199 protein-coding genes, 5 tRNA genes and 1 other RNA gene (1 of these 205 running past the window's edge) are annotated in these 185,751 nt (G+C 34.8%); 126 read left to right on the top strand and 79 right to left on the bottom strand.

Annotation, left to right across the window (positions count from 1 at the left end; translation table 11 throughout):
- The 11 genes from Q0358_RS05100 to Q0358_RS05050 all read left to right on the top strand — a co-directional run.
- The coding region (locus tag Q0358_RS05100) for a saccharopine dehydrogenase C-terminal domain-containing protein (RefSeq protein WP_299548178.1) at nt 1-1,298 on the top strand (1,298 nt) is incomplete at its 5' end.
- Nucleotides 1,299-1,324: 26 nt separating this feature from the next.
- Nucleotides 1,325-1,567, top strand: a complete 243-nt coding sequence (locus tag Q0358_RS05095) for an AAA family ATPase (RefSeq protein WP_299548175.1) — start codon at nt 1,325-1,327, stop codon at nt 1,565-1,567.
- Nucleotides 1,564-2,394 (top strand): AAA family ATPase, encoded by an 831-nt coding sequence (locus Q0358_RS05090; protein ID WP_299548171.1) that lies wholly within the window; start codon nt 1,564-1,566, stop codon nt 2,392-2,394. Before Q0358_RS05095 ends, Q0358_RS05090 begins: the two co-directional genes overlap by 4 nt.
- 2 nt (nt 2,395-2,396) lie before the next feature.
- The gene (locus tag Q0358_RS05085) at nt 2,397-2,951 is read left to right on the top strand and encodes a DUF3226 domain-containing protein (RefSeq protein ID WP_299548168.1); all 555 of its coding nucleotides are present in this window, start codon (nt 2,397-2,399) and stop codon (nt 2,949-2,951) included.
- Nucleotides 2,952-2,958: 7 nt separating this feature from the next.
- Nucleotides 2,959-5,538, top strand: a complete 2,580-nt coding sequence (locus Q0358_RS05080) for a site-specific DNA-methyltransferase (protein WP_299548165.1) — start codon at nt 2,959-2,961, stop codon at nt 5,536-5,538.
- The gene (locus tag Q0358_RS05075) at nt 5,538-7,304 is read left to right on the top strand and encodes an ATP-binding protein (RefSeq protein WP_299548222.1); all 1,767 of its coding nucleotides are present in this window, start codon (nt 5,538-5,540) and stop codon (nt 7,302-7,304) included. The genes Q0358_RS05080 and Q0358_RS05075 overlap by 1 nt, the downstream gene beginning before the upstream one ends.
- An 8-nt stretch (nt 7,305-7,312) precedes the next feature.
- Nucleotides 7,313-8,314, top strand: coding sequence for a virulence RhuM family protein (locus Q0358_RS05070; protein ID WP_299548219.1), 1,002 nt, complete (start codon nt 7,313-7,315; stop codon nt 8,312-8,314).
- The gene (locus Q0358_RS05065; protein WP_299548162.1) at nt 8,311-11,166 is read left to right on the top strand and encodes a DEAD/DEAH box helicase family protein; all 2,856 of its coding nucleotides are present in this window, start codon (nt 8,311-8,313) and stop codon (nt 11,164-11,166) included. The genes Q0358_RS05070 and Q0358_RS05065 overlap by 4 nt, the downstream gene beginning before the upstream one ends.
- 1,216 nt (nt 11,167-12,382) lie before the next feature.
- Nucleotides 12,383-12,460, top strand: a tRNA-Pro gene (locus tag Q0358_RS05060).
- A gap of 28 nt (nt 12,461-12,488) precedes the next feature.
- Nucleotides 12,489-12,565, top strand: a tRNA-His gene (locus Q0358_RS05055).
- Between the two features lie 338 nt (nt 12,566-12,903).
- Complete coding sequence (locus Q0358_RS05050) at nt 12,904-16,056, top strand: autotransporter outer membrane beta-barrel domain-containing protein (protein ID WP_299548159.1); 3,153 nt, start codon at nt 12,904-12,906, stop codon at nt 16,054-16,056.
- A gap of 59 nt (nt 16,057-16,115) precedes the next feature.
- Here Q0358_RS05050 and Q0358_RS05045 read toward each other — a convergent pair whose 3' ends face one another.
- Nucleotides 16,116-16,724, bottom strand: a complete 609-nt coding sequence (locus tag Q0358_RS05045; protein WP_299548156.1) for a DedA family protein — start codon at nt 16,722-16,724, stop codon at nt 16,116-16,118.
- 84 nt (nt 16,725-16,808) lie between these two features.
- Here Q0358_RS05045 and Q0358_RS05040 point away from each other — a divergent pair, with 84 nt between their 5' ends.
- The 7 genes from Q0358_RS05040 to Q0358_RS05010 all read left to right on the top strand — a co-directional run bounded on the left by Q0358_RS05040 (nt 16,809) and on the right by Q0358_RS05010 (nt 21,626).
- Nucleotides 16,809-17,585 carry a flagellar motor protein MotB gene (locus Q0358_RS05040; RefSeq protein WP_299548153.1) on the top strand — a complete coding sequence of 259 codons (777 nt, stop codon included), beginning with the start codon at nt 16,809-16,811 and terminating at the stop codon, nt 17,583-17,585.
- Nucleotides 17,586-17,662: 77 nt separating this feature from the next.
- Nucleotides 17,663-18,283: a carbonic anhydrase gene (locus Q0358_RS05035; RefSeq protein ID WP_299548216.1), complete on the top strand. Its 621-nt coding sequence runs from the start codon at nt 17,663-17,665 to the stop codon at nt 18,281-18,283.
- A 4-nt stretch (nt 18,284-18,287) separates the two neighbouring features.
- The gene (gene kdsA, locus Q0358_RS05030; RefSeq protein ID WP_299548150.1) at nt 18,288-19,097 is read left to right on the top strand and encodes a 3-deoxy-8-phosphooctulonate synthase; all 810 of its coding nucleotides are present in this window, start codon (nt 18,288-18,290) and stop codon (nt 19,095-19,097) included.
- 2 nt (nt 19,098-19,099) lie between these two features.
- Nucleotides 19,100-19,570, top strand: coding sequence for a 6,7-dimethyl-8-ribityllumazine synthase (gene ribH, locus Q0358_RS05025; RefSeq protein ID WP_299548147.1), 471 nt, complete (start codon nt 19,100-19,102; stop codon nt 19,568-19,570).
- Nucleotides 19,571-20,149, top strand: a complete 579-nt coding sequence (gene nusB / locus Q0358_RS05020) for a transcription antitermination factor NusB (RefSeq protein ID WP_317381103.1) — start codon at nt 19,571-19,573, stop codon at nt 20,147-20,149.
- Nucleotides 20,146-20,835, top strand: coding sequence for an orotidine-5'-phosphate decarboxylase (pyrF, locus tag Q0358_RS05015; protein ID WP_299548144.1), 690 nt, complete (start codon nt 20,146-20,148; stop codon nt 20,833-20,835). The genes nusB and pyrF overlap by 4 nt, the downstream gene beginning before the upstream one ends.
- Before the next feature lie 191 nt (nt 20,836-21,026).
- Nucleotides 21,027-21,626: an NAD(P)/FAD-dependent oxidoreductase gene (locus Q0358_RS05010; protein ID WP_299548141.1), complete on the top strand. Its 600-nt coding sequence runs from the start codon at nt 21,027-21,029 to the stop codon at nt 21,624-21,626.
- 74 nt (nt 21,627-21,700) lie between these two features.
- Here Q0358_RS05010 and Q0358_RS05005 read toward each other — a convergent pair whose 3' ends face one another.
- Genes Q0358_RS05005 through rpmE form a run of 9 tightly spaced genes read right to left on the bottom strand, consistent with a single transcriptional unit; the run spans nt 21,701 to nt 30,395 of the window.
- On the bottom strand, nt 21,701-21,910 hold the full coding sequence (locus Q0358_RS05005) for an alkylphosphonate utilization protein (RefSeq protein WP_299548137.1): 210 nt from the start codon (nt 21,908-21,910) through the stop codon (nt 21,701-21,703).
- Nucleotides 21,911-24,319, bottom strand: coding sequence for a heavy metal translocating P-type ATPase (locus Q0358_RS05000; protein ID WP_299548134.1), 2,409 nt, complete (start codon nt 24,317-24,319; stop codon nt 21,911-21,913).
- 7 nt (nt 24,320-24,326) lie between these two features.
- On the bottom strand, nt 24,327-25,664 hold the full coding sequence (locus Q0358_RS04995) for an NCS2 family permease (RefSeq protein WP_299548131.1): 1,338 nt from the start codon (nt 25,662-25,664) through the stop codon (nt 24,327-24,329).
- Nucleotides 25,665-25,672: 8 nt separating this feature from the next.
- Complete coding sequence (locus Q0358_RS04990; RefSeq protein ID WP_299548128.1) at nt 25,673-26,890, bottom strand: LL-diaminopimelate aminotransferase; 1,218 nt, start codon at nt 26,888-26,890, stop codon at nt 25,673-25,675.
- Between the two features lie 22 nt (nt 26,891-26,912).
- Nucleotides 26,913-27,749: a hypothetical protein gene (locus tag Q0358_RS04985; protein WP_299548125.1), complete on the bottom strand. Its 837-nt coding sequence runs from the start codon at nt 27,747-27,749 to the stop codon at nt 26,913-26,915.
- Nucleotides 27,743-28,639 carry a hypothetical protein gene (locus tag Q0358_RS04980; RefSeq protein ID WP_299548122.1) on the bottom strand — a complete coding sequence of 299 codons (897 nt, stop codon included), beginning with the start codon at nt 28,637-28,639 and terminating at the stop codon, nt 27,743-27,745. The genes Q0358_RS04985 and Q0358_RS04980 overlap by 7 nt, the downstream gene beginning before the upstream one ends.
- Nucleotides 28,626-29,312, bottom strand: coding sequence for a 23S rRNA (guanosine(2251)-2'-O)-methyltransferase RlmB (gene rlmB, locus Q0358_RS04975; RefSeq protein ID WP_299548119.1), 687 nt, complete (start codon nt 29,310-29,312; stop codon nt 28,626-28,628). Before rlmB ends, Q0358_RS04980 begins: the two co-directional genes overlap by 14 nt.
- Nucleotides 29,313-29,345: 33 nt before the next feature.
- On the bottom strand, nt 29,346-30,170 hold the full coding sequence (rsmI, locus tag Q0358_RS04970; RefSeq protein WP_299548116.1) for a 16S rRNA (cytidine(1402)-2'-O)-methyltransferase: 825 nt from the start codon (nt 30,168-30,170) through the stop codon (nt 29,346-29,348).
- A 21-nt stretch (nt 30,171-30,191) separates the two neighbouring features.
- Nucleotides 30,192-30,395, bottom strand: coding sequence for a 50S ribosomal protein L31 (gene rpmE, locus Q0358_RS04965; protein WP_101313137.1), 204 nt, complete (start codon nt 30,393-30,395; stop codon nt 30,192-30,194).
- Between the two features lie 143 nt (nt 30,396-30,538).
- On the opposite strand from rpmE, the gene hisS reads away from it, so the two are divergent.
- Both hisS and Q0358_RS04955 read left to right on the top strand, forming a co-directional pair.
- Nucleotides 30,539-31,846 (top strand): histidine--tRNA ligase, encoded by a 1,308-nt coding sequence (hisS, locus tag Q0358_RS04960; RefSeq protein ID WP_299548104.1) that lies wholly within the window; start codon nt 30,539-30,541, stop codon nt 31,844-31,846.
- Between the two features lie 330 nt (nt 31,847-32,176).
- Nucleotides 32,177-32,362, top strand: a complete 186-nt coding sequence (locus Q0358_RS04955) for a hypothetical protein (RefSeq protein WP_299548101.1) — start codon at nt 32,177-32,179, stop codon at nt 32,360-32,362.
- A 252-nt stretch (nt 32,363-32,614) separates the two neighbouring features.
- Here the strand turns inward: Q0358_RS04955 and Q0358_RS04950 are convergent, their stop codons facing one another.
- Genes Q0358_RS04950 through Q0358_RS04935 form a run of 4 tightly spaced genes read right to left on the bottom strand, consistent with a single transcriptional unit; the run spans nt 32,615 to nt 35,762 of the window.
- Nucleotides 32,615-33,559: a thiamine pyrophosphate-dependent enzyme gene (locus tag Q0358_RS04950; protein ID WP_299548097.1), complete on the bottom strand. Its 945-nt coding sequence runs from the start codon at nt 33,557-33,559 to the stop codon at nt 32,615-32,617.
- Between the two features lie 10 nt (nt 33,560-33,569).
- Nucleotides 33,570-34,787 (bottom strand): 2-oxoacid:ferredoxin oxidoreductase subunit alpha, encoded by a 1,218-nt coding sequence (locus Q0358_RS04945; protein WP_299548094.1) that lies wholly within the window; start codon nt 34,785-34,787, stop codon nt 33,570-33,572.
- A 2-nt stretch (nt 34,788-34,789) separates the two neighbouring features.
- Complete coding sequence (locus tag Q0358_RS04940; RefSeq protein WP_299548091.1) at nt 34,790-35,188, bottom strand: 4Fe-4S dicluster-binding protein; 399 nt, start codon at nt 35,186-35,188, stop codon at nt 34,790-34,792.
- A gap of 13 nt (nt 35,189-35,201) precedes the next feature.
- On the bottom strand, nt 35,202-35,762 hold the full coding sequence (locus tag Q0358_RS04935) for a pyruvate flavodoxin oxidoreductase subunit gamma (RefSeq protein ID WP_299548087.1): 561 nt from the start codon (nt 35,760-35,762) through the stop codon (nt 35,202-35,204).
- A 271-nt stretch (nt 35,763-36,033) separates the two neighbouring features.
- Here Q0358_RS04935 and Q0358_RS04930 point away from each other — a divergent pair, with 271 nt between their 5' ends.
- Complete coding sequence (locus Q0358_RS04930) at nt 36,034-36,873, top strand: ferritin-like domain-containing protein (protein WP_299548085.1); 840 nt, start codon at nt 36,034-36,036, stop codon at nt 36,871-36,873.
- Between the two features lie 8 nt (nt 36,874-36,881).
- On the opposite strand, the gene mutY is transcribed toward Q0358_RS04930, so the two are convergent.
- The 3 genes from mutY to Q0358_RS04915 are packed head-to-tail and all read right to left on the bottom strand — an operon-like array spanning nt 36,882 to nt 39,968.
- The gene (mutY, locus tag Q0358_RS04925) at nt 36,882-37,883 is read right to left on the bottom strand and encodes an A/G-specific adenine glycosylase (RefSeq protein WP_299548082.1); all 1,002 of its coding nucleotides are present in this window, start codon (nt 37,881-37,883) and stop codon (nt 36,882-36,884) included.
- Complete coding sequence (locus Q0358_RS04920) at nt 37,883-38,884, bottom strand: LLM class flavin-dependent oxidoreductase (RefSeq protein ID WP_299548079.1); 1,002 nt, start codon at nt 38,882-38,884, stop codon at nt 37,883-37,885. Before Q0358_RS04920 ends, mutY begins: the two co-directional genes overlap by 1 nt.
- 13 nt (nt 38,885-38,897) lie before the next feature.
- Nucleotides 38,898-39,968 carry an NAD(P)-dependent alcohol dehydrogenase gene (locus Q0358_RS04915; RefSeq protein WP_299548076.1) on the bottom strand — a complete coding sequence of 357 codons (1,071 nt, stop codon included), beginning with the start codon at nt 39,966-39,968 and terminating at the stop codon, nt 38,898-38,900.
- A gap of 96 nt (nt 39,969-40,064) precedes the next feature.
- Here Q0358_RS04915 and Q0358_RS04910 point away from each other — a divergent pair, with 96 nt between their 5' ends.
- The 12 genes from Q0358_RS04910 to ligA all read left to right on the top strand — a co-directional run bounded on the left by Q0358_RS04910 (nt 40,065) and on the right by ligA (nt 50,163).
- Nucleotides 40,065-40,733: a 3-methyladenine DNA glycosylase gene (locus tag Q0358_RS04910; protein WP_299548073.1), complete on the top strand. Its 669-nt coding sequence runs from the start codon at nt 40,065-40,067 to the stop codon at nt 40,731-40,733.
- Complete coding sequence (locus Q0358_RS04905; protein ID WP_299548070.1) at nt 40,733-42,085, top strand: M20/M25/M40 family metallo-hydrolase; 1,353 nt, start codon at nt 40,733-40,735, stop codon at nt 42,083-42,085. The genes Q0358_RS04910 and Q0358_RS04905 overlap by 1 nt, the downstream gene beginning before the upstream one ends.
- A gap of 60 nt (nt 42,086-42,145) precedes the next feature.
- Nucleotides 42,146-43,000: a peptidyl-prolyl cis-trans isomerase gene (locus Q0358_RS04900; protein ID WP_299548067.1), complete on the top strand. Its 855-nt coding sequence runs from the start codon at nt 42,146-42,148 to the stop codon at nt 42,998-43,000.
- Between the two features lie 15 nt (nt 43,001-43,015).
- Complete coding sequence (locus tag Q0358_RS04895) at nt 43,016-43,546, top strand: META domain-containing protein (protein WP_299548064.1); 531 nt, start codon at nt 43,016-43,018, stop codon at nt 43,544-43,546.
- A gap of 85 nt (nt 43,547-43,631) precedes the next feature.
- Complete coding sequence (locus Q0358_RS04890) at nt 43,632-44,429, top strand: spermidine synthase (protein WP_299548061.1); 798 nt, start codon at nt 43,632-43,634, stop codon at nt 44,427-44,429.
- Nucleotides 44,426-45,019, top strand: a complete 594-nt coding sequence (gene coaE / locus Q0358_RS04885; protein WP_299548058.1) for a dephospho-CoA kinase — start codon at nt 44,426-44,428, stop codon at nt 45,017-45,019. The genes Q0358_RS04890 and coaE overlap by 4 nt, the downstream gene beginning before the upstream one ends.
- Before the next feature lie 43 nt (nt 45,020-45,062).
- A tRNA-Ala gene (locus tag Q0358_RS04880) sits at nt 45,063-45,138 on the top strand.
- Between the two features lie 5 nt (nt 45,139-45,143).
- A tRNA-Arg gene (locus tag Q0358_RS04875) sits at nt 45,144-45,220 on the top strand.
- Nucleotides 45,221-45,262: 42 nt separating this feature from the next.
- Nucleotides 45,263-47,017: a bifunctional anthranilate synthase component I family protein/class IV aminotransferase gene (locus Q0358_RS04870; RefSeq protein ID WP_299548055.1), complete on the top strand. Its 1,755-nt coding sequence runs from the start codon at nt 45,263-45,265 to the stop codon at nt 47,015-47,017.
- A complete protein-coding gene (locus Q0358_RS04865; RefSeq protein ID WP_299548052.1) occupies nt 47,017-47,601 on the top strand; it encodes an aminodeoxychorismate/anthranilate synthase component II in 585 nt (194 codons plus the stop codon). The genes Q0358_RS04870 and Q0358_RS04865 overlap by 1 nt, the downstream gene beginning before the upstream one ends.
- 82 nt (nt 47,602-47,683) lie before the next feature.
- The gene (luxS, locus tag Q0358_RS04860; protein ID WP_299548049.1) at nt 47,684-48,166 is read left to right on the top strand and encodes an S-ribosylhomocysteine lyase; all 483 of its coding nucleotides are present in this window, start codon (nt 47,684-47,686) and stop codon (nt 48,164-48,166) included.
- The gene (ligA, locus tag Q0358_RS04855) at nt 48,166-50,163 is read left to right on the top strand and encodes an NAD-dependent DNA ligase LigA (RefSeq protein WP_299548046.1); all 1,998 of its coding nucleotides are present in this window, start codon (nt 48,166-48,168) and stop codon (nt 50,161-50,163) included. Before luxS ends, ligA begins: the two co-directional genes overlap by 1 nt.
- Before the next feature lie 14 nt (nt 50,164-50,177).
- Here the strand turns inward: ligA and hypE are convergent, their stop codons facing one another.
- The 5 genes from hypE to Q0358_RS04830 all read right to left on the bottom strand — a co-directional run bounded on the left by hypE (nt 50,178) and on the right by Q0358_RS04830 (nt 53,352).
- The gene (hypE, locus tag Q0358_RS04850; RefSeq protein WP_299548043.1) at nt 50,178-51,194 is read right to left on the bottom strand and encodes a hydrogenase expression/formation protein HypE; all 1,017 of its coding nucleotides are present in this window, start codon (nt 51,192-51,194) and stop codon (nt 50,178-50,180) included.
- 7 nt (nt 51,195-51,201) lie between these two features.
- An RNA gene (rnpB, locus tag Q0358_RS04845) (RNase P RNA component class A) lies at nt 51,202-51,514 on the bottom strand.
- Between the two features lie 47 nt (nt 51,515-51,561).
- Complete coding sequence (locus Q0358_RS04840; protein ID WP_299548039.1) at nt 51,562-52,209, bottom strand: HAD family hydrolase; 648 nt, start codon at nt 52,207-52,209, stop codon at nt 51,562-51,564.
- 8 nt (nt 52,210-52,217) lie between these two features.
- On the bottom strand, nt 52,218-52,616 hold the full coding sequence (locus Q0358_RS04835; RefSeq protein ID WP_299548036.1) for a thiamine-phosphate pyrophosphorylase: 399 nt from the start codon (nt 52,614-52,616) through the stop codon (nt 52,218-52,220).
- A gap of 28 nt (nt 52,617-52,644) precedes the next feature.
- On the bottom strand, nt 52,645-53,352 hold the full coding sequence (locus Q0358_RS04830; RefSeq protein ID WP_299548033.1) for a Bax inhibitor-1/YccA family protein: 708 nt from the start codon (nt 53,350-53,352) through the stop codon (nt 52,645-52,647).
- Between the two features lie 105 nt (nt 53,353-53,457).
- Here Q0358_RS04830 and gap point away from each other — a divergent pair, with 105 nt between their 5' ends.
- The 34 genes from gap to rplQ all read left to right on the top strand — a co-directional run bounded on the left by gap (nt 53,458) and on the right by rplQ (nt 73,026).
- On the top strand, nt 53,458-54,462 hold the full coding sequence (gene gap / locus Q0358_RS04825; protein WP_299548030.1) for a type I glyceraldehyde-3-phosphate dehydrogenase: 1,005 nt from the start codon (nt 53,458-53,460) through the stop codon (nt 54,460-54,462).
- A complete protein-coding gene (locus Q0358_RS04820) occupies nt 54,459-55,811 on the top strand; it encodes a M99 family carboxypeptidase catalytic domain-containing protein (protein WP_299548027.1) in 1,353 nt (450 codons plus the stop codon). Before gap ends, Q0358_RS04820 begins: the two co-directional genes overlap by 4 nt.
- 4 nt (nt 55,812-55,815) lie before the next feature.
- Nucleotides 55,816-56,805, top strand: coding sequence for a ferrochelatase (gene hemH, locus Q0358_RS04815; protein WP_299548024.1), 990 nt, complete (start codon nt 55,816-55,818; stop codon nt 56,803-56,805).
- Nucleotides 56,795-58,468, top strand: a complete 1,674-nt coding sequence (locus Q0358_RS04810; RefSeq protein ID WP_299548021.1) for a hypothetical protein — start codon at nt 56,795-56,797, stop codon at nt 58,466-58,468. Before hemH ends, Q0358_RS04810 begins: the two co-directional genes overlap by 11 nt.
- A gap of 43 nt (nt 58,469-58,511) precedes the next feature.
- Nucleotides 58,512-59,090 (top strand): thioredoxin fold domain-containing protein, encoded by a 579-nt coding sequence (locus Q0358_RS04805; RefSeq protein ID WP_299548018.1) that lies wholly within the window; start codon nt 58,512-58,514, stop codon nt 59,088-59,090.
- Between the two features lie 185 nt (nt 59,091-59,275).
- Nucleotides 59,276-59,587 (top strand): 30S ribosomal protein S10, encoded by a 312-nt coding sequence (gene rpsJ / locus Q0358_RS04800; protein WP_034287206.1) that lies wholly within the window; start codon nt 59,276-59,278, stop codon nt 59,585-59,587.
- A 9-nt stretch (nt 59,588-59,596) separates the two neighbouring features.
- On the top strand, nt 59,597-60,175 hold the full coding sequence (gene rplC / locus Q0358_RS04795) for a 50S ribosomal protein L3 (protein WP_299548012.1): 579 nt from the start codon (nt 59,597-59,599) through the stop codon (nt 60,173-60,175).
- 11 nt (nt 60,176-60,186) lie between these two features.
- A complete protein-coding gene (gene rplD, locus Q0358_RS04790; protein WP_299548009.1) occupies nt 60,187-60,801 on the top strand; it encodes a 50S ribosomal protein L4 in 615 nt (204 codons plus the stop codon).
- Between the two features lie 2 nt (nt 60,802-60,803).
- Entirely contained in the window at nt 60,804-61,085 is a 282-nt protein-coding gene (locus Q0358_RS04785) for a 50S ribosomal protein L23 (protein ID WP_006801862.1), read from the top strand.
- A 10-nt stretch (nt 61,086-61,095) separates the two neighbouring features.
- Nucleotides 61,096-61,923, top strand: a complete 828-nt coding sequence (rplB, locus tag Q0358_RS04780; protein WP_299548006.1) for a 50S ribosomal protein L2 — start codon at nt 61,096-61,098, stop codon at nt 61,921-61,923.
- A gap of 9 nt (nt 61,924-61,932) precedes the next feature.
- A complete protein-coding gene (rpsS, locus tag Q0358_RS04775; RefSeq protein ID WP_006801860.1) occupies nt 61,933-62,214 on the top strand; it encodes a 30S ribosomal protein S19 in 282 nt (93 codons plus the stop codon).
- A gap of 10 nt (nt 62,215-62,224) precedes the next feature.
- Entirely contained in the window at nt 62,225-62,554 is a 330-nt protein-coding gene (gene rplV, locus Q0358_RS04770) for a 50S ribosomal protein L22 (RefSeq protein WP_006801859.1), read from the top strand.
- The gene (gene rpsC, locus Q0358_RS04765) at nt 62,554-63,261 is read left to right on the top strand and encodes a 30S ribosomal protein S3 (protein WP_299547981.1); all 708 of its coding nucleotides are present in this window, start codon (nt 62,554-62,556) and stop codon (nt 63,259-63,261) included. The genes rplV and rpsC overlap by 1 nt, the downstream gene beginning before the upstream one ends.
- 3 nt (nt 63,262-63,264) lie before the next feature.
- Nucleotides 63,265-63,690: a 50S ribosomal protein L16 gene (rplP, locus tag Q0358_RS04760; RefSeq protein WP_279129222.1), complete on the top strand. Its 426-nt coding sequence runs from the start codon at nt 63,265-63,267 to the stop codon at nt 63,688-63,690.
- Nucleotides 63,677-63,868 (top strand): 50S ribosomal protein L29, encoded by a 192-nt coding sequence (gene rpmC / locus Q0358_RS04755; RefSeq protein ID WP_299547972.1) that lies wholly within the window; start codon nt 63,677-63,679, stop codon nt 63,866-63,868. The genes rplP and rpmC overlap by 14 nt, the downstream gene beginning before the upstream one ends.
- Nucleotides 63,869-64,135, top strand: coding sequence for a 30S ribosomal protein S17 (gene rpsQ / locus Q0358_RS04750; protein WP_299547969.1), 267 nt, complete (start codon nt 63,869-63,871; stop codon nt 64,133-64,135).
- Nucleotides 64,132-64,500 (top strand): 50S ribosomal protein L14, encoded by a 369-nt coding sequence (gene rplN / locus Q0358_RS04745; protein ID WP_006801854.1) that lies wholly within the window; start codon nt 64,132-64,134, stop codon nt 64,498-64,500. The genes rpsQ and rplN overlap by 4 nt, the downstream gene beginning before the upstream one ends.
- Nucleotides 64,500-64,730 (top strand): 50S ribosomal protein L24, encoded by a 231-nt coding sequence (rplX, locus tag Q0358_RS04740; RefSeq protein ID WP_299547965.1) that lies wholly within the window; start codon nt 64,500-64,502, stop codon nt 64,728-64,730. The genes rplN and rplX overlap by 1 nt, the downstream gene beginning before the upstream one ends.
- Nucleotides 64,731-64,733: 3 nt before the next feature.
- On the top strand, nt 64,734-65,288 hold the full coding sequence (gene rplE / locus Q0358_RS04735; protein WP_299547962.1) for a 50S ribosomal protein L5: 555 nt from the start codon (nt 64,734-64,736) through the stop codon (nt 65,286-65,288).
- Entirely contained in the window at nt 65,281-65,466 is a 186-nt protein-coding gene (locus Q0358_RS04730) for a type Z 30S ribosomal protein S14 (RefSeq protein WP_026943278.1), read from the top strand. The genes rplE and Q0358_RS04730 overlap by 8 nt, the downstream gene beginning before the upstream one ends.
- Before the next feature lie 9 nt (nt 65,467-65,475).
- The gene (rpsH, locus tag Q0358_RS04725; protein ID WP_299547953.1) at nt 65,476-65,871 is read left to right on the top strand and encodes a 30S ribosomal protein S8; all 396 of its coding nucleotides are present in this window, start codon (nt 65,476-65,478) and stop codon (nt 65,869-65,871) included.
- A 9-nt stretch (nt 65,872-65,880) separates the two neighbouring features.
- Complete coding sequence (rplF, locus tag Q0358_RS04720) at nt 65,881-66,417, top strand: 50S ribosomal protein L6 (RefSeq protein WP_299547950.1); 537 nt, start codon at nt 65,881-65,883, stop codon at nt 66,415-66,417.
- Between the two features lie 9 nt (nt 66,418-66,426).
- Nucleotides 66,427-66,783, top strand: coding sequence for a 50S ribosomal protein L18 (rplR, locus tag Q0358_RS04715; RefSeq protein WP_299547947.1), 357 nt, complete (start codon nt 66,427-66,429; stop codon nt 66,781-66,783).
- Nucleotides 66,784-66,791: 8 nt separating this feature from the next.
- Complete coding sequence (gene rpsE / locus Q0358_RS04710; protein WP_006801847.1) at nt 66,792-67,232, top strand: 30S ribosomal protein S5; 441 nt, start codon at nt 66,792-66,794, stop codon at nt 67,230-67,232.
- Between the two features lie 10 nt (nt 67,233-67,242).
- Nucleotides 67,243-67,644: a 50S ribosomal protein L15 gene (rplO, locus tag Q0358_RS04705; RefSeq protein WP_299547940.1), complete on the top strand. Its 402-nt coding sequence runs from the start codon at nt 67,243-67,245 to the stop codon at nt 67,642-67,644.
- Nucleotides 67,644-68,903 (top strand): preprotein translocase subunit SecY, encoded by a 1,260-nt coding sequence (gene secY / locus Q0358_RS04700; RefSeq protein WP_299547937.1) that lies wholly within the window; start codon nt 67,644-67,646, stop codon nt 68,901-68,903. The genes rplO and secY overlap by 1 nt, the downstream gene beginning before the upstream one ends.
- Nucleotides 68,903-69,661: a type I methionyl aminopeptidase gene (map, locus tag Q0358_RS04695; protein WP_299547934.1), complete on the top strand. Its 759-nt coding sequence runs from the start codon at nt 68,903-68,905 to the stop codon at nt 69,659-69,661. Before secY ends, map begins: the two co-directional genes overlap by 1 nt.
- A gap of 16 nt (nt 69,662-69,677) precedes the next feature.
- A complete protein-coding gene (gene infA, locus Q0358_RS04690) occupies nt 69,678-69,896 on the top strand; it encodes a translation initiation factor IF-1 (RefSeq protein WP_006801843.1) in 219 nt (72 codons plus the stop codon).
- 227 nt (nt 69,897-70,123) lie between these two features.
- Nucleotides 70,124-70,237: a 50S ribosomal protein L36 gene (gene rpmJ / locus Q0358_RS04685; RefSeq protein WP_005022299.1), complete on the top strand. Its 114-nt coding sequence runs from the start codon at nt 70,124-70,126 to the stop codon at nt 70,235-70,237.
- Between the two features lie 11 nt (nt 70,238-70,248).
- A complete protein-coding gene (gene rpsM, locus Q0358_RS04680) occupies nt 70,249-70,617 on the top strand; it encodes a 30S ribosomal protein S13 (protein WP_299547929.1) in 369 nt (122 codons plus the stop codon).
- A 9-nt stretch (nt 70,618-70,626) separates the two neighbouring features.
- Nucleotides 70,627-71,019: a 30S ribosomal protein S11 gene (gene rpsK, locus Q0358_RS04675; protein ID WP_006801841.1), complete on the top strand. Its 393-nt coding sequence runs from the start codon at nt 70,627-70,629 to the stop codon at nt 71,017-71,019.
- A 9-nt stretch (nt 71,020-71,028) separates the two neighbouring features.
- Entirely contained in the window at nt 71,029-71,655 is a 627-nt protein-coding gene (rpsD, locus tag Q0358_RS04670; RefSeq protein ID WP_299547924.1) for a 30S ribosomal protein S4, read from the top strand.
- Between the two features lie 19 nt (nt 71,656-71,674).
- A complete protein-coding gene (locus Q0358_RS04665) occupies nt 71,675-72,664 on the top strand; it encodes a DNA-directed RNA polymerase subunit alpha (protein WP_299547921.1) in 990 nt (329 codons plus the stop codon).
- 11 nt (nt 72,665-72,675) lie between these two features.
- On the top strand, nt 72,676-73,026 hold the full coding sequence (rplQ, locus tag Q0358_RS04660; protein ID WP_299547918.1) for a 50S ribosomal protein L17: 351 nt from the start codon (nt 72,676-72,678) through the stop codon (nt 73,024-73,026).
- Between the two features lie 85 nt (nt 73,027-73,111).
- Here rplQ and gatC read toward each other — a convergent pair whose 3' ends face one another.
- Nucleotides 73,112-73,402 carry an Asp-tRNA(Asn)/Glu-tRNA(Gln) amidotransferase subunit GatC gene (gene gatC / locus Q0358_RS04655; RefSeq protein WP_299547915.1) on the bottom strand — a complete coding sequence of 97 codons (291 nt, stop codon included), beginning with the start codon at nt 73,400-73,402 and terminating at the stop codon, nt 73,112-73,114.
- Entirely contained in the window at nt 73,399-74,091 is a 693-nt protein-coding gene (locus tag Q0358_RS04650; RefSeq protein ID WP_299547912.1) for a TetR/AcrR family transcriptional regulator, read from the bottom strand. Before Q0358_RS04650 ends, gatC begins: the two co-directional genes overlap by 4 nt.
- A 123-nt stretch (nt 74,092-74,214) precedes the next feature.
- Between Q0358_RS04650 and Q0358_RS04645 the strand changes: the two genes are divergently transcribed.
- The 7 genes from Q0358_RS04645 to ung are packed head-to-tail and all read left to right on the top strand — an operon-like array spanning nt 74,215 to nt 79,932.
- Nucleotides 74,215-74,688, top strand: a complete 474-nt coding sequence (locus Q0358_RS04645; protein ID WP_299547909.1) for an RNA pyrophosphohydrolase — start codon at nt 74,215-74,217, stop codon at nt 74,686-74,688.
- Nucleotides 74,688-75,893, top strand: coding sequence for an aspartate kinase (locus Q0358_RS04640; RefSeq protein WP_299547907.1), 1,206 nt, complete (start codon nt 74,688-74,690; stop codon nt 75,891-75,893). The genes Q0358_RS04645 and Q0358_RS04640 overlap by 1 nt, the downstream gene beginning before the upstream one ends.
- Entirely contained in the window at nt 75,893-76,441 is a 549-nt protein-coding gene (locus Q0358_RS04635) for a HobA family DNA replication regulator (protein WP_299547905.1), read from the top strand. Before Q0358_RS04640 ends, Q0358_RS04635 begins: the two co-directional genes overlap by 1 nt.
- Before the next feature lie 8 nt (nt 76,442-76,449).
- Entirely contained in the window at nt 76,450-77,085 is a 636-nt protein-coding gene (locus Q0358_RS04630) for a DNA polymerase III subunit delta' (RefSeq protein WP_299547902.1), read from the top strand.
- Between the two features lie 8 nt (nt 77,086-77,093).
- On the top strand, nt 77,094-78,245 hold the full coding sequence (gene folP / locus Q0358_RS04625; protein ID WP_299547899.1) for a dihydropteroate synthase: 1,152 nt from the start codon (nt 77,094-77,096) through the stop codon (nt 78,243-78,245).
- A 9-nt stretch (nt 78,246-78,254) separates the two neighbouring features.
- On the top strand, nt 78,255-79,238 hold the full coding sequence (locus Q0358_RS04620; protein ID WP_299547896.1) for a hypothetical protein: 984 nt from the start codon (nt 78,255-78,257) through the stop codon (nt 79,236-79,238).
- 7 nt (nt 79,239-79,245) lie between these two features.
- Nucleotides 79,246-79,932 (top strand): uracil-DNA glycosylase, encoded by a 687-nt coding sequence (gene ung / locus Q0358_RS04615; RefSeq protein WP_299547893.1) that lies wholly within the window; start codon nt 79,246-79,248, stop codon nt 79,930-79,932.
- Here ung and Q0358_RS04610 read toward each other — a convergent pair.
- The 3 genes from Q0358_RS04610 to Q0358_RS04600 are packed head-to-tail and all read right to left on the bottom strand — an operon-like array spanning nt 79,921 to nt 82,207.
- Complete coding sequence (locus Q0358_RS04610; RefSeq protein ID WP_299547890.1) at nt 79,921-81,261, bottom strand: UDP-N-acetylmuramoyl-L-alanyl-D-glutamate--2,6-diaminopimelate ligase; 1,341 nt, start codon at nt 81,259-81,261, stop codon at nt 79,921-79,923. The genes ung and Q0358_RS04610 overlap by 12 nt on opposite strands.
- 16 nt (nt 81,262-81,277) lie before the next feature.
- Complete coding sequence (locus tag Q0358_RS04605; protein ID WP_299547887.1) at nt 81,278-81,934, bottom strand: hypothetical protein; 657 nt, start codon at nt 81,932-81,934, stop codon at nt 81,278-81,280.
- A 27-nt stretch (nt 81,935-81,961) separates the two neighbouring features.
- On the bottom strand, nt 81,962-82,207 hold the full coding sequence (locus tag Q0358_RS04600; protein WP_299547884.1) for a NifU family protein: 246 nt from the start codon (nt 82,205-82,207) through the stop codon (nt 81,962-81,964).
- A gap of 194 nt (nt 82,208-82,401) precedes the next feature.
- Here Q0358_RS04600 and Q0358_RS04595 point away from each other — a divergent pair, with 194 nt between their 5' ends.
- The 10 genes from Q0358_RS04595 to Q0358_RS04550 all read left to right on the top strand — a co-directional run bounded on the left by Q0358_RS04595 (nt 82,402) and on the right by Q0358_RS04550 (nt 93,965).
- Nucleotides 82,402-83,133, top strand: a complete 732-nt coding sequence (locus Q0358_RS04595) for a fumarate reductase cytochrome b subunit (protein ID WP_299547881.1) — start codon at nt 82,402-82,404, stop codon at nt 83,131-83,133.
- Between the two features lie 14 nt (nt 83,134-83,147).
- Entirely contained in the window at nt 83,148-85,121 is a 1,974-nt protein-coding gene (locus Q0358_RS04590) for a fumarate reductase flavoprotein subunit (protein WP_299547877.1), read from the top strand.
- An 8-nt stretch (nt 85,122-85,129) separates the two neighbouring features.
- Complete coding sequence (locus Q0358_RS04585) at nt 85,130-85,864, top strand: fumarate reductase iron-sulfur subunit (protein ID WP_299548213.1); 735 nt, start codon at nt 85,130-85,132, stop codon at nt 85,862-85,864.
- Between the two features lie 71 nt (nt 85,865-85,935).
- Nucleotides 85,936-86,023 (top strand) — tRNA-Ser (locus tag Q0358_RS04580).
- A gap of 310 nt (nt 86,024-86,333) precedes the next feature.
- The gene (locus Q0358_RS04575; protein ID WP_299547874.1) at nt 86,334-86,549 is read left to right on the top strand and encodes a flagellar basal body rod C-terminal domain-containing protein; all 216 of its coding nucleotides are present in this window, start codon (nt 86,334-86,336) and stop codon (nt 86,547-86,549) included.
- 9 nt (nt 86,550-86,558) lie between these two features.
- Nucleotides 86,559-88,415 carry an arginine decarboxylase gene (speA, locus tag Q0358_RS04570; protein WP_299547871.1) on the top strand — a complete coding sequence of 619 codons (1,857 nt, stop codon included), beginning with the start codon at nt 86,559-86,561 and terminating at the stop codon, nt 88,413-88,415.
- On the top strand, nt 88,412-89,110 hold the full coding sequence (cysE, locus tag Q0358_RS04565; RefSeq protein ID WP_299547868.1) for a serine O-acetyltransferase: 699 nt from the start codon (nt 88,412-88,414) through the stop codon (nt 89,108-89,110). Before speA ends, cysE begins: the two co-directional genes overlap by 4 nt.
- A 30-nt stretch (nt 89,111-89,140) precedes the next feature.
- Nucleotides 89,141-89,728 carry a hemerythrin family protein gene (locus Q0358_RS04560; protein WP_299547865.1) on the top strand — a complete coding sequence of 196 codons (588 nt, stop codon included), beginning with the start codon at nt 89,141-89,143 and terminating at the stop codon, nt 89,726-89,728.
- Nucleotides 89,729-89,801: 73 nt separating this feature from the next.
- Entirely contained in the window at nt 89,802-91,730 is a 1,929-nt protein-coding gene (gene tkt, locus Q0358_RS04555) for a transketolase (RefSeq protein ID WP_299547862.1), read from the top strand.
- Between the two features lie 3 nt (nt 91,731-91,733).
- Nucleotides 91,734-93,965: a PD-(D/E)XK nuclease family protein gene (locus Q0358_RS04550; RefSeq protein WP_299547858.1), complete on the top strand. Its 2,232-nt coding sequence runs from the start codon at nt 91,734-91,736 to the stop codon at nt 93,963-93,965.
- Here the strand turns inward: Q0358_RS04550 and Q0358_RS04545 are convergent.
- On the bottom strand, nt 93,940-94,431 hold the full coding sequence (locus tag Q0358_RS04545) for a DUF4149 domain-containing protein (protein ID WP_299547855.1): 492 nt from the start codon (nt 94,429-94,431) through the stop codon (nt 93,940-93,942). The genes Q0358_RS04550 and Q0358_RS04545 overlap by 26 nt on opposite strands.
- A gap of 67 nt (nt 94,432-94,498) precedes the next feature.
- On the opposite strand from Q0358_RS04545, the gene Q0358_RS04540 reads away from it, so the two are divergent.
- Entirely contained in the window at nt 94,499-95,740 is a 1,242-nt protein-coding gene (locus tag Q0358_RS04540; protein WP_299547852.1) for a DUF2130 domain-containing protein, read from the top strand.
- Here Q0358_RS04540 and Q0358_RS04535 read toward each other — a convergent pair.
- Nucleotides 95,737-96,615: a DMT family transporter gene (locus tag Q0358_RS04535; protein ID WP_299547849.1), complete on the bottom strand. Its 879-nt coding sequence runs from the start codon at nt 96,613-96,615 to the stop codon at nt 95,737-95,739. The genes Q0358_RS04540 and Q0358_RS04535 overlap by 4 nt on opposite strands.
- A gap of 118 nt (nt 96,616-96,733) precedes the next feature.
- Here Q0358_RS04535 and der point away from each other — a divergent pair, with 118 nt between their 5' ends.
- On the top strand, nt 96,734-98,119 hold the full coding sequence (gene der, locus Q0358_RS04530) for a ribosome biogenesis GTPase Der (protein ID WP_299547846.1): 1,386 nt from the start codon (nt 96,734-96,736) through the stop codon (nt 98,117-98,119).
- 2 nt (nt 98,120-98,121) lie between these two features.
- On the opposite strand, the gene recO is transcribed toward der, so the two are convergent.
- The 7 genes from recO to Q0358_RS04495 are packed head-to-tail and all read right to left on the bottom strand — an operon-like array spanning nt 98,122 to nt 104,205.
- Nucleotides 98,122-98,733 (bottom strand): recombination protein RecO, encoded by a 612-nt coding sequence (gene recO / locus Q0358_RS04525; protein ID WP_299547843.1) that lies wholly within the window; start codon nt 98,731-98,733, stop codon nt 98,122-98,124.
- A gap of 9 nt (nt 98,734-98,742) precedes the next feature.
- A complete protein-coding gene (locus Q0358_RS04520; RefSeq protein ID WP_299547840.1) occupies nt 98,743-99,531 on the bottom strand; it encodes a thiazole synthase in 789 nt (262 codons plus the stop codon).
- A 26-nt stretch (nt 99,532-99,557) separates the two neighbouring features.
- Nucleotides 99,558-100,979: an NAD(P)H-hydrate dehydratase gene (locus tag Q0358_RS04515; protein WP_299547837.1), complete on the bottom strand. Its 1,422-nt coding sequence runs from the start codon at nt 100,977-100,979 to the stop codon at nt 99,558-99,560.
- Nucleotides 100,980-100,987: 8 nt separating this feature from the next.
- Nucleotides 100,988-101,869 carry a hypothetical protein gene (locus tag Q0358_RS04510; RefSeq protein ID WP_299547834.1) on the bottom strand — a complete coding sequence of 294 codons (882 nt, stop codon included), beginning with the start codon at nt 101,867-101,869 and terminating at the stop codon, nt 100,988-100,990.
- Nucleotides 101,866-102,249, bottom strand: a complete 384-nt coding sequence (locus Q0358_RS04505) for a Fic family protein (protein WP_299547830.1) — start codon at nt 102,247-102,249, stop codon at nt 101,866-101,868. Before Q0358_RS04505 ends, Q0358_RS04510 begins: the two co-directional genes overlap by 4 nt.
- Entirely contained in the window at nt 102,246-102,440 is a 195-nt protein-coding gene (locus tag Q0358_RS04500) for a hypothetical protein (protein ID WP_082199456.1), read from the bottom strand. The genes Q0358_RS04505 and Q0358_RS04500 overlap by 4 nt, the downstream gene beginning before the upstream one ends.
- A 46-nt stretch (nt 102,441-102,486) precedes the next feature.
- Nucleotides 102,487-104,205, bottom strand: a complete 1,719-nt coding sequence (locus Q0358_RS04495) for a hypothetical protein (protein WP_299547827.1) — start codon at nt 104,203-104,205, stop codon at nt 102,487-102,489.
- Nucleotides 104,206-104,326: 121 nt separating this feature from the next.
- Between Q0358_RS04495 and Q0358_RS04490 the strand changes: the two genes are divergently transcribed.
- The 9 genes from Q0358_RS04490 to trpB all read left to right on the top strand — a co-directional run bounded on the left by Q0358_RS04490 (nt 104,327) and on the right by trpB (nt 113,478).
- Nucleotides 104,327-104,752: a hypothetical protein gene (locus Q0358_RS04490; RefSeq protein WP_299547824.1), complete on the top strand. Its 426-nt coding sequence runs from the start codon at nt 104,327-104,329 to the stop codon at nt 104,750-104,752.
- Between the two features lie 82 nt (nt 104,753-104,834).
- Entirely contained in the window at nt 104,835-105,548 is a 714-nt protein-coding gene (pyrH, locus tag Q0358_RS04485) for a UMP kinase (RefSeq protein ID WP_299547820.1), read from the top strand.
- A 16-nt stretch (nt 105,549-105,564) separates the two neighbouring features.
- Nucleotides 105,565-105,792 (top strand): DNA-directed RNA polymerase subunit omega, encoded by a 228-nt coding sequence (locus tag Q0358_RS04480; RefSeq protein WP_299547817.1) that lies wholly within the window; start codon nt 105,565-105,567, stop codon nt 105,790-105,792.
- Between the two features lie 18 nt (nt 105,793-105,810).
- Nucleotides 105,811-107,958, top strand: a complete 2,148-nt coding sequence (locus Q0358_RS04475) for a RelA/SpoT family protein (RefSeq protein WP_299547814.1) — start codon at nt 105,811-105,813, stop codon at nt 107,956-107,958.
- 9 nt (nt 107,959-107,967) lie between these two features.
- A complete protein-coding gene (gene tyrS / locus Q0358_RS04470; RefSeq protein WP_299547811.1) occupies nt 107,968-109,182 on the top strand; it encodes a tyrosine--tRNA ligase in 1,215 nt (404 codons plus the stop codon).
- A 9-nt stretch (nt 109,183-109,191) separates the two neighbouring features.
- Entirely contained in the window at nt 109,192-110,283 is a 1,092-nt protein-coding gene (locus Q0358_RS04465; RefSeq protein WP_299547808.1) for a nitronate monooxygenase, read from the top strand.
- Nucleotides 110,280-111,416: an N-acetylmuramoyl-L-alanine amidase gene (locus Q0358_RS04460; protein ID WP_299547805.1), complete on the top strand. Its 1,137-nt coding sequence runs from the start codon at nt 110,280-110,282 to the stop codon at nt 111,414-111,416. The genes Q0358_RS04465 and Q0358_RS04460 overlap by 4 nt, the downstream gene beginning before the upstream one ends.
- 10 nt (nt 111,417-111,426) lie before the next feature.
- Entirely contained in the window at nt 111,427-112,263 is an 837-nt protein-coding gene (locus Q0358_RS04455) for a hypothetical protein (protein WP_299547802.1), read from the top strand.
- A gap of 9 nt (nt 112,264-112,272) precedes the next feature.
- Entirely contained in the window at nt 112,273-113,478 is a 1,206-nt protein-coding gene (gene trpB / locus Q0358_RS04450; RefSeq protein ID WP_299547799.1) for a tryptophan synthase subunit beta, read from the top strand.
- 33 nt (nt 113,479-113,511) lie between these two features.
- On the opposite strand, the gene Q0358_RS04445 is transcribed toward trpB, so the two are convergent.
- From Q0358_RS04445 to accD, 4 genes are read right to left on the bottom strand one after another with little or no spacing between them, the layout of a single operon-like run.
- Nucleotides 113,512-114,531 carry a hypothetical protein gene (locus tag Q0358_RS04445; protein ID WP_299547796.1) on the bottom strand — a complete coding sequence of 340 codons (1,020 nt, stop codon included), beginning with the start codon at nt 114,529-114,531 and terminating at the stop codon, nt 113,512-113,514.
- A 1-nt stretch (nt 114,532) separates the two neighbouring features.
- Nucleotides 114,533-114,886 (bottom strand): RNA polymerase-binding protein DksA, encoded by a 354-nt coding sequence (dksA, locus tag Q0358_RS04440; protein ID WP_299547793.1) that lies wholly within the window; start codon nt 114,884-114,886, stop codon nt 114,533-114,535.
- Nucleotides 114,887-114,896: 10 nt separating this feature from the next.
- Complete coding sequence (locus Q0358_RS04435) at nt 114,897-115,364, bottom strand: 23S rRNA (pseudouridine(1915)-N(3))-methyltransferase RlmH (protein ID WP_299547790.1); 468 nt, start codon at nt 115,362-115,364, stop codon at nt 114,897-114,899.
- Entirely contained in the window at nt 115,351-116,220 is an 870-nt protein-coding gene (accD, locus tag Q0358_RS04430) for an acetyl-CoA carboxylase, carboxyltransferase subunit beta (RefSeq protein WP_299547787.1), read from the bottom strand. The genes Q0358_RS04435 and accD overlap by 14 nt, the downstream gene beginning before the upstream one ends.
- Before the next feature lie 101 nt (nt 116,221-116,321).
- Between accD and Q0358_RS04425 the strand changes: the two genes are divergently transcribed.
- Complete coding sequence (locus tag Q0358_RS04425; RefSeq protein ID WP_299547784.1) at nt 116,322-117,107, top strand: MnmC family methyltransferase; 786 nt, start codon at nt 116,322-116,324, stop codon at nt 117,105-117,107.
- 36 nt (nt 117,108-117,143) lie between these two features.
- On the opposite strand, the gene Q0358_RS04420 is transcribed toward Q0358_RS04425, so the two are convergent.
- The 3 genes from Q0358_RS04420 to petA are packed head-to-tail and all read right to left on the bottom strand — an operon-like array spanning nt 117,144 to nt 119,739.
- Nucleotides 117,144-117,986, bottom strand: a complete 843-nt coding sequence (locus Q0358_RS04420) for a c-type cytochrome (RefSeq protein ID WP_299547781.1) — start codon at nt 117,984-117,986, stop codon at nt 117,144-117,146.
- Nucleotides 117,987-117,995: 9 nt separating this feature from the next.
- Entirely contained in the window at nt 117,996-119,225 is a 1,230-nt protein-coding gene (locus Q0358_RS04415; RefSeq protein ID WP_299547778.1) for a cytochrome bc complex cytochrome b subunit, read from the bottom strand.
- A gap of 10 nt (nt 119,226-119,235) precedes the next feature.
- Nucleotides 119,236-119,739 carry a ubiquinol-cytochrome c reductase iron-sulfur subunit gene (gene petA, locus Q0358_RS04410; protein WP_299547775.1) on the bottom strand — a complete coding sequence of 168 codons (504 nt, stop codon included), beginning with the start codon at nt 119,737-119,739 and terminating at the stop codon, nt 119,236-119,238.
- A gap of 243 nt (nt 119,740-119,982) precedes the next feature.
- Here petA and Q0358_RS04405 point away from each other — a divergent pair, with 243 nt between their 5' ends.
- The 3 genes from Q0358_RS04405 to Q0358_RS04395 all read left to right on the top strand — a co-directional run bounded on the left by Q0358_RS04405 (nt 119,983) and on the right by Q0358_RS04395 (nt 124,273).
- Nucleotides 119,983-121,359, top strand: a complete 1,377-nt coding sequence (locus Q0358_RS04405) for an MATE family efflux transporter (RefSeq protein WP_299547772.1) — start codon at nt 119,983-119,985, stop codon at nt 121,357-121,359.
- Between the two features lie 127 nt (nt 121,360-121,486).
- Nucleotides 121,487-122,899, top strand: coding sequence for an aspartate ammonia-lyase (locus Q0358_RS04400; protein ID WP_299547768.1), 1,413 nt, complete (start codon nt 121,487-121,489; stop codon nt 122,897-122,899).
- 30 nt (nt 122,900-122,929) lie between these two features.
- Nucleotides 122,930-124,273 (top strand): anaerobic C4-dicarboxylate transporter, encoded by a 1,344-nt coding sequence (locus tag Q0358_RS04395; RefSeq protein ID WP_299547765.1) that lies wholly within the window; start codon nt 122,930-122,932, stop codon nt 124,271-124,273.
- 126 nt (nt 124,274-124,399) lie between these two features.
- Here Q0358_RS04395 and Q0358_RS04390 read toward each other — a convergent pair whose 3' ends face one another.
- Genes Q0358_RS04390 through secA form a run of 3 tightly spaced genes read right to left on the bottom strand, consistent with a single transcriptional unit; the run spans nt 124,400 to nt 129,075 of the window.
- Nucleotides 124,400-125,278, bottom strand: a complete 879-nt coding sequence (locus Q0358_RS04390) for a radical SAM/SPASM domain-containing protein (RefSeq protein ID WP_299547762.1) — start codon at nt 125,276-125,278, stop codon at nt 124,400-124,402.
- Nucleotides 125,271-126,509: an ABC transporter permease gene (locus tag Q0358_RS04385; RefSeq protein WP_299548210.1), complete on the bottom strand. Its 1,239-nt coding sequence runs from the start codon at nt 126,507-126,509 to the stop codon at nt 125,271-125,273. The genes Q0358_RS04390 and Q0358_RS04385 overlap by 8 nt, the downstream gene beginning before the upstream one ends.
- A gap of 1 nt (nt 126,510) precedes the next feature.
- On the bottom strand, nt 126,511-129,075 hold the full coding sequence (gene secA, locus Q0358_RS04380) for a preprotein translocase subunit SecA (RefSeq protein ID WP_299547759.1): 2,565 nt from the start codon (nt 129,073-129,075) through the stop codon (nt 126,511-126,513).
- Between the two features lie 130 nt (nt 129,076-129,205).
- Between secA and hemE the strand changes: the two genes are divergently transcribed.
- Nucleotides 129,206-130,225 (top strand): uroporphyrinogen decarboxylase, encoded by a 1,020-nt coding sequence (hemE, locus tag Q0358_RS04375; RefSeq protein ID WP_299547755.1) that lies wholly within the window; start codon nt 129,206-129,208, stop codon nt 130,223-130,225.
- 192 nt (nt 130,226-130,417) lie between these two features.
- Nucleotides 130,418-132,532, top strand: coding sequence for a carbon starvation CstA family protein (locus tag Q0358_RS04370; RefSeq protein ID WP_299547752.1), 2,115 nt, complete (start codon nt 130,418-130,420; stop codon nt 132,530-132,532).
- 31 nt (nt 132,533-132,563) lie between these two features.
- Here the strand turns inward: Q0358_RS04370 and Q0358_RS04365 are convergent, their stop codons facing one another.
- Nucleotides 132,564-132,824: a helix-turn-helix transcriptional regulator gene (locus tag Q0358_RS04365; protein WP_299547748.1), complete on the bottom strand. Its 261-nt coding sequence runs from the start codon at nt 132,822-132,824 to the stop codon at nt 132,564-132,566.
- 89 nt (nt 132,825-132,913) lie between these two features.
- Here Q0358_RS04365 and Q0358_RS04360 point away from each other — a divergent pair, with 89 nt between their 5' ends.
- From Q0358_RS04360 to nspC, 4 genes are all read left to right on the top strand, one after another.
- Nucleotides 132,914-133,156, top strand: coding sequence for a hypothetical protein (locus tag Q0358_RS04360; RefSeq protein WP_299547746.1), 243 nt, complete (start codon nt 132,914-132,916; stop codon nt 133,154-133,156).
- A 122-nt stretch (nt 133,157-133,278) separates the two neighbouring features.
- Nucleotides 133,279-133,479, top strand: a complete 201-nt coding sequence (gene kcuS / locus Q0358_RS04355) for a KCU-star family selenoprotein (protein ID WP_299547743.1) — start codon at nt 133,279-133,281, stop codon at nt 133,477-133,479.
- A gap of 85 nt (nt 133,480-133,564) precedes the next feature.
- On the top strand, nt 133,565-134,368 hold the full coding sequence (locus Q0358_RS04350; RefSeq protein ID WP_299547740.1) for a 3'-5' exonuclease: 804 nt from the start codon (nt 133,565-133,567) through the stop codon (nt 134,366-134,368).
- Entirely contained in the window at nt 134,325-135,593 is a 1,269-nt protein-coding gene (gene nspC, locus Q0358_RS04345) for a carboxynorspermidine decarboxylase (RefSeq protein ID WP_299547737.1), read from the top strand. Before Q0358_RS04350 ends, nspC begins: the two co-directional genes overlap by 44 nt.
- Here the strand turns inward: nspC and Q0358_RS04340 are convergent.
- On the bottom strand, nt 135,590-135,982 hold the full coding sequence (locus Q0358_RS04340) for a hypothetical protein (RefSeq protein WP_299547734.1): 393 nt from the start codon (nt 135,980-135,982) through the stop codon (nt 135,590-135,592). The genes nspC and Q0358_RS04340 overlap by 4 nt on opposite strands.
- Nucleotides 135,983-136,077: 95 nt before the next feature.
- On the opposite strand from Q0358_RS04340, the gene Q0358_RS04335 reads away from it, so the two are divergent.
- Entirely contained in the window at nt 136,078-137,277 is a 1,200-nt protein-coding gene (locus Q0358_RS04335; RefSeq protein WP_299547731.1) for a 2,3,4,5-tetrahydropyridine-2,6-carboxylate N-succinyltransferase, read from the top strand.
- 30 nt (nt 137,278-137,307) lie between these two features.
- On the opposite strand, the gene ychF is transcribed toward Q0358_RS04335, so the two are convergent.
- Genes ychF through Q0358_RS04315 form a run of 4 tightly spaced genes read right to left on the bottom strand, consistent with a single transcriptional unit; the run spans nt 137,308 to nt 140,809 of the window.
- On the bottom strand, nt 137,308-138,414 hold the full coding sequence (ychF, locus tag Q0358_RS04330; protein WP_299547728.1) for a redox-regulated ATPase YchF: 1,107 nt from the start codon (nt 138,412-138,414) through the stop codon (nt 137,308-137,310).
- Nucleotide 138,415: 1 nt separating this feature from the next.
- Nucleotides 138,416-139,837 carry a leucyl aminopeptidase gene (locus tag Q0358_RS04325; protein WP_299547725.1) on the bottom strand — a complete coding sequence of 474 codons (1,422 nt, stop codon included), beginning with the start codon at nt 139,835-139,837 and terminating at the stop codon, nt 138,416-138,418.
- Nucleotides 139,818-140,423 (bottom strand): DedA family protein, encoded by a 606-nt coding sequence (locus tag Q0358_RS04320; RefSeq protein ID WP_299547724.1) that lies wholly within the window; start codon nt 140,421-140,423, stop codon nt 139,818-139,820. The genes Q0358_RS04325 and Q0358_RS04320 overlap by 20 nt, the downstream gene beginning before the upstream one ends.
- Before the next feature lie 53 nt (nt 140,424-140,476).
- Complete coding sequence (locus tag Q0358_RS04315) at nt 140,477-140,809, bottom strand: rhodanese-like domain-containing protein (protein ID WP_299547721.1); 333 nt, start codon at nt 140,807-140,809, stop codon at nt 140,477-140,479.
- A 38-nt stretch (nt 140,810-140,847) separates the two neighbouring features.
- Here Q0358_RS04315 and Q0358_RS04310 point away from each other — a divergent pair, with 38 nt between their 5' ends.
- On the top strand, nt 140,848-141,549 hold the full coding sequence (locus tag Q0358_RS04310) for a uroporphyrinogen-III synthase (RefSeq protein ID WP_299547718.1): 702 nt from the start codon (nt 140,848-140,850) through the stop codon (nt 141,547-141,549).
- Here the strand turns inward: Q0358_RS04310 and Q0358_RS04305 are convergent.
- The 4 genes from Q0358_RS04305 to selD are packed head-to-tail and all read right to left on the bottom strand — an operon-like array spanning nt 141,546 to nt 143,940.
- Nucleotides 141,546-142,304 (bottom strand): M15 family metallopeptidase, encoded by a 759-nt coding sequence (locus Q0358_RS04305; protein ID WP_299547715.1) that lies wholly within the window; start codon nt 142,302-142,304, stop codon nt 141,546-141,548. The two genes, Q0358_RS04310 and Q0358_RS04305, sit on opposite strands and share 4 nt — an antisense overlap.
- Nucleotides 142,294-142,551: a DUF493 domain-containing protein gene (locus Q0358_RS04300; RefSeq protein ID WP_299547711.1), complete on the bottom strand. Its 258-nt coding sequence runs from the start codon at nt 142,549-142,551 to the stop codon at nt 142,294-142,296. The genes Q0358_RS04305 and Q0358_RS04300 overlap by 11 nt, the downstream gene beginning before the upstream one ends.
- Nucleotides 142,552-142,560: 9 nt before the next feature.
- Nucleotides 142,561-142,935: a YbgC/FadM family acyl-CoA thioesterase gene (locus Q0358_RS04295; RefSeq protein WP_299547708.1), complete on the bottom strand. Its 375-nt coding sequence runs from the start codon at nt 142,933-142,935 to the stop codon at nt 142,561-142,563.
- 9 nt (nt 142,936-142,944) lie between these two features.
- On the bottom strand, nt 142,945-143,940 hold the full coding sequence (gene selD / locus Q0358_RS04290; protein ID WP_299548207.1) for a selenide, water dikinase SelD: 996 nt from the start codon (nt 143,938-143,940) through the stop codon (nt 142,945-142,947).
- A 173-nt stretch (nt 143,941-144,113) separates the two neighbouring features.
- Between selD and Q0358_RS04285 the strand changes: the two genes are divergently transcribed.
- Nucleotides 144,114-144,890, top strand: a complete 777-nt coding sequence (locus Q0358_RS04285; protein ID WP_317381115.1) for a sulfite exporter TauE/SafE family protein — start codon at nt 144,114-144,116, stop codon at nt 144,888-144,890.
- Here Q0358_RS04285 and Q0358_RS04280 read toward each other — a convergent pair.
- From Q0358_RS04280 to nadD, 4 genes are all read right to left on the bottom strand, one after another.
- Nucleotides 144,883-146,619 carry an NAD-binding protein gene (locus Q0358_RS04280; RefSeq protein ID WP_299548201.1) on the bottom strand — a complete coding sequence of 579 codons (1,737 nt, stop codon included), beginning with the start codon at nt 146,617-146,619 and terminating at the stop codon, nt 144,883-144,885. The genes Q0358_RS04285 and Q0358_RS04280 overlap by 8 nt on opposite strands.
- Before the next feature lie 153 nt (nt 146,620-146,772).
- Nucleotides 146,773-147,135 carry a methionine-R-sulfoxide reductase gene (locus Q0358_RS04275; RefSeq protein WP_299547705.1) on the bottom strand — a complete coding sequence of 121 codons (363 nt, stop codon included), beginning with the start codon at nt 147,133-147,135 and terminating at the stop codon, nt 146,773-146,775.
- Nucleotides 147,135-147,482 (bottom strand): ribosome silencing factor, encoded by a 348-nt coding sequence (gene rsfS / locus Q0358_RS04270; RefSeq protein WP_299547702.1) that lies wholly within the window; start codon nt 147,480-147,482, stop codon nt 147,135-147,137. Before rsfS ends, Q0358_RS04275 begins: the two co-directional genes overlap by 1 nt.
- Nucleotides 147,458-148,054 carry a nicotinate (nicotinamide) nucleotide adenylyltransferase gene (gene nadD, locus Q0358_RS04265; RefSeq protein ID WP_299547699.1) on the bottom strand — a complete coding sequence of 199 codons (597 nt, stop codon included), beginning with the start codon at nt 148,052-148,054 and terminating at the stop codon, nt 147,458-147,460. Before nadD ends, rsfS begins: the two co-directional genes overlap by 25 nt.
- Nucleotides 148,055-148,103: 49 nt before the next feature.
- On the opposite strand from nadD, the gene Q0358_RS04260 reads away from it, so the two are divergent.
- Together Q0358_RS04260 and Q0358_RS04255 are read left to right on the top strand one after the other, a co-directional pair.
- Complete coding sequence (locus Q0358_RS04260; protein WP_299547696.1) at nt 148,104-148,844, top strand: A24 family peptidase; 741 nt, start codon at nt 148,104-148,106, stop codon at nt 148,842-148,844.
- A 29-nt stretch (nt 148,845-148,873) separates the two neighbouring features.
- A complete protein-coding gene (locus Q0358_RS04255; protein WP_299547693.1) occupies nt 148,874-149,422 on the top strand; it encodes an adenine phosphoribosyltransferase in 549 nt (182 codons plus the stop codon).
- Nucleotides 149,423-149,435: 13 nt separating this feature from the next.
- Here Q0358_RS04255 and Q0358_RS04250 read toward each other — a convergent pair whose 3' ends face one another.
- The gene (locus Q0358_RS04250) at nt 149,436-150,557 is read right to left on the bottom strand and encodes a UDP-N-acetylglucosamine--N-acetylmuramyl-(pentapeptide) pyrophosphoryl-undecaprenol N-acetylglucosamine transferase (RefSeq protein ID WP_299547690.1); all 1,122 of its coding nucleotides are present in this window, start codon (nt 150,555-150,557) and stop codon (nt 149,436-149,438) included.
- A 154-nt stretch (nt 150,558-150,711) separates the two neighbouring features.
- Here Q0358_RS04250 and Q0358_RS04245 point away from each other — a divergent pair, with 154 nt between their 5' ends.
- Genes Q0358_RS04245 through Q0358_RS04235 form a run of 3 tightly spaced genes read left to right on the top strand, consistent with a single transcriptional unit; the run spans nt 150,712 to nt 151,946 of the window.
- The gene (locus tag Q0358_RS04245) at nt 150,712-151,191 is read left to right on the top strand and encodes an acyl-CoA thioesterase (protein ID WP_299547687.1); all 480 of its coding nucleotides are present in this window, start codon (nt 150,712-150,714) and stop codon (nt 151,189-151,191) included.
- Nucleotides 151,192-151,237: 46 nt separating this feature from the next.
- Nucleotides 151,238-151,429 (top strand): hypothetical protein, encoded by a 192-nt coding sequence (locus tag Q0358_RS04240; RefSeq protein WP_299547684.1) that lies wholly within the window; start codon nt 151,238-151,240, stop codon nt 151,427-151,429.
- Nucleotides 151,430-151,457: 28 nt separating this feature from the next.
- A complete protein-coding gene (locus Q0358_RS04235) occupies nt 151,458-151,946 on the top strand; it encodes a tRNA (cytidine(34)-2'-O)-methyltransferase (RefSeq protein ID WP_299547682.1) in 489 nt (162 codons plus the stop codon).
- Here the strand turns inward: Q0358_RS04235 and uvrA are convergent.
- Complete coding sequence (gene uvrA, locus Q0358_RS04230) at nt 151,932-154,763, bottom strand: excinuclease ABC subunit UvrA (RefSeq protein ID WP_299547679.1); 2,832 nt, start codon at nt 154,761-154,763, stop codon at nt 151,932-151,934. The two genes, Q0358_RS04235 and uvrA, sit on opposite strands and share 15 nt — an antisense overlap.
- Nucleotides 154,764-154,893: 130 nt before the next feature.
- On the opposite strand from uvrA, the gene Q0358_RS04225 reads away from it, so the two are divergent.
- Both Q0358_RS04225 and Q0358_RS04220 read left to right on the top strand, forming a co-directional pair.
- Nucleotides 154,894-156,009 (top strand): alanine--glyoxylate aminotransferase family protein, encoded by a 1,116-nt coding sequence (locus tag Q0358_RS04225; RefSeq protein WP_299547676.1) that lies wholly within the window; start codon nt 154,894-154,896, stop codon nt 156,007-156,009.
- Nucleotides 156,010-156,011: 2 nt separating this feature from the next.
- Complete coding sequence (locus tag Q0358_RS04220; protein ID WP_299547673.1) at nt 156,012-157,064, top strand: NAD-dependent epimerase; 1,053 nt, start codon at nt 156,012-156,014, stop codon at nt 157,062-157,064.
- Nucleotides 157,065-157,222: 158 nt separating this feature from the next.
- Here the strand turns inward: Q0358_RS04220 and Q0358_RS04215 are convergent, their stop codons facing one another.
- Both Q0358_RS04215 and Q0358_RS04210 read right to left on the bottom strand, forming a co-directional pair.
- The gene (locus Q0358_RS04215) at nt 157,223-157,522 is read right to left on the bottom strand and encodes a YciI family protein (protein WP_299547670.1); all 300 of its coding nucleotides are present in this window, start codon (nt 157,520-157,522) and stop codon (nt 157,223-157,225) included.
- Complete coding sequence (locus Q0358_RS04210) at nt 157,523-157,903, bottom strand: histidine triad nucleotide-binding protein (RefSeq protein ID WP_299547667.1); 381 nt, start codon at nt 157,901-157,903, stop codon at nt 157,523-157,525.
- Between the two features lie 109 nt (nt 157,904-158,012).
- Here Q0358_RS04210 and pheS point away from each other — a divergent pair, with 109 nt between their 5' ends.
- The 7 genes from pheS to serA all read left to right on the top strand — a co-directional run bounded on the left by pheS (nt 158,013) and on the right by serA (nt 167,339).
- A complete protein-coding gene (pheS, locus tag Q0358_RS04205; protein WP_299547664.1) occupies nt 158,013-159,008 on the top strand; it encodes a phenylalanine--tRNA ligase subunit alpha in 996 nt (331 codons plus the stop codon).
- Entirely contained in the window at nt 159,005-161,368 is a 2,364-nt protein-coding gene (pheT, locus tag Q0358_RS04200; protein WP_299547661.1) for a phenylalanine--tRNA ligase subunit beta, read from the top strand. The genes pheS and pheT overlap by 4 nt, the downstream gene beginning before the upstream one ends.
- Nucleotides 161,365-162,660 (top strand): 3-phosphoshikimate 1-carboxyvinyltransferase, encoded by a 1,296-nt coding sequence (gene aroA, locus Q0358_RS04195; protein ID WP_299547658.1) that lies wholly within the window; start codon nt 161,365-161,367, stop codon nt 162,658-162,660. The genes pheT and aroA overlap by 4 nt, the downstream gene beginning before the upstream one ends.
- 12 nt (nt 162,661-162,672) lie before the next feature.
- On the top strand, nt 162,673-163,497 hold the full coding sequence (locus Q0358_RS04190) for a 4-hydroxy-3-methylbut-2-enyl diphosphate reductase (RefSeq protein ID WP_299547655.1): 825 nt from the start codon (nt 162,673-162,675) through the stop codon (nt 163,495-163,497).
- A 65-nt stretch (nt 163,498-163,562) separates the two neighbouring features.
- Nucleotides 163,563-165,245: a 30S ribosomal protein S1 gene (locus Q0358_RS04185; RefSeq protein ID WP_299547653.1), complete on the top strand. Its 1,683-nt coding sequence runs from the start codon at nt 163,563-163,565 to the stop codon at nt 165,243-165,245.
- A 15-nt stretch (nt 165,246-165,260) separates the two neighbouring features.
- Nucleotides 165,261-165,740, top strand: a complete 480-nt coding sequence (locus tag Q0358_RS04180) for a hypothetical protein (RefSeq protein ID WP_299547650.1) — start codon at nt 165,261-165,263, stop codon at nt 165,738-165,740.
- Between the two features lie 15 nt (nt 165,741-165,755).
- Nucleotides 165,756-167,339, top strand: coding sequence for a phosphoglycerate dehydrogenase (gene serA, locus Q0358_RS04175; protein ID WP_299547647.1), 1,584 nt, complete (start codon nt 165,756-165,758; stop codon nt 167,337-167,339).
- 72 nt (nt 167,340-167,411) lie between these two features.
- Here serA and Q0358_RS04170 read toward each other — a convergent pair whose 3' ends face one another.
- Both Q0358_RS04170 and recR read right to left on the bottom strand, forming a co-directional pair.
- Nucleotides 167,412-168,626 carry a potassium/proton antiporter gene (locus Q0358_RS04170; protein WP_299547644.1) on the bottom strand — a complete coding sequence of 405 codons (1,215 nt, stop codon included), beginning with the start codon at nt 168,624-168,626 and terminating at the stop codon, nt 167,412-167,414.
- Between the two features lie 8 nt (nt 168,627-168,634).
- Nucleotides 168,635-169,207, bottom strand: coding sequence for a recombination mediator RecR (recR, locus tag Q0358_RS04165; protein WP_299547641.1), 573 nt, complete (start codon nt 169,205-169,207; stop codon nt 168,635-168,637).
- 169 nt (nt 169,208-169,376) lie between these two features.
- Here recR and dnaJ point away from each other — a divergent pair, with 169 nt between their 5' ends.
- Entirely contained in the window at nt 169,377-170,492 is a 1,116-nt protein-coding gene (gene dnaJ, locus Q0358_RS04160) for a molecular chaperone DnaJ (protein ID WP_299547638.1), read from the top strand.
- A 21-nt stretch (nt 170,493-170,513) separates the two neighbouring features.
- Here the strand turns inward: dnaJ and Q0358_RS04155 are convergent, their stop codons facing one another.
- From Q0358_RS04155 to Q0358_RS04105, 11 genes are all read right to left on the bottom strand, one after another.
- Nucleotides 170,514-171,323 carry an RluA family pseudouridine synthase gene (locus Q0358_RS04155; RefSeq protein WP_299547635.1) on the bottom strand — a complete coding sequence of 270 codons (810 nt, stop codon included), beginning with the start codon at nt 171,321-171,323 and terminating at the stop codon, nt 170,514-170,516.
- Nucleotides 171,323-172,540 carry a lipid IV(A) 3-deoxy-D-manno-octulosonic acid transferase gene (gene waaA, locus Q0358_RS04150; RefSeq protein WP_299547632.1) on the bottom strand — a complete coding sequence of 406 codons (1,218 nt, stop codon included), beginning with the start codon at nt 172,538-172,540 and terminating at the stop codon, nt 171,323-171,325. Before waaA ends, Q0358_RS04155 begins: the two co-directional genes overlap by 1 nt.
- Nucleotides 172,541-172,550: 10 nt before the next feature.
- Nucleotides 172,551-173,255, bottom strand: coding sequence for a zinc ribbon domain-containing protein (locus Q0358_RS04145; RefSeq protein WP_299547629.1), 705 nt, complete (start codon nt 173,253-173,255; stop codon nt 172,551-172,553).
- A 24-nt stretch (nt 173,256-173,279) separates the two neighbouring features.
- The gene (locus tag Q0358_RS04140) at nt 173,280-173,999 is read right to left on the bottom strand and encodes a Nif3-like dinuclear metal center hexameric protein (protein ID WP_299547626.1); all 720 of its coding nucleotides are present in this window, start codon (nt 173,997-173,999) and stop codon (nt 173,280-173,282) included.
- Complete coding sequence (gene glyQ, locus Q0358_RS04135) at nt 173,984-174,877, bottom strand: glycine--tRNA ligase subunit alpha (protein ID WP_299547623.1); 894 nt, start codon at nt 174,875-174,877, stop codon at nt 173,984-173,986. Before glyQ ends, Q0358_RS04140 begins: the two co-directional genes overlap by 16 nt.
- A 9-nt stretch (nt 174,878-174,886) precedes the next feature.
- Nucleotides 174,887-176,353 carry a threonine synthase gene (gene thrC, locus Q0358_RS04130; RefSeq protein WP_299547620.1) on the bottom strand — a complete coding sequence of 489 codons (1,467 nt, stop codon included), beginning with the start codon at nt 176,351-176,353 and terminating at the stop codon, nt 174,887-174,889.
- 69 nt (nt 176,354-176,422) lie between these two features.
- A complete protein-coding gene (flgH, locus tag Q0358_RS04125) occupies nt 176,423-177,157 on the bottom strand; it encodes a flagellar basal body L-ring protein FlgH (protein ID WP_299547617.1) in 735 nt (244 codons plus the stop codon).
- Between the two features lie 65 nt (nt 177,158-177,222).
- Nucleotides 177,223-177,999, bottom strand: a complete 777-nt coding sequence (locus Q0358_RS04120) for an ABC transporter ATP-binding protein (protein WP_299547614.1) — start codon at nt 177,997-177,999, stop codon at nt 177,223-177,225.
- Nucleotides 178,000-178,009: 10 nt separating this feature from the next.
- Nucleotides 178,010-179,038, bottom strand: a complete 1,029-nt coding sequence (locus Q0358_RS04115; RefSeq protein WP_299547611.1) for an iron ABC transporter permease — start codon at nt 179,036-179,038, stop codon at nt 178,010-178,012.
- Nucleotides 179,028-180,215: an ABC transporter substrate-binding protein gene (locus tag Q0358_RS04110; RefSeq protein WP_299547608.1), complete on the bottom strand. Its 1,188-nt coding sequence runs from the start codon at nt 180,213-180,215 to the stop codon at nt 179,028-179,030. The genes Q0358_RS04115 and Q0358_RS04110 overlap by 11 nt, the downstream gene beginning before the upstream one ends.
- A 12-nt stretch (nt 180,216-180,227) precedes the next feature.
- Nucleotides 180,228-180,740 carry an FmdE family protein gene (locus Q0358_RS04105; protein WP_299548198.1) on the bottom strand — a complete coding sequence of 171 codons (513 nt, stop codon included), beginning with the start codon at nt 180,738-180,740 and terminating at the stop codon, nt 180,228-180,230.
- 198 nt (nt 180,741-180,938) lie between these two features.
- Here Q0358_RS04105 and Q0358_RS04100 point away from each other — a divergent pair, with 198 nt between their 5' ends.
- Both Q0358_RS04100 and Q0358_RS04095 read left to right on the top strand, forming a co-directional pair.
- Complete coding sequence (locus Q0358_RS04100) at nt 180,939-182,534, top strand: inorganic phosphate transporter (RefSeq protein WP_299547605.1); 1,596 nt, start codon at nt 180,939-180,941, stop codon at nt 182,532-182,534.
- Nucleotides 182,534-183,229 (top strand): metallophosphoesterase family protein, encoded by a 696-nt coding sequence (locus tag Q0358_RS04095; RefSeq protein ID WP_299547602.1) that lies wholly within the window; start codon nt 182,534-182,536, stop codon nt 183,227-183,229. Before Q0358_RS04100 ends, Q0358_RS04095 begins: the two co-directional genes overlap by 1 nt.
- Here Q0358_RS04095 and lnt read toward each other — a convergent pair.
- Both lnt and Q0358_RS04085 read right to left on the bottom strand, forming a co-directional pair.
- Nucleotides 183,226-184,605 (bottom strand): apolipoprotein N-acyltransferase, encoded by a 1,380-nt coding sequence (gene lnt / locus Q0358_RS04090; protein ID WP_299547599.1) that lies wholly within the window; start codon nt 184,603-184,605, stop codon nt 183,226-183,228. The two genes, Q0358_RS04095 and lnt, sit on opposite strands and share 4 nt — an antisense overlap.
- On the bottom strand, nt 184,602-185,105 hold the full coding sequence (locus Q0358_RS04085) for a YajQ family cyclic di-GMP-binding protein (RefSeq protein WP_299547596.1): 504 nt from the start codon (nt 185,103-185,105) through the stop codon (nt 184,602-184,604). Before Q0358_RS04085 ends, lnt begins: the two co-directional genes overlap by 4 nt.
- Before the next feature lie 114 nt (nt 185,106-185,219).
- Between Q0358_RS04085 and Q0358_RS04080 the strand changes: the two genes are divergently transcribed.
- Nucleotides 185,220-185,751: the 5' portion of a CvpA family protein gene (locus Q0358_RS04080; protein WP_299547593.1), read on the top strand. It continues 2 nt past the right edge of the window; only the first 532 of its 534 coding nucleotides appear in the window; the start codon lies at nt 185,220-185,222; the stop codon is cut by the window's right edge — 1 of its three bases falls inside, at nt 185,751.

The raw sequence follows: 185,751 nt of genomic DNA, 5'->3' as shown, positions 1-185,751 counted from the left end.
ATATTTTGGATTGCAATGCAGGGGATCACGGCTATGCGTTTGCGACAAACTTTAATCCGGAGATTAATCTAAGAGAGGTTAGCTCGAAAGCACGCTATTGGGTAAAGGGGCATTCAGTATTGAGCGATAAATCAGGGAGTGCTTCGCCTTGCTCGTCTCAACGCACGCCTAGTGCGTCTCATTCGCAAGACTCGCACAACCCTAATTTCTCATCTCAATCCTTAGAATGCCAAGATTCTGGCATTGTTTCGCAGACAGATTTAGCCCTAAACCCAGACCTAAAACAAGACACCATTTATCGCAAGTTTGAGAGAGAGGAGAAGCATTTTGAGCTAGATTCTAATACGCAGGATTTGAAAGTGGAATCTTACTTTAACGGGCAGTGGCGAGATATTGCGCCTTTGGCTTTAATGAAAGAATGGGACTACCCAGAAGTTGGCGTGAAAAATAGCTATTTGCTTTATCACGAGGAGCTAGAATCACTTATCCGCAACATTAAGGGGCTAAAGAGAATCCGCTTTTTTATGACCTTTGGCGAGAGCTATCTCACGCATATGAAAGTCTTAGAAAACATCGGCTTTTTACGCATTGATGAAGTCTCTCACAAAGGCGGTAAAATCGTGCCTATTGAAGTGCTAAAGACACTTTTGCCAGATCCTGCAAGCCTTGCTTCTCGCACCAAGGGGCAAACGCATATTGGCTGCTATATGAAGGGCGTGAAAGACGGCAAGGAACGCACGATTTATATTTATAATATTTGCGATCACGAAGTTTGCTATAAGGAAGTCAATGCGCAAGGCGTGAGCTATACTACGGGTGTGCCGGCGATGATTGGAGCAAAGCTTATATGTGAGGATAAATGGGGGCTGAATGCACCTAAGAATGTAGCTTTCACTCAATCTTTGCGGGAGTTTGAAAATTCTTTGTGCGACAGCCAAGACAGGCTAGTCTCCGCAGAATTTTCTGCACAACCCACAAATCTTAAGCAAAATCTACATTCTCTAGATTCTAACAATACAGAATCTAAAAAAGTGGATTCTACCCCTTGTCATAGCAGTGAAGTATCTAGCCTAGAATCCTACAATGCAGAGCGACTAAAGCTAAATGCCGATATGCCAAAAGGTGGGGAGTATCAGGGGATTGATTCACATAATGGTAGTGGTGTGTTTAATATGGAGCAAAACGACCCCGACCCATTTATGAGTGAGCTAAACGAGCAAGGACTCCCTTATATCGTCTGCGAGATAGAATCTAATGGTAGCTTAAAAGTGCTAGAAGATGGGAGACAAACCAATTAGCATTAAATAATGAAAAAGGAGATTGTATGATAAACAAGCTTAGAATTAAAAATTTTAGAGGTATAGAAGAGACGACCTTAGAGTGTTTTTCACAACTCAATGTTTTTTTTGGCAAAGCAAATGTAGGAAAAACATCAATGCTAGAGGCTTTATATCTGTATTTATCAGACCACCCAGAATCCATAACTGATATTATAGAATTTAGAGGCATAGTCTCTGATGAAGATTGTTTTCAGGGTTTTTTTATGACTATAATTTACAAGAGATGATTATTTTAAATGAGGACGAAAGAGAGATAAAAATACATTCCTATGATAATGTGTTTACTAATGTTATTGTAGATGTGTCTCAACAAAAGCACCAAGAGCAAAATGATATAGAAATAATGTTCAATGATATGAGAATAAAGGGTATCCATACGATGTTTTTAGATTATTCAAATAATGACATCTTAGAACAAATAAAAATTTCAAAAAAACAAGTCAATCCTCTTCAAATACAATTTGAAAACAAACTCAAATTAAAAGAAAATAGAACACAACATAATATTTATAAGAAAACAGAATTTATATGTGGGGATAATCAATATCATAAAAACCTAAGAAATAATCTTAAAATAATCCTTTCTAGTGTAAAGCAAAAAAAGGAGCTATATGATATGGTGCAAAAATTTTTCCCAGACATACAGGAAATTTTGATTATAGAAAATAGGATTGTCGTGCAGAAAAAATCTTTAGATGGGATGATAAATTCTAAGCTAATGGGTGCTGGATTCCAAAAGATTATCGCCATTATTCTATCTGTATTGACAGGCAAAAAATATATTTTGATTGATGAGATAGAAAATGGATTGCATTTTGAGCATATTGATTTATTATTTGAATCTATTTTAGCATTTAAAGAGGTGCAATTTTTCATCACTACGCACAATAAAGAAATACTAAAACGATTAAGTCGTTTATTATCACAAAAAGATAAAGAAATATTATGTGGTTTTAATATATATGAAGATGATTGTCAAAAAATCAAGGTCGGCTTTTATTCGCAAGAGGATTTTATATCCAATATGAAAAATAATAATGAAATAAGGGATTAGCAATGATAATTTTTGTTGAGGGTGAAGGGGACAGAATCTTTATAGAGATGTATTTAAAATGTTTAGGGAAAGATGGAAAAGTATCTGTTTGTGATGGTAAAGATAACTTACAAAGCTGTAAGACAGACATTGAAAAAGCTGTGAATAAAAAAAATAAAATTAAAATTATTTTTGATGCAGATGAAGATGCATTAAAAGCAAGAGATAATATAAAGACCCAATTAGAAAAACTTGGAAGAACAAATGGGTATAAAATTGAGTATGAAATTTTTCTATTTCCAAATAATAAGGATATAGGGACTTTAGAAAGCCTTTTTGAGAAAATTGCCACACAACAAAAAATTTTAAAATGTTTTGATGAATATAGAGAGAAAATACAAGCTATAAACGAGAATTTTACATTGCCCGGCAAGGAAGAAAAATTCTATGCTTATTTTTATTGTTTTGGTATCAAACATAATGCAGAAGATTTACAAAACAATCAAGAAAAATTACAAAAATGCCTTGATTTTGAATCAAAAGCGTTAGAATCGTTGAAAACATTTTTATGTGAATGAGTGAACAATGGACTACAAAAAAGCATTTTATAGCAAATTAGAGGAATGTTATCTCGGTGCAAAGATAAAAGCCTATGAAAAGGCTAATACACCACAAAATACGCAAAGCAGCACAAGCAACGCACAAAGCGGTTTTAGCAATCTCTTAAAGCTAAAAGAGCAGTATTTTTCCCACATAAAGGCTTATTTAGATTCTGCTATCCCAAATGATGATTTTAACTCACACGATATTTACAACAAGCTTTACACTTTCTTTGATAGCTATCTTAATGATACAGGCACGCCATTTTTCCACGATACACCGCTGTATAAAAACATTTATGCAAAAGTCTATACTAATTCCAAAGATACAAGCCTTTTTTATAAAACAAAAGACTTATACTATGTCAAAAGTGATACGCTTTATACTAGCCTTACTTTAAGCGATGAAAACGAGCTAGCCCAAATCTACTTTGATACAAGTGAATATACGCAAAATGCTGATAATACCAAGCGAAAGCTTATATTCAAACTTGATAAAATCGAGCAAACAAGCACAGATACACAAGATTCTATACCCACCATTTATATCAAGGTTTTAAGTCAAAAGGATTTATTCCCCGATCTTAATGCTGTGTTTAAAGAAAATAGCAACGAGTTGAGCGAAGATTTTATAAAATCTCTAAAAGCACATAAAATCCCCCTAGATGAAGCACACATAAAAAAGCTTTTTGCAAGCTATAAAAAGCAAAATGAAGTAGATTTTTTTATCCACAAAAATGCAAGGGCGTTTTTACAAGAGCAGTTTGACTTGTGGTTTTATCACTATCTCTATAAAGACAGCGAGTTTCAAGAATGGAGTGTAAAATCCATTTCACATTTACAAAGGATTCGCAATATCGCCTTAGAAATAATAAGGCTTATAGGTGATTTTGAAGATGAGCTAAAGGCGATATGGTTAAAGCCCAAATTTGCGAAAAAAGTAAATTATGTCTTTAGTCTTGATTTAATTTTAAGGCATTCAGTATTGAGCGATAAAGCACAAAATACAGCCCTTTTAGATTCTATATGCAAAGACAAAGGCTTTGAAAAGCAAATCAAAGAATGGCAGGATTTAAAGCTTATTGATGAGAGTTTTCAAGCACAAAATATAAGCGAAAAAATATTGAGTGATGACAAATATAAATTCCTACCCCTTGATACAAAGCATTTTAGCAAAGAGACAAAATACAAGATTCTAAGCGTGTTTGATGATATAGAATCCATTCTTAATGGTGAGCTAATAAAGGCAGATAATTTTCAAGCCCTACATTCCCTAATGCCAAAATATCAAAACAAAGTGGATTTAATCTATATTGATCCGCCTTTTAATACAGGAAGTGATTTTGAATACAGAGATAAATTTCAAGATTCTACTTGGCTAAGTCTTATGGAAAATCGCATTGAACTTGCTAAAAATCTTTTAAGCGATAAAGGAAGCTTTTATTTACATTTAGACCATAATGCAAATTATCGTGGGCGTGAGCTTTTAAATGCAATTTTTGGGGAAGAGAATTTTGCAAGTGAATTGATATGGGCTTATGGTTCTCCAAGTGGTGGAAGAGCCGCAGGGGCTAAACCTGTTGGAATACACGATATGATTTTTCATTATGCAAAAGTTTATGAGCAAAGATTGCAAAATAAAATTTACATTCCGTATAGCGAGAAATATATCAGGGATTGGTTTAAATTTAAAGATGATGATGGGCGACTCTATCGGCGTAGAATGCGTGGTAAAGATGAAAATGGAAACATAATTTGGGAAAAACAATTTTTAGATGAAAGCAAAGGCATTCCATTATCAAGTGTGTGGAGTGATGTTAAACAGGTTTATGCTGACCCTAGAGCTTATAAAGATTCCCAAGCACATTTGAGTGAAATTATAAAATCCGATTTCAATCTCACCCAAAAACCCGAAGCCTTATTGCAAAGAATTATTAAAGCAAGTAGCAATCAAGATTCTATAATTTTAGATTTTTTTGCAGGAAGTGGGACAAGTGTAGCTGCAGCACAAAAGCTAGGGCGTAAATGGCTTGGCATTGAAATGGGAGAGCATTTTTATAAAGTCATTATCCCACGCCTTAAAAAAGTTATCGCAGGATTCCAAAGTGGGATTAGCAAAGAGTGCGACTATCAAGGTGGCGGAGCATTTAGATACTACGAGTTAGAATCCTATGAAGAAGCATTAAAAGAATGTGAATATGTGCTTATAGATTTTCAATGTGAGAATAAGACAGGTAAAGAAATAGGCAATAATGCTGAAGTGATTTACCCTGCTAAAGATTATCAAAAAGCACAAAAAATCATTGATTACAGAAAATCCCGCAAACTCATTAAAAAGCTGAATAAAGGTGAAACAATCACGCTAGATATGAGTGGATATAGAAAGGAATTTGATTTGTTTCACACTTTGGCAAATTTGCAAGGGCTAAAAATCAAGCGATTATTTTTAGATTCTAAAGGTATAGAATCTTGTGAGTTTGACAATGGCGATATTGTATCATTAGAGCAAATTGACTTACACACATACCCAAAACTTAAAAATCTTTTGTGGTGGGAGAAATTGTGATGAAAATAAATATACCAGAGGTTGTAGATCAATTAAAAAATGTCAAGCTTGAGAATGTGATATTTGAATTAATAGTAAATGCAATGCAAGCAAATGCCACATATATTGAGCTTAAAATTATAGCCTCCAGCTTAGACAATAAAAACATAACTCCCTATGTAGATAAAATTGAAGTGATTGATAATGGTGATGGCTTTAATGAGGACAATTTGAAGTCTTTTGGAGAATATCGTAGTAATTATAAAAAATCATTAGGCTGTAAGGGTATAGGAAGATTTATATATCTTAAACTTTTTAAAAGCGTAAAGGTTGTAAGTAAAAATAAAGAATTTGATTTTACCTATAATGGTATGACAGAGCCTAAGGAGCAAGATTTTTTTGATAAAACTAAAGTGATTTTATCAAATCCAAAAGATAATTTTTCGGTTGATTTTTCTAAGATTAAAAAACAAATCAAAGAGCATTTTCTGGCTTATTTTAAGATAGAAAACAAGGATATTAAAATAGATATTTATAGAAACGATGAATGTGTAGATAGTGTTAAGAGTATTGAAATACCAGATTTTGAAAAGAAAGAATTTAAAATTAAAAATTATTCTTTTAGCATATCATATATTTTTGGGGAAAGTGATTTTAGAAATGAAGGATTTTATGTTGCAAATAATAGGGTTGTTATAAAAAATTCAGATTTAAACCAAGAAAGTAAATATAATTTGCCAAAAGAAAAAGATTTAAGAATATTTTATATTTTAGAATCCGATTTTTTTGATAAAAATGTTAATGATGAAAGAAATGAATTGCAAATTTATCCCAAACGAAAAAATTCGCTTGAATTTGAGGATTTGAGTTGGAATGATATACACGATGAATTAGAAAATCAGCTCAAAGCAATTTATGTGGAACATAATTTTGATGTAGAAAATACAATTAAAGAAAATAGAAAAAAATCAATTAAAGAATCACCTTATCTCGGAGTATATTTTGAAAATAGGAATGAATTAAATGTAAATGATATGTTAGAAAATGCAAAAAAAGAATTTAATGATGATAAGGATTTTTTAAGAGATGATAATAATAAGGCAAAAACAAATTATGAAGCTAAATTAGCTAAAGTAACACAAACGGAATTGGCTGAATATGTGTTTGATAGGGATAAATTAATCCAAAAATTAAAAAACTCTGTTGATAAAGGGAGTGTAGAAGCTGAAATCCATAATTTGTTTATGCCTAAGAAAACATCCGATGATAAGCAAGATTATAGGAGCAATAATGTTTGGCTATTCGATGATAGGTTTATGTGCTATGATAAAATTTTTAGCGATATGCAGATTAAGGATATTTTTCCAGAGTTACACAAGAATATAGAAAGACCTGATTTGTTAAGCATTATTTCTAATACTTATGAAAAAGATAAGATAACTGATATTTTGCTTATAGAATTTAAAAAACCTGAAGCAAAGAAAGAATATTTTGCATTAGCACACCAACAAATTCTTAGCTATGCTGCAATGATCAATGAAGTTTATTCTCAAAAAAAAGTAAGAATTTGGGCTTATGGATTTTTAAAATTTAATGATGAGGTTTTGCAAAGTATCATTAGAGACGATTATAATCAAATATATACAAATAGTAATTTTCCAATTTGTTATAAATACAATCAAGCAAACAATATAATAATACATTTTATGGATTATAGCTCTTTGATTTGTGATGCGGAGAATAGAAATCAGCTATTTTTGGATATTTTAAGAGGAAAATATTTATGATGACTAATATGCCAAACCTCCTTCTCTACACCACGAAAGATAAAAAGATAAAGGTTGAACTTTATGAGCTTGGAGAGAGTGTATTTTTAGCCCAAGATTCTATGGCAAAACTTTTTGACATCTCAAAATCTAGTATAAGCGAACATATCACAAATATCCTAAAAGATGGGGAATTGCAGGCAAATTCAGTTATTCGGGAAATCCGAACAACTGCTAGTGATGGCAAATCATACAAAGTGAAATTTTATTCCTTAGAGATGATTTTGGCTGTGGGTTTTCGTGTCCGCAGTAAAAGGGGAGTGCAGTTTAGAATCTGGGCAAATGAGCATTTAAAAACCTATTTACAAAAGGGCTTTTTAATAGATAGCGATAGACTTAAGAATCCAAATGGCAGAAGCGATTACTTTGATGAGCTGTTAGAGCAGATTAGGGATATAAGGGCGAGTGAAAAAAGGTTTTATCAAAAAGTGCGAGAGCTTTTTGCTTTGAGTGTAGATTATGATTCTAGCGATAAGGCAACGCAAATGTTTTTCGCACAGACGCAAAACAAGCTTTTATATGCTATCACGCACAAAACTGCCGCAGAGCTGATTTGCGAGAGAGCAAATGCAAAAAAGCTGAATATGGGGCTTACAAGTTGGAAAGGTAGTGTTGTGCGTAAAGGCGATGTGATTGTGGCGAAAAATTATCTAAAAAAAGAGGAGCTAGATAGTTTAAATCGTTTGGTTAATGTGTTTTTAGAATCCGCAGAACTTAGAGTGAAAGATAAGCAAACTTTGACCATGGACTTTTGGAGACAAAATGTGGATTCTTTGCTTACATTTCAAGGAATGCAAATTTTAAAAGATAATGGCAGTATCTCTAACGCACAAATGGAGCAAACCGCTTATAAACAATATGAGCTATTTGCTACACAGCGCAAAAAGGAAGCATTGCTAAAGGCAGAACAAGAAGATGAAGAGATATTAGAATCTACCTATAAAACACTTAACACGAGAGCAGGAAAATGACCAAAAAACAATCACTGATTTTAAAAGATATTACAGACAAAAAGCTTCACTCTTTCAGCGATCTTTTTGAAAGCCTTGATTTAGTAAGCTTTAATGGCAGTATTAGCCTGCAGGAGTATCAAGTGGCGGCATTGCAAAAGGCATTATGCAGTTTAAAGCTGTATAGGGATAATGCAAAAGAGCTATGCTATGAATACAAACAGGCTTTTAAATACAATGGATTAGATTCTAAAAAAGGCTTAGATATAAAAGAGTTTTGCAATATGGCAAGCTTTTGGATGGCGACAGGCAGTGGCAAAAGTATTGTGATGATAAAGCTTATAAGCCTTATGCAAAAACTTATGAAAAATGGCGAGATAGAATCTAAGCCCATAATGCTACTTGTGCCAAATGATAAGATTTTAGATCAGTTTAAAACGCATATACAAAGCTTTAATGCGTATCAGCCGATACAAATCACTTGCAAAGAGATAAAAGCTTATGATAATCAAAGTTTGCTAGGCTTTGAAAATGTCGTGTTTCTTGGTAGAAGTGATTTGCTAGATATAAAGGAAAATGTCGGCAAAGATTCTAAGGCTAAGAGACTAAATTATGATGATTTAATGCGTGAAAAAGGCTGGTATATCTTACTTGATGAAGCACATAAGGGCGATAGCAAAGATTCTATAAGAAAAAGCTATATAAGAGACTTAGCAAAAGGGCGAAAAAGGCAGGAGTATCCGCACGGATTTATCTTTAACTTTTCTGCGACTTTTGATAATGATATAGAGCTTTTTACTTGTGCTTTTAACTACAATTTAGAGAAGTTTAATAATGATGGCTATGGGAAAAATATCGTGGTGCTAGATAGTAATCTCAAAGCCTTTAAAGATTCTAAAGTGGATTTTAGCGATGAAAAGCTAGAGCGAATACTAGAGAGTTTTATCCTTTTTGTGGGGATAAAGCAGGAATTAGAAAGCTTAAAAGCAAGGTTTGAAAACTTGCATTATCATAATCCTTTAATCATCGCTGTGGCGGATAAAGTCAATACCAAAGATGCGGGGATTAAGCTGTATTTTGAAGCGATTATGAAAATCTTACAAGATTCTAAAGATATAAGCGAGATTGCAAAAAACTTAGCAAAAAAGCTAGAATCTAGCAAAATATATTTTGCTGAAAAAGAGATGAATAAAGACTTTTTAGAGCGACTTGCAAAAGTGGATTCTAAAGACTTAAGAGAGCAAATCTTTTATGCTAAAGAGACTTCAAGCCTAGAGTGCTGTAAGATTAAGGGGAATAATAAAGAACTTGCCTTTAAAAGTAAAAATGCGACAAAACCCTTTTTGCTTTTAAATATCGGTAGTATTAAAGAGTGGGAGAAAAGCTATCTTGATGGGCTAGGCATTGAGAGTGGGGAGGATATGGCAAAGGGGTATTTTGAAGAGCTAAATCACAAAGAATCGCCCATACAAATTATGATGGGAAGCAAGGTGTTTAGCGAGGGGTGGGATAGCAATCGTGTGAATTTCATTAACTTTATCAATATCGGTAGCAAAAAGGCAAAAAAATATGTCCTACAAACCATAGGGCGAGGGGTGAGAATTGAGCCTTTTAAAGATGTCCGCAAACGACTAAAAGCAAGTAATAAGCTAGAGTATAACAAAAAAGATTCTTTAGGTGATGGGAGTTTGGGCATTGAGAGTGTATTTATTATGGCGACAGAAAATGAAGCGATTGAGTGGATTTTAAAGGGGCTTGAGGGCTTTAGATTCCAAAGTAAGATTACAGGCTTTAAGAGAAATAAAACGCTAGAGCCACTGCTTGTGCCAAGCTATAAAGACTCTCATAAAAGAAGCGAAACTTTTGTTATCTCACATTATGATTTTGAGAGATTAAGCAAATATATAGAATCTTATGATGAAGATATTTTGCTTGTATCAAGCGGGATAAATAGAGCGGATTTAGGCTTTAGCACTTTGCAAAAGATACAGCAAAAAATGCGTGATGAAGCAAGTGCAAGCTTAGAGATAAAGGGCAATATGCCAAAGCTTAAACCACAAAATGCCCTGCATAGTATGGATAGATTTTTCCACACACCTTTGCTGGAGTTAGAAAAGTTTGTGCCTTGTGAAGATAAAATTACACATTATAATGAATTTATGCTAAGTGGTGATGGGCTAAACGATACGATTATAAAAGAGATGAATGAGGTGGTTAAAGCATTGGCGCAGAGCAAACAAGCTAAAAGCATAGATGAACTTAAAAAAGATTTTGAAAAAGGCAAAATCTCACTAGATGAATACACCGAGCAAATCCAAGCTAAACCAACACAAAGCATAGAAAAACATAGCTATGTTATCACAGCAGAGTTAGCAAAGCACTATTACAGCCCTATGGTTTTAGAATCATATAAAGATTCTACAATCCATATTAACTATGCTATTAGTGAAAGAAGTGAGATAGAATTTTTAGAGGATTTGCAGAAATATTTACAAGATTCTAAGAACGCATTTAAAGATTATGAGTGGTGCTTTAGCAAGATTGTAGAAAAGCTAGATTCTATCTTTATCCCCTATTTTGATACGCAAAGCCAAGAGCAAAGGAAGTTTTACCCAGATTTTATCTTTTGGTTAAAGCATAAGCAAAGCGGGAATTATAGAATCATCTTTGTAGATCCTAAGGGCTTAAGCTTTGAGGCAAACGCAAGGGATAAATTGCAAGGCTTTAAAGAAACATTTGATAAAAAGTTAGATTTTGAAGGTTTAGATATAGCAGTAGCTTTGTATTATTATAATAAAGATTCCAATGTGCCAAAGGATTTTACAGGACACATTGCCTCAAGGGCTTGTGGGCTATTTGAAAATCTCTCATAAAAACAGATTTATTTATGAAGTAAAATTGCAGAAAATATTAAAAACAGATTTGAATTAAAAAGTGAATGTAACACAAATACAAGACAATGAAAATGTATTTGTGGATAATAGTGAAGAAGTAGATGAAAATGGCAATAAATGAGAGAAATTATTAAAATTAAATATGAAAAAGATTTTTGATTTAGTGGGGCTTTTGGTAATTTCAGTTCTCATTTCTTGTGTTTTAGAGATTTTAGGTTTGGTAAAATTACAGTCCAAAATAACTTCTTTACAAACATAAAGGAGAAATTTAAAAATTACATTTTCATAAAGAATTTGATTTTTAGTGAAAGCAAAATTAAAAAATTACATTTGGAACTTACATTTTCGAAAAAGAAGTTTATTTTGATGAATGAGATTTTATGGAATCTTCATCCTTTTATGATCATAAATTTTAGAGAAGAGCCAATTTTTTTTAATCTATATTTAAAAGAAAATTTAAATTTGTTAAATGCAAAATTTGATTTTAGTTTTGATGATTTATATTGAGATATTAAAGTGCAAAAATAATAAAAATAATTTAAATAAATTTGCAAATAATTTTAAGAGTTCTTTTAGAATTGAAGATTCTTTAAACAATGGTAACAATATGAATTTCATTGCAAAGAAATAGAATTGCGAAAAATTTGAAATAAAAAAGATGCAGAAGTGGCAAATAAGAAAGATATGGAAAAGAATAATTACAAGTTTGAAGATTGGATGGATTCTTTGTTATTAGAATTTTATAGAAACTTATGTGAACACCATACAGATTAAGTGTTTTTAATTTAGGGTATAAAATTTAGAGAATTAGAGATTTTGATTTTAAGTCAAATTATAAAGTTTAAAGCATCTTGTTTAAAGAAGAAAATTAAGAATTAAAAAATTACAAAAAGGTTATTTTTCGCAAAATTAGTTATAAAAGCATTCTTTTAAATGGGATTCTCTTCATTAAAAGACTTTTTTAGGTTTGAGATATTGCTTAGGGGACACAAAATAAGTAACTTAATTTTTGATTTGAAATCAAGCACCTTGTTTTTTAATGAAAAATTTGATTTTTGCAATGATAGTAATATTAATCACAAAAGCTAAGAAAATGAAAGATTTAAGCTATATGTAATTTTTAAGTGTGGCTTTGTTTTTGTTTTCTTGACAAAGAAGAATTTTAAAAGTATAATTCATTTTCTTTTTTTGAAGTCGGGGCGTAGCGCAGTCTGGTTAGCGCACTTGGTTTGGGACCAAGGGGTCGAAGGTTCGAATCCTTTCGCCCCGACCATTTCCTTGTTTATTTTTGTAGCTGTATGGTGGGCGTAGCTCAGTCGGTTAGAGCATCAGATTGTGGTCCTGAGGGTCGTGGGTTCGATTCCCATCGCCCACCCCATACTTTCAAATCTGCTTTTAGAATTATATTCATTTCATTAAATTTTTGAACTTTCAATGAATCAGCAAACACTTTTTTAAAAATCCATTAAATTTTCTATCATTTGTTACTAAATGTAACTTAAAAAAATAATTTTTTATAAATTTAAGATTTATTATAAATACTAATAAATTCCTATAATATGGAATTAATTTTTAAATTATTTTTTATATTATAAAAATGATTTTTATTTCATCTAAAGTAAATGTGATAATGTTACTTTTATTTTTTAATAATTATATGTAAAAATTGCAGGATTTGAAATTAAAATTACACTTTAAATAAAAAAGGAGAAAATCATGGAAAAAACATTAGACAATTATTCTAATATTCCTGCGGGGGGGGGGGCATTTAGAAAACACTTATTAGCCCCATTTACTAAAAAGGCATTTCGTTATAGCGTTCTTGCAACTTCACTTTCTACTTTTATCTTTCAAACACAAACTTATGCAATCTCCTTTGATCCAAATCAAAGTTCTCACACTATCAATCAACAATCTCAAGTTACTAATGGGCAAGATGGAAACACTGGGCAAAGTGGAAATAAGGCAGCTCAAGATTATACTTCATCAGGAGGTTTTGGTAGCAAATTTAACAATGCGACAAATGCTTGGGATAGACAACAACAAGGAGGAGGAGGCACTAAATTTGCTCAAGGTAATAATGGAGGAAGTGGAACGAATGGAGTAACAGGAAATGGAGGATCTGATGGACAAAGCCAAAATGCAAATATTGATGTTTCTGCCTCAAATGCTACTGGGACAATTGCTAATAAATTAACAATTACATACACAGCAGGTAATGGCGGAAATGGAGGAAAAGGAGGTGATGGCGGAAATGGAGGTGATGGAGGGAGAGGAGAATCTATTCGCGATAAAGATGATGCAAGTGGTATAAATCAAGTTATTGGTGGAACTGGTGGTAATGGTGGTAATGGTGGAACTGGTGGTAATGGTAGTGAAGGAGGAAATATTAAGGCTACTTTATTTCAGGGTAAAACTGATGGTTATAACCTTACTCTTCAACAAGGCATTGAAGCAACTCTAACAGGTGGTAATGGTGGTTCTGGTGGAAGAGGCGGTAATGGTGGTTCTGGTGGAAGAGGCGGTGATGGGGGAGATGCTGCGACAAAAGTAACATTTGTTGGTGGTATGCCTATGCAAGGGAATGCTAATGCAGGCAATGGTGGTTCTGGTGGTTCTGGTGGAAAAGGCGGTGATGGAGGTAATGGTGGAAAGGGTGGTAGTTCTGAAATCACTCTTTTTGATATAGGCGATAATGCAGGAAGAACAATCAATGCCGCCATTAAAATCACTAATATTTCTGTAAAATCCAAAGGGGGAAATGCTGGAACTGCTGGGCAAGGTGGAAACACTGGTAATGGTGGAAATGGAGGTGGAAATGGGAGTGCAGCTGCTTGCAATAATGGGATAAATAATTGTCAGGCAGTAGGTGGAGGTGGTGCCACACCGGGCGGACAAGGAACCGCTGGTGGTGCAGGCAAAACCCCAGATCAACAAATTGCAGATAAGGCAACAGCAAATGTTTTTGATGTTAAACACACAAATCTATCATTAGGACATACTAATGATAAAGGAACACTAAGCATTGACATAGAAGCTGATAATGCTGTTGAAAAAAAAGCTCAAGCTATTCAAGCAACACATTCAAACATTACTCTAACTTCTGCCCTTAAAATTGCTACAAAAGCTATTGCTTCAGAAATTACTAAAACAAACCAAAAAGCTACTTCCCAAGCAATTGGTTTAAAGCTAGATAATGGGACACTTGATATTAAAGATAAACTTACCATTGAGACACAAGCACAACTTAAAAAAGAAAATGCAGGAGATACTATAGATACAACAAATCTAAAAAGTTATTCTCTTTATGCAGATGCTTCAACACTTAATGTAGGTGCAGATGTAAATCTCACTGCAAAAAATGAAGTTTTAACAAATAATGCTGGTAATCAAGGTGATAGAGTGTATGCAAATAGTGGATTTTATCTTAATGATTCAACACTAAACTTTAAACACGCTCCAACAACAAGAGCAACGACAACTTACTATACTATTACTACAGACAGACTAGAAGCACAAGGGAAAAATAACTTAAACTTTTACACAGATTTAAAAAATAATAAAGGAGATAAAATCACAATCACTGACTCTGTAGATTTTACAAATCTTACAGAGCTTAATATTCAAATCACAGGAGATGACTTCTTTAACCCAAATATTATTGGAGAACAAACAATTAAAGGACAACATACACTTGTTGATATGTCAAAGGTTAATAATGGAAATAAAATCTTAGGAAATAAATTACATAGCCAACAATGGAAAGAAGATAATGGTGCTTTAAAATACACATTACAAGCTCAAGTTACACAAGATCAAGCAACTGGAAATATTAATTTAGAGGGTATTATTATCTCTAACTCTAGCAAACCTAATCCAAACCCGAATCCTAATCCTAATCCTAATCCTAATCCTAATCCTTCTAATACTGTTATAGGAATCTTAGATAATGCATTTTTGATTAATAGAATGTCTTTTTTAGCAGATTCTCAACTCTCTGAAAGATTTAGAATCTTAAAAAATGATGGAACTACACAAGCGCAATCAGGCTTTTGGTATCAATCTTATTTTACAAATACAGATTTTAATACCAATATCTATAATGATTTAATGGCAAAAACAAATCTTACATTAAATACAATGGGAATTGATGAAGTTTCACATTATGATAAGTTTGATGTCATGAAAGGTGTTTATGGAAGTTATGGTTTTATGAATACACAATATGGAGGTGATGTTGGACATTCTAAGATTAAAAATACAAACTTTAATGCTTATGGAGCTATTGCCTGGCATAATGGATTTTATGCAGAAACAGATTTAGGGGTGAGCTTTTATAAATCTAGCCTTGATACTTCTATTGAAGGAAGAAAAGAACGCGTTGATACAGATTATAGCACACGCGCTTTAAACGCTTCTTTGGCTTTAGGTAAAAAATTTTATTTAAGTGAAAATTCTTTGTTTGATATTAATACAAAGATGGATTACACAGCATTCTTTAATGATGATTATACAACTTCAAATGGATTGTATGTTAAACAAAACTTCTATCAAAGTTTAGGATTTGTAGCTTCTGCTTTGCTTGGAGAATATATGAATGATGGCAAAACAATTGCTTATGGCAAGATTGATGCTGGATATTACTTTAGCGATGCAGACAAATACACAACAATCCGTGATACTAATAGAAATATGCGCTTTAACTTTAGAAATCCAAAATATGATTTTTATTTTGGAAATGCAATTGTTGGCGTGAAACATCGTATTAAAGATGTAGAGTTATCTTTAGAAGGTAATCGTTATATTCTCTCCAACTTCTCTTCTAATTTAAATCTTGGAGTAAGAGGTGAGATTAGAATCCTGTTCTAGGAGTTCTGGTTTTTCTTATAAAAGATTAATTTTTATTTTGCTACTAGGGATGATCATCCCTAGTGAGATTGTTTTTTTGTTTTGCGCTGGAAGTAGATGTAGATTGCGATTCCAATACATACAAGTGCGACTAAAGTCAATGTTATAAGATGAAGATATTCTTTTAAAATTGCTTCATTTTGTCCTAGAAAATAGCCAAGCGCAGTTAGGATAATTACCCAAATCCCAGCCCCTAAGCTTGTATAAAAGCAAAAAAGTGCTAGAGGCATTTTACCAAGCCCTGCTGGGAGTGAAATATATTGTCTAATCACTGGTATTAAACGCCCACTAAAGGTTGAGATATGTCCGTGTTTAGCGAAGAAATCTTCCATTTTTACCATTGTTTTTTCATCAAAAAAGAAATATTTTCCCCATTTTATCAGTAGCTCACGCCCAAAATATAAGGCTAAATAGTAGTTTAAAAGTGCGCCACTAAGTGATCCTAAAATCCCACAAAAAATAGCAAGAAAAAAATTCATCTCTCCTTGATGAGCTAAAAAACCTGCTGGAATCATCACAACTTCACTAGGAAATGGGATAAAACTACTCTCTAAAAACATCATAAAAAAGATTCCAAAATAGCCAAAGGCACTTACAGACTCTACAATAAAATCAATAATTGCGTGCAAAATTTCCTCACAAAATTTAAAATTAAATAGCATTATAACTAAAGATAGGCTATAATCACAAAATTTTTGAAAAAGGTTAAAGCAGTGGCAAAAGAAAAGAAATGTCCAGCTTGTGATTGTCCTCAAGGTGTTCCGTTGTGGCTTGGGACTTATGGAGATATGGTTACGCTAATTTTGACATTTTTTATTCTCTTGCTATCAATGGCGACTTTTGATACACAAAGAATCGCACAAGCCGTAGGCTCTTTAGAAGGTTCTCTTGCGGTGCTTGAAAAAGGCTCACAAAGCCAAATAAACCCACCAGCTCCCATTAAAGCAACTCCTATTGAAACACAAGTTGAAATGGATAATGTTGTGAATATTTTTGGAAGTTTGATTACAGATTATAATGAAGTTAATCGCATTTCAAATGGTCCTAGCGTAGAGCTTGAAGAAGCTGAAAGGGGAGTGATTATACGCGTGCCAGAAGAATTACTTTTTCAAACTGGGAGTGCAGAGCTAACAAATCCTAGTGGAATCGCATTTTTAAAACGCCTATCTTTAGAGCTTTTAAAAATGCCAAAAGCAGTGCTAGTTAAGGCAATCGGACATACCGATAATGTCCCTATGCGTGCTAATGCAGTCTTTGCGGATAATTTAGAACTTTCTGTTGCGCGTGGAGTTAATGTGGCGGATTTACTCTTGCAACAAGGCTTAGAGAAAAATCGCGTTTTAGGTGGTGGAGAGGGGGAGTTTTCGCCAATTGCTAACAACGATATTCCCGCCTTGCGTTCTAAAAATCGTCGTGTGGATTTATATGTATATAGCATTGGAGAAGATTTACCAAGCGCGATTGGCGATATTGCCAAAATCAAGCCTTAAGGTAAATAATGCAAGAAAAGTTGGAATCCAAAACCTCCCAAAAAGACACACAAAACCTAAGTAATGTGCCAAATACAATGGATTTACTCTTTGAGGGAGCAATAAAGTTTAAAGAAGAAAATTTTTTAGCCTATAAAGAACTCTTTGAGAATTTAAAAGAAGGGCAAAATCCACACACACTTTTTGTGGGCTGTGCAGATTCTAGAGTTGTGCCAAATCTTATTACAAACACGCTACCTGGAGAACTCTTTGTAGTGAGAAATATCGCAAATATCGTGCCACCATATAGAGAAGCACAAGAATATTTAGCGACAACTTCAGCTATTGAATATGCACTTGAAGAATTAAAGGTAGAAAATATCATTATTTGTGGGCATTCTCATTGCGGGGGCTGTGCGGCTTTGTATGAAGAAGGGCATTTTGAGAGAATGCCAAATGTAAAAAATTGGTTGCGACTTATCGCACCTGTAAAAGAAAAAGTTTTAGCATTAAAGCCTAAAAATCACGCTATGCGTGCGTATTTAACAGAGCAAATCAATATAGAAAGGCAAATTATGAATCTCTTCACTTATCCAAAAGTGAAAGAAAAGTATCTTGCAAGGACGCTTAAGATTTATGGTTGGCATTACATTATTGAGAGTGGAGAAGTGTATAATTATGACTTTAAAAGACACGAATTTAATTTACTAAAAGGCTAGATGAATGATTATTATTGCAGGACCTTGTGTGATTGAAAATCAAGAGATTTTAGAAGAGATTGCAGAAGCTTTGCAACCTTTAGCAAAAAATCCAAAAATTGACTTTTATTTTAAAGCAAGTTTTGATAAGGCAAATCGCACAAGTTTGGAATCCTATCGCGGACCGGGCTTAGAGAGTGGGTTGGAATCTTTAGCGCAGATTAAAAAGAAATTTAATTATAAACTTCTTACAGATATCCACGAAAGCTACCAAGCAAAACCTGTAGCAGAAGTTGTAGATATTATGCAAATTCCAGCATTTTTGTGCAGACAAACAGATTTGATTGTAGAAGCAGCAAAAACAAAGGCAATGATTAATATCAAAAAAGGGCAGTTTATGAGCCCACAAGATATGCAATACTCTGTGCTAAAAGCCTTAAAAACACGGAATCCAAACGCACAAGGCGTAGATTTTGAGAGTGCAAAAGAGCATAGGATTTGTTTAACAGAGCGTGGAAATAGCTTTGGTTATGGAAATTTAGTTGTAGATATGCGCTCTTTAGCGATTATGCGTGCTTTTGCGCCAGTGATTTTTGATGCGACACACGCCGTGCAAATGCCCGGTGGCTTAAAGGGAAAAAGTGGTGGAGATAGTTCTTTTGCGCCACTTTTAGCGCGTGCGGCAGCAGCTGTTGGGATAGATGGACTCTTTAGTGAAGTACATACAAACCCCAAAAATGCCTTAAGCGATGGTCCAAATATGCTAACTCCAAAGGAACTTTTAGGATTGGTAGATAGGATTTTGGAGATTGATTTTATTGCGAAGAAAGGATAGCTATGCAAGTGATTGAAGGAAATTTATCATTAATGGGTGATGAGAAAATCGCCATTATTTCAAGTCGTTTTAATCATCTAATTACAGATAGATTAGTAGAAGGTGCAAGAGATTGTTTTTTGCGCCACGGCGGAAGAGATGAGAATCTCTCACATATTTTAGTGCCGGGTGCTTTTGAAATCCCTTTTGTGTTAGAAAAAGTGCTTTCACAAGGTGATTTTGATGGTGTGTGCTGTTTAGGGGCGATTATTCGCGGTTCTACACCACATTTTGATTATGTAAGCGCAGAAGCCACAAAGGGGATTGCAAATGTAACTGTGCGTTATGGAGCGGCGGTAACTTTTGGAGTGCTAACAACAGATAGCATAGAACAAGCCATTGAGCGTGCAGGGACAAAGGCAGGAAATAAGGGCTTTGAAGCAATGGCTGGGCTTGTTGAGTTGATTAACCTTTATAGAAAGCTTGGTGTTTAAATGGCAACACGCACGCACGCAAGAGAAGTTGTAGCACAGCTTTTGTATGCTTATGGAAGCGGTAATGATGGGATTGCAAATTTTATGGAAGAAATTTTGCAAGAACACAAGATTAAAAACGCTCAAAATGAGTTTGCAAAAGCGTTATTTAATGGAGTTTTAGAACATTTAGAAGAAGTAGATTTACGCATTAAGCACCAAGTAAAAAATTGGGATTTTGAACGCATTGGTGATATGGAACGCGCAATTTTGCGTTTAAGTGCGTATGAGATTCTTTTTAGCGGAATAGATAAGGCAATTTTGATTAATGAAGCCTTAGAGATTACTAAAAACTTTAGCAATGAAACTTCTACAAAATTCATTAATGGAATCCTAGATGGAATCGCAAAAAACGCAACACTAAAACTAGATTTCATCAAGCAAACATTGCAAAGCCAAGCTACACAAAGCACTAAAGAAGTAATCAAAAAGGAGACTTTAAACTCTAAAAAGTCTAAAAGTTTAGAATCCAAAGGTTTTCAAAACAAAGATAAAAAACTTAAAAAAAAGGATTCCACATTTAAAAAGGCAGAGAAATGAAGCTCTGTATTGCACTAGATTTACCAAGCAAGGAAGGAAATTTAGCCCTTTTAAACTCCCTAAACAATAGCGATCAAATTTGGCTAAAGGTAGGATTAAGGAGTTTTATCCGTGATGGTGCGGAATTTTTAAAGGAGATTAAAGCACTTAATCCGCAATTTAAGATTTTCTTAGACTTAAAGCTCTATGATATCCCAAACACAATGGGTGATAGTGTGGAATCTATCGCAATGCTTAATGTAGATATGCTAACAATCCACGCAAGCAGTGGCAAAGAAGCAATGCTAGAAGTAATGAAGCGTCTAAAAACATTCCCAAATCCACCACTTGTAATGGCAGTAACAGCACTTACAAGCTTTGATAAAGAAAGTTTTTTTGAGATTTATCACACAGGACTTGAAACACAGGTGTTAGAGTTTGCCAAAATGGCTAAAGAATGTGGTGTAAATGGTGTGGTTTGTTCTTGTGCGGAATCCTTAGTAATCAAAACACAATGCGGCGATGAGTTTTTAACATTAACTCCAGCAATCCGTCCTTTTGGAGAGAGTAGTGCAGATCAAAAACGCGTGGCAACATTGCAAGACGCAAAAGAAGCCAAAAGTGATTTTATCGTAGTGGGTCGCCCCATTTATAAAGCAGAAAATCCAAAAAAAGTTGTAGAAGCGATTTTAGAAAATTTAAAATAAGAGGATTTATGAAAGTTTTTGTAGTTTTATTAGCATTATGTGGAGTGCTGTTTGCAACTGATATTACAGAGTTTAAAAGGGTTTGCGATGGATGCTTGCAACAAGTTGTGAAGCATATAGAATCTTAAATAAAAAAGGGTATTAACCTTGAAGATGGTGGGGTGGGTGGAGTTTATTAAATAAGGAAAATCATGAAAAAAAGAGTTGTAATTATTGGTGGGTCTATCGCTGGGCTAAGTGCAGCATTGGTGCTTGCAAGTGCGATTAAAGGAGAGCTTGATTTTGAGCTAAGTGTGATTGAGAAGGGCGGAAAAGAAGCGGATTTACACAAGGCTTGCGTGTATAATGTGCCTTTATTTAAATCTGGAATTGACGGAGAAGAAATCATTACTTCTACAAAGGAGCAGTTAAACAAGCTTGCAAAAGTGGAGTTCATAGAAGGTGAGGCTACAGAAATCCGCGGCGAAAAAGGGAATTTTGAAGTCAGTGGAGAAGGGTTTGTAAAAAAAGCAGATTATGTGATTGTTGCCACAGGAGCTAGTGCTTGTGAGATTAAGGGATTGGAATTTTTTGTGAAGCCACACAAGCTTATGCCAAAGCCCGGAAAGGTTTGCTTAGAAGTTTCTGGGCGTAATGTGGTAAGAGATGGAATCTATGCTGCTGGAATTGTATCTGGTGTTACAACAATGGTAGCTTGCGCTATGGGTAGTGCCACAGAAACTGCTTGCGCGATTTTAAGTGATATTGCAGGAAATGTTGCAGTAATCCACGACTTCAAAGGCTCAAGATAAATCTAAAGCTTAAGCCATTTTGGCTTAAGTGGATTTGTTAGAATCTTGTTTAGATTCTAACTTTACAAATTTTTTTATATCTTTTTTAAGAACTCTGTTTTTAAAACAATTGTGCCAAACTTATCTACTTTTGCTTCAATCTCTGTGTCCTTGCTTGTTAAGCGGATATTTTTAATCGTTGTTCCACGCTTCAAAGTTGCATTAGCACCCTTAACTTTTAAATCCTTAATCACACTTACACTATCTCCCGCATTTAACTCTGTTCCATTTGCGTCTTTTGCCATCTATTCTCCTTTAATTCTCAAACTATTTCCAACCACAAGCAACGAACTAAGCGACATTGAAAGTGCTGCAATAAGTGGGATTACAAATCCTGCCATTGCAAGTGGAATGGTTAGCGCATTATACACCAAAGATAATCCTAAATTTTGCAAGATAAAGCTATAAGTGCGCTTACCAAGTCTAAAAGATTCTAATATCCCTTGCATACTATCATCAAGCACAACGATATCACTCACGCTAATTGCTAAATCAATGCCACCCCCCATTGCAATTGCAATATCACTTTTGCTTAATGCCACAGAATCATTAATCCCATCACCCGCCATTACAACAATCCTGCCTTGTTTGTGTAGCTTATCAATAAATTCTGCCTTATCTATCGGGCTTTGATTGCTATAAAATTCTGTGATTCCAAGCTCCTTTGCCACACTCTCACACGCTTTTAAATGATCGCCACTTAAAAGCACACAATGGATTCCTTGTGCTTTAAGTTTAGAAATCACAGATTTTGCGTTTTGTTTGAGAGAATCTTGCAAAAAAAACTCTGCAATTAAATCTGTATCTTTTGCGAAATAAAACACGCTATAATCTCCACTATCTAGCCCTTGTGGAATCTTAACTCCCTGTTCTTTTAAAAGCTCTAAATTTCCTCCAAGATACACGCTTCCATTGTATTGCGCTAGGATTCCACGCGCGCTTTTTTGTGTGATTTTATCTGGTGTAATTTTATGTATGTTTTTGTGATTTTCTCTCATAAACTCTAGAACTCCACAACTTACAGGATGTGTGCTTTGCTCTAACATTGCCATAAGCACACTAGATTCTAGCTCTTTAAATAAACGCATATTTTGCACTTTTAGCTTGCCTTGTGTTAATGTTCCTGTTTTATCAAGAACTAAAGTATTTGCCTTTGCGATTGTTTCTAAAAATCGTGCTTCTTTAAAAAGGATTTTATGTTTTAAAGCTTGTGTTAAGCCTACCAAAGATGCAATAGGTGTTGCAAGTGCAAGCGCACAAGGACAAGCAATGATAATCACAGAAATCATCACCATTAAAGCCTTATCAAAAGGCGCATTTAATGCAAACTTCCAATATAAAAATGTCCCAAACGCAAGTGATAAAATCACAGCAGAAAAATAACGCGTGATAAAATTTGCCATTTCTTGAATCTTAGGTCGTGCATTTAAAGCATCTTCTACCAAAGAAACAATTTGCATCATTAAAGATTCTTTATAAGTTTTGCTAACACGATACAAAAACGGCATTTCAAGTGCTAAAGAACCAGAATAAATGGAATCTTTCACATTTTTTTGACGCGGGAGAGACTCTCCATTAATCGCACTCTCATCACAAAGCGCATTTTGACTCAAAAGGATTCCATCTAATGCTACTCTCTCTCCTGCTAAAACCTGCACGACATCACCTGTCTTTACAGCTTCTACGCTCACTTCCTTTGTGCTTTCTTCTGAAACTACACGCACGCTTAAAGGCATTTGAGCATTAAGTTTATCTAAGCTATCTACGGCACTTTTTTTGCCACGAACTTCTAAAAATTTACCGATTAATACAAAGGTGATAATCATTGCTACAGATTCAAAATAAGTTTCTTGCCCTTTAAAACTTGCATAAATGGAATAAATATAAGCTAAACTTGCCCCACTAATCACTAATAAATCCATATTTGGAGTTTTAAATTTAAGCGCACTTAATGCCCCACGCCAAAACACAATCCCACTAAAAAACATTACAGGTGTAGCAAGAGCGAATCCTGCGAAGTTTAGGATATTGCGCATATCCTTTGAGATTCCACTAAAATATCCGGCATACTGCGCCACGGCAATCCACATAATATTCATTACGCAAAAGATTCCAACAACCATTTTAATATAATAATCGCGCTTTTCTTTTTGTGCGTAAGTCTCTTGTAAGCGCGAATCATAAGCGTGTGCATTGTAGCCAATACTACGGATAACTTGAATGATTTCAGAAATTTTTATGGATTTTGGATCATAAAGAAGTGTTGCTTTATTGTTTGTGTAATTAATATTAACTTTTATCACTCCTTTTGTTTTTTCTAAAATCTTTTCATTTAACCAAACACAAGCAATGCAATGGATTTTTTCTAAAATCAAAGAAACTTCACACAAGGATTCTTTTTGGGTTACAAAATGTTCAAAAAATGGCACAGAATCAAAAGATTCCAAACTTTCAAATTCTAAAATTTCTTGCGCAGGTTCTAGGGTATTATTACCTAATTTGCTATAAAAATCCCCCAACCCTTCACTATTTAAAAGCTTATAAACACCCTCACAACCTTTGCAGCAAAAATACTTTTTCTCTCCATTAATTGTTGAATGGATTAGCACTTTTTCATCAAATTCTAAATGGCAATGGTCGCAAATATGTTTCATAAAATCCCTAAAGTATAAAAGGTAACAAACTAAGGAATGCGATAAAAATCAAGCCAAAATTAATTTTTTGCCATTGTCGCTGAAGAATTAAAATCAACAAATACACCAAAAATCCAGCACTTAGCCCAATGGTAATAGAAGTCGTCAAAGGCATAAGCAAGATAACAAAAAAACTAGCAACCGCTGAAGCAGAGTCGCTAAAATTAATTCGTGCAATTTCTAAAAACATTGCCACTCCTACGACAACTAAAATAGGATAAATCGCAAAAGAAGGAATGCTTAAAAATAGCGGTAGCATAAAAAGCGTAAGACAAAAGAAGAGTGCGGTAAAAATAGCACTAAGCCCGCTTTTTCCACCCATTGCTACACCACTTGCGGATTCTAAAAAACTTGTTGTAGTCGAAACTCCAAACAAGCTTCCCATTGTGGTTGCAACAGCATCAACTTGCAAGGTTTTTTCCAATGCTTTATCTTTTTTTGTGTCACTATTTTCTAGTGCAACAAATAGATTTGCCTTAGTTCCGATTCCTGAAAGTGTGCCTAAAGAATCAAATAAATCTGTAACCATAAGAGTTAAAATAATCGGAATAAACGCAAATTTTAAAACACTTAGAATTTCTAGTTCAAAAACAAGTGGCGCAAGAGAAGCGGGAGAAGAAAAGATTTGTGTAGGCAAAGGAGAAATTCCAAAGAAAAACCCTAAAAGACTAAGAATGATGATTCCTAAGATAAACGCACCTTGAACTTTTAAGAGATACAAAATAAGGATTAACAAAATACCAAGAGTGCCTAAAAGTGTGGAGATTTCACTCAAATTTCCTAACAACAAATTGCCATTTTGTAACACAAAAAATCCCAAGCCTTTAAGCCCAATAGTTGCAAGAAATGTTCCAAGCCCAACACAGAATGCAAAGCGCAAGTTTTTGGGGATAGATTTAAGAATCCATATCCTAAAATTACTAAAAGAAACGATAATAAAAATAACACCAGAAATAAAGACAATCCCTAAAGCTTGTTGCCACGAGACTCCAAGACCTTGCACGATTCCATAAGCAAAATACGCATTTAAGCCCATTCCCACACTCATTGCTACGGGCGTATTTGCATACAATCCGCATGCAAGTGTAGAGAGAATCGTAACAATTGTGATAGCTGTAATTAGAGCGTCCTTTGGCATACCTGCATGCGAGAGAATTTCAGAAGAAACAGGAATCACATAAAGCATGGATAAGAAAATTGTAAAGCCTGCCATAAGCTCTGTTTTGATATCACTTTGCTTACTTTTAAGCTTAAAATATCGTTCTATAAATCCCTCTTTTGAATTTTGCGATTCCTTTTGTTGCATTATTTTGGCTACTTTTCTGTTTCAAATTGCTTTAGAAATTTCTTGAGATTCCTTGCAGCTTGTCGGATTCTATTTTCATTTTCTATTAAAGCAATGCGCACATAAGAATCTCCGTGATTTCCAAAACCAATCCCCGGACTTACTGCAATCTTTGCTTCTTGTAAAAGTCGCTTAGAAAATTCCATACTTCCTAAATGTTTGGCACATTCTGGAATCTCCGCCCAAATAAACATACTCGCTTTAGGTTTTGTCATTTTCCAGCCAGATGCACTAAAGCTCTCAATTAACACTTCCATTCTTTTTTCATATTTTTTAGCAATCTCTTGCACACATTCTTGCTCGCCGTTTAATGCAATTGTAGAAGCGATTTGAATAGGTGTATAAATCCCATAATCTAGCCACGATTTAATTTTTTGCAATGCACCAACTAAGCGTTCATTGCCAACAATACAACCCACACGCCAACCTGCCATATTATAGCTCTTTGAAAGCGTGTAAGATTCCACTGCAACATCTAATGCACCATCAACTTCAAAAATTGAAGGTGCAACATAGCCATCAAAACTCAAATCTGCATAAGCAATATCATTAATGATATAAAAACGCTCTTTTTTAGCAAGTGCTACTAAGCGTTCATAAAAACTTTTATAAACTACAACTGTTGTGGGATTATGTGGGAAGTTTGTTACAACAAATTTTGGTTTTGGTATTGTGTTGCACAATGCTTTTTCAAGTTCTGAAAAATACGCTTCTTCATCAAGTTCATATTCAGCATTCCATTTTAAGCCAAAAGTTGCAACATTAGCCCCTGATAAAATAAAAGCATAATAATGAATAGGATAAGCAGGTTCTGCAACAATTGCAGTATCCCCGGGATTTGTAATAGCTTGAATTAAATGCACATAGCCTTCTTTTGAACCCATTGCAATACATACTTGAGAATCTGGATCTAATCTTATCCCATATTTTCTTGCATAAGTATCTGCAACAGCAAGACGCAATTTATAAATCCCTTTACTTGCAGAATATCCGTGATTTTTTGGCTTTTGTGCAGCTTCACAGAGCTTATCTATAATGTGATTAGGTGTTGGACCATCAGGATTTCCCATACTAAAATCAATTACATCTTCACCATCTTGACGCATTTTTAATTTAATTTCATTAATTGCAGCAAACACATATTTTGGCAATCTTTTTATGCGTTCAAACTCTATTTCTTTAAACATTTTTTATCCTTTTTAAGATGAACTATTGCAATTTAACATTTAATCCGTTTTTAATTGTAATAGGCAAATAAGCATCTGTAATCTTTATAAATTTCGTATTTTTTGGAATCGTTTTTTGGATTTGGCGCAGTAGCTTTGAACTGCTTAAGATTTCTAAAATATTTAATTCTTCATCATAAAATACGATTTTTGGATACCAAGCTACATTATTACTAGACTTAATTTCCAATTCTTTACCATTTTCAATGCTATACCAATACTCACCCTTTAAATTTGCTGTATTATTTGATTCATTAAGCACTAAAACACTAGCTTTTGGATATTTAAATTCTAAAAGTGCAATATGATAATTCCACTGAGAGAGATTTGTTCTTTCAATACTTTGCACACTATATCCAAACTCTTTTAATTTTTCCTGCAACAACGTAGGATCAATAGCATATTCTGTATTCATTGAAAGCACAAATTTAAATTGTTTTTCATCAAGCAAGCTTTGTTTGACTAAAAAATAATAATATCCCATCGCATCCAAAACATCATAAAGTGCGCTAACAAAAGTCTGAGGATTATCTTTAACAACAAAAGCAATTTCAAGTTCCATAGGACGTTTAAAAGTTAGTTTTAAAAGCCCATTTTGCTTAAGAGTTTTAGAAATCTTATATAAATCAGGCTGTCCTTTTGCGTCTAAGAAATAACTTTGATTATCAAAAAGACGCTGAATAAACTTTTGATTAATCCTATAATCTTCTACCCCTAAAAGTTGCATTACTCTGTAATCCACAGGATTTTGCATAGAATCTTGCGCACAAAGAAAAGTTGCAAAAAACATCAGCAAAATAAAAAGATATTTATTTACCACCCTAGCCCCTTAGTTGCTGCTTCATATTGCCCTTGTGTAGCTTGCGTGAGATTTCCATTTTGATCTACAATGAAAAACATTTTATTTGCAGAATTAAACGCAGATTTCTCTCCTTGTGTATCAATTTCTAACATCCCATGTCCTGTAACAATCGTTTGAGGGCGTGATAAATCCACCTCAAATGCTTTTTCCGTCATAAAAGATGTGCGCTTTTTGCTATCTAAATACACAATTCCAACCCAAACATTACGCACTGGCACAATAGAAGTCTTTTTAGATAGCATAAGCTCTTGTTCTTTGGATATGACTTGTGTGTTTAAATCTTCAGAATTTGTATTTTTAGATTCCAACTCTTCAGTCTCTTTTGTGTTTTTAGAATCTTGTGGGAGTATATTTATCGGTGTTGAAGCAGAAGCATCTAAATGATTTGTTACTTCAATTTGATTTGTAGCATTATCTTCCTTTGTTGCATTATTATCTTCTATTTTGGGTTCTAACTTTTCTTCTTGCGCAACAGGATTTTCATAAAAATTCACAAAAGCAAAGAATCCAACACCCAAAATTACAACAAGCAAAGCTCCCAAAATTATGTTTTTTTTAGAATCATTTTGAGTGGTTGTTTCGTGAGTAACCTTGAAATTTACCATAGGACCCATCTCATCATTTGAGCCATCATAATTCTCCCAAAACGCCTTATATTCTTCCTCCCACTCCTTTAAACTAATGCGATATTCACGCTCTAAAATCTGCAATAATCCGTGTGTGGTTGCACGATCTTTTAGCTCTTTGAAATTACGATCTAAAATATATTGAACCTTATTTAACGCAATATGCGTGCTTTTTGAAATTTCCTTTGCCCCAATACTTTGTAATTTTTCAAAATCTTCCATTTATTATCCTATCTATTAAGATTGCACCTGCTATGCTTACATTTAAAGAATCAAACTCTCTTTTTTGCGCAATTTTTAAATTTTGATTCATTTTCTTTAAAATCTTTGCATTTAGCCCTTTATCTTCAGCACCTAGAAATAAAGCTTTTTTGCCCTGCATAACCACACTAGATTCTTTGCCCTCTAAACTTGCACCAAGAAGCTCAAAGCCTGCAAATTTTAATTCATTTGCAACATCTAATGGATTATTTACAAGACAAAAAGGCATATCTAGCATTGCCCCAGAACTTGCACGCAAAGCCCCCTCTTGCTTAAATTCTTTTAATCCGCAAATTACGATCCCATCTACTCCTAACACAAAAGCTGTGCGAAAGAGCGCGCCAATGTTGCCTACATCACTAATCCCACAAAGAACTAGCACAAAATTCATAACCTTTAACGCGCTAAACTCTAATGGTATCAAAGGTGCAATTTCTAGCAAATAACCCTGATGATTTCCACCTCTTGCCAAGCTTTGAGCCTTTTTAGAATCCACGCGCACCAAAGGCACATTAAGTCTTGCAAATGCGTTAAATTGCTTCTTATCAATTTCTTTTGCAAGATAGACTTGTAAAATTTTATCTTTATGTTTTGTGAGAATATATTCTGCAATACGCTTACCATAAACAACCACTGATTCTATCCTATTTTTTCTTAAATTTTTTGCCTATTTCACTAAGCTTTGATAATAATCACTTGCACTTCCGCCTTTTATTTTTGCTAGAATTTTTGCCTTAATTTTAGGTGGAATCTCCAAAGATAGCAACATCTCTTCGCTAAGTGTGTGATTCTCTATGCTCTCTGCTTTATCCACAACCATTGCCCATTCACCCTTTAACAGTGCTGCGTTATTAGAAGCTTTTAGCATGTCTAAAACGGATTCCAAACTTCCCTTAAAGGTATTTTGATGTTTTTTTGTCAGCTCTTTTGCTAAAAACACTTGCCGATTTTTATCAACACATTCCATTGCTTCTAAGCTCTCAAGCAAACGATGTGGCGATTCATACAAAATAATAGGATAAGGATTTTTAAAAACAGAGGCAAAAAATTCTCTTTTGTCTTTTGGTTTGTGTGGGGGGAATCCCAAAAAAGTAAATTCTTTTTCTACAATTCCGCTAAATGCAGCTATAAGCGTTACTGCACTAATCCCACCTAAAACTTCAAAGGGGATCATATTCTCCTGTAAATATCGCACAAGTTCCACTCCCGGATCACTAATGCAAGGCATTCCAGCATCACTTAAAAATCCAATATTTTGTGAGAAAAATTCTAGTGAATTTCGCGCTAAAAATTCTCTTTGATTATGTGTGTGAAAGGAGTAGTAGATATAGCTTTTATCAGGTAGTAAATTGCGTTCCATTAGCAATGTAATGAGTTTTTTGCTAATCCTCGTGTCTTCACAAAGCAAAACATCACATTGCTTAAGCACTTCTAAAGTATGAAGAGTGATATCTTGTAGGTTACCAATAGGAGTGGGTAAAAATGTAACCATACAAGCTTATTTGAAGTTTAATTATTTGAGATTATATCTTTGTTTAAACTTCTCAACTCTTCCTGCTGTATCAACAACTTTATCTGAACCTGTGTAAAATGGGTGGCAGAATGATGAAATATCAATTCTAAGCTCTGGCTTTACACTCATCACTTCAATCTCTTTGCCACTTGTAACGCAAGTTACCTTGCAGGGAACATATTCAGGATGGATTCCTTTTCTCATTGTTTTGCCTTTGTATAAAGTAAATATAAAAGTTGTGATTTTACCTAAAAAATACTAAATTAAGTATAAATTCTACAAAGATTTAGAATATTTTTGTTAAGATTTTTTCTTTTAACCTAAACAAATAACGCAATGGAGTAAATATGATCACACCGCGCACCTTAAGTGGTTTTAAAGATAGACTTCCAAAAGAAGCTTATGCAAAATCAAAAATGCTAAAATGCATTGTAGAATCCTTTGAAAAGTTCGGATTTGCCCCAATTGAAACGCCACATTTAGAATATGCTGAAATCCTAAAAAAACAAGGGAGTGATGAAATTCAAAAAGAAATGTATCATTTTTTTGATCACGGAGAAAGAGAAGTTGCGTTGCGTTTTGATTTGACTGTGCCATTAGCACGCTTTATTGCGCAATATAAAAATGAAGTTGGACTTCCCTTTAAACGCTATTGTATTGGTAATGTTTTTCGTGGAGAGCGTGCGCAAAAAGGGCGTTATAGAGAATTTACACAATGCGATTTTGATTTTATTGGCACAGATAGCATTGGCGCAGATGTTGAAATCTTACAAGTGATTTATCAAAGTCTTTTTGATTTAGGAATTAACGATTTTACAATCCACATCAATCATCGCAAAATCTTCAATGGCTTAATGGAATTTCTAAATGCAGAAGAACACACTATTGAAGCTTTAAGAATCATTGATAAAATTGACAAAATTGGCAAAGAAAGCGTTTGTCAAGAGCTTAAAGACAAAACTCCGCTTAGTTTAGATTCTATTAATATGCTTTTAGATTTTATTGCAAAAACTCAAAAAGGAAGTGCGTTAGAACTCTTAGAAGAATTAGAATCCTTTAAAGCATTAAATCTCACATTAAAAAGCGGAATTGATGAATTAAATGCGCTTTGTAAAATTTTAGAACCACTAATTCCGGCAAAATTTTATAAAATCAATCTCTCAATTGCACGCGGACTTGGCTATTATACAGGCATTGTTTATGAAACTACCCTTGATAAATTGCCTAAACTTGGCTCTGTCTGCTCTGGTGGGCGTTATGACAATCTTACGCAAAATTTCTCTAAAGATTCTTTAAGTGGTGTTGGAGCAAGCATAGGATTGGATAGATTATTAGCAGGACTAGAAGAACTGCATTTAATCAAAGGTAACACTAATGTTGCAAATGCACTATTAATCGCGCTAGATTCTTTAGAATATGGCTACACTGCTGCACAAAATCTGCGCACTTTAGGGTTAAAGATTGAAGTTTATCCTGAGATTGTTAAACCCAAAAAATCTTTCGCCTATGCAAATGCAAAAGGATATAAATATGTAATTGTGCTTGGAAGTGAGGAGCAAGAGAAACAAACTTATTCTCTAAAAGATATGGAAAGTGGAGAACAATGGAATCATTTAAATGTGCAATCACTGATAAAACGACTAGATAATGCGTAGAATATTAAAAAATGCAAAAGAATTAATTTGTGAAGCCTTAAATGATAGATTTTCACATTTTAAGTTTAACTTTTAAAAGGATTCCTTATATGGAATCTTTTACTAATTTTTAAGTTTTTTTCAAAATTCCGATTTAATGCTACAATCAAAGAATCTTAAAAGTGAAGAATATTTAGAAAAGTTTTTTATGGCATTTTTGCGCTTTTTTGGATTTGATTAATGTGGTGCAGATGAGGTGAATTTACCTAAAAATGCAAAAATTTGTAAAACTTTATAATGTATTGTATAGCATGTAAAATCAATATCTCTTTGTTAAATCTCAAAGTAACAATGAGGAATTACTCTATCAAATCCTATCCAAATCAACGCATTAGGCAAATCAATCAAATTAAAAACTGCTATTGGGGATGGGGAGATTTTTTGGATATATTTAACAATAACAATTCTTTAGGGCTTGGAGAAGTGGGCAAACTTGGAAATTTCTTTAACTTTGATAGCAATGGCGATGGGTTTTAAACCACGAAGATAAGCTTTTTTCTAAGCTTAAAATCCGCGTGAATAAAGGAGATGACAAGGTTAGAATCGCAAAATTTAGTGATGTGATAAGCTGAATGGATTTGTATGATTTCATCGAAGGTAAAGAATAAAAAGAGAATTTACACATTTAAAATATGAAAGATAAAGCAAAACAACCACTTACAATTAGAAAGAATTTTACAATATATAAACCCTAAAGCTATAAACTTCAGGGTTTATTGTGGTTTATTCTTAAACTTTTGCCTCTTCGCGTCTTTGTAAATACTCCCAATATTCATCAACACGCTTTTGCCACTCTGCAATTAAATATTCATTTTCTGGTTTAAATAAATGCTTAAATCTAGCTTGAGCCCCTAAATAATCTCTTACAGGAACAACATTTTTAGGGCGATAAGTAATTCTTAACTCTCTACCATTAATGATTTCAAAAAGTGGAAACACTAAGGAATCCACCGCTAAATCACTCATTTCAACAGTTTCATTTGCAGGAAATCTCCACTCTGTCGTGCAGGCACTTAAGGCATTAATAAATGTAGGACCTTCTGTTTCAATAGCAGTTCTAATTTTTTTGCTCATATCTTTCCATTTATTAGGAGCAACTTGCGCAACATAAGGTGCGCCGTGTGCTGCCATAATAAAGAGCAAATCTTTTTTTCTATCTTTTTTTCCATAACTCACGCGTCCAGCAGGTGTAGTTGTTGTAGAAGCACCAAGTGGAGTTGAACCACTTCTTTGTCCTCCTGTATTCGCATACACTTCATTATCTAAACACACATAAGTAAAATCGTGTCCTCTCTCAAAACAACCACTAATAAATTGAAATCCAATATCATAAGTAGAACCATCGCCACCAAAAGCCACAAACTTGGGTTCTTTGTCGCTATAAAGCTTATTTTTTCTTTTGAGTGCCTTATACATTGCCTCTGCTCCAGCAATTGCTGTAGAGCTATTTTCAAATCCAATATGAATCCAAGGCACATCCCAAGAGGTATAAGGATACACAGCCGTGCTAACTTCTAAACAACCCGTAGAAGTTGCTACTAACAAAGGATGATCTGTTGCATTTAGCACTTCACGCACAATCATTCCATGCGCACAGCCCGGACACAAAAGATGCGCTCCTTCAAAACGCTCACTTGCTCTTGAATATTGTTTTAAATTTTTAATTTCACTCATTTAGCACTCCTTAATTAAATCCAAGTTTTGGACCTCTAAGCCCAATAAACTGCTGTGCTTGATGTGTTAGCTTCCCAGCCTTTGCATTATCTTGTAATTCTTTAATGATTTCTTGCAAATGATTTTGCGTCAAATCTCTTCCACCAAGCCCGTAAATATAATTGCTCACTACCGGTTTATTTACTCCGCCATAAAGTGCCGCAACACCTTCATTAAAGAGCATTCCCATAGCGCCTGCTGGCAAACTTCTATCCAAAAACGCAACAGCTTTCACGCCTTGCAAAACAGCACAAAACTCCTTGTAAGGAAAAGGTCTAAGCACACGAATACTTACAACACCAGCCTTGATTCCATTTTTTCTTGCTTCTTTTACTGCCACACGCGCTGATTCCACAGTTGTTCCAAGAGCTACGATCGCAACTTCTGCATCTTCTAAATCGTAAGTTTCCACAACATTATATTTACGTCCTGTCAATTTTTCAAACTCTTCAAATGTGCGTTCAATCACTGGCATTGATTGCATAATTGCGTGATGAAGTTGTGCTTTATGCTCAAAATGCCAATCTTCTTCAGTTTGAGAACCATAAGTTGCTGGACGCTCAAAATCTAACATTGCATTTTTTGGTTTATAATCTCCAATAAATTTATAAGCCACTTCATCACTTAATGGACGCACGCTTTGTGCGGTATGCGAACAAATAAAACCATCTTGATGCACCATTACAGGCAATCTCACTTCATAATCTTCTGCGATTTTAAAAGCCATTAGATTAAAATCATACGCTTCTTGTGGATTATAAGTGCAGAGATTAACCCAACCTGCATCACGCCCTAAATACATATCAGAGTGATCTCCATTAACATTTAATGGACTCGCAAGTGCGCGATTTACAACATTTAACACGATAGGCAAGCGCATTCCAGATGCTTGATAAAGCACTTCTACCATTAATGCAAATCCTTGTGAGCTTGTTGCAGTTGCTACACGCCCTCCTGCTGCTGCAGCTCCGACACAGCCACTCATTGCGGCGTGTTCAGATTCCACCATTACAAACTCGCCATCAATATAACCATTAGCAAGAAAGGTTGCATAATTTTGCACAATTGGCGTTGATGGTGTAATGGGATAGGCAGAAACCACATCAATTTGAGCTTGACGCATTGCGTGGCTTGCCGCCATATTTCCATCCCAAACTTCTACTTCTTGTAATTCATAAACTTCTGCCATTATCAATCCTTTTTTTTACTTTCTTTTGCAGGCCATTTTGCAAGAGCCACTTCATTTGTTTCATAATCATTAAACATTAACAAGGATTTTGGATTTGTAGGACAAACTTCAACACACACACCACAGCCCTTACAATGCACATAATCTACACCACTCATTTTTTCTTCTCTAACTAAAATTGAAGAATCTGGACAATACACCCAACAAAAATAGCAATTAATACAATGATCTTGATTAAATACAGGTTTTTCAACACGCCAATGCGCTACGCTTGCGGTGTAAGAGCTATCCTCTCTATACTCCCTAGAATCCGCGTGTTGTTCTACCATTTCATTTCCTTTTTTGTTAAAAGGAAACAACACTGATCCTGCTTCAAATTCATTCCATCCCTTATATTCCATTGTATTACTCCTTTTATTTTACTGCGTTATAGGCTTTTTTAATGACTTCCATATTTGCGTCAATGATTTTTTGTGGAAGTTTTTTCCCTAATACTTTCTTAAAAGATTCCAAGAAAAAATCTAGCTCTAATGCACCTGAAATTTTCAAAAAAGCCCCAAGCATCGGTGCATTTGGGATTGACTTACCAAAAGCTTCTAAAGACAATCCAATACAGTCTAGGATATAAACTTCTTTATCTTTAAGTTCAGGCTTACTTTCTAAAAACTCTTTTTTGCTTAAATGTGTTGTAATAATATATTTCGTTGTTTCTTTTGCATTTGCACAAATATCTGTAATATACACTAAGCCTGGATCAATCACCAAAATATAATCCGGATTCATAAACTTTTCGTGATTTAAGATTGGATTATCATCAATTCTATTATATGCAGTCATCGCTGCACCTCTTTTTGCTGAACCATAAAATGCAAATGCTTGCACTTCTTTGCCTGTGCCAGCAATCACATCCGCTAAACCTTTTGCTCCGGTTACTGCGCCTTGCCCTGCACGGCTATGCCATCTAATCTCAAGCATACTGCCTCCTAAATAATTTATTTCATATAAATTCTAAAAAATCCACACTAAAAAATCTCTTTTGCAATAAGAAACGCTAAAAATTTTTTAGCAAAACTTATAAAATTGTGTAAAAATCACTCAACAAACCTTGAAAAATCCTGTTTTAACGCATTTTATTAACAACTAAATACAAGTTTATTTATGTTTCTTTTAGTAACAAATAAAACTTTTGACTCTTAAAACAGATTCTATTACAATTATCAAAATGTAGAATCTAAAAGGCTAAAATATGGAATCTAAAAATTTATTTGATAACATTTTCTTGGCACTAAATGCTAAAACTGCGCAAGAAAAATGCACTCTTGTGCAAGAAATCTGGGAGAATTTTACACATTTCAACTTGGATTATTCTGCAACTATTTCTTTAGGGATTCCAACTTTTGCCAATTTTTGTCAAATTCTCCCTCCTAAAAAAGTCCCTCAAGGAAAATACCTAAAAACAGATTTAAACGCTGCCCATTTGTTACACTCTATTGCACATATTGAATTTTCCGCCATTGACTTAGCACTAGATTGCGCCTATCGTTTTAGGGGGCTACCTAAAGAATACTATAAAGACTGGTTAGAAGTTGCAAGCGAAGAAGTGAAACATTTTTTAGCCTTAGAAAATCTTTTGCAAACCCTAGGCTTTAAGTATGGAGATTTTGGTGTGCATAGCTTGCTTTTTGATGCAATGAAAACTTGCAATGTTTTGTTAGATAGAATTGCTTTGATTCCGCGTGGAATGGAGGCTGTTGGCTTAGATGTAAATCCTTTTTTATGTGCAAAAGTTAGCAGTAGCACACATAAAATTAAAAATGTGCTTTTAGAAGTTTTAGAAATGATTTTGCACGATGAAATTAGCCATGTTAGCAAAGGCAATGTATGGTTTAATTATGTTTGTGCAATTCAAAAGATTCCGATAAATGCGCGCCCTAGCACTTATATAGAAATTTTAAAGCGCTATCATTTCTCCTTTCCTAAAGCAAATGCAGAACTTAACACACACGCAAGATTACAAGCTGGCTTCACTAAAGAAGAGCTTGCGCTTCTACAAAACACTTCTTTTGCTTCCAAAAATCCCAAGTAATATTGATTTTATGATTGTGTAGTTACTTTTGAAAGTTGATATCTAAAAAAACCTTTTGCTTTTAAAAGTGCTAGAATTTTTAATGCAAGTGCGGATAGGGGGATAGTAGTGAGTTCTTGTGGGGTGAAAAATTCTAAGTTTTTAGCACAATATTGTGTGGCTAGATAGCAATGAATACTTAGATTGTATTTAGTGTAAGAATGTTTTAAGATTCCAATATTTTGGAGATTTGTGGAATCTTTTTTGGAGATTTCTGGGAAGTTGTAGAGTCCAAAATAGAGTTTTTGTGTGCTTTTAACAAGTGCGATTTTAGAGTCTTTAAGAAGAATTGCATAAAAAAGAGTTTTTTTTAAGTTGCGTCTAGATATGTTTTTTGTGAGTTGTTCTAGCACATCTTTGCCTTTGCAAAACATTTGCAAGGGACAAATTTCACATTTTGGTGCTTTTGCTTTACAGATTAATGCGCCTAAATCCAATAAAGCTTGATTATGATTAAAGGCATCTTGTGGATTTAAAATAGCTTTTGCTTGTTGTTCTAGTTGTTTTTGCGTTGGGGATTTTAGAGCAAAAATGCGTGTTAAAATGCGTTTGATGTTGGAATCTACAAAACTCACATTTAAATCATAACCAAAGCAAGCCACAGCTCCAGCAGTGTAAGGTCCAATCCCCGGGAGTTTGATGAGATCTTTAACTTCTTTTGGAAGTCCTGTGTTAGCACAAAGTTGTGAGAGTTTTTGTAAATTTCTAGCGCGCGTATAGTAGCCTAATCCCTGCCAAGCACGTAAAATCTCCTCTTCTTTAGCTGTGCTTAGAGCTTTTAATGTGGGGAATTTTTCTAAAAATGGGAAAAAGTAGTTTTCTAATACAACTTTCACTCGTGTTTGTTGAAGCATTATCTCGCTAATTAGCACCGCATAAGCACGGTTTGGAATCTCTTTATTGCGCCACGGGAGAGAGTGGCGTCCATTTTTTTGATACCAATTAAGAAGAGCGTCTTGTAATTTTTGCATTAAAGATATGGAATAATATGTTCTTTGTAAAGTCTAAGAATCTTTTTAGAGTCTTCAAGTTTAGATGAAAGAAGTTTTAGTAAAAGTGTTGTGATTGGCACTTGTTTTTTAAGTTCTAAAATTTGCTCTAAACAATCTTGTGGAGTGCCAATAATCATATTTTCTAAGATTTTATCTTTGCTGAAAAATTCTGCTCTAAATTCTTCATAATCTGTTGTTTTAATGATGGCTTCAAAGGTTGGATTTGACTCATTGGCGCGCAACATACATTGAGAAAAAATATCTGCTCCAATTTGCGCTTGTTCTTGTGCCTTGCTTCTGTCTTCATCTATGTAAATCGCGCGCGTTAGAGCAAACTCAAAAGATTTTGTTGCACCATTTTGCATAAAGAGTTCGTAAAATTCTTTTGCTTTTTTTACTTCAAGTGTGAAAGCGCCTAAGAGATTATAGCCACGTTTTGCGGAATCTTTTAGTGTTTGTTCATCTAAGCTTGCTACAAAAAATGGGATTAATCCCTTAGGGTGTGGGCGGATTGAAACATTATTAATCTCAAAAAACTCACCTTCAAAATTCACTTGATCTTTAAAGAGTAAATTATGAATAATTTCTGCATTTTCTAGCATAATTTTGCGATTATTTGCTGCATTATGCCCCATAGCAATATCAAAAATTGGAAAAGCCCCACGCGCAAATCCAAACAAAAATCGTCCTTTGCTAAGTAAATCTAGTGTGGCAATCTCTTCTGCAAGTTTAATGGGATGATAATGTGGTAATAAAATTGCCGCAGATCCAACTCTAATGTGTTTTGTGCGTGCTAGTGCGTGACTAATTAATGCAATGGGTGCTGAACAAAGTGTGAAACTATTAAAGTGATGTTCTCCAAGCCAAGCTTCATCAAAACCTAGAGAATCTGCATATTCTACTAATTCTAGTGCATTAGCAATTGCTAGAGTTTCGTTATTTTCCCAATTTTCAATAAGATCAAAAATACCGCTTTTCATAACTTGCCCTCTCTTATAATGTTTGCATATCAATGACATAACGGAATTTTGCCTTACCGCTTGTTAAGTTTGCATAGGCTTTATCAATTTCATTAGCGCAAATGATTTCAGTTTCTGGATAGATTTTATGCTTTAAAGAATAATCTAGCATTTCTTGTGTTTCTTGTATGCCGCCAATAAGAGAGCCATAGACTTTGCGTCCTGCACTAAGAACTAGGTTTGTAATATCAATCTTGGGACTAACTTCACTTGGTGGAAGACCTACAATAGCAAGCTCTCCACCAAATTTTAAGAGATTAATATAATCCATAGGATCATAAGAAGTTGGAATCGTAGAAATAATAAGATTAAAGCGTTCTTTTATATTGTGTGTGCAATCAAAAAGTTGCGTTACACCTAATTCTAATGCTTCTTTTTCTTTGTTTTTATTGCGTGCAAAAACATAAACTTCAGCACCCATTGTTAAAGCATATTTTACCGCCATTACTCCAAGTCCTCCAAACCCTGCAACAGCAACTTTATCTCCTTTTTTTACGCCACTAAACTTAAGGGGAGAATAAGTTGTAATCCCAGCACAAAGTAAGGGTGCTACCTTATCCAAAGGGGCATTTTGCGGCACGCACACTGCAAAATGTTCATTAACTACAATATTATTAGAATATCCTCCATAAGTTGGCTCATTATTGTGAAAGCAATCTTGACAATTATAAGTAAAGATGCACTTTTGACAAAACTGCTCTTGACTTCTTTTGCACGCTTCACACTCTCCACAGCTATTTACCATACAGCCAACACCAGCATAATCGCCGACTTTAAATTTACTCACCTCGCTACCTACTGCAACAACTCTTCCTGCAATTTCGTGTCCTGGAACCATTGGGTAAATCCCTGCATGCCACTCACTGCGGGCTGAATGAATATCACTATGACAGATCCCTGCAAATAAAATTTCAATTACAATATCCTTTTCTCCCATACAATGGCGCGTGAAAGAAAATTTTTCAAATTTAGAATCTTTATTTTTCACTGCATAGCCAACTGCTGGAATCCTTTGTCCTAAAGGAATAGTTTTAAAATCCTGCATAGAAATCCTTTGAATTTGAGATTTGAAATTATATGCTTTAATCCTTTAAAAAGTTGCTAAAATTATGGATAATTTTTAAGTTAAAGGCTTGTAAGAGTGATTGTGGATAGTTTCACGCTTTTGGAATTTTTAAAAAGTAAGGAATTGTTGCCTAAGCTAGAATTGAAGTTAGAATTAGATTTGGATTGTAAGAATCCAAAATATTGGTGGTGGCCCAATGCGTTAAGTTTTGAAGTAATTGTAGGTGCGATTTTGGTACAAAATACGCGTTGGGAGCAAGTGGAAATTGCACTAAATATTTTAAAGAGTAAAGAAGTTTTAAGTGCGGAGATTCTAGCAAAATTACCTTTGAAACATTTAGAGGAAATGCTTAAAAATGTCGGGTTCTTTCGTCAAAAAGCAGCGCGTTTGCAAATGCTATGTTGGAATCTTTTAGAGGATTTTGGAGATTATTATAACTTTTGTGAAAATGTGGATAGGGAGTGGTTATTAAATCAAAAAGGAATCGGATTTGAAAGTGCTGATGCGATTTTAAACTATGCTTTAGGGCGTGAAGTGATGGTAGCGGATACTTATACTTATCGCTTGCTTAAAGGATTTGATTATGAGTTGGACTCTTATGAAGCAATGCAAGAGTGGCTAATGCAAGGTTTGGTAGAAAATTATGATAAAGTGTGTAAAATGTATGGATTTGAGATCCCGCTTAGTTTGCTTTATGCACGTTTTCACGGAAAAATTGTAGAGTATTCTAAAAAGGAAAAATAATGGAATCTAAAATGCAAATTTCAGAAAGTCTAGAGTTGTTTTTACAAATTTGTAAAATCCCACACGCTAGTAGTGATACTAAATTGTTAAAAGAGTGGATTGTTCAATACGCGCATCAATGTGGAGCAAGTGTGCAATGTGATACAAGTGGAAATATTCACTGTATTAAAGGTAAGCCAAAACTATGCTTGCAAGGGCATTATGATATGGTGTATGTATCAAAAAATGCGCATTTTAGTGTGGAACCAGAGTTTATTAAAGAAGATGAAAAGCTGTATTTACAAGCAAAGGATTCTTCTCTTGGGGCAGATAATGGGATTGCTGTGGCTTGTGCTTTGATTGCTTTAAGGGATTGTGAGAACCTTGAATGTCTTTTTACAAATGATGAAGAAATTGGAATGATAGGAGCAAACCATATTGCTTTAAATTTACAAGCGGAATTTATGTTAAATTGCGATAGCGAAGAGATTAATGAAGTGGTTTGTGGCTGTGCTGGGGGTTATGATTTGGAATCTAAAATTGAAATCCCGCTTTTAAAACTCCCACAAAATTGTGAGTTTTACACTTTAAAATCTCAAGGCTTTAGTGGTGGGCATAGTGGGATTATGATTCATAAAAAGATCCCAAATGCGATTCTTGAGTGTGCAAAACTTGCAAAAACTTTGATGGATAATGGAGCGTTTATTATAGAACTTAATGGTGGAGAAAAACGCAATTCAATTCCAGTTGGAGCAGAACTTTGCGTGGCAATTCCAAAAGAGAATTTGCAAAAATGTGAGAAAATCTTTGAGAGTTTGAAAGATTTTTATGTGGAAAAGTCGGAATCTAAAACGCATTATTGTGAGATAAAGCCTTTGCTTGATGCGATTTTGGAAATAGAAAATGGTGCGCTTGTAATGCGTGAGAATATGCCAATTTTATCAAGTAATATTGGAATCTTAAGACAAAATATAAAGCAACATTTCGCCATTTTTAGTTTGATTGCTATGGGTAGGGGAAATGTGGAATCTTTAATGCAAGAGCATTTACAAAAAGAAAAAGAAAAACTAGAAAAACTTGGCTTTAGCGTAGAAGTGCAAGAGTATTATGCTCCTTGGGAGAGAGAAGATAATGCTTTTATACAAAAAGTGTGGGAGATTTATAAAAAATTTGGTGCAAATGTGAAACTAAAGGAGATTCACGCAGGGCTAGAATGTGGAATCTTAAAACAAAAATACCCTAAAATCAGCTTTGTTTCTATTGGTCCAACTATCCTTAATCCGCACTCTATAAAAGAAAGGTTAGATATAGAGAGTTTTAAGGCTTTTGAGTGTTATTTAAAAGAAATTCTAAAAAGATTTGAAGCAATTTAGAAAAATGCAAAAGAGTTTTTGATACAATGGCGCTAAATTTTGATTTTTAGGACTTTATTAATGTTTCAACATAAATGGAAAATTTTAATTGCTAGTGTGGCTTTTAGCGTGTCTGTTGGATTCGCAGCACCTTCATTGGTAAGTGGAATTGCTTTTTTTGTTAATGGAGATCCTGTTACTTTGATTGAGCTTTACAAAATGCAGCAAAGAGAGAAAATCTCACAAGATGCTGCAGTAGATCGATTAATTAATGAGCGTTTGCACGAAGAAGAGATTAAAAAGCGCAAGCTTATTGTTAATGATTTAGAAATTGAAGATGAAATCCAAAGAATCGCCAAGCAAAACAAGACGACCCCTGAAAAAGTGCGTAAATATATAGAAGGAAATGGCGGAAGTTGGCAGGCTTATAAAGAAGATATTGAAAAAGAAGTTTTAAAACGCAAGCTTTATCAAAGCATTACGCAAGAGAGTTTAAGAATGGTAGATGATAAGGAAGTGCGTGAATATTACAATGCAAATCAAAGAGAGTTTTTAATTCCACAAAGCATTGATGTTGTAAAGTTTTATAGCAAAGATAGTGCAGCAATTGAGCGCGTTGTGCAAAGTGGTGGAAAATCTGTTGCACCAAATGTAAAAAAAGAGAATGAGGTACTGCAAACTTCAGCACTTAATCCACAAATTGTGCTGTCTTTTGCGCAAGGGAAAGTAGGTGGATTCACTCCAATTTTTCCTATTGGAGACGATTATGTAGCATTTCTAATTAAAGAAAAGCATAATCCTGTGCTTTTGCCTTATGAAAGTGCTAAAAACATTGCATTACAAAAAATTATGCAACACAAAGAAAATTATGTGATTTATGAGTATTTTGAAAAACTACGCTCAAATGCAAAAGTTAATATTGTGCGTTTAAACTAAAATTTAGGAGATAAAATGAAAAACTTAACAAAACTTGGAATCTTTTTTGTGGTAATGGGGGCTTTGATGATAAATGGATGTGCAAACTCGCAAGAGAAATACAATATTGTTCCAAACAATCCACAATCTGTAAAATGCTACAATGAAGGCACAAATACTGCTAGAAATTGTGATGATACGGATTATAATAAGGTTTTAGAATCTAAAAACGAGTGGAAGATTAGTGCATATAGTTATAAACACGCTGTAACTCCTCTAAAAAGCGATGCAGAACATAATTATAATGTGCGTTTTGAAAAAGGAATGATTAATGGAAGTTTTGGTTGCAATAACTTCTTTGGCGCATATAGCTTAAAAGATGGAATCTTAAAAGTGGATAATGCAGGAATGACACGTAAAATGTGTGATAAAGAAGCAATGACACACGAAACAATGATGACAGAGAATTTCTTAAACGCACAAACAAAGATTTTAGTTGTTAAAGAAGAGAATAAAATGGGTAAAATTTTCTTTTTAGGTAAGGATTTTTATCTAGTATTAGACTAGTTAGTAAAGTTTAAAGAAAGATTTATCAAAGTTACAATAGGCTTCTAAAAAGCTATAAAGGCTTAAAGAATTATAAAGGCTATATATGTGGGTTACAAAATCCTATGATGATAAATTTCAGCAAGAATACAAAATAGAGCGCAAACTTTTAGAGGCTAAGGGGGCAAAACATACTTTGGAGTTGTTTAACTCTGAAGCCTTTGGTGAAATTGCTTTGCTTAATGAGGGGCTATTATTAAAGAATCTATTATGTGTGCAAAGTGAGCTTTTAGCGCATTTAAGTGCTTGTTCTCATAAGAATCCAAAGCGTGTGTTGATTACTGGAAGTTTTAATCTTGAGATTGCTTTTGAGTTTTTGCGTCATAGTGCATTACAAGTGGATTTTTTGCAGTTTGATTTGAAAGTATTAGAATCTTTAATTAGTTTCCTGCCGCATTATAAGGAAGTGATGGAAGCAGAGAGATTCCAACTTATTCCACAACTTAGCCAAGAATTTTTAGAGCAAAACTCGCAAGAAGGAAGTGCGAAATACGATATTATCTTATCTTTTGATGAAAATGCTAATGCTTACAACAAGCTTTTGCAAAATGATGGAATCTTGGTAACGCGCACTGCACAGATTTTGTTAGATGTTAAAAAAGTTAAGACGCAGTTGGAATCCTTAGGGGATTTTGCAATTAAAATGCCATTTTTTGCGCCCTTATCAATTTTGCAGGATTGTTACATTTTTGCCTCCAAACTTTATCATCCAACAGCAGATATTCAACTTCAAAGAGCAGATATGCTTGAAGACTTAGAATATTATCATGCGAACTTACATTTAAGTGCATTTGTGTTGCCAAAATCTGTGAAATTGGCATTACTTGGAGTGGCAAAAAATTGAATCTAAAATATGCCATTGCGCTTAGTGGCGGTATAGGAAGCGGAAAAAGCACAGTTGCTTCTTTGCTTAAACTTTATGGCTATTATGTGATTTGTGCAGATTCTATTGCACATCAAGTATTAGAAGAGAGCAAGGATTCTGTGCTTAGGATATTTGGAGATGAAATTTTAAATGCTGAAGGCAAGATTGATCGCAAAAAGCTAGGTAAAATCGTGTTTGCTAATGCAAATTTGCGTAGAGAATTAGAAGCAATCTTACACCCAAAAGTTAAAGCAGAGATTTTACAGCAGGCGCAGAAACAAGAGCAAAAAAAAACTCCTTATTTTATAGATATTCCTTTATTTTTTGAGCGTGGTGATTATCCAATTAAAAATTCTTTATTGATTTTTACCACACAAGAATTACAGATTGCGCGTTTAAAAGAACGCAATGGTTTCAGCAAAGAAGAAGCTCTTAGCCGTATAAATGCACAAATGCCATTAGAACAAAAGCGTGTTATGGCAAGTTATGTGATTGAAAATTGTGGGAGTTTGGAGTCTTTACAGCAAGAGTTGGAGAATTATCTGCAAAGTCCAAATTTTAAAATTTAATTTAGCTTTATTTGTTATAATTTTTGTTTTTATTTAGAGTGTAGGGGTGTTAGCTCAGCTGGGAGAGCGCAACGCTGGCAGCGTTGAGGTCAGGAGTTCGATCCTCCTACACTCCACCACTTGTGCGTCCGTAGCTCAGCTGGATAGAGCAACAGGTTGCGGTCCTGTAGGTCGGGGATTCGAATTCCTCCGGGCGTACCACTTCTAAACTTCTTTTAACGCTTGCTAGATTTTAGGAATCTTATGTTTTGTATCTATGGAAAATACCAATATGAAAAGCCTTTGTCTTCTGTTGTGTGTTTTAAGAGCGCGGATGTTATGGAATCTTTTTTAAAAATCCAGAATGATAAGCGTGGCTTTTGGGTGGGATATATATGTTATGAAGCACTAAGTAAAACAGAATCCAAAACCCCATTATTAGAGTTTGTTTTATTTAGTGAGCGCAAAAAATGGAAGCAAAATTATATAAAAAGCGATTTTATTTTTTCTCAACCTTTATTTTATCCAAGCGTGTTAAAAGATTTAAATAAAGGTTCTTATGCGCAGGCTTTTTCACGCATTAAAGATGAGTTGAGTGCTGGAAATACTTACCAAGTTAATTTCACTCAAGATCTGCATTTAACAAGTCATTGTGATGGGTTTGAGATTTTTAAGGCACTTCATCAAAGACAAAAAACTCCTTATTGTTGTTATTTTAAAAGTGAGTTTGTAGAAATTATTTCGCTATCTCCAGAGCTATTTTTTAAAAAAAGAAAAGAGAAAATCACCTTTGCACCAATGAAAGGAACAATTAAGCGTGGTCAAAATAGCAAGCAAGACAAGCAATTAAAGAAACTTTTAAAAAGCGATTCTAAAAGTCAAAGTGAAAATTTAATGATTGTTGATTTATTGCGTAATGATATGAGTAAAATTATCAAACTTGGTTCGCTTAAGATTCCATATTTTTTAAAAGTTTTAAAATTTAAAACACTCTTTCAAATGATTTCTATTCTAAAAGCACGTCTAAAAACAAAGGATTTAGGAGAAATTTTTTCAGCAGTGTTTCCTTGTGGATCAATCACAGGTGCTCCAAAGCTCTCAACAATGCGTGTGATTGCAGAGTTGGAACAAAGAGAACGAGGCGTGTATTGTGGTGCTTTGGGTGTTATTAAGGATGAGAGAGCAACTTTTAGCGTGCCGATTCGAACTTTGAGTAAAGACTCTAAAGAGAGTTTTTATCACTATGGTGTAGGAAGTGGGATTGTGTGGGATTCTAATTGTGAAGAAGAATTTAAAGAATTGCAACTTAAAGCGCAGTTTTTAACTCCAAAACTAGATTTTATGCTTTTTGAAACAATGCTAATGTATGAAGATAAAATTTTTTTATTATATCATCACAAAAAACGATTGATAAATAGTGCAAAAAAGCTTGGATTTAGAACACATAAACTTGGATTTTTAGAAGAAATTGAAGAGATTGAAATGCCAAAGAATTTAAGTTTAGATGATTTTTTAACGTTAAAGTCAAAAAAATTAGAATCGCTTTTTACAGAAATAAAAAAGATTCCATATTTTCAAGATTTACAAGGTGATGAACAATGTTATAAAGTGCATTTAATTTTGCAAAAAAATGGAGATTTTTCACTTAAGGCAAGCCTCTTAGACTCTATAACAACAAATCAAGTTAAAATCGCAAATGCGCCTTTAAACTCTCAAAACGACTTGCTTTATCACAAAACAACTTTAAGGGCTAAGTTGCCTAAAAATTGCTTTGATGTGTTGTATTTTAATCAAAACAATGCGTTATGTGAAGGATCTAGAAGTAATCTTGTGCTTTTAAAAGATGGGCAATTTCTCACTCCGTCTTTAAAATGTGGAATGCTTGGAGGGACTTTACGTGAAGTTTTATTGCAATGTGGAATCTTAAAGGAGCAAGTGTTATTAAAAGAAGATTTAAATGGTGCGAAAATATTTTGCATTAATTCTTTAAGAGGCGTTGTGCCTGTGGAGCTAGTGTAATGCGTGTGCTACTTGTGGATAATTATGATTCTTTCACTTATAATTTAGATTACTATTTAAAAGAGCTTGGAGTAAAGGTGTGTGTGGTGAAAAATGATTTTGCGCCAATTTCTAAAGCTGTCGTATTTGCAGAAGATTTTGATTGCTTAATGATTTCACCGGGTTTTGGAAGTCCTTTGGATTCTGGGATAAGTTTGGAGTTGCTTAAAGTCTTTGCCCCTAGTAAAAATATTTTAGGGATTTGTTTGGGGCATCAGTGTATTGCGCAAGTTTTTGGTGGAAAAGTAGAAAAAATGCAAGAACCAATGCATGCAAAACGCACCTTGTGTTATCATTATCCAAACGCACTCACACAAGGGATTAAGAATCCTTTTAAAGTGGCTTTGTATCATTCTTTGTATGTGAGTAAATTAGGTGATTGTGAAATGTTGGGATATAGCATACTGCAAGGACAAAAAATTCCAATGTTACTAAAGCATAAGCGTTACAACACTTATGGAGTGCAATTTCACCCAGAATCTATTTTGCAAGAGAGCGGGAAAAGGATTTTGAAAAACTTTTTAAAGCTTAAAAAGATTTCATAATTTTATAAACCTCGCTCTTATTTAACACTAAATTTTAAGTTATTGTGTTAGCATTGCGCTACATTTTTAAAAAAGGAATCTTATGCCATTATTAGATAGTTTTAAAGTTGATCACAAGTTAATGCCAGCTCCAGCAGTGCGCCTTGCAAAGACAATGCACACACCAAAGGGAGATACAATTAGTGTATTTGATTTGCGTTTTTGCAAACCTAATGTTGAAATCCTAAGCGAAAAAGGAATCCATACACTAGAACACCTTTTTGCCGGCTTTATGCGCGAACATTTAAACAGCAGTGCAGTAGAAATTATCGACATCTCTCCTATGGGTTGTCGCACAGGTTTTTATATGAGCTTAATTGGTGCGCCAAGTGCGGAATCTGTAAAGAATGCTTGGGAAAATAGTATGCAAGATATTTTAAAAACAACGCAAATCCCAGAAGCAAACCCACTACAATGTGGCACTTATGCAATGCACTCTCTTGATGAAGCAAAAGAAATCGCACAAAATATGCTAAATAAGGGCATAGGGATTATGGATAATGAAGCGTTAAAGCTTGATTTATAATGACACAAGATTCTTATTTAAGCGCCATAAAAACACTCAATTTGTGGGCTAGGCATTATTATGTTTTAGATGATCCTATTGCAAGTGATGAAGAATACGATCTTTTATATCATCAAGTGCTAGATTATGAAGCGCAAAATCCAAAATCTATCGCCAAAGATTCTCCAACGCAACGCGTTGGCGATAAAGTGTTAGAATCCTTTAGCAAATCCGAACACATTAAAAGAATGTGGAGCTTAGAAGATGTGTTTAATGCAGTAGAAGCACAAGAGTGGATTGCACGCTCAAAGCGCGCTTTAGGACTTGATTCTAATGCGCCAATACTCTTTAGTGTAAGTCCCAAGTTTGATGGAGCAAGTCTAAATCTGCTCTATGAAGATGGAATCCTAAAATGCGCTGCTACAAGAGGTGATGCTTTTATAGGAGAAGATGTTACACAAAATGCACGCACAATCCCTAGTATTCCCTTAAGCATTGCATATAAAGGACGCATTGAAATTCGTGGAGAATGCGTGATTAGTAAAAATGATTTTGAAGCATTAAACGCAAAACGGCAAAGCAATGGAGAGAGTCTTTTTGCAAATCCTAGAAATTGTGCAGCAGGGAGTTTGCGCCAACTTGATCCAAAAATCACAGCAAGTAGAAAATTACAATTTATCCCTTGGGGTGTTGGAGCGTGCGATACTAGGGATTTTATGGATTTTATTAGCACAAATTCAACAACACAAAATGGCTTTTTTGCTCTAATGGAAGGGATTTATGCTTTAGGATTCCAAAAACCACCATTTACAGAACTCTGCTCCAATTATGATTCCATCAATACAGCCTACCAAACACTTCTACAAGCGCGTGAGAATTATGAGATTATGCTTGATGGAATGGTGCTTTGCGTTGATGACTTTCATCTACAAGAACAACTAGGCTTCACAATCAAATCCCCGCGCTTTGCATGTGCTTATAAATTTCCAGCCCTAGAAAAGCGTGCAAAAATTTTAGGCATTACGCTTCAAGTAGGTAGAACAGGCGTGATTACTCCTGTAGCGGAACTTGAACCTGTGTTATTAGAGGGAGCAAAAATTAGTCGCGCAACTTTGCATAACTTTGATGAAATGCGCAAAAAAGATATTCAAATCAATGATTTTGTTGTGCTAATTAGAAGTGGCGATGTGATTCCAAAAATCATCAAATCCCTGCCTTCCCTACGCGATGGCACACAATATCCTTGTGCGATTCCAACACAATGTCCAATTTGCAATAGCGCACTTTTAATAGAAGAAAAACTTATTAAATGCCAAAATCTAAATTGCCACGCAAGAATCAAAAACTCCATTACGCATTTTGCTAGCAAAAAGGCATTAAACATTGATGGCTTAGGAGAAAAAATCGTAGAGCTTTTGTTTGAACATAAAAAGATTCAAAGCATTGAAGATATTTTCAAGCTAAAAGCTAGTGATTTAGAAGGCTTAGAAGGCTTTAAAGAAAAGAAAATTAACAACCTAATAGAAGCCATTGCTAATGTTAGGGGTGTGGATTTATGGAGATTTATCAATGCGCTTGGGATTGAACATATTGGAGAAGGTGCTAGCAAAAAACTAGCAAATGCCTATGGTTTGGAGTTTCACACAAAAACTTATGAAGATTTTATTGCACTTGATGGCTTTGGAAGTGAAATGGCGGAATCTTTGGTAGAGTTTTGCAATGTCAATCAAACAAGGCTTTTGCGCTTGTTAGAATCTATTGCGCCAATTTGTCAAAATCAAGTGGTAGATTCTAAAATTTCTGGTAAAACCTTTGTGATTACTGGCACACTTCCCAAAAAACGAGAAGATTACCAAGAATTACTAGAATCTCTAGGGGCAAAAGTTAGCGCAAGTGTATCTAAAAAAACTGATTTTTTACTTTGTGGAGAGGATGCTGGCTCAAAGCTTATAAAAGCTAAAGAACTAGGCGTTAAGATTCTAAACGCACAAGAACTCCAAGATTTACTAAAGCCTTAAGTCCAATGAAGTTCCTAACAAATTCTAGGTAATAGCTCTCCGCTTGGATAGTCTAAAAAGCGTTTTGCACCAAAAGAAGTCTCTAAAACGACGCGTTTTGGATTTTTATTTGTGGTATAGCCAATAATTGCCGCATTTGGTGCGCCATTTTTATGGAGAATCTCTAAGGCTTGCTGTGCTTCATTTTGTGCAATACTTAGCACGCACATTCCCTCATTTGCAAGATTATAAGCTTCAAATCCTAGCAACTCACAAATTCCATTCACTTGTGGCAATATCGGTAAGTTGGAATCCAAGATGGTAATACCAATATTTGAAGCTTGCGCCCATTCGTTTAGGACACTTGCGATTCCACCGCGCGTAGCATCTCTTAATGCATAAAGATTGAGATTTGCAGAAAAGAGTGGTTCTAAAATCGGATAAAGCAAGGCGCAATCGCTTTGTAAAGTACTATTTAGATTAATGCCTTCTCTGCTAGAATAAATCACAGCTCCGTGTGTGCCGATATTTCCACTCACAAGAATTGCAGAATTTATTGGAATCCTAAAAGCACTCAAGTGCAAATGTGGATACATAAGCTCACCCATTGCTGTCGTGGTGATGAAAATCTTATCTAATGCACCTTTTGGGAGGACTTTGGTGTCTGCTGAAATGAGTTTTGCGCCACTTTCTTTTAAGGTTACAGAAAAGGATTCCACAATTCGTGATAAATCACTCATTTTTAAACCTTCTTCTAACATAAAACTTGCACTTAAATATTTTGCTTTTGCCCCCATCATCGCAATATCATTGCAACTACCACACACACTAAGTTTGCCAATGTCTCCACCTGCAAAGAAGATTGGTGATACCACATAACCATCGGTGCTTATTGCGTAAATGTTGGAATCTATTTTCACAACTCCAGCATCTTCTCCTCTGCCTATTACACAACCTTCTAAAAAAGGATAAAAAAGTTCTGTAATAAGATTTTGTGATTCTACTCCACCACTTCCGTGGCTTAGCAATATGGAATCTAAATTTTTCTTCATCGTGTTCCCTTTAGGTGTAGCTATAAGCCGAGTTCTGTTTATGTGGTTATTTATCTATATTTTACCTTGCAGTAAAATTCTAGCAATGGGCTAAAACTTGGGATATTAACCATGCCCATTTTGCTGCGGATTGGGCTTGCAATGCGAAGCATTTTGCAATGCTTCCGGTAAGCTCTTACCTTACCTTTTCACCCTTGCCATTGGCGGTTTATTTTCTGTTGCGCTTTCCCTTAGATTACTCTAGCCATTCTTTAAATGGAATCCTATCCCAAAGCAGCTCGGACTTTCCTCTTAAAATAAGCAACCACTTGCTACACCTTTTAAGATTGTAGCAGAGTTTGGCAAAAAGTAGGCTAAATTTGCGTATTTAAAGATTGGATTTAATAGAAAGCACTGCTTTTAGAGCATTATCTTTAATGTTTGATGTGTATTGTTTTAGGGTTTTTAAACTTGCATAACCTGTGGTAACAGCAATACTTTGAATCCCAGCATTATTTGCTGCTTGAATATCTAAGGGTGTATCACCTATCATATAAATGTGGGTTTTGCTTATAGGAGCAAAGGATTCTAAGGCTTTTAAAATAGGCTCTGCGCTAGGCTTTGGGTTGATCACATTTTCGCGACCAATAATACAAGTAAAATACTTTGCAACACCCATATTTTCTAACAGCATTTTAGAATATTGTCCGGTTTTTGTTGTAACAACTCCAAGCTTGGCAAAACTATGGGCTTGCAAAATTGCTTCCTTAGCATTTGGTAAAAGTGTGGTTTTGGCATTACAAATTTTGCGATAATGTTCTTTATAGACATTAATAAATTGTGGGATTTCATCATCTGTAATTCCAAGTGTCCCAAACATTGTATTTAGTGTATGCCCGATTTGTGATGTTACGGATTCAAAAGTTGGAATCGTTTTTTGAAAATGTTTAAAAGCCACACAAAAGCCTTCATACACAGCTTCAGTAGAATCAATAAGTGTGCCATCTAAGTCAAAGAGAATAATAGAATCTTGCATAAAAATCCTTAATGAGAAAAAATGGTAATTAAGATTTCTTTTTCTAGCGTATAGAGTGTGTAGCGAATCCTTTTAAAATGTTCGCTCTCTTGTGTGTTTGCGAGTTTTAAAATCTCTTCTAGGACACGGGCTGATTCTTCAGCGCGCTTGAAATTTGCTAGAAAAATATCTTCTAAATTTTCGCGTTTTTGTTCTTGTTTTGTGGAGATTTTTAACACATCTTTTTGTGAATCGCGTGTATTTAGAAGGTCTAAATGATTTACAATAGTATCTGTGAGTTTGCATTGATGGCGAAGATTCTTTAAAGAAAGCGCAAAATCCTTTTGGTTAAATCCATAGCGCAAAATATCTTCTACAACACGGATTCCTTCACGCAAGCGGTTAAGGTTTGCATCAATAATACGCAATGCTTGAGAGCTTTGCGTATTGTTTATATTATTCTTTTGAGTTAAAGATTCCAAGAATTTGTAGTAATGAGATAAAAAGATTTAAGAAATCAAGGTATAGGCTAACAGCCGCCATCACAGGGCTATCATACAAGCCACGAACAATATTTTGTGTATCATAAGCGATAAAAATACTGAATAAAATTGCACCAACACCTGCAAGAATTACTTGTAGAATCGGACTTCCTAAGAAAAGGTTAATTAAAGAACCAATAACAACAACAATTAAAGCAATAAAGAGCATTTTACTCATACTTGCTAAATCTTTTTTTGTGCGAAGCGCAAAAATACTCATTACACCAAAAATTGCTGTCGTTAGCAAAAAGGCTTGAGCAACGATATTTGCACCTCCAGGCATTCCTAGAACTTTGCTTAAAATTGGAGTGAGTGTTAAACCTGTAACAAAAGTAAATGCAAAGAGCATTAAAAGATTTAACCCGGGCTTAGATTTTGCAAACATTAATCCAAAAAGTAAAGCAAATTCTAAAATAACAAATCCGATATAGTATTGCGCTACAACACTTCCAAATGTTGTGATTCCAACATAAGCACCCACAGACGCTGCAAGCAGAGAACCTGCAAAAAGCTGATAAGTTTGTTTAACAAAGCTAATAAGAGCAACATCGCCTTTTGAAAAAGTTGTTTGCTCATTGTAACCATACTCTCTATTTATAGGTTTTCTATCATATAAAGACATTGACAATCCTTAACAATAAAATTAAAGTTGGTATTATATCCTAAAAATACTTGAATATTATTAAATATGTTACAATTTCAGTATATAACAACAAAAGAGATTGCAATGCGAAAAATTAAAGTTTTTATCAATGGTTTTGGTAGAATTGGACGATCTATTGCGCGTGTAGCATTATGTGAAATGCAAGATAGCATTGAGATTGTAGGAATTAATGATTTGGCAAATCCAGAGATTTTAAGCTATCTTTTAACGCACGATTCTGTGCATCAATGTAGTAAAATCACACAAAGTCCCAATCAAACAATTTTTAATGGCTGTGAGATTCCATTTTTTCAGCATAAAACTCCAAAAGAAATTGATATTTGTGGAGCAGATGTTGTCATTGAGGCAAGCGGATTGTTTTTAACGCAGAATGATGTGGAATCGCATTTACAAAAAGGAGCAAAGCGTGTAATTTTCTCTGCTCCAGCAAAAGATAATACAAAAACTTTTGTGCTAGGAGTTAATCATACCGAGTATCAAGGGGAGAAAATTTTCTCAAATGCAAGTTGTACAACAAATGCACTAGCTCCTGTAATTTTGCTTTTAGAAGAATCTTTTGGTATAGAAAAAGGCATTTTAACGACAATTCATAGTTACACAAATGATCAAAATCTCATTGATGCTGCACATCATAAGGGAGATTTTCGTCGCTCCAGAGCAGCAGCAGTTAATATGATTCCAACTACAACAGGTGCGGCAAAGGCTTTGCATTTAGTATTGCCACAGATAAAAGGCAAGCTACACGGACATAGTGTGCGTGTGCCAGTGCCTGATGTTTCAATGGTGGATTTAAATATTAATCTTAAAAGTAATGCGACAAAAGAAGCAATTAATGCAGTGTTTTGTGAAGCCGCTGAAAGTAGGCTTAAGGGGATTTTGGGAGTAGATAGAGAATATGGAGTTTCACAGGATTTTCTAGATTGTCCTTTAAGTGGAGTTGTGGCACTTGATTTAACCTTTGTTTTAGGAGAAAATATGGCAAAGATTATGACTTGGTATGATAATGAATGGGGATATTCACATAGGATTTTAGAAATGGCACTTTATGCTTGCAAGGAAATCATTTGAGAAAATTTGTCCAATTCATTATTGTATGTGTGTTTGTAATAAGCTCTGTGCTTGCACAAGAAAACAAACAAGCACAAGAAATTGTTGTGAAAGTAGAAGATTCTAAAGAAAATATACCTTTTAATTTTTATGCGTTAAAGGGCAGTGAAGATGGAGCGACCTTGTTAGTTATTGGTGGAATCCACGGAGATGAACCCGGCGGATACTTCGCTCCAGCACTTTTAGTAGATTATTACACAATAAAAAAAGGAAATGTGCTAGTTGTGCCAAATTTAAACCCAAATAGCATTGTGGCTTTTAGGCGTGGAATCTATAAGGATATGAATCGTAAGTTTGCAAAAATTGCAAAAAATGATCCGGATTTTAAAAATGTAGAACGCATTAAGAAGATTATTAAAGATTCTAGAGTAGATTTTATTATTAATCTACACGATGGACACGGATTTTATAGAGAAAAATGGGAAAATTCTATTTTTAATCCTAGAGCGTGGGGGCAAACTTATGTAATTGATCAAAAAACGCTAGATAATGTCCCTTTTGGTAATTTAGATTCCATTGCAAAAGAGATTGAAGCACGTTTAAATCAGACTTTACATTATGATTTTCATACCTTTGGTGTGCGCAATACAGAGACGAAATTTAAAGATGAAGAGCAACAAAACTCTTTAACATTTTTTGCTGTTACACATTTAAAGCCAGCATTAGCGATTGAAACTAGCAAAAACATTAAAGAACTTCCATTAAAGACACTTTATCAATTAAGCTCTATTGAAGCATTAATGGGGATTTTAGGGATTGAATTTGAGCGTAATTTTGCTTTGGATTTAAATAGTATTGAGTCAAAAATCAATACATTTGGAAGTGTAAAAATCAATGAAAATATCACTTTAAATCTAAGCGATATAAAGCCTTATTTGAATTTTATACCGTTACTTGCTGATGAAAATCGCTTTGTTTTTACACATCCCATTGGAGGAGTTAAAAGAGTTAAAGATGGTTTTGAGCTTTATATTGGACATAAGAAAATCACACATTTAAAGCAAGATATTTTTCCTATGCAATGCAAATTAGAGTCGTTAAAAGTTGAACTTGATGGCAAAGAAGTTGTAGTAAAGGTTGGTGATGTTTTGGAGTTTCATAAGGATTTTTTGGTGCGTGAGCAAGAAGGAGTGCGTGTAAATGTGATTGGTTATTCTAAAAAAGGCGTTGTTAGTGAGCATAATTTAAGGCTTGGTCAAAATATGATTGATAAAAATTATACATTAGATAAGCGCGGCAAAGCGTTTCGTGTGGAATTGTATGAGGGGAAAAATTTTTGTGGAATGTTAAATTTATGTGTTAAGGAATAAGAGAGTGAAATTAGAGCAAAAGTTGGAATCTAAAATATCAAACTTCAAAGCTGTTGTGCTTTTAAATATGGGTGGTCCAAATTCTCTTTTTGAAGTGAAGACTTTTTTGAAAAATATGTTTAATGATCCTTATATTCTACCGATTAAAAACTCTTTTTTGCGTGCGATGGTAGGTGGATTTATTGTCAATAAACGCTTAGAAGAAGCACAGAGTAATTATCAAAAAATTGGTGGCAAATCACCATTAGTTGGACATACTCTTGCGTTGTGTGAAACCCTAAATACGCTAAAATCTGAATATTATTTCACTTATGCTATGCGCTATACTCCGCCTTTTGCTGATGCGGTGGTGCATGATTTAAAGGCGCGTGGGATTAAAGAAGTGGTGCTTTTTAGTATGTATCCGCATTTTAGCTACACAACAACAGCATCTTCAATGGAGGATATTTTAAGGGCATTTAAGGCGTGTGGTTTTACGCCAAAGATTATGCAGGTAGAGCGTTATTATAGAGATAGGGAGTATAATTTAGCAGTTTTAGAACGCATTAAAGAGAGATTAAACGGAGAGGATTCTAGGGATTTTCATTTGATATTTTCTGCACATTCTTTACCTAAAAAAAACATAGAAAATGGAGATCCTTATCAAAAAGAGATTTTAGAAAATGTGGAAATCTTGGAATCCATTTTTATGGAATTTGGATTAGAATTTGCAAGCATAAAGGTTGCATATCAATCTAAAATTGGTCCGATTAAATGGCTAGAGCCAAACTTACAAGATGTGTTATTAAAATATAAGGGTAAAAAGCTGTTGATTTATCCTATTTCTTTTACGCTGGATAATTCTGAAACAGATTTTGAACTTTCTTTACAATATATGGAAGTTGCACATAAAGTTGGAATCAAGGACTATCGTGTAGCAAAATGTCTAAATGCAAATGAAGATTTTGCAAAATGTATTTTAAAAATAGTTAGGAGAATGGAAAATGGGAAATAATATTATTTTATTGGGTGGTAGTAATTCTGTAATAACTACTGGATTGCAAAAAGGAATTAGAGAAGGAATTGAAAAATTAAATAAGCATAGAATGGAAGATGAGAAATTAGAGTTTTATAATTTTGCATTGGGAACTACAACGCATATCCAAAATTTTTACGAATTAAAAAGAGAGAGAAATCAAGAGATTTTTAAAAATGCAGAATTAATTATTACAGAATCAAATATTAATGATACAAATTCAAATGCTAGATCTTTTGGAAGCAGAGAAAAACTTAGCTTGAGTCTTATTTATAGAAATTTAAATTGGTATTATGGAGAATTGTATAGCTTGAAAAAGAAAATATTGGTAATTATACTCCCAACTCACCATTATGGAAATAGTAAAATTATTAACGCAATTCACAAAAAAACAGCATTAAAATTTGGATTTAATTGTATTGATATGCAGGAATATGTGGATAATCATAAATTAAGTGATTTTTTTAAGAATGTAGATCGGTTGCATATGATGCCCAGAATTATGTGTGAATTTGGTAAAAGTATCATTTCTAATTTAGAATCTTTTAAGCTATCAAATTTATCTGTTGAATATAGCAATCCTAAATTTACTATAAGTACCCCTAAAGATATGGAGATAATTAGTGGAACATTGAAAGAAAAGCAAGAGCAAAACAGTTTGTATAGTGAAGTTGTTTATTGCTTGAAAGAAGGAGAAACATTATTGAGGTTTAAAAGGGGATTTAAAGGTCTTGTTTTGATAGGAGTTCACACTTGGAATCGTGTTTCAAATAATGATATTCCCAAAAGAAGCGAGTCGATTTTAAATTATTCAAGTCTGAAAATTTTTAATCAAAGACAGGTATTGATAAAGGAATTACATACATTTAATTGTTTTTTGGAAATGCAGAAGATTTTTTCGATATGTGATGAGACATTCGTAAATATTGATCATTATGAAAATAAAGGCAGGGAATTTCATTATATTGTGCATTCTTGGAGGGAAGATGCTAATAAACTTCCATTTTGTAATTTAATTGCTTTTTTCTTGGCTTCTCCAGATGGAAATTACTATGAAGAATCTGTAGATTTCGAGGCTTTGAGAGATGAGGTTATTGTGATTCCACAGGAATATTATCATAATTTTATTATTCCTCCTATAGAAACATATAAGGAAATTGTTGAAGAATATTGTTCGATAATGGATCCAAGAAAATTAAAACCTTTGCAAGATCAAATTAATCAGCTCAAAGGAAATATTGCTACTTTGATAAATGAAAAAAGACAGCTCAATAATCTAAATGCAGGGACCTTAGTGATTGGTAGTAATACAGCAAAATCTAGAATTCATAGCCATTTATCCTATAAATTAGGTCGAGCAATGATAGAAAATTCTAAATCTTTTCTTGGATACATTAGAATGCCTTATGTTCTTTCATATATTACAGAACAACATAATAAAGAACAAAAGCAATACCGAGAAAAAATCAAAAAGAATCCAAAAGTCAAACTTCCTCAATTGGAATCTTATCCTGATTATAAAGAAGCTTTAAAAGAAAAGGAATGTTTCACTTATAAACTTGGAGAAGCATTAATAAAAGCAAATAATACTTCCTTTATTGGCGGGGGGGGGGCTATATCAAGTTATTATTTGATATCTTAAGGCTAAAAAGAGAATTCAAGATAAAAAGAAGAAAAGGTAAGAAATGTTAAGAGTGTTTTTGATAGTTGTAATGTTCTTTGTTTTGTATGGTTGTCAAGATGAAGTAAATGGAAATGTGGTAACAAGTGGCACAAATCATACTAAAGAACAACAAGCAGAAATGGAAAGTGTAGATATTAATTCTTATGTAGAAGTTGCTGATGTGTTTAAAGAAACAGGCACAATTAAAAGCGATGGAAAGCCTTATTTTATAGTTTTTGGAGCAAATGGCTGTGTGTATTGTGATCGTTTGAAGGAGATTGTTAAAGAGAATGCAGATATTAAAGGTTTTTTGACAACAAATTACGAGCCTTATTACATTAATGTTAGTTATTTTAAGATGCATTTTGTGGAATTTTTAGACAAAAGTGTGCAGACTTCAGATTTGGTTAAGAGATATAGGATTATCCCAACACCTACACTTGTGTTTTTAAGTGCAAGCGGTAAAGAATTGTTTATTTATCCCGGGTTTATGCCAAAAGAAAAATTCCAAAAGGCTTTAGGGTTTTTTAAAAATCCAGATTTAGAAAATATGGAATCTAAAATGATAAAACAATCTTTTCAAGAATTTTTAGGAGACTAAAAACGATTTTAATTTCCTTGAAAATAGAATAAAATGCATTATTTCCTTTTATTAAGGAAATAAATTGCAAAAAACATATTAAAAATTGCACAAAAGTATTGCGAAAACAAACAATTAACTGTATAATCCCAACTTCCAAATTTACATTGACAGCAATGTTAGTGAGTTCTTTGAAGGAAAAATAAATGGAAAAAATTAGACTTAAGTTAAAAGCGTATGATCATCGTGTTCTTGATCGTTCAGTCGTTTCAATTGTGGAAGCTGTGAAAAGAACCGGTGCAGAGATTCGTGGTCCTATTCCACTTCCAACAAAAAAAAGACGATACACAGTCTTAAAATCTCCCCATATCAATAAAGATTCAAGAGAGCAGTTTGAAATTAGAGTGCATACAAGAATCATTGATATTGTCTCAGCGACTCCTGAAACAGTGGATAGCTTGACAAAATTAGATATGGCACCTGAAGTGGATGTAGAAGTCCGCTCAATGGGTAAATAAGGGGTGTAAATGGAATTTTTAGTAGAAAAAATCGGAATGAGCCGAACTGTTGGCAAGCCAAGTATTCCTGTAACTTTACTAAAGGTAAAAACTGCAAAGGTTTGTGAGGTGTTAGAAGGTGGTAAAGCTTTGGTTGCATACCATCAAGGTAAAAACACAAATAAATCTATCGTAGGACAGCAAAAAAAATATAATCTTGATAAAGAATATAATAAATTTGCAACGCTTGAAGTTAGTAATACGGAAGTTGGGGATTTAGATTTGTCTTCACTAGAGAGCGCAAAAAGAGCAAAAGTTTCTTTTAATACAAAAGGACGTGGATTCAGCGGTGTTATGAAACGCTGGAACTTCCAAGGTGGTCCAGGAGCGCACGGAAGTAGATTTCATAGGGCACCGGGTTCTATCGGAAATCGTGAGTGGCCAGGTCGCGTTCAGCCGGGTAAAAAAATGGCAGGACATTATGGTAATGAGAAAGTTACTGTTCAAAATGAGATTGTTTCTTTTGATAAAGAACACGGTGTTTTGGTTTTGAAAGGTTCTGTTCCGGGCTTTAATGGCGCATTTGGTAAGTTGAAAATCGTAGGTTAAAAGGTTGTGAAATGAGTGCAGCAATTATTTTAGATAAAAATTTAAAGAAATCTGGTGAGGCACAATTACCAGAAAGCTATAAAGATATCAATTCACACAATCTTTATCTTTATATCAAGTCGTTTTTGGCTTCAATGCGTGCAAATAATGCAGCAGCAAAAACACGCGGAAGAGTTAGCGGTGGTGGCAAAAAGCCTTGGAGTCAAAAAGGTGGCGGTAGAGCAAGAGCGGGTAGCATTACTTCTCCTGTGTTTGTAGGTGGTGGTGTTGCGCATGGTCCTAGCAATAATAGAAATTACAATCTAAAAGTTAATAAAAAGCAAAAAAAACTTGCATTACAGTATGCTTTACTGGAAAAAGCAAATAGTGGCAGTTTGTTTATTGTGGATAAAATCCAAGTGGAAAGCGGTAAAACAAAAGATGCTTATGCAATGTTTAAGGCATTGAATCAAAGAAATACTTTGTTTGTTTCTGAGCTCTTTGATGAAAAAACATTTTTAGCATTTAGAAACATTAGAGATTGCTATTTGATTGATGGTGTTGAGTTAAATGCTTACTTAGCGGCAACTTTTAGATCTGTGGTGATTGAAAAATCGCTTTTTGAATCTATCACTAAAGAGGGTTAATAATGGCAAGTATTACAGATATTAAATCTATTATGTATACAGAGAAGTCTTTAAAACTTCAAGAGCAAAGTGTTCTTGTAGTGCAGACTTCTCCAAAATTAAGTAAAACACAACTTAAAGAAGTGTTTAAAGAGTATTTTGGTGTAACGCCATTGTCCATTAATTCTTTAAGACAAGAAGGAAAGGTTAAAAGATTCCGCGGTGTTATTGGTAAAAGAAACGACTTCAAGAAGTTTTATGTTAAGCTTCCAGAAGGCGCGAAAATTGAATCACTAGCGGTATAAGGAGTAAGAAATGGCAATTAAAACTTATAAACCATACACTCCTAGTAGAAGATTTATGAGCAATCTTAGCTCAGAGAATATTACTGCTAAAGCAAGTGTAAGAAAACTTTTGGTAAAGCTTCCAGTTCATGCGGGGCGCAATAATAATGGTAGAATCACAAGTCGTCATAAAGAGGGTGGAGCAAAAAAGCTTTATAGAATTATTGACTTTAAACGCAATAAGTTTAATGTAGAAGGAAAAGTGAGTGCAGTTGAGTATGATCCATATAGAAATTGTAGGATTGCATTAATTACTTATACAGATGGCGATAAACGCTATATTATCCAGCCTAGTGGATTGGGTGTTGGCGATAAAGTGATTGCAGCTGAAGGTGGCTTGGATATTCGTTTAGGTTATGCGATGAAGCTTAAGAATATTCCTATTGGAACTGTGATTCATAATATTGAAATGTATCCGGGTCGTGGTGGACAGCTTGCTAGAAGTGCAGGTGCTAGCGCACAACTTATGGGTAGAGAGGGCAAATATTCAATTCTTAGAATGCCAAGTGGTGAAATGCGTTACATTTTAGGTGAATGTATGGCAACTATTGGAACAGTTGGCAATGAAGATTTTGCGAACATCTCGATTGGTAAAGCAGGGCGTAATCGTCATTTAGGTGTGCGTCCGCAGACGAGAGGTTCTGCGATGAACCCAGTAGATCACCCACATGGTGGTGGTGAAGGTAAAACTGGTTCAAGTGGGCATCCTGTTTCTCCGTGGGGTATGCCAGCTAAAGGCTATAAAACACGCAGAAAGAAAGCAAGCGATAAGCTGATTATTTCAAGAAGAAAAAAATAAGGAATAGTAATGGCTAGATCAATAAAAAAAGGTCCTTTTGTCGATGAACATTTGATGAAAAAAGTCATCAAGGCAAAAGAGACAAAAGACAACAAACCTATTAAAACATGGTCGCGTAGAAGCACAGTTATTCCTGATATGATTGGTTTAACTTTTAATGTGCATAATGGTAGAGCTTTCGTGCCTGTTTATGTAACAGAAAATCATGTTGGTTATAAGTTGGGCGAATTTGCACCTACAAGAACTTTCAAAGGACACAAAGGTAGTGTCCAAAAGAAAATTGGTAAGTAAGGGGTGATTAATGAGTAAAGCATTATTAAGATATATTCGTTTATCTCCAACTAAAGCTAGATTGATTGCTAGAGAAGTGCAAGGAATGAATGCAGAACTTGCGATTGCTTCTTTAGAGTTTATGCCAAATAAAGCAGCAAGAATTATTTCAAAAGTTATTGCTTCTGCTGTTGCTAATGGTGGTTATGAGGCTGAAAATGTTATTGTTTCTTCTTGTAGGGTAGATGCTGGACCTGTGCTTAGACGCTTTACGCCAAGAGCAAGAGGTAGAGCAACTCCAGTTAGAAAACCAACTTCACATATTCTTGTGGAAGTATCACAACAAAGTAAGGATAAGTAATGGGTCAAAAAGTTAATCCGATTGGTCTAAGACTTGGAATCAATAGAAATTGGGAATCAAGATGGTTTCCTGCGTTTAACAGTGCTCCGCAAAATATTGCTGAAGATTATAAGATTAGAAAGTTCTTAAAAAAAGAACTTTATTATGCAAGTGTTAGCGATATTTTAATTGAACGCACTGCTAAAAAGGTGCGTGTTACCGTTGTTGCTGCGCGTCCGGGAATTATTATTGGTAAAAAAGGTGCAGATGTTGAAAAGCTAAAAGAAGCTTTGAAGAAGATTGTTAATAAAGATATTTTCATTAACATTAAAGAAGTTAAAAAGCCCCAAAGCAATGCACAACTTGCAGCAGAAAGTGTTGCAACGCAGCTTGAACGCCGTATTGCATTTAGGCGCGCAATGAAAAAGGTTATGCAAGGCGCAATTAAATCAGGTGCAAAGGGTATTAAAGTTCGTGTTTCTGGTCGTTTAGCAGGTGCTGAAATGGCAAGAACAGAATGGTATATGGAAGGTAGAATCCCTTTACATACGCTAAGAGCTAAAATTGATTATGGGTTTGCAGAAGCTTTAACGACTTATGGAAATATTGGCGTAAAAGTTTGGATTTTTAAAGGTGAAGTTTTGCAAAAAGGAATCCAGGCTGAAAAGCAAAGTGAAGAGGGCGAAGAGAAATCAAGCCGTCCAGCTAGAAAAAGAAGGGGGCAATAAATTATGTTAATGCCAAAAAGAACAAAATATAGAAAGCAAATGAAGGGTAGAAATCGCGGTAAAGCATTTCGTGGAACTTCGTTAGCATTTGGTGAATTTGGAATTAAAGCGATTGAACACGGAAGGATTGATTCTCGCCAAATTGAAGCTGCGCGTATTGCTATGACGCGTGCTACAAAAAGAACGGGAATGGTGTGGATTCGTGTTTTCCCAGATAAGCCTCTTACTGCAAAACCGCTTGAGACAAGAATGGGTAAAGGTAAAGGTGCTGTTGATAAATGGGTGATGAATATTAAGCCTGGTAGAATCATTTATGAAATGGGAAGTGTTGATGAAACACTTGCAAGAAGTGCGTTAGCTCTTGCACAAAGCAAACTCCCTTTTAAAACAAAAATTGTAACAAGAGAGGGTGAAAATGAAATATACTGAGATTAACACCAAAACAATCGAAGAGTTAAATACTTTATTAAAAGAAAAAGAAACACTTTTATTTGAGTTGAACTTGAAACTAAGAACAATGCAGCTTACAAATTCTAGTGAAATCAGAGTTGCAAAAAAAGATATTGCTAGAATCAAGACAGCTCTTAATGAAAAAAGGAGGGCGTAAATGAGTAGCGCACAACCGCACAAAAGAGTTATTGCTGGAAAAGTCGTAACTAAAACAGGCGATAAGAGTGTAACAATTCTTGTTGAAAGACGTGTTATGCATTTAAAATATAGAAAGATCGTAAAAAGATTTAAACGCTATATTGTGCATGATGAGAAGAATAGTGTAAAAGTTGGTGATGTGATTGAAGCTATTGAGTGCAAGCCGCTTTCAAAAAGAAAATCTTTTACACTTCATAAAGTTGTATCTGTAGGAGTTGAACTATGATTCAAAGTTTTACAAGATTAAATGTTGCTGATAATAGTGGCGCAAAAGAAGTTATGTGTATTAAAGTCTTAGGTGGAAGCAAAAGACGCTATGCAACAGTTGGAGATGTTATTGTTGCTTCTGTTAAAAAGGCTCTACCAAGCGGTAAAGTTAAAAAAGGTCAAGTTGTTAAAGCGGTTGTAGTAAGAACAAAAAAAGAATTGCATCGTGAAGATGGTGCGTTGATTCGTTTTGATGATAATGCAGCTGTGATTTTAGATAGCAAAAAAGAGCCTATTGGAACGCGTATTTTTGGACCAGTTGGTAGAGAGATTCGTTATGCTAATTTTATGAAAATCGTATCATTAGCACCGGAGGTATTATAATGGCAAAATTTAAAATTAAAAAAGGTGATTTAGTAGAAGTAATCACTGGAGATGATAAAGGCAAGAAGGCAAAAATCTTGCGCGTGTTGCCTAAGACTTCACAAGTGATTGTGGAGGGTTGTAAAGTGGCAAAGAAAGCCGTAAAACCAAATGATAAAAATCCAAAAGGCGGTTTTGTGGATAAAGAAATGCCAATACATATTTCAAATGTCAAGAAAGCGGAGGATTAATCGATGTTCGCATTAAAAGCTGCTTATAAAAATGAAATGAAAACGAAGTTGGCAGAGGAGTTAGGAATTAAGAATCCTATGCTTTTGCCAAAACTTGAAAAAATTGTCATTAGTGTTGGTGCTGGTATGCATGCAAAAGACACAAAAATTATGCAAAATATTGCAGATACAATTTCACTAATTGCCGGACAAAAAGCAGTGATCACAATTGCTAAAAAGTCTGTTGCAGGGTTTAAAATGCGCGAGGGAATGCCTATGGGAGTGAAGGTTACACTAAGAGGTAATCAAATGTATAACTTTCTAGAAAAGTTAATTGTTATTGCGCTTCCAAGAGTAAAAGACTTCCGTGGGATTCCGCGTAATGGATTTGATGGAAGAGGAAATTATAGCTTTGGTGTGAATGAACAATTAATTTTCCCAGAAGTAGTGTATGATGATATTATGGTAAGCCACGGAATGAATATTACATTTGTAACATCTGCTACAAATGATAAAGATGCGTTTAAATTGCTTGAGCTCTTTGGCTTGCCTTTTGCAAAAGGAAGAAACAATGGCTAAGAAATCTATGATTGCAAAGGCAGCAAGAAAGCCTAAGTTTAAAGTTAGAGCATATACAAGATGTTCAATTTGTGGAAGACCGCATTCTGTTTATAGAGATTTTGGTATTTGCCGTGTTTGCCTTCGTAAAATGGGAAATGAAGGTTTAATACCTGGACTTAGAAAAGCAAGTTGGTAAGGGGTAAAAATGGTAAATGATATTATCGCAGATTCATTAACTAGAATTAGAAATGCAAGTATGCGCCGTTTGGATACAACAAACTTGTATTATGCAAAGATTGTTGTATCTATTCTAGAGGTTTTTCAGGCAAAAGGCTTTATTGAGGGATTTAAGGTTGTCGAACAAGACAAAAAACAATCTATCAATGTTGTTTTAAAATATGATGAAAAAGGGCATTCTGTGATTAATGAAATCACTAGAATTTCAAAGCCAGGAAGACGCGTTTATAAAAGTAGAAATGAGCTAAAACGCTTTAAGAATGGCTATGGAACGATTGTTGTAAGCACAAGTAAAGGCGTGATTGCCAATGAAGATGCTTATAAAGCAAATGTGGGTGGTGAAGCCCTTTGCAGTATTTGGTAGGAGAATGTAATGTCAAGAGTAGGAAAAAAACCTATTAGCATTCCAAGTAGTGTTCAAGTTAGCATTGAAGGAAGCAAAATAGTTTTTAAAGGCGGTAAGCTTACAAAAGAATTGGAAACTTATGGACGCGTTGGTATTACACTTAAAGACGGAGAGTTATGTTTTTCTTTAAGTGGTGATAGTGCGCAAGCTAGAGCATATTGGGGAACTTATAGGGCATTAGCAAACAATATTGTAGTTGGCTTAACAGAAGGTTTTAGTAAGCAATTAGAAATCAATGGTGTAGGTTATAAAGCAGCGGTAAAAGGTAAGGTTTTAGAACTTGCACTTGGATTTTCTCATCCAATTAATTATGATATTCCAGAAGGTGTTGAAATCAGCGTTGATAAAAATATTATTATTATCAAAGGTTCTGATAAACAACAAATTGGACAAATTGCAGCTGAAATTAGAGAGTTTAGACCACCAGAGCCATACAAAGGCAAAGGCGTGAAATATTCCGATGAACGCATAATTCGCAAAGCTGGTAAAACTTCTAAAAAATAAGGATAGAGTATGACAAGTAAAATTATTAGAAGAAAGAGAAGTTTAAGACTTAAAAGAAAGCTTAGAATTCGCGCAAAAGTTTTTGGAAATGCTACAACTCCAAGATTAAGTATTTTTCGCTCAAACAGATATTTTTATGCTCAAGTAATTGATGATGCAAAGGGTGTAACTCTAGCAAGTGTTGATGGTAAAAAAATGGGTTTAAAAAACAATAAAGAAGATGTGAAAAAAATCGCCACTGTGTTTGCAGATAGTCTTAAAAAGGCAAAAATTTCTGAAGTTCTTTTTGATAGAAATGGTTATTTGTATCACGGCGTTGTTGCAAGTTTTGCTGATTCTCTCCGTGAAAACGGAATTAATCTGTAGGGGTAATTATGGAAATTAATAGAGAAGAATTTGAAGAGTATGTTGTAAATATTGGACGTGTTACAAAAGTTGTTAAAGGCGGGCGAAGATTCCGCTTTAATGCTTTGGTTGTTGTCGGCAATAAAGCTGGTTTAGTAGGTTTTGGTTTAGGGAAAGCAAAGGAAGTTCCAGATGCGATTAAAAAAGCCATTGATGATGCATTTAAAAACATTATTAAGGTTAATATTAAAGGAACTACAATTGCGCATGATGTGCAAGAAAAATATAATTCAAGCATCGTGTTGCTAAAGCCAGCAAGCGAAGGAACAGGTGTTATTGCCGGTGGTTCAGTGCGTCCAGTGTTAGAAAAGGCGGGAATTAAGGATATTTTAACAAAGTCTTTAGGCTCAAACAATCCTTACAATGTTGTGCGTGCAACAATTGAAGCCCTTTCTAAGGTAAAAGCATAAGGAGAATTGTATGGCATTAGAAAATTTAGCACCTGCTAAAGGTAGTGTAAAAAAAATTAAAAGAGTAGGACGCGGTCAAGGTAGTGGTATGGGAAAAACTTCTACAAGAGGTGGAAAAGGACAGACCGCAAGAACAGGATCTAAGCAAAAAAGAGGTTTTGAGGGAGGACAACAGCCTTTGCAACGCCGTCTTCCAAAAATAGGATTTAATAGTCGTGTTGAAAAGCCTTATGTGATCAATGTAGATATTATTAAGGTTGTAGCAGGTTTGGCAGAAATCACTTTTGATAGTATTAAAGGTGTGCATAAATTCCCATCTTACACAACAAAAATCAAACTTATTGGTGTAGATGCTAAAAATCTTGCATCAAAAATTAAAGATGAGAGAATCACAACAAGCGGACAAAAATAATGAATAAGACAATTGTCAATAAGATTCTTATTACGCTGGGCTTTCTTCTAGCCTACCGCGTGTTGGCGTATGTTCCAGTACCGGGTGTTGATACAATGGTGATTAAATCATTTTTTGACAATAACGCTTCTAATGCACTTGGTTTATTTAATATGTTTAGTGGTAATGCTGTGGAGCGTCTTAGTATTATTTCTCTAGGGATTATGCCTTACATTACTGCATCTATCATTATGGAACTTTTAGCTTCCACTTTTCCAAATCTTGGCAAAATGAAAAAAGAGCGTGATGGAATGCAAAAATATATGCAAATTATCCGTTATGCAACGATTGTTATTACAATTATTCAAGCAATTGGTGTGTCTATTGGTTTGAAAAGCTTGGGAACAGGAGCAAATGGTGCGATAATGATTGATATGAATGTGTTTATTACCATTTCTGCGCTTTCAATGCTTTGTGGAACAATGCTTTTGATGTGGATTGGTGAGCAAATCACACAAAGAGGGATTGGAAATGGGATTAGCTTAATCATTTTTGGTGGAATTGTATCTGGGATTCCAAGTGCGATTGCGGGCACATTTAATCTTGTTAATACAAATCAAATTAGTTGGATTGTATTGCTTTTTATTGCTGCAATTATCATTATTACGGTAGCTTGCATTATTTATGTAGAGCTTGGCGAAAGAAGAATTCCTGTTTCTTATTCGCGCAAAGTTGTGATGCAAAATCAAGATAAACGTATTATGAATTATATTCCTATCAAAATGAATCTAAGTGGTGTTATTCCTCCTATTTTTGCATCTGCACTCTTGATGTTTCCTAGCACGGTTTTGCAAAGTTCATCAAATAGCGTTATGATGCAAATTGCAGATTTTTTAAATCCTAATGGCTATATCTATAACATTTTAATGTTTTTCTTTGTGATGTTTTTTGCGTATTTTTATGCTTCTATCGTGTTTAATCCAAAGGATATTTCAGAAAATCTTAAGCGACAAGGTGGTTTTATACCTGGAATCCGCCCAGGTGAAGGAACGGCAAATTGTTTAACAGATATTGCAAATAAGCTCACGCTATGGGGGGCTTTATATTTGGCGTTAATTGCGACATTGCCTTGGGTTTTGGTTAAAGCTTCTGGTGTTCCTTTTTATTTTGGTGGAACAGCAGTGTTGATTGTTGTGCAAGTTGCTGTAGATACGATGCGTAAGATTGAAGCACAAATTTATATGAATAAATACAAAACGCTTAGTGCAGTAGGTTTATAATGGCAATAGCACTTAGAAAGCCCAATGAAATTAAAGCACTTAGAGCTGCAAATAGAATTGTTGGAAAAACTCTCAATCATCTTAAGGCGCACGTAAAGCCAGGGGTTACACTAAAAGAATTGGATCAAATCTGCGAAGATATGATTCATTCTTGCGGTGCGATTCCATCTTTTAAGGGTTTGTATGGATTTACAGGATCTGTTTGTACTTCTGTTAATGAAGTAATTATTCATGGAATCCCCACAGATTATAAGTTGCAAGTTGGCGATATTGTGGGGCTTGATATTGGAACGCAACTTGATGGATGGTATGGTGATGGTGCGATCACTTGTGGTGTAGGTAAAATTTCACAAGCAGATGAGCGTTTGATTGCTTGTTCTAAAGATGCTTTGTATTTTGCAATTTCTCAAATTAAAGCAGGAATGCACTTTAAAGAGTTGAGTGCTTTGTTGGAACAGTTTATTTTGGAGTATGGATATGTCCCCTTGCGTGGTTTTTGTGGGCACGGAATTGGTAGAAAACCGCACGAAGAACCAGAGATACCAAATTATTTAGAAGGAAAGAAAGCCAAGCAAGGCGACAAAATCAAAGAGGGAATGGTGTTTTGCATTGAACCTATGATTTGCCAAAAAGATGGAGAACCAAGGATTTTAGAGGATGATTGGAGTGTTGTTTCAGTGGATGGTTTAAGGGGTAGCCATTATGAACATACAGTTGCAATTATTAATGGAAAAGCGGAAATTTTATCCGCAGAGTGAATAATAAAGGAATACAGTGGCAAAAGATGATGTAATTGAAGTAGATGGAATCGTAAAAGAGGCATTGCCTAATGCAACTTTTCGTGTAGAGCTTGAAAATGGGCATATTATTTTATGTCATATTGCAGGGCGTATGCGTATGCATTATATTAAGATTTTGCAAGGGGATAAGGTAAAAATTGAACTTACTCCTTATAGTTTGGATAAAGGCAGGATTACTTTTAGGTATAAGTAGTTTTTAATAACTCTTTAAGTATAATCCGCGCTTCATTGCAAAAATTTCTTGTTTTGCATATTTGCATAGTCGTTTAGGTATTTGGAAGTGCCTTTGAGGACTATAAACTCAATGCCTATTTAGGAAGTAATAAATTTGATTTAGAGCATTCCAAGAGTGATGTGTAGGGAATCTCCCTATAAACGTAGTATTTTATAAGGCGTAGCCTTTAAAAGTAGGAGTAAGCTATGAAAGTTAGACCTTCTGTCAAAAAAATGTGTGACAAATGCAAGGTTATCAAAAGAAAAGGCGTGATTCGAGTAATTTGCGAGAATCCAAAACATAAACAAAGACAAGGTTAAAAGGAAAAATAATGGCGAGAATTGCTGGTGTTGATTTACCCAAAAAAAAGAGAATTGAATATGCTTTGACTTACATTTATGGTGTAGGTTTAAAGACTTCAAGAGATATTTTAAATGCAGTAAGTATCTCTTATGACAAAAGGGTTCAAGACCTTAGTGAGGATGAAGTTTCTTCAATTGCAAAAGAAATTCAAGCTCATCATATCGTAGAGGGTGATTTGCGCAAAAAAGTTACAATGGACATTAAAGCTCTTATGGACTTGGGGAACTATCGCGGTTTAAGACATCGTAAAGGACTTCCTGTTCGTGGTCAGACAACAAAAAATAATGCAAGAACACGAAAAGGTAAGAGAAAAACAGTTGGTAGTGCATCAAAATAGGAGTAAATAATGGCTAAAAGAAATGTAAATAAAAAAAGAGTAGTTAAAAAGAATATTGCAAGAGGTATTATTCATATCTCTGCTGCTTTTAACAATACAAGCGTAACCATCACTGATGAAATGGGCAATGTGATTTGCTGGAGTACAGCAGGTGCATTAGGGTTTAAAGGAAGCAAGAAATCAACTCCTTATGCGGCGCAACAAGCGGTTGAAGATGCAGTTTCTAAGGCAAAAGAACACGGAATTAAAGAGCTTGGAGTAAAAATTCAAGGTCCAGGAAGCGGTCGTGAAACTGCAGTGAAAAGCTTAGGAAGTATTGAGGGAATCAAGGTTTTGTGGTTTAAAGATGTAACACCATTGCCACATAATGGTTGCCGTGCGCCAAAAAGAAGAAGAGTGTAAGGAGAGATAATGGCAAGATATAGAGGTCCTGTTGAAAAGATTGAAAGAAGATTTGGTGTTAGCCTTGCATTAAAAGGGGAGCGCAGATTAGCAGGTAAAAGTGCTCTAGATAAGCGTCCTTATGGTCCAGGACAACACGGACAAAGACGTGGAAAGATTTCAGAATACGGAATTCAATTGCGTGAAAAACAAAAAGCAAGAATGATGTATGGTGTTTCTGAAAAACAATTCCGAGCGATCTTTGTGGAAGCAAATAGATTAGATGGAAATGCTGGAGAAAACCTAGTAAAATTAATAGAAAGACGATTGGACAATGTTGTATATAGAATGGGATTTGCAACAACGAGAAGATTTGCTAGACAGCTTGTTGTGCATGGTCATATTTTAGTGGATGGCAAAAAGCTTGATATTCCTTCAGCTTTAGTTGGAGTTGGACAAAAAGTTGAAATTTGTGAAAAAACCAAGAAAAATCCACAAGTGCAAAGAGCAATTGAGCTAACAAAACAAACAGGGATTGTACCTTGGGTTGATGTTGATCAAGATAAAGTTTTTGGAATCTTTACACGCCTTCCAGAGCGTGAAGAAGTGGCTATTCCAATTGAAGAAAGGCTCATTGTTGAGTTGTATTCTAAATAATTTGTAGGAAAGGATTAGTATGAAAAGTATTAAAACTTCTCCACATATTCCAACTAAGATTGAAGTTAAAGAAGTAGGTGTTAATAAAATAGAGATTACTGCATATCCTTTTGAAGCAGGGTATGCAATCACTCTAGCGCATCCTTTACGCCGTTTGTTGCTTGGAAGTTCAGTGGGATTTGCTCCTGTTGCATTGAAAATTGAAGGAGTGGCGCACGAGTTTGATTCTGTGCGTGGCGTTGTTGAAGATGTCTCGCATTTCATTGTTAATCTTAAAACAATTCGCTTTAAGGTTAGAGATGATAGCGAGAGTGTTAGCATTGATTATAAATTTACAGGTCCAAAAGTAATTACAGGAGAGGATTTGGCAAATGATTTAGTTGATGTTGTAACTCCTAATATTCATTTAGCAACCATTAATGAAGATGCGGTATTAAACTTCTCAATTATTGTGCGTAAGGGAATCGGCTATGTTCCAAGTGAAGATATTAGAAGTGTTATTGCAGATGGATATATGCCATTAGATGCGTATTTTACGCCTGTTACAAATGTAACTTATGAAACAGAAAATGTGCTCGTAGAAGATGATCCAAACTATGAAAAAGTAGTGTTTAATATCCAAACAGATGGACAAATTGAGCCTTTAACTGCATTTAAAAATGCTTTAAGTGTAATGCATAAGCAAATGGCTATTTTTAATTCTGAATTAAATATTGAAGTTCCAGATCTTGGTTTAGGGGAAGATGATTGCCCTGAAATTAAAGCACTTTCTCAAAGCATTGATAGCTTGAACTTTAGTGCAAGATGCTTTAATTGTTTAGATCGATCTGGCATTAAATATTTGGGTGAACTTGTTCTATTAAGTGAAGATCAAATTAAAAATATTAAAAATCTAGGGAAAAAATCACTAGATGAAATCACAGCAAAACTAGAAGAGTTGGGTTATCCTATTGGTAAAGCAATTGCAGAAGATTTAGCCACTCTCCTTAAGAAAAAATTTTCTAACTAAAGGATAAAAAAATGAGACACGGACACGGATATAGAAAGCTAGGACGCACAAGTTCCCATAGAAAAGCTTTATTGAAAAATCTCTCTTTGGCTTTGATTGCTAGTGGGAAGATTGAAACAACTTTACAAAAAGCAAAAGAGTTGCAAAGCTATTTTGAAAAATTAATTACAAAAGCAAGAGTGGGAGATTCTATGGCTCATCGCTTAGTTTTCTCTCATTTGCAACATAAAGAATCTGTTAAAAAACTTGTAACAGAGATTGCTCCAAAGTATACAAGCAGAAATGGTGGTTACACACGAATTATCAAAACAAGATTGCGTGTAGGTGATGCTGCTCAAATGGCAATTATTGAGCTTGTTTAACTTTAAAAGATTCCACTGTGGAATCTTTTGCTTCTTCTATATTGAAATTCAGATTGGGTTCAACTTTATAAAAAAATTGTAAAACTTATTCAATAATCTTTGGAACAATAAAGAAATTCTCTTCAACACTTGGTGCATGTTCTAGCACGCTTTTTGCGATTTGCGGTTTAGATTCTACAAGATCTTCGCGCATAGGAAGTTTGGAATCTAGCGGATTAAAAGAAGCAGGAATATCTTCTAAATCTAACGTGTTAATGTTTTCCACGAAATTTACAATTTCACTTAAGTGGTTTTTTGTCATCTCTAGCTTGTCTTCTTCTAGTGTGATTCCACCAAGTCTTGTTAGCTTGTTTAAAAGTTCTGTATTAATTGTCATTTAATCTCCTTGTAATGTTTAAGATAAAGCATAAAAATTTTAATTGCACGTTTTACAGTGCGATGAATTTCATCATCACTTGGGCAAGAATGGTTTGGAATCATAATTGCGTCCATTAAATAAGGTTCAATGATGAGATTTGTAAAAACACGTAAGCTTGCATCAATGTCTTCAATTTCTAAATGATGAATTGTATTGTAATCTTCTAGCGCCTTTAGAAAAAAGTGGCGTGTGCGATCTACTGCAATATGATGAAAGATTTCAAGAATTTCTGGATTCTCATAACCTTCAATAATAATAAGGCGGTTAAAGGCAATATTTTCTTTACTGAAAAGCTGACGAATAAGGCGAACGCTAATGCGATAAAAATATTCTTCTAAATTAGAATGTGAAGCCATAACTTCAGTAAAGTCTTTATCTAAAGAATCAATAAAATCTTGTCCATTTGCTTGAATTGTTTCAGAAAAAAGCGTTTTTTTGTCATTAAAAATCTTATAAATTGTTGCTAAGGAACCTCCTGCTTCTTTGACAATCATTTGTAAGCTTGTTTTTTCATAACCATATTGCAAAAAAAGCTTCCAAGCAACTTTTAGGATTTTTTCTTTTTTTTCTCTGTTTTTGATTTTGCTTGTTTTGCCTAAGGCACGCTTTTTTGTAGGGATTAAGTCGTTTTTGGATTCCTTATTCACCCTTGCCCCTTGTGATACGAAATGTAATTTGCGCGCAATTCTATAAAAAAAGAACTTAATATCAACTGCATTTAAAAACTTTTAATTTATCATTACCAAAATATTTTATATAAGGAATGGCAAGTGAAAAAAGAAACCAAAACATATCGCCCAAATGTTGCAGCCATTATCCTTTCTTCTAAATATCCTTTAGTGTGTGAGTTATTTATTGCAAGTCGCACAGATATTAAAAATGCTTGGCAGTTTCCACAAGGTGGGATTGATAAATCAGAAACTCCAAGGGAAGCTTTGTTTCGCGAGCTAAAAGAAGAGATAGGGACAGATAAGATTGATATTGTTGCAGAATATCCAGAATGGATTAGCTATGATTTTCCAAGTCAAGTTGTGAAAAAAATGTATCCTTATGATGGACAGATTCAAAAGTATTTTTTAGTGCGTTTGCAAGAACAAAGTGAGATTAATATTAATACAGAGGAGCCAGAATTTGATGCGTATAAATTTGTTGAAGTAGAGGATTTGTTTAATCATATCACATACTTTAAGCGTCCTGTGTATAAGCAGGTTTTAGAATATTTTAAAAGAAAGGGTTATTTGTAATGTTGATTGTTCAAAAATATGGTGGAACAAGTGTTGGGGATTGTGAAAGAATCCAAAATGTTGCACAACGCGTTATTGAAGCAAAAAGGGCTGGAAATAGCGTTGTTGTTGTGGTTTCTGCAATGAGTGGAGAGACGGATAAACTTTTAAGCTATACGCAGTTTTTCTCGCGTCTCCCTAATACGCGTGAAGTGGATATGGTGCTTAGTGCTGGAGAGCGTGTAACTAGTGCGCTTTTGGCTATTGCGCTAGAAGAATTAGGGTATAAAGCGATTTCTCTTAGTGGAAGAGGGGCAGGGATGGTTACGGATTCTTCGCATACAAAGGCAAGAATTGAATCTATTGATACGACACGCTTAAATGATTTGCTTGCAAAAGACTATATTGTTGTTGTTGCTGGATTTCAAGGTGTAACACGCAATGGAGATGTTACAACGCTAGGGCGTGGCGGAAGTGATCTTTCTGCGGTTGCATTAGCTGGAGCATTGCAGGCGGATTTGTGTGAAATTTATACAGATGTTGATGGTGTTTATACTACAGATCCTAGAATTGAACCCAAGGCAAAAAAGATCAATAAAATTAGCTATGATGAGATGTTAGAGCTTGCTTCAATGGGGGCGAAAGTCTTATTGAATCGTTCTGTTGAAATGGCAAAGAAGCTCAATGTAAATTTGGTTACAAGAAATAGTTTTAATCACAATGAAGGAACATTAATCACAAAGGAAGAAGAAATTATGGAACATCCAATTGTAAGTGGAATCGCATTAGATAAAAATCAGGCAAGAGTGAGTATTTGTAATGTAGAAGATAGACCGGGAATTGCAGCAGAGATTTTTGGTGCATTATCAGAGGCGAATATTAATGTAGATATGATTGTTCAAACAATTGGGCGCGATGGTAAAACAGATGTAGATTTTACAATCCCTGAAGTAGAATTAGAAAACACAAAGCGCGTGCTAAAGGCGTTTGAAGGTAATGTTGAAAGTATTGATTATGATTCTGATATTGCTAAGGTTTCTATTGTGGGTGTGGGAATGAAGTCTCATAGTGGTGTCGCTGCAAAGGCATTTCAAGCATTAGCAGAAGATAATATTAATATTATGATGATTAGCACAAGTGAGATTAAAATCTCAATGATTATTGCACTTAAATATTCAGAGCTTGCAATCCGCACGCTACACAGCGTGTATGCACTTGAGAAATAATGCAAGATTTATCTAGTTGGGTTTTGCAATCTTTGCGCCAAGATGCAAGTCATCCTACTTGGCTTGAAGAGAGAAAGTTTGAATGGATTCCGCTTTTAAAGCGTGCATTGCAAAGAATTTTTAGTGGAGATAGCTTAATCCTTGTAACAGATTATGAAAGAGAATGGTTTATGCACTATGTGGTTCAAGTAATTAACCGCTCTAGCAATCGTCCTTATGTGCCGATTATTTCTATTAATGCGCTATTTCCAAGAATTGATAAAATCTCGCATAAAGATGAAATGGAGGTGGCATTAATCCACGATTATTTGAGTAATATTTTTTCACAAAAATATTTTTTTTGGTATGTAGGACGCAATGATGCTTTGCGAGCGAAACTTGCATTAAGTCAAGAAGATGGTTTTTTGTGGATGTTTGATACAAACTTGCAAAATAGTTTTACCTTGCAATCCACAGATGCGTTAGTGGATATTAAACTTATGCAAATGTATAGAATTTTTAACTTAGCACTTGAAGCGGTAATGTTTGGCAATGTGCGGTTAGATTAGGTGTAGAAATGATAAAAATTGGGCATATTGAATTAGTAAATGACCCTATAGAAAGTGCAACTGCATATTTTAATACGCAAGATCCACAAAATACGCGTTTATTTTGTTCTGATGAATTAGAGATTGATAGGGCGCGCGCAATTATTGATGAAAGTTATCTTGCAAGTGATGGGACAAAACAGATTTTAATTGCCGCTTCTAGTTATAATGCTTATGCACAAAATGCACTTTTAAAGGTTCTTGAAGAGCCACCAAGTGGCACGATTTTTATTATTTATGCAAAGATGAAAGCGTTGCTCTTGCCAACTATCCGTTCAAGACTCCCTATAATTAATAACACAACACAAAAACGCTTACCACATTTTCCAATCTCTCTTAAAACGCTAAATTTAGAAAGTGTATATCAGTTTTTAAAGGAGAGAGAAAAAGAGTTTAATAATCCGCTTTTAAAAGAAGAAATACAAAGTTTGTATTTGGATTCCATTAAATATGGCTTAACTTTTTCTAGCAAAGAGACACAGCTTTTTGAGAAAGCTTTATATTGGGAGCATCGATATGAAAGCACAAATAATATTTTTGTTGTGCTTTTATTGCTTGTTTTGCGCAAAAAAAAGCAGCAATTAAATGCAGCACTTAAGGGTTAGGAGAAAAAATGGCGTTTGTGCAATACTTAGAAGATTCCAGGCTTGCTTTAGAGCAGTTAAATTGTGATTGCGTAGGTTATGAAATCTTATGCAATAAAGACAGAGTTTTTAATTTTTTAATTAAAGATTTAAAAGTTCCAGCTGCGCAGATTTTAAAACAAGAAGCATTAGCAGTTGGGGCGGATTTTGCTTTACCAAAAGATGCAATTCTTTATGCAAGAGAGTTTTATAATGGGATTTTAATGCTAACGCGTGCGCAAGCAAAGGTACTCTTGAAAAAACTTAAAATGCAACCTTTTGGATTAAAGAAGGTCGCACAAGAATTGGAATCGCATTTAAGATTTCATAAAATTACACCAAAGATTATGGGGGTAATTAATCTCACGCCAGATAGTTTTTATGCAACTTCGCGCAAAAGTTCTAAATGTGCTGAAGAAGAGATTTTTAAAATGCTAGAACAGGGGGTGGAGATTTTAGATATTGGAGCAGCAAGTACACGACCTGGGAGTGCTTGGGTGAGCGAAGAAGAAGAACAAGCGCGCTTGAAAGAAATTTTAGAGTTTATTAAACGCCAAAAAATCTATGAAAAAGTAACCTTAAGCATTGATACTTACACACCAAGTGTGGCTAGAAAATGTTTGGATTATGGCTTTATGATGGTTAATGATATTACAGGTTTTAGTAATGTAAAGATGTTAGAGGCAATTCAGGGCTATGATTGTCAATGTGTAATTATGCATATGCAAGGAAGTCCAAAAGAAATGCAAAAAAACCCTAGTTATAAGGATTTGTTTTTAGAAATGGAGATGTTTTTTGCTAAACAAATTGCAGCATTATTAGAGCAAAATCATCAAAAAATTATCCTCGATGTTGGAATCGGATTTGGGAAAACGCTAGAGCATAATTGCGCGTTAATTCAGCATTTAGGGCATTTTTTGCATTTTGGTTATCCTTTGTTAGTTGGAGCAAGTCGCAAAAGTCTTATTGATCACATCACTCCTGCTAAAGTAGAAGATCGTTTAGCGGGAACTTTGGCAATTCATTTAGAATCTTTAAATCACGGAGCAAGCATTATTCGTTGCCACGATACTTTTGAACATTTGCAGGCTTTAAAGGTGTGGCAGGCAATCCAAAATGTAAATTTACAAGAGATTTCATAAGGAGAGTATGTGTTAAGTCGTAGTGAGTTAATTGTGCGTTTAATGCAATATGAATACTCTAGAGACGCGTTAGATAAAATGCAAACAAAAGAATTAGAACATCTTTTTAAGCAAAATAGCAAAACAAGAATTGTAGATTATTTAGAATCTCTTAAAAAAAGTGAAGCTGTAGAAATTGCCGCTGAAGATGATGTAAGCTATATTGAGCGTGAAGTTGGAAAAATTTATTATGCAATTTCTGGGGAGTTAATCAACTTTACTGCTCTTTATGATGCTATTGAAAAGATTTTTGATCAATATGGTTTAAATGAAACTATTGAACTTGTGTTGTCGCAATCTAGCGATAAGCGGTATAGACAGATGACACAAATTGTAGAGATTGCATATCGGGCATACCAAGAAACATTGTTAGCAGAGATTGAGCGATTATGTGAGTTTTATCCATCGCAAGAAAGATTTGAACAAATGAAATTTTATAGCTCTAGGCGTAGTGATGTCGCGTTTTTACGCAAGAGTATTCAAACAATGCGTTTTCAAAATAATCAAGAGAGCCTAAGTAGAATTGCACAGCAAAAGTTTTCTATTATTCACGATTATTATCCAGATATGATGTATGAGAGTTATGAAGAATTTTATGAAAACGATGAAGAAAAAGATGCAATTATTGAGAGAATTATGGCTTTAACTGGGGCTTATAAACGTTCGCAATTAAAGACTAAGAAGTTTCAGATTTTAAAACATATTGAGCGAGTGTTGTTACAAGATAAAGAGCGCGAAAAAGAAGAAAAAGCACTTATTAAACAGTATATTAAAAAAGTTGGCGAAGCAATCACACAAGAAGACGAATTAATGTTTGGAGAGATAATTAAAGAAGCTTTAAAGGTTTTAGACGAACGCGATGTGCAATATATTGTGGAGCATTTTGATATTTCAAGCAATCCTTTAATTTTGCAACGCTTCAATATTATTATGCGTGATAATCGTCCAAAGTAGTTAAACAATGATAAGATTGGATTCTATTAAAATTGAAGAAAGTTGGAAAAGGGCTTTAGAAAAAGAGTTTTTATCCCTCTATTTTTTAGAGATTAAACAACATTATATTAGCGCAAAATCTAAAGGGGCAGTGATTTATCCGCCGGCAAATTTAACTTTTAATGCGTTTAACTCCACGCCTTTTGAAAAAGTTAAAGTTGTGCTTTTAGGACAAGATCCCTATCATAATCCTAAAGAAGCTATGGGATTATCTTTTTCTGTACCACATGGTGTTAGGATTCCACCATCTTTGCGCAACATCTACAAAGAACTTGAAGCAGATTTGGGAATTTTACAAAGCAAAAGTGGAGATTTGAGTGCTTGGGCTAGGGAGGGCGTGTTGCTTTTGAATAGTATTTTAAGTGTGGAGGCACATAAGCCTGCTTCTCATCAGCATTTTGGTTGGCAGAAATTTACAGATTCTGTGATTGCAACTTTAAGTAAGAAGCGTAATGGAATTGTGTTTTTACTTTGGGGAAATTATGCAAAGTCCAAAAAGCCTTTGATTGATGTGGATAAACATTGTGTTTTAGAAGCAGCACACCCTTCTCCTTTAGCACGCAGTGGTTTTTTGGGTTGTAGGCACTTTTCTAAAACAAATGCTTATTTGCAAAGTGTGGGAAAAACTCCGATTAATTGGAATCTAAATCTTTAAAGTAAGTGCTTTTTGTGCTTCTTCTACATCATCAAAATGTATAGTAGAATCGCCTAGGATTTGATAAGTCTCATCGCCTTTTCCAAGAATAAGCAACACTGCATCACTTTGTAATGTAGAAATTGCCATTTGTATAGCTTTAGAGCGGTTTTCTTCTAAGAAAATCTCTCTTTTTTCTTGGAAATGTTCTGGGATTCCATTAAGAATCTCTTGCATAATCACACTTGGAGTTTCACTGCGTGGATTATCGCTTGTGATATAAATCCTTTGTGCATATTTTGCTGCACATAATCCCATTTTTGGGCGTTTTGTCTTATCTCTATCTCCTCCTGCACCAAACACAACAGCAATGTTTCTATGAGGAAAGGATTGAAAGATCTTTTCCATTCCATCTTCGGTGTGTGCAAAATCTACGATGATTAAAGGGTTTTGTGAAACAACTTGCATGCGCCCTAAAACACCTCCAAAATTTTCTAGCTTCTCACAAATGCTCTGTAAAGATTCATTTTCTAGGAGTTTTACTGCACTAATTGCAGCTAGAGCATTATAAAGATTGTGCTTACCAAAAAGAGAGCATTGCAAGGTCGCTTCTTCTTTGCCATAAGCAATTTGAGCAGTGATCCCATCTTTTAAGCTATAAGCCCTTACTTGTAAGGTTGCTTGGGATTCTATTCCATAGGTGATTGCTTTTTGAGGGGCATATTTTGCGTTTGGTTCATCTTTGTTGATGAGTTTTAAATCTAACGGATTTGAAAAAAAAGAATTTTTTGTAGAGATATAATTTTCTAGTGTTTTGTGATAATCTAGATGATCGCTTGTGATGTTAGTTAAAATCCTAAGTGCGAATTTAAGTCCTTCAATGCGTTCTTGCACGATTGCGTGAGAACTAACTTCCATTACAAAATCCGTACAATTTTCTTTTCTTGCTTCAGCAATTGCGCTATAAATTTCCAATAAAGAAGGTGTGGTAAGTCCTTTTTTACGCTTTTGGACTCCATTGATAAAAAAACCCCTTGTACCAAGAAGTGCGACTTTATGTCCTAAATCAAGTAAGATAGAATAGATCATTGCAGCAGTTGTGGTCTTGCCATTTGTGCCAGTGATTGCGATGATGTTTAGATTTAAATCTAAAAATTGCGTTAAATCCTGCGGAGTAATAAAGGTTTTAAAGCCGTTTTGTCTAGCGTTTTCTTGGTAAATTTGATTGTTTTTGGTGATTAAGAAAGCGCAATTTTGAGCATTGCACTCACCGCTTAAATTTTCTCTTGAATCATCGCTAATAAAGTGTATAGAAGAGTTTGAAGGGTTGGAATCTAAAATGTATCGCATAATAATCCCTTAAAGTTTATGGAGTTTGTAGGATTTTTTGATAAAGTTTAATGAAATCCTTATCAAAATAAAGTGCATTTCCAATATTTTCAAAATAATGGATTGCAACATCTTTAAATCCGTGTTTGACAAGATTTTTCATAAAAAATAAAAATTCATTTTTATTTGTGAAAATAATTTTTGTGCTAAACATTAAATCTACAAATGCTTCTTTAAAACCAATTTGTTTTTCTAATTTTTCAAAATCTTTGTATAAAATTCCATCATTTTTTTCTACTTCAAGATCTTCTAAATGAGAGATTGCAAGATTTAGTGCGTAAATGTTTTGATCAAAATTTTGCACCATATCAAGAATAATTTCTTCAGCACTTTGATCTGTAGAATCTTTTTTGTTTTTTTTATCAATAACTTGATAGTATTCAAAAAGTGCGCGTGCTTCTTCTTCGTGTTCTAGTGCCATATCTGCTAGTATGCAAAGAGTTTTTAATTCTAAAAAAAAATTGGGAGTTGTGGGGTTTGTATTTTTGGATTCTAACTTTTCAAGATTGGAATCTAAATGCAAAGAAGATGCAAAAGAGAGTAGCTCTAATGCTTGAAAATAATCACGCTTAATAAATGCGCGTTTGGCTTTTGTTTTGAGATTTGTATAGAGTTTTAATTGTTGTGTTGTCAAATTGTTCCTTAAATTTTATGGAATCTTTTAAGAAATACTAATGATTTCAATATCTGGGTGAATATCATTTTTTAAAGTGCGTTCAATACCAAATTTTAGAGTTTGAGTGCTACTAGGACAGCCTTTACAGGCTCCCTCTAAACGCACATAGACTTTTCCATTTTCAATTTTAATGAGTGTAACATTGCCACCATCTTTAATCAACATTGGACGGACTTTGTCTATACTTGCTTCTACGGGCTTTAATAATTCTGTATCACTAAAGGGAAACACAGGTAATCCTTTAAGTTAAAAATTTTAGATTCTTTATTTTATGGTGTGAGATATTACTGAACTTTGCTTAAGTTGATATAAAAAGTAACTTAAAGAACTTTAATCTAATTTTATCTAAAAATTGTTTATAATTGCGCGTTTTTAGGTTTTATGCTGTGTGCGGAAGCACTGATTATCTGCTTTAGGAGGAATTTATGCAAAACGATGAAGTAGTAATTGAGAGTTATTTGAAAATAACTTCAGAACGCAAAAAGAGAAGAAATCCTGCGCGTTGGGATTTGTGGCAAAGCATTACAGGTGTTGTTCTTGCAGTGTTTATTTTGTTTCATATGTGTTTTACATCTTCTATTTTATTTGGACCAGATGCATTTGATGCGGTGGTTGCTTTTAGTGAAGGTTCGTTTATTTTTGGAGGACATGGGATTCCATTATTAACAACATTAGTAGTAGTTGTGATTAGTGTATTTTTTGTCGCACACGCATTTTTGGCAATGCGTAAGTTTCCTGCAAACTTTCAACAACTTATGCTTTTTAAAACACATAAGTCTTTAATGAAGCATTGCGATACAACACTTTGGTGGTTACAATTTTTAACAGGTTTTGCACTATTCTTTTTAGGTGGGGCGCATCTTGTTACGATTCTTTCAGTTTCTACTGAAATTAACGCTTTAACTTCAGCGGCTCGCTTTGTAGATGGTAATTTAGCAGAGTTTTATTTAGTTCTTTTGGTTGTAATGGTGTTGCACGCAAGTATTGGTTTATATCGCGTTATTGTCAAATGGATTCCGTTAGAAGCTCCAACAACTGCACAAAGTAATGTCAAAAGACGCAATGTAAAAATTGCTGTGTTTACGATTTTTATTGTTTTAGGGGTAATTGCATTTATTGCAGACTTTACTTGGATTGCTTTGGGTAAAAGCTTATAATAAGGAGAGTTTAGATGAAAATAGTATATTGCGATGCATTAGTAATTGGTGGAGGTTTAGCAGGATTGCGTTCAGCAGTAGCCTGTAAAGAGAAAGGATTAAGCACGATCGTTTTGAGTCTGATTCCAGTGAAGCGTAGCCACTCGGCAGCAGCTCAAGGTGGAATGCAAGCGAGCCTTGGAAACTCAAAAATGAGTGATGGCGATAATGAGGATTTGCACTTTATGGATACAGTTAAGGGGAGCGATTGGGGCTGTGATCAAAAAGTTGCAAGAATGTTTGTTACAACTGCTCCAAAAGCAATTCGTCAGCTTGCTGCTTGGGGGGTGCCTTGGACAAGAATTAAAAAGGGTGATAGAACAGCGGTTATTAATGCGCAAAAAACAACAATCACAGAAGAAGATTTCCGCCACGGATTAATTCACTCAAGGGATTTTGGTGGAACAAAAAAATGGAGAACTTGTTATACTGCAGATGCAACAGGGCATACAATGCTTTTTGCTGTGGCTAATGAAGCGTTGAAGCATGGCGTGGATATTCACGATAGAAAAGAAGCAATTGCATTAATCCATAAAAATGGAAGATGCTATGGTGCTGTTGTTAGAGATTTGATTAATGGTGAACTTGTTGGTTATGTTGCCAAGGGGACGCTTATTGCAACAGGTGGTTATGGTAGAATCTACAAAGACACAACAAATGCTGTAATTTGTGAAGGAACAGGAACTGCAATCGCATTAGAAACAGGAATTGCAAAGCTTGGAAATATGGAAGCAGTGCAGTTTCACCCAACAGGACTTTTCCCAAGTGGAATCTTATTGACAGAGGGTTGCCGTGGTGATGGTGGGGTGTTGCGTGATGTTGATGGTTATCGTTTTATGCCAGATTATGAACCAGAGAAAAAGGAACTTGCAAGTCGCGATGTTGTTTCACGAAGAATGATTCAAAGAATTCGTGAAGGTAAAGGCGTGAGTTCTCCTTATGGTGAGCATTTATGGCTTGATATTTCAATTTTAGGACGCAAGCATATTGAGACAAACTTGCGTGATGTGCAAGAGATTTGTGAATGTTTTGCAGGAATTGATCCAGCGGAAAAATGGGCACCAGTTAAACCTATGCAACATTATTGTATGGGTGGAATCCGCACAAATGCTAAAGGAGAAACTGCATTGAAAGGTTTATTTTCAGCAGGAGAAGCAGCGTGCTGGGATTTACATGGCTTTAATCGCTTAGGTGGAAATTCTGTTAGCGAAGCAGTTGTTAGCGGTATGATTATTGGAGATTATTTTGCAGAAAATTGTATGGGTACTTATGCAGAAATTGATACAAAAATTGTAGAAAACTTTATTGATAGAGAGCAAAAATATCTTGAAAGTATTCTTGAAAATACAGGCACGGAAAATGTATTTGAGATTAAAGATAGAATGCGTCAAATTATGGGAGATAAAGTTGGAATCTTTAGAGATGGAGAACATTTAGATTCTGCTGTTAAGGAGCTAGAGCAACTTTATATTAGAAGCAAAAACATTGGAATTAAAACGAAGCGTTTATCAGCAAATCCAGAATTAGAAGAAGCTTATCGTGTGCCAAAAATGCTAAAACTTGCGCTATGTGTTGCAAAAGGTGCGCTTGATAGAACAGAATCTCGTGGTGCTCATAGTCGTGAGGACTATCCAAAACGTGATGATGTAAAGTGGTTAAAACGCACATTGGCAAGCTGGGAAGATCCAAATCAGACAATGCCAACGCTAACTTATGAAGATATTGAGATTTCTACAATGGAAATCGCTCCGGGATTCCGTGGATATGGCGCAAAGGGAATGATTATTGAAAATCCAGAGAGCCTAAAACGCCAAGAGCAAATTGATAAAATCCGTGCAGATATGGAAGCACAGGGCAAAGATCGTTATGAAATCCAAGAGGCATTAATGCCATTTGAACTACAAGCGTACTATAAAGCGCGCAATGAAAGAATAGGAGATAAACAATGAGTGGAGCAGTGCAAAACAGCAATAGAGAACTAACAATTAGAGTATTGAAGTTTGATCCAAATAGTGCGATTTCAAAACCACACTTTGTGGAATATAAGCTAAAAGAAGCGCATTCTATGACAATTTTCATTGTGTTAAATATGATTAAAGAGCAGTATGATCCAGATTTGAGCTTTGACTTTGTGTGTCGTGCTGGAATTTGTGGAAGTTGTGGAATGATGATTAATGGGCGTCCAAGACTTGCTTGTAGAACACTTACAAAAGACTTTCCAGATGGTGTAATTACACTAATGCCATTGCCTGCATTTAAATTAATTAAAGATTTGTCAGTAGATACTGGAAATTGGTTTAATGGAATGAGTAAGCGTGTAGAAAGCTGGATTCATGCACAAGAAAAGAGTGAAGAGCATATGTGTCAATTAGAAGAGCGTGTAGAGCCTGAAGTTGCGCAAGAAGTGTTCGAGCTAGATCGTTGTATTGAATGTGGTTGTTGTATTGCTTCTTGTGGGACAAAGCTTATGCGTGAAGATTTTGTAGGAGCTGCTGGACTTAATCGCGTTGTTAGATTTATGCTAGATCCACACGATGAGAGAAGCGATGCGGATTATTATGAATTAGTGGGTGATGATAATGGCGTATTTGGCTGTATGAGTTTGCTTGCTTGCCATGATGTTTGCCCAAAAAACTTGCCATTACAAAGCAAAATTGCTTATTTGCGTCGTAAGATGGCAGTTGTAAAATAAATCTTAAAGAATCCCTTTTTTTTGGGATTCAAGGTAAGATTTATCTTTTTTAGCTACAATTCTATCCTTTTAGAGAGGTGTCCGAGTGGTTGAAGGAGCACGCCTGGAACGCGTGTAAGGTGCAAGCCTTCGAGGGTTCGAATCCCTTCCTCTCTGCCAGCGAGCAAAACCATAACATAATTTAAATATAAATTTTTAGATTTTCAAGTGCTATTATGTAGTGATTTTGCACATCTTATAAGAAATTTAATGCAGTTTAACATAAAGAGTAAAATTAAAAGTATTATTAAAAATTAATAATGTTAAATCAGCTTTGCTTAAATATAAAAAGTTGGAATCTAAAATTTCATCTAATTTTTAGAAATTTTTATGATTCTATAGAATTACTGCATTTTTTAGTTTTTTTTAGCATTTTTTGGTTATAGTATTGATATTTTTAATTGTAAATTCACTTTAATAAGGATTAGCTATGACTATTGGTGCAAACATTGGATATGATGCATTTTCTGTTGCTCAAAGCGGAATAAATGCAAATGCGCAGCAAGCGACACTGGAAACTCCTAATGTGGATTTAACAACGCAAATATCAGAACAAATTGCAGGACAAAATGGCGTAGAGGCAAATGCGCAAACCATAAAAACAGCTGATTCTATGTTACAAACTTTACTTGATATTGAAGCTTAAAGGTCTTTTATGATGGATTATGGGATTAATTATTGGGGCAAAGATGATTTCATCATTGAAGATGGGCAGGTTAAGGTTAATTATAAAAGCAAGCCAGCTTTGATTGATATTGTTAAAAAAGTGCGCGAAGATGGGTATCGCGGACCTTTGCTTGTGCGATTTCCACATTTGATGAAAAAACAAGTCGAAAAGATTTTTACAAATTTTGAATCCTCCATTAAAGAACATCATTATAAAGGGCGTTTTAAGGCTGTATTCCCCATTAAAGTCAATCATTATCCTAATTTTATTTTGCCTTTAATGGAGCAAAATATTAAACGCTGTTATGGCTTAGAGGCTGGGAGTAAGTCAGAGTTAATCATTGCGATGGCTTATACAAATGATAATGCGCCTATTACTGTTAATGGCTTTAAAGACAAAGAGATGATTTCTTTAGGATTCATTGCAGCAAAAATGGGACACGATATTACCTTGACCATTGAAGGATTAAATGAACTTGAAACAATTATTGAAGTGGCAGAGACACTCGGAAAGCCTTATCCAAATATTGGGCTTAGAATTCGTCTACATAGCACAGGAGTTGGAATCTGGGCAAAAAGTGGTGGAATAAATTCTAAGTTTGGATTAACTGCAACAGAGCTTGTAGAGGCAATTTCTTTGTTGCAAAAAAATAAGTTGTTAGATAAATTTACAATGATTCATTTTCATATTGGCAGTCAAATTAGCGATATTTCTCCATTAAAAAAAGCCTTAAGAGAAGCGGGGAATATTTACGCAGAATTGCGTAAAATGGGGGCAAAAAATCTTAATAATGTCAATATTGGTGGTGGATTAGCCGTAGAATACGCACAACACGAAAACACGCAAAATCGCAACTACACATTAACAGAATTTAGTGGAAATGTTGTTTTTACCCTTAAAGAGATTGCAAAGAATAAAAAAGAGCCAGAACCAGATATTTTTATAGAATCAGGGCGTTATGTATCAGCGAGTCACGCGGTGCTTATTTCTCCTGTGTTAGAGCTTTTTTCACAAGAATACGATGAAAAAGCATTGTACTTAAAAGAGGAAAATCCTCCTTTAGTGGAGGAATTACTAGATTTATATAATACTATCAATGAACGTTATGCTATTGAATATTTGCACGATAGTTTGGAACATATGGAATCGCTTTTGACGCTTTTTGATTTGGGTTATATTGATTTGCAAGATAGAAGCAATACGGAAGTATTGGTGCATTTAATTATTAAAAAAGTGATTAAGATTTTAAAACATAAAAATCATAGTGATATTATTAGAATCCAAGAGCAAGTGCAAGAACGCTATTTATTAAATTGCAGCTTTTTTCAGAGTTTGCCAGATTATTGGGGGCTTTCTCAAAACTTCCCTGTGATTCCATTGGATAGATTAAATAAGCGTCCAACAAGAAGTGCTAGTCTTTGGGATATTACTTGTGATAGCGATGGAGAAGTAACTTTTGATAAAAATGCACCTTTATTTTTGCACGATATTGATGTAAATAAAGAAGAGTATTTTTTGGGATTCTTTTTAGTTGGAGCTTATCAAGAAGTGCTTGGAATGCGCCATAATCTTTTCACGCATCCTACGGAATTTAGCGTTGTATTTGATGAAGAAGATGGAGATTATAGTATTGAAAACCTTTTGGAAGCGCAAACAATTTTAGATGTGCTTGATGATTTGGATTATGATACAAAAGAAATTGAACGCTGCTTAAAGCAACGCTTAGATGAAAGTGAAGAAATCCCAGAAGATGCAAAAAAGGAGGTTTTAGGACAGCTTTATGTGATGCTTAGTGAAAATGGATATTTACGAACAGTCTTTAAAAGTGAAGGAGAAATGCCTTGAGCTATGCTACAACGCTTTTAGGGACTATTAGAGAAGATTTTGCGGTGATTTTAGAAAAAGATCCTGCAATTAATTCTAAAATGGAATTGTTTTTTAATTACCCAGGACTTATCGCACTTGTGCATTACAGAATCGCACATAGGCTTTATACTAATGGATTTCGTCTTTTAGCAAGGGTTATTATGGGGATTATGCAGTGGCTCACAAATATTGATATTCATCCAGCTTGCAAAATTGGGCATCGTGTGTTTATTGATCATGGTGTAGGTGTTGTTATTGGCGAGACTGCAGAGGTGGGTAATGAAGTAACAATTTATCAAGGAGTAAGCTTGGGTGGAGTGAGTTTAGAGCGCGTTAAAAGACATCCTACTATTGAGGATTTTGTGATTATTGGTGCTGGGGCAAAAGTGCTTGGGAATATTGTTGTGGGGGCACATTCTAAAATTGGCGCAAATTCTGTGGTGATTCGTCCCGTTCCGCCAAATTCAACAGCTGTTGGGATTCCAGCAAGAAATATCGTAAAAGGAATGAGCGATGATTTAAACAAGATTCCAGATGTTTCTTATCAGCTCTTTACTTATTTAAAAAAGAGATTAGATTTGCTAGAATCTCAAACGCAAAAGGATGGAGAATATGCAACAGCATTGAAAAGATTAGAAGATTTATATGGTGAATTTTTAAAAGTTAAAAACTAATAATTGGGTAGTGATCTAAAAAAAGGAGTGATGATGATTGAGTGGAGTGATTCTTATAGCGTGCATAATGCACATATTGACGCACAACATAAAAAACTTTTTGAGTTAGCTAAACAAGCTTATATTATGTTAAATCATCAAGTAACACCAGAGGAAATCCGTGAGATTTTAGCAGAATTTTGTAACTATATTAAAGAGCATTTTAGCGATGAAGAACAATATATGGAAAAGATTGGTTATCCAGATATTTCTAATCACAAAAAAATTCATAATGAGCTTACAAAGAGCTTAGTAACACTCATTAAAAATGTTAAAAATGTCAATGATATGAAAGAAAAGTTGCATGTTATCGCTAAAAAATGGCTTTTAGAGCATATTTTAAAAGAAGATATGAAGATTGAAAGATTCCGTCGCAGTATGCTAACAGGACAAAGCGCTGAAATTACGGAAAGTGGGATTGAAGCAGCAACAGAGGTGTATTACTATGGTTGTGCTTGTTCTGGCAAGCTTCATGATGTTCCACCTGATATTCATAGAAGAATTGAAAAGGGAGAGAAGTTTCGTTGTAAAACTTGCAAGCAAGATATTAGATGTGTAAAAGTGCAAAAGATTTTATAAGAGATTTTATAGTAGAATCCCTATTTTTATTTAATACGATACACATTATAAAATCGCAAATAAAAGGAATAAAATGTTAGATAAAAAAGAGCTTGGTGAATATGAGTTAATGGCAAATTCCTTGCGATTCTTATGCGCAGATATGGTGCAAAATGCAAATAGTGGGCATCCGGGTGCTCCTATGGGCTTGGCAGATATTGCGGTGGTTTTAGGATTTCATATTCAGATAAATCCAAACAATCCACAATGGATTAATCGCGATAGATTAGTCTTTAGTGGTGGGCACGCAAGTGCGCTTGTATATTCTTTGCTGCATTTGTGGGGATTTGATGTAAGTTTGGAGGATTTAAAAAACTTTAGAAAACTAGGTTCTAAAACTCCCGGACATCCGGAGTATAAGCATACTCCGGGCATTGAAATTACCACAGGTCCGCTAGGACAGGGCGTAGCAAATGCTGTTGGTTTTGCAATGGCTAGTAAGCTTGCTAGCAATGTTTTAAGTAAAGATTTAATTAATCATAAGGTGTATTGTTTATGTGGTGATGGAGATTTACAAGAGGGTATCTCTTATGAGGCTTGTTCGCTTGCTGGTCATCATCATTTGGATAATCTTATTGTGATTTATGATTCTAATAATATTACCATTGAGGGAGAATGCAATCTTGCTTGGAGCGAGAATATAAAGAAGCGTTTTGAAGCGCAAAATTGGGAAGTTTTAAGTATTGATGGACATAATTTTTTAGAGATTGATGCTGCATTAGAACAAGCAAAAAATGCAAGCAAGCCTGTGTTAATTTTAGCAAAAACTCAAATTGCAAAAGGTGCGCAAAGTCTTTGTGGATCACATAAAGCACATGGAGCACCTTTGGGAGAAGAAGAAATTACAATTTCTAAAGAGAGATTAGGCTTTAATCCAGAAGCGAAGTTTTTTATCCCAAATACTTCTGCATTGCGCTTTAAAAATACTGCTGAACTTGGCGCATTAGCAAATCATGCTTGGCAAAAAACACTAGAGCAGAGCAATAAAAAAGAACTTTTAGAGCAAATGTTAAAACCGGATTTTTCTAAAATTGTTTATCCTAATTTTACACAAGAAGCAATGGCTACGCGTGTTAGCAATGGTATGATTTTAAACGCTATTGCTAAGGCGTTGCCCGGATTTATTGGGGGGAGTGCAGATTTAGCTCCATCAAACAATACAGAATTAAAGGGTTTTGGAGATTTTCCAAATGGGAGAAATTTACATTTTGGAATCCGTGAGCATTCAATGGGGGCAATTAGTAATGCGCTAGCAAATTATGGATTATTTTTGCCATTTTGCGCAACCTTTTTTGTTTTTAGTGATTATATGTCTCCTAGTGTGCGTGTGGCAAGTTTAATGCGTTCTAAAGTTTTTTATATTTGGACACACGATAGTATTGGTGTAGGCGAAGATGGAGCGACACACGAACCAATTGAGCAATTAAGCCATTTTCGAGCAATGCCGAATTTAAATGTTTTTCGTCCTTGTGATGGTTATGAAAATATTGCTTGTTGGCAGGTGGCATTAGAGTTAGAAGCACCAAGTGCATTTGTATTAAGTCGTCAAAATCTACCACTTTTGCAAGAAGTTAGCAAAGAAGATGTCTTAAGGGGTGCTTATCTTAAAAAAGATTCCAACTCCAAAGAAGCGCAAATTACTTTGCTTGCCACAGGTAGTGAAGTGGAGCTTGCATTAAGAAGTGCGGAAGTATTAGAAAAAGATGGAATCCAAACGCGCGTAGTTAGTGTGCCGTGCTATGATTTATTTTTACAACAAGATAAAGATTACAAGGATTCTTTATTGCAAGGAAAAGTATTGGCTATTGAAGCAAGTAGAGGATTAGAGTGGTATGCTTTTGCAAATAGCGTTGTTACAATGGAAGAATTTGGTGCAAGTGGTAAAGACGATGCACTCTTTAAACATTTTGGATTTAGTGTAGAAAATATCGTAAAAGTTGCTAAAGACTTATTAAAATCTTAAGAGATGGAAATTTTATATTTATTCTCTAGCGCGCGCTCTATAAAACGATTTTATGCGCAAAATTATGCAGAGAGTTTTTTGCCTACTGCAAAGAGTATTGGAGAGTTTTTAGAGTTTATTTTACGCGTGGATAATAAGCGTAAGATTCCTAAGCATTTAAGGCAATATTATCTCTATTTAGCAATCCAATCAACAAAAACACAAAAACTTGGGGAATTTGCGAAAAATTTCACGCAGTTTTTGCAAAATTCTAGTTTTTTTTTAAAGTTTTATGATGAATTGTGTGCAGAATGTGTATTAATAGAAGATCTTAAAGAACTTGATGTTTATGCGCTATATGACGATCATTTGCAGGTATTGGAATCTGTTTTTGATACCTACAAAGAACTATTAGAAAAACATAATTTTTTTGATCATTATTTTTTGCAGGATTATGCAATCACTTTTGAGCTTTTAAAAGAGTTTTCAGAAATTCAAATGCAAGTAGATGGTTTTTTATCTCGCTTTGAAGTAAATATTTTTAGAGAAATTTCAAAAAATATTCCATTTTATTTTTCTATTAAAATTGATATTTTCAATCAAGATTATTATAAAAAGGTATTTGCATTAAGCTTGGATTGTGGTGCATATATAATTAAATTAGAACAAGAAAAGTTTAGTATTGCAGATTTTAAAGAAACCTGCAAGGGTGAGAAAAATTTAGAAATTTTGGAATTCCAAGATAGAATTGCAGAAGTTGGCGGGGTTTTTTCTCAAATTGATATTTGGCTAAAACAGGGTGTGTTGCCAGAGCGAATTAATGTAATTTTGCCTGATGAGAGTTTTGCGGAGTATTTAAAGCTTTTTGATAAAGCAAGAAATTTTAACTTTGCAATGGGGCAGAAATTAAATGTATTTAGAGCTTTGCAAGCACTTATAGATTCCATACCTGAAGAAGAACTTCAAGATTTTGAAGGATTTGAAGAGATTGTAATGAAATCATTAGAGAACCAAAATGTTAGTGTTTATCAAATTACACAAGAAGTGTTGAATGAGTTTAAATTCTCTTTGCCTTATTTAAAAGAACTTGAAGTGCGTGAGCAAATTTTGATGTTTTTAGAGATTCTAAAAGAAAAGACTTTAGATGATGTAGGAGGTGGGCGTATCCGTGTTATGGGGATTTTAGAAACGCGCGGAGTGGATTTAGAATATGTAATTATCCCAGAGTTTAACGCAGATAATGTGCCATCTCTTAGCAATAAAGATCTTTTTTTGAATACAAAAATTAGAGAAAGTGTTGGGCTTCCAACGCGTAAAAATAGAGAGAATTTGCAAAAACATTATTATGCAGAGATTTTAAGCAATGCAAAAGAAACTAGAATCTTATGTTTAAATAATACAACACAAAAACCCTCACGCTTTTTGTTAGAAGATTCCATATTTGGTTCAAAAAAACCACAAAAAACAAGCCTAGCTTATAGCGAGTATTTCTTAAGTGGTAAGCCTTTAATCTATGAAGAAAAGCAGATTATTGCTCCTTTAAATGTGAAATCTTGGAGTGCTACAAGTTTGGAGTGTTTTTTGCAATGTAAGCGCAAGTTTTATTATCGCTATATTTTAGGATTAAAAGCGCAAACGCAAGAGCATATCAATATGGGGAGTAAAATCCATAAAATCCTACAAGAAGTGTATGCGCAAGGATTTAGAAAAGATTTGTATAAAGAAGTTTGTTTGCGTTTAGAACAAAGTGATAGTCAAAGAGAAAGATTTGAGAGTGAGTTGGCTAAGAAATATTTAAAAGGTGTATTTGATTTAGAACAAGAAAGATTGCAAGATGGTTGGAATCCTATTTCATTTGAAAGTGATTTTGAATTTACTTTTTGTGAATTTATATTTAAAGGACGCATTGATAGGATTGACGAAAAAAATAATGAAATATTGATTTTAGACTATAAATATAAGCGTTCTTTGAAGATAGATTCTGAAAAAAGCTATGAAAAATCTACCGATTTTCAACTCCCTATTTATTATCTAGCTATTAAAAAGCAAAAACCAAGTTGCAATGTAGAAGTAGGATTTTATGATTTGTATGAAGCAGAGATTAAAAAAGAAAAAGATTTAGAAGCAAAGATTAAAGCACTAGAAGGGAAGTTAGAAGCAATCAAGCAAGAAGCTAGTGAAGTGGAATTTTCCCTAACTAACAAGCGTGATGTGTGTAAATATTGTGATTTTATTTACCTTTGTAATCGCTACTAAGACGCACAATAAAGAGTAAGCAAAGACTTGCCATTAATGCCTTAAACACATAAACAGATTGTGTGTGCATTGCGTCAAAAGCTGCATTTGCAATCCCGTTTTCACCTAATTTTTGCGCTTCTAAAATATAAGGCGTGTAATATAGTGTGAAAAGAAAAATTAAAATCACACTAATAAATCCTAGTAATGGAGCAACTTTTGCCCCGCTTACGCGGAAGGCTAAAATTTCATAAACAAGAATAAAAACAGCTAGAATATTTAACAAAACATTGAGTTTTGTAAAAATATTTGTCATTAGGATTCCAGATTGAAAAACACTAATATTGAGTTCTGGCACAAGGCTTGATGCGCGAAATATTGTAGGTGCGCTAAATGCTCCGCTAGCAAGCACAGCACCAAGAGAGACTCCAACAAGCAAGAGATAAAATACAAAAAAATAGGGTTGAATTTTGAATAAATTTTGCATTATTGTCCTTTTGTTAAGTTTAAAGAATTATAGCTAAAATTTTCGTGTTAAATTAAGGGAGAATAAAATGCAAGAAAAAGCAATTAAATGTCCAAATTGTAAAACAGAAATCAACGTGCAATCTGTGGTGTATCAGCAAATTTATGCACAGCTTCAGCAAGAACAGCAAGAAAAAAAAGAAGAATTTGATAAAGAAGTGCAAGAAAAAAGAAAAGAATATCAAAACGCTTTTAATGATTTGAAGGAGCAACAGCAATCTCTACAAAAAACTATTAACGATGGAATCCAAAGGGGCTTGCAGCAAGAGCGTATTGCAATGCAAGAATCTCTAAAAAAAGAAGTGCTAAAAGAACACGAAAGCGCAATTGAAGCAATGCAGAAGGAATTGCAAGAAAAATCAAATAAAGTTAAAGAGCTATATACAGCACAAAGTGAAATTGAGCGTTTAAAACGCGAAAATAACGAGATGGAATCTAAAATCAAAGCTCAAGCAGAGCAAGATATTAACATAAAAATACAAAATTATAAAGATGAATTTTCTTTAAAAATCAAAGAAAAAGACAAACAACTCCAAGACTTACAAAAACAACTCCAAGAAGCGCAAAGAAAAGCCGATTTGGGATCGCAACAACTACAAGGAGAAGTCCAAGAACTTGCGATTGAAGAGTATTTGCAAAGAAATTTTCCCCTAGATTCTATTTTAGAAATTAAAAAGGGGCAAAGTGGCGGAGATTGTGTGCAGATTGTGCATACTAAAGAAGGGCAAAATTGCGGAAAAATTTATTATGAAAGTAAGCGCACAAAAAATTTTCAAAAGGATTGGATTGAAAAACTTAAAAGCGATATGCGTTCAAATGGTTCAGATATCGGCGTTTTGGTAACTGAAGCACTTCCAAAAGAATTTGAACAGATGGGAATAATGGATGGGGTTTGGATTTGCACTTTTTCTGAATTTAAAGCCTTATCTTTAGTGCTTAGAGATAGCTTGATTAAGATTTCTTTGGCAAAAAAAACGACAGAAAATAAACAAGAAAAAATGCAAATGCTTTATAGTTATTTAACGAGTTCGGAGTTTAAATTACAAATTGAAGCTATTGTAGAGGGATTTACACAAATGCAAAAAGATTTAGACAAAGAAAAAAATGCAATGCAAAGACTTTGGAAACAGCGTGAAAAACAAATCCAAAAAGTATTAGATGGTTCTATTAATATGTATGGTGCATTGCAAGGAATTGCAGGTAATGCCATCTCAAACATACCAGCACTTGATCTTGATTATGAAAAATCAGATTTCATTGTAGAAGATTAAGTGTGTTTGTGGATTACTGCTAAAATACCACCAAGAATAATTAAAAACATTCCTAAAACCACAAATGTGTTTGGGATTTTATCTCCAAGAAAGATTCCAGCCAAAGTCGCAAAAAGAATTGTGCTATAAGAAATTGCTCCAATAATAGGAGGATTTCCTAAAGTGTAGGCTTTTGTTAAATAAATTTGCGCATAGGTAGAAACAAACCCCAATGCTAAAATCAGTAAAAATTCTTTAACATTTGGCGTTACAAAGGGTTCAAAAATTGCAATAGAATCGCTTGTATGGGGTGTGATTTGTGTTAAAAGTGGTAAAAATGAACCAGCAAGCATTAAAGAGAGAATAATTATACGCGCATCATAAAGCTTTGCAAGTTTTGTAATAGAAAGATAAGCAAGTGCTGCTCCAATTCCACTATATAATCCAATACAAATACCAAAAAAAGTTAGATCTGTGCCTTTGGGGTTAGAAATTAGCAAGATCCCGCTAAAGCCAAGCAAAATTGCAATCCAAGTTTTCAAGGAAACTTTATCGTGAATAAAAAGCACACTAAAGAGTGCTAAAAAAATTGGCGAAGTGTAGGAAAAAGCATAAGCAGTTCCAAGTGGCATAACAGACATATTATAAAAATTTGCAAGCATTGCACTGCCTCCAGCAAATCCTCGTAATGCCAGCACAAATGGCTTACCACCTATTTGCTTAGGAGGGGTTAAAAGTAGTGAGCCTAAAATCCATACAAGTCCAAAAAGATTCCTAGCAAACACAACTTCCATAGCGGGCAAATTTGGTGTTAGGATTTTTACAAACATTCCCATAGCAGTAAATAATACAGCTGCAAAGAGAATTGCAAGGATTGCTTGTTTGTTTGAATCCATTTTTTAGCCTTAAAATATTTTTGAAATCTTAGAACTTTATGTTTAAAAGTGTGGTTAATTTTATAAGGAATTGACAAAGAATAAAGTAAAATGCGCGCATTATAATAAAAGGTAAAGAATGGATAAAGTGTATGGAAGTATTGCGATTGTAGGTCGTCCAAATGCTGGAAAAAGCTCCTTGTTTAACCGATTTTGCAAGCAACGCATTGCAATTACTTCAGAGATTGCAGGAACAACGCGTGATGTAAAAAAAGCTAGAATCTTACTGCAAGACTCACCCTTTTTACTTCTTGATACAGGCGGATTAGATGATAAAGACGCATTGTTTCAAAGTGTTTCAAGGCATTCACAAAAAGCAGGGGAGAGTGCGGATTTGATTTTATATCTTGTAGATGGCAAAACTCCGCCAGAACAAGAAGATAAAGAAATCTTTTATGCGCTAGAAAAAAAGAATCCAAATATTTTTTTGGTGATTAACAAAATAGATAATGATAAAGAAAAACAAAATGCGTGGGAGTTTATGGAGTTTGGGGCAAAAAATGTTTTTTATATCTCTGTGGCGCATAATCGTGGAATCTTAGAACTAGAAAGAGCGATTTTAAAAGCTTTAAAAACTGAAGCAATGCAAAGTTTAATGAGTGCAGAATTTGATGAAGAGTCTTTGGAGGATTTTTTAGAAAATGATATGCAAGAATCTGAAGAAATCATTAATATTGGAATCATAGGGCGTGTTAATGTAGGGAAAAGCTCTTTATTGAATGCTTTATTAAAAGAAGAACGATCTGTAGTGTCTAATGTAGCTGGGACTACCATTGATCCTGTTGATGAAATTGGTGAGATTAATGGACAAAGGGTAAATTTTGTTGATACGGCTGGGATTAGAAGACGAGGGAAGATTGAAGGGCTAGAGAAGTTTGCCTTAAATCGCACACGCAGTATTTTAGAGCGCACAGATATTGCGATTTTGGTTCTTGATGCATCTGTTCCTTTTGTGGAGCTTGACGAAAAAATTGCTGGATTAATTGATGAATTTAAACTTGGCGTGATTGTGGTGTTTAATAAGTGGGATATTGCACATAAGGATTTTAAAGGAATTATGGAAGATTTTAAATTACGCTTTAAGTTTTTAGAGTATGCGCCGATTTTGACAATTTCTGCTAAAAATGGACGCCATATCCAAAAACTTGAAGAAGAAATTTTAAAAGTGTATGCAAATTTTAGTTTTAGGATTCCAACTGCAAAACTTAATGCTACAATTAAAGAAGCTGCAATGCGCCATCCATTACCAAGTGATCACGGAAAGATTGTGAAAATTTATTATGCGACACAATTTGAAACTAAGCCACCACAAATTGCTTTAATTATGAATCGTCCGAAATCTTTGCATTTTAGTTATAAGCGATATTTGGTAAATTTTTTACGCGAACGCTTTGATTTTAGTGGAACACGCGTGATTTTTATCGCTAGAGGCAAAAACGACTTTGATGAACAAGAAAGAGAATAGAGTTAGAGTCCTTGTGTTAGGAGATTCCAAAGATTATCTACGCTTTTAGAATCCAAAAATTCTCCTTGTAAATCTAGCCACGCTAGAATTTGTTCTCTGCAAAATAACGCACCCTCTAAGCAGCCTTTATGTCCGCACACTAAGCTACGCCCTAAGACAATGCTATCCCCTAAGGGTTTTTCGCAAATTAAGCAGTTTTGTAAGGTGTTTTTACGCCCTTCAAAGTTTAGAAGTTTTGCATAAAGGTTTAAAATACAGCGTTTTGGATTCTCAATTTCTAGGCGTTTTGCTCCTTCTTCTAAGTGTTTAAAATAAAAGCTATCAAGCGTTGTAATATCTCTTAAGTGTGAGTTTAGCAAGTGTAAATATTGTTGCCAAAAATAGCGAATTTGCGCTTCTTTTTCCCAAGAAAATGCCAAGTGCAAAGGCTCTCTTAGTTTGCCAATTTCTCTTAAATCTTTTTCAATAGCAAAATCAATCTTATGCCCTAAATGCACGATACTATGGCGCGCTCCATAAAAGCGATAAAGCGTGTGGATTTGTGTTTGAGTGAGAATCTTAACAAGTAAATCTTCATCACGCACACGCGTTGTGCTTAAAATATAGCCTTGCATTGCACGTGTTTAAAACTCCACCATACCAATTGTAGGAGAGCTTGCGGTTGCATAGGGTTTTTTAGAGATTCTGCCTGCAAGATAGCTTGCTCTACCGGCTCTTACTGCATCACGCATTGCTTGAGCCATTAAAATGGGATCTTTAGCTTGTGCTATGGCGGTGTTTGTTAGCACTCCATCAGCTCCTAGTTCCATTGCAATAGCTGCATCTGACGCACAACCTACACCTGCATCTACAATCACAGGCACTTTTATAGCATCTTTAATAAAAGCGATATTGTAGCGATTTTGGATTCCAAGTCCGCTACCTATAGGTGCTGCAAGTGGCATAACTGCGCTAGCACCTGCACTTTCAAGTGCCTTTGCAACAATGGGATCATCGCTTGTGTATGCAAGGACGCAAAAACCATCTTTTGATAGCACTTCACAAGCCTTTAGTGTTTCAATCACATCGGGATAAAGTGTTTTTTGCGTATCACCAATGATTTCTAGTTTAATGAAATTAATCCCAGTGGCTTCTCTAGTTAGTCTAAAAAGCGTGATAGCTTCTTCTGCTTTTGTGCAGCCTGCAGAATTTGGGAGAAATTGTATCGCGCTATCTTTGAAATAGTCTAGCAAATTTTCTTCATTAGGATTTGTGATATTTACACGACGCACAGCAACTGTTATCATCTCTGCTTCTGAAGCAATTGTGGCGTTATAAGTGGTTTTGAAATCTTTGTATTTACCACTGCCTACAATTAAGCGACTTTGAAAAGTTTTGTTTCCTATTTTTAGGGGGTTATTTAGGGTTTGCATAAGAATCCTTTTTGAGTTTTAAAGCCTTAAATGTAGCGGATTTGTTCAATTAAATCAAGGGGAGTTAATGAAAAATTTTGTGAATTTTTCATAAAAGATTCCGCGCAAAAACTCTGTATCAAAACGCCATTGATTGCGGCATCTAGCGGATTGTAACCTTGTGCTATAAGTCCGCTAATGATTCCACAAAGCACATCACCACTTCCGCCTTTTGCTAGAGCATTGTTACCAAAGGGATTGATATAAATGTTTTCTTTATGAGCGATGATTGTGTTCGCGCCTTTTAAAACAAGAGTTGCACTAGGGTATGCGCGTGAAAACTCTAAGGCAAAATGGATTCTGTCTTGTTGTAAGTCTTGTGTAGAGATTTCACAGAGATTTAAGGCATTTAAAATTTGCGTAAATTCCTTTGGATGTGGGGTTAAAATGCAGTTTGGATTAGATTGTAGCAAGTCTTTAAAGGCGGTATTGTAGAAAATATCTGCGTCTAAGACTAAAGATGTGTTTTTGAGATGTGGGAGAAAATTTACTAACTCAAAATCTCTGCCTAGACCCATTCCAAGCGCAATAGCGGTGGTATTAGATGGAATCTTTTTTGTGTGCATTAGAGTAAAGGGGAGATTGCATAGTATTGGTGTATTATTTAGCACGCTTACAAGCCCACAGCCACTTCTAAGCGCACTTAAGGCACACAGAACTCCAGCACCTTGTTTTTCTCCTAAAAACACACATAAATGTCCAAAATCTCCTTTATTAGTGTTTTGCTTCTCTCTAAAAGGGAGTTTTAAATCGCTTCTTTCTAAAAGCTTTATCGGGGATTCTTTAATAAAAACACTCTCTGTAACCCCTAAAGAAAGCAACTGCACTTCCCCGACAAAGTCTTTTGTGTTATCAAGATATAAAGCAGACTTTAGCGCACCCATTGTAAGCGTGTAATCTGCCTTGAAAGCTAGATTTGGGATTGCTCCATCATTTTGGATTCCGCTTGGAATATCACAAGCAATTTTTAGGGCGTTTGTTTGATTAAGTTTTTCTAAAAGGGCGCAAAGCTCTAAGTTTAGCGCACCCTTAAATCCTGCGCCAAAGAGTCCATCAAAGATAATGTCAAACTCCCCTTCAAGTTGTTTTAAAAAGTTAAGTTGCAAATTGCTTGTTGCAATGGCTTCTAGGCGTTGTAGTTGAAGCTTACATAAAGGGCTTTTTGCGCCAAGTGGCAAAAGCACGCTTAAATGGCAAGCTCCATAAAGCATTCTAGCAAGTGCTAGGCAATCTGCGCCATTATCGCCATTTCCACAAACGAGTAAGATTCTGCTTTTGGCATTAAGTTTTGGGCGTAAAAACTCTAGCATTCCTCTTGCGGCGTTTTCCATTAAAATTTCACTAGAGAGTTTAAACTCTGTGTTTGCGCGTTTATCAAGTGTGCGTGTGTCTAAAAAGAGATTTTTCATAGCAATCCTTATGAGAGTAAAAATTCATATTCATAGACTTTAGATTCTATTCTTTTGGCTAAGTTTTTTAGGGCGTAGTTAAGCTCTCCTAGCTTTTGCTTGTAGGCTTCATCTTTAGCTTTTTGGGGTGGATTCATTTTGCCTTTATCATTAAAGCCTTGAAAATGGGCTTTAATATCATAGAGTGCGGCGTTTGGATTATAGTCTTTAGAATCTCGTGTTTGTTTGTGGTAGTGCTTGAAAAGCTCTTTTCCTGCCTGCAATACTTCTTTTGCTTCATCGCTAAACTCTAGTGGTTTTGTGGGGATAAACGAGGATTCTAGCTCATCGTTAAAGAGACTTTTACTATTGGTGTTTTTAGAATCTAGTTTTATTTTGCCTTGCAAAAAGTCGTGCATAAAGTGAGATTCAAAGGCTTCGGCTGCGTCTATATCTTTTTCACTAAAGGGGATAAAGTGATTTATATCAACTTTACTTGTGATTCTATTTTTTCCGTGAAAAAGCATAAAAATAAGGCAGTCGCTATGAAACTCTGTGTCCTTTTCCCATTTTTTATTTGGGTTTAGGAATTGGTCGTTGTGATTTATCCAAGTATGTGGGATACAATGGCGGACGGAGAAATAGACTGCTCCAACGATAAGATTATTTTTAAAGAGTTTGAAAAAATTAAAATGTTCAATTCCTTTCTTTTGTGAAATATAGAGTTGGCTATTATGCTGAAAATCAGGAGATGGATTACACATATATGATATTTCTGTAATTGCCTTATCATCATATCGCTTAATCCACTTGTTAATGCTTTCTTTATTGTCTAGCGTTGTATAAAATCGCTTTTTCCCTAAACTCGCCCCATTTTCATCAAAAATATCTAGGGCAATGCTCTTTTTCATTGAATGCCTTTTAGCATATCACTTAGAATCTGTTTTAGCTCATCTTTGCTTATCTCATCACTTGCTACGCTTACAATTACATCTTCTAGCTTTTGGTAAAAGTCCCTTGGCGTGGCTTTGTGGTTGAGCATTATAAACGCATCGCCGATAAGCAATGTGGTGCGTTTATTTCCGTCTGCAAAGGGGTGGAACTTCACACAGGCAAACATTATATGCGTAAGCTTATCTATAAAGCTTGGGTAATAATCATCATTTTGGATTTGTGTCAGGGCAGAATCTAAAAGAGCGATTTGCTTAGGATTTGCCCCTTTTAGTCCGCCTATTTCATCTAGCATATCATCGTGGATTTTTTGCACTTCTTGTAAGCTTAAATATCTCATTTGTCTTTTAGCCTTTCAAATACTGAGCGAATCTCTGGGTCTTGTAACTTGTTTTTTAACTGCTCTCTTACACTTTCAAAATCGCTTTTAGATTCTGGCTCTTTTGTAATCTTTAAATCACTTTTTAAGCCTTTTAGGCTTTCAATCACTTGCAAAAGTTTAGAATCTACATTTTCTAATATCAAAGTCATTTTTGCTCCTTTTTTTGCTTGAATTTTAGCAAAAATTCTTTAAGCCTTATTCCGCCTTGCTTAAATCCCACACTAAAAAGCCTATGGGGAAGTTGCCCTTGACATTATCAAAGGTGTAGGCTGGAGCGATAAAGCCTTTTAGAAATTTTGCCTTAAAAGTCTCTCTAAATTTTATGAAATTGCTAGAATTGACATATTTAAGCGTTGAAAAGGCAGCTAGGTGGCAGTGTGGAATCTCTTTGTAGATTCTAAAGAAAAATTGTGCGAAAAGCTCATTACTCGCCTTCCCCATAGAATCTTTGTAGCGTTCATAGGTGGCATTACCTAAGGCTACACCATCTTTATTTTTGCCTGTGCCTGCTGGTGTCGTGCCTGAAGTGGCTTCCGCATAGGGCGGATTGATAAAGATAATAAGCTTTTTGCGTTTTTCATCATTTTTTAGAATCTCTTGCAGGGATTTTGGCAGTTTAGATTCTATGCAATTAGGACATTTAGAATCTACCCCATTTTTAGTATGTTTATCACAAGGCTTGTCAAAAAACTCATCATTTAAAAAGTCAAACTGAAAAATATGCTTTGGCAGTAGGTGCAGAGCATTTTCACTTGATAATTCTTGCATAATCTCTACATCGGCTTTATCTAAGGTAGAGGCATAGAGCCTGTGAGATTCTGTAAGGTTTGTGAGTAGATTGCCTGTCCCTGCGGCACAATCCCATATATAATACTCACTTTGATAGTTTTCACCTAGTGCTTTTTCTAGGTAGCTTTGGGCTTTGCTAACCCAAATTTGCGGAGTGAAAAACGCCCCCTTTCGCTCTCTAATATCACTAGGCACTAGTAAGTCTCTCCGCTCTATGATATGGCTCCAATACTCTTCTTTGGGCGGTCTCTCATAGAGATTCCAAAAGGCTGTGTGGGCTTTTTGATTATCACTAAAGCCAAATTCTGTGAAATTAAAGCTTGTGCTATTTGCGCGTTTTTCAAGCTTGACTTTATAAAAGTCGCTTTGTAGCAAGACTCTAAGAGAGTCTAAAATCGCCTTTGTGTTGTTGTTTTCACTAAGCAAATCAGCTAGGTAGAAATCACTGCTTAGGATATCTGGCTTTTCTGCTTCAAAGTCTATGCTAATGCTAGGGGCTACGCTTAAAAGCCATTTTTGATAAATGGTGGTGAAGTTGTTTTTGGTTATGGGGATTTTGGCGATGTTTTCATTATTTAGCGTGAAGTTTAGGTGTATGAAATTTTGTAATTCTTTATAGTCGCTTTTGAAGCTAAATTGTAGCTTTTTAGATTCTAAAAGTTCTTTTGTTTTGGTGTGGAGTGTTTTAAACTCTTTTGTGTCGTGGTTGCTTGGGGTTACGAGCCAATTAAAGTCGTTTTGCGTGAAGATAGAATCTAGCTCGTGGTATGGGATAAAGGCTATTTTCTCACAATCAAAAGCTCCTAAGAAAATGGGCGGGAGGTTGTTTTCATAGGTTTTTTCCTTGCCTATGGTTAGGATTAGCTGGATAAAAGATTCTATAATATCTGCCTTATTGCCTTTTTTGGCTTCTGCCCACAAAAAGTTTATAGGCTGGAAAAGTGTCTTTGCGTTGTAGCTTATACAAAAATCAATCCGCCCTAGAATCTGCGTAGAATCTAGGCTTTTTAGTAATGCTTTAGAATCTTTATCAAGCTTTATAAGCTCACTTTGTGGGTTTGGGCTGAAAAAGTCAGCGGCGACTTTGTGCTTTAGCTCTTCTTCTAGGAGGTTTAGGGGATACATTGGAGTCCTTTTTGTAAATGGATAAATATAACCTAAAAAACTTGAAAGCAACAAGAAGTAACAAAAATAAAGCAGATAATGGATAGAATTTTAATAAAAATTTGTTTTTTAAGGCTTTGTTTTGCGGTTATTAATTGCGTGTTTTGTTGTTTTATTTGGGGCGTGTTCTGCGGAGCTAGATAAGGAATCTAAAGATGAGAAAATGGAATCCAATAAGACCTTAGAGCTTGAAAAAACAAAGAAAACAGAAGATATAGAAGCGTTAGAAACTCCCTTGCAAAAAGAGCTAAAAAAGAATCTAAAAAGCCATTTGGATTCTTTAAGTAAAGAGTTGCATTCTAAGAATTTAGGGGATTTGCGCTTTGAAAACACAGGAGCAAAAGAGCATTTTGAACAATTTGAAAGCTTAAGTAAGGACAATTTAAAAGGAGATTTACAAAAGGATTCCGATAAGGATAGTCCTAGCTTGCATTTACAAAAAGCATATATTCTACAAGAAACACAAATTCAAAAATTGCGCCAAAAAAATGATGAAATTGGCAAGTGATTTTAGAAATTTACACGATTATTAAGTAAGTTTTGATTAAAATTGCGGATTTTAAGTAATTATTAAAGTAAAGGCAAAGCAAATGGCAAAGCGCGTTTTGGTTAAGTATTCAGGAGAGGCGTTGGCTGGTGAGAGTGGCTTTGGGATTGAAAGTAAAATTTTAGATTATCTAGCAAGCGAGATTAAAACGCTTGTGGAAAATAAGATTGAAGTTGGAATCGTAATTGGTGGTGGTAACTTCGTGCGTGGCGTAAGTGCGTCAAAAGGTGGATTGATTCGTCGCACAAGTGGTGATCATATGGGAATGTTAGCAACGGTGATTAATGGTGTAGCAATGCAAGAAGCATTGGAATATTATGGTATTGATGTGCGTGTGCAAAGTGCTTTAGAGATTAAAGAAGTGTGCGAGAGTTATATTAATCGTCGTGCAATTAGACATTTAGAAAAAGGGCGTGTTGTGATTTTTGTAGCAGGAACGGGGAATCCGTTTTTTACAACAGATACAGCAGCGACATTGCGTGCAATTGAAATTGAAGCGGAGATGATTATTAAGGCTACAAAGGTTGATGGCGTGTATGATAAAGATCCTGCGAAATTTAGTGATGCAGTAATGCTAGAGAGAATTAGCTATGAGCAGGCTTTAAAAGACGAGATTAAAGTAATGGACGATACTTCTATTGCACTTGCAAAGGACAATAATTTGCCAATTGTTGTTTGTAATATGTTGCGTGAGGGAAATTTGCTAAAGGTGATTCAAGGAGAATCTGGTGCAATCTGCTCAAAAGTTTTAAATTAATTTATAAAGGAAAAAAATGAGAATTGAACAAATCGCTTCAGTAGCGTTAGATAGAGTAAATGGAGATAGATATTTGCTATCAAATATTTTATTTGCAAGAATTGATGAGCTTAGTCGTGGTGCAAAACCACTTGTTAATAAAGATGTAAAAGTTAATAAACTTTCTGATATTGCCCTTCTTGAGGTTGCAGAAGGAAAAATTAGCTTAGATAAGATTGAAGAAGTGCAGATTAAAGATTTTTAAAGTTTTTTAAGGCAAAGTTTGAAGTTTTTAGAACAGATTGCAGAAATTTCTAGTCCAAAAACGGCATTGGAGTTATTGTATTCTATGGTGGAAATAACACCAAATATTCAAAATGCGATTACTTTTGCCACAGAAGCTCACAAAACACAAAAGCGCAAAAGTGGAGAGCCTTATATTGTGCATCCACTTCTTGTAGCGTGTATTGTTTCTTATTTTGGTGGCGATGAAGTGATGGTGTGTGCTGCACTTTTGCACGATGTCGTAGAAGATACAGATTATACACTAGAAGATGTAAAGCGTGATTATGGCGAAGATGTGGCATCTTTAGTTGATGGGCTTACAAAAATTGTTGCAATTCGCGCAGAAGAGTTCCCTGCTTCTCATTCTAATGAAAAACTAGTTGTTGCAGCATTAAGTTTTAGAAAAATGTTAATTACTTCTGTAAAAGATGTTCGTGTGCTTGTTGTTAAGCTTTGTGATAGAATGCATAATATGCTAACACTTTCTGCACTTGCTCCAAATAAGCAAAGAAGAATTTCAGAAGAAACGCTTGTGGTTTATGCTCCTATTGCACATAGGCTTGGGATTTCTTCATTGAAAAATGAACTTGAAGATAGAAGCTTTTATTATATTTTTCCAGAAGATTATAGAAAGATTGATACATATTTTCAAAACCATAAGCAAACTATTCAATTAAAACTTAATGCTTTTATTCAAAAGGTCAAAAAAAGTCTTATTCAAGGTGGAATCCCAGAAGGTGATTTTACAATTTCTAGTCGCGTGAAGCGGCATTATTCTATTTATCTAAAAATGCAACGCAAAGGAATTTCTATTGATGAGGTGCTAGATTTATTGGCAATTCGTGTGATTGTAAAAACTCCTCTTGAATGCTATCGTGCGCTTGGAATTTTACATTTGCGCTTTAAGCCTATTATGTCGCGTTTTAAAGATTACATCGCATTACCTAAAGAAAACGGTTATCAAACAATTCACAGCACACTTTTTGATGATTCTGCAATTTTTGAAGTGCAAATTCGCACAGAAGATATGCATAAAAGTGCAGAATATGGAATCGCAGCACATTGGAAATATAAAACAGGGGGAAATAGTGGTCCTAGTTTGGATTGGCTAAATAAATTGCAATTTCAAAATAATTCTGTTGAAGAATTTTATGAACTTGTGAAAAACGATTTATACAGAGAAGATATTGTAGTGTTTTCTCCTGATGGTGATAATTATTCTTTACCCATTGGTGCTGTGGTGCTTGATTTTGCTTATGCTGTGCATACAGAAATTGGAAATCGCGCTAAAGAAGCCTATGTGAATAATCAAAAAACTTCACTTCTTACAACGCTTAAGAGCGGAGATATTGTAAAAATTATTACCGCAAAAGATACAATTTTGCGCTGTTCTTGGATAGATGCTGTAAAAACTTCGCGGGCAAAAAGTCAATTAAAAATGAATTGTGCTAGTAGAATCAAAGAAATTGAACGCAAAAGCGCGATTAATATTCTTGCTACAATTTTTGGCAAAGGCGCAGAAGAAATTGAAAACTATATTGTGCAAAATAATTTAGAAGATATAGTGTATCGAGCAACAACAGAGATTAGTTATTTAAAAGATATTAAAAATCGTATTAAAAATGATTATCGTCAAAATGCAGGGTTTTTAGAACAGATTAAAATTAGAATCTTAAAGTTAAAAGAATTGCATTTTGATAATCTTGTGATTCAAACCAATCACACTATTAATCAAGCGGTATTTGATTATTGTTGCCATCCAAAATTTGGAGATTCTATTATTGCTTTTAAGAGTGGTTCTAAAGCGTTTGTGCATCACAAACTTTGCGATAGAGCGTATTTAGAAATACAAAAAGGTGTAAAAATGCTCTATGTGGGTTGGTTAGAAGATAAATTACAAACTTACAAGCTTATTGTAGCATTAGAAAATCAAAAAGGTGTGCTTGCAAGCTTTTTAACTTTTCTTGCTAAACAAGATATTAATGTATTAGGCGTGGAGCTAGGATCGCAAAAAAGCACTTATGCAACGCATTGTGAAGTGCGTTTTGAGAGTAGTATTACAGATGTAAAAGCAATTAAAAATTTACTTGGTAGCAATTATAAAATTATTGATGTGTATGCACTAAAAGATGCGTATGCAAACTAAGGAGAAGTGATGAATGTGGAATTTAAAATCAAAGAAGCATTAGCAGAGATTGAACGCGGAGTGCAGGAGATTATAGGTTTTGATTATATTAAAGAACTTGTAACAAAATATTTTAAAGAAGGCAAAACTTATACAATTAAAGCAGGATTTGATCCCACAGCACCAGATTTGCATTTAGGGCACACTGTGCTTTTGCAAAAGTTAGCGACTTTTCAAAAATACGGCGCAAAAGTATTTTTTCTCATTGGTGATTTTACGGGAATGATTGGAGATCCATCAGGTAAAAGTGAGACAAGAAAGCCTTTAAGCAAAGATCAGGTTTTGCAAAATGCAAAGACTTATGAAGAGCAAGTTTATAAAGTGCTTGACGCGTCAAAAATGGAGATTGTGTTTAATTCTAAATGGTTAGACTCCTTAGGGACGCGTGGAATGATTGAGCTTGCAGCGAAATTCTCCGTGGCAAGAATGCTAGAGCGTGATGATTTTGAAAAACGCTTTAAGAGTCAAAATCCCATTAGCATTGTAGAGTTTTTTTATCCACTTCTACAAGGTTATGATTCTGTGGCATTAAATTGTGATATTGAATTTGGCGGCACAGATCAAAAGTTTAATTTGCTTATGGGGAGACATTTGCAGCGTGCTTATGGATTAGACAAAGAACAATCTGTGGTGATGGTGCCTTTGCTAGAGGGTTTAGATGGTGTGAATAAAATGAGTAAGAGTTTGGGGAATTATGTTGGGATTACACAAGAACCAAAAGAGATGTTTGGAAGGCTTTTAAGTATTTCAGATTCTTTGATGTGGAGATATTATGAGCTTTTAAGCGCAAAGAGTCTGCAAGAGATTGTTGCATTAAAGCAAGGCGTTGAGAGTGGAGAATTGCATCCAAAAGCAGTAAAAGAAGATTTAGCCTTAGAAATTATTGCGCGTTATTATGATATCAATGCTGCAAATGCCGCAAAAGAAGAATTTACAAGAATTTTTAGCAAGGATGAATTGCCAAGTGATTTAAAAGTATTCACTAAAGAAAAAGGGATTTGGATTGCACAATTAGCTCAAGAATGCGGACTTTGCGATTCTAACTCTGAAGCATTACGCGCTATTAAACAAGGCGCATTGAAGCTTAATAGCAAGAAGGTGGAAGATTCTAAGCTGAATTTGCAAGAGGGTGAGTATATCTTGCAAATTGGAAAGCGCAAATTTGCAAAAGTGATTATAAAATAAAGGAAATTTATGTCAAAGACAACGCTAAAACCCTTAAAAATCGGTAAATATACAATAGAGATTCCTATTTTTCAAGGTGGAATGGGAGTTGGGATAAGCTGGGATAGACTTGCTGGAAGTGTGTCAAAGACTGGTGCGATGGGAATTATATCGTGTGTTGGGACGGGATATTATCAAAAAAGCGCATTTATCCAAAAAGCAATCAAAAATCGCCCTTTTGATACGCTAAATTTTTATTCTAAGGAATCTTTGTTTGAGATTTTTAAAAACGCAAGAAAAATTTGTGGTGAAAAACCTTTGGGGGCAAATATCCTTTATGCAATTAATGAATATGGAAGAGTGGTAAGAGATGCTTGTGAAGCGGGAGCAAATATGATTATCACAGGGGCTGGATTGCCTACAAATATGCCAGAATTTACAAGCAATTTTCCAAATGTTGCTTTAATACCGATTGTATCTTCAGCTAAGGCATTAAAGATTTTGTGTAAGCGATGGGAGGGTAGATATAAAAGAATTCCTGATGCTGTGATTGTGGAAGGTCCTTTAAGTGGCGGACATCAAGGAGTGAGTTATGAGGATTGTTTTAAGCCAGAACATCAACTTGAAGCCATTGTGCCAGAAGTCTTAGAAGAAAGCAAAAAATGGGGAGAGATTCCACTTGTTGCTGCTGGTGGAATTTGGGATAGAAAAGATATTGATAATATTATGCATCTTGGGGCAAATGGTGTGCAAATGGGGACAAGATTTTTAGGGGCTAAAGAATGTGATGCAAGCTACTATAATACACTAATGCCAAAGGTTACTAAAGAAGATATAGAACTCATTAAATCTCCTGTTGGTTATCCAGCACGCGCAGTTGTTACAGGTGTGATTAAAGGTTTAAGAGAAGGAAGAGAATCTAAGATTGCTTGTATTAGTAATTGTGTTGCTCCTTGCCACAGAGGTGAAGAAGCTAAAAAGGTAGGATACTGTATTGCAGATGGATTAGGGGATGGGTATTTAGGTGATCCAGAAAATGGCTTGTATTTTACCGGAGCAAATGGATATAAAATAGAAAAAATCCAAAGTGTTCAAGAAATCATTAATGAATTAAGTCAATGATGCGCCTAATTTTTGCGTTTTGTTTTTTTTCAACTCTGCTTTTTGCAGATTTAAAAATCATAGCGGTTAAACAACTGCAAAATGGAGTTTCGCTAGATTTTAATGTAAATCTTAAAGAAAACGCTTTTAAACGTTTTGTATTAGAAAACAAGGGTATTGTGCGTTATGTGTATGATATTAATGCGGAATTATTAGGTTCTGCAAGAGTGTTTGATTTTCAAGATGATGTGAATATTAAAATTGCGCAAAACTCTAAAGAAAAAGTGCGTCTTGTAATTACATTGCCTAAGAGTGCAAAAATTGATTTAGATGTGGATAAGAAGCGCGCAAGCTTTAAGATTCCAAATTTAAAAATGCAAGCAGATAATATTTCTATTGCCGCTCTCTTTGAAAGAAAAAACACACAAAAGACGGAATCTAAAATCAATACTTCTCCTAAAAAAACTTCTACTAATAGAAATAAAGTTGTTGTTATAGATCCCGGACACGGAGGCAAAGATTGTGGAGCTATGGGAGTTGAGAAAGTTTGTGAAAAAACCATTGTGCTAAAGATTGGAAAATATTTAAATGATGAGCTTAAAAAGCGTGGCTATAAAGTCTTTATGACACGCCAAAAAGATGTATTTATTGGATTGCGCCAAAGAACAAGTTTTGCAAATAATAAAAATGCAGATTTATTTATTTCTATTCATGCAAATGCTATTGCTGAAAATAAAGTGAAATTTGAAGGAGTGGAGAGTTATTTTCTTTCTACTGCTAGAAGTGAGCGTGCTAAAAAAGTCGCCGCTTTAGAAAATAAGGACGATACAGAAGTGATGAATTATTTTTCTAAACAATCATTTTTAAATACTTTAAATACTCAGCGCATTATAGCTTCTAACAAGCTTGCCATTGATATTCAATATGGAATGTTGCAATCTTTGCGCGGGAAATTTCAACAAGTTGTTGATGGAGGTGTTAGAGAAGGTCCATTTTGGGTGCTTGTGGGTGCGATAATGCCTTCTGTTCTTTTAGAGGTTGGCTATACTACGCACCCAAAAGAAGGTAAGCGTATCAATCAAAGCCCCTATCAAAAAGCCCTTGCACTAGGAATTGCTGATGGTGTAGATGGGTATTTTCAAAAAAATCCATAAAGGTTAAAAAATGCGTAAAATTACTGTTCCGTATTTGGTGTTCGCTTCTTTGTATTTTGTGTTGGCACTTTTTACGATTTTAATGTTGGTTTTAACGAATTCTTTTGATGAGTTTGGGCAAATGTTTCGCTTAACAACACAGCCTTTTGGAGTGTATTTTAATATTGGAATCGTTTTGCTAGTTTGTAGCGTGATTGTGGCAGTCTTTAATATTGTGCGTATTTATATTAGCCATTTACCAAAAATGTATAGTGTTGTTATTGGAATTGTGTTGTGTGTATTTTTATTTTTGCTTTATAGTGAGATGTTTTTGTTAAATCGCGTGTTTTTGGATATTTTTTCATTAAAAGATTCTATTGCATTAAGTGGAGAAAGTGCCTTTTATAAAAATCTGTATCAAATAATTACAGATTATATTTTTTATTGTTTTTTTGTATTTTTTCCATCTGTGATTTATTTAGCAAATTTAAGTTTTGATAAAAGCACTATTGGTAAAGTGTTGCAACTTACGCAGCCAAGCTTTAATGTGATTGTTTGCACGCTTTTTGGATTTGTTGTTACACCTTTTTTTAAAAGTGGGGTTTATGGCTATTTAGATTTGGTGTTGTTTATCTTAGGGCTTTGTTTCGTTGGATATTATTGTTTTAAGCGTTATAGCAATATGGACTCTTATGAATATTTTAATATTTTTTTATTGCTTGTAGTATGTTTTGTGATGTTTTTTGGGGAGTTTAGATTTGTTAATGGAGAATCGTATTTTGAAGTGCGTAAAGTGTTTTATATCTTGGTGTTATTTGGTTGGAGTAATAATTGGATGATGAAGCTAACAACAAAGAGAAAAATATAAGGAGAAAATATGCAACAAAAGCCATATCTAAAGGAGTTTCCAAACGCAGATGGTTTTTTTGGTCGTTTTGGTGGAAGTTTTGTGCCAGATGCGATTAAAAAGGCAATGGAAGAAATCAATATTGCTTATGATTTAATTGCGCAAAATAGTGATTTTATTGCAGAATTACGAAAGATTAGAAAGCATTTTCAAGGACGTCCAACACCGATTTATTTTGCGCATAATTTGACAAAAAAATATGGTGGTGCTGGGATTTATTTAAAAAGAGAAGACTTAAATCATACAGGAGCGCATAAGTTAAATCATTGTATGGGAGAAGCATTGCTTGCAAAATTTATGGGCAAAAAAAAGCTAATTGCTGAAACAGGAGCAGGACAACACGGTGTGGCATTGGCAACTGCGGCTGCATATTTTGGATTAGAATGTGAAATTCATATGGGAGAAATTGATATTGCAAAAGAACATCCAAATGTTGTGAGAATGAAAATTCTAGGAGCAAAGGTTGTCCCTGTTAGTTTTGGGGCAAAAACATTAAAAGAAGCGGTGGATTCTGCTTTTGAAGCATATTTAAAAGATTTAGAACATTCTATTTATGCAATTGGTTCTGTAGTAGGACCACACCCTTTTCCTAAAATGGTGCGTGATTTTCAAGCTGTTATTGGTGTGGAATCTAGAGATCAGTTTTTAGAAATGACAGGAGAATTGCCAGATATTGTAACTGCTTGTGTGGGTGGCGGCAGTAATGCAATGGGGATTTTTAGTGGTTTTATTGATGATTGTGTGGAGTTAGTAGGAGTTGAGCCTTTAGGGATAGGTAGTAAATTGGGACAACACGCTGCAAGTTTGAGTTATGGGAGTGAAGGTATAATGCACGGATTTAATTCAATAATGCTAGCAGATTCTAATGGCAACCCAGCACCTGTGTATAGTGTAGCAAGTGGGCTTGATTATCCAAGCGTTGGACCAGAACACGCTTATTTAAACACTATCCAAAGAACAAAGGTTGCGACAATTTTAGATAAAGAAGCCATTAACGCATTTTTTGAGTTAAGCAAAAATGAAGGAATTATTCCAGCTATTGAGTCTAGCCACGCTGTTGCTTACGCACTAAAGATTGCTCCAGAATTAAAGGGTAAAAAAATCTTAGTAAATCTTAGCGGTAGAGGAGATAAGGATATTGACTTTATCGTAGAAAAATATGGATATGGTGAATAGTAAAAAGTTGGAATCTATTTTAGATTCCAACTTTTAATCTAGTAAAAATAATTCAAGGGGATATTTTTTACCTAGACTTTTTAGGTCTAAATATGCACGCACTTTTAGCAATTCATTATCTGGGTGTGCTTTTAGGCGTTCCTTTGCTTCTTCTATCATTTCAAGCTCTAAGAGAACATAAAAATATGCAATTTCGGCATTTTCATCTTTGTTTGCTAATTCTTCAAATAAACTTACCCAACTTGAAGGATCATAGCATTCTTTCATTTTTTGAGCAAGCATTAAATAGTCTTGTTTGCTGTATCCAACTTCAGCGCAAAGTTTAGCGACTTCTTCGTTACTAAAATCCATTTTTTTAGCATAACACATTCCAAGCACAGCGTTTGCTAAATCTTTGTTAAATTTCACTTCACCAACAAAGCGTTTAATGTCTTTTAGGTTATCACTTTGAAGTAATTTTTTAAAGGCGGCACGCTTGTATGTTTCATCAAAGCTTGAACGCTTTAGCACTTCTGTGGCGAATTTTTCGTCGTGTTGGATTTGATTGAGAGTGTTTTGATGCACAAAATGGGATTTTTCGTTAGGATTAAATTTTTTTAAATTCACATATTCTCCACGCTTTAAATCGCCTAATAACTCAATAAGTTCATCAATTCTAGTTTCTCCACTTTTCAAGGCAACACCTTCTTTAATATCAAGCGTCAAGTTATTTAGCAAAATAGAGAGCGATTTGTAGCGATTCATTGTGGGTTGCTTGAGTGTGGAATCCTTTTCTAGAAGTTGGTTTTCTAATTGTTCAAGTAAAATTTTATAGTCATTTTTGTATTTTGTGCGTTTGCGCCACATTCTATAAGCACCGCCCACTTCCAAAAATACGACAACAATAAAAAATGCAACAACAGGCAAAATATACCAAACCGCCACGGGCAAAGTAATACTTCTTGTGCTAAATGGAATCATAAAGGTGTAGCTTTCTCCACTTATGCTATACACATAAAGACCTAAAAGAACGATAAATACAAATAATGCACCGATGTAATATTTAAATTTCATATTAATCCTTTGAGCTTTTTTCCACAATTTCGCGACATACTATACAATATTTTGCATGTGGTTTTGCTTTTAATCTCTCTTTTGCGATGGGTTCATCACACATTTCACAAATTCCATAAGATCCTTGTTCAATTTTATCAAGAGCAGATTCAATGTATTGAAGATCTGTGTTGTGGCGTGTAAAAATAGAGCCATCTAATGTATTTTTCATATGCATTGCAACTTGATCAGCTTCATCAAAGGATAAATCACGCATATTTTCCATTGATTTTCGGTGTTCTAAGTTATTATCTAAAATTGCTTGACGTTTTTGTAGTAGAACTTGTTTAAAGTGATCCAATTCCTCTTGTCGCATTAACTTCCCCTTATTTATGATATGGATGATTATTGATTAAGCAAAACGCACGATAAATTTGTTCACTCAGCACAGCTTTAGCGATTTTATGACTAAAAGTTAGCGGAGAGAGTGAAATTTTTGTATTGCAGTTTTGGATAAAATCTTCTTCAAGCCCATAAGCACCGCCGATAAAGAACGCAATTTCACCTTTATCTTTAAGTGTTTTTGCAAAAGCAAAGGAATCCAAAGTTTTAGCATTTGGTGTAAGAGCGATTTTGTAAACATTTGGTTTTGTAACTTTTAAAAAAGCCTGTGTGTAGGATTTTTGCGCTTCAAGAGCTTCGTGTTTTTGAGAATCTTTTATTTGTTTAGAAAATAAATTGATAAACTCCACTTTGGTCCCAAATCCTAGGCAAAGAGTGGCAAATTCTTCACAAAGCGAATCACTTATATCCTTATTGTTTTTGGCAATATAATAAATATTAATTTTTATCATAGGATTTTGCGCTTGTGAAATACTCCAAGATTTGAGCAATGGTTTTTTTCATATCTTTGCGTTGCACAATCATATCAATAAGTCCGTGATATAGTAAAAATTCCGCTGTTTGAAAGCCTTGTGGCAAGTCTGTACCGATAGTTTGTTTAATAACTCTAGCTCCAGCAAAGCCTATCATTGCGCCCGGTTCTGCCATAATAACATCACCTAAAAAAGCAAAAGAGGCACTTACTCCCCCCATTGTAGGGTCGCTTAACACAGAAATAAAAGGAAGTTCTGCCTGACTTAGTGCATTTAGAGCAGCAGAAGTTTTTGCCATTTGCATAAGAGAATAGGTGGATTCTTGCATTCTAGCACCACCACTAGCACTGACAATAATAAGTCCTTGCTTTTTTTCTATGGATCTTGCAATAGCACGCACAATCTTTTCTCCTTCCACCGAAGCAAATGATCCTCCCATAAAATTAAAATCAAAAAGAGCGATTTGTGCTCCTATTCCATTAATTGTGCATTCTCCACTGATAATGGAGCTAGGGCGTCCGCATTTAGTTGCGTATTCTTCAACGCGTTTTTTATAGCTTTTTTTATCTACAAAATCCAGTGGATCATTTGGGCTTAAATCTTTATCAAATTCTTTAAAGCTACCTTCGTCGCACATTAAAGCGATTCTATCTTGTAGTCCTATGCGCATATGGAAATTGCATTTTGGACAAGTGTAATGCTGTGCAATCACTTCTTTATAATACATTAAAGCATTGCAGCTTGGGCATTTTACCCAGTGGCTTGGAGCTTCTTTTGGTAAAGCTCTTTCTTTTTCTTCTTTGGTAAAGTTTTTAAAAAAATCTGCAAAACCCATTGTGTTTCCTCGTGTTAGTGGCTATTTATGCAACACTTTTGGATAAAAATAGGTGAAATTGTATAGAATTATGTGTTAATTTTCACTAAAAAAGATAAGAAATGCAGATTTTCACAAAAGATACAAGTGTAACACTCTATAATTCGCGCTTTAAAGAATCTTATCATAACACAAATGATGGTGCATTACAAGAAACGCTTTGCAAACATATTTTGCCAGCGATTTCTTTGGGGTTAGATTTTAAAAAGTTGGAATCCAAAACATTAAATGTGCTTGATATTTGCTTTGGGCTTGGATTTAATGTGATAGGTTTGCACTATGTGATTAAAAAATACGGGTTTAGTGGAGAAGTGTGTGTGGATTCTCCTGAATTAGAATTTTTAAAAGACTTAAAAAAACATCCTTATCCTAAAGAATTAGAAAGTGCTAAAGAGATGATTAATGCTTTAGAAAATGAGTGTGAATTTAAAGATAAGAATTTTAAAATTAGATTGCATTTAGGTGATGCAAGAGAGATTTTAAGAGTCTTTTTACAAGAGATTAAAGAAGGCAAAAGAGAGAAATTTAATGTGGTTTTTCAAGATCCTTTTAGTCCTCTGAAAAATCATCATTTATGGACTTATGAATATTTCAAAATGCTTTATATGTTAAGCAGTGATAGCGTGATTATAACAACTTATAGCCAAAACTCTTGTATGTTGTATTCTGCTTATCTTGCAGGATTTAATGCTTTTAAAGTAGTGCAAAAAAATGTGCGTGATTCTGTGATTTTAACAAAAACAAAAGATTTACCACAAATAGATTTGGATTTTATAGAAAAGATTGTTAAGATTGACATAGAACATAAGATAAGAGTAAACCCTAAATTGAAAGGTTTGTATGATTAATTTAGGATTCATGCAAGGGGAACCCTTGCTAAGTCCTTAATGCACATCTTTCCAGATTTTGCGCTTCCATAGATATGCGATGATACCCATAAAGACCATAAAGATAACAAGTTTGTAACCTAGAGATTCTCTCTCTTCTTTTTTGCTATCTCCCACAGATTCCATATAAGAAATCACTTGATTTTCTGCATTTTGTGTTAAACCAACGCGTGGCATTGCAGTTCCGGGAAGAATTTTTTGTGGATCGTTGATAAAATTATGGAGATATTCCATATTGCGACTGCGAATCATCATAGATAAATCAGGGACTTTTGCTCCCAAATAAGTTACAACACCTCCGTTTGCTTGCCAATTATCGTAGCGCACATTATGGCAACGCCCACAAGCATCAATAAAGACTTCTTTATCGCTTAATTCTTTTGGCGCAATACTTTGAAGATATGCAACCATATCTGCAATTTCTTGATCGCTCATCCAATTATACGCTGGCATTGGATGTGTGCCATTGTATTTATGTGTTTGTTTTGTAGCGACTGCGGAATCCTTAATGACATTAGATAAGAAGTTTTTTTCATAAATTAGTCCAGCAGAGGACAAATCTGGTGGCAATACTCCATATGCTGCAACAGCGTCTTCAGGGCTGAATGGAGATTCTAATCCTTCAGTTTTAATAGAGTGGCAAGCGGTGCAGTTTGCGCTCACTAACTCTTTACCATTTGCGATATTGCCTTCACTTGTTTCAAGGGGCTTTAAATCTGCAAAAGTATAGTCTGCAGGGGTGACTTCTGGATACATTTGTCCGTGTGCAAAAGGTTCAACTCCCCAATAAATAATTCCTGTAATAACCGCAACAATGATTAATGCTAAGAACTCTTTCATACCTACTCCTTATGCTTGCTTTTTATCTTCAATTTTAGTGATGATTGGCAAGAATACAAATAGCAGCACTAAAAATACAATTGTTGCCACAAAACCGATGTAGGCATTAATTCCTGTTGGAGGGAGTTTGCCCCAAATTGTTAAAATAATCATATCAGCAACCAATAGCCAAAAGAAAATCATAAAGCCCGGACGCTTATGTGCCGGTGCAACAACTTTACTGCGATCTAGCCAAGGAAGTAAGATAAAAACAACATTTGCGATTCCAAATGCGATAAGTCCTAAATCTGCACTAAAGAAAAATCCACGTAAAATTTCATAACTCCATAAGAAATACCACTCTGGGTAAATGTGCGGAGGTGTTTTTAAATGATCGGCTGGATCAAAGTTGATTGGATCTAAAGCGAAACTATAATGGTAGCAAGTTAGATAAAATAAAATTGCTAAAAAGAAGCTTGCTACAAAGAAATCTTTAGATAAGAACATAGGCCAAAATGGAATGACTTTGGATTCTTTTTTATTTCCTGTTTTAAATTTTTCTGCTTCTTTTTCAAAATCAATTTCTTCACCATACATATTATTGACATGTGGGATTCTTAAAGAATAGAAATGCACAGCAATGACAAGCATAATTACAACAGGAAGCAAAACAACATGTAACATAAAGAATCTTGTAAGTGTTGCATCAGCAACAATGAAGTTTCCACGAATCCATACAACTAAATCTGGTCCAATCACAGGGATTCCGCCAAAGAGATTTGTAATAACTGCTGCTGCCCAATAGCTCATTTGCCCCCAAGGTAGCATATAACCGCTAAATGCTTCAGCAGAAAATAATCCAAAAAGAACCATTCCAGTAATCCAAATCATCTCACGCCCCTGCTTATAAGAGCCATAATAAATTGCGACAAACATATGGATATAGATGATTAAGAAGCAAATAGAAGCACTCACTGCGTGTAAATGTCTCCAAAGCCAACCATAAGCCACTTCTTGCATAATAGTGTAATTTACACTATCAAAAGCAAGTTTTGTATCAGGCTTATAATACATTAAAAGAAATAAACCAGAAACCACTAAAAGCGTAAATAAAACAACCAAAACAACACCCATTGCCCATAGAAAATTGATATTTTTTGGAATCCAATATTCTGTCATTAAGACTTTCATTAAAGGCTTAACTGCTAGTCTTTGATCTAGCCAATCAATAATGCCATTTGCTTTTTGAATTTGTGCCATAAACTACTCCTTATGCTTTTCCGATGAGCTTTAAATACTCTGGACCTTCTTCGCCTAGCACCAATTTTGTCCCATCAATTTTAAAAGGTGGAATCACCATAGGGGTTGGAGGAGGACCAAAAACTTGTCTTCCACAAGCATCAAAGCGACCTCCGTGGCAAGCACAATGAAATTCTGTGGAGTTGGAATCATAAGAAGGGATACAGCCTAAGTGTGTGCAAATTTGGATTCCAACACTAAAGCTTGATTCTCCAACAACCACATCTCTTTGTTCGCATTTTTGCATTGCTTCAGTTTTTTTAATCACATATACAGGAGTCCCTCTATACTCAACTTGGCGGTATTCTCCATCTTGCATACTGCTTAAATCAACAGTCGTAAACCCAGCTGAAACTACACTTGGTAATGGATCCCAAGAAGACTTCATTGCAACAAGTGATGCGCCTACACCAACAGCCGCAACAGCTCCAAGAGTCATACCAAGGAAATCTCTACGATTGACATTTTCTGCCATCATTTCCTCCTAAAAGTATAAATCTTTAAAATAAAGCGTTTAAAAACTATGAATTTTAGCAAAATGAAACTTTATTTTTTAAAAAGTAAGCAAATTTTTTACAAAAAAATAAAAAATGTTTCAAAAATGCAAATATTCTTTATCTATACGAATAAAGTACACTTACTGATTTGGGTTAATTTTAGTTGTGCTACAATTTTGCATTTATTTATGTAAATTTGTGAGATGTTTTTAGGAGAGATAATGGAGCAGTCTGTGCAAAAATCACAAAAATCTAAAGAAGAGCTAAAAACGCTTGGAATTCCAAAATTATTTTTTTCGTATTTTGTGCCTGCGCTCATTGCTATGCTAGCAGTTTCAAGCTATTCTACGATTGATGGTATTTTTGTGGGTAAAAAATTAGGTGAAAATGCGCTTGCTGCAATTGGAATTGCATGGCCTATTTTTCCTGTGCTTATTGCCTTTGAGTTGCTTTTTAGCATTGGTGGTGCGACAATGGCTTCATACTTTTTAGGGAGAAATAAAGCCTTGCATGCAAGGGTTGTATTTAGTTCTGTGTTTTATTTTGCGCTTGTTACAAGTGTAATAGGCGGAATTCTTTTATTTTTATTTAGCGATGTTATTGCCTTAAAGTTAGGAAGCAGTGAGCGGCTCTTGCCTTTTGTTGAAGATTATACTGAAGTGATTTATCTAGGAGCTTTTATTATTGTGCTGCACCCTATGCTTGATATTTTTGCTATTAATGATAAACAACCGGTTTTAGCAATGGTAGCAATGGTGGTGGGGGCACTTTCTAATATTGTATTAAATTATATTTTTTTATTTATTTTAGAGCTTGGGATTGCAAGCAGTGCATTAGCTACGCTTTTAGGGCACGGCATTGGAATGTGTATTTTGTTGCAGCATTTTTTGCGCAAAAAAGGCGATTTATTTTTAGTGCGTTCTTTTAATATTTATGCACTTTTAAATGCGACAAAAAATGGAATTCCACAAAGCAGTTCTGAAGTGAGTGTTAGTGTAATGATGTCAATTTTTAATCACACAATTTCAAGTATTGCAGGGGATAGGGGATTAGCAATTTATAGTATGATTATGTATATTGGAATTATACCTTTTACGATTCTTTTATCAATGGCGCAAGGTGTGCAGCCTATTGCTAGCTTCAACTATGGAGCAAAATTAATGGGGCGTGTGATGGGGATTTTTAAATTTGGTTTGCTGTTTAGTTTAATAGGTGGAATTGTATTGTATGGATTGTTTTATATGTGTTCTCCGTATTTGGTGAGCTGGTTTTTGCCAAATGATATTGCAATGCGTGATATAAATTTACTAAAAGATACACAAGATTCTATGCGGTTATATTTTTTAGGTTACGCACTTTTGGGTGTAAATATTGTGAGTGCAATATTTTTTCAATCTATTCAAAGAACACTTAGTTCTTTTATGATCACATTTTCTTATACGCTTGTATTTGCGTTGTTCTTTGTGCTAGTTTTACCAAATTTTTATGGCTTTATTGGAGTAATGATTGCATATCCTTTGGGAATTTTATGTGCGACTTTTGTTACAAGTGCAATTGTATTGTATGAGCGCAAAAAAGGAATCTTAAAAAATATATAATGTATAACTTAAAATAATAAATTAAATTTTATATATCAAAAAGTAATAAGTTTTATAAGAGTAATATCCTTTTCATAAAGATTACATAGATTAATCTTTAAATTCAGATTCTTTAGAAAGGTCTATCATGGGAACTAGGAAAGAGCACGATTTTATTGGTGAATTAGAAATCTCTGATGATGTCTATTATGGAGTGCAAACTTTTAGGGCTGTGGAAAATTTCCATATGAGTGGAAGAAAATTGAAGGATTACCCTTTCTTTGTTAAAGCATTTGCGCAAATTAAAAAAGCAGCAGCACTTGCAAATAAAGAGGTAGGCGTTTTAGACGCAGAGAAAGCAGATGCAATTATAAAAGCGTGCGATAGGCTGATTGCTGGTGAGTTTATTGATCAGTTTGTTGTGGATATGATCCAAGGTGGTGCTGGGACTTCTACAAATATGAATGTCAATGAAGTTCTTACAAATATCGCATTAGAGAGTATGGGGCATAAAAAGGGTGAGTATCAATATCTTCATCCAAATGATCATACAAATCTGGGACAATCCACAAACGATACTTATCCAAGTTCTATTAAAGTGGCGACACACGCGAAATTAGGTGATTTGCTAAAAGCTATGGAAGAGTTGAAAAATGAACTTGAAATCAAAGCAAAAGATTTTAAAGATATGATTAAAATGGGTAGAACAGAGCTTGAAGATGCTGTGCCTACAACTTTAGGAAACACATTCAATGCTTTTGCTACTTATATTAAGACTGATATTGAGAGATTAACTTATGCAAGAAGCGTAATGGAAACTCTAAATATGGGTGCAACAGCGATTGGAACAGGGATTAACTGCCACCCAGATTATAAGAATCTTGTAGAAAAAAAATTAAAAGAAATTACTGGAGTAGAGTATAAGCCAGCAATGGATTTAATCGCAGCAACACAAGATACAGCAGATTTTGTTTTTGTAAGTGGTGCGTTAAAAACAGCAGCGGTGAGATTAAATAAAATCGCAAATGATATGCGTTTAATGAATTCTGGTCCTAGATGTGGTTTGGGTGAAATTAATTTACCAAAAATGCAACCGGGAAGTTCTATTATGCCGGGAAAAGTAAATCCTGTAATTTGCGAAGTTGTGCAAGAAGCTTGTTATGAAGTTATTGGAAATGATACAACGATAATGCTTTGCAGTGAAAGAGGGGAATTTGAACTCAATGCAGTAGAGCCAGGAATCGCTTATGCACTCTTCAATTCTTTAGTGATTTTAGAAAATGCAATGAAAACACTAGCGCAAAAAGCAGTGAAACACCTAACAGCAAATGCTGAAGCTTGCAAGCAATCTGTGTTAAATTCTATTGGAATTGTAACTGCATTTAACCCAGTGCTTGGTTATGAAAAGTCTGCAAGCATTGCAAAAGAAGCATTGCAAACTGGTAAAGCTGTAGGAGATATTTGTTTGGAGAGAGGATATTTGCCAAAAGAAGAGATTGATAAAATCTTAGATCCTAAAAATATGCTGAATCCACAAATGAAAAAGAAAAGAGACGCTTAAGTCTTAAAAATAAAAAGTAAGGGTAAATAAATGGATATTCTATTAATACTTCAAATTATCGTTTTGCTTGGAGCGATTTTTGTTGGTATCCGCTTGGGCGGAATCGGAGTTGGTTATGCTGGGGGAATTGGTGTTGTAATTTTAGGTTTAGCACTAGGAATGAAACCTGGTAGTATTCCTTGGGATGTTATTTTGATTATTATGTCAGTTATTGCTGCGATTTCAGCAATGCAACTTGCTGGTGGATTGGATTATTTAGTGCAGATTGCAGAGAGAATTTTGCGTTCTAATCCAAAATATATTAACTATCTTGCTCCAACAGTTACTTATGTTCTAACTTTGCTTGCTGGGACAGGGCATACTGCGTTTTCAATGATTCCTGTTATTGTAGAAGTTGCAAAAGAGCAAAATATTAAACCGTCAGCTCCACTTTCTATTGCGGTTGTTTCTAGTCAAATTGCAATTACTGCAAGCCCTGTTAGTGCAGCTGTTGTTTATATGACGGGTGTATTAGAGCCACTTGGTTGGAGTTATCCACTGTTGCTTGGAATTTGGATTCCAACTACATTTATTGGTTGTATGCTAACAGCATTTGTGATAACAATGTTCTTAAATCTTGATTTAAGTAAAGATCCGGTGTATCAAGAAAGATTGGCTCAAGGTTTAGTTAAGCCTGCAGTTGGTGCTCAAAATATGGAACTTAAAGAAGGCGCAAAGCTTTCTGTTGGAATTTTCTTAATTGGAGTTTTATTGGTTGTTTTTTATGCAACAGCGATTTCAAAAATTGGTGGTAAGCCCGTTTTAATTGAAAATGTTATTGTTCCTAGAGATGCGGCAATTATGAGTTTTATGCTTGCAGTTGCAACATTTATTGTAATTTTTTGCAAAGTAGAAACTGGTAAAATTGCTGATACTAGCGTGTTTAAATCTGGTATGGTAGCTTGCGTGTGTGTTCTTGGTGTTGCTTGGCTTGGAAATACATTTGTAGGCGGTTATACAGAAGAAATTAAAACTTTGGCTGGAGATTGGGTAAAAGCTGTTCCTTCATTATTGGCTGTTATTTTCTTTTTTGCGGCAATGCTTCTCTATTCTCAAGCAGCAACTGCAAAAGCTATCACTCCAGTTGTTATTGCGGCACTTGGAATTACAGCGGCAAATCCGGGAGATTCTTATATGCTTGTAGCTTCATTTGCAGCTGTTTCAGCACTTTTTGTTCTTCCAACTTATCCTACACTCTTAGGTGCAGTTCAAATGGATGATACAGGCTCTACAAGACTTGGTAAATATGTGTTTAATCACGCATTCTTATTGCCAGGTGTTTTAGCAATCGTATTTAGTGTTGCTTTAGGTTTTGTAGCGACTGCGTTATTCTAAAAACTTCTCCCCTTTTTTGTAGGGGAGCTTTCTTTTAAATTATCTTAAAGCAACAAGTAAAAATTAGAGTTAAAAAATTAGAGTTAAAAAACTAGATTAATTAAAAGCTCTATTTTTAATATGAAATCACATTTTAAATTTTAATTTTTTTAAATATTCTGGATATTTACAAGTTTGGCAAAGGGTCTCAACAAGCTTGTTTTCTTTAAAGCCATTAATTAAATAGATTCTGCGTTTGGAATTTAGAATTTCTATAAAACTTTGTGTTTGTAGGTTTCCTAATGTAATATTTCCTTGCGTATCAAAACAGCAAGGCACAACTCTGCCATCACAAAGGATTCCTAATTGTTTGCTAGCTCCATAGCAAAATCCTTGAGCTTGTCGATCTTTGCTGTTTGGATTTGCCCACTGAAAAAAAGGTGCTCCAACTAAGTGGATTTTATAAGCAAGGCGTGTTTTGAGTGGAGAGATGGAAAAAAGATTGAAATGATTTTGCAAGATTTTGTAGATTTCTAAATTGCATTTTGGGGCAGTGAAGTTTTGGTTTAGATTCCATAATCTTAAATTGATAAACTTTTGACTTTGCCTTTGTTGATGATTCTTGCAGAGTTCTAAAACTTTTTTTAAATAAGATTCAAGGGATATGGGGTTTGTTTGATAAAGTGCGCTAGCAAGAGAAATATTGATTTGATGGATATTTTTATGCTCTAGCAAGAGTGCAGTGTTTTGTGTGTTTAAAAAAAAACCACTTGTGGTAATATCAATGCTTAAATTTTGTGCTAAATCCAAATAATCTTTAAGATAATCTATACTTAAGGGATCTCCTAAAATATGCAAGGCACAACGTTTTGTGTAAGGAGAGATTTCTTTTGTGATTTTGTTAAAAAGTTCTAACGACATTGTGGTTTTTGGTTCTTTTTTGGGGGTGCAAAAACTACAATCTAAACCACAAAAATTTGTAATTTCTATAAAGATTTTTTCAAAGTCTTTGCGAGTCTTACTCATTGCGTAAAACTTGTAGTGGATCAATTTGTGTTGCTTTTTTTGCAGGATAATAAGAGGAGAAAAATACAATAATAAAAGAGCCTACAAGAATAGAAATCAAGTCAATTAAAGATAAATCTAGTGGAAGTTTATCGCTACCATAAACATCAGCAGGCAAAGAGATGATTGGGAAGTTTGCAAGCACAAACAAAATCATTGCTGCTAAAATCGCTCCCACTAGGATTCCACTAATACCTATGACATTACCTAAATATAAAAATGTTTTTTTGATCTCTTGCGTGCTTGCTCCCATTGTCAAAAGTAGAGCAATCTCTTTTCTGCGATTCATTACTGTCATTAAAAGTGAGCTGATAATGTTCAAAGAAGCAACTAAGATAATTAGCATAAGCACAATAAATAAGGCTCTTTTTTCTAACTCTAAAGCAGCAAAGAAATTACCATTTTGCTCCCACCAACCTACAAAACGCATATAAGGATATTTTTCTTTTAGAGAGATAATGTCTTTTTGCGGGTTTTGTGAGTAAATATGGATTCCATCATACACACCTTGTGGCATTTCCTTGATAATGCGCAAAGCTTCTAGGGTTGTGTAAAGATAGCTTTTATCATAAGCAATCAACCCAGAATTAAACACTCCTACTACATTAAAGCGTTTCATTGTAGGAGTTAGGCTGATAGCTGTTGGGCTAAATTGTGTAAAAATCAAAAGCAAATTAGAGTGAAACTGCAAATCAAATTGTTCTTTTAGTGTTTTTCCTATGATGATTTCAAAAGTGTTCGGGTTATAAGTTTCTCCAAGTCTTTCTTTAAAGGTGCGTTTTGTGGAGAGCAAAGCTTCATTAAAGACTGGATTAATGGCACTCTCGCGCTCAAAATCTACTCCAAAAACAGCAGCTCCTTCAATGCTATCATTGGATTTTGATAAGGCTTGTGTTTGGATAAAGGGACTAAACCTTAGATGTTTAAAATTGTTTTCTAAATCCGCTAAAAGTTCTGCATTTGGACGATCAAAACCTCCTCCAACTAGAGTGATAGGGTAATTCATAATGAACAATTTACGCTCAAACTCTTTATCGAAACCATTCATTAATGCCATTGCAACAATTAGCACCATTACGCCAATACTGACTCCTAAAAATGCAAGAATTGCAGTAATAGAAATAAAAGGCTGTGTTTTATTGAAGCGTAAATAACGACGCACAAGATAAAAAACCAAATGCTGTTTTGACATTTTATGCTTTTCTTGCAAGTTCACCGCTTTTTGGCCCGCTTTTGCCACAGCAATCTTTATATTTCTTGCCGCTCCCGCAAGGGCAAGGTTCATTGCGCACAGGTCTGCCTTTGAAAATCGGTGCTTTTGGCTGTGTTGCTTGCGCGCCTTTTGTAGAATCAGCAAGTTTTTGGCGTGCGGCTTGAGTTTGATCCGTGTTATTTGCTGCTCTTAATTGAATCTTTTGAAGCATTTTAATGGCGGTGTATTTAATTTGTGCTGCAAGATCAATAAAGAGATTGTAGCTTTCTTTTTTGTATTCTACTAAAGGATCTTTTTGATTGTAACCACGCAATCCGATTCCGGTTTTTAGATTATCCATTACATATAAATGTTCGCGCCACAAATTATCTAGTGTTTGGAGGTATACTAGTTTTTCAATTTCACTGCGTGTTTTTGCATTAATGTTTTGCATTTTTGCTTCATAATCACGCATCAAAATGTCTTCAATATAACCTTCAAAGCTATTGTTTGTTTTATAATGATCTTTCAGTGCATTTTCATCTAAAAGTGTATTGAAGTCTTCTCTAGCTTGAGCGCAAAGAAGCTCTAAATTATCATCATTGCTAAAAACTTCGCATTTTTCAAGGAGCATAGCAATAGATTCTTGGCGGTTTTCAATAATCTTATGTGTAATGTTATATTCTGGATCTAAAAGCTCGTTGCGCACGCGGTAAATCGCCTTTCTTTGTTCATTTGCCACATCATCATATTCTAGCAAATGCTTTCTTGCTTCAAAGTGCATAGATTCTACTTTTTTTTGCGCATTCTCCACAGAACGCGTTACAAGTTTGGACTCTATATGTTCCCCTTCATCAAGTCCTAGTTTATCCATAATGTTTTTAATTTTATCGCTTCCAAAAATTCGCAATAAGGAATCTTCTAAGCTTAGATAGAACTGACTTGTGCCGGGATCTCCTTGTCTGCCACTTCTTCCTCTTAATTGATTGTCAATTCTTCTTGATTCGTGGCGTTCTGTTCCAATGATATAAAGCCCTCCTAGTGCGCGTACTTCATCATCGATTTTAATATCCACACCGCGTCCTGCCATATTTGTCGCAATGGTTACTGCACCTTTCTTGCCTGCATCTTTAATGATTTCTGCTTCTTTTGCGTGTTGTTTTGCATTTAAAACAGAATGTGGAATCCGTTCTTTTTGGAGAAGTTCGTGGATTTTCTCACTTTTTTCAATAGAAGCTGTACCAACAAGAATAGGTTGTCCATTTTTGTGTAATTCTATGATTTTTTGTGTTAAGGCTTTAAATTTTTCTGCTTCTGTTTTGTAGATTAAATCATTTAAATCTTTGCGTTGAACAGGGATATTTGTAGGGATAGAAATCACATCAAGATTGTAAATTTGTAGAAACTCGCTTGCTTCAGTTTGTGCTGTCCCTGTCATCCCCGCTAGTTTTTCATAGAATCTAAAATAGTTCTGATAAGTAATATCTGCTAGTGTTTGAGATTCTTCTTTAATTTTGACTCCCTCTTTTGCTTCTAAGGCTTGGTGTAGTCCCTCGCTAAATCTCCGTCCCTCGCTTAAACGCCCTGTAAATTCATCAACAATCACAACTTCACCATCACGCAACACATAGTCTTTGTCAATCTTAAAGAGTTTGTTTGCCTTTAAAGCCTGATCTAAATGATGGGCTAAAATTGCATTTTCAATACTATAAAGATTATCAATTTTAAAGAGTTTTTCTGCTTGGTTAATCCCTTCTTCAGTAAGCATTATTGTGCGGTTTTTTTCATCAATGGTGTAATGCGTTTCAACTTTAAGTTTTAAAGCAACTTCATTTGCAAGTTTGTAGTTATCAAGCGTGCGATTTGCGGGACCTGAAATGATTAAAGGTGTGCGTGCTTCATCAATTAAGATGGAATCTACTTCATCAACAATGGCAAAATGATGGTGTTTTTGCACTTTTTGATTGTAATCGTATTTCATATTATCACGCAAATAGTCAAAACCAAACTCATTGTTTGTGCCATAAACAATATCGCAAGAATACTGCGTTAGGCGGTTTGCTTCATCGTAGTTTCCGCTAAGAACAACTCCAACAGAATATCCTAAAAATTCATACAATGGACGCATAAGCTCTGCATCTCTTTGTGCAAGATAATCATTAACTGTTACGATATGCACACTTTTGCCAATCATTGCATTTAAACACACAGGCAGTGTTGCAACAAGCGTTTTTCCTTCCCCTGTTTTCATTTCGGCAATCTTGCCTTCGTGTAGCACCATACCACCGATGAGCTGCACATCAAAATGGCGCATATTTAAAACTCTTCTGCTTGCTTCTCTTGTAATTGCAAAGGAATCATAAAGGACTTTATTGAGCATTGATTGTGGATTATCGGCATTTTGAACTTGCTCTTTTAATGTTTGAAAAGCAGTTTGAAGCTCTGTATCGCTTAAGTTTTGATAATTTTCTTCAAGGGCGTTAATCTTGCGAATTTCTTTGCGATAATGTCCTATTAAGCGGTCATTTTTATTGCTAAAAACTTTCTTTGCAAGTTCTAAAATCATAATTTAACCTTTTTGAACAAAAATTTAGCAGAATTTTAAATTTTTGAATGAAATAAAGGTTTGATTTTAGCATAAATGCTATGTTGCTTAGATAAAATACGCAAAAATTTTATGTAAATAAAGGAAAATAATGGTTTTTGTGGATGCTTGCTTTAAAAAACACACGCCTTATACGCCTGTTTGGTTTATGCGTCAAGCAGGAAGATATTTGGATGAATATAGAGAAGTGCGCAAACAAGCAGGAGATTTTCTCTCTCTTTGTAAGAATCCAAAACTTGCTTCAGAAGTAACCTTGCAACCTGTAGAGATTTTAAATGTAGATGCGGCAATTTTGTTTAGTGATATTTTGGTGGTTCCACTAGAAATGGGAATGGATTTGGGATTTTTTGTAGGAGAGGGACCAAAGTTTGCAAATCCTATTGAAAGTGCGAAAGATTTAGCAGCACTCAGCGAAAATGCCTATGAAAGACTGGAGTATGTTTATGAAACCATTGCCCTAACGCGCCAAAATTTAGCAAAGGATAAGGCATTAATCGGTTTTTGTGGCGCGCCTTGGACACTTGCTACTTATATGATTGAAGGAGAGGGAAGTAAAACTTATGCAAAATCAAAAAAACTTCTTTATAAAAATCCTGAATTTTTACAAGATATTTTACAAAAAGTTACGCATAATTTAAAACATTATTTGGAATCTCAAATTAAATCAGGTGTAAATGCTGTGATGGTTTTTGACTCTTGGGCAAGCGCATTAGAGCAAGACTCATATTTAGAGTTTGGTTGGAAATATTGCAAAGAAATTGCAGATTTTATTAAAAACAAATATCCACATATTCCTGTAATTTTGTTTCCTAAAGGAATTTCTGGTTTTTTAGATAAAATTGATGGAAATTTTGATGTTTTTGGTGTGGATTGGAGCACACCTTTAAGTTTAGCTAAAGAAAAGTTAGGCTCAAAATATACCTTGCAAGGAAACTTAGAACCGTGTAGAATTTATGCAAAAGATTCTATGTTAAAGGGCGCAAAAGAGATTTTAGATTTAATGCAAGGAAATGCGCACATTTTTAATCTAGGACACGGAATGCTTCCGGATTTACCGCGTCAAAACGCCATTTCTCTTGTGGAGTTTATTCATAATTATAAATATTCCTAAGGCTTTTTGGATGTTTTTAGAATACTTTAAAACAAAATCTTATGTAAAATTTGGGTAAAAAATAAACATTTTTAAGTAATTTTTTCAAAAAGAAACATAATATTGCTTAAATTTTGTTCTTTGCATTGTGATTGTAAAATAAAAATATATAATAGCCGCACTTGGTTTTTAAGTAATTTCAAGGGAGTTTTGATGAATAAAATTTTAAGTTTAGTAATATGGGCTATTGTTGCCTTTATTGGTGCGTGGGGTTTTGGTGTGCTTGCCCTGCATAAAGGAGAGCAAATCTCAGCAGTTTGGATTGTTGTTGCAGCAGTTTGTATTTATGCGATTGGTTATCGTTTTTACTCAAAATATATTGCAGAAAAAGTGCTGGGATTAGATGATAATCGTGCAACTCCTGCTTTAACTCAAAATGATGGGCGTGATTTTGTGCCAACAAATAAGATTGTTCTTTTTGGGCATCATTTTGCAGCTATTGCTGGGGCAGGTCCTCTTGTGGGTCCTATTCTAGCAGCACAAATGGGATATTTGCCAAGTATGATTTGGATTGTTGTGGGAGTTGTTTTAGCGGGGGCTGTGCATGACTTTACTGTGTTGTTTGTGTCTATGCGTAGAAATGGAAAGTCTTTAGGGGAAATTATTAAACTAGAGCTTGGCAAAGGTGTTGGAAGTATTGCTATGATTGGAATCTTAGGCATTATGATGCTAATTATTGCAATTTTAGCTCTAGTTGTTGTTAATGCGCTAGCAGAATCGCCTTGGGGGTTATTTACCATTGCTATGACGATTCCTATTGCGATTTATATGGGGATTCATATGCGTTTTTTGCGTCCGGGAAAAATTGGAGAAGCTAGTATTATTGGTTTCGTTTTGCTTATTTTGTCGTTATATTATGGGCAGGTAGTTGCAGAGAATCCAGCACTTGCAGAAATCTTCACACTAAGCCCTGTAACGCTGACTTATATTATGATTGGATATGGTTTTATTGCAGCGATTTTGCCGGTTTGGTTTTTGCTTGCTCCTAGGGATTATTTAAGCACCTTTTTAAAAATCGGTGTGATTGTATTGATGGCAGCTGGAATCTTGTTTGTAGCACCTGATATTCAATTCCCAGCAACAACAAAATTCATAGATGGAAGCGGTCCTGTGTTTAGTGGGCAACTTTTTCCATTTTTGTTTATCACCATTGCCTGCGGGGCAATTAGTGGATTCCACGCATTAATTTCAAGTGGGACAACGCCAAAAATGTTAGAGAGAGAATCGCACGCTAGAATGGTAGGATATGGCTCAATGGTTATGGAATCAGCTGTTGCAATAATGGCATTAATTGCTGCTTGTATTTTAACTCCGGGTTTGTATTTTTCTATCAATGTTGCACCTGCTGGATTAGGAACAGCTGGGATTAGTGATGCGGCGCAAGCAGCAGCAGTGGCGGCGCAAACAATTAGTAATTTTGGTTTTGTGATTACACCAGAAGAGATTTTGGGGATGGCAAATAATATCGGAGAAAATAGTATTCTAAGTAGGACAGGTGGTGCGCCTACTTTTGCTATTGGGCTTGCTATGATTATTTCTGAGATTCCACTTTTTAATCAAGGTTCTATGGCGTTTTGGTATCATTTTGCAATCTTGTTTGAAGCATTATTTATTCTAACGGCAGTTGATGCGGGGACTAGAGCTGGGCGTTTTATGGTGCAAGATGTGTTAGGGAATGTGTATAAACCTATTGGGAATATCCATTCTATTTTTTGGGGTGTGATTGCAACTTTGATTTGTGTTATTGGTTGGGGATATATTTTGTATCAAGGTATAACAGATCCACAAGGTGGAGTTAAATCACTTTGGACGCTTTTTGGCGTTTCTAATCAAATGCTAGCAGGAATGGCATTGTTGCTTGTGGTTACTGTGCTCTTTAAAATGGGACGCGCAAAGCAAGCTTGGGTTGTGATTTTACCTGCTGCTTGGGTCTTAATCTCAACACTTTATGCAGGAATTTTAAAATTACTCCCTGCAAATGGAGAGAAAATCCACGATGCTGTAAGCCATATTGCACTTTGGCAAATTAATAGTGCAAAAGCCGCAGCAGCAACTGATCCAGCTTTAGCAGAAAAATTTGCAACTATTGCTACAAATAATTTAATCAATGCAAGTTTATGTGCGTTTTTTATGTTTGTAACTTGCTTGATTTTGATCCAAACTATTAAAATTTGTCTGCAATGCACAAAAGGAGAAAATGCGATTCCACTTTCAGAATCCCCTTATTTGAAGACTAGTGATTATGAAGGACAGGTTGTTGTGCATTAGCATAAACTTAAGAGAGATCTTTCTCTTAAGTTTATGAGTCCTTAAAGAAACTGCATATATCTACTTCTAATGCTTTAGAAATCTTATATAAATGCTCTAAATTAAAGTGTTTTCCATATCTGCAACATTCGCAATTTGAATAAAATGCAACAGATTTAATCCCAATTTCTAATGCTAGATCTAGTTGTGATATTCCCTTTTTTTCTCTGATTTCTCGAACAGATTTAGAAATATTAGCATAAAACAAAACAACTTCTTCTTTTGAGACATTACAAAAAATATTTTTTGTCATATATTTATCCTATAGAGTTAAGTATTGTTTAAACTCTATATGGTTAGAATCCCATTATCTATATCCTATAGGATAAATAAGGAGTGAAAATGAAGAAAGTTTTAATTGCGGTAAGTTTGGTTGCTTTGCTTGGAAATGTTGGATTTGCAGCAGATAGTAAAGATGCAGCTGTAGAGGATGTTAAGAATAAAGCAATTGATATCGGAATTAATGCAATTAGCGGATTCTTATCAGGAAAGAAAGGTGATGAGATTGTTAAAGAGGCAAAAGATCAAGCAATAGATGCTGCACAAGATACAGCAAATAAAAAACTTAATGAAGCAAAACGCTAATTAATCCCATTTTTGGGATTATGCTACTAGGCTACATTTTTAATCTTTTTTATAACATAGACTTCAAAATTTATTAAATTTTTAATTATAAACTTATAGAATTATTGACTTAAGGATATTTTATGCGGAGAATTATTTTATATTTAAAAATGCTCTATAAAAAGTCCGATCGTTTTTTTCATTTGCTTGTTGGAATGCCAAGCTATGATAAGTATTTGGAGCATTTTAAGAAAAATCACCCCAATAAGATTCCAAAAACTCAAAAGGAATTTTTCAAAGAAGCGATGGAAGCAAAATACGGTGCAGGACGCAATAAGTGCTGATAAGCAAAGCCATAAGGTTTATGGATACGAATTTTAGCATTTATTTGTTACAATCTCTCTTTCAAACTCTTAATGCGGAATCCCTATGCCAAAACGCTATGATAAAATTCTTGCAATTTTAAACAAACGCCCTTTAAGTGAAAATGAACTTTTAACTTTGCTAACACCAATAGCAGGACTTTTTGGTGATGTAGAGAGTGAATTAGAGATTTTTAAAAATAGTGGAATCCCCATTGAAATTGCACATAATAATGTTTATTTTCGTCCTAAAATTACCCCAATTGTAAAAGAAACATTTTGCATTGTTGATATTGAAACAAATGGACATAATCCTTATGTGCATACTCCTATTGAGATTGGTGCATTAAAGATTTGTAGAGGGGAGATTGTTGATTGTTTTGAGAGTTTTGTGTATAACACTGAGATTCCAGAATCTATTACAAAAATTACTGGGATTAATGTGCAAATGCTAGAAAATGCACCAAAACTTATTAATGTATTGGAGAAATTTAAGCTTTTTTTGGGAGATAGTATTTTTGTGGCGCATAATGTGGATTTTGACTATAATTTTTTAAGTCAATCTTTAGCAAGATGTGGATTTGGATATTTGTATAATCCGCGCCTTTGCACAATTAAGCTTGCACAAAAAACATTGGAAGCACCACGCTATTCTTTGGGATTTTTAAATGAGTTTTTAGGGATTAATCATCAAGATTTGCATCGTGCCTTACAGGATTCTAAAACCGCATTAGAAGTTTTTAATATTGCACTAAAAAAGATTCCAAAAAATCTTTACACAAGTAAGGATTTGTTAGAATTCACCAAAAATTCTCCAAAGGTTAAATATGCAACAACAAACACGGAATCCAAAAAAGCCGACGCGATCTAGTTATTTAACGCGTCATTATCCGCAATGCTTTAGAGATATACCAAGTCCTTGTTATGTGCTTGAAGAAGAAAAGTTTGAGAAAAATTTACAACTTTTAGATTCTGTGCAAAAAAGAAGTGGAGCAAAGGTTTTATTGGCACTTAAGGGTTATGCGTTATGGAAAAGCTTTGATTTAGCAAAACAATATTTAAGCGGCATTACAGCAAGTGGAATTCACGAAGCGCGTCTTGGCTATGAAGAATTTGGCAAAGAAGTTGCTGTATTTAGCCCTTCTTATAAAGTTGAAGAAATGCGTGAGCTTGTGCAAATCTCTAATCATATTATTTTTAACTCTTTTGCTCAGTGGCAGACTTTTAAAGATTTAATTGATACGCAAAATGCTCTAAGAGAACGCAAAGGGATTGCTAAAATTGAAGTGGGTTTGCGTGTGAATCCAAAATATAGTGAGGTTACTCCAGAGATCTATAACCCTTGTGTGGAGGGTTCGCGTTTAGGAATTCCGCCAAAAGAATTTAAAAAAGGTGTAAAGAAATATGGCTTAGATGGGATTAGTGGATTGCATTTTCACACACATTGTGAGCAAAATAGTGATGCTCTAAAGCGCACCTTGAAGCATTTTGAAAAGCATTTTGGAGAGTGGATTTTACAAATGCGTTGGATAAATTTTGGGGGAGGGCATCATATTACGCGCAAGGATTATGATGTGAATTTACTTGTTAAAATCATTAAAGATTTTAGAAAAAAATATAAAACTGAAGTGTATTTAGAGCCTGGTGAAGCGGTGGGTTGGCAATGTGGGTTTTTGCTTGGAAGCGTTGTGGATATTGTGAAAAATGGAATTGACCTTGCAATTTTAGATGTGAGTGCTGCGGCACATATGCCAGATTGCCTTGAAATTCCTTATCGTCCAAATGTGCGCAATAGTTTTTTTGCAAAAGCGTATTATAAAAATAATAAATTGCGCTTAAAAGGGGAGAAGTCATATAGTTATCGTTTTGGGGGTCCAACTTGTTTAGCAGGTGATGTGATTGGTGATTATAGTTTTAAAGCACCTTTAAAGGTTGGGGATAGATTGATTTTTGAAGATATGGTGCATTATACAATTGTTAAGAATAATACCTTTAATGGAGTCCCACTTCCAAGTATTGGAGTGATTAGAAAAAATGGGAATTTTGAGATTTTAAAATCTTATGGTTATGAAGACTATAAACATCGCAATAGTTAGCGGTTTCCAAGCCCTAAGCTTAGGGCTTGATCAAGTAGTGTTTTGCGTGCTGGATTAATGCTTTTAAAATTGCGCTCCACTTCTAAGATTAGTTTTGCATTAACACTTTTGTGCGCGGTTAGAATTGCAACAAACTCTAAATCAAAATCACTTTGTTCTTGCATATAATGCTCGTAATTTGCGCAAGCTGTGTTGCTATGTGCTTTTAGGTCTGCTAGAGTGTTTGTGTTATCTTGCAAGAGCTCTAAGAGTTCTTTTGCAGTTGGAATCCTATTTGAAACTTTTTTTGGACTACTTTGTTTTTTTTGCCCGCTCCATAGAGCAAAACCAAATGCAATGAGCAAAATAACGCATATCAATACAATTAAAATAAGAATCCATTTTTCCACATTGAGCCTTTTTAAGTTTTGGGAATTATAGCGGATTTTATGGTTTTTTATGAACAATGCGTTATAATCCTAAGATTAATCATTAAGGAGATTTTATGAATCAATTTAACGCAAAAGTTGAAACAATTAAGAATAGTCCAAATTATAAAGAACCCATTGGATTTGGAATTTGTTTTGCAGATGTTGGTGTGATTAGCAATAAGGTTTTACAAGCAACTTATCCTGTGCTAAATTGGGGAGAGAATTTTGGCAGTTATGCGATTTTTTCCGCATTGCGCGAAGAATGTGAAGTGTTAGAAGATAGCGCAAGCGAATTGGTTTTTGGAATTACAGAAGAGTTTGTAATTAAGGCTTTAGAAGATTTTGCTCCTTTTATTGCGCAAACACAAGCAAATCTAAATGCACACAAAAATGTTGCAGTTTTACTTGAGCTTCAGCGCGCTTTGCAAGAAGATAGAATTTATACAGAAAATGGAGATTTTCGTTACAGATTTTGTGCGATTTATGAAGATGTGCAATGCAGAAGTGTGGAATCTGCATATATGAAACTTCTAGCACTTTCACTTGGCAAAGCACCGCTTAGAAGCTTGCAACTAGATGGAATTTTTGGCTTACTTAGCAATGTTGCTTGGAGTGGAAATGTCCCTTATGAGCTTGATTGGTTAAGAGATAATGAAATTGCTTTAAAAATGCGTGGAGAGTTTCCAGCAATTGATTTTGTGGATAAATTTCCGCGTTATTTAATGCAAGTGATTCCACAATTTGATAATATCCGCTTGCTTGATACCGCAAAAACACGCTTTGGAGCATATCTTGGAACAGGTGGTTATACACAAATGCCCGGAGCTAGCTATGTGAATTTTAACGCAGGAGCAATGGGCGCGTGCATGAATGAAGGACGCATTAGCTCAAGTGTGATTGTAGGTGAAGGTAGTGATGTTGGCGGTGGTGCTAGTATTTTAGGTGTGCTAAGTGGTGGGAATAGTGATCCTATTAGTATTGGTAAAAATTGTCTTTTAGGAGTGAATAGTTCAACAGGCATTTCTTTGGGTGATGGTTGTATTGTAGATGGTGGAATCGCTGTGCTTGCAGGGACTGTTTTTAAGATTGCAGAAGATGAAGCAAAAAAACTAGCAGAGATTAATCCAGATTTTGCAATAAATGCAACAGGGCTTTATAAAGGTAGAGATTTATCAGGGAAAAATGGAGTGCATTTTAGGCAAAATGCAAAAACAGGCGAGATGATCGCATTCCGTTCTAATCGTAAGATTGAATTAAACACGGATTTACATTAGTAAAGTTGGAATCCTTTTTTTGGATTCCAATTAAACATTAAACCTAAAGTGCATCACATCGCCATCTTGGACAATGTAATCTTTGCCCTCTACGCGCATTGCGCCGGCTTCTTTAGATTTTGCTTCTCCGCCATACTTGATAAAATCATCATATCCGATTACTTCTGCACGAATAAACCCTTTTTCAAAATCTTTGTGAATCACTCCAGCAGCGACAGGTGCTTTATCTCCTTTGTGAATTGTCCAAGCACGCACTTCTTTGACTCCTGCTGTAAAGTAACTAATTAGCCCAAGTTTTTGGAATCCTAAACGAATAATAGCGTTTAAGCCACTTTCTTGCACGCCTAAGTCGTTTAGAAATTCTATGGCTTCTTCGTCGCTTAAGCCTACAAGTTCTTCTTCAATTTTAGAGCAGAGCTTAATCACTTCTGCACCTTGTTTTGTGGCATATTCTTTTAGTGTTACAACAAAAGAATTATCCGTGCTTAAGCCATCTTCATCAACATTTGCTCCATAAATAATATCCTTGTTGGTTAAAAAGCGCAATTCCTTATCTAAGAGTAAAAAATAGTCATTGTCTTTATTGTTAAATGTTCGCACTGCATCACCATTTTCAATATGTTTTAAAAGATCTTGTGCAACTTCAAGTTGTGCTTTTGCTTCCTTGTCTGTTCCACTTCTAGTATTTTTTGTTAATCTTTCTACGCGTTTTTGTAAAGTTTGCATATCCGCAATTAAAAGTTCTGTTTCGATAATTTCCACATCACGCAAAGGATTAATATCGCCTTCTACATGCGTAATATTGGAATCTTCAAAACAACGCACAATATGTAAAATTACTTCAGTTTCTTTAATGTTAGCCAAAAACTGATTGCCAAGCCCTTCACCTTTGCTAGCTCCTTTTACAAGCCCTGCAATATCCACAAACTCTACAACAGAATGTTGAATTTTTTGCGGATTGACAATTTTTGCTAGTGCATCAAGGCGTATATCAGGGACTGGGACAATGGCTTTGTTTGGTTCAATAGTGCAAAAAGGATAGTTCGCAGATTGTGCGTTTTGTGTTTTGGTTAATGCATTAAAGGTTGTGGATTTTCCCACATTTGGAAGTCCTACAATACCAATGGATAAGCCCATATTAGTCCTTTATGTTTTGTTTGATGAATTCTATAACAGCGCGCACTCCAGCTCCTGTTGCGCCAAAGGGATTGACTCCCCAAGCTTTTTCAACATAAGCAGGTCCTGCAATGTCTAAATGCAGCCACTTTTGGTGTAGGGATTCTTCTACAAATTCTCCTAAAAACATTCCTGCGCTTATTGCGCTTCCATAGCGGCTTGAAGGGATATTGCAAAGATCTGCTACATCAGAGTTGAAAAGTTTGCGTAAATATGGATTAAAAGGGAGTGTTGCGCTAAGTTCTCCTGCAGCAAAAGCAGCTTTATTAAAGGATTCTGCAAGTTTTGTGTTATATCCCATAACACCTGTGCTGTAATCGCCAAGTGCCACCACACAAGCTCCTGTAAGTGTGGCAAGATCAAGCAAGAAATCAGGCTTTAAATCGCTTGCATAGCTTAAGCAATCTGCCAACACCAAACGCCCTTCTGCGTCTGTGTTACGCACTTCAATACTTTTTTGATTGCGTGCAATTAAAATATCATCAGGCTTATAGGCATTTCCGCTAATCATATTTTCTGCTAATCCTAAAACCCCGTGTATTTCAGCATTTAATTGAAGTTTTGCTGCCGCTTCTAATATCCCAAGAACTGCGCAAGCTCCGCTTTTGTCAGCTTTCATTGTTGTCATATAATCACCCGGTTTTAGACTAAGCCCACCAGAATCATAGGTTAAACCCTTGCCAACAAGCACGATCTTTGGGGATTTTTTACCTTTAGTAGTTTTTGGTTTGTAGGTTAAATGCGCTAAATAAGGAGGATTTGCACTTGCTTTTGCCACAGCTAAAAACGCTCCCATTTTTTCTTTTTCTAAAAATTTTTGATCATAGATAGTGCAATTTATCTCTAATTCTTTTGCTTTTTTTTGTGCAAGATTAGCAATGTATTTTGGTGTGGCAATTGCAGGAGGAGTGTTGATGAGTTCGCGCACAAAATTTATGCTAGAGCAAATGTGTTCTGTCTCTGTGATAATGGATTCTAGGATTTTAGATTCTAACTTTTTGCTGCGTAAATATATAGTTTTTAATTTGCTTTTAGACTTTTTACTTTTAAAAGTTTCAAAGCTGTAATCCCCTAGAAACAAGCCTTCGCAAACTTCTTTTGCGCTGTGTAGAGTTTCTATATTAATACTAGCTGTGGTGATGTTTAGTTTTTTTATTGTTGGAATCGCATTTGCAATTGCATCACGCAAAGCGTTTGGAAAAGGGTAATTATAACTATCTATGCCGATGAAAAACTGCTCTCCAATAAAGCAATTTCCTTCACCCTTATACTCTCTAAGCGCTAGTGCATCTTTTTGAGTCTTTGTTAAAGTTTTTGGCAATTTTTTATCAAAAACTAATACAATTTCTAAATCACTTTTTTTATTATTTACTAGAATTTTCATTTGATTCTCCTATTATCTTTTTTTCAACTTTTTGAGTAACTTTATGTAGGTAATAATAGATTCCACCACCTAAAATAATTGCAAAAGGGATTGCAACATAGTAGTGTTCTTTTGCGTAATGCACAATCGCTAAGAGTTCTTTACCAAAGTAATAAGATAAAATAATGGTGATTGCCGCCCAAATTAATGCGCTAATAAAATTGATAAACGCAAAGGTTTTAGCACTATAACGCGTTACGCCAATACTCATAGGGATTACAGTGCGCATTCCATAAAGATAGCGTTGCACAAAAATAATAGGCCAACCATAGCGTTGAAGTAATAAATGTGCAAGGGCAAATTTTCTGCGCTGTGTTTGAAGCTTTTTGTAAATAAACTGCTTATTATAACGCCCAATGTAAAAATACACTTGATCGCCTACAAATCCACCAAGCCCTGCAACAAAAATTGCAATAGGGATTGTCATATGTCCTGTATGGCACATAATCCCCGCCATTATAAGTCCAAGCTCACCCTCTAATGTGCTCCAAATAAACAAAATAATGTAGCCATAATCTTGTAACCACTGCGTAAATAACTCTTCCATAATCCAACGCCTAAACTAAGATGAATACGAAATTCTAGCAAAAATTTTCTTAATTACTCTAGCCCTTCACCATCTTGAGGGATATTATATTTTTTGATTGCAAAATAATTTTCATCAATGTAGTAAATGTTTTGAAATCCTTTTTGTGTGAGTTGTGTGCCAAAATCCGCTGCAGTTGCTCCACTGTGGCAATAAAGTAGAATCTTTTTTTGAGGATTCTCTTGTGCGATATAAGTAATGCGTTGCAAAGATTCAATATTTAGCGCGCCTTTAATATGGCTAATTAAAAAATATCCGCGTGATCGTAAATCAATGACAATAAAATCATCACTATGCAGTGTATTTAAAGAAACAGGTTTAGCTAGACTTTTGTTTTTAACATACATTTTATGCCTTTATTTGCCAAAATTAGCTAGAATAAAAAATGGTCTATTATATCACAAAAACAAATCCAAATTTAGCGCATTTGCCGCTTGATGAGCGTATTTTAATTCTGCCTTTAATTACTTTAAAGACAAAATTTGTAGAAAATATACAAGAGAAATTACAGGCTTGTGATTCTTTAATTTTTACTTCTAAAAACGCAATTTACGCACTTAATGAAAATTTAAAATCCAAAAATCTACAAGACCTTTGGAAGAGTTTGCCAAACTTTGTGATAGGAAAAGGAAGTGCAAATGCGCTTGAATTCTTAGAGTTAAAGGCAGAGTTTATTGCTTCAAATGCGTATGGAGAAGTGTTTGTAAATGAGTTAATCCCACTTTTAAAAGAAAAAAAGCCATTGTTTGTGCGTGCTAAAAAAATTGCTTCAAAAATTCCAGAAGTTTTAAGACAAAATGGAATCTCTTTTCAAGAAGTTATCATCTATGAAAATCTTTTAAATACTTTAGAAAATCCACCAAAATTAAAAAAAGATTCCATTGTTGTTTTTGGGGCACCATCACATATTCAAGCATTTTTATTAAATTTTACTTGGGATTGCAGTTTTTGCGCACTTTGTATTGGTAAAACAACAAGTAATGCCGCAAAGGAACTTTTAGGAGAAGAGGCTAAGATTTTACAATCTCCTAAGCCAGAATTTAAAAGCACATTAGAATTTGCACTAAAGTTGGAATCCAATATTTAGATTCTATCTTTTAGAGATTTTGCATAGCAAAGAATTTCTGGGCGATATTCAAAATGCATTGTGTCATAATGCCACCATCTTCCACCCCATATAAATCCTTCTTTTTCAAAAGCTTGAATAATTTCTAGTGGAATATCTTGGAGGTTGTTTCTGAAAGTTTTTTGTTTTAAATCCCAGAGCCAATAGTGTGATTTTGCAACATTAATATCAATAGCAATTCCAAAACTATGAGCACTTAAGCGATTTGTTTGAGAGATTTTGCGCCACTTATAAGTTCCGCCGATATTTTGTAAATATGCTAGAAGTTTTGGGTCTTTTTTGATGGCTTGTTTTAAGTGTAATTTTACGCGTTTAAGTGCCGCGTGTGCGCCGTTTTTGCTATTGAATAAAATTTGATTTCCATCTAGCCAAATTATGGGCTTTAAATGTGATTCTACAATCTTTTGATTCTCTCCATAAACGCTAGCTAAAAAAGTGTAATCTCTAATGCGCGAACTATCTTTAAAGGGTTCTGAAGATTGGAATCCTAAAGGATAGGGATAGGCGAAAGTATCTGCTAAAGTGCCTGTAATTAAGGCATTTTCGTAGTCTTTTATGGTGTTGTGTTTTGGGATTTTGGTAAGTGTTTTTAGAGGGATGATTTGATTTGTCTGTGTGGGGTAATTTTCTTTTAGGCAATTTAATGCGAGATTTGGGTTTGCAAATGCACTATGAAATAAGCAAAAAAGCAGATAGAAAACAAATCTATAAAACATATTTGATTCTAGTATCTCTTTGCAAGGCTTGAAAAATCAAATCTCTTTCTTCTTGATTTTCTACTTCTAATTCAATATTTATACTATGGTATTTTCCACCACTACTTTCTTTTCCTTGCGTATGGATAAATTCTTTATTAAGAATTTCTAATGCCGCTAAATACAAAGTTTCTTTATCTGTTCCAATGATTCTATAATGCCAAGTGCAAGGATATTTTATTTGATGATTTTCTTGATTTTCTTCCATAAAAGTCCTTTAAAATGATTTGAATATATTTTTTGCCCAAAGTGGAATCTTTGTAATTTTTTGTGTTTTAGAATTTATACAAACAAGCGTTAATTGTGCCTTAAAAATTTCTTTATTTTCTAAAAAAATACTTTGAGCCAATATTAATGAAGCATTTTTTCGTTCTAAAAGCGTTGTTGTAATTTCTAGCAAATCTCCAAGCTTTGCAGAGGATAGAAATTCTATTTGCATTGTTTTAACGACAAATCCGATTCCATCTTTTAAAGGTAGAATCCCAGCTTTAAAAAACGCTTCAGAGCGCGCCCTTTCGCAATATTTCAAATAATTTGCGTGATAAACGATTCCGCCACAATCTGTATCTTCATAATAAACGCGTATTTGCATAATGATTCCTTAAATAATAGAGATTCTAGTGGCTTTATTAGGGTCATAAGGTTCGACGATTCCTATGATTTGTGCAGATTCTACACCGGCATTTCTTAAGGCTTTTACAAGTGAGATTGCATCGTTTTTTGGTGTGGCAAAAACTAAGCCGCCAGAAGTTTGCGCATCAAAGAGTAAAATCTCTACACCTTTAAATTTTGAAGTTTCTTTAAGATTAAAAGCGCATAAATCTTTGATGACTTTTTCATTTTCGCAACTTCCACCCGGGATTATGCCATCACGCGCAAAAGGAATTGCTTTTTCCACCAATGGAATTGCGTTACTATCTAAGAAGATATTGATGTTTGGATTTAGCATTTCTTTTAAATGTCCTAAAAGTCCAAATCCTGTAATATCTGTGCAAGCATTGATTTTAAATTTTTTAGCAACTTCACAAGCTGTGCGATTAAGTGTTGCCATAATCTTAGCAATTTCTTTTTGTGTTTGTATATCAAGTAAATTTGCTTTTAATGCTGTGGTTAAAACCCCCATTCCAATAGGCTTTGTAAGAATTAAAGCATCTCCTACTTTTGCACCATTATTGTGCCAAATTTCTTGTGGATTGATAATTCCGTTCACACTTAATCCATATTTTTGTTCATTATCTGCTATGGTGTGTCCGCCTATTAATACTCCACCTGCTTCTTTAATTTTAGATAATCCACCCTCTAAAATTGCCTCTGCATAATCTTCTGGGATTCTACATTTATCCCACATCATTAAATTTAATGCGCATTTTACAACACCCCCCATTGCATAGACATCACTTAGAGCGTTTGCTGCAGCAATTTGTCCATAGATAAAAGGATCATTGACAACTGGGGTGATAAAATCCGCTGTTTGCACCAAAGCAAGTGTAGGGCTTAAGCGATAAACTCCAGCGTCTTCATTGTCTTTAAAATCTATTAAAACATTATCATCATAATTATTAATAAGGTGGCTTGCAATATGTGAGAGATCTTCCAGACCTACCTTGCCTGCTCAACCTGCAACTTTTACGAAATTTGTGATTTTAATTTCTTCTTTCATTTTTATCCATCAATGTAAAATTCTGAAATTCTAACACTTTTTAAATGATTTCTTGCTTGTTTTGGTAGAATTACTCTTTGAATTTAATATTGAATCAATAGAGTAGAGCAGTGGAAATTTTGTTTTTTGATGGATTTTATAGTGTTGCGCTTTTTAGTATTGGAATCCTAACGGGAATTTTGGCAGGTTTTTTTGGGATTGGTGGCGGAGCGGTTTTAGTTCCGCTTGTGATGATGTTAGGGCACGACATTAAAATTGCCATTGGAATTTCTATTATGCAGATGATTTTTTCATCAGTTTATGGTTCTTATGTGAATTATAGGCGCAAGTTGCTTGATGTAAGAGATGGAATCTATGTGGGAATTGGCGGACTTATAGGAGCAGCATTTAGTGGTTTTATTATTGATTATGTAAGTTCAAAAACACTAGAAGTTCTTTTTAGTATCTTTATTGTGTATTCTTTTATAAAGTTGTTTAAAACAAGTGCTTATGGTGGTGAAAAGCGTATAGGAGAAGGGATTTTAGCGAAAGTTTTTTTGATAGGATGTGGTTGTGTTGTTGGCGTGTTTGCAATTTCTCTTGGGATTGGTGGAGGTATGATGTTAGCCCCACTTTTAGCTTATTATCTAGGATATAACAGTAAGCAAATTATCCCTTTATCTTTATTTTTTGTGATTTTTTCTTCTATTTCTGGCTTTACTTCTTTGGCATTACACGGCTATGCAAGCTTTAAAGAAGGGATTATTGTAGGGATTGCTTCATTAATTGGTGTAAGAATTGGAATTTTTATGCTCTCAAAAATTGATGCTAAAAAACACAAAATAACATTGCTTGCTATGTATGCTATTGTGCTTGGGATAATGTTTGATAAAATGTTTTTTAGCTAGGTTGTTCTTCTTTCTCTTGCTCTTCTTTTGTATATTCTTCGTTAATTGCTTTTTGTTCTTCAATGGCTTTTAGAGCAAGATTTGAGAGAATTACTGCACTTTCTTGATGATTATTGACCACTCCATAAAGTCCCATTCCTTTTAATGTTTCTTCTAGGCTATCATCGTCAGTTTGAACAATAATTCTAATATGATGTGAAATATCCATAATATGGTGGCAAGCTTGAAAAATTGCATTTGTGGATTCTACACATAAAATCACAGCTGTAGAGTTTTGCACTTCAATTTCTTTGAAAATCATTTTATCTGTAATGTTTCCATAGACAATATTGATTCCATCTCTTTGAGCATCTTTGACGCGATCATAGTTAGATTCTATAACAAGTGTATTGATGTTGCAACCTGCTAAAAACTTCACAACTTTCTTCCCTAAAAGCCCATAACCACACACAACGATATTGCTAAGAGCTTCTTCTTGTTGCATTTTATAGGTTTCGCTATTAAGATTTGTGCGTGTTGGAATCTTAAATAGACGGAGCATAAAATTTGTGCAAGAATCTAATCTTTCTAAAATAAAAGGTGTGGCAATCATTGAGAAAATCACCATTAGTGTTAAAAATTGATAAATATCGTGTGGAGTGAGTTTCGCTAAAAACTCTTGTCCAAAAATCCAGCTTAAGATCCCGCCATCAAGTTGTAAATTTAGAATCTTGTGTTGGCTTGCAAGTAAGAAAATCGCAAAAGAAAATTCTCCAATTTGCGAGAGAGAAAGAGCGATGCGCATACCGATTCTAACTCCCCTAAATAAACTTAAAAAAGCAAATATTATTAAGGTTTTAACTAAAATCATTAATGCACACAAAATTAAAACAATAATAAAATATTTTGCTGCAAAAATCACATCAACTTGCATACCAATAGTGATGAAAAATACCCCAAGTAACAAATCCCTAAAATACACCAAAACACTTGCTACTTGATATTTAAACGGCGTGTTTGAGATAATCATACCCGCTAAAAATGCTCCAAGTGAAAGTGAGAATCCAAAATGTTTGCTTAAATATGCAGAGCCTAAAACGATTAAAAACACCGTTCCTACGAAGATTTCATCTGTTTTCATCTTTGCACTTGATCTAAGTGCGATTTTGGCTAAAAAACGCCCTGGCAGAATCAAAAGTAAAATCACAGTCACAGCTGATACTCCAGTGCTTAAAAGCATTTCTCCCATACTTAAACTTGTATCGCTTAGAAGTTTAATGATAAGCAAAATAGGGATAACAGCAATATCTTGAAAGACTAAAATCCCAACAGAAGCCGCACCATAAGGCGTTCTAGTCTCATTGACTTCATTAAGATGTTTTAAAACAATTGCCGTTGATGAGAGACTTACAGCACTTGCAATAATGATAGAAGTATTAAAATCAAAACGCAATAAAAAATAACAAATTGCAAAAAATGCAGCAATAGAGATTCCAATCTGTAGTCCGCCAAAAAGAAGAACTTCTTGCTTCATTTGTGTGATTTTCTTAAAGCTAAAATCAAGTCCAATCATAAACATCAAAAACACGATTCCAAGTTCAGCAGCTTCATTTAAATCCACGGAATCTTCTAAGCGGAATCCAAAAATATAAGTTGTTAATATACCTGTAACAATATATCCGATAATTGCAGGAATTTTTAAGCGATTTAGCACGATTCCAGATACAACAGCCATTGCCAAAACACAAATGATTATTAATAGCGGATCGATGGGATTCTCCTTAGAAAATTAAAATTATATAGTATTTATCAGGTTAAATCAACAAACGATGTTTAATTTTTGGATGGAGAAAACAAGATACATCAATATAAATGGAGAATCAAAAATAGCGTGCTTGCAAGATCAAAGAGATTCTTTTTGGAAGATTAAGGAGATAGAATTTACACAATGGCGCGTGTTTTTTTCTGTAAAGCCTTCTCCAAAAAAGATATGCCCAAGATGCCCGCCACATTTTGCACAAACAATCTCCGTGCGCCTGCCATCTGCATCTAATTGCTCTTTAATTGCACCTTGAATACAGGAATCAAAACTAGGCCATCCACAACCACTATGAAATTTACTTTTTGAGGTGTATAAGGGTGTATTGCATTGCTTGCAGACATACACGCCTTGTTCAAAGAAGTTTTCATATTCTCCGCTAAAGGGAGCTTCTGTGCCTTTGTGCAATAGAACTCTTTGTTCTTCTTCTGTTAATGCGTTATACATTAAATCATTCCTTTTTCTTTGAGAAGCTTTTGTAAAAACTCTTCTAAATTAAACTTTTTGCGTTGATTTTCTGTAAAAATATGCACGATAATATCGCCCAAATCTGCCACAATCCAGTCCGGATTTTCATCATCAATGTGATAAAAACTCTCACCTTTTTCTTTAAGTGGCTTTTTGAGTGTGTCTAAAAGTGCCAATGCGTGGCGATCAATCAATGCTGTTGCAATCACCACGAAATCTACAAAATAATCTGTTCCATTGAGATTAAAAATTTCTATATCTTCAGCCTTTTTGTCTTCTAAGATTTGACAAATTTCTTGCACTAATGCTTTTCTGTTTTCTTGCAATTTGCTTCCTTTATTACAGACTCTACAATGGTTTGCGGAATCCATTTTTTTAATTTTGCATACTCCCTAAGTTCTAGCATTTCACGCAACTTTGTTGAGCTAATTGTGATTTCTTTAAACTCTAAAGTTATGTAATTTTTAGGGATTGTGTAGCCATTGCGTGGAATTATAACAAATTCTACATTTTTTTCTAGCCACGCAAACTCCGCCCACTTTGGCAAGGATTCCACATTATCCGCCCCTAAAAGTAAAAAACACCGCACATCACAATTTAGAGAATCTAGCAGATATTTTAATGTCTTAAAAGTAGGAGTTGGCGCATTTTGGCGCACTTCAAAGTCTAGCACTTTAAGCACACATTTTTCACTTTTTATGTTTTTAACTAATTCTTGTAGCCACCATAAACGCACATTAGGTGAGAAATGAAATGCACTTTTAAAAGGATTTAAAAAACTAGGCACAATAAAAAGTATTTCCAAGTCAAGCTGTTTTATGGCGTTTTGAATAATCGCTAAATGCCCTTTGTGTGGTGGATCAAACGAACCTCCAAAGATTCCAATACGCTTTTGCATACACTGCCTTTTTTGGTTAAAATTCTAGCAAAAAGAATAGGAAATAGAAGTGTTAATAGAAGTTATTATTTGGTTTTTTGTTCTTGCTTTTGGGGCGAGTTTTGGAGCATTTGCTAATGTTTTAATTCATAGGATTCCACGCAATCTTAGCATTTTTCTTCCAAACTCTTTTTGCCCAGAGTGCAACACGCCACTACTTTGGCGTGATAAGATTCCATTATTGAGTTTTTTTATTTTAGGTGCAAAATGTCGCTATTGTAAAAAAAGAATTCCAACTTTTTATTTTCTAAGTGAGTGTTTTGGTGCAGTTTTAGCACTTTTTTGTTACTTTTATTTTTTTGCTACACTAAGTGGGCTAGTACTCTTTTTCTTTGTGCTTCTTTTTTACACATTAAGTGTGATTGATAGATATTTTTTAGCAATCCCAGATTCTTTAAACTTCCTAACCTTAGCTTGCGGTCTAGCTTTTGCAATTTTATATTTTAATGAACCCTTGCTTGCGTGTGTTACTTGCTTAAGTTTTATTGGTTTTGCTACGCTTCTTAGATTTTTTGTGAGTTATCTTACAGGCAAAGAAACGCTAGGAGAGGGAGATTTGCTTCTTTTTGGGGTGATAGGCTGCACGCTTGGTGCATTTTATGGAGCAGTGGCGATTTTTCTTTCTGCTTTTTACGCATTAGTTTTTATTGTGATTATTCGGATTTTACGCAAGAAAAAAGAAATAATAGTTCCTTTTGTGCCATTTTTATTTTTAGGATTTTTAAGTGCATTTATGTGGCAAATAATGTAAAATACGCAGATTTTAAACAAAGGACTCAAATGTTAAAGCCAGAGATTAAGAAATTTTTGTTAGACTCCATACGAGTTATCCACGATTATCCGCAACCTGGAATCGTATTTCGCGACATCACTACACTGATTAATAATCAACAAGCTTTTAGTGTAACCATAGACCATTTAAAAGAGCGTTATGCAAGCTATGAACTTGATTTTATTGCTGGGATTGAAAGTCGTGGATTTATTTTTGGAGCAGCTTTGGCTTATGCGTTAAATATAGGTTTTGTTCCAATCCGAAAAAAAGGCAAACTCCCTTATACAACAATTTCAGAAAAATATACGCTAGAATATGGTTTTAGCGAGATTGAAATCCATATTGATGCCTTTAAGGGAGCAAAGAGAGAAATGCCAAGCGTTTTATTAATTGATGATTTAATAGCCACAGGTGGCACAGCTCTTGCTGCTGCAAATCTCATTAAGCAAGCTGGTGCTAAATGTGTGGAATCTTGTTTTATTATTAATCTCCAAGATTTAAAAGGTGCAGAAGCAATGCTAGAGCGAACCAAGGTGTATAGCTTGCTAGATTTATAAAGATACATTTCCTTTAAACATCTTTGATTGCAAAATTGCTTTCTATCATCTCACGCATCTGCTCTGTTGCATTTATGGCGCATTCTTTTTGAAGATTTTTGCTAATGTGTGTGATGCTATCTTTTAGGAGATCTAAACATTCCCATAGCACTCCATCAAACAAATCCTTCTCTAAACACAAAAACCCAAGTCCTTTTTCTTCAATAAACTTCGCATTATAATATTGATGATTTCCTGCTGCATAAGGATAAGGCACAAAAAGTGCGGGCAAGCCATTAGCACACATTTCCCACAACGAGCTAGCTCCAGCTCTACATACAGCAAAATCACATTGCGCATATACGCTAGCCATATCAGCATAAAAATCAAAAACGACAACATCAACGCTATCAATAAAATCCAAACTTACGCTTTTAAGCTTAGATTCCAACTTTTCTGGTTCTAAACCAAGCACCCCTATGCGCAAATTTTCTTTTTCACATTCAGCAATCACGCGTTTAAAATCTGCCTTTCCACTTTGTAAAAATATCTTAATCCCGTGCTTTTTTAATTCTAAAATCACACTCAAAGCAAAGCTATTAATTGCCCTTGCACCTTGTGATCCTCCCATAAACAAGATATTTTGAACTGCATTTCTAACCCTAGCTTTTTGAAAAAACAGATGACCCACGGGATAGAATTTAATTGGAGAACTCTCTAAGTAAGATGAGAAAAACACTTTTGCAAAAGGCTTTAAAATCTTATTAAGCCGCCCAATTTCTGCATTTTGTTCGTGAATAATAAGTGGAATTCTAAGCAAACACGCCCCAAAAGCTGAAGGAGCGGCAGAATATCCACCTACAGATAAGACGAAATGTGGCTGAAACTCTTTTAAAATTTTACACGCTTTTTTGACTGCAAGTCCTTGCTCCCATAGCGATTTTATAAGTCCAGCTCCACGCTGATTGACAACTCCACGCGTTTGCAAAAACCATTTATGTTTAAAGCCTAACTCATTTTCAAAATACATCTTATCTTGTCCGCCACTAGAACCAATAAACACACACTCAAAGCCTCTAGCTACAAACACGCTTAAAAATGCTCTAGCCACGCTCAAATGTCCACCAGTGCCACCACCAGTAATCACAACACGCACAAACAATCCTTTTAATAAAAATCACAAAAATCCAGCGCATTATACCAAATCACCATGCACAGCAAAAAAGTAAAATTTTTTCTCCCTTTTTGCAAAATTCTTGTTAAAAAATGCTAAGATACCACCAAACTTAAATTTAACAAAAGGATTCTAAATGAATAACCTAGAAAATGTCTTTGACATCAAATCCTTAACAATGTCTATCCTGATGACCCCAGCAGTTGCGAATTTTAAAGGGCGTGTGCATGGTGGTGATATTTTAAAGTTTTTAGATCAAGTTGCTTATGCTTGTGCGGCGCGATATTGCGGAAACTATTGTGTAACGCTTTCTGTGGATAGTGTAAATTTTAAATATCCCATTGAAGTTGGCTCTCTTGTTACCTTTCTTGCTTCTGTGAATTATACAGGTAATAGTTCTTTGGAAGTTGGCATAAAAGTCATTGCTGAAGATATCCAAAAACGCACCGTAATGCACACAAACAGCGCGTATTTTAATATGGTTTGTGTAGATAGTGATGGCAAACCTACAAAGGTTCCACCCCTAGAACCAAAAACAGATGTGGAAAAACGCCGATATGAAAACGCTAAAAAACGCAAAGCTGCTCGCATAGAGCTTGCCAAAAAAGAAATCTAACAAACCTCGTAAATTTGCTATAATTTTCCAAAATACAAGGAAAATTATGCAAAGCAATCAAACAGAACAAATCAAGCACGATATTATAAAATACCAATTTGCGCAATTTTGCAAGCGTAACACACAAGCAATCGCACTCATCTTAAAAGCACTCTTGCAAGGTTCTAAACATTTTTCAGTTCCTAAAGAAAATCATAAAGAAAAGTTAGAATCCAAAAATCAGGGATTCCAAGTTTGAAAGCACACATTAAGTTTTAAGGACATCTATGCAGTTTCATATTGTTTTACATCAACCGCGCATTCCACAAAATACGGGAAATATCGGTAGGCTTTGTTATGCGAGCAATACTGCTTTGCATCTTATTCACCCACTTGGATTTTCTCTTTCTCAAAAAGAGTTAAAACGCGCTGGTATGGATTATTGGACACATTTAGAAGTTTATGAATATGCAGATATGGAATCCTTTTTTAGAACGCATCCAATTTTGGATTCCAATATTTCTAAAAGAGCTTTGCCTCATTTTTTTCTCACCACAAAGACAAAAACCCCTTATTATGCAGCACAAATGCAAAAAGGGGCATATTTGCATTTTGGTAGAGAAGATGCTGGATTATCTGAAGAGATTTTAAAAGCAAATCACACGCATTGCTACACAATTCCTATGCAGAATAATGCTAGGAGTTTAAATCTCTCCACAAGCGTTGGGATCGTGCTTTATGAAGGGATTCGTCAAGCTTCTTTAACAGAGTCCTAGTTCCTTTGCTAAAAACCTTCCTGTATGGCTACCTGTTTTTTTGTATCGTTTAGCAACTCTTTGTGGAGATCCACTATCTACGATTAATCCCCCATTGCTTCCGCCCTCTGGTCCAATATCCACAATAAAATCAGCGTTTTTTATCATATCTAAATTATGTTCAATCACAATTACACTATTGCCTAAATCTGTTAAGTGGTGTAACACGCGCACGAGTCTATCTACATCTGCAAAATGTAAGCCAGTGGTTGGCTCATCTAAAACATAGAGCGTTTTTCCTGTATCTTTGCGGCTTAACTCTTTTGCTAACTTAATTCTTTGAGCCTCTCCTCCACTTAGGGTAATAGCATTTTGTCCTAGTGTAATATAGCCTAACCCTACATCTTTAAGTGTTTTGAGTTTTTGATAAATTTTTGGAATCTTGGCAAAAAACTCACACGCTTCATCAACGCTTAAATCTAGCACTTCAGCAATATTTTTGCCCTTATAAACAACTTCTAGGGTTTGTGCATTGTAGCGTGTTCCATTGCACGCATCACATTTGACTAGAATATCAGGCAAAAAGTGCATTTCTATTTTGATTTCTCCCTCTCCCATACACTTTTCACAACGCCCACCTTTGACATTGAAGCTAAAACGCCCGATTCCATAATTTCTAATTTGCGCTTCTTTGGTTTGTGCAAAGAGATTTCTAATTTCGTCCATTGCGCCTGTGTAAGTTGCTGGGTTTGAACGCGGAGTGCGTCCAATTGGGCTTTGATCAAGGTAAATGACTTTATCAAGTTTTTCTAAGCCTATAATTTCTACACCATCAACTTTTTTAACCTTTTTGCTATTATTTAGAAGTTCTTGTGCGACAGGGAGTAGTGTTTGTAGGATTAAGGAGCTTTTGCCACTTCCACTAACACCTGTAATGCAAACAAAGTTTTTTAAAGGGAGTTGTACGCTTAGATTGTGGATATTATTAATATTTACATTACGGATTTCAATCCAAGATTCTTGCGCTCTTTGCATAAAATATTCAATCTTTTTTTCTCCATTTAGATATTGTGCGGTTTGGGTTTTGCTCTTTAATAATTGTGTAAGATTTCCACTAAAAACAACTTCTCCTCCAAATTTCCCAGCCCCTGGTCCAATATCTACAATAAAATCTGCGTGTTCAATGGTTTCTTTATCGTGTTCTACAACAATGACAGAATTTCCCTTTTGTTGCAAACTTCTTAGGGTTTTAATGAGCTTTAAAGTATCTCTTTCGTGAAGTCCAATGCTAGGTTCATCTAGCACATACATCACCCCTGTTAATCCGCTTCCTATTTGACTTGCGATTCTAATGCGCTGGGATTCTCCTCCGCTAATGCTTCTTGCATCGCGTCCTAAGCTTAAATAGCCTAATCCTACATCATATAAAAAGTATAAACGCTCGCAAATTTCCTTTAAAATCGGTTCTGCAATGAGTGTTTCTTGTGCATTTAAATGAGAAAAGTTTTGTGTGTTTGTAAAAAAACCATAGCATTCTTCAATAGGTAAATCTAGCAAATCTCCAATGTTTTTGTTGGAGACCTTGACGGCTAGGCTTTGGGGTAACAAGCGATGCCCATTGCAGGCTTCACAAGTCTTTTCGCTCATATAATCGCCCAAGTCTTTATTGTCTTTAAACATATCATAAGCAATGGCAATCACCCCTGCAAATGGGCGTTTAAGCTTTGCGCTTTTCCATTTAAATTCCACTTCATCGTTGTTTCCATAGAGAATGAGTTTTTGCTGATGTTCTTCTAAATCTTCAAAATTTGTTTTGGGATTGATAGAATTTGCAAGGCAAAAAGCACGAAAAAGCTCGTTGTAATAGCTTTTATTGAAGCCATAAAAAATTTTGATTCCACCTTCTACTAAAGGCAGGCTTTTATCAATCACTTTTTTAGTATCAATTGTGTAGCGGATTCCTAAGCCATCGCATTTTGAACAAGCACCTTTTGGAGAGTTAAAAGAAAAGCTAAGGGGTTCTAAGGGCGTGAAAGAAACTTTGCAATCAAAGCAGGCTAAATGTTCGCTAAAATGCAAAAGTGCTGGCTTTTTTTCATTATCATTTAGCATTTCAATTTCTACTTCTCCATAGGATTCTTTTAGGGCTTTTTCTATGGCTTGTGCGATTCTCTCTTTATTGTCATGTTTAACGACAACACGATCAACAACGACTTTAATGGTGTGTTTTTTTGTTTTTGTGAGATTAATTTCTTCATCTAAACGCACCAAAACACCATTAATTTGCGCTCTTACATAGCCTTTTTGGCGTAAGGATTCAAGCTTGTCATTAAAGCTCCCTTTTTTCTCGCGGATAATGGGAGATAGGATTAAGATTTTGGAATCTTCTTTGATTTTTAAAACTTCTGCAATAATATCACTTGCGTGCATTTTAGAAATTGGCTTGCCACATAAATGGCAATGCTGCACGCCAATGCGCGCAAAAAGTAAGCGAAGATAATCATAGATTTCTGTGATTGTGCCAACGGTTGAACGAGGGTTTTTACTTGTTGTTTTTTGATCAATAGCTATGGCAGGAGTTAGCCCTTCAATCTTATCTACATCTGGTTTACCAATTTTGTCTAAAAACTGCCTTGCATAGCTAGAAAGGGATTCTATATAGCGGCGTTGCCCTTCTGCATAGAGTGTGTCAAAGGCTAGCGTGCTCTTGCCACTACCGCTTAATCCTGTTAGCACAACAAGCTTGTTTTTGGGGATACTAAGACTAATGTTTTTGAGATTATTTTCTTTAGCGTTTGTGATGATGATGTGGTTAAGTGGGGAATCTGAAGCGTTCAAAATTAGCCTTTAAAGATGAAATAAATCTGTGATTATAGCAAAAGTTGGAATTCTTTTTGTTAATCTTGTTAATGAAAAGTTAGTAAAACTTGCGATATAATTTGTGTAAAATTTTTTTGGAGGAGATTTTATGTTGCTTTTTACTCCGGGTCCTACGCCTGTTCCAGAGTTTGTCCGTGTTGCGATGAGTGAGCCTACAATCCATCATCGCACAACAGAGTTTGAAGAGATTTTTGCTAAAACACGTGCATTATTAAAAGAAGTGATTGGACTCCCAGAGGTGTTAATGCTTGCAAGTTCAGGTAGTGGTGCAATGGAAGCTTGCGTAACTTCTTTGTGTGCAAAAAAGGTTTTAAGTATTAATAGTGGGAAGTTTGGAGAGAGATTTGGCAAGATTGCTAAAGCATTTAAGATTCCAAATGTGGAGATTAAAAATTCTTGGGATATACCAGCAAGCCTAGAGCAAGTCATAGATGCATTAAAAGCAAACCCGGATATTGATGCATTTTGCATTCAAGCGTGTGAGAGTGCAGGGGGCTTAAGGCATCCTTATGAAGTGCTTGCAAAAGCGGTAAAAGAGCATAATCCTGAAATTATGGTGATTGTTGATGGAATTACTGCAATGGGTGTAGAGCCTTTAGATGTTACTTATGTTGATGCGCTAATTGGTGGCTCACAAAAGGCATTTATGCTACCACCTGGACTTAGTATTATTGGACTTAGTCAAAGAGCTGTGGAAAAGATCCAAGGGCGCGATGTTGGATTTTATTTTAATCTCAAAACAGAGCTGAAAAATCAGATTAAAAACACGACAGCTTGGACTGCTCCAACAACGATTATTATAGGACTTTGTGCATTTTTACAAAAAGCAAAAGAAGTTGGCTATGATACGATTTATCATCAAACAAAAGCGCGCTCTTTAGCGTGTGATATGGCGATGGAAGGAATAGGGTTGAAAATCTATCCTACAATTCCCGCCTTAAGTATGACTTGTGTCTATCACGAACAAAGTGATAAGATTAGAAAGGTGTTAAAAGAGACTTATAATGTCAATATTGCTGGTGGACAAGATGATTTAAAGGGTAAGATTTTTAGGATTAATCATATGGGAATGATTGCAATTAGTGAGATTTCTTGGGTGGTTAATGCAGTGGAGTTGAGTCTTGATGTGCTTGGAATCCATAAGTTTAATGGATTGGCAAATCAGATTTTTATAGAACAATATTTTAAAGTTTTAAAGCAGTAAAAATGAAGATTTTAGTAACAGGAACAGCAGGATTTATTGGATCGTTTCTTGCAAAGCGATTGCTAGAGCGTGGCGATGAAGTAGTCGGACTTGATTGTATTAATGATTATTATGATGTGCGGATTAAATATGGGCGTTTAGAAAATGCTGGGATTTCGCAAAATGCACTTAAATATAATGCTTTAGTGCAGAGTGAGAAATATCCAAACTATCGTTTTATTCAACTAAACTTAGAGGATAGAGAGAATCTTTTTAAGCTTTTTGAAAATGAAAAGTTTGATAAAGTGTGTAATCTTGCAGCGCAAGCTGGAGTTAGGTATTCTTTGGTTAATCCTTATGCGTATGTGGAGAGTAATATTGTAGGCTTTGTCAATATTTTAGAAGCGTGCAGACATCATAGTATTAAGCATTTAGCGTATGCGTCAAGTTCTTCTGTATATGGGCTTAATGAAAATATGCCTTTTAGCACAAGCGATAATGTAGATCACCCTATTAGTCTTTATGCAGCAAGCAAAAAAAGCAATGAATTAATGGCGCATACTTATTCTTATCTTTTTGGATTGCCAACAACAGGCTTGCGATTCTTTACTGTTTATGGTCCTTGGGGGCGTCCGGATATGGCGTTGTTTTTATTTACAAAAGCAATTTTAGAAGGTAAGCCTATTGATGTGTTTAATCACGGAGAAATGCTAAGAGATTTTACTTATGTAGATGATATTGTAGAAGGTGTTGTGCGTGTGATTGATCATAATGCAGAGCCAAATGCAGAGTGGAGTGGCAAAGCTCCAGATCCGCACAGTTCCAAAGCTCCCTATAAAATTTACAATATTGGCAATAATAATCCCGTGCGTTTAATGGATTTTATAGAAGCAATTGAAAAAGAATTAGGTATCACAGCACAAAAAAATATGCTCCCACTTCAGCCCGGAGATGTGCCAGCAACTTATGCAAATGTCGATGATCTAATAAGCGAACTTGATTATAAGCCAAATACAAGTATAGAGACAGGGATTAAGAATTTCATTGCATGGTATAGGGAGTTTTTTAAGGTTTAGAATTTTGTTGGAATAAAATTTTATCGTTGTAATAGGTTGTGTTACACTCGCTTTGTCAAAGAGATGTTATAAGTATTGCTTATAGATATTATTTTTGCATTTTGAATTATATAAAAAGCATCACAAGGCATTTAGATTCCATTTTCAAAAGTTGGAATCTAAACTTCTAAAAATTTTTCTAAAAGTTCGTGGTGTAGCACAGGTGTAAATTCTAAGATTTGGTAGGTTGCAGCGTTATTTTTTGCATAAGGATCATATTTGAAAAATGTTTCTGCGGATTCTTTTGAATCAAATTTTCCAATGACGATTCCACCTATTTTTGGACTTTGTGGTCCGCTAGCTAGTAAATTTCCGCTTTCATAACCTTTTTTTAAAAAAGCGCGATGCTCTTGCAGTATGCTCTCAATAACTTCTAGGGGTTTTGTATAGGAAACTAAAATCACAAATAAGTTTTTCATTTACATTCCTTTTTTGGCTTCTTCTAGGCGTTCTTTTTCAGAGATATTTTGTGCTAAATTATCCCAGCGTAATTTCGCTCCGCCTAAAATATGAAAATGTAAATAAGGAATCTCTTGTCCGCCATCAACACCGACATTGCTAATAATGCGATAACCGCTTTTATCAAGTCCTAAGAGTCTAGTAACTTCTTGAATAAAGCTTGTTAATCCTACCATTTCTTTGGGATTTAGCTCTTGAAAATCTTTTGCAAACTTTTTAGGGATTGCTAAGACATGTACGGGAGCCTTTGGCGCAATATCGTGAAATGCCAAAAAATCATCATTTTCTAAAACTTTGTTACAAGGGATTTCTCCTTTAAGAATTTTTTCAAATACGCTCATTTTTAAACCTTTTTATTGATTGAATTTCTGTAATTTTACCTAAATATTAAGCAAAGTAAAAATATTTTTTAATACAATCTCATCATTATTTTATAAGAATGGGAAAGCAATGGAAGTTATATTTTCTAAGATTGACAATGTGCAAACCACAGCAGAACTAGAAGAAATCCGTGTTTTAGTAATGGGAAAAAAGGGGAGTTTAACGGCGAAGTTTGCAGAACTTAAAAATTGTGATGGAGAGAGCAAAAAGATACTTGCAAAGGAGTTGAATTCTCTAAAAATACGCTTTGAAAAGGCATTAGCCGATAAAAAAGAAGCTTTAAGCTTAAAAGAGCTAGAAGCAAAATTAAATGCAGAAAAGATTGATGTTTCGTTGTTTAGTTCAAGTAGTTTAAAGGGTGCAAATCACCCTGTGATGTTAATGCTAGATAGAATTGTGGAGTATTTTATAGGAATGAATTTTGCATTAAAAATGGGACCTTTAGTAGAAGATGATTTTCACAATTTTGAAGCATTAAATCTTCCTAAATATCACCCTGCAAGAGATATGCAAGATACCTTTTACTTTAAAGATGGGAAATTATTACGCACACATACTTCGCCTGTGCAGATTCGCACAATGGAAACACAACAACCTCCTATTCGTATGATTTGTCCGGGGAATGTGTTTAGATGTGATTATGATTTGACACATACGCCTATGTTTCATCAAGTAGAAGGGCTTGTGGTGGAAAAAGGCAAGGATTCTGTGAGTTTTGCGCATTTGAAATTTATTTTAGAAGATTTTTTGAAATATATGTTTGGAGATGTGAAAGTCAGATTTCGTTCTAGTTTCTTTCCCTTTACAGAACCAAGTGCTGAAGTGGATATGAGTTGTATTTTTTGTCAAGGAGAAGGTTGTCGTGTGTGTTCGCACACAGGTTGGCTAGAAGTGCTTGGATGTGGGGTTGTAGATGATAATGTTTTTAGGGCAGTTGGCTATGAAGATGTGAGTGGATATGCCTTTGGGCTAGGTGTGGAACGCTTTGCAATGCTTGCGTATAGTGTGCCGGATTTAAGGGCGTTTTTCGAGAGTGATTTAAGAATTTTGGAGCAATTTAAATGATTTTTACACGCAGTATTTTAAGCCATATTTTACCGCTGGAGAATATTACTAGCGCAATGATGTATAGCACTTTAAATAAGATTGGATTAGAGGTGGAATCCTTTTGTGCTATGGTTGCACCAAAGAGAGTTGTTGTAGGAAAAATTTTAGAATGTCAAAAACACAAAGACGCAACAAAACTCAATGTTGCACAAGTAGCAATTAGCGGAACAGAGGGAAATTATGAAACGCGTCAGATTGTGTGTGGTGCGGCAAATGCAAGAGAAGGAATTTATGTGGCAGTTGCACTAGAGGGTGCAGAACTTCCTAATCTTACAATTAAAAAGGCAGCGCTTAGAGGTGTGGAGAGTTGTGGAATGTTATGTTCTACAACAGAGCTTGGATTTCCAAAGATTAATGATGGGATTGTGGAGTTGGATTCTAGCATTGGTGAGTTAATAATTGGCAAGGAGCTTAGTGAATATCCTTTGTTTAATGATGAAGTTTATGAGATTTCTATCACACCAAATCGCGGGGATTGTATGAGTTTGCTAGGGATTGCAAGGGATTTAAGTGTAGCATTTGAGCTGGAACTAAAACCTTTAAATCCTCCAAAAGTTTCTGAAAATGCACCAGGAATTGGGCGTGTGTTACAAATTGTCTCTAATGATAAGCACGATTCTTCTTTGCTTTTTCAAGCAATGGAGACAAAACCTAGCGCACTTCCTTTGTGTGTGAATTTATTCTTAGGACATAATGGAATCTTGGAAAATTCTTGGTTAAAAGATGCCTTGAATTTTAGCACGCTTTTTAGTGGAGTGATTTTAAATGCGTATCCGCAAAGTTTTTGTCAGATTGATGGACAAAAGGTTGTTTTAACGCTTAAAAAGGATAAATGCGGACTTGAGAGTGTTTATAATGAAAAAGAGAAATTATCTACTATTGGTGTGGAGCTTCGAACTGCTGGAGAGTTTTGCGCTAAAGAGGGTGCATTAAAAGAAAGAGAATTTATCGTGCTTGAAGCAAGCTATATTGCCCCAGAAATCATTGCGCAAAAAGTAATGGATACGAAAGCAAAAGTTGATCCTAAAGTGTTTCAGCGCTCATCACGTGGGAGTTGTCCGGATTTAAAAACAGGGCTTTGTGTGCTATCAAACTTGCTTTTAGGAGAAGATGGAGTTTTATACACAGATACGCAAGGTTTTATTGAAGTGCCACCAAAAGATCCTATTACAATTGACTTGGAGTTAATGGGGCGTATTATTGGTGTGCGTTTAGAGAAACTCAAGGTAGTAAATATTCTAAAAGGGCTTGGATTTAATGTGGAGATGACAAGCGATGAAAATTTCATTATTGCAAAACAGCCATTTTTCCGCCACGATATTGCAGGGTTACAGGATATTGCTGAAGAGATTATTCGTTTTTATGGGATTGATAATGTCCCTAGTATTCCGCTTTCTTTTGTGCAAAATGATCAAAGTGATGATGCTTTAAGAGAATATTATTTTAGAAGAAAAATTGCACAAAAAGCCATTGGGGTCGGGTTCGATGAAGTGGTGCATTTTGTTTTTGAAGATAGAGAAAAACTTCAAAATTATGGCTTTGAAGTGCTTGATGAAACATTGGATTTGCTAAATCCTATCACGCAGGATTTAAACACTTTGCGTAGCACACTCTTGCTAGGTCTTTTGAGAGCTTTACAAAGAAATTGCAATAATGGTTTTAATGCAGTGAGTCTTTTTGAAATCGGAACTGTGTATAATAAAAAGCGTGAGCAAGGCACAAATCTTGCCTTTATACAAAGCGGTTTGCTTTGTGAAGAACGCTATCCAAATGCAAAAGGCTTGAAAGGGAGCTTTTTTGGGTTTTGTGATAGGATTGCGTGTGTAATAGGAGAGTTTAGCTTAGAGCCATTAGAGTCTAAAATTAAGCTGTTTCATAGCGGACAATGCGCAAAAGTGATTCAAAAAGGCAAAGAAATAGGAGTGATTGCAACTTTACATCCACAAGTTGCTAAGGAGTTTGGGGTTGATGAGACTTATCTATGCACCTTAGACCTAGAATTGCTTGGTGAAGAAATTCCACAAGTGCAAATGTATTCTAAGTTTCAAAAAACACAGAGAGATTTAAGTGTGGTGCTAGATAAGACGATTCCATATTTTAAGGTTAGAGCGTGCATTGAAAAGCTGAAAGTGCCTGATATTGTAGGATTTTATCCGCTAGATATTTATGAAGATTCCACATTAAAAGATAAAATAAGCTTAACGCTTCGTTTCACTTTACAATCAGATGTTAAAACGCTTGAAGAAAAGGATATTAACACAGCTTTAGAAGTCGTTTTAGAAGAACTTAAGGCGGTCTTTGGAGTAGAGTTGCGATGAAACTGAAAATTAGCAAAACGCAGAGTTTTTGGCTAGATACAGATAAAATCGCTCCAGACAAGTCTATCTCACATCGTTGCGCGATGTTTGCACTTCTTAGTGATAAGCCAAGCTTTGTGCGAAATTACTTAGAGGGTGAAGATACGCTAGATACACTAGAGATTGCAAAAAAGCTAGGCTTAAGTGTTGAAAAACGCGATGGAGGATTATTGCTAACACCACCAGAAAGTATTCAAGAGCCAGATACGATTCTTTATTGCGGGAATGCTGGAACTGCAATGCGTTTGTATCTTGGGCTTTTAAGTGCGCAAAATGGAATCTTTATTTTAAGTGGGGATTCTTATCTTAATAAACGCCCTATGAAAAGGGTTGTTGAACCTTTAAGGAGCATTGGAGTAGAGATTTTAGGGAGAAGTGATGGGGATTTTGCTCCTTTAGTAATTAAGGGAAATCCAAAGTTGGAATCCTTTTTTTATACGAGTAAGATTCCAAGTGCGCAAGTTAAGTCTGCAATGCTTCTAAGCGCGCTTTTTGCTAAAGGAGAGAGTGTTTATAAAGAGCCAGAGTTAAGCCGTGATCATAGTGAAAAAATGCTTAGGGGAATGGGCGCGAAAATAGAATCTAAAATACAAAATAATGGAGAAGTAGAGATAAAAATACAGCCTTTAAAGGGCAAGTTAGAGCCATTAAATTTAGAAATTCCAGCAGATCCATCGAGTGCATTTTTCTTTGCGCTTGGAATTGCTATTACGCCTAATGCAAGTGGAATCTTACGCAATGTTTTATTGAATAAAACACGCATTGAAGCTTTTAGAGTGCTTGAAAAAATGGGTGTTAAGATTACTTATACAGAAACTTCAAAGATTTATGAAAGTATTGGTAATATCAGCATGCAAGCACCAGAGAGATTAAAGGCTGTGGAGTTAAGTGAGAGAATTTCTTGGTTGATTGATGAGATTCCAGCATTAGCGATTGCAATGGCTTGCGCTAAGGGTGAGAGCCTAGTAAGAAATGCAGAGGAATTGCGTGTGAAAGAGACAGATAGAATTAAAGCAGTTGTTAATAATCTTAAACTTTGCGGGATTGAAGCACAAGAGCTTACAGATGGATTCCGTATTATAGGTGGAGAACTAAAAGAAGCTTGTGTGGATAGCTTTGGAGATCATCGGATTGCGATGAGTTTTGCGATTGCTGGATTAAAGAGTGGAATGGAGATTGAAAATGCAGAATATATTAATATCTCTTTTCCGAACTTTTTAGAAATTCTTAAATCCATTACAAAGGTTGCTTAAAAAAGGATAAATGTGGAAGTAAAATTAGCAAAAAATTATGGATTTTGTTTTGGTGTGAAGCGTGCTATTGAACTAGCAGAAAAAAAACCAAATGGCATAACTTTGGGTCCTTTAATTCATAATGCAAAAGAAATTAATCGCCTAAAAGAGAAGTTTAATGTTGTGGTTAATGAAGATATTCAGGCAATTGCACAAGATGCAGAAGTGATTATCCGCACACACGGAATCCCAAAACAAGATTTGCAAAAACTCAAAGAAAAAACTAGTAAGATTACTGATGCAACTTGCCCTTATGTAACAAAGCCGCAAAAAATTTGTGAAAATATGAGTGCTAAGGGTTATCAAATTGTGATTTTTGGAGATATGAAGCACCCAGAAGTTAAAGGAGTGATGAGTTATTGTAGTAATGAGCCTTTGGTGGTGGAAGATTTAGAAGCATTAAAAAAAGCAAAATTGCGCGATAAAGTTGCTTTGGTTTCACAAACAACAAAAAATATTAATGTGTTTTTGGAAATTGCAAATTATTTAATTAGCCATTGTTCAGAATGCAGGGTGTTTAACACGATCTGTAATGCAACATTTGATAATCAAGATTCTGCAAGAAACTTAGCAAAAGAAGTTGATATAATGGTAATTGTTGGTGGGAAAAATTCATCAAATACAAAGCAACTTTATAATATTTCTAAAGAATATTGTAAGGATTGTTACTTGATAGAAGATTTTTTAGAATTAGATTCCAAATGGTTTTTAGATAAGAAATTGTGCGGAGTTACCGCTGGTGCTTCTACTCCTAATTGGATTATTGATAAAGTTGTAAATACGATTAAAAACTACTAATTTTATACTTTTAAAAGGCTAGATTGATTAGAATTTCAAAATTTATTTTTTAAAAAAGGGCATAGATGGCTGTTGTAGGAATTAATACACAAGAATTAGAGAAGATTGTTATTGACGAAAATGAAGATTTTGCTTCAATGTTCGAGCAATTTGAGAAAAAAGAAAATGCGCGTGTTTCTGAAGGAAATATCGTTGCAATTGAGAATAATCAAGTGATTATTGCAGTTCCCGGAGAGAAAAAAGAAGGAATTGTTGCGCTTGATGAAATTTTAGATGCGCAAGGTAATTTGTTGTTTAAAGTTGGAGATACTTTACCTATTGTGATTACAGGAAGACGCAATGAACAACCAATTGTTTCTTATAAAAAGGCAATTCGCAAAGAAAAAGTGCGCGAGTATATTCAAAGTCTAGGCGATGATTATAAAGATAAAATTGTAGAAGGTGTTGTTGTTAGACGCAATAAGGGCGGATATGTTGTTGAGAATGGAGATGTAGAGTTTTTTATGCCTAAGTTTGCAGCTGCATTTAAAGAAGGCAGTAAGGTTGATGGTAAGAAAATTAAAGCTTGCATTATTAATGTAAAACCAGAAGAAGATAGCATTGTGATCTCACGCAAGCGTTTGTTTGAGCTTGAAAATACGGTAAAAAAAGATGCAGTAGATAATCTCTTAAAAGAAGAAGGAATCCTAGAAGGAAAAGTCAAAAAAATCACAAGTTTTGGAATGTTTGTTGATGTTAATGGTGTAGAAGGTTTAGTGCATTACACAGAAATTAGCTATAAGGGACCTGTTAATCCATCTAAGCTCTATAAAGAAGAAGATATAGTGCCTATTAAGGTTTTAAACTATGATAAGGATAAACGCCGTTTAGCACTTTCTATCAAAGCAACAACAGAAGATCCTTGGAGAGAAGTTGAAAATGAACTTGAAGTAGGGGATGCGATTAAAGTTACAGTAAGCAATATTGAGCCTTATGGTGTGTTTGTGGATTTAGGAAATGATATTGAAGGTTTCTTGCATATTTCTGAAATTTCTTGGAATAAAAATATTCAAAATCCAGAAGAGTTTTTGAAAGTTGGGCAAGAAATTGATGTAGAAGTTATTGAGATTGATCCAAAAGATCGTCGTTTAAGAGTATCTTTGAAAAAGCTTTTGGATAAACCTTTTGAACAATTTGCTAAGAAACATAAAGAAGGAGATGTTTTAAAGGGTGTTGTTGCGACTTTAACGGATTTTGGAGCATTTATTAAATTAGATGGAATTGATGGATTGTTGCACAATGAAGATGCATATTGGAATAAAAATGAAAAATGCAAAGATTTGATGAAAATTGGTGAAAATGTTGAGGTGAAAATTGCTAAAATTGATCGTCAGAAAGAGCGTATTTCTTTAACGCGTAAAGGTTTGATTGCTTCTCCTGTTGATGAGTTTGCAAAAAAATATTCTTTAGATGATGCGGTTGTTGGAGTTGTTAGGGATGTGAAAGATTTTGGTGTGTTTATTAAAATTGATAATGAGATGGACGCATTGATTCGCAATGAGGATCTAGCACCGCTTAAAAAAGAAGATATTAAAGTTGGAGATACAATTAATGGAGTGATTTCTTTAATTGATGCACAAAACAATAGAGTTCGTGTGTCTGTGCGCCGTTTAGAGCGGCAAAAAGAAAAGACAAATCTTAAAAACTTTAATGATAGTGCAAGTGACAAGATGACATTAGGGGATATTATCAAGGATCAAATTTCTTAATAGGGGCTTAGTGCTATGCAAATAAGATTGTTAATTGGCCTTTTTTCAATCTTTACTTGCGCGTTATTGTTTGTTTTAATCCGTAATTATATTGGCGCGATGAATATTTATGAACTTCCAGAAATCAGCCCTTATGAGCTTGCAAAGCCTAGTGATTCACAATATTCTCCTGCGCCATATTGGCTAGATCGCTTATCTGGTCAAGGTGAACGTGAGTTTATTTATCCTGCCTCTGAATTGCAGGTGAGACTTTTGTATGCAAATAACACTAAGAAGAATGCAAAAGAAGTCTTTAGGGTTTCTGTTGGCGTGATTAATGACTATCAGTTTTTTTGTATCAATCAGGTTTTTGGAGCGCATAATATTGAATATTCTTACTATAAAATCGGAGAGAATATTTGGCTTGTAGTTGCCACTGAAGATGAGAATTATTTGCGCAGTGTTTTAGAAAAACTTAAGCACTACGCAATTAATTACACTTTGTCTAAAACCTAATAAATGGAGGAATTTATGTCAAAATACACGATTATTGTTTGTGATCATATCCATAAAAGCGGATTAGATTTGCTTGCAAAAGATTCTGAAGTAACAATGTTAAATTTAGCTGATTTACCAAAAGATGCGTTAAAAAAAGAATTACATAAAGCAGATGTTGCGATTACTAGAAGTTCTACTGATGTAGATGTGAGCTTTTTGGATTCTGCTTCTAAATTACGCGCTGTGGTGCGTGCTGGTGTTGGTGTGGATAATGTAGATATTGAAAACTCTAGCAAAAAAGGAGTTGTTGTAATGAATGTTCCAACAGCAAATACTATTGCTGCTGTGGAACTTACTTGCGCACATATTTTAAGTGCAATTCGTAACTTTCCAGATGCAAATACACAACTCAAGTTAGAACGCAAATGGAAGCGTGAAGATTGGTATGGCACAGAGCTTAAGGGCAAGAAATTAGGGATTATTGGTTTTGGAAATATCGGAAGTCGTGTTGGAAAACGTATGAAAGCTTTTGAAATGGAAGTTATTGCGTATGATCCTTATATTAATCCTGCTAAAGCTACAGATGTTGGAATTGCTTATACGAGAAATTTTGATGAGATTTTAAGTTGTGATATTATTACAATTCATACTCCTAAAAACAAAGAAACAATCAATATGATTGATGCGCCACAGATTGCAAAAATGAAAGATGGTGTGATTTTGATTAATTGTGCGCGCGGTGGGCTATATAATGAAGATGCCTTATATGCAGCACTAGAATCTGGCAAAGTTAGATGGGCTGGGATTGATGTTTTTACAAAAGAACCTGGAACTACCAATAAACTTTTGGATTTGAAAAATATTTATGTAACACCACACATTGGAGCAAATACGCTAGAATCGCAAGAAAAAATTGCAATTGAAGCTGCTGAAGCTGCGCTGGAGGCGGCGCGTGGTTCAAGCTTCCCTAATGCGTTGAATTTGCCAATTAAAGAAAATGAATTACCAAGCTTTATGAAAGCATATTTAGAGCTTGTGCAAAAAATGGCATTTTTTGCAATCCAAGTCAATAAAGATGAAGTGCGTTCTATTACATTAGAAGCAGAAGGAGAAATTAAAGAATATCTTGCATCGCTTTCTACTTTTGCTCTTGTTGGAATTTTAAATGCAACAGTTGGCGATAAGGTTAATTATGTCAATGCCCCTTATGTAGCACAAGAAAGAGGGATAGAAGTCAAGTTAGAGGGCAAGGAATCTCAAGGAGTTTATAAAAATCAAGTAAAACTTACACTATTGACACATAAGGGAGCATTTAGTGTAAGTGGAACAGTGTTTAATGAAAATACTCCAAAGATTGTCGATATTAATAATTTTGCACTTGATATTGAGCCAAAAGGTAAAATGATTCTCTTTAGAAATAATGATACGCCCGGAGTTATAGGATTTGTAGGGACAACTTTAGCAAAGCATAATATTAATATTGCAGATTTTCGTTTGGGGCGTTATGGAAAAGAGGCATTAGCGTTAATTATTGTTGATGATGCAGTTTCTCAAGGCGTGCTTGATGAGCTTTCTAGTTTAGAAGCTTGCATTTCTATTAAATACGTAATTTTGTAGTTTTAGTCTTTAGAATTTTTCTCATTGGATTCCACAATAAAAGAAGGTGGAATTCAATTTTAACTTTGCAATCTAAGGTTCCACATTTTTGTCATCTATAATTCCCAAAGTTTTTGCTGCAAATCCTAAGCTCATTCCTTGAACTAACACAGAAATAAACACCATGAAAAACACCACATTAAAAATCAGTTGTGCCTGCTCTAAGTGATATACAAAAGGATAAGTTGCCAATATAATAGGAACAGCTCCGCGCAAGCCTACCCAAGAGATGAATAGCTTTTCTTTAGAGTTATAGCGACTTTTTATAAGAGAAGCAAACACACCTAAAGGACGCGCAATAAACATTAACACAAAAACTAGTGCCAGTGCCTGTAATGCAACACTTGGAAGTTGTGATGGAAATACAAGCAGTCCAAGCACCAAAAATACCACAATTTGCATCATCCAAGCAATCGCATCGTGAAATGCGATGATGTGTGATTTGTAAGGAAAAGCAAAACGATTTGTCATAATCCCAGCAATATAAATGCTTAAATATCCATTTCCACCAAGTAAAGAAGAGAGTCCAAACACCATAAATAGCCATGCAATGCTAATTAGAGGATATAGACCTGGTTGAGAAATATTAGCCTTTGCGCAAATTTTTGGAAATACATATCCACACAAAAGTCCAAGTGTGCCACCAATAGCAAATTGTCCAACAAACTGCACAAGCCATTCCCATGGGCTTGATTCTCCTTGCATTACGATAAGCTGCAACACTGTGATAGTTAAAAAAATCGCCATAGGATCATTGCTACCAGATTCTAATTCTAAAAGTGGTTTAATGTTGTTCTTTAATTGTATTTTCTGAGAACGTAGAACCATAAATACAGCTGCTGCATCTGTTGAAGATACAATAGAACCAAGTAATAATGCTTCTAAAAAGCTAACTTCCCACATCAGATAAAAAAACACAGCAAGCACAGCAGCAGTGATTAAAACACCAAGTGTTGCTAGCAGCACACCACTAAGCACCACAGGTTTAATCTGATCCCAATATGTATCGAGTCCACCACTATATAAGATAAAAATCAAGGCAATAGAACCCACAGCTTGCGCTAAAAGTGTATTATCAAAATCAATCCCTACGATTCCATCACTGCCTAAAAGCATTCCTAAAATAAGAAAAATTAATAATAATGGCAATCCAATTTTTTCTGAAATTTTACTTGCATAAGCACTGACAAATAAAATCACACCAATGACAACAATATAAATATTTAAATTATTAATAATTTCTAGCATGTCTTTCCTTAAATCTTTACGCGCGATTGTAAAGCGCGCACAATAGAAAGTTGATCCACATTTTCTAGGCTGACACCCGTGGGGACTCCTTGTGCGATTTTTGTAAAGCATAATCCAAAATTTTGCAATTTATCTTCTAAATACAACATTATGCTATCACTCCCAAGTGATGGACTTAGTGCAAAAATAATCTCTCTGATTTCAAAGTTTAAAAGATTTTGCTCTAATTGTTCTAAATTAAATTTCTCAAGACTATCAAGCACGAAATATTTCCCTAAAAATTCTCCACTTTCTTCTAATAAAAAAATCTCTCTAGGATTTGCCACAATACAAAGCTCTCCATTGTTGCGATTAGAATCTAAACAGATTTCACAAACTGTTTGATTTGTGATTCCACCGCATTTTTCACAAGTGCGCAATTCGTGGATACAAGATTCTATATTATGCGCCACTTGCAAAGCACTAAATTTATCTTCAAATGCCAAAAAATACGCCAAACGCATTGCAGATTTTCTCCCAACGCTTGGAATTTTTTCTAAAGATTCCACGAGTTTTGCAAAACTTTCAGGATAAGATTTCATCGTTTTCCGCCAACATTTAAGATAGCGGTGATTATAAAAAAGTATGGATTAAGAGATAATAAATTGCCTTTTTTAAGTAATAAATCTTTTAAAAAATCAAAGTTTAACCCCTTTAAAAACTTTATTGCGATAGAATTGCTAATTTTATTTTGCATTTTAGGAGTTGTTTTTGGAAGAGTTTGATTATTATGAAATCTTAGAAGTTGAGCGCACAGCAAGTGGTGATGAGGTGAAAAAGGCTTATCGCAAAATGGCACTCAAATATCATCCAGATAGAAATCCAGATGATAAAAATGCTGAAGAGATGTTCAAAAAAGTCAATGAAGCCTATCAGGTATTAAGCGATAAAGAAAAACGCCAAATCTATGATACTTATGGCAAAAAAGGCTTGGAATCTAGTGGGTTTGGCTTTAGCGATATGGAAGGAAGTATTTTTGATATTTTTAATTCTGTCTTTGGTGGCGGGTTTGGAGGTTTTGGAAGTGCTTCAAGACGCAGAAGTGATGAAAAATATCCACGTGATTTAGCAATAGAGATTGAACTTAGCTTTGAAGAAGCTGTTTTTGGTTGCAAGAAAGAGATTGAAATCACTTATAAAGATGCGTGTTTAGCTTGCAAAGGAAGTGGTGCAAAAGATGGTAAAGTTACTAACTGTGACGCTTGTAAAGGAAGTGGGAGAGAAACATTTTCGCAAGGTTTTATGACCTTTGCGCAGACTTGTTCTAAGTGTCGTGGAAGCGGACAGATGGTGGCTGAAAAATGTGAAAAATGTTTAGGAAAAGGCTTTAAAGAAGAAAAAGAAAAGTTTGAAATCAAAATCCCAGAAGGAGTGGATACTAACAATCAAATCCGCGTGCAAGGTCGTGGAAACAAAATGCCAAATGGCACTCGTGGGGATTTGTATGTAGAGATTTTTGCTAAAGAAGATGCGCATTTTATCCGTCACCATAATGATATTTACCTTGAAGTTCCCGTGTTTTTTACTCTTGTAATGCTTGGTGGAAATATCAAAGTCCCTGCACTTACAAAAGAGTTAGATTTAAAAATCCCAGTTGGCGTTAAAGATAAGCAGCAATTTGTCTTTTATGGAGAAGGAGTTAAAAGTGTAAATAGTGGCAAAAAAGGAAATTTCATTGTTGTAGTTCATATTGTTTATCCAGAAAAATTAGATGAAAATCAGCGTGATCTTCTAGCGCAACTTCATAAATCCTTTGGCTATGAAGAATCTAAGCCTATTGCTTGCCATGAAGGCTTAATGGATAAAATTAAAAGTTGGTTTAAATAATACAAATGTTAGATTTCACACTTAAAGATTATCTTTAAAAATAAATTCGCTAGGCTCATTAGAAGTAAAATTGTAGTCTAATAAAGCAATGTGGCGTGCGTGGAGCAAAATGCGATTTGCAGGCTTTGCTCCATAAAGGGTATCTCCAATAATTGGGTGTTTAATGTGGGATAAATGGGCGCGGATTTGATGGGTTTTACCTGTTTTTATTTCAATGTTTAACTTTGTTTTTTTGCCAGAAATTTCAATGGGTGTAATGTGTGTAATTGCTCTTTGTCCTTCATTTGTTTTGCTGACACTTACTTTTGCGGTTTTACCTTTTTTAATAATTAAAGGTGCTGTTATTTCGCATTCTTCATCTAAGATACCTTCAACAATAGCAGTGTATTGCTTGAGAACTTGGAGTTGCTTAAAGGCATCTTTGGCTTTTAAATGAAAGGGACTGTTTTCTTTCACAAGCAACAAGATTCCACTTGTTTCTTTATCAAGGCGATGTAAAAGTGTCCATTGTGGATAGTTTTTAGCGATTTCTTCGCTTGTTAGAAAAGCTGGTTTTTCAAGAGCTAAAATATTTTCATCACAAAAAATTTCTTTAATGCTTGGAAGTTGTTGAAGATTAAAGTGTGTGTTTGGCGCAAGAAGCCCTCTTGCAATTAAAATCTTTTTGCCTTTGACACTAACTAATCCTCTATCAATTAGGCTCTTTGCTTCATTGTTGGAGATATTTTCTTGTAGGGCTAAAAGTTTGTAAGCCTTTTGAGCATTTTTGGGGAGCTTTTGGTGGCTTGTTTGTGTTGGTGATTTTTTTTGAGATTTTGAAAATCTTTGCATTAGGATTCCTTTAGTGTTTGGATTATTTTCGTTAGATTAAGTTTTTGTGTAATATAAGAGTTTTCTAACGGAGTTTGTAAAACTTCCGTAAGTTTTTCTATTGGGCAAATTATATAATTTTTTACACCCATAAAGAGTGATTCTTGATTAAAGATATAAGGACCACTGATTAATTTTGTGTGAAAATAGGCAGGTTCAATTGGATTATGTCCTCCAATATTTGGCAAAAAACTCCCCCCTAAAATGACAAGATCTGCGATTGCATAGAGATTATTAAGTTCTCCTAGCGAATCTAGCAAAATAAATGGCGCATTAAGTGCGTTTTGTATCCCTTGTGTAGATGTTTTTTGCAATAAGGGGAGATGATATTTTTTTAAGATTTTATTTAGAGTTTGTTCAACTTCTAAAAAGCGTTCTGGGTGGCGTGGGGCAAAGAGAAAATGTGGTGTGTTTTGTGAAGTTGGAATCGCTTTTTTAAAAAAAGATTCCAAAAGACTCTGCAGGATTAATACTTCTTCGCTTTTGTTGTTTTTGCTATGTGTGCTAGCAATAATCCACAAAGGTGCATTAGGAGCAGTGTATTGTGTGCTAATTTGTGGGATTTCGGCTAATTTTAAGTTTCCAAAAACTTCTATATTTTTCGCACCTAAGGATTCTAGGCGTTCTTTGTCTATTGAGCTTTGGGAGAATATTTTTTGGATATACTTAAAAAGTCGTGCATAAAAAAAGCGGAATCTTAAATAGCGTGGATAAGATCGAGTGGAGATTCTAGCATTAATAAGAAGTGTTTTTGCTCCTTTAAAATGAGCACAAAAAAGCGGCATTAGCCAAAGCTCTGCTTCTGTTAGAGTCAAAGTGATGATTTTTTTACCTTTTAGCCACAAAGGGATAAAGCTCTCAAAGGGGAGATAGGCAATTATGCAGTTTGGATAAAGTGTTTTAGCGAGTGTAAAGCCTGTTTGTGTGGTGGTGGTTAGTAGAATTTTTGTTGGACTTTCAAGGTTGTTTTGCAGTGTGTTGATAATACCTTGTAAGGATTTTACTTCTCCAAAAGAACAGGCGTGAATCCAGTGATATTTGCCCTTTGGTAAAGAGACAGGGGCAAAAAAACGCTTTTTTAGGGAGTTTTTGTATTTTTGTTTAAAGCTTAAAAGAAAAAGGAATGGAAAAGCGCAAAAATGCGCTATACACATTAAAAGATAATAGCCATAAACCATACATTAAAAATTAATTTTCGTTATAAAGAATTCTTCCACAATGCGGACAAGTAGTAATATCATCAGAGCGGATAACATCAGAGTAGATTTTATCATTTAAGCGGATAAAGCAACCTCCACAAGCTTGGCGTGTTACTGGGACAACGCTTGTGTTTTTTGCCCATTTGCGGATCTTTTCATAAAAGGAGATGATTTTTTGATCCATTTTGCCAACAAGTGCTTCTTTTTGTGTGAAGATTTCTTTTTGTTCATCTTTGACTTTTTGCACTTCTGCTTCTACCTTTTGTGCAATTTCCTTTTTGTTGTTTTGCAAAGCTTTAATGCTTTCCTCTAGCTCTTTTAATGCTTCTTTTTTGTTTTCTAAGATTCCATTTAGGCGTGCAATTTCTTCATTAGCAAAAGTAATTTGCTCCTTTGCTAGCTCTTCTTCAAGACTTAAAGCTTTACTTTCTTTTTCGGTTTTAATTAATTTTGTTTTATTGGCAATTTCTTCAAGTTTTAACGACAAATCCTCTAGGTGATTTTCGTTTTTTTGGATAGAGAGAGAAATGTCGTTAGAAGTCATATTGAATTCTTCTATTTGATGATTTAGTTTATCTTCTTCTTTTTCTATCAGATTTAATTCTTTTTTGGCTTCTTTAATGCGTGGTTCAAAAGAATCAATCTCTTTATCTAAATTTGCAATTTCTATTAATTGGCTTAAATGCTTATTCATTAACAGCTCCAAGGTTTAAATTTATTAGACAAAATTAAAGGGATTTTGTGAAGTCAAAATTATAGCCTTATAGCCATAATTTGTCAAAATTGGAGATAAAATTTCTCCAAAATAACGCTCTAATTCATAATGCCCACAATCAATTATATTGATCCCTAAAGCTTGCGCTTCCATCGCTTCGTGGTATTTGATATCACCTGTAATTAAGCAATCTATGGTGTTTGACTCCCTGATAAAACTTCCACCGCTTCCTGTAACTAGTGCGACTCTTTGTGGGGTTTTAAAATTTCCTAGTGTGTATTTAAGAGTGGGAATTGCTAGCTTTTCTTTTGTGTGTTTAAGAAGAGATTCTATGGAGTCTTCCCATAAAAAGTGCGTTGCAAAATTTTCTTGCGTGTAAGTTTGGATTTCAAGTTTTTGTGTAACATATTTTCCAAAGTGTGTTTTATCAAAGTTTGTGTGCATCGCGACAAGTTGAATATTTTTTTGGATTGCAAGCTCTAAGAGTTTAGCAGGATAGGTGGTGAAATTTAATTGTTTAAGTGGTGAAAAAATTAATGGGTGATGTGTGATAAGTGTAGAATTGGAATCCATTTTCTTTAAGATTTCTAAAGTAACTTCAAGGCTAAGATAGATTTGAGAAACCCTCCTATCTAATGCGCCTAGGATTAGTCCGGAGTTGTCCCATTTTTCTTGCAACTCAAAAGGACTAATGGAATCTAAAATCTCTAAAAGTTTTTGCATGATAATTTACTTTGTTCTAAACGCTCTTGACGCAAAGGTTCTTGTTCTTTGTAAAGTGTTGCGCAAGCTTTTGCAAGTTCGCGGATTTTTAAAATATAGTTTTGGCGTTCTGTTGCTGAAATTGCTTTTCTTGCATCAAGAACATTGAACAAATGGCTTGCGAGCATTGCACAATCATACGCAGGCAATGGCAATCCTGCTTCTAATGCACGATTTCCTTCTTGCTGCATTTTTGCAAAAAACTCAAAAAGCATAGCAGTATCTGCAACTTCAAAGTTATATTTTGAAAATTCAAATTCACCTTCTAAATGGACATCTGCATAAGTGTAATTTGGATTCCATTTAATATCAAAAACATTTTCTACTCCTTGTAGGTACATTGCCAAACGCTCTGTTCCATAGGTGATTTCTACTGCTACAGGATCGCAAGGGATTCCACCAACTTGTTGAAAATAGGTAAATTGTGTAACTTCCATTCCATTAAGCCATACCTCCCAACCCAAGCCCCAAGCTCCTAGTGTTGGAGATTCCCAGTTGTCTTCAATAAAGCGCACATCGTGATTTTTAAGATTTAATCCTAAATATTCTAAACTTTTTAAATAAAGCTCTTGAATATTGTTCGGACTAGGTTTGATTAAAACTTGGAATTGATAATAGCTTCCTAGTCGGTTTGGATTCTCTCCATATCTTCCATCTGTGGGACGGCGTGATGGAGCGACATAAGCCACACTCCAAGGTTTAGAATCCAAGCTTCTAAGTAGTGTTGCTGGATGAAATGTTCCAGCACCTGCTGGAATATCATAAGGCTGTATGATAAGACAACCTTGTTTATGCCAAAATTCTTGTAATTTTAAGAGTAAATCAGAAAAATAAAGCATTGTAAATCCTTATAACCATTGTAAGATATTATCTAGTAGTTCTTCTTTGTTAATCACTTTATTGTGGATTTCTTTTTGATTAAATAAAGAATTGATTTGTTTAGGAATTGGAATCTTGTAATTTTGAGAGATCTTTTCTAGTGCTTCTTTGTCACTTAAATCTCCTAAATCAAGTGCTTTTGCAAGTGTTGGAGAAAATTTGGTCCATTCTGCTGTGGAGCAAAGCACACATTTTGCGTGAGGATATTTAAATTGGATTGTTTCATAGGCTTTGATGCCACAAGCAGTGTGTGGATCTATGATGTAGCCTTGTTTAGCGTATTTTTTAATGGTTTCTAAGCAGAAATTATCATCGCAACTTGTTGCACTAAAATAGCTTTGCACCCAAATTAATTCTTCTTTATTTAAAGTGTATCTACCAGTTTGTTCTAAGGATTCCATAAATTCTCGTGTGCGATAAGAGCTAAAAAGTGAAAATAGCATTCGCTCAATATTAGAGCTTTTTAAAATATCCATTGCAGGAGAACAAGTTTTTTTCAAGGATTTATTAGAAATATCATATACGCCTGTGTTGATGAACTCCGTTAGAATATTGTTTGCATTAGAAGCAATCCAAATGCGTTCAATTGGAAATCCCATAAGTTTAGCATAAAATGCGCCAAGCGCATTACCAAAATTTCCACTAGGAACGATAGTGTGCACCTTTTCTCCATTGATTTTATACACTTGTAAGCTTGCGTAAATGTGGTAAATAATCTGAAATGCGATTCTGCCAAAATTAACACTATTTGCCGCACTTAATGCAAGATTTTTGGATTTTAAAATCGCATTAAATTTAGGATCTTTTAATAGGTTCTTAAGCAAACTTTGTGCGTCATCAAAATCTCCATTGATTCCAAAAACAGCAATATTATCTGCATTAATTGTTGTCATTTGTAAGCGTTGGACATCGCTTGTGCCACCATTTGGGTAAATACAAACAACTTTAATATTGGGGTGATTTGCAAAACTTTGTAGTGTAGCAGGACCTGTGTCGCCACTTGTGGCAACTAGAATTAAATAATTATGTGTGTTTTTATTTGTGTGTAAAAATCCGCTAAATAATACACCAAAAGGTTGTAATGCCATATCTTTAAAAGCACGCGTTGGACCACAATAGAGCTTTTGAACATTTAAGTAAGGGGTCATTGGATACATCGGAGCTGGAGAAGATTTGTCATCAAAGTTTTTATAAAGATTTAAAGCTTCAAGTAAAAGTTCTTTTGAAAGATTTAAGCCAAGTTTATTAAATATAATACGAGTTAGTTCTTCATAGCTAAGTTTTGCAAATTCTTTAATCTCGTCATTGCTAAATTTTGGGAATTTTTCTAGTGTATATAATCCCCCATAAGAAGCATTTGGATTAAGAACAGCATCTTCAAAAGTAATGCCTAAGTCTTCTCCGCCACGAGTGCCTGTGAAATATTGAGTTTGCACGCAAATCCTTTGTGTAAGAAGTTGAAAAGAAATTTGCGTATTTTATCTTAATCTAGCCTAAATAAGCCTTTAAAAAGGCCAAACTGATTCAATAAGTTTTGTTCCCCAGCCTTTTTCTGTGTTGCGCTTTAGTTCTCCTTGCGTGTCATACATAATCTTTGCATCAGCAATAAAGCGTGATTCAATCGTATTATCGCGCGCAATATCATTAGGGCGCACAACACCGCTTAAATGGATAATTTGTTTTTCTCCATTGATTAAAATTTCTCGACTTCCTTCAATGAAATAATTTCCATTTTGCAAAACTTTAATAATGCGTGCTGCAATAGTTGTTGTAAAAGCTTCTTGGCGATTTTGAGAACCCGCCCCTTGAAAGGTCGAAGTATTTTGCCCAGTTGTGATTCCAAAACCTGTGATATTGTTTAGGTTATTTGCAAAATTTCCTATGCTTTGACTTGGTCCGCCAAATGTGATTCCTGGACCAGTTAGCGTAGCATTTGAAGTTTCATTAAGATTTTTATTTGCTGTTGAGGTTGCTTGAGCTGTTTGGTTAATAATTACAGTGACTAAATCATTAAGTTGCATAGCGCGACGATCTGAGAATAACAAATTATCTCCTCTTCCAAAGATGCTTCCGGGATTTCCAAAATTGTCTTCTTCTTCTTTTGGAGGTAGTTCTTCTACATAAGCTGGTGGCTTAAAAGAGATTTTTGGCTCTGTGGTAGCGCAAGCGGTAAAACAAGTTGCTATTACTAAACTTGAAAATGCAAGAGATAGAGCATTTAGAGATTTTAATTTTTCCATTTATGATTCCTTTTAGCACTTCCTTGTGCAAGTTTGTAAAACTTTAAGCAAAGAGTATTCCAAGTTTATGAAAAGTTGGAATCCAAAATGGGTTGAATAACGCTTTTGTCATTCACTTTTGAGATGGAGTATTCACTTTTATAAATTTCTTTTAAAAGCCTAGGTGTAATAATAGAATCTGTTTTTCCAGATGCGATGATTTCTCCATTTTTTAACACAAGCGTGTGGCTTGCAAACCAAAGTAGATGATTAGGATCGTGACTGCAAGCAAGAATAAGTTTTCCAAGTTTTGAAACTTTTTTTAAGATTTTCCAAATAGAGATTTGATTATGAAAATCTAATGCACTTGTGGGTTCGTCTAAAATCATTATGGGGGCATTTTGCGCTAAAGCACGCGCAATAAGTGTAAGTTGGCGTTGCCCTCCACTTAGTGAAGTTACAGGGCGTTCGGCAATATCTAGGATTTCTAAAAGCTCCATTGCTGCATAAGCAGCGTCATAATCTTCTTTCTTTAAACCAAAAATCCCTCCCATATATGGAGATCTCCCCATTAACACGATTTCTTTGACGCTAAAGGGAAAAGGTGGTTTGTGTTCTTGTGGGACATAGGCGATGAGTTTTGCCATTTTTGACGTGGTTAGGGAGTGATAGTTTTCACCATTAATGAAAATTTGACAGGATGCAGGTTTAAGCAAAGCTAGCACACATTTAAAGAAAGTTGTCTTTCCACTACCATTTGGTCCCATTAAGCCCCAAAGTTCTCCTGTATTTGCGTAAAAAGAAATGTTTTTTAAGATTTGGTTGTTTTCATAATAGAAGCTTAAATTTTCAACTCTTAACATTTTCTTGTCCTTATGCAAATAAACGCCCACTTTTAGCGCGTAAAATCCAAATTAAAAAGGGCGCACCAATGATTGAAGTAATGATTCCTATGGGGATTTCGCCGGTGGTGAGTGTTCTTGCGATTGTGTCGCAAATTAATAGATAAATTGCACCACAAAGTGATGCAATAGGGATTACAAAGCGATTATCAGGTCCTACAAGTAATCTTGCAGCGTGTGGCATCATTAATCCAACCCACGCAATAATCCCTACGCTTGAAACACAAATGGCGGTCATTAAAGTGGCGGTTATAATAAAGAGCGTTTTGTATTTATCAGGATTAATGCCTAAGCTTTTAGAATCTTCATCGCCAATTGATAGTAAATTGAGTTTCCACGCAAAAATCCAAGCAATCACAAAACACAGCAAAATCACAATGGCATTAATTGGGATATCGCTCCAGCTTGCGTGATAAAGCCCACCCATCATCCAAAAAGTAATTTCTCTTAATTGCGTATCTTCAGAGAGATATTTGATAATAGAGACAAGTGCGGAAAATACAGAACCTATAATCACGCCTGATAGCACGAGTCCTACTGTGTTTATCTCTCCTTTTTGGCGTGCAAGTGTGTAGGCAATTATTACTGCAAGAAGTGCGAAAAGAAAAGCAGAAATTTGTGTGGGCAAAAAAAGAGCAGGAAAGACAATTGCAAGAGCAGCACCAAAGCTAGCCCCAGAAGATGCCCCTAAGATAAAAGGCTCAACAAGTGGATTTCTAAAACAGCCTTGATAGAGTGCGCCTGCAGTTGCAAGTGCAATTCCCGCTAGGATTGCCATTAAAATGCGTGGTAAGCGCATATTCCAAACAATTGCCATATCGCGTGTAGAGATGGAATCTAAATTGTAACTAGTGGTTTTAAACAGGATAATATTTATAACTGCTTTTAAAGAGAGTTCAGAATTTCCAGAAGTAATCGCAAAAAACACCGTTACAAAAAGTGTGGCAAGCAGAAAAATGATGATGAGCTTGCGAATATCTCCTAGCAAATTAGAAATCATTTTCCTCCGTCCAGTCTAATAGTTGTTCGCTGCGTAATGCTTTAGCAGTATTTTCATCAACATTATAAACATCTTGATAGAATTTTAATGCAAAGTTATGCACTTTTATATCTTTAAATAACTCGGGATAAGCTGCTTTTGCAATCACTAAAATATCCAAAGGATATTCTACACGTCTAGAGCAGTTCATCGGTGTCCAAGGCAGTGCATAAACGCGTTTAGTTTGAATGGCTTTGAGCTCTTTTAGATTTTGATAGTAAGGTGCGCTTAAAAGTTCGTTTGCTGGATGGTAGCCATTTTGTGTAGGGAGTAAAATCACATCAGGATCAATAGCATACACTTGCTCTCCGCTTAAAATAATATTATTTCCTTTACCGCGAAATGCATTTTTAGCATTTGTGATGTTTTCTATAATATAGGATTCAGGCGTTGTGATTCCAGAAGCCATTCCAGAGCCACCTTGTTTTCTAGCAGCAGAATTTAGCCCAAAGTAAAGCACGCTTGGTTTTTCTTTATCTTGAATATTTTTTGTTCTTTCACGCACAAGAAGTTCCGTGGAATGCAGGTAATCATAGAGTTTTAGAGCTTTTTCTCTTTGTTTAAAAACATCTCCAATGACACGCATTTCTTCTTGCATTGAGCCAAGTTCAGCCTTACCATAATAAGTTGGAGAATATAATACAACAAGTGGAATCCCAAGAGATTCTATCATTGCAATGGTTTTTTCTAGTGCCTTTGGATCGCCACCTCTAAAGTATGATCCACCAGAAACGGTGCAATCTCCCACTCTTAAAATAACAATTTGTGGATTTGCTTTTGCTAGGGTTTCATAGTTTATGATATCACCTTGAGCGGAGTTAAAGCAAGGCAAATCATTAAGCCACGGATGTAAATATTTCATTGTGTGCCAACCTCTAGCTGTGTAGGGTTTGCCATCAACGCTTTCAAAAGAGTATTTATAATCACGTTTCATTGACCAAGAACCTATGGCATTGACTTTGTCAATCACACCCAAATGTGTCATTACACCTTCTACAAAGCCATCGCTAATGGTTGCAACGCGTTCTAGGTTTTCTGGAATCTCAATTTGTTTGCCTCGCATATCTGTAATTGTATGTGCTTTTAGGGTAATAATGCTAAGAAGCATAAAAACAAAGAGTTTTAAAAAAAAGTGCATTTGGAATCCTTTTTATGAATTTTGACAAGTTTTGCAAACTTGCTTGTCGTTTGTAAAAATGAGTGCATTTTGCGCTGTATGTTCTCCACAAATTGCACAAGGAATCGCATCATAAATGCGAGCTTTTTGTGGAAAATCACTAATGGTTTCTTTGATTGCAAACAAATCTCTAGGATTTTTAGAGAGTAAATAGGCAAGCTTTTCTTCTTTGCTTGGAAATTGTATGGGATCACAAAGAACAAAACGCGCTTTTTTGCCATTTTTTCTATTATAAATGTTAAACGCGTGTTTGCCTAAGTAATGAATCTGCATAGAACCTGTGCCAAGTGTTGCTTTTAAAACCACCTGAATTGCATCAACTCCACAAGCATCTGTTTCTGATAAACACACAATATCTTCATCTTCTATTATCTCGCTAATCTCTAGAACTTCTTTTGCAAGTAAGGCAGCTTGATAACCTATGGCAAGTCCGGGGCATTTGTGTCCGTGAAAGTGCGAAACTTTCTCCCAAAGTTCTGTTTTTATTGTAAATCCTTTTTTTAGAAAGTTGAAAATTGTAATGCGATTTTTAAAAAAGTTACCTTAAGTGGCAATGAATATTATTTGCTTTCATCAATTAGTAATATTAAAGGGATATTAAATTAAAGAAGAAGTAAAATCTATAATCCTTAGAATAATATATTTCGTTTAATATATTTAAATAAAATTTAAGAAAGGGGTTGGATGAAGGATTTTTTGCAATATGATGAGAGTTGGCTCAAAATAAACAAGGGTGATTTGCGTAAAATTGGAGTTATTATTGCTTTTGTCTTAGTGATTATTGTAATGGTAATGCTTGCAAGCGATGAGATAGAAAAACCGCTTTTATTAGGATTTGCAGCCATTGTTGGTGGTTATATGGCGTTAAACATTGGCGCAAATGATGTGGCAAATAATGTTGGACCAGCAGTGGGTTCCAAGGCTCTTACAATGACTGGGGCGATTGTTATTGCTGCTGTGTGTGAGATTTCTGGAGCATTAATTGCTGGAGGAGAGGTTGTGGATACGGTTCGATCTGGCATTATTTCTATGGATTCCATAGGAGACGCAAAGACATTTGTAACTCTGATGCTAGCAGCACTTTTATCAGGTGCAATTTGGCTTCACGCTGCAACAGCTATTGGCGCACCTGTTTCTACGACACATTCCATTGTTGGTGGAATTTTAGGGGCTGGAATTGCTGCTGGAGGTTTTGGAGTAGCAAATTGGGTAGAACTTGGCAGGATTGTGGCAAGTTGGGTGATTTCTCCAATTAGTGGTGGGGTGATTGCTGCTTTATTGTTGTTCTTTATTAAAAATACTATCACCTATAAGCAAGATAAAAAAGCAGCCGCAAAACGCATAGTTCCTTATCTGATTGCATTTATGACTTGGGCATTTAGTTTGTATTTGATGGGTAAAGGACTTAAAAAAATTATCAAATTAGAACCTATTGTGTCTTTTGGGATTAGTCTTGGAATTGCAATCGTTGTGTTTTTTGTAGTGAAGCCTATCATTGATAGAACTTTAGAAAAACTAGAAAATAAAAAAGAAGAGATTAATAAGCTCTTTACGATTCCATTAATTTTTGCAGCAGCACTTTTAAGCTTCGCACATGGAGCAAATGATGTTGCAAATGCTATTGGACCATTAGCTGCAATTAATGATGCACTTAAAGAGAGTTTTGTGATAGGTGGAAAGGCCAGTGTGCCCTTTTGGATTATGCTTTTAGGTGGGCTTGGAATCTCAATTGGACTAGCACTTTATGGACCAAAGTTAATTCGCACAGTAGGGAGTGAGATTACAGAGCTTGATCAAATCCGTGCGTTTTGTATTGCAATGAGTGCCGCATTAACAGTACTTATTGCAAGTGAGCTTGGAATGCCTGTAAGCTCCACTCATATCGCTGTTGGAGCTGTATTTGGTGTAGGATTTTTAAGAGAATATCTTAAAAAACGTTACAAAGAAATGGAGCTTAAGATTTTAGAATCCCATAAGGGAGAAAATGCAGAAATAGTTAAGTTGTTTTTGGAAAAATTCCGCAAATCTTCCGTGCGCAAAAAAGCTGCAATGATTAAAAGCATTGATCGTAAAAAAGAAAAAAAAGAAAAAGACTTAAGAGATAAAGATATCCCAGATTTAAAGAAAAAGGATCAAAAGCAACTGAAAAAAGTTTATCAAGAAGAGTTAGTTAAACGCTCTGCAATTAATAAAATTGTGGCTGCTTGGTTAATTACGGTTCCTGTGTCTGCTGTATTTGGTGCTGTGTGTTATTTTGTTCTTGTTGTTATTGGAATGTAATGCAGAACTTAGATTATAATCGTCCGTTGTATATCATTGGTGATATACACGGTTGTTATAAGACTTTGTGTGCCCTTGTTGAAAAATTGCCAGAAAAGGAAAATTCACAAATTATTTTTGTAGGAGATTTGGTAGATAGAGGGGCGGAATCTTTTTTAGTTGTGGAGTTTGTAAGAAATGGAAAATATCCTTGCGTGCTTGGAAATCACGAAGAATTAATGCTTGAGTATTATGGCTGTGTGACAACAAAAAGAGAAGGAATTTGGATGGAAAATGGTGGGCGTGAAACAATACAAAGTTATGCAAATGATGGAAAAGTTCAGCTTCTAAAGGAGCATTTAGAGTTTTTTGAGAGTTTGCCTTATTGCTTAGAGATTGATTATAGAGATGAGCTAGGACGGAATCTTTTTGTTACACACGGATTTGGATTGCCTTTTTATGGGAGAGAAATTTCTTCTAAGATTTGTTGGAGCAGGCTTAGACATCATCAACAAAAAATGGAAGATTATATGCAGCAGGAAATGCCTATTTTTAATGTTTTTGGACACGATGTGCAAAAAGAAGGTGTTTTATTGACTAAGAATTTTGTTGGAATTGATACAGGTTGCGTGTATCACAAAAAGATTCCAAATGCTACGCTTAGTGCATTAGAGTGGCCAACTAAGCGTGTGATTTCTCAAAAATATTGCGGTTAAGGGAGTGTGAAATTTTCTGAAGCATTGCTTGAGTGATAGATTTTTGTGTTGTGATTTTTAGCAAAATAGAGCATAAGAAGTTTTTGCAATGTAGGTTCAACGCTTGGAGAAAACCACGCATTGTTACTAATGGCAATAAGATTGCTAGGAGAGTTTGAATAAAATTCATTTCTTGTTGCTTCATAGCAAATGGCAATTTGGAATTTTTGGTTTTTAATCCACGCAAAATTTGGTGCTTTAAAATTCTGTGCTATAAAATCTTGCGAACCATCAAAAAAGATACGATTAATCCAATTTGTAAAAAAAGCAGGAAGTGGAATTTTTTCACCAAAAGGCACTAAAATTAGCTTATGAAACACCTGCATTTCGCCATTTTGAAATAAATATGCGCTGTTAAAAAAATGTGTATTTTCTTGTGTGGAGTCTTGATAAATTGCTCCGGTTAGAATCGCGATTTCTTTGCTTTCATTTTTAAGTTTTTCTAAAAGTTGTGGCTGTAGATTTAAACTAAGAGGAAAAGCGGTTTCTGGCAGAACAATAAGATCATATTTTGCATTTTTAGCATCTGTAATGGCATTAAAATTTTGCGTTAAAATATTGTGGATTTGATGGGGTTGCCAACGCTCATTTTGAGGGATTTCAAAACGCGTTGTTTTGATTTTAAGAGGCAGAATGTTGGAATCTGTTTTGATTGCTGTATTGTGTGGAAGCAAAAGAGAAAAAACACAAAGCCAAAGAAGGCTAGTTTTGTAAGATTTTTTAGAAAGAAGCGCGCTTAAAATGATTAATGCACAAAGCAGTAAAAAAAGCGTGAATTTAGAAGGAAAGAAATAGCTCTTTGTTAAAGTTGCTTCAAGAATTAGCCAATTAAAACCAAAAGGATGGATATAGCTTGAGAGTGTGAGCGTAACAAGACGATAAAAAGGGTTAGAGAAGAAGCAAAAAAGATAAAAAAGTGTGCCATAAACGATAAAAAATACAACCCAAACAAGTGGAATTAAGTAGGATAAATCATAGAATCTAAAGCTAAACCCCACCCAGTAAAACCATAAAATCCCTAAAATTCCACCACAGATGAATGCCCCTAAACGCGAGAGTTTAAAAAATAAAAAAAATCCAAAAATAGCGAAAATCGTGGAGTAAAGTGGGAAGTTTTTTTCGCCTAAAAAATGTTCTAAATAGATAAACGCACTCAAAAAAAGTGCGCATAACACTCCGATTAAAACTCCATAAATCCTATGTGTTAGAATCTTTTGATTAAAAAGCGTTGCTAAAAAGTTTTGTTGCATTTTGGATTCCAACTTTTTAGAATTGGAATCCTTTTTTTGTGCTTTGAAATTGAGTTTGAAGTTTAAAAAAATGCGTTTTGCACTCACGCGAAGTTTCCAAAACTTAATGAAACTTCTAACTCCATTTTGCGCAAATGCGCAATAACCTTTTGAAGTTCATCAATATCTTTTGCTTTTACGCGAATTTCATTGCCTTGAATTTGTGTGCTGACTTTAAATTTTTCATTTTTAATAGCCGCATTGATTGTTTTTGCGTTTTTGTCATCTAAGGTGTCATTGAGTTTGTAAGTGATTTTTGTGTTTCCACCACTTGCAGATTCTTCTTTTAGCTCTTTTAGGACTTTTAAAGAGAGATTACGCTTGATAAGTTTGGAATCTAAAATATCTTTAATCGCCTTTACCTTGTTTGTGCTTGTTGCTAGAATGCTTAGAGTCTTGTCTTTTTCGTTGAAGTTTAGCTCTTTTGCCTTATCATCTTTGAAATCAAAGCGATTATCAATTTCTTTTTTTGCTTGTTCTAATGCGTTTTTAAATTCTTGGAGATCAACCTTTGCTGAAATATCAAAACTATGCTCTTTTGCTGCCATTTGCATCCTTTTTGCAAAAAATCTTAAAAATTGCTATGAAACATTGTAACATAAATTTTATTTTATTTAGAATTGTGTAAAATAAGCCTTTATTTATTTTTTACAAGGTGTGCAATGGACTTTAGTTGGTTTGATGTTGTTGTTGGAATCTTAATTTTGCTGCTTGCAATTCGTGGCGTGATTAATGGATTTATTCGTGAATTTTTTGGGTTAGCTGGAATTGTTGGTGGGGTGTATGTGGCTTCTGTGTATGGAGAAAGTGTTGGGACTTGGATTAGCGCAAATGTGTATGCCTTTAAAAACCCTTCAGCAATTACGCTCATTGGATTTTTGGTGTTGCTTATAGTGATTTGGGTGGCTACATTATTGATTGCTGAAGTGTTGCAAAAATTAGTGAGTTTAAGTGCTTTGGGTTTAGTAAATCGTTTGTTGGGATTTGTTTTTGGCGGACTAAAAATTTTTATGATTTTTGCAATTATTGTTGCAGCACTCACAAATATTCAATTTGCTAGAAGTTTTATTGAGAGCAAGACGCAAAAGAGTTATTTGTATCCTATGTTAAGAAGCACAGGAGAAGCGATTATTAAGCTTGATTTTGTGCAAGAAGCAAAACCTGCATTAGAAAATTTAGATAAAGTTAGGAATT

It is taken from the genome of uncultured Helicobacter sp. (assembly GCF_937893305.1).
In the GTDB taxonomy this organism is placed as follows: Bacteria; Campylobacterota; Campylobacteria; order Campylobacterales; family Helicobacteraceae; genus Helicobacter_D.
The sequence above is the reverse complement of the archived record's forward strand: the minus strand, read 5'-3'. Positions and strand labels throughout refer to the sequence as shown.

Bases quoted from the DNA above. Each gene is read 5' to 3' on its own strand.
- Q0358_RS05095 (WP_299548175.1), top strand. From the start codon at position 1,325: ATGATAAACAAGCTTAGAATTAAAAATTTTAGAGGTATAGAAGAGACG.
- Q0358_RS05090 (WP_299548171.1), top strand. From the start codon at position 1,564: ATGATTATTTTAAATGAGGACGAAAGAGAGATAAAAATACATTCCTAT.
- Q0358_RS05085 (WP_299548168.1), top strand. From the start codon at position 2,397: ATGATAATTTTTGTTGAGGGTGAAGGGGACAGAATCTTTATAGAGATG.
- Q0358_RS05080 (WP_299548165.1), top strand. From the start codon at position 2,959: ATGGACTACAAAAAAGCATTTTATAGCAAATTAGAGGAATGTTATCTC.
- Q0358_RS05075 (WP_299548222.1), top strand. From the start codon at position 5,538: ATGAAAATAAATATACCAGAGGTTGTAGATCAATTAAAAAATGTCAAG.
- Q0358_RS05070 (WP_299548219.1), top strand. From the start codon at position 7,313: ATGCCAAACCTCCTTCTCTACACCACGAAAGATAAAAAGATAAAGGTT.
- Q0358_RS05065 (WP_299548162.1), top strand. From the start codon at position 8,311: ATGACCAAAAAACAATCACTGATTTTAAAAGATATTACAGACAAAAAG.
- Q0358_RS05050 (WP_299548159.1), top strand. From the start codon at position 12,904: ATGGAAAAAACATTAGACAATTATTCTAATATTCCTGCGGGGGGGGGG.
- Q0358_RS05035 (WP_299548216.1), top strand. From the start codon at position 17,663: ATGGATTTACTCTTTGAGGGAGCAATAAAGTTTAAAGAAGAAAATTTT.
- kdsA (WP_299548150.1), top strand. From the start codon at position 18,288: ATGATTATTATTGCAGGACCTTGTGTGATTGAAAATCAAGAGATTTTA.
- ribH (WP_299548147.1), top strand. From the start codon at position 19,100: ATGCAAGTGATTGAAGGAAATTTATCATTAATGGGTGATGAGAAAATC.
- nusB (WP_317381103.1), top strand. From the start codon at position 19,571: ATGGCAACACGCACGCACGCAAGAGAAGTTGTAGCACAGCTTTTGTAT.
- pyrF (WP_299548144.1), top strand. From the start codon at position 20,146: ATGAAGCTCTGTATTGCACTAGATTTACCAAGCAAGGAAGGAAATTTA.
- Q0358_RS05010 (WP_299548141.1), top strand. From the start codon at position 21,027: ATGAAAAAAAGAGTTGTAATTATTGGTGGGTCTATCGCTGGGCTAAGT.
- Q0358_RS05005 (WP_299548137.1), bottom strand. From the start codon at position 21,910: ATGGCAAAAGACGCAAATGGAACAGAGTTAAATGCGGGAGATAGTGTA.
- Q0358_RS05000 (WP_299548134.1), bottom strand. From the start codon at position 24,319: ATGAAACATATTTGCGACCATTGCCATTTAGAATTTGATGAAAAAGTG.
- Q0358_RS04995 (WP_299548131.1), bottom strand. From the start codon at position 25,664: ATGCAACAAAAGGAATCGCAAAATTCAAAAGAGGGATTTATAGAACGA.
- Q0358_RS04990 (WP_299548128.1), bottom strand. From the start codon at position 26,890: ATGTTTAAAGAAATAGAGTTTGAACGCATAAAAAGATTGCCAAAATAT.
- Q0358_RS04980 (WP_299548122.1), bottom strand. From the start codon at position 28,639: ATGGAAGATTTTGAAAAATTACAAAGTATTGGGGCAAAGGAAATTTCA.
- rsmI (WP_299548116.1), bottom strand. From the start codon at position 30,170: ATGGTTACATTTTTACCCACTCCTATTGGTAACCTACAAGATATCACT.
- rpmE (WP_101313137.1), bottom strand. From the start codon at position 30,395: ATGAGAAAAGGAATCCATCCTGAATATGTTCCCTGCAAGGTAACTTGC.
- hisS (WP_299548104.1), top strand. From the start codon at position 30,539: ATGATCACACCGCGCACCTTAAGTGGTTTTAAAGATAGACTTCCAAAA.
- Q0358_RS04955 (WP_299548101.1), top strand. From the start codon at position 32,177: ATGAGGAATTACTCTATCAAATCCTATCCAAATCAACGCATTAGGCAA.
- Q0358_RS04950 (WP_299548097.1), bottom strand. From the start codon at position 33,559: ATGAGTGAAATTAAAAATTTAAAACAATATTCAAGAGCAAGTGAGCGT.
- Q0358_RS04945 (WP_299548094.1), bottom strand. From the start codon at position 34,787: ATGGCAGAAGTTTATGAATTACAAGAAGTAGAAGTTTGGGATGGAAAT.
- Q0358_RS04940 (WP_299548091.1), bottom strand. From the start codon at position 35,188: ATGGAATATAAGGGATGGAATGAATTTGAAGCAGGATCAGTGTTGTTT.
- Q0358_RS04935 (WP_299548087.1), bottom strand. From the start codon at position 35,762: ATGCTTGAGATTAGATGGCATAGCCGTGCAGGGCAAGGCGCAGTAACC.
- Q0358_RS04930 (WP_299548085.1), top strand. From the start codon at position 36,034: ATGGAATCTAAAAATTTATTTGATAACATTTTCTTGGCACTAAATGCT.
- mutY (WP_299548082.1), bottom strand. From the start codon at position 37,883: ATGCAAAAATTACAAGACGCTCTTCTTAATTGGTATCAAAAAAATGGA.
- Q0358_RS04920 (WP_299548079.1), bottom strand. From the start codon at position 38,884: ATGAAAAGCGGTATTTTTGATCTTATTGAAAATTGGGAAAATAACGAA.
- Q0358_RS04915 (WP_299548076.1), bottom strand. From the start codon at position 39,968: ATGCAGGATTTTAAAACTATTCCTTTAGGACAAAGGATTCCAGCAGTT.
- Q0358_RS04905 (WP_299548070.1), top strand. From the start codon at position 40,733: ATGGAATCTAAAATGCAAATTTCAGAAAGTCTAGAGTTGTTTTTACAA.
- Q0358_RS04900 (WP_299548067.1), top strand. From the start codon at position 42,146: ATGTTTCAACATAAATGGAAAATTTTAATTGCTAGTGTGGCTTTTAGC.
- Q0358_RS04895 (WP_299548064.1), top strand. From the start codon at position 43,016: ATGAAAAACTTAACAAAACTTGGAATCTTTTTTGTGGTAATGGGGGCT.
- Q0358_RS04890 (WP_299548061.1), top strand. From the start codon at position 43,632: ATGTGGGTTACAAAATCCTATGATGATAAATTTCAGCAAGAATACAAA.
- Q0358_RS04870 (WP_299548055.1), top strand. From the start codon at position 45,263: ATGTTTTGTATCTATGGAAAATACCAATATGAAAAGCCTTTGTCTTCT.
- Q0358_RS04865 (WP_299548052.1), top strand. From the start codon at position 47,017: ATGCGTGTGCTACTTGTGGATAATTATGATTCTTTCACTTATAATTTA.
- luxS (WP_299548049.1), top strand. From the start codon at position 47,684: ATGCCATTATTAGATAGTTTTAAAGTTGATCACAAGTTAATGCCAGCT.
- ligA (WP_299548046.1), top strand. From the start codon at position 48,166: ATGACACAAGATTCTTATTTAAGCGCCATAAAAACACTCAATTTGTGG.
- hypE (WP_299548043.1), bottom strand. From the start codon at position 51,194: ATGAAGAAAAATTTAGATTCCATATTGCTAAGCCACGGAAGTGGTGGA.
- Q0358_RS04840 (WP_299548039.1), bottom strand. From the start codon at position 52,209: ATGCAAGATTCTATTATTCTCTTTGACTTAGATGGCACACTTATTGAT.
- Q0358_RS04830 (WP_299548033.1), bottom strand. From the start codon at position 53,352: ATGTCTTTATATGATAGAAAACCTATAAATAGAGAGTATGGTTACAAT.
- gap (WP_299548030.1), top strand. From the start codon at position 53,458: ATGCGAAAAATTAAAGTTTTTATCAATGGTTTTGGTAGAATTGGACGA.
- Q0358_RS04810 (WP_299548021.1), top strand. From the start codon at position 56,795: ATGGGAAATAATATTATTTTATTGGGTGGTAGTAATTCTGTAATAACT.
- Q0358_RS04805 (WP_299548018.1), top strand. From the start codon at position 58,512: ATGTTAAGAGTGTTTTTGATAGTTGTAATGTTCTTTGTTTTGTATGGT.
- rpsJ (WP_034287206.1), top strand. From the start codon at position 59,276: ATGGAAAAAATTAGACTTAAGTTAAAAGCGTATGATCATCGTGTTCTT.
- rplC (WP_299548012.1), top strand. From the start codon at position 59,597: ATGGAATTTTTAGTAGAAAAAATCGGAATGAGCCGAACTGTTGGCAAG.
- rplD (WP_299548009.1), top strand. From the start codon at position 60,187: ATGAGTGCAGCAATTATTTTAGATAAAAATTTAAAGAAATCTGGTGAG.
- Q0358_RS04785 (WP_006801862.1), top strand. From the start codon at position 60,804: ATGGCAAGTATTACAGATATTAAATCTATTATGTATACAGAGAAGTCT.
- rplB (WP_299548006.1), top strand. From the start codon at position 61,096: ATGGCAATTAAAACTTATAAACCATACACTCCTAGTAGAAGATTTATG.
- rpsS (WP_006801860.1), top strand. From the start codon at position 61,933: ATGGCTAGATCAATAAAAAAAGGTCCTTTTGTCGATGAACATTTGATG.
- rplV (WP_006801859.1), top strand. From the start codon at position 62,225: ATGAGTAAAGCATTATTAAGATATATTCGTTTATCTCCAACTAAAGCT.
- rpsC (WP_299547981.1), top strand. From the start codon at position 62,554: ATGGGTCAAAAAGTTAATCCGATTGGTCTAAGACTTGGAATCAATAGA.
- rplP (WP_279129222.1), top strand. From the start codon at position 63,265: ATGTTAATGCCAAAAAGAACAAAATATAGAAAGCAAATGAAGGGTAGA.
- rpmC (WP_299547972.1), top strand. From the start codon at position 63,677: ATGAAATATACTGAGATTAACACCAAAACAATCGAAGAGTTAAATACT.
- rpsQ (WP_299547969.1), top strand. From the start codon at position 63,869: ATGAGTAGCGCACAACCGCACAAAAGAGTTATTGCTGGAAAAGTCGTA.
- rplN (WP_006801854.1), top strand. From the start codon at position 64,132: ATGATTCAAAGTTTTACAAGATTAAATGTTGCTGATAATAGTGGCGCA.
- rplX (WP_299547965.1), top strand. From the start codon at position 64,500: ATGGCAAAATTTAAAATTAAAAAAGGTGATTTAGTAGAAGTAATCACT.
- rplE (WP_299547962.1), top strand. From the start codon at position 64,734: ATGTTCGCATTAAAAGCTGCTTATAAAAATGAAATGAAAACGAAGTTG.
- Q0358_RS04730 (WP_026943278.1), top strand. From the start codon at position 65,281: ATGGCTAAGAAATCTATGATTGCAAAGGCAGCAAGAAAGCCTAAGTTT.
- rpsH (WP_299547953.1), top strand. From the start codon at position 65,476: ATGGTAAATGATATTATCGCAGATTCATTAACTAGAATTAGAAATGCA.
- rplF (WP_299547950.1), top strand. From the start codon at position 65,881: ATGTCAAGAGTAGGAAAAAAACCTATTAGCATTCCAAGTAGTGTTCAA.
- rplR (WP_299547947.1), top strand. From the start codon at position 66,427: ATGACAAGTAAAATTATTAGAAGAAAGAGAAGTTTAAGACTTAAAAGA.
- rpsE (WP_006801847.1), top strand. From the start codon at position 66,792: ATGGAAATTAATAGAGAAGAATTTGAAGAGTATGTTGTAAATATTGGA.
- rplO (WP_299547940.1), top strand. From the start codon at position 67,243: ATGGCATTAGAAAATTTAGCACCTGCTAAAGGTAGTGTAAAAAAAATT.
- secY (WP_299547937.1), top strand. From the start codon at position 67,644: ATGAATAAGACAATTGTCAATAAGATTCTTATTACGCTGGGCTTTCTT.
- map (WP_299547934.1), top strand. From the start codon at position 68,903: ATGGCAATAGCACTTAGAAAGCCCAATGAAATTAAAGCACTTAGAGCT.
- rpmJ (WP_005022299.1), top strand. From the start codon at position 70,124: ATGAAAGTTAGACCTTCTGTCAAAAAAATGTGTGACAAATGCAAGGTT.
- rpsM (WP_299547929.1), top strand. From the start codon at position 70,249: ATGGCGAGAATTGCTGGTGTTGATTTACCCAAAAAAAAGAGAATTGAA.
- rpsK (WP_006801841.1), top strand. From the start codon at position 70,627: ATGGCTAAAAGAAATGTAAATAAAAAAAGAGTAGTTAAAAAGAATATT.
- rpsD (WP_299547924.1), top strand. From the start codon at position 71,029: ATGGCAAGATATAGAGGTCCTGTTGAAAAGATTGAAAGAAGATTTGGT.
- Q0358_RS04665 (WP_299547921.1), top strand. From the start codon at position 71,675: ATGAAAAGTATTAAAACTTCTCCACATATTCCAACTAAGATTGAAGTT.
- rplQ (WP_299547918.1), top strand. From the start codon at position 72,676: ATGAGACACGGACACGGATATAGAAAGCTAGGACGCACAAGTTCCCAT.
- gatC (WP_299547915.1), bottom strand. From the start codon at position 73,402: ATGACAATTAATACAGAACTTTTAAACAAGCTAACAAGACTTGGTGGA.
- Q0358_RS04640 (WP_299547907.1), top strand. From the start codon at position 74,688: ATGTTGATTGTTCAAAAATATGGTGGAACAAGTGTTGGGGATTGTGAA.
- Q0358_RS04635 (WP_299547905.1), top strand. From the start codon at position 75,893: ATGCAAGATTTATCTAGTTGGGTTTTGCAATCTTTGCGCCAAGATGCA.
- Q0358_RS04630 (WP_299547902.1), top strand. From the start codon at position 76,450: ATGATAAAAATTGGGCATATTGAATTAGTAAATGACCCTATAGAAAGT.
- folP (WP_299547899.1), top strand. From the start codon at position 77,094: ATGGCGTTTGTGCAATACTTAGAAGATTCCAGGCTTGCTTTAGAGCAG.
- ung (WP_299547893.1), top strand. From the start codon at position 79,246: ATGATAAGATTGGATTCTATTAAAATTGAAGAAAGTTGGAAAAGGGCT.
- Q0358_RS04610 (WP_299547890.1), bottom strand. From the start codon at position 81,261: ATGCGATACATTTTAGATTCCAACCCTTCAAACTCTTCTATACACTTT.
- Q0358_RS04595 (WP_299547881.1), top strand. From the start codon at position 82,402: ATGCAAAACGATGAAGTAGTAATTGAGAGTTATTTGAAAATAACTTCA.
- Q0358_RS04590 (WP_299547877.1), top strand. From the start codon at position 83,148: ATGAAAATAGTATATTGCGATGCATTAGTAATTGGTGGAGGTTTAGCA.
- Q0358_RS04575 (WP_299547874.1), top strand. From the start codon at position 86,334: ATGACTATTGGTGCAAACATTGGATATGATGCATTTTCTGTTGCTCAA.
- speA (WP_299547871.1), top strand. From the start codon at position 86,559: ATGATGGATTATGGGATTAATTATTGGGGCAAAGATGATTTCATCATT.
- Q0358_RS04560 (WP_299547865.1), top strand. From the start codon at position 89,141: ATGATGATTGAGTGGAGTGATTCTTATAGCGTGCATAATGCACATATT.
- tkt (WP_299547862.1), top strand. From the start codon at position 89,802: ATGTTAGATAAAAAAGAGCTTGGTGAATATGAGTTAATGGCAAATTCC.
- Q0358_RS04550 (WP_299547858.1), top strand. From the start codon at position 91,734: ATGGAAATTTTATATTTATTCTCTAGCGCGCGCTCTATAAAACGATTT.
- Q0358_RS04545 (WP_299547855.1), bottom strand. From the start codon at position 94,431: ATGCAAAATTTATTCAAAATTCAACCCTATTTTTTTGTATTTTATCTC.
- Q0358_RS04540 (WP_299547852.1), top strand. From the start codon at position 94,499: ATGCAAGAAAAAGCAATTAAATGTCCAAATTGTAAAACAGAAATCAAC.
- Q0358_RS04535 (WP_299547849.1), bottom strand. From the start codon at position 96,615: ATGGATTCAAACAAACAAGCAATCCTTGCAATTCTCTTTGCAGCTGTA.
- der (WP_299547846.1), top strand. From the start codon at position 96,734: ATGGATAAAGTGTATGGAAGTATTGCGATTGTAGGTCGTCCAAATGCT.
- recO (WP_299547843.1), bottom strand. From the start codon at position 98,733: ATGCAAGGCTATATTTTAAGCACAACGCGTGTGCGTGATGAAGATTTA.
- Q0358_RS04520 (WP_299547840.1), bottom strand. From the start codon at position 99,531: ATGCAAACCCTAAATAACCCCCTAAAAATAGGAAACAAAACTTTTCAA.
- Q0358_RS04515 (WP_299547837.1), bottom strand. From the start codon at position 100,979: ATGAAAAATCTCTTTTTAGACACACGCACACTTGATAAACGCGCAAAC.
- Q0358_RS04510 (WP_299547834.1), bottom strand. From the start codon at position 101,869: ATGAAAAAGAGCATTGCCCTAGATATTTTTGATGAAAATGGGGCGAGT.
- Q0358_RS04505 (WP_299547830.1), bottom strand. From the start codon at position 102,249: ATGAGATATTTAAGCTTACAAGAAGTGCAAAAAATCCACGATGATATG.
- Q0358_RS04500 (WP_082199456.1), bottom strand. From the start codon at position 102,440: ATGACTTTGATATTAGAAAATGTAGATTCTAAACTTTTGCAAGTGATT.
- Q0358_RS04495 (WP_299547827.1), bottom strand. From the start codon at position 104,205: ATGTATCCCCTAAACCTCCTAGAAGAAGAGCTAAAGCACAAAGTCGCC.
- pyrH (WP_299547820.1), top strand. From the start codon at position 104,835: ATGGCAAAGCGCGTTTTGGTTAAGTATTCAGGAGAGGCGTTGGCTGGT.
- Q0358_RS04480 (WP_299547817.1), top strand. From the start codon at position 105,565: ATGAGAATTGAACAAATCGCTTCAGTAGCGTTAGATAGAGTAAATGGA.
- tyrS (WP_299547811.1), top strand. From the start codon at position 107,968: ATGAATGTGGAATTTAAAATCAAAGAAGCATTAGCAGAGATTGAACGC.
- Q0358_RS04465 (WP_299547808.1), top strand. From the start codon at position 109,192: ATGTCAAAGACAACGCTAAAACCCTTAAAAATCGGTAAATATACAATA.
- Q0358_RS04460 (WP_299547805.1), top strand. From the start codon at position 110,280: ATGATGCGCCTAATTTTTGCGTTTTGTTTTTTTTCAACTCTGCTTTTT.
- Q0358_RS04455 (WP_299547802.1), top strand. From the start codon at position 111,427: ATGCGTAAAATTACTGTTCCGTATTTGGTGTTCGCTTCTTTGTATTTT.
- trpB (WP_299547799.1), top strand. From the start codon at position 112,273: ATGCAACAAAAGCCATATCTAAAGGAGTTTCCAAACGCAGATGGTTTT.
- Q0358_RS04445 (WP_299547796.1), bottom strand. From the start codon at position 114,531: ATGAAATTTAAATATTACATCGGTGCATTATTTGTATTTATCGTTCTT.
- dksA (WP_299547793.1), bottom strand. From the start codon at position 114,886: ATGCGACAAGAGGAATTGGATCACTTTAAACAAGTTCTACTACAAAAA.
- Q0358_RS04435 (WP_299547790.1), bottom strand. From the start codon at position 115,364: ATGATAAAAATTAATATTTATTATATTGCCAAAAACAATAAGGATATA.
- accD (WP_299547787.1), bottom strand. From the start codon at position 116,220: ATGGGTTTTGCAGATTTTTTTAAAAACTTTACCAAAGAAGAAAAAGAA.
- Q0358_RS04425 (WP_299547784.1), top strand. From the start codon at position 116,322: ATGCAGATTTTCACAAAAGATACAAGTGTAACACTCTATAATTCGCGC.
- Q0358_RS04420 (WP_299547781.1), bottom strand. From the start codon at position 117,986: ATGAAAGAGTTCTTAGCATTAATCATTGTTGCGGTTATTACAGGAATT.
- Q0358_RS04415 (WP_299547778.1), bottom strand. From the start codon at position 119,225: ATGGCACAAATTCAAAAAGCAAATGGCATTATTGATTGGCTAGATCAA.
- petA (WP_299547775.1), bottom strand. From the start codon at position 119,739: ATGGCAGAAAATGTCAATCGTAGAGATTTCCTTGGTATGACTCTTGGA.
- Q0358_RS04405 (WP_299547772.1), top strand. From the start codon at position 119,983: ATGGAGCAGTCTGTGCAAAAATCACAAAAATCTAAAGAAGAGCTAAAA.
- Q0358_RS04400 (WP_299547768.1), top strand. From the start codon at position 121,487: ATGGGAACTAGGAAAGAGCACGATTTTATTGGTGAATTAGAAATCTCT.
- Q0358_RS04395 (WP_299547765.1), top strand. From the start codon at position 122,930: ATGGATATTCTATTAATACTTCAAATTATCGTTTTGCTTGGAGCGATT.
- Q0358_RS04390 (WP_299547762.1), bottom strand. From the start codon at position 125,278: ATGAGTAAGACTCGCAAAGACTTTGAAAAAATCTTTATAGAAATTACA.
- Q0358_RS04385 (WP_299548210.1), bottom strand. From the start codon at position 126,509: ATGTCAAAACAGCATTTGGTTTTTTATCTTGTGCGTCGTTATTTACGC.
- secA (WP_299547759.1), bottom strand. From the start codon at position 129,075: ATGATTTTAGAACTTGCAAAGAAAGTTTTTAGCAATAAAAATGACCGC.
- hemE (WP_299547755.1), top strand. From the start codon at position 129,206: ATGGTTTTTGTGGATGCTTGCTTTAAAAAACACACGCCTTATACGCCT.
- Q0358_RS04370 (WP_299547752.1), top strand. From the start codon at position 130,418: ATGAATAAAATTTTAAGTTTAGTAATATGGGCTATTGTTGCCTTTATT.
- Q0358_RS04365 (WP_299547748.1), bottom strand. From the start codon at position 132,824: ATGACAAAAAATATTTTTTGTAATGTCTCAAAAGAAGAAGTTGTTTTG.
- Q0358_RS04360 (WP_299547746.1), top strand. From the start codon at position 132,914: ATGAAGAAAGTTTTAATTGCGGTAAGTTTGGTTGCTTTGCTTGGAAAT.
- kcuS (WP_299547743.1), top strand. From the start codon at position 133,279: ATGCGGAGAATTATTTTATATTTAAAAATGCTCTATAAAAAGTCCGAT.
- Q0358_RS04350 (WP_299547740.1), top strand. From the start codon at position 133,565: ATGCCAAAACGCTATGATAAAATTCTTGCAATTTTAAACAAACGCCCT.
- nspC (WP_299547737.1), top strand. From the start codon at position 134,325: ATGCAACAACAAACACGGAATCCAAAAAAGCCGACGCGATCTAGTTAT.
- Q0358_RS04335 (WP_299547731.1), top strand. From the start codon at position 136,078: ATGAATCAATTTAACGCAAAAGTTGAAACAATTAAGAATAGTCCAAAT.
- ychF (WP_299547728.1), bottom strand. From the start codon at position 138,414: ATGGGCTTATCCATTGGTATTGTAGGACTTCCAAATGTGGGAAAATCC.
- Q0358_RS04325 (WP_299547725.1), bottom strand. From the start codon at position 139,837: ATGAAAATTCTAGTAAATAATAAAAAAAGTGATTTAGAAATTGTATTA.
- Q0358_RS04320 (WP_299547724.1), bottom strand. From the start codon at position 140,423: ATGGAAGAGTTATTTACGCAGTGGTTACAAGATTATGGCTACATTATT.
- Q0358_RS04315 (WP_299547721.1), bottom strand. From the start codon at position 140,809: ATGTATGTTAAAAACAAAAGTCTAGCTAAACCTGTTTCTTTAAATACA.
- Q0358_RS04310 (WP_299547718.1), top strand. From the start codon at position 140,848: ATGGTCTATTATATCACAAAAACAAATCCAAATTTAGCGCATTTGCCG.
- Q0358_RS04305 (WP_299547715.1), bottom strand. From the start codon at position 142,304: ATGTTTTATAGATTTGTTTTCTATCTGCTTTTTTGCTTATTTCATAGT.
- Q0358_RS04300 (WP_299547711.1), bottom strand. From the start codon at position 142,551: ATGGAAGAAAATCAAGAAAATCATCAAATAAAATATCCTTGCACTTGG.
- Q0358_RS04295 (WP_299547708.1), bottom strand. From the start codon at position 142,935: ATGCAAATACGCGTTTATTATGAAGATACAGATTGTGGCGGAATCGTT.
- Q0358_RS04275 (WP_299547705.1), bottom strand. From the start codon at position 147,135: ATGTATAACGCATTAACAGAAGAAGAACAAAGAGTTCTATTGCACAAA.
- nadD (WP_299547699.1), bottom strand. From the start codon at position 148,054: ATGCAAAAGCGTATTGGAATCTTTGGAGGTTCGTTTGATCCACCACAC.
- Q0358_RS04255 (WP_299547693.1), top strand. From the start codon at position 148,874: ATGTTAAAGCCAGAGATTAAGAAATTTTTGTTAGACTCCATACGAGTT.
- Q0358_RS04245 (WP_299547687.1), top strand. From the start codon at position 150,712: ATGAATAACCTAGAAAATGTCTTTGACATCAAATCCTTAACAATGTCT.
- Q0358_RS04240 (WP_299547684.1), top strand. From the start codon at position 151,238: ATGCAAAGCAATCAAACAGAACAAATCAAGCACGATATTATAAAATAC.
- Q0358_RS04235 (WP_299547682.1), top strand. From the start codon at position 151,458: ATGCAGTTTCATATTGTTTTACATCAACCGCGCATTCCACAAAATACG.
- Q0358_RS04225 (WP_299547676.1), top strand. From the start codon at position 154,894: ATGTTGCTTTTTACTCCGGGTCCTACGCCTGTTCCAGAGTTTGTCCGT.
- Q0358_RS04220 (WP_299547673.1), top strand. From the start codon at position 156,012: ATGAAGATTTTAGTAACAGGAACAGCAGGATTTATTGGATCGTTTCTT.
- Q0358_RS04215 (WP_299547670.1), bottom strand. From the start codon at position 157,522: ATGAAAAACTTATTTGTGATTTTAGTTTCCTATACAAAACCCCTAGAA.
- Q0358_RS04210 (WP_299547667.1), bottom strand. From the start codon at position 157,903: ATGAGCGTATTTGAAAAAATTCTTAAAGGAGAAATCCCTTGTAACAAA.
- pheS (WP_299547664.1), top strand. From the start codon at position 158,013: ATGGAAGTTATATTTTCTAAGATTGACAATGTGCAAACCACAGCAGAA.
- pheT (WP_299547661.1), top strand. From the start codon at position 159,005: ATGATTTTTACACGCAGTATTTTAAGCCATATTTTACCGCTGGAGAAT.
- aroA (WP_299547658.1), top strand. From the start codon at position 161,365: ATGAAACTGAAAATTAGCAAAACGCAGAGTTTTTGGCTAGATACAGAT.
- Q0358_RS04185 (WP_299547653.1), top strand. From the start codon at position 163,563: ATGGCTGTTGTAGGAATTAATACACAAGAATTAGAGAAGATTGTTATT.
- Q0358_RS04180 (WP_299547650.1), top strand. From the start codon at position 165,261: ATGCAAATAAGATTGTTAATTGGCCTTTTTTCAATCTTTACTTGCGCG.
- serA (WP_299547647.1), top strand. From the start codon at position 165,756: ATGTCAAAATACACGATTATTGTTTGTGATCATATCCATAAAAGCGGA.
- Q0358_RS04170 (WP_299547644.1), bottom strand. From the start codon at position 168,626: ATGCTAGAAATTATTAATAATTTAAATATTTATATTGTTGTCATTGGT.
- recR (WP_299547641.1), bottom strand. From the start codon at position 169,207: ATGAAATCTTATCCTGAAAGTTTTGCAAAACTCGTGGAATCTTTAGAA.
- Q0358_RS04155 (WP_299547635.1), bottom strand. From the start codon at position 171,323: ATGCAAAGATTTTCAAAATCTCAAAAAAAATCACCAACACAAACAAGC.
- waaA (WP_299547632.1), bottom strand. From the start codon at position 172,540: ATGGTTTATGGCTATTATCTTTTAATGTGTATAGCGCATTTTTGCGCT.
- Q0358_RS04145 (WP_299547629.1), bottom strand. From the start codon at position 173,255: ATGAATAAGCATTTAAGCCAATTAATAGAAATTGCAAATTTAGATAAA.
- Q0358_RS04140 (WP_299547626.1), bottom strand. From the start codon at position 173,999: ATGCAAAAACTTTTAGAGATTTTAGATTCCATTAGTCCTTTTGAGTTG.
- glyQ (WP_299547623.1), bottom strand. From the start codon at position 174,877: ATGCTTTATTTTTCTGATTTACTCTTAAAATTACAAGAATTTTGGCAT.
- flgH (WP_299547617.1), bottom strand. From the start codon at position 177,157: ATGGAAAAATTAAAATCTCTAAATGCTCTATCTCTTGCATTTTCAAGT.
- Q0358_RS04120 (WP_299547614.1), bottom strand. From the start codon at position 177,999: ATGTTAAGAGTTGAAAATTTAAGCTTCTATTATGAAAACAACCAAATC.
- Q0358_RS04115 (WP_299547611.1), bottom strand. From the start codon at position 179,038: ATGATTTCTAATTTGCTAGGAGATATTCGCAAGCTCATCATCATTTTT.
- Q0358_RS04110 (WP_299547608.1), bottom strand. From the start codon at position 180,215: ATGCACTTTTTTTTAAAACTCTTTGTTTTTATGCTTCTTAGCATTATT.
- Q0358_RS04100 (WP_299547605.1), top strand. From the start codon at position 180,939: ATGAAGGATTTTTTGCAATATGATGAGAGTTGGCTCAAAATAAACAAG.
- Q0358_RS04095 (WP_299547602.1), top strand. From the start codon at position 182,534: ATGCAGAACTTAGATTATAATCGTCCGTTGTATATCATTGGTGATATA.
- Q0358_RS04085 (WP_299547596.1), bottom strand. From the start codon at position 185,105: ATGGCAGCAAAAGAGCATAGTTTTGATATTTCAGCAAAGGTTGATCTC.